Annotated in this window: 212 protein-coding genes, 3 tRNA genes and 2 pseudogenes (1 of these 217 running past the window's edge); 111 read left to right on the forward strand and 106 right to left on the reverse strand. The window is 71.9% G+C overall.

Annotated features, from left to right (window positions below):
- Nucleotides 1–128: 128 nt before the first annotated feature.
- The 5 genes from GPA02_RS04550 to GPA02_RS04570 form a co-directional block, all read right to left on the reverse strand.
- The gene (locus tag GPA02_RS04550; RefSeq protein ID WP_156198678.1) at nt 129–698 is read right to left on the reverse strand and encodes a PKD domain-containing protein; all 570 of its coding nucleotides are present in this window, start codon (nt 696–698) and stop codon (nt 129–131) included.
- A gap of 206 nt (nt 699–904) precedes the next feature.
- Complete coding sequence (locus GPA02_RS04555) at nt 905–1,507, reverse strand: DUF6318 family protein (RefSeq protein ID WP_156198679.1); 603 nt, start codon at nt 1,505–1,507, stop codon at nt 905–907.
- 212 nt (nt 1,508–1,719) lie between these two features.
- Complete coding sequence (locus tag GPA02_RS04560; protein ID WP_156198680.1) at nt 1,720–3,039, reverse strand: GNAT family N-acetyltransferase; 1,320 nt, start codon at nt 3,037–3,039, stop codon at nt 1,720–1,722.
- Between the two features lie 102 nt (nt 3,040–3,141).
- Nucleotides 3,142–4,407, reverse strand: a complete 1,266-nt coding sequence (locus GPA02_RS04565) for an MFS transporter (protein ID WP_204986498.1) — start codon at nt 4,405–4,407, stop codon at nt 3,142–3,144.
- A 169-nt stretch (nt 4,408–4,576) separates the two neighbouring features.
- Nucleotides 4,577–5,395, reverse strand: coding sequence for a DeoR/GlpR family DNA-binding transcription regulator (locus GPA02_RS04570; RefSeq protein ID WP_162457700.1), 819 nt, complete (start codon nt 5,393–5,395; stop codon nt 4,577–4,579).
- Between the two features lie 87 nt (nt 5,396–5,482).
- Here GPA02_RS04570 and GPA02_RS04575 point away from each other — a divergent pair, with 87 nt between their 5' ends.
- Nucleotides 5,483–6,115 (forward strand): bifunctional 4-hydroxy-2-oxoglutarate aldolase/2-dehydro-3-deoxy-phosphogluconate aldolase, encoded by a 633-nt coding sequence (locus tag GPA02_RS04575; protein WP_156198683.1) that lies wholly within the window; start codon nt 5,483–5,485, stop codon nt 6,113–6,115.
- Between the two features lie 32 nt (nt 6,116–6,147).
- Complete coding sequence (locus GPA02_RS04580; protein ID WP_162457701.1) at nt 6,148–6,708, forward strand: P-loop nucleotide/nucleoside kinase family protein; 561 nt, start codon at nt 6,148–6,150, stop codon at nt 6,706–6,708.
- A 2-nt stretch (nt 6,709–6,710) separates the two neighbouring features.
- On the opposite strand, the gene GPA02_RS04585 is transcribed toward GPA02_RS04580, so the two are convergent.
- The 11 genes from GPA02_RS04585 to GPA02_RS04635 all read right to left on the reverse strand — a co-directional run bounded on the left by GPA02_RS04585 (nt 6,711) and on the right by GPA02_RS04635 (nt 16,886).
- Complete coding sequence (locus GPA02_RS04585; RefSeq protein ID WP_156198685.1) at nt 6,711–7,694, reverse strand: Gfo/Idh/MocA family protein; 984 nt, start codon at nt 7,692–7,694, stop codon at nt 6,711–6,713.
- Nucleotides 7,691–8,215, reverse strand: a complete 525-nt coding sequence (locus GPA02_RS04590; protein ID WP_156198686.1) for a VOC family protein — start codon at nt 8,213–8,215, stop codon at nt 7,691–7,693. The genes GPA02_RS04585 and GPA02_RS04590 overlap by 4 nt, the downstream gene beginning before the upstream one ends.
- The gene (locus tag GPA02_RS04595; RefSeq protein WP_156198687.1) at nt 8,212–9,228 is read right to left on the reverse strand and encodes an LLM class flavin-dependent oxidoreductase; all 1,017 of its coding nucleotides are present in this window, start codon (nt 9,226–9,228) and stop codon (nt 8,212–8,214) included. The genes GPA02_RS04590 and GPA02_RS04595 overlap by 4 nt, the downstream gene beginning before the upstream one ends.
- 55 nt (nt 9,229–9,283) lie before the next feature.
- Nucleotides 9,284–10,321 (reverse strand): Gfo/Idh/MocA family protein, encoded by a 1,038-nt coding sequence (locus GPA02_RS04600; protein WP_156198688.1) that lies wholly within the window; start codon nt 10,319–10,321, stop codon nt 9,284–9,286.
- Nucleotides 10,314–11,120: an ABC transporter ATP-binding protein gene (locus tag GPA02_RS04605; protein WP_156198689.1), complete on the reverse strand. Its 807-nt coding sequence runs from the start codon at nt 11,118–11,120 to the stop codon at nt 10,314–10,316. The genes GPA02_RS04600 and GPA02_RS04605 overlap by 8 nt, the downstream gene beginning before the upstream one ends.
- On the reverse strand, nt 11,114–12,142 hold the full coding sequence (locus GPA02_RS04610) for an ABC transporter substrate-binding protein (RefSeq protein WP_162457702.1): 1,029 nt from the start codon (nt 12,140–12,142) through the stop codon (nt 11,114–11,116). The genes GPA02_RS04605 and GPA02_RS04610 overlap by 7 nt, the downstream gene beginning before the upstream one ends.
- A gap of 88 nt (nt 12,143–12,230) precedes the next feature.
- A complete protein-coding gene (locus GPA02_RS04615) occupies nt 12,231–13,058 on the reverse strand; it encodes an ABC transporter permease (RefSeq protein ID WP_156198691.1) in 828 nt (275 codons plus the stop codon).
- A 12-nt stretch (nt 13,059–13,070) separates the two neighbouring features.
- Nucleotides 13,071–13,925, reverse strand: coding sequence for a sugar phosphate isomerase/epimerase family protein (locus tag GPA02_RS04620; protein ID WP_240133885.1), 855 nt, complete (start codon nt 13,923–13,925; stop codon nt 13,071–13,073).
- Nucleotides 13,926–14,145: 220 nt separating this feature from the next.
- Nucleotides 14,146–15,129, reverse strand: a complete 984-nt coding sequence (locus tag GPA02_RS04625) for a LacI family DNA-binding transcriptional regulator (RefSeq protein ID WP_240133886.1) — start codon at nt 15,127–15,129, stop codon at nt 14,146–14,148.
- Nucleotides 15,126–16,253 (reverse strand): Gfo/Idh/MocA family protein, encoded by a 1,128-nt coding sequence (locus GPA02_RS04630; RefSeq protein ID WP_156198693.1) that lies wholly within the window; start codon nt 16,251–16,253, stop codon nt 15,126–15,128. Before GPA02_RS04630 ends, GPA02_RS04625 begins: the two co-directional genes overlap by 4 nt.
- A gap of 270 nt (nt 16,254–16,523) precedes the next feature.
- Nucleotides 16,524–16,886, reverse strand: a complete 363-nt coding sequence (locus tag GPA02_RS04635) for a hypothetical protein (protein ID WP_156198694.1) — start codon at nt 16,884–16,886, stop codon at nt 16,524–16,526.
- A gap of 110 nt (nt 16,887–16,996) precedes the next feature.
- On the opposite strand from GPA02_RS04635, the gene GPA02_RS04640 reads away from it, so the two are divergent.
- On the forward strand, nt 16,997–17,599 hold the full coding sequence (locus GPA02_RS04640) for a hypothetical protein (protein ID WP_156198695.1): 603 nt from the start codon (nt 16,997–16,999) through the stop codon (nt 17,597–17,599).
- Between the two features lie 276 nt (nt 17,600–17,875).
- Nucleotides 17,876–19,237 carry a hypothetical protein gene (locus GPA02_RS04645; protein WP_156198696.1) on the forward strand — a complete coding sequence of 454 codons (1,362 nt, stop codon included), beginning with the start codon at nt 17,876–17,878 and terminating at the stop codon, nt 19,235–19,237.
- Here the strand turns inward: GPA02_RS04645 and GPA02_RS04650 are convergent.
- From GPA02_RS04650 to GPA02_RS04660, 3 genes are read right to left on the reverse strand one after another with little or no spacing between them, the layout of a single operon-like run.
- On the reverse strand, nt 19,204–19,731 hold the full coding sequence (locus tag GPA02_RS04650; protein ID WP_156198697.1) for a hypothetical protein: 528 nt from the start codon (nt 19,729–19,731) through the stop codon (nt 19,204–19,206). The genes GPA02_RS04645 and GPA02_RS04650 overlap by 34 nt on opposite strands.
- Entirely contained in the window at nt 19,728–20,297 is a 570-nt protein-coding gene (locus GPA02_RS04655) for a DUF4352 domain-containing protein (RefSeq protein ID WP_156198698.1), read from the reverse strand. Before GPA02_RS04655 ends, GPA02_RS04650 begins: the two co-directional genes overlap by 4 nt.
- Nucleotides 20,294–20,875 carry a hypothetical protein gene (locus GPA02_RS04660; RefSeq protein WP_156198699.1) on the reverse strand — a complete coding sequence of 194 codons (582 nt, stop codon included), beginning with the start codon at nt 20,873–20,875 and terminating at the stop codon, nt 20,294–20,296. Before GPA02_RS04660 ends, GPA02_RS04655 begins: the two co-directional genes overlap by 4 nt.
- Nucleotides 20,876–20,976: 101 nt before the next feature.
- Between GPA02_RS04660 and GPA02_RS04665 the strand changes: the two genes are divergently transcribed.
- Nucleotides 20,977–21,528, forward strand: coding sequence for a hypothetical protein (locus GPA02_RS04665; protein WP_156198700.1), 552 nt, complete (start codon nt 20,977–20,979; stop codon nt 21,526–21,528).
- An 88-nt stretch (nt 21,529–21,616) separates the two neighbouring features.
- Here GPA02_RS04665 and GPA02_RS04670 read toward each other — a convergent pair whose 3' ends face one another.
- Nucleotides 21,617–21,958 (reverse strand): hypothetical protein, encoded by a 342-nt coding sequence (locus GPA02_RS04670; protein ID WP_156198702.1) that lies wholly within the window; start codon nt 21,956–21,958, stop codon nt 21,617–21,619.
- Between the two features lie 606 nt (nt 21,959–22,564).
- Between GPA02_RS04670 and GPA02_RS04675 the strand changes: the two genes are divergently transcribed.
- Genes GPA02_RS04675 through GPA02_RS04690 form a run of 4 tightly spaced genes read left to right on the forward strand, consistent with a single transcriptional unit; the run spans nt 22,565 to nt 32,116 of the window.
- The gene (locus GPA02_RS04675; protein ID WP_156198704.1) at nt 22,565–23,743 is read left to right on the forward strand and encodes a DNA cytosine methyltransferase; all 1,179 of its coding nucleotides are present in this window, start codon (nt 22,565–22,567) and stop codon (nt 23,741–23,743) included.
- Nucleotides 23,740–25,614: an ATP-binding protein gene (locus GPA02_RS04680; protein WP_156198706.1), complete on the forward strand. Its 1,875-nt coding sequence runs from the start codon at nt 23,740–23,742 to the stop codon at nt 25,612–25,614. The genes GPA02_RS04675 and GPA02_RS04680 overlap by 4 nt, the downstream gene beginning before the upstream one ends.
- The gene (locus GPA02_RS04685; protein ID WP_156198708.1) at nt 25,614–27,176 is read left to right on the forward strand and encodes a hypothetical protein; all 1,563 of its coding nucleotides are present in this window, start codon (nt 25,614–25,616) and stop codon (nt 27,174–27,176) included. Before GPA02_RS04680 ends, GPA02_RS04685 begins: the two co-directional genes overlap by 1 nt.
- Complete coding sequence (locus GPA02_RS04690) at nt 27,173–32,116, forward strand: ATP-binding protein (protein WP_170296830.1); 4,944 nt, start codon at nt 27,173–27,175, stop codon at nt 32,114–32,116. Before GPA02_RS04685 ends, GPA02_RS04690 begins: the two co-directional genes overlap by 4 nt.
- Before the next feature lie 258 nt (nt 32,117–32,374).
- On the opposite strand, the gene GPA02_RS04695 is transcribed toward GPA02_RS04690, so the two are convergent.
- Entirely contained in the window at nt 32,375–32,935 is a 561-nt protein-coding gene (locus tag GPA02_RS04695; RefSeq protein WP_156198710.1) for a TetR/AcrR family transcriptional regulator, read from the reverse strand.
- A gap of 87 nt (nt 32,936–33,022) precedes the next feature.
- Here GPA02_RS04695 and GPA02_RS04700 point away from each other — a divergent pair, with 87 nt between their 5' ends.
- Nucleotides 33,023–33,982: a zinc-binding dehydrogenase gene (locus GPA02_RS04700; RefSeq protein ID WP_156198712.1), complete on the forward strand. Its 960-nt coding sequence runs from the start codon at nt 33,023–33,025 to the stop codon at nt 33,980–33,982.
- A gap of 63 nt (nt 33,983–34,045) precedes the next feature.
- Here the strand turns inward: GPA02_RS04700 and GPA02_RS04705 are convergent, their stop codons facing one another.
- The 4 genes from GPA02_RS04705 to GPA02_RS04720 form a co-directional block, all read right to left on the reverse strand.
- Nucleotides 34,046–34,186 (reverse strand): hypothetical protein, encoded by a 141-nt coding sequence (locus GPA02_RS04705; protein ID WP_156198714.1) that lies wholly within the window; start codon nt 34,184–34,186, stop codon nt 34,046–34,048.
- A gap of 64 nt (nt 34,187–34,250) precedes the next feature.
- Nucleotides 34,251–34,757 (reverse strand): sigma-70 family RNA polymerase sigma factor, encoded by a 507-nt coding sequence (locus tag GPA02_RS04710; RefSeq protein WP_162457703.1) that lies wholly within the window; start codon nt 34,755–34,757, stop codon nt 34,251–34,253.
- Between the two features lie 17 nt (nt 34,758–34,774).
- Nucleotides 34,775–35,212: a YybH family protein gene (locus GPA02_RS04715; protein WP_156198718.1), complete on the reverse strand. Its 438-nt coding sequence runs from the start codon at nt 35,210–35,212 to the stop codon at nt 34,775–34,777.
- 93 nt (nt 35,213–35,305) lie between these two features.
- Complete coding sequence (locus tag GPA02_RS04720; RefSeq protein ID WP_193567835.1) at nt 35,306–35,527, reverse strand: hypothetical protein; 222 nt, start codon at nt 35,525–35,527, stop codon at nt 35,306–35,308.
- Between the two features lie 21 nt (nt 35,528–35,548).
- On the opposite strand from GPA02_RS04720, the gene GPA02_RS04725 reads away from it, so the two are divergent.
- Nucleotides 35,549–36,304 carry a histidine phosphatase family protein gene (locus GPA02_RS04725; protein WP_156198720.1) on the forward strand — a complete coding sequence of 252 codons (756 nt, stop codon included), beginning with the start codon at nt 35,549–35,551 and terminating at the stop codon, nt 36,302–36,304.
- Nucleotides 36,305–36,364: 60 nt separating this feature from the next.
- Here GPA02_RS04725 and GPA02_RS04730 read toward each other — a convergent pair whose 3' ends face one another.
- The gene (locus GPA02_RS04730; RefSeq protein ID WP_156198722.1) at nt 36,365–37,225 is read right to left on the reverse strand and encodes an alpha/beta fold hydrolase; all 861 of its coding nucleotides are present in this window, start codon (nt 37,223–37,225) and stop codon (nt 36,365–36,367) included.
- Between the two features lie 123 nt (nt 37,226–37,348).
- Here GPA02_RS04730 and GPA02_RS04735 point away from each other — a divergent pair, with 123 nt between their 5' ends.
- On the forward strand, nt 37,349–37,801 hold the full coding sequence (locus GPA02_RS04735; protein WP_204986501.1) for a DUF3253 domain-containing protein: 453 nt from the start codon (nt 37,349–37,351) through the stop codon (nt 37,799–37,801).
- Between the two features lie 120 nt (nt 37,802–37,921).
- On the opposite strand, the gene GPA02_RS04740 is transcribed toward GPA02_RS04735, so the two are convergent.
- The 8 genes from GPA02_RS04740 to GPA02_RS04775 all read right to left on the reverse strand — a co-directional run bounded on the left by GPA02_RS04740 (nt 37,922) and on the right by GPA02_RS04775 (nt 46,782).
- On the reverse strand, nt 37,922–38,779 hold the full coding sequence (locus GPA02_RS04740; protein ID WP_240133906.1) for a carbohydrate ABC transporter permease: 858 nt from the start codon (nt 38,777–38,779) through the stop codon (nt 37,922–37,924).
- Between the two features lie 25 nt (nt 38,780–38,804).
- On the reverse strand, nt 38,805–39,764 hold the full coding sequence (locus GPA02_RS04745; protein ID WP_156198727.1) for a carbohydrate ABC transporter permease: 960 nt from the start codon (nt 39,762–39,764) through the stop codon (nt 38,805–38,807).
- Entirely contained in the window at nt 39,761–40,210 is a 450-nt protein-coding gene (locus GPA02_RS04750; protein WP_240133907.1) for an HIT family protein, read from the reverse strand. Before GPA02_RS04750 ends, GPA02_RS04745 begins: the two co-directional genes overlap by 4 nt.
- Nucleotides 40,210–41,574: an ABC transporter substrate-binding protein gene (locus GPA02_RS04755; RefSeq protein ID WP_204986502.1), complete on the reverse strand. Its 1,365-nt coding sequence runs from the start codon at nt 41,572–41,574 to the stop codon at nt 40,210–40,212. Before GPA02_RS04755 ends, GPA02_RS04750 begins: the two co-directional genes overlap by 1 nt.
- Nucleotides 41,575–41,648: 74 nt before the next feature.
- Nucleotides 41,649–42,608 carry a D-2-hydroxyacid dehydrogenase gene (locus GPA02_RS04760; RefSeq protein WP_156198734.1) on the reverse strand — a complete coding sequence of 320 codons (960 nt, stop codon included), beginning with the start codon at nt 42,606–42,608 and terminating at the stop codon, nt 41,649–41,651.
- Nucleotides 42,609–42,647: 39 nt separating this feature from the next.
- Complete coding sequence (locus tag GPA02_RS04765; RefSeq protein WP_162457704.1) at nt 42,648–43,847, reverse strand: glycerate kinase; 1,200 nt, start codon at nt 43,845–43,847, stop codon at nt 42,648–42,650.
- A gap of 17 nt (nt 43,848–43,864) precedes the next feature.
- A complete protein-coding gene (locus GPA02_RS04770; RefSeq protein WP_156198738.1) occupies nt 43,865–45,889 on the reverse strand; it encodes an alpha-amylase family protein in 2,025 nt (674 codons plus the stop codon).
- The gene (locus GPA02_RS04775; protein WP_156198741.1) at nt 45,886–46,782 is read right to left on the reverse strand and encodes an NAD(P)-dependent oxidoreductase; all 897 of its coding nucleotides are present in this window, start codon (nt 46,780–46,782) and stop codon (nt 45,886–45,888) included. Before GPA02_RS04775 ends, GPA02_RS04770 begins: the two co-directional genes overlap by 4 nt.
- Nucleotides 46,783–46,888: 106 nt before the next feature.
- Here GPA02_RS04775 and GPA02_RS04780 point away from each other — a divergent pair, with 106 nt between their 5' ends.
- On the forward strand, nt 46,889–47,554 hold the full coding sequence (locus GPA02_RS04780) for a GntR family transcriptional regulator (protein WP_156198743.1): 666 nt from the start codon (nt 46,889–46,891) through the stop codon (nt 47,552–47,554).
- A gap of 12 nt (nt 47,555–47,566) precedes the next feature.
- On the opposite strand, the gene GPA02_RS04785 is transcribed toward GPA02_RS04780, so the two are convergent.
- Nucleotides 47,567–48,517, reverse strand: a complete 951-nt coding sequence (locus GPA02_RS04785; RefSeq protein ID WP_156198745.1) for a helix-turn-helix transcriptional regulator — start codon at nt 48,515–48,517, stop codon at nt 47,567–47,569.
- Nucleotides 48,518–48,641: 124 nt separating this feature from the next.
- Between GPA02_RS04785 and GPA02_RS04790 the strand changes: the two genes are divergently transcribed.
- Nucleotides 48,642–49,772, forward strand: coding sequence for an epoxide hydrolase family protein (locus tag GPA02_RS04790; protein WP_156198748.1), 1,131 nt, complete (start codon nt 48,642–48,644; stop codon nt 49,770–49,772).
- Nucleotides 49,773–50,548: 776 nt separating this feature from the next.
- Here the strand turns inward: GPA02_RS04790 and GPA02_RS04795 are convergent.
- On the reverse strand, nt 50,549–51,163 hold the full coding sequence (locus GPA02_RS04795; protein ID WP_156198750.1) for a TetR/AcrR family transcriptional regulator: 615 nt from the start codon (nt 51,161–51,163) through the stop codon (nt 50,549–50,551).
- Nucleotides 51,164–51,275: 112 nt separating this feature from the next.
- Between GPA02_RS04795 and GPA02_RS04800 the strand changes: the two genes are divergently transcribed.
- The 3 genes from GPA02_RS04800 to GPA02_RS04810 are packed head-to-tail and all read left to right on the forward strand — an operon-like array spanning nt 51,276 to nt 53,868.
- Nucleotides 51,276–52,307 (forward strand): SDR family NAD(P)-dependent oxidoreductase, encoded by a 1,032-nt coding sequence (locus GPA02_RS04800; protein ID WP_156198752.1) that lies wholly within the window; start codon nt 51,276–51,278, stop codon nt 52,305–52,307.
- A gap of 22 nt (nt 52,308–52,329) precedes the next feature.
- The gene (locus tag GPA02_RS04805) at nt 52,330–53,250 is read left to right on the forward strand and encodes an oxidoreductase (RefSeq protein WP_156198754.1); all 921 of its coding nucleotides are present in this window, start codon (nt 52,330–52,332) and stop codon (nt 53,248–53,250) included.
- Nucleotides 53,251–53,307: 57 nt separating this feature from the next.
- Entirely contained in the window at nt 53,308–53,868 is a 561-nt protein-coding gene (locus GPA02_RS04810; protein ID WP_156198756.1) for a hypothetical protein, read from the forward strand.
- 171 nt (nt 53,869–54,039) lie between these two features.
- On the opposite strand, the gene GPA02_RS04815 is transcribed toward GPA02_RS04810, so the two are convergent.
- The gene (locus GPA02_RS04815) at nt 54,040–54,948 is read right to left on the reverse strand and encodes a GTP pyrophosphokinase (RefSeq protein ID WP_162457705.1); all 909 of its coding nucleotides are present in this window, start codon (nt 54,946–54,948) and stop codon (nt 54,040–54,042) included.
- 151 nt (nt 54,949–55,099) lie between these two features.
- Between GPA02_RS04815 and GPA02_RS04820 the strand changes: the two genes are divergently transcribed.
- A complete protein-coding gene (locus GPA02_RS04820; RefSeq protein ID WP_162457706.1) occupies nt 55,100–56,959 on the forward strand; it encodes a hypothetical protein in 1,860 nt (619 codons plus the stop codon).
- Nucleotides 56,960–57,192: 233 nt separating this feature from the next.
- On the opposite strand, the gene GPA02_RS04825 is transcribed toward GPA02_RS04820, so the two are convergent.
- The 12 genes from GPA02_RS04825 to GPA02_RS04880 form a co-directional block, all read right to left on the reverse strand.
- Nucleotides 57,193–58,215, reverse strand: coding sequence for a zinc-dependent alcohol dehydrogenase (locus GPA02_RS04825; RefSeq protein ID WP_156198762.1), 1,023 nt, complete (start codon nt 58,213–58,215; stop codon nt 57,193–57,195).
- Between the two features lie 88 nt (nt 58,216–58,303).
- Nucleotides 58,304–59,437: an alanine racemase gene (locus GPA02_RS04830; RefSeq protein WP_156198764.1), complete on the reverse strand. Its 1,134-nt coding sequence runs from the start codon at nt 59,435–59,437 to the stop codon at nt 58,304–58,306.
- On the reverse strand, nt 59,434–60,240 hold the full coding sequence (locus GPA02_RS04835) for an IclR family transcriptional regulator (protein WP_156198766.1): 807 nt from the start codon (nt 60,238–60,240) through the stop codon (nt 59,434–59,436). Before GPA02_RS04835 ends, GPA02_RS04830 begins: the two co-directional genes overlap by 4 nt.
- Complete coding sequence (locus GPA02_RS04840) at nt 60,237–61,835, reverse strand: N-acyl-D-amino-acid deacylase family protein (RefSeq protein WP_156198768.1); 1,599 nt, start codon at nt 61,833–61,835, stop codon at nt 60,237–60,239. Before GPA02_RS04840 ends, GPA02_RS04835 begins: the two co-directional genes overlap by 4 nt.
- Nucleotides 61,832–62,893, reverse strand: coding sequence for a Gfo/Idh/MocA family protein (locus tag GPA02_RS04845; protein WP_162457707.1), 1,062 nt, complete (start codon nt 62,891–62,893; stop codon nt 61,832–61,834). Before GPA02_RS04845 ends, GPA02_RS04840 begins: the two co-directional genes overlap by 4 nt.
- Complete coding sequence (locus tag GPA02_RS04850; protein ID WP_156198773.1) at nt 62,890–63,813, reverse strand: carbohydrate ABC transporter permease; 924 nt, start codon at nt 63,811–63,813, stop codon at nt 62,890–62,892. The genes GPA02_RS04845 and GPA02_RS04850 overlap by 4 nt, the downstream gene beginning before the upstream one ends.
- Before the next feature lie 3 nt (nt 63,814–63,816).
- Nucleotides 63,817–64,758: a carbohydrate ABC transporter permease gene (locus GPA02_RS04855; protein WP_156198776.1), complete on the reverse strand. Its 942-nt coding sequence runs from the start codon at nt 64,756–64,758 to the stop codon at nt 63,817–63,819.
- 7 nt (nt 64,759–64,765) lie between these two features.
- On the reverse strand, nt 64,766–66,127 hold the full coding sequence (locus GPA02_RS04860) for an ABC transporter substrate-binding protein (protein WP_156198778.1): 1,362 nt from the start codon (nt 66,125–66,127) through the stop codon (nt 64,766–64,768).
- A 207-nt stretch (nt 66,128–66,334) separates the two neighbouring features.
- Nucleotides 66,335–66,709 carry a RidA family protein gene (locus GPA02_RS04865; RefSeq protein WP_204986503.1) on the reverse strand — a complete coding sequence of 125 codons (375 nt, stop codon included), beginning with the start codon at nt 66,707–66,709 and terminating at the stop codon, nt 66,335–66,337.
- A 35-nt stretch (nt 66,710–66,744) separates the two neighbouring features.
- Nucleotides 66,745–68,064, reverse strand: coding sequence for an aspartate aminotransferase family protein (locus GPA02_RS04870; protein WP_156198780.1), 1,320 nt, complete (start codon nt 68,062–68,064; stop codon nt 66,745–66,747).
- A gap of 53 nt (nt 68,065–68,117) precedes the next feature.
- Nucleotides 68,118–68,972, reverse strand: a complete 855-nt coding sequence (locus GPA02_RS04875) for an amidohydrolase family protein (protein ID WP_156198783.1) — start codon at nt 68,970–68,972, stop codon at nt 68,118–68,120.
- Nucleotides 68,969–69,787 carry an IclR family transcriptional regulator gene (locus GPA02_RS04880; RefSeq protein WP_162457708.1) on the reverse strand — a complete coding sequence of 273 codons (819 nt, stop codon included), beginning with the start codon at nt 69,785–69,787 and terminating at the stop codon, nt 68,969–68,971. Before GPA02_RS04880 ends, GPA02_RS04875 begins: the two co-directional genes overlap by 4 nt.
- A gap of 156 nt (nt 69,788–69,943) precedes the next feature.
- Between GPA02_RS04880 and GPA02_RS04885 the strand changes: the two genes are divergently transcribed.
- Nucleotides 69,944–70,996, forward strand: coding sequence for a lactonase family protein (locus GPA02_RS04885; RefSeq protein ID WP_162457709.1), 1,053 nt, complete (start codon nt 69,944–69,946; stop codon nt 70,994–70,996).
- A 278-nt stretch (nt 70,997–71,274) separates the two neighbouring features.
- Here the strand turns inward: GPA02_RS04885 and GPA02_RS04890 are convergent, their stop codons facing one another.
- From GPA02_RS04890 to GPA02_RS04900, 3 genes are read right to left on the reverse strand one after another with little or no spacing between them, the layout of a single operon-like run.
- Nucleotides 71,275–71,607, reverse strand: a complete 333-nt coding sequence (locus GPA02_RS04890) for a hypothetical protein (protein WP_156198788.1) — start codon at nt 71,605–71,607, stop codon at nt 71,275–71,277.
- Nucleotides 71,608–71,630: 23 nt separating this feature from the next.
- Nucleotides 71,631–73,412, reverse strand: coding sequence for a polymorphic toxin type 50 domain-containing protein (locus GPA02_RS04895; RefSeq protein WP_156198789.1), 1,782 nt, complete (start codon nt 73,410–73,412; stop codon nt 71,631–71,633).
- A 4-nt stretch (nt 73,413–73,416) separates the two neighbouring features.
- Complete coding sequence (locus GPA02_RS04900) at nt 73,417–73,791, reverse strand: DUF6507 family protein (RefSeq protein ID WP_156198790.1); 375 nt, start codon at nt 73,789–73,791, stop codon at nt 73,417–73,419.
- Nucleotides 73,792–74,202: 411 nt separating this feature from the next.
- Here GPA02_RS04900 and GPA02_RS04905 point away from each other — a divergent pair, with 411 nt between their 5' ends.
- The 3 genes from GPA02_RS04905 (at nt 74,203) to GPA02_RS04915 (ending at nt 75,550) form a co-directional block, all read left to right on the forward strand.
- Complete coding sequence (locus GPA02_RS04905; RefSeq protein WP_156198791.1) at nt 74,203–74,340, forward strand: hypothetical protein; 138 nt, start codon at nt 74,203–74,205, stop codon at nt 74,338–74,340.
- 49 nt (nt 74,341–74,389) lie between these two features.
- Nucleotides 74,390–74,800, forward strand: coding sequence for a RidA family protein (locus GPA02_RS04910; RefSeq protein ID WP_156198792.1), 411 nt, complete (start codon nt 74,390–74,392; stop codon nt 74,798–74,800).
- Between the two features lie 150 nt (nt 74,801–74,950).
- Entirely contained in the window at nt 74,951–75,550 is a 600-nt protein-coding gene (locus GPA02_RS04915; RefSeq protein ID WP_156198793.1) for a hypothetical protein, read from the forward strand.
- Between the two features lie 15 nt (nt 75,551–75,565).
- Here GPA02_RS04915 and GPA02_RS04920 read toward each other — a convergent pair whose 3' ends face one another.
- A complete protein-coding gene (locus GPA02_RS04920; RefSeq protein WP_156198794.1) occupies nt 75,566–76,231 on the reverse strand; it encodes a dihydrofolate reductase family protein in 666 nt (221 codons plus the stop codon).
- Between the two features lie 186 nt (nt 76,232–76,417).
- Between GPA02_RS04920 and GPA02_RS04925 the strand changes: the two genes are divergently transcribed.
- From GPA02_RS04925 to GPA02_RS04945, 5 genes are all read left to right on the forward strand, one after another.
- Complete coding sequence (locus GPA02_RS04925) at nt 76,418–76,849, forward strand: MarR family winged helix-turn-helix transcriptional regulator (RefSeq protein WP_156198795.1); 432 nt, start codon at nt 76,418–76,420, stop codon at nt 76,847–76,849.
- Between the two features lie 50 nt (nt 76,850–76,899).
- Nucleotides 76,900–77,844: a hypothetical protein gene (locus tag GPA02_RS04930; protein WP_204986504.1), complete on the forward strand. Its 945-nt coding sequence runs from the start codon at nt 76,900–76,902 to the stop codon at nt 77,842–77,844.
- A gap of 76 nt (nt 77,845–77,920) precedes the next feature.
- Entirely contained in the window at nt 77,921–78,616 is a 696-nt protein-coding gene (locus GPA02_RS04935) for a hypothetical protein (RefSeq protein WP_156198796.1), read from the forward strand.
- Between the two features lie 26 nt (nt 78,617–78,642).
- Nucleotides 78,643–79,413 carry an SDR family NAD(P)-dependent oxidoreductase gene (locus tag GPA02_RS04940; RefSeq protein ID WP_156198797.1) on the forward strand — a complete coding sequence of 257 codons (771 nt, stop codon included), beginning with the start codon at nt 78,643–78,645 and terminating at the stop codon, nt 79,411–79,413.
- 221 nt (nt 79,414–79,634) lie between these two features.
- The gene (locus GPA02_RS04945) at nt 79,635–80,453 is read left to right on the forward strand and encodes an alpha/beta hydrolase (RefSeq protein ID WP_156198798.1); all 819 of its coding nucleotides are present in this window, start codon (nt 79,635–79,637) and stop codon (nt 80,451–80,453) included.
- A gap of 6 nt (nt 80,454–80,459) precedes the next feature.
- On the opposite strand, the gene cutA is transcribed toward GPA02_RS04945, so the two are convergent.
- The 6 genes from cutA to GPA02_RS04975 all read right to left on the reverse strand — a co-directional run bounded on the left by cutA (nt 80,460) and on the right by GPA02_RS04975 (nt 86,416).
- Nucleotides 80,460–80,774: a divalent-cation tolerance protein CutA gene (gene cutA, locus GPA02_RS04950; RefSeq protein ID WP_156198799.1), complete on the reverse strand. Its 315-nt coding sequence runs from the start codon at nt 80,772–80,774 to the stop codon at nt 80,460–80,462.
- Complete coding sequence (locus GPA02_RS04955; RefSeq protein ID WP_156198800.1) at nt 80,771–82,729, reverse strand: IS1096 element passenger TnpR family protein; 1,959 nt, start codon at nt 82,727–82,729, stop codon at nt 80,771–80,773. Before GPA02_RS04955 ends, cutA begins: the two co-directional genes overlap by 4 nt.
- Before the next feature lie 112 nt (nt 82,730–82,841).
- Entirely contained in the window at nt 82,842–84,080 is a 1,239-nt protein-coding gene (locus tag GPA02_RS04960; RefSeq protein WP_204986505.1) for a CAP domain-containing protein, read from the reverse strand.
- Nucleotides 84,081–84,425: 345 nt separating this feature from the next.
- Nucleotides 84,426–85,490 (reverse strand): GmrSD restriction endonuclease domain-containing protein, encoded by a 1,065-nt coding sequence (locus GPA02_RS04965; RefSeq protein ID WP_240133887.1) that lies wholly within the window; start codon nt 85,488–85,490, stop codon nt 84,426–84,428.
- Nucleotides 85,491–85,713: 223 nt separating this feature from the next.
- A tRNA-Leu gene (locus GPA02_RS04970) sits at nt 85,714–85,797 on the reverse strand.
- Between the two features lie 106 nt (nt 85,798–85,903).
- Nucleotides 85,904–86,416, reverse strand: coding sequence for a hypothetical protein (locus tag GPA02_RS04975; RefSeq protein WP_156198802.1), 513 nt, complete (start codon nt 86,414–86,416; stop codon nt 85,904–85,906).
- A gap of 87 nt (nt 86,417–86,503) precedes the next feature.
- On the opposite strand from GPA02_RS04975, the gene GPA02_RS04980 reads away from it, so the two are divergent.
- The gene (locus GPA02_RS04980; protein WP_156198803.1) at nt 86,504–86,977 is read left to right on the forward strand and encodes a pyrimidine dimer DNA glycosylase/endonuclease V; all 474 of its coding nucleotides are present in this window, start codon (nt 86,504–86,506) and stop codon (nt 86,975–86,977) included.
- On the opposite strand, the gene GPA02_RS04985 is transcribed toward GPA02_RS04980, so the two are convergent.
- A complete protein-coding gene (locus GPA02_RS04985; RefSeq protein ID WP_240133888.1) occupies nt 86,934–87,470 on the reverse strand; it encodes a MarR family winged helix-turn-helix transcriptional regulator in 537 nt (178 codons plus the stop codon). The genes GPA02_RS04980 and GPA02_RS04985 overlap by 44 nt on opposite strands.
- A 78-nt stretch (nt 87,471–87,548) precedes the next feature.
- On the opposite strand from GPA02_RS04985, the gene idi reads away from it, so the two are divergent.
- The 15 genes from idi (at nt 87,549) to pknB (ending at nt 104,542) form a co-directional block, all read left to right on the forward strand.
- Nucleotides 87,549–88,118 (forward strand): isopentenyl-diphosphate Delta-isomerase, encoded by a 570-nt coding sequence (idi, locus tag GPA02_RS04990; RefSeq protein ID WP_156198804.1) that lies wholly within the window; start codon nt 87,549–87,551, stop codon nt 88,116–88,118.
- Complete coding sequence (locus tag GPA02_RS04995; RefSeq protein ID WP_156198805.1) at nt 88,115–89,197, forward strand: polyprenyl synthetase family protein; 1,083 nt, start codon at nt 88,115–88,117, stop codon at nt 89,195–89,197. The genes idi and GPA02_RS04995 overlap by 4 nt, the downstream gene beginning before the upstream one ends.
- A complete protein-coding gene (locus GPA02_RS05000) occupies nt 89,194–90,063 on the forward strand; it encodes a phytoene/squalene synthase family protein (protein WP_156198806.1) in 870 nt (289 codons plus the stop codon). The genes GPA02_RS04995 and GPA02_RS05000 overlap by 4 nt, the downstream gene beginning before the upstream one ends.
- A complete protein-coding gene (gene crtI / locus GPA02_RS05005) occupies nt 90,060–91,643 on the forward strand; it encodes a phytoene desaturase family protein (protein ID WP_156198807.1) in 1,584 nt (527 codons plus the stop codon). Before GPA02_RS05000 ends, crtI begins: the two co-directional genes overlap by 4 nt.
- Nucleotides 91,640–91,984, forward strand: coding sequence for a lycopene cyclase domain-containing protein (locus tag GPA02_RS05010; protein ID WP_275689714.1), 345 nt, complete (start codon nt 91,640–91,642; stop codon nt 91,982–91,984). The genes crtI and GPA02_RS05010 overlap by 4 nt, the downstream gene beginning before the upstream one ends.
- Complete coding sequence (locus GPA02_RS05015) at nt 91,981–92,286, forward strand: lycopene cyclase domain-containing protein (RefSeq protein WP_156198808.1); 306 nt, start codon at nt 91,981–91,983, stop codon at nt 92,284–92,286. The genes GPA02_RS05010 and GPA02_RS05015 overlap by 4 nt, the downstream gene beginning before the upstream one ends.
- The gene (locus GPA02_RS05020; protein ID WP_156198809.1) at nt 92,283–93,161 is read left to right on the forward strand and encodes a prenyltransferase; all 879 of its coding nucleotides are present in this window, start codon (nt 92,283–92,285) and stop codon (nt 93,159–93,161) included. Before GPA02_RS05015 ends, GPA02_RS05020 begins: the two co-directional genes overlap by 4 nt.
- Before the next feature lie 105 nt (nt 93,162–93,266).
- A complete protein-coding gene (locus GPA02_RS05025; protein WP_156198810.1) occupies nt 93,267–95,009 on the forward strand; it encodes a pyruvate dehydrogenase in 1,743 nt (580 codons plus the stop codon).
- A 157-nt stretch (nt 95,010–95,166) separates the two neighbouring features.
- Nucleotides 95,167–95,868: an FhaA domain-containing protein gene (locus GPA02_RS05030; RefSeq protein WP_156198811.1), complete on the forward strand. Its 702-nt coding sequence runs from the start codon at nt 95,167–95,169 to the stop codon at nt 95,866–95,868.
- Nucleotides 95,869–95,890: 22 nt separating this feature from the next.
- Entirely contained in the window at nt 95,891–96,376 is a 486-nt protein-coding gene (locus GPA02_RS05035) for an FHA domain-containing protein FhaB/FipA (protein WP_156198812.1), read from the forward strand.
- A gap of 5 nt (nt 96,377–96,381) precedes the next feature.
- On the forward strand, nt 96,382–97,740 hold the full coding sequence (locus tag GPA02_RS05040) for a PP2C family protein-serine/threonine phosphatase (protein WP_156198813.1): 1,359 nt from the start codon (nt 96,382–96,384) through the stop codon (nt 97,738–97,740).
- Nucleotides 97,740–99,518 carry an FtsW/RodA/SpoVE family cell cycle protein gene (locus GPA02_RS05045; RefSeq protein ID WP_156198814.1) on the forward strand — a complete coding sequence of 593 codons (1,779 nt, stop codon included), beginning with the start codon at nt 97,740–97,742 and terminating at the stop codon, nt 99,516–99,518. Before GPA02_RS05040 ends, GPA02_RS05045 begins: the two co-directional genes overlap by 1 nt.
- Complete coding sequence (locus GPA02_RS05050) at nt 99,515–100,975, forward strand: peptidoglycan D,D-transpeptidase FtsI family protein (RefSeq protein ID WP_156198815.1); 1,461 nt, start codon at nt 99,515–99,517, stop codon at nt 100,973–100,975. The genes GPA02_RS05045 and GPA02_RS05050 overlap by 4 nt, the downstream gene beginning before the upstream one ends.
- Entirely contained in the window at nt 100,972–102,684 is a 1,713-nt protein-coding gene (locus GPA02_RS19100; protein WP_156198816.1) for a serine/threonine-protein kinase, read from the forward strand. The genes GPA02_RS05050 and GPA02_RS19100 overlap by 4 nt, the downstream gene beginning before the upstream one ends.
- Nucleotides 102,685–102,697: 13 nt before the next feature.
- The gene (gene pknB / locus GPA02_RS05060; RefSeq protein ID WP_156198942.1) at nt 102,698–104,542 is read left to right on the forward strand and encodes a Stk1 family PASTA domain-containing Ser/Thr kinase; all 1,845 of its coding nucleotides are present in this window, start codon (nt 102,698–102,700) and stop codon (nt 104,540–104,542) included.
- 193 nt (nt 104,543–104,735) lie between these two features.
- Here pknB and GPA02_RS05065 read toward each other — a convergent pair whose 3' ends face one another.
- Genes GPA02_RS05065 through GPA02_RS05075 form a run of 4 tightly spaced genes read right to left on the reverse strand, consistent with a single transcriptional unit; the run spans nt 104,736 to nt 107,029 of the window.
- Nucleotides 104,736–105,380, reverse strand: a complete 645-nt coding sequence (locus GPA02_RS05065; RefSeq protein ID WP_156198817.1) for an aminodeoxychorismate/anthranilate synthase component II — start codon at nt 105,378–105,380, stop codon at nt 104,736–104,738.
- Nucleotides 105,381–105,385: 5 nt separating this feature from the next.
- Nucleotides 105,386–105,541 (reverse strand): hypothetical protein, encoded by a 156-nt coding sequence (locus GPA02_RS18920; RefSeq protein WP_170296831.1) that lies wholly within the window; start codon nt 105,539–105,541, stop codon nt 105,386–105,388.
- Entirely contained in the window at nt 105,541–106,293 is a 753-nt protein-coding gene (locus GPA02_RS05070) for a class E sortase (protein WP_156198818.1), read from the reverse strand. The genes GPA02_RS18920 and GPA02_RS05070 overlap by 1 nt, the downstream gene beginning before the upstream one ends.
- Nucleotides 106,280–107,029 carry a DUF881 domain-containing protein gene (locus GPA02_RS05075; protein ID WP_156198819.1) on the reverse strand — a complete coding sequence of 250 codons (750 nt, stop codon included), beginning with the start codon at nt 107,027–107,029 and terminating at the stop codon, nt 106,280–106,282. The genes GPA02_RS05070 and GPA02_RS05075 overlap by 14 nt, the downstream gene beginning before the upstream one ends.
- A gap of 97 nt (nt 107,030–107,126) precedes the next feature.
- Between GPA02_RS05075 and GPA02_RS05080 the strand changes: the two genes are divergently transcribed.
- Nucleotides 107,127–107,378: a cell division protein CrgA gene (locus GPA02_RS05080; RefSeq protein ID WP_156198820.1), complete on the forward strand. Its 252-nt coding sequence runs from the start codon at nt 107,127–107,129 to the stop codon at nt 107,376–107,378.
- Between the two features lie 32 nt (nt 107,379–107,410).
- Here the strand turns inward: GPA02_RS05080 and GPA02_RS05085 are convergent, their stop codons facing one another.
- The 3 genes from GPA02_RS05085 to GPA02_RS05095 form a co-directional block, all read right to left on the reverse strand.
- On the reverse strand, nt 107,411–108,685 hold the full coding sequence (locus tag GPA02_RS05085; protein WP_156198821.1) for an alkaline ceramidase: 1,275 nt from the start codon (nt 108,683–108,685) through the stop codon (nt 107,411–107,413).
- Between the two features lie 156 nt (nt 108,686–108,841).
- Nucleotides 108,842–109,531, reverse strand: a complete 690-nt coding sequence (locus GPA02_RS05090) for a rhomboid family intramembrane serine protease (RefSeq protein WP_240133889.1) — start codon at nt 109,529–109,531, stop codon at nt 108,842–108,844.
- Between the two features lie 286 nt (nt 109,532–109,817).
- Nucleotides 109,818–110,339 (reverse strand): peptidylprolyl isomerase, encoded by a 522-nt coding sequence (locus GPA02_RS05095; RefSeq protein ID WP_156198823.1) that lies wholly within the window; start codon nt 110,337–110,339, stop codon nt 109,818–109,820.
- 215 nt (nt 110,340–110,554) lie between these two features.
- Between GPA02_RS05095 and GPA02_RS05100 the strand changes: the two genes are divergently transcribed.
- The 3 genes from GPA02_RS05100 (at nt 110,555) to GPA02_RS05110 (ending at nt 115,738) form a co-directional block, all read left to right on the forward strand.
- Nucleotides 110,555–111,313 (forward strand): hypothetical protein, encoded by a 759-nt coding sequence (locus GPA02_RS05100; protein ID WP_156198824.1) that lies wholly within the window; start codon nt 110,555–110,557, stop codon nt 111,311–111,313.
- Nucleotides 111,314–111,436: 123 nt separating this feature from the next.
- A complete protein-coding gene (gene argS / locus GPA02_RS05105; RefSeq protein WP_156198825.1) occupies nt 111,437–113,260 on the forward strand; it encodes an arginine--tRNA ligase in 1,824 nt (607 codons plus the stop codon).
- A 318-nt stretch (nt 113,261–113,578) separates the two neighbouring features.
- Entirely contained in the window at nt 113,579–115,738 is a 2,160-nt protein-coding gene (locus GPA02_RS05110) for a sigma-70 family RNA polymerase sigma factor (RefSeq protein WP_156198826.1), read from the forward strand.
- A 106-nt stretch (nt 115,739–115,844) separates the two neighbouring features.
- On the opposite strand, the gene GPA02_RS05115 is transcribed toward GPA02_RS05110, so the two are convergent.
- Nucleotides 115,845–116,138: a DUF2277 domain-containing protein gene (locus GPA02_RS05115; protein ID WP_156198827.1), complete on the reverse strand. Its 294-nt coding sequence runs from the start codon at nt 116,136–116,138 to the stop codon at nt 115,845–115,847.
- A gap of 113 nt (nt 116,139–116,251) precedes the next feature.
- On the opposite strand from GPA02_RS05115, the gene GPA02_RS05120 reads away from it, so the two are divergent.
- Nucleotides 116,252–117,952: an AAA family ATPase gene (locus GPA02_RS05120; protein WP_156198828.1), complete on the forward strand. Its 1,701-nt coding sequence runs from the start codon at nt 116,252–116,254 to the stop codon at nt 117,950–117,952.
- Between the two features lie 10 nt (nt 117,953–117,962).
- Here the strand turns inward: GPA02_RS05120 and GPA02_RS05125 are convergent, their stop codons facing one another.
- Entirely contained in the window at nt 117,963–118,538 is a 576-nt protein-coding gene (locus GPA02_RS05125) for a TetR/AcrR family transcriptional regulator (RefSeq protein WP_338027506.1), read from the reverse strand.
- A gap of 13 nt (nt 118,539–118,551) precedes the next feature.
- Here GPA02_RS05125 and GPA02_RS05130 point away from each other — a divergent pair.
- The 4 genes and pseudogenes from GPA02_RS05130 to GPA02_RS05145 form a co-directional block, all read left to right on the forward strand.
- Nucleotides 118,552–118,724: pseudogene (locus tag GPA02_RS05130) on the forward strand (DUF4287 domain-containing protein); the annotation flags it as partial.
- Nucleotides 118,725–118,833: 109 nt separating this feature from the next.
- Nucleotides 118,834–120,150 carry an FAD-binding oxidoreductase gene (locus tag GPA02_RS05135; RefSeq protein WP_156198830.1) on the forward strand — a complete coding sequence of 439 codons (1,317 nt, stop codon included), beginning with the start codon at nt 118,834–118,836 and terminating at the stop codon, nt 120,148–120,150.
- Between the two features lie 12 nt (nt 120,151–120,162).
- A complete protein-coding gene (locus GPA02_RS05140; protein ID WP_156198831.1) occupies nt 120,163–121,002 on the forward strand; it encodes a sigma-70 family RNA polymerase sigma factor in 840 nt (279 codons plus the stop codon).
- 73 nt (nt 121,003–121,075) lie between these two features.
- The gene (locus GPA02_RS05145) at nt 121,076–122,038 is read left to right on the forward strand and encodes a zinc-binding dehydrogenase (RefSeq protein WP_156198832.1); all 963 of its coding nucleotides are present in this window, start codon (nt 121,076–121,078) and stop codon (nt 122,036–122,038) included.
- Between the two features lie 25 nt (nt 122,039–122,063).
- Here GPA02_RS05145 and GPA02_RS05150 read toward each other — a convergent pair whose 3' ends face one another.
- Nucleotides 122,064–122,741, reverse strand: coding sequence for a D-alanyl-D-alanine carboxypeptidase family protein (locus GPA02_RS05150; protein WP_156198833.1), 678 nt, complete (start codon nt 122,739–122,741; stop codon nt 122,064–122,066).
- Nucleotides 122,742–122,828: 87 nt separating this feature from the next.
- Here GPA02_RS05150 and GPA02_RS05155 point away from each other — a divergent pair, with 87 nt between their 5' ends.
- From GPA02_RS05155 to GPA02_RS05175, 5 genes are all read left to right on the forward strand, one after another.
- Nucleotides 122,829–123,506, forward strand: a complete 678-nt coding sequence (locus GPA02_RS05155) for a response regulator transcription factor (protein ID WP_156198834.1) — start codon at nt 122,829–122,831, stop codon at nt 123,504–123,506.
- Nucleotides 123,499–124,623 (forward strand): sensor histidine kinase, encoded by a 1,125-nt coding sequence (locus tag GPA02_RS05160; RefSeq protein ID WP_156198835.1) that lies wholly within the window; start codon nt 123,499–123,501, stop codon nt 124,621–124,623. The genes GPA02_RS05155 and GPA02_RS05160 overlap by 8 nt, the downstream gene beginning before the upstream one ends.
- Nucleotides 124,624–124,696: 73 nt before the next feature.
- Nucleotides 124,697–125,143, forward strand: coding sequence for a MarR family winged helix-turn-helix transcriptional regulator (locus tag GPA02_RS05165; RefSeq protein ID WP_240133890.1), 447 nt, complete (start codon nt 124,697–124,699; stop codon nt 125,141–125,143).
- A gap of 115 nt (nt 125,144–125,258) precedes the next feature.
- Nucleotides 125,259–125,579: a DMT family transporter gene (locus tag GPA02_RS05170; RefSeq protein ID WP_156198837.1), complete on the forward strand. Its 321-nt coding sequence runs from the start codon at nt 125,259–125,261 to the stop codon at nt 125,577–125,579.
- A 26-nt stretch (nt 125,580–125,605) separates the two neighbouring features.
- On the forward strand, nt 125,606–126,004 hold the full coding sequence (locus GPA02_RS05175; protein WP_156198838.1) for a DMT family transporter: 399 nt from the start codon (nt 125,606–125,608) through the stop codon (nt 126,002–126,004).
- Between the two features lie 149 nt (nt 126,005–126,153).
- On the opposite strand, the gene GPA02_RS05180 is transcribed toward GPA02_RS05175, so the two are convergent.
- The 3 genes from GPA02_RS05180 to GPA02_RS05185 all read right to left on the reverse strand — a co-directional run bounded on the left by GPA02_RS05180 (nt 126,154) and on the right by GPA02_RS05185 (nt 126,472).
- A tRNA-Ala gene (locus GPA02_RS05180) sits at nt 126,154–126,229 on the reverse strand.
- An 11-nt stretch (nt 126,230–126,240) separates the two neighbouring features.
- A complete protein-coding gene (locus tag GPA02_RS19240; protein ID WP_240133891.1) occupies nt 126,241–126,357 on the reverse strand; it encodes a DLW-39 family protein in 117 nt (38 codons plus the stop codon).
- A 41-nt stretch (nt 126,358–126,398) separates the two neighbouring features.
- Nucleotides 126,399–126,472, reverse strand: a tRNA-Ile gene (locus tag GPA02_RS05185).
- A gap of 128 nt (nt 126,473–126,600) precedes the next feature.
- On the opposite strand from GPA02_RS05185, the gene GPA02_RS05190 reads away from it, so the two are divergent.
- Nucleotides 126,601–127,029, forward strand: coding sequence for a lipoprotein LpqH (locus tag GPA02_RS05190; protein ID WP_156198839.1), 429 nt, complete (start codon nt 126,601–126,603; stop codon nt 127,027–127,029).
- A 10-nt stretch (nt 127,030–127,039) separates the two neighbouring features.
- Here GPA02_RS05190 and GPA02_RS05195 read toward each other — a convergent pair whose 3' ends face one another.
- The 8 genes from GPA02_RS05195 to dnaA form a co-directional block, all read right to left on the reverse strand.
- Entirely contained in the window at nt 127,040–127,612 is a 573-nt protein-coding gene (locus GPA02_RS05195; protein ID WP_193567836.1) for a DUF3566 domain-containing protein, read from the reverse strand.
- Nucleotides 127,613–127,672: 60 nt separating this feature from the next.
- Nucleotides 127,673–130,264: a DNA gyrase subunit A gene (gyrA, locus tag GPA02_RS05200; protein WP_204986509.1), complete on the reverse strand. Its 2,592-nt coding sequence runs from the start codon at nt 130,262–130,264 to the stop codon at nt 127,673–127,675.
- A 92-nt stretch (nt 130,265–130,356) separates the two neighbouring features.
- On the reverse strand, nt 130,357–132,486 hold the full coding sequence (gene gyrB / locus GPA02_RS05205) for a DNA topoisomerase (ATP-hydrolyzing) subunit B (protein ID WP_156198841.1): 2,130 nt from the start codon (nt 132,484–132,486) through the stop codon (nt 130,357–130,359).
- Between the two features lie 268 nt (nt 132,487–132,754).
- On the reverse strand, nt 132,755–133,309 hold the full coding sequence (locus GPA02_RS05210; RefSeq protein ID WP_156198842.1) for a DciA family protein: 555 nt from the start codon (nt 133,307–133,309) through the stop codon (nt 132,755–132,757).
- Nucleotides 133,310–133,364: 55 nt separating this feature from the next.
- Nucleotides 133,365–134,528 (reverse strand): DNA replication/repair protein RecF, encoded by a 1,164-nt coding sequence (gene recF, locus GPA02_RS05215; RefSeq protein ID WP_156198843.1) that lies wholly within the window; start codon nt 134,526–134,528, stop codon nt 133,365–133,367.
- Nucleotides 134,529–134,589: 61 nt separating this feature from the next.
- A complete protein-coding gene (gene gnd / locus GPA02_RS05220) occupies nt 134,590–135,489 on the reverse strand; it encodes a phosphogluconate dehydrogenase (NAD(+)-dependent, decarboxylating) (RefSeq protein ID WP_156198844.1) in 900 nt (299 codons plus the stop codon).
- Between the two features lie 41 nt (nt 135,490–135,530).
- Entirely contained in the window at nt 135,531–136,664 is a 1,134-nt protein-coding gene (dnaN, locus tag GPA02_RS05225) for a DNA polymerase III subunit beta (protein WP_156198845.1), read from the reverse strand.
- 549 nt (nt 136,665–137,213) lie between these two features.
- Entirely contained in the window at nt 137,214–138,650 is a 1,437-nt protein-coding gene (gene dnaA / locus GPA02_RS05230) for a chromosomal replication initiator protein DnaA (protein WP_420809351.1), read from the reverse strand.
- Between the two features lie 510 nt (nt 138,651–139,160).
- Here dnaA and rpmH point away from each other — a divergent pair.
- The 6 genes from rpmH to rsmG are packed head-to-tail and all read left to right on the forward strand — an operon-like array spanning nt 139,161 to nt 142,505.
- On the forward strand, nt 139,161–139,298 hold the full coding sequence (gene rpmH / locus GPA02_RS05235; RefSeq protein WP_152204558.1) for a 50S ribosomal protein L34: 138 nt from the start codon (nt 139,161–139,163) through the stop codon (nt 139,296–139,298).
- A 9-nt stretch (nt 139,299–139,307) separates the two neighbouring features.
- Nucleotides 139,308–139,709, forward strand: a complete 402-nt coding sequence (rnpA, locus tag GPA02_RS05240; RefSeq protein WP_156198847.1) for a ribonuclease P protein component — start codon at nt 139,308–139,310, stop codon at nt 139,707–139,709.
- Entirely contained in the window at nt 139,706–140,128 is a 423-nt protein-coding gene (yidD, locus tag GPA02_RS05245) for a membrane protein insertion efficiency factor YidD (RefSeq protein WP_338027495.1), read from the forward strand. The genes rnpA and yidD overlap by 4 nt, the downstream gene beginning before the upstream one ends.
- A gap of 29 nt (nt 140,129–140,157) precedes the next feature.
- The gene (gene yidC, locus GPA02_RS05250; protein ID WP_156198848.1) at nt 140,158–141,312 is read left to right on the forward strand and encodes a membrane protein insertase YidC; all 1,155 of its coding nucleotides are present in this window, start codon (nt 140,158–140,160) and stop codon (nt 141,310–141,312) included.
- A 7-nt stretch (nt 141,313–141,319) separates the two neighbouring features.
- Nucleotides 141,320–141,853, forward strand: coding sequence for a Jag family protein (locus GPA02_RS05255; RefSeq protein ID WP_156198849.1), 534 nt, complete (start codon nt 141,320–141,322; stop codon nt 141,851–141,853).
- 13 nt (nt 141,854–141,866) lie between these two features.
- Nucleotides 141,867–142,505 carry a 16S rRNA (guanine(527)-N(7))-methyltransferase RsmG gene (gene rsmG / locus GPA02_RS05260; protein ID WP_240133892.1) on the forward strand — a complete coding sequence of 213 codons (639 nt, stop codon included), beginning with the start codon at nt 141,867–141,869 and terminating at the stop codon, nt 142,503–142,505.
- A gap of 16 nt (nt 142,506–142,521) precedes the next feature.
- On the opposite strand, the gene GPA02_RS05265 is transcribed toward rsmG, so the two are convergent.
- Nucleotides 142,522–143,175 (reverse strand): GntR family transcriptional regulator, encoded by a 654-nt coding sequence (locus tag GPA02_RS05265; protein WP_240133893.1) that lies wholly within the window; start codon nt 143,173–143,175, stop codon nt 142,522–142,524.
- Nucleotides 143,176–143,658: 483 nt separating this feature from the next.
- On the opposite strand from GPA02_RS05265, the gene GPA02_RS05270 reads away from it, so the two are divergent.
- From GPA02_RS05270 to GPA02_RS05295, 6 genes are all read left to right on the forward strand, one after another.
- Nucleotides 143,659–145,005, forward strand: coding sequence for an amidase (locus tag GPA02_RS05270; RefSeq protein ID WP_156198851.1), 1,347 nt, complete (start codon nt 143,659–143,661; stop codon nt 145,003–145,005).
- 291 nt (nt 145,006–145,296) lie between these two features.
- Nucleotides 145,297–146,709 carry an ABC transporter substrate-binding protein gene (locus GPA02_RS05275; RefSeq protein ID WP_156198852.1) on the forward strand — a complete coding sequence of 471 codons (1,413 nt, stop codon included), beginning with the start codon at nt 145,297–145,299 and terminating at the stop codon, nt 146,707–146,709.
- A gap of 78 nt (nt 146,710–146,787) precedes the next feature.
- Nucleotides 146,788–147,762 (forward strand): carbohydrate ABC transporter permease, encoded by a 975-nt coding sequence (locus tag GPA02_RS05280; protein ID WP_156198853.1) that lies wholly within the window; start codon nt 146,788–146,790, stop codon nt 147,760–147,762.
- 17 nt (nt 147,763–147,779) lie between these two features.
- Entirely contained in the window at nt 147,780–148,655 is an 876-nt protein-coding gene (locus tag GPA02_RS05285; RefSeq protein WP_240133894.1) for a carbohydrate ABC transporter permease, read from the forward strand.
- Between the two features lie 4,500 nt (nt 148,656–153,155).
- On the forward strand, nt 153,156–154,187 hold the full coding sequence (locus GPA02_RS05290) for a ParA family protein (RefSeq protein WP_156198854.1): 1,032 nt from the start codon (nt 153,156–153,158) through the stop codon (nt 154,185–154,187).
- The gene (locus GPA02_RS05295; protein ID WP_156198855.1) at nt 154,184–155,263 is read left to right on the forward strand and encodes a ParB/RepB/Spo0J family partition protein; all 1,080 of its coding nucleotides are present in this window, start codon (nt 154,184–154,186) and stop codon (nt 155,261–155,263) included. Before GPA02_RS05290 ends, GPA02_RS05295 begins: the two co-directional genes overlap by 4 nt.
- A 9-nt stretch (nt 155,264–155,272) precedes the next feature.
- Here GPA02_RS05295 and GPA02_RS05300 read toward each other — a convergent pair whose 3' ends face one another.
- The 8 genes from GPA02_RS05300 to GPA02_RS05335 all read right to left on the reverse strand — a co-directional run bounded on the left by GPA02_RS05300 (nt 155,273) and on the right by GPA02_RS05335 (nt 167,723).
- Nucleotides 155,273–156,226 carry a D-alanine--D-alanine ligase family protein gene (locus GPA02_RS05300; protein ID WP_156198856.1) on the reverse strand — a complete coding sequence of 318 codons (954 nt, stop codon included), beginning with the start codon at nt 156,224–156,226 and terminating at the stop codon, nt 155,273–155,275.
- On the reverse strand, nt 156,223–157,566 hold the full coding sequence (locus GPA02_RS05305) for an aminotransferase-like domain-containing protein (RefSeq protein ID WP_240133895.1): 1,344 nt from the start codon (nt 157,564–157,566) through the stop codon (nt 156,223–156,225). The genes GPA02_RS05300 and GPA02_RS05305 overlap by 4 nt, the downstream gene beginning before the upstream one ends.
- Nucleotides 157,567–157,683: 117 nt before the next feature.
- Nucleotides 157,684–158,010: a thioredoxin gene (trxA, locus tag GPA02_RS05310; RefSeq protein WP_156198857.1), complete on the reverse strand. Its 327-nt coding sequence runs from the start codon at nt 158,008–158,010 to the stop codon at nt 157,684–157,686.
- A 22-nt stretch (nt 158,011–158,032) separates the two neighbouring features.
- Nucleotides 158,033–159,010, reverse strand: a complete 978-nt coding sequence (trxB, locus tag GPA02_RS05315; protein ID WP_156198858.1) for a thioredoxin-disulfide reductase — start codon at nt 159,008–159,010, stop codon at nt 158,033–158,035.
- Between the two features lie 223 nt (nt 159,011–159,233).
- The gene (gene murJ, locus GPA02_RS18995) at nt 159,234–163,562 is read right to left on the reverse strand and encodes a murein biosynthesis integral membrane protein MurJ (protein WP_193567837.1); all 4,329 of its coding nucleotides are present in this window, start codon (nt 163,560–163,562) and stop codon (nt 159,234–159,236) included.
- An 82-nt stretch (nt 163,563–163,644) separates the two neighbouring features.
- Nucleotides 163,645–165,768: a DUF6049 family protein gene (locus GPA02_RS05325; RefSeq protein ID WP_156198859.1), complete on the reverse strand. Its 2,124-nt coding sequence runs from the start codon at nt 165,766–165,768 to the stop codon at nt 163,645–163,647.
- The gene (locus GPA02_RS05330; protein WP_156198860.1) at nt 165,769–166,284 is read right to left on the reverse strand and encodes an NUDIX hydrolase; all 516 of its coding nucleotides are present in this window, start codon (nt 166,282–166,284) and stop codon (nt 165,769–165,771) included.
- A 95-nt stretch (nt 166,285–166,379) separates the two neighbouring features.
- Entirely contained in the window at nt 166,380–167,723 is a 1,344-nt protein-coding gene (locus GPA02_RS05335; RefSeq protein WP_156198861.1) for a GH1 family beta-glucosidase, read from the reverse strand.
- Nucleotides 167,724–167,903: 180 nt separating this feature from the next.
- On the opposite strand from GPA02_RS05335, the gene GPA02_RS05340 reads away from it, so the two are divergent.
- The gene (locus GPA02_RS05340) at nt 167,904–169,376 is read left to right on the forward strand and encodes a CCA tRNA nucleotidyltransferase (protein WP_156198862.1); all 1,473 of its coding nucleotides are present in this window, start codon (nt 167,904–167,906) and stop codon (nt 169,374–169,376) included.
- Between the two features lie 44 nt (nt 169,377–169,420).
- Here the strand turns inward: GPA02_RS05340 and GPA02_RS05345 are convergent, their stop codons facing one another.
- From GPA02_RS05345 to GPA02_RS05355, 3 genes are all read right to left on the reverse strand, one after another.
- The gene (locus GPA02_RS05345; protein WP_156198863.1) at nt 169,421–169,912 is read right to left on the reverse strand and encodes an AAA family ATPase; all 492 of its coding nucleotides are present in this window, start codon (nt 169,910–169,912) and stop codon (nt 169,421–169,423) included.
- 74 nt (nt 169,913–169,986) lie between these two features.
- Complete coding sequence (locus GPA02_RS05350) at nt 169,987–171,327, reverse strand: MFS transporter (protein ID WP_156198864.1); 1,341 nt, start codon at nt 171,325–171,327, stop codon at nt 169,987–169,989.
- A 69-nt stretch (nt 171,328–171,396) separates the two neighbouring features.
- The gene (locus GPA02_RS05355) at nt 171,397–171,933 is read right to left on the reverse strand and encodes a helix-turn-helix domain-containing protein (RefSeq protein WP_156198865.1); all 537 of its coding nucleotides are present in this window, start codon (nt 171,931–171,933) and stop codon (nt 171,397–171,399) included.
- Nucleotides 171,934–172,040: 107 nt separating this feature from the next.
- Here GPA02_RS05355 and GPA02_RS05360 point away from each other — a divergent pair, with 107 nt between their 5' ends.
- The 10 genes from GPA02_RS05360 to GPA02_RS05405 are packed head-to-tail and all read left to right on the forward strand — an operon-like array spanning nt 172,041 to nt 182,011.
- Entirely contained in the window at nt 172,041–173,675 is a 1,635-nt protein-coding gene (locus tag GPA02_RS05360) for an ABC transporter substrate-binding protein (RefSeq protein ID WP_156198866.1), read from the forward strand.
- A gap of 7 nt (nt 173,676–173,682) precedes the next feature.
- Nucleotides 173,683–174,789 (forward strand): ABC transporter permease, encoded by a 1,107-nt coding sequence (locus GPA02_RS05365; protein WP_240133897.1) that lies wholly within the window; start codon nt 173,683–173,685, stop codon nt 174,787–174,789.
- A complete protein-coding gene (locus GPA02_RS05370; protein WP_156198867.1) occupies nt 174,786–175,745 on the forward strand; it encodes an ABC transporter permease in 960 nt (319 codons plus the stop codon). Before GPA02_RS05365 ends, GPA02_RS05370 begins: the two co-directional genes overlap by 4 nt.
- Nucleotides 175,742–176,557, forward strand: coding sequence for an ABC transporter ATP-binding protein (locus tag GPA02_RS05375; protein ID WP_156198868.1), 816 nt, complete (start codon nt 175,742–175,744; stop codon nt 176,555–176,557). The genes GPA02_RS05370 and GPA02_RS05375 overlap by 4 nt, the downstream gene beginning before the upstream one ends.
- Nucleotides 176,554–177,333, forward strand: a complete 780-nt coding sequence (locus GPA02_RS05380; RefSeq protein WP_156198869.1) for an ABC transporter ATP-binding protein — start codon at nt 176,554–176,556, stop codon at nt 177,331–177,333. The genes GPA02_RS05375 and GPA02_RS05380 overlap by 4 nt, the downstream gene beginning before the upstream one ends.
- Entirely contained in the window at nt 177,330–178,586 is a 1,257-nt protein-coding gene (locus tag GPA02_RS05385) for an amidohydrolase family protein (protein ID WP_156198870.1), read from the forward strand. The genes GPA02_RS05380 and GPA02_RS05385 overlap by 4 nt, the downstream gene beginning before the upstream one ends.
- Entirely contained in the window at nt 178,583–178,900 is a 318-nt protein-coding gene (locus GPA02_RS05390) for a TIGR04076 family protein (RefSeq protein ID WP_156198871.1), read from the forward strand. Before GPA02_RS05385 ends, GPA02_RS05390 begins: the two co-directional genes overlap by 4 nt.
- The gene (locus tag GPA02_RS05395; protein WP_156198872.1) at nt 178,897–179,940 is read left to right on the forward strand and encodes an LLM class flavin-dependent oxidoreductase; all 1,044 of its coding nucleotides are present in this window, start codon (nt 178,897–178,899) and stop codon (nt 179,938–179,940) included. The genes GPA02_RS05390 and GPA02_RS05395 overlap by 4 nt, the downstream gene beginning before the upstream one ends.
- The gene (locus tag GPA02_RS05400; protein WP_156198873.1) at nt 179,937–181,580 is read left to right on the forward strand and encodes a DUF885 domain-containing protein; all 1,644 of its coding nucleotides are present in this window, start codon (nt 179,937–179,939) and stop codon (nt 181,578–181,580) included. The genes GPA02_RS05395 and GPA02_RS05400 overlap by 4 nt, the downstream gene beginning before the upstream one ends.
- Nucleotides 181,577–182,011: a YybH family protein gene (locus tag GPA02_RS05405; RefSeq protein ID WP_156198874.1), complete on the forward strand. Its 435-nt coding sequence runs from the start codon at nt 181,577–181,579 to the stop codon at nt 182,009–182,011. Before GPA02_RS05400 ends, GPA02_RS05405 begins: the two co-directional genes overlap by 4 nt.
- Nucleotides 182,012–182,099: 88 nt before the next feature.
- Here GPA02_RS05405 and GPA02_RS05410 read toward each other — a convergent pair whose 3' ends face one another.
- The gene (locus GPA02_RS05410) at nt 182,100–182,264 is read right to left on the reverse strand and encodes a hypothetical protein (RefSeq protein ID WP_156198875.1); all 165 of its coding nucleotides are present in this window, start codon (nt 182,262–182,264) and stop codon (nt 182,100–182,102) included.
- Nucleotides 182,265–182,582: 318 nt separating this feature from the next.
- Between GPA02_RS05410 and kynU the strand changes: the two genes are divergently transcribed.
- Nucleotides 182,583–183,833, forward strand: coding sequence for a kynureninase (gene kynU / locus GPA02_RS05415; RefSeq protein ID WP_156198876.1), 1,251 nt, complete (start codon nt 182,583–182,585; stop codon nt 183,831–183,833).
- Between the two features lie 265 nt (nt 183,834–184,098).
- Here the strand turns inward: kynU and GPA02_RS05420 are convergent, their stop codons facing one another.
- The 7 genes from GPA02_RS05420 to GPA02_RS05450 form a co-directional block, all read right to left on the reverse strand.
- The gene (locus GPA02_RS05420; protein ID WP_156198877.1) at nt 184,099–184,440 is read right to left on the reverse strand and encodes an ArsR/SmtB family transcription factor; all 342 of its coding nucleotides are present in this window, start codon (nt 184,438–184,440) and stop codon (nt 184,099–184,101) included.
- A complete protein-coding gene (locus GPA02_RS05425; protein ID WP_156198878.1) occupies nt 184,440–185,099 on the reverse strand; it encodes an SRPBCC family protein in 660 nt (219 codons plus the stop codon). The genes GPA02_RS05420 and GPA02_RS05425 overlap by 1 nt, the downstream gene beginning before the upstream one ends.
- Before the next feature lie 134 nt (nt 185,100–185,233).
- The gene (locus GPA02_RS05430) at nt 185,234–186,322 is read right to left on the reverse strand and encodes an inositol-3-phosphate synthase (RefSeq protein ID WP_156198879.1); all 1,089 of its coding nucleotides are present in this window, start codon (nt 186,320–186,322) and stop codon (nt 185,234–185,236) included.
- The gene (locus GPA02_RS05435) at nt 186,323–186,931 is read right to left on the reverse strand and encodes a PadR family transcriptional regulator (RefSeq protein ID WP_156198949.1); all 609 of its coding nucleotides are present in this window, start codon (nt 186,929–186,931) and stop codon (nt 186,323–186,325) included.
- Between the two features lie 267 nt (nt 186,932–187,198).
- On the reverse strand, nt 187,199–187,804 hold the full coding sequence (locus GPA02_RS05440) for an ATP-binding protein (RefSeq protein ID WP_156198880.1): 606 nt from the start codon (nt 187,802–187,804) through the stop codon (nt 187,199–187,201).
- Nucleotides 187,801–188,370 carry an NADPH-dependent FMN reductase gene (locus GPA02_RS05445; protein WP_240133898.1) on the reverse strand — a complete coding sequence of 190 codons (570 nt, stop codon included), beginning with the start codon at nt 188,368–188,370 and terminating at the stop codon, nt 187,801–187,803. The genes GPA02_RS05440 and GPA02_RS05445 overlap by 4 nt, the downstream gene beginning before the upstream one ends.
- A 52-nt stretch (nt 188,371–188,422) precedes the next feature.
- Nucleotides 188,423–189,595 (reverse strand): epoxide hydrolase family protein, encoded by a 1,173-nt coding sequence (locus tag GPA02_RS05450; protein WP_156198881.1) that lies wholly within the window; start codon nt 189,593–189,595, stop codon nt 188,423–188,425.
- Nucleotides 189,596–189,658: 63 nt separating this feature from the next.
- Between GPA02_RS05450 and GPA02_RS05455 the strand changes: the two genes are divergently transcribed.
- The 13 genes and pseudogenes from GPA02_RS05455 to GPA02_RS05510 all read left to right on the forward strand — a co-directional run bounded on the left by GPA02_RS05455 (nt 189,659) and on the right by GPA02_RS05510 (nt 202,388).
- Nucleotides 189,659–190,651 carry a helix-turn-helix transcriptional regulator gene (locus GPA02_RS05455; protein WP_156198882.1) on the forward strand — a complete coding sequence of 331 codons (993 nt, stop codon included), beginning with the start codon at nt 189,659–189,661 and terminating at the stop codon, nt 190,649–190,651.
- A gap of 162 nt (nt 190,652–190,813) precedes the next feature.
- Nucleotides 190,814–193,153 (forward strand): transglycosylase domain-containing protein, encoded by a 2,340-nt coding sequence (locus GPA02_RS05460; RefSeq protein WP_240133899.1) that lies wholly within the window; start codon nt 190,814–190,816, stop codon nt 193,151–193,153.
- A 219-nt stretch (nt 193,154–193,372) separates the two neighbouring features.
- Nucleotides 193,373–193,663 carry a 30S ribosomal protein S6 gene (rpsF, locus tag GPA02_RS05465; protein WP_156198884.1) on the forward strand — a complete coding sequence of 97 codons (291 nt, stop codon included), beginning with the start codon at nt 193,373–193,375 and terminating at the stop codon, nt 193,661–193,663.
- A 25-nt stretch (nt 193,664–193,688) separates the two neighbouring features.
- Nucleotides 193,689–194,210, forward strand: a complete 522-nt coding sequence (locus GPA02_RS05470; protein WP_156198885.1) for a single-stranded DNA-binding protein — start codon at nt 193,689–193,691, stop codon at nt 194,208–194,210.
- A gap of 47 nt (nt 194,211–194,257) precedes the next feature.
- Nucleotides 194,258–194,497, forward strand: coding sequence for a 30S ribosomal protein S18 (gene rpsR, locus GPA02_RS05475; RefSeq protein ID WP_156198886.1), 240 nt, complete (start codon nt 194,258–194,260; stop codon nt 194,495–194,497).
- 13 nt (nt 194,498–194,510) lie between these two features.
- Nucleotides 194,511–194,966 carry a 50S ribosomal protein L9 gene (gene rplI, locus GPA02_RS05480; RefSeq protein ID WP_156198887.1) on the forward strand — a complete coding sequence of 152 codons (456 nt, stop codon included), beginning with the start codon at nt 194,511–194,513 and terminating at the stop codon, nt 194,964–194,966.
- A 317-nt stretch (nt 194,967–195,283) separates the two neighbouring features.
- A complete protein-coding gene (locus GPA02_RS05485) occupies nt 195,284–195,886 on the forward strand; it encodes a hypothetical protein (protein ID WP_156198888.1) in 603 nt (200 codons plus the stop codon).
- Nucleotides 195,844–196,269 (forward strand): hypothetical protein, encoded by a 426-nt coding sequence (locus tag GPA02_RS05490; RefSeq protein ID WP_156198889.1) that lies wholly within the window; start codon nt 195,844–195,846, stop codon nt 196,267–196,269. The genes GPA02_RS05485 and GPA02_RS05490 overlap by 43 nt, the downstream gene beginning before the upstream one ends.
- A gap of 236 nt (nt 196,270–196,505) precedes the next feature.
- Entirely contained in the window at nt 196,506–196,982 is a 477-nt protein-coding gene (locus GPA02_RS05495) for a hypothetical protein (protein WP_156198890.1), read from the forward strand.
- 566 nt (nt 196,983–197,548) lie between these two features.
- Nucleotides 197,549–198,349, forward strand: a pseudogene (locus GPA02_RS19425) (choice-of-anchor G family protein); the annotation flags it as partial.
- Between the two features lie 1,779 nt (nt 198,350–200,128).
- A complete protein-coding gene (locus GPA02_RS19430) occupies nt 200,129–200,479 on the forward strand; it encodes an LPXTG cell wall anchor domain-containing protein (protein ID WP_275689717.1) in 351 nt (116 codons plus the stop codon).
- 92 nt (nt 200,480–200,571) lie between these two features.
- Nucleotides 200,572–201,345: a DUF5819 family protein gene (locus tag GPA02_RS05505; protein WP_156198892.1), complete on the forward strand. Its 774-nt coding sequence runs from the start codon at nt 200,572–200,574 to the stop codon at nt 201,343–201,345.
- Nucleotides 201,342–202,388: an HTTM domain-containing protein gene (locus GPA02_RS05510; protein WP_156198893.1), complete on the forward strand. Its 1,047-nt coding sequence runs from the start codon at nt 201,342–201,344 to the stop codon at nt 202,386–202,388. The genes GPA02_RS05505 and GPA02_RS05510 overlap by 4 nt, the downstream gene beginning before the upstream one ends.
- Before the next feature lie 84 nt (nt 202,389–202,472).
- On the opposite strand, the gene GPA02_RS05515 is transcribed toward GPA02_RS05510, so the two are convergent.
- Nucleotides 202,473–203,744, reverse strand: a complete 1,272-nt coding sequence (locus GPA02_RS05515; RefSeq protein ID WP_156198894.1) for a PQQ-binding-like beta-propeller repeat protein — start codon at nt 203,742–203,744, stop codon at nt 202,473–202,475.
- Between the two features lie 317 nt (nt 203,745–204,061).
- On the opposite strand from GPA02_RS05515, the gene GPA02_RS05520 reads away from it, so the two are divergent.
- Nucleotides 204,062–206,032 (forward strand): right-handed parallel beta-helix repeat-containing protein, encoded by a 1,971-nt coding sequence (locus GPA02_RS05520; RefSeq protein ID WP_156198895.1) that lies wholly within the window; start codon nt 204,062–204,064, stop codon nt 206,030–206,032.
- A gap of 3 nt (nt 206,033–206,035) precedes the next feature.
- On the opposite strand, the gene GPA02_RS05525 is transcribed toward GPA02_RS05520, so the two are convergent.
- Nucleotides 206,036–207,229, reverse strand: coding sequence for an MFS transporter (locus GPA02_RS05525; RefSeq protein ID WP_204986506.1), 1,194 nt, complete (start codon nt 207,227–207,229; stop codon nt 206,036–206,038).
- Between the two features lie 148 nt (nt 207,230–207,377).
- Between GPA02_RS05525 and GPA02_RS05530 the strand changes: the two genes are divergently transcribed.
- From GPA02_RS05530 to GPA02_RS05545, 4 genes are all read left to right on the forward strand, one after another.
- Nucleotides 207,378–208,175, forward strand: a complete 798-nt coding sequence (locus tag GPA02_RS05530) for an SDR family NAD(P)-dependent oxidoreductase (RefSeq protein ID WP_156198896.1) — start codon at nt 207,378–207,380, stop codon at nt 208,173–208,175.
- 116 nt (nt 208,176–208,291) lie between these two features.
- Complete coding sequence (locus tag GPA02_RS05535) at nt 208,292–208,867, forward strand: hypothetical protein (RefSeq protein ID WP_156198897.1); 576 nt, start codon at nt 208,292–208,294, stop codon at nt 208,865–208,867.
- Complete coding sequence (locus tag GPA02_RS05540; protein ID WP_162457710.1) at nt 208,864–209,439, forward strand: GNAT family N-acetyltransferase; 576 nt, start codon at nt 208,864–208,866, stop codon at nt 209,437–209,439. The genes GPA02_RS05535 and GPA02_RS05540 overlap by 4 nt, the downstream gene beginning before the upstream one ends.
- Nucleotides 209,440–209,479: 40 nt before the next feature.
- A complete protein-coding gene (locus tag GPA02_RS05545) occupies nt 209,480–209,974 on the forward strand; it encodes a dihydrofolate reductase family protein (protein WP_156198899.1) in 495 nt (164 codons plus the stop codon).
- A gap of 60 nt (nt 209,975–210,034) precedes the next feature.
- Here GPA02_RS05545 and GPA02_RS05550 read toward each other — a convergent pair whose 3' ends face one another.
- Nucleotides 210,035–210,607: a TetR/AcrR family transcriptional regulator gene (locus GPA02_RS05550; RefSeq protein ID WP_156198900.1), complete on the reverse strand. Its 573-nt coding sequence runs from the start codon at nt 210,605–210,607 to the stop codon at nt 210,035–210,037.
- Between the two features lie 69 nt (nt 210,608–210,676).
- Complete coding sequence (locus GPA02_RS05555) at nt 210,677–212,041, reverse strand: MATE family efflux transporter (RefSeq protein WP_156198901.1); 1,365 nt, start codon at nt 212,039–212,041, stop codon at nt 210,677–210,679.
- Between the two features lie 377 nt (nt 212,042–212,418).
- Between GPA02_RS05555 and dnaB the strand changes: the two genes are divergently transcribed.
- Nucleotides 212,419–213,765 carry a replicative DNA helicase gene (gene dnaB / locus GPA02_RS05560; RefSeq protein ID WP_414635332.1) on the forward strand — a complete coding sequence of 449 codons (1,347 nt, stop codon included), beginning with the start codon at nt 212,419–212,421 and terminating at the stop codon, nt 213,763–213,765.
- A gap of 152 nt (nt 213,766–213,917) precedes the next feature.
- On the opposite strand, the gene GPA02_RS05565 is transcribed toward dnaB, so the two are convergent.
- Nucleotides 213,918–214,622 (reverse strand): FadR/GntR family transcriptional regulator, encoded by a 705-nt coding sequence (locus tag GPA02_RS05565; protein ID WP_156198903.1) that lies wholly within the window; start codon nt 214,620–214,622, stop codon nt 213,918–213,920.
- Between the two features lie 215 nt (nt 214,623–214,837).
- Here GPA02_RS05565 and GPA02_RS05570 point away from each other — a divergent pair, with 215 nt between their 5' ends.
- The 10 genes from GPA02_RS05570 to GPA02_RS05615 all read left to right on the forward strand — a co-directional run.
- On the forward strand, nt 214,838–216,991 hold the full coding sequence (locus tag GPA02_RS05570; RefSeq protein WP_162457711.1) for an alpha-amylase family protein: 2,154 nt from the start codon (nt 214,838–214,840) through the stop codon (nt 216,989–216,991).
- Nucleotides 216,992–217,001: 10 nt separating this feature from the next.
- Complete coding sequence (locus GPA02_RS05575; protein ID WP_156198905.1) at nt 217,002–218,081, forward strand: alcohol dehydrogenase catalytic domain-containing protein; 1,080 nt, start codon at nt 217,002–217,004, stop codon at nt 218,079–218,081.
- Nucleotides 218,065–219,069 (forward strand): aldo/keto reductase, encoded by a 1,005-nt coding sequence (locus GPA02_RS05580; RefSeq protein ID WP_156198906.1) that lies wholly within the window; start codon nt 218,065–218,067, stop codon nt 219,067–219,069. The genes GPA02_RS05575 and GPA02_RS05580 overlap by 17 nt, the downstream gene beginning before the upstream one ends.
- Nucleotides 219,066–219,908: an amidohydrolase family protein gene (locus tag GPA02_RS05585; protein ID WP_156198907.1), complete on the forward strand. Its 843-nt coding sequence runs from the start codon at nt 219,066–219,068 to the stop codon at nt 219,906–219,908. Before GPA02_RS05580 ends, GPA02_RS05585 begins: the two co-directional genes overlap by 4 nt.
- Nucleotides 219,905–221,476 (forward strand): UxaA family hydrolase, encoded by a 1,572-nt coding sequence (locus GPA02_RS05590; RefSeq protein WP_156198908.1) that lies wholly within the window; start codon nt 219,905–219,907, stop codon nt 221,474–221,476. Before GPA02_RS05585 ends, GPA02_RS05590 begins: the two co-directional genes overlap by 4 nt.
- 56 nt (nt 221,477–221,532) lie before the next feature.
- Nucleotides 221,533–222,855 carry an extracellular solute-binding protein gene (locus GPA02_RS05595; RefSeq protein ID WP_156198909.1) on the forward strand — a complete coding sequence of 441 codons (1,323 nt, stop codon included), beginning with the start codon at nt 221,533–221,535 and terminating at the stop codon, nt 222,853–222,855.
- 27 nt (nt 222,856–222,882) lie between these two features.
- Nucleotides 222,883–223,767, forward strand: coding sequence for a carbohydrate ABC transporter permease (locus GPA02_RS05600; protein WP_156198910.1), 885 nt, complete (start codon nt 222,883–222,885; stop codon nt 223,765–223,767).
- Nucleotide 223,768: 1 nt separating this feature from the next.
- Nucleotides 223,769–224,623 (forward strand): carbohydrate ABC transporter permease, encoded by an 855-nt coding sequence (locus GPA02_RS05605; RefSeq protein ID WP_156198911.1) that lies wholly within the window; start codon nt 223,769–223,771, stop codon nt 224,621–224,623.
- A 10-nt stretch (nt 224,624–224,633) separates the two neighbouring features.
- Nucleotides 224,634–225,041 (forward strand): RbsD/FucU family protein, encoded by a 408-nt coding sequence (locus tag GPA02_RS05610; RefSeq protein ID WP_156198912.1) that lies wholly within the window; start codon nt 224,634–224,636, stop codon nt 225,039–225,041.
- Nucleotides 225,042–225,211: 170 nt separating this feature from the next.
- Nucleotides 225,212–226,601, forward strand: partial view of an aldehyde dehydrogenase (NADP(+)) gene (locus tag GPA02_RS05615; RefSeq protein ID WP_275689715.1) — the 5' portion only. Its footprint extends 62 nt past the window's final position; the window shows 1,390 of its 1,452 coding nt (coding positions 1–1,390); it begins with the start codon at nt 225,212–225,214; the stop codon falls past the right edge of the window.

Genomic DNA, 226,601 nt, shown 5'->3' on the forward strand with positions numbered 1-226,601 from the left:
CGACCGGCCGGAGCGAGCCGCGCATTACGGTGGACCAAGAGAAGGCCTCCCTCGAGTGACGTTGAACACCACTCAGAATGGAGGCCTTCTCCCTACATCCGTGTCACCAACGTGCTGACCGAGTACAACTAGTCGTTCGGGACCAGGCGGACGTCCATCGCGACGATCTCGACCGGGTCCGCGACGCTGGTGGTGGTGGCCATGCCGGCGATCGGGAGCCAGGAGCCGCTGCCGGCGATCTGCAGCTCGCCCTGCCACGACGTCGTGAGGGTGACGGTCACGGCGTCGGCGCTGCTGGTGTAGACGTGCGACACCGTGTGGTCGGGGTAGGGGCTGCCAGGGTCGGTGGTGGCGAGCGTGCCACCGTCGCCGAAGTCCCACGCGTAGTGCACCGGTGTCGCGCGGACCGCCACCGGGACGCCCAGGATCGTCGTCTCCAGCACCTGCACCTGCGCGTCGGTGAGGACGATGAAGTCCATGTTCACCAGCGCCCAGTCCGCATCCGGCTGGTGAGTGATCGACGGCGCCGCGATCGGCAACCGCTGGAACTCCTGCGCCACCAGCGCGACCACGTCGGCCGCCGTCGGGCCATCCTCGTCCTCGGGACAGAGGTCGGTCTCCTCGTTCCCGAGGGCGCCGTCCTCGTCCGCGTACTGGCGGAGGGCGCAGATGACGTCGTTCTCTTCGTAGGCAGGCACAAGAGCCTGTTGCGTATGTTGCGAGACGCCGTTGTCCGGCACAGCGTCAGGGATGGTCACGATGTGAGCACCGACGACCACGCTGTCGTCCGCCGTCTCACCGGTGATCGACCCTCCGCTCTTGTCATCGGCATAACCGGGAGCCGATGCACAGAGCAGCGCGACAGCGGCCGAACCGGCCGCCGCCAGTCTCAAGCCACGCCACATCACTCGAAGTTCACCCCGTTGACCACGAAACGACCTCCGCTGAACCTCATCGAGATGACGAACTCTGCCTCCACGCCGTCGACGGGTTCGGCGGTTCCATCGCCTCGATGAATGACCTGAGAGTCCTGCGTGAGGTCGAGCTGAACGACGTAGTTGGGCTGCTCGGCAGTGGGGTAGCTCGCGCCAGCAGCGTTGACGTCGAAATGCAGCTCGCCCCCTTCGACCCACCCCCCGGCTTCGTGAATCTCCGTTGCGTTCTCGATAGAGCTCGCGCAGAACTGGCACTCCGACGCACTCATCGCCTCGAACGACGCCGTGTCACCCGTCGCGCGCATGTACGTGTAGAGGTCGAGGAAGTACCGCGCCGCCCAGATCGCCCCGACGTGGTCGTCGGTCTGGGTCTCCGGTGCCGGTGTGGGCGACTCGACCTCGGGCGGCTCGGGGGCCTCGGAGGTCGGCTGCTCCGAGGTCGGCTCCTCGGTGGTGGGCTCCGCCGTCGTCGTCGGGTCGGCGGTCGGGCCCTCTCCGCCGCCGTCGCACCCCGACAACGCCAGGGCAGCGCACACCGCCACCGCCGCCAGTACCCGCCCCGACCGTCTCACGCCCCTGCTGCCCCCTCGTCGATGTGCCGAGACGTTACCCACGACTCCGCGAGCGCACAACAGGTGCTGTGGACAACTCCCCGGTCAGGACGCCCCTCGCCGTCCGACCCCATCACCGAGTTCGCACCCTGCCGCCGACTTCGCACCTCCCACGGTGCGAACTCGGCGCCCAGGTGCGAACTCGGCGCCCAGGTGCGAGCTCGGCGAGCCGGTCAGTACCAGTAGCTGAGGCTCGGCGCGGTGATCGGCAGGAACGCGAGGTCGAGCCAGCGGGCGGTCTCCTCGTCGGTGTCGACGCGGCCCGCGGCCCGCAGGGTCGACGCCGTCACGCCGCCGAGCAGCATCGCGCTCAGCTCGGCGACGCCGAGCCGGACCACCGAACCCGAGGCGGCGCCGGCGTCGACCTTCTGGACCGACGGCGCACCGGCGTCGTCGACCTCGAGCCGCCAGGTGCCCTCGGCGAAGCCGAACGGGTCGGTGACGACGAAGGTCGCCGACCCCGGGACCCGGAGCCGCCGGGCGCCCAGGCAGCGCTGGACGTCGAGGATGCGCAGCCAGTGGTGGTCGCGCTCGGTGACGGTGATGGCGCGCTCGTCGGCGACCATCCAGCGCAGCGGCTCGCCGCGCGAGCGCAGCCCGGTGATGACGGTGCCGACGAGGTCGTGCTGGAGCAGGTAGCGCCACAGCGCGGCGTAGGCGTCGGAGGTCTCGGCCGTGAGGGCGTTGACGTGGATCGTGGCCTTGGCAAAGTCCTCGGGGTTGGTCTCGACCGTGTAGGCGACGACGCCGCGCACCTCGCCCTCGGCGTCGGTGTAGCGGACGCCGCGGACCTTCGGGTCGGGCTTGCCGGGCTTGAGGCCGGCGAGCTCCTGCCACAGCAGCGGCCAGCCCGAGATGTCGCCGGGGCGGGAGCCGCGGGTGCGCTCGTTGAGGGTGGCGAGGTCCTGGGCGAGCTGCTCGCGCTCGATGTGGTCGAGGCGGCCGGGGTCCTCGCCCTCGGTGGGGCGCGGGCCGGCCCAGCCGGCGCGGCGGGTGTCGATCGTCCAGCTGACGGTGTGGGCGGCGGGGCCGAAGCCGAAGCGGCCGTAGATCGTCGCCTCGGAGACGGTGAGACCGGCGATCGGCAGCCCGGCGTCGGCGGCGGCGCGCAGCTCGCCGCCCAGCAGGGCGCGGGCGATGCCCCGACGGCGGTGCGTCGCCGCGACCGTGACCTCGCTGATCGACCACATCGGCAGGAAGCTGTCGGCGTCGACGGTCAGGTCCATCAGCCACGACATCACCGTGGCGACCGGGGTGCCGGTCTCCGGGCTGCGCGGGTCGTAGACGCCGACCGAGCGCTCGGTGCCGTCGAGGTTCTCGCGCCAGGCGCGCACCCGCTCCTCGGGCGCGCGCTCGCCGTTGAAGCCGCGGTCGACGGCGGTGACGAAGCCGTCGAAGGCGTCACCGGTGACGAGGCGGTACTCGAGGCCCGTGGCGGCGAGGATCTCGGTGGACTGGGGGTCGAGCGGGGCGTCCGCGGCGGAGATGGTCACGGGCGCTCACGCTAGTGCCCGGGAGCGGGCCCGGCGAAGGTGAATCTCGCACGTCTCAGGCGCGCCGTCGGGCGTGCCCGACGGCAGGGGCGAGGGACGCCGTCAGACCTCGGCGGGTGTGCTCTCCTCCTCGTGGGTGGTGACCCAGAACTTGCCGGCGACGACCAGGCCGAGGACGAGGAGGGTGGAGGTGAGGAGGAACGGCCAGGAGCGGTCCATGCCGGAGAGCCAGCCGCTGATCCACCCGAACGGCGCGGTGACGAGCATGACCACGGTGCGCTGGATCGCCATGACGCGCGAGCGCTCGTGGCGGTCGACGTGCAGCGCCACCAGCGACTCCGAGAGCATGAACAGGATGCCGGCGCCGAACGCGTCGAGGAGGAGGCAGACGGCGAGCATGAGGTAGGTGCTCGTGGTGGCGGCGTCGGCGGCGGGGATGGCGACGAGCAGCAGCTGTCCGGCGAGGTAGACGCCGAACCCGATGAGGGTGGGGGCCTTGAGGTGCCGGGCATGGGTGAGCGCCGGGATGATCGTGAAGAAGAACAGCACCGACAGCAGCGAGCGCACCATCGGGAAGAACGGCAGCAGGGCGTCGGGCACCCCGAGCCGGTGGTTGACGACGACCTGCCAGAAGGTCGCGTTGACCAGCGCCACCGCGCCCACGAGCGCGGCGATCACCAGGGAGAAGATCGTGCCCTTCGAGCGCACGATGAGCGGCAGCACGCTGCGGTACTGCCGCAACGAGGTGACGATGCTGACGCCGCGGGTCTGCTCCATGCGGATGCGCCCGACGGCGGTCTCGGTCGTGAAGCGGTAGAGCAGCCAGATCTTCGTCGAGATGATGACGAAGGCGTTGAGATAGAGGATCCGCACCGCCAGCTCGAGGCCGAGGTTGGAGACCAGCAGCGCCGCGATCGGGGCGAACAGCGCCGAGAACTCGGCGGCGACCTTGACGAGCGCGTAGACCTTGGGGATCTCGGAGCGGTCGACGTCCTCGACGAGCAGGCAGTCCCACGAGTTCTGGGTGACCTGCCAGGCGCCGTTGATGACCGAGGCGGCCAGGAACCACCAGAAGTTCTGCGCGAACGCCCACACCAGGCACGGGACCGCCCAGGCGATGACGTCGAAGATCGCAGTGGTGCGGCGGCGGCCGAGCTTGTCGGTGATGACGCCGCTCAGCAGCCCGAACACCACCTGCGACAGCATCGAGATCGTCGCGAGCAGACCGATCTGGGTGTCGTAGACCCCCAGCGCCAGCATGAACACCGACGCGTACGGCAGCACCAGCATCATCGACAGGCCCCACATCGGCTCGGTGTAGACCGAGGCGCGGCCGTTGCCCCGCAGGTTCAGCAGGGTGGTGATCATCGGGTTACGGGGGCGCTGCACTGGGGGAGTCAAGCGGGTACGGCGGCCTGTTGTCCAGGTCGTGATCAGGTTTGGTTCTGAGGGTTGGGACGGCGGTGGTGCGCTGGGGGATCGGGCGCCTGGCCGCGGCCCGCCGGCCCCACTCGTGTGGCTCGGCGCGGCGAAGCGCTCAGGGGGCGGTCGGTGCTAGCGGCTGGTCCGCCCGGTGCCGGGGAGCCGGTACGAGGACTGCTTCCACAGGCAGCTGAGCCAGGGCTCGCCGCGCCGCTGGCTCGAGGCGGTCGTCGGTAATGACGACATCGAGCTGAGCCAGCCCGGCGACGCGGTATGTCGCGGAGAGACCGAACTTCGAGCTGTCGGCGACCAGCGCCACGGCGTCTGCTACCTCGACCGCTGCGCGCTTCAGCTCCGCCTTGGCTTCCACCGCGCTAGTCACACCGTGCTCGATCGACCAGGTGCCCGCGCTCAGGAAGCACCAGTCCAGGCTGAGGTGTCGCAAGGCGCGCTCAGCCGCGGCCCCGGCGGTGGACCCGCTGATCGGATCGACCTCCCCACCGAGATGGATCAGCTCGATCCCGCGAGCGGGAAGGAGCTGTACAGCGGTCAGGAGGTCGTTGGTGACGACCGTCAGCCCTCGGCGGGTCGCGACCTGCTCAGCCATCAGTTGACAGGTCGTCCCCGCGTCCAGAAAAATGGTTGCGCCATCCGGGATGCGCGCCGCAGCCACGCGCGCGATCGCACGCTTCGCCTCGCGCTGCCACCCCACGCGCTCTGTGCGCTCGATCGGCGGCCTCGTCGCCACGAGTTTGACACCGCCCGTGACGCCGACGACCGAGCCCTGCTCCGCCAGCGCCGCGACGTCACGCCGAACCGTCATTACCGAGACGGCGAGTCGCCGCGCGAGCTCGTCGAGGCGCACCACACCCTCGGCCTCCAGGATCTCGACGAGAGCGCGGCGACGTTGCTCGGGGATCAGTTTGTCCGCCATGCGCACCACTCCCTCAGGTTCGTACGGGCACGCCATCGTCGCACGTGCGCTGCGCTCTTCCGTGACATTCAGTGATATTCTGTGAACATGTGGCGAAGACTCGGGGCGCTGCGCGCGATCGATGACACAGGCATTGTTCTGATCGTGCGCCTCGACGACGCAGCCCGCGCCGAGAAGGTTGCGGAGGCCGCCATCGCCGGTGGCATCCGAGCGCTGGAGATCACCTACTCCGTTCCCGGCGCGCTCGACGTCATCGAGCGACTGGCCCGCCGGCACGCGGCCGACGGCATCGTGATCGGCGCCGGTACCGTGCTCGACCCCGAAGCGGCCTTCGCCGCCATCCAGGCAGGTGCGCAGCTGCTCGTCAGCCCTAACCTCAATCCCGCGATGATCACCACGGCCAACCGCTATCAGGTAGTCACGATGAGTGGAGCCAGCACCCCGACGGAGATCGTCGACACTCTCGCCGCTGGCGCCGACATCGTCAAGCTGTTCCCGTCCGACGGCGGCCCGGACTACGTCCGGACCGTGCTGGCCCCTTTGGCGGGGGCGCCGATCGCCCCCGCCGGAGGGGTGACCGTGGACAACCTCGGGGACTGGTTCGACGCCGGGGTCAGCTGTGTCGGCGTCGGCAGCGCCATCACCAAGGCCGGCGATGCCGCTGCCGTGACCGCGGCCGCTCGTACGTTCGTCGACGCCGTCGCCGCTGCCCGTCGATGACAGGCCCCGGGCGGCCACCGGTCGCTGTCGTCGTGACCGGGCTGGCCGGCTCAGGAAAGTCGGCCCTCTCCAGGGAGCTGGCGCGCGCGCTCGGCGCAGCCGTGCTCGACAAGGACGCGATGGTCACGCCCCTGACGGAGCTGGTCTTGAGCGCCCACGGCGAGGATCCGCAGCAGCGGGAGAGCAGCACGTTCTATCTGGAGCGTGTCTTCCCGGCGGAGTACCGCGGGCTCATGGCGGTGGCCGCGGACTCCCTCCGTGTCGGCACACCGGTCGTCATCGATGCGCCGTTCTTTGCCTACCTGGCGGATCCGGACTACTTGTCCCGCGCCCAGCAGGAGGCCGGCTGGCCTACCACGGTCCACACGGTGGTGCTGTGGTTGTCCGCCCCGCCGGAGGTGCTGCGCTCGCGCATGCGCGAGCGCTCGCTCGCACGCGACCGCTGGAAGCTCGACAACTGGGACGCGTACTGGCGGGAGGCCGCCACGATGACCTGCACCTGGCGCGGCGCCACCGTCATCGAGGTCAACTCCGCAGCACAGCCTCCAGGGCGGGTTCCGCTGGCCGTCCTGGAGGCCGTGCGACGCGTCTGACGTCACCGGATGGCGTGGCTCGCCCACTCCCGTCCGGGCTGCTCCTCGACCGGAAGGCCGGCCGCCACGAGGATCCGGTCGAGCAGCTGCTGTGTGCGAGCCGCCTCGCGGCCCGACGTCAGCGGCTGCTGCCGGTCACGCACGCGGTCGAGGAAATGGTCGACGCACGCCTTGAAGCCGAAGGTGGCCGTGGCCGTGGCCCACCCGAAGGCTTCCTGACGCATCTCGCGGGTCTCGGTAGCCCCGCGGCGGGTGATCGCGATCCGGTCCGGAGCGTCGATGTGCACGGACGTCTCGCCCCCGTATGCGTCGAGGTTCTCCTCCCATCCGCCTGCGTTCCGCGCAGCCATCAGCACACCCGTGTGGCCGTTGTCGAAACGCACCATCGCCGCCAAGCCATCCTCCTGCCACGGGTCGTCACCGGCAGCCGAGGCAGTCACCTCGACCGGCTCGCCGCCGCAGTACCACCGCAGCAAATCGACCATGTGGATCGAGTTCTCGAAGGTGGCGCGGTACTCGGAGCCGCGACGGTTCTTCTGCGCCACGCAGAAGGTCGCCCCGGCGGCTCCGAAGGCCTCCCGCCCGGCGACATAGGTCGGCGCGTACCGTCGATTCAGACCCACCGCAAGGATGCGATCGCTCGACTCCGCGAGGTCCGCGAGCCTGCAGGCGTCTTCGGCGCGGGTGGCCAACGGCTTCTCGCAGAAGACGTCGACCCCGGCGGACAGGGCCGCCTCGACGCCCGCGACATGCTCCGACCGCGGGGTGAGGACGAAGACGGCATCAAGATCGATCTTCTCGAGCATCGCCTCAACGGTGGTGAACGCGCTTCTAAAGCCCCAGCGCGACACGATCGCGGTCGGATCCTCGCGCCGCGAGACCAGCGCGGTCATCTCGACGTCGTCCCGTGCAACGAGCGACGGCAGCTGGGCGATGGTCGCGATGTTGCCGGCGCCCACGACGCCGATCCTGAGCGTGGTGCTCACGTGTCCCTCCAGTCACTCGGACCCACGAACGGCGGGGGATCCACCACTCGCGAGCGATCGACGAGCTCGATGAGGAGCCCCCACGGGCTCCGCAGGTACGTCCAGCGGTTGCCCGCGACCACGGGGCTGTCCGCCGCCACCTCCTTGACCTCGCCGAGCACCTGGACGCCGGGGAAGGTTCGCAGGTGCTCGACAGCCAGGTCGACGTCGTCGACCACGAACGCCAGGTGGTGCCCGCCAGCGTCCCCGTGCCGCGGCATCTCGGTGGACAACCCGCTGCCGAACCACTGGAAGAGCTCGAGGTTGAGGTTGGGCGGCAGCCGCAGCATCGACAGCTCGAGCGCAGCATCCGCCGGCATCCCGAAGTTGGTCACCATGAAGTCCCCATCCGGCCCGCGGCGGGATCGGTAGAGCTCCTCGGCGCCGAACGCCTCGACGAAGAACCCCACCGCGGCGTCGAGATCGGGAACGGTGAAAGCGATGTGGTCGGCGTAGCGCAGGCCGGGAATATGCGATCTCACAGGACCGGCCGAGACACCTGCATCGCCTTCAGCTTCGGCAGCAGCTCGCGCCCCCACAGCTCGAGCTGCTCGGGGTCGTCGGTGTAGGGGTGGATGATCAGGTGCTCGACGCCGACGTCGACACGAGCCTGCACCTGCGCCACGACCTCGTCGAGGGTGCCGAACATGTAGGAGCGCTCGAGGTGCTGCTCGTCGCGGCCATCGCCCAGGACCTCGGCCGCCATCCGATGCTGGATCTTGCGTGCCGCTGAGGGTGAGTCCTCTTCGGTCAGGTGCAGCCACTGCCCGTGCGCGATGACCATCTCGTCCGGGTTGCGGCCGCTCTCCTCGAGCGCGGCAGCCACGAGGCGCCAGTCGTCGGCGACCTGCTGCGGTTGCGCGCTCGGGCGGGAGAACCAGCCGTCGGAGCCGACGATGCGCTCCTTCACCCGCGGGTGCAGCTCGGGCTTCTCGACCGACTGCTCACCGGCAACCTGGCTGCCGCCACCGACCCAGACCGGCAGCGGCGTCGGGGATGGCTCGATGCGGACGTGGTCCAGCGAGTAGAACCGGCCCTCGTAGGTGAGCTCCTCACCGGCCATGAGACGCCTCGTGATGTCGAGCACCTCATCGGTGCGGCGACCCCGCTCCTTGGGAAGCGTGCCCATGGCGAGCATCTCGGGGTGGTACCACCCCGTGCCGGCACCGAGGATGAACCGCTCGTTGGACATCTGCTGCAGACTGGCGAGGGTCTTCGCCAGCAGCACGGGGTGCCGCAGCGGGAGCAGCAGCACGCCGGTGCCGAGCGTGATCGTGCGTGTCACCGCCGCGGCGAACGCCAGCGTCGTCAGCGGCTCGATCCAGGTGTAGGCGTACATGTTGCGAGCGCGGAGCATGTGGTCGGTGACCCAGATCGAGTCGAAACCGAGCTCCTCGGCTCGCACGCACCAGCGTCGCAGCCGATCTGCGTGGTCGATCCCGTCCTGGGAGTAGCCAAAGCTCGGGAGGTAGATGCCGACCTTGAGGTTGGTCACTGCGTGGGCCTTTCAGAGTGGGGGTGGGGTCTGGCAAGGGGTGGGAGGAGCTGCGCTATCGCCCGTGAAGCGTGCGCCGCAACCCCTCCTCTCGGGACAGGTCCTGGACCCACGACGTCGCGGGCTCCGCGCCGGCGTCGCGATCATGCGTGGGGAGACCGGCCGCCGCGAGCACCCTGTCCGTGAGCTCCTGGGTGCGCAGCGCCTCGAGGCCGTCCGTCAGCGGGGTCTCACCCGTGCGGACACAGTGCAGGAAGTGCTCGATCGCGCCGCGGAAGCCAGCAGTCACGGTGAGGTCGGGCCACCCCGCCGCCGCCGTGCGCGCGTGCCACTCGCTGCTGGTTCCGTCGCGGACGACGGTCACGGTGTCTGGGGCGACGACGCGGATCGTCACACCGTCGCCGTAGATCTCGAGACGTTCGTCCCACTCCCCGGCGGCGCGCGACGCCAGGAAGAGCGCCGTGCTCCCGCTGTCGAAGCCGATCAAGGCGCCGACGCCGGTCTCCTGGTACGGGTCGTCCGCCACGGAGGCCGCGGACACCGAGACTGCCTCCCCGCAGAACCAGCGGAGCAGATCGATCATGTGGACGCCGTTCTCGAGCGTGGCCCGGTACTCCCGGCCCACCCGGTTCTTCTGCCCGACGACAAACGCTGGCGGCTGCTCGAGCGCCACGGCGTGCGCCCGCTGGTACACCTCGCAGAACCTGCGGTTTAGACCCACCATCAGCACGCCGGGCGAGCCCTCGGCGATCTCAACGAGGCGCCGCGACTCCTCCAGCACGGTGGTGAGCGGCTTCTCGCAGAACACGCTGACGCCTGCCCGCAACCCAGCCTCGACGAACGCGCCGTGCATGTGCTTGGGGGTCAGCACGAAGAGCGCGTCGATCGAGCTGTCGTCGAGCAGGTGCTCGACGTCGGCGTAGGCACGCTGGACGGGCCAGCGCCGCAGCACGCGCTCCGATTCCTCCGGCGAGGCCGTCACGACCCCGGCGAGCGTGACCGACTCCTCGCGTGCGAGGACGGGGAGCTGGGCCAGCTCGGCGACGGCACCGGCCCCCACGAGGCCGACGCGCAACGGCCTCGCATCAGTCATGCAGCACGCCGAGGTTCTTGAAGATCTCGTAGATCTGACTGGAGTACCCCGCGAACGCGGCCTCGTCGCCCAGCTGCACGGGACGTGGCCGAGGGAGGTCGATCACGATCTCCTCGACGATACGACCCGGGGAGGGCCCCATGACGATGACGCGGTCCGCCAGACCTACGGCCTCTTCGACACTGTGCGTGATGAAGAGGACGGACTTGGGGCTCTCCAGCCACAGCGCCTCGAGGTCCACGCGCATCTGCGTCCTCGTAAGCGCGTCCAGGGCCCCGAACGGCTCATCCATCAGCAGAATCGCCGGATCGTGGACGAGTGCCCGCGCGATCGAGACGCGCTGCCGCATGCCGCCAGAGAGCTGGTTCGGATACCGGTTCGCCGCGTGGTCGACCCCGAGCTGGCGCATGAGCTCGTCGGTGCGCTGCTCCTGCTGCCTGCGCGGCAGCCCGCGGATCTTGCCCTGGAGGAGGATGTTCTCCCGCGCCGTGCGGAAGTCCAGCAGAAGGTCATCCTGGAAGACGATGCCCACGTCCGTGAGCGGGTCGAACAGTGGCGCCCCGTCGACGAGAATCTCACCGCCACTGGGCTCCAGCAGCCCAGCGACCATGAGCATGAGGGTGCTCTTGCCGCAGCCGCTCGGCCCGACGACTGCGACGAACTCGCCGCGCTCGATCCTGAAGTCGGTCGGCGAGAGCGCGAGATTGGTCCCGTCCTTGGTGCGGAACGCCTTCGTGAGCTCGTGACCGACGATCTCGATCCCGGTCGCCGCCGGGGCGCCACTGTCCGCGGTCAGCATGCCGGCAGATCCTCCGGAAGGAAGTCCTCGGTGTAGTAGAAGTCGATCGGGTTGTCCGTGGGCAGGTCGAGATACTCGACGAGAAGGTCGTAGGTGGCCTGCCAGGTCTCGGCGGCGGGCTTTCCAAGGCCCGGCGAGCCCGCGGAGCACAGCAGCTCGATGTCCACGCCGAGCTGCCCGACAATCGAATCGGCGACGGCACCCTCGGGGAACTGCCCCGCGACGATCTCGGCCGCGCGCTCGGGGTCGTTGCGCACGTCGTCCCATCCACGCAGGGAGGCCGCAACGAAGCCGGCGACCAGCTCCGGGTTCTGCTCGGCGAACTCGTTGGTGACGATCATCGAGAGCCCGATCGTCGGGACGCCCGCGTCGCGGTACATGATCTCGTTGATGTCCGCGCCTTGCTCGCGCAGCTGGACACCCTGGCTGTCCGCACCAGCGGTGATGGCGTCCACACTGCCCTGGAGCAGCGAGCCCACGAGCGACGACGGGTCGATGTTGACGATCTCCACGGCACCGGGGTCAACGTCGTTGGCGGCGAGCACGGCGTCGAAGAGGCTCGCCTGCGCTGTCCCGGGCTGGAGCGCGACGCTCTTCCCCTCGAGGTCCTGGATGGTCTCGAGACCGTTTTCGGCCAGGGACATCACGGAGAACCCGTTGGTCTGCAGGATCGGAGCGACGATGACGAGGTCACCCTCCTGGGCCGCCACCGCCATGGCCGACGGCCCATCGGCGTATCCGAACTCCGAGTTGCCCTGGGCGACGAGCGACGCCGTGGAGCCGGAGCCCTGACCCTCCTGGATGGTGACGTCGAGCCCGACCTCCTCGTAGTAGCCGTTCTCGAGGGCCACCATGAAGCCCGCGTTGGGGCCGCCAGCGAGGAAGTTCAGCGTCAAGGTGACGGAGGTCATCTCGGCCGGGGCCTCGCCGGCCGTCGAGGTCGAGGGCTCGGCGTCGTCCTCGCCGCCGTTCGAGCCGCCGGCGTCTGAGCATGCGGTGAGCGTGAGGGCGAGCGCGCCCACGAGGGCGGTCGCCGCAGCGAACCTGCGCCGCTGCTTCGTTGCAGTGGTGGTGCGGAACATGGACATACCTTTCTCGGTGCGGCAGCGGCTAGTGCTTGCGCTGCCAGGGGGTGACGAGACGCTCGGCGAGCTCCACCGCATACGCGAAGAGCAGGCCGAGCAGACTGAGGACGACGAGGACAGAGAAGATCAGCGGGGTGTCGAGGTTCGCGGAGGCCCGTAGCAGCAGGTATCCGAGGCCGGCGTTGGAGCCGACGAACTCGGCCACGATCGCGCCGGTGACGGCGAGCACCACAGCCACCTTCAGACCGGAGAAGATGAAGGGCAGCGCCGCGGGCATCCGCACGTAGCCGAACGTCTGCAGGCGGGAGGCCCCCATCGACTTTGTGATGTAGAGCAGGCGCTGGTCGAGAGCCTTGAACCCGGTGAGGGTGTCGACAAGGATCGGGAAGAAGCACAGGAGAAAGGTCAGCAGGACCTTCGGCAGCATCCCGAACCCGAACCAGACGATGAACAACGGCGCGACGGCGATCTTCGGAATCGTCTGGAGCACCACGATGAGCGGGTAGAACGCGATCTCGATGACGCGAACCGAGGCGATCAGGTAGGCCAGCGGGATGCTGACCACCGCCGCCAGCGCGAAGCCCATCAGGACCTCGCTCGCAGTGACCAGTGCCGCGTCCCACAGGGACGGGATCACCTGGATGAAGCGCTCGTAGACCACGCTCGGAGCCGGCAGGATGTAGCGCTTGATGTCGAGCCCCCGGACCAGGACCTCCCACAGCGTGAGGGAGAGCGCAAAGGCGACGATCGGCAGGACTATGCGGACGAGCGCCCTAGGCTCGCCATGACGTGAGCGTCGGGCCCGTTGCTGCGGGGACGGGCCGGTGCCTGTCGGGGTCTCCTGGGTTGCCATGGCGTCTCCGTCCTAGACCGCTGCGAGCTCGTCGGCGTACTGGCGCAGCCGCTGCGCCCCGATCCGGAAGCCTTCCGCGGGATCCGGCAGGTCAGCGGGGTGCCAGCGATACTCGTACTCGAGCGAGAAAGCGCCCGAGTAACCGGCCTCCCACATCCGGGCGAGGATCTCCTTCCAGGCGAGCTCGCCGTCGCCGACGACGCGTGACCGCACGGCGCGATCCTCGCCCGAGACGGTGGCGACCTCCGCCGCACGGAACGGCCGGTCGCGGTCGATGAAGACCAGGTCCTTGACGTGCACGTGTTCCACCAGCCCTGCTTGCGCCGCGATGGCCTGGTCCGGGCTCTCGCTGTGCGTAAACGTGAGGTTCGCCTGGTCGTAGAGGATGCGGACCTGAGGGCTGTCGACCTCCTCGATCAGCGCCACGGTCTCCGCCGCCGTCATCGTCATCGTGTTGAAGTGGTTCTCCACCGCGATGACGACGTCGTGCGCGGCTGCGATCGGCGCGAGCTCGCGAAGGCTGCGCACAAGTTGGACCCACAGCTCGGGGTGCTCCGACTCGCGCGAGGGGGTGTAGTTGCCGGCGTAGGCCCTCACGATGCGGGCGCCGAGCCGGTCGGCGACCGCGAAACAAGCGGCGAACCTCTCGACGTCACGGACTCGCTGGCCCTCGTCGACGGAGTTGAGTTCCGTCATGTAGGGCGTCAGGCCGATGATGGGAAGCCCGGTCTCACGGCTGGCAGCTTCGATCTCGCGCAGCTCGGCCTCGCCGGCCGACTCCGGGATTCCAGATCGGTAGCCGTCCTGCCAGATCACCTCCGCCGCATCGAGCCCGGCGGCCGCGAAGAGCCGGATGGCCTCGGGCACCGAGTGGTCGGGGGTCCCCAGGGTGTGTCCAGCGACCGTGATGGCAGATCGAGGCCGGGAGCTAGAGGTCATCATCGACGTCCTAGTGCAATCGTTGTTAGCAATCGACTGCAGATTAGCGTGCAATCGACTGCACGGCAAGTCGGCTGACCCTAGCCGCTTGACGCCTTGCTCGTGGCTCCCACGCGGCGCTCGCGCAGTCAGCCGCCGAGGTGGATGGCTAGAGCAGCCGACGCGTGGAGCGCCGCACGAGAAGCGTGGGCACCAGCACCTCATGGACAATGCTGCCGTCGTCTGCGAACCGTTCGGCGACAGCGACCGCAAGGGCCCCCAGCTCGTCGAAGGGTTGCGCGACTGTCGTGATGCCCGGATTGAAGTTGTCTCCGATCGGTACGCCGTCGAAGCCCGTGACCGAGACGTCCTCGGGCACCCGCACCCCGTGCTCGGCGAGCCGTGAGATGAATCCGAAGGCGGCGAGGTCGTTAGATGCGATGACCGCCGTCGGACGCGGGTCGATGGCGAGGAACTCCGCTGCACCCCGCTCGGTCGCCGCCAGGGAGTATCCACCGCGGATCACGACCGGTTCGATGCCGTGGTCCGCGACGAGAGCCCGGTAAGCCTCGACCCTGACCTCCGCCGAGTAGGTGCCGACTGTGCCGGTGAGGTAGGCGATCCGCCGGTGCCCGAGCTCTAGGAGGTGGTCCAATGCGAGTTTGACGCCCAACCGGTTGTCGATGAATACGGTGGGCACCTGCAACCCCTGGGGGACGCGATCAATGATGACGGTGCGCCGCGCGAGCGCCGTGCGCTCCAACACGCCTGCGTCGATCCGCGTCGAGGGCGCCACGATCGCAAAGGGCGACAGGTGCGCACTCATCGCGTCCAGGAATCGGTACGTCTCGTCGGCGTCGCCCTCGGTCAGGCAGAGCACGACCTGGTAGCCGCGCAGGCCGGCCGCAGCAGCGACTGACTTCGCCAGCTCTCCGTAGAAGGGATTGGTGATGTCCGGCACGATGAGCGGGACCAGGTTGCTCGAGCCTCGCCGTAGAGCCTGCCCCAGAGAGTTGACGCGGTAGCCCATCTCGCCCGCGATCCGCAGGATGCGCTCCCTGGTCTCCGGCTTGACGGCCTCGGGACGGGAGAAGGCTCGCGACACGGTTGAGCTGTGTACGCCGGCAACCTTGGCGACGTCGTAGATGCTCACATCGCCCACGCCTGCTCCCCCGTTCCTCCTGCCGCGCGATAGGCGGCGTCGACCACCGCCATCGCCTCCACGAGTTCGTGCATGCCGGGCAGGCCCGGGAAACCCTGCCGCCACGAGCGCACCGCCCGCTCGACGAACGCGCCGAACAGCGGGTCGCTGTCGACCTCCAGCTGGCGCCGCGTGACCGACCCGTCGGTATGCGTCCGCCGGGCGACACCCTCAGGGCCGATACTGACCGCCCCGGCGGAGCCGGTGGCCACGATGCTCACATGGCGCTTGTCCGGCGCATCGGGGTAGAGGTAACCCAGATCGATGGTCGCCGTGAGGCCGCTCTCGGTGAGGATCACCATGACGGCGTGATCCTCGATCGCGAGACCGTGACGTGCGTGCGAGACGCGCGCGACGACGTCGACAGCTTGACCGCCAAGATGCAGCACGAGGTCGGCGAAATGCGCTCCGAGGTTGGCTAGGACGCCACCACCGGACGCCGGGTCCAGCATCCAGTCGCAGCCCGCTGCCGGATAGCGCTCGGGCGGCCCGACTAGGTAGCTGATCGTCAGATGCGTCAGCGGACCCGCCGCACCGATCTCCCGGGCAAACGGGGCGAGCCGGTGCACGAGCGGGACGGCGACGGCATGTCCCGCTAGCTGCACGTGGGCACGCGAGAGCTCGCTCATGGACAGCGCGCCCGGCTTCTCGAGAACCAGGGGGACCCCGAGCCGTGCGACAACGAGCGCGGCGTCCGCCATGTCGGCGTGGGCGCCGAGGATGATCGCCAGGTCGGGCTGGACGCGCTCGAGGAGTGCCTCAATATCGTCGCCGGACACGGCGCCGAGCCGGTCAGCAACCGCGGCGGCGAGAAGCGCGTTACGGTCGGTGACGGCGACGACGACGGCCCCTGCACGTTCCAACGCAGCCAGGTACAAGGGCGCGTGCCAGTGCGACACGCCGACGACGGCGACCCTCGTAACTGGCATTCCCACGGTGTTCCAATCGATTGCTGAATCGCGATTATGCCGTGCCCGCGCATTCTGGTCCCAGGATCGCGACGGCGTTCGCGGCCCCGGACGTTCCTCGGCCTGGACACGAGACGTCGCAGACGCCGCCTTGCCGAAGGCCGTCATGCCCCCGACACGCGCGGGCAGCGGGTCCGCAGTCGCCCTGTCGCACCGGCGAGTGCTCGGGCCGACGGAGACAGTCGCGAGGGTCCCTCACACCGCAGGGCTGTGAACCACTACGGGTGGGGTCGGCTCGGATGAGTCGTCGAGCACGTCGACGCTCCGCCACCGAATGGGCGGTCGCGCGCCTAGTAGTCCACGGCGTGGATCGCGCAGGCGCTAGCCTCGGTGTTCTCAAGACCAGGCGGCAGCGTGCGGCCGGACGCGACTCAACCTTCAGATCTCGACGTACTCCACGATCAAGGTAGGTGACCCGCCGCCCGCTGCAATCCGGTGCCACACCCGTCCGCCCGTCTCGGTGACACTCCAGTCGTCGACGGGCGTTTCCACTGCCACGACCGTTGCGTCATCCATCGGCGCGAGATGGGGGAGTAGGCGAATCACCACGGCCTCGGCCTCGCCGCGTGTCGCGTGGATGAGCGCATGAAGGGTCGCGCCGTCGTTGCCGGCCAGACCAAGCGGCTCGTTCCAGGCATTCCAGCCGTCGCCGCGAATGAGTAGCGGAGACGCCAACGCGCGGCTGCACTCCAGGAGGTTCTCGGGACGCACGCCGACGTGCACGAGGATCGGTTCGTTCATGATCTCCACCGTGGTGTGCGACCGATCTCGGGCAAGCTCACGCGTCGTACAGCTCGATGCGCAGCCGTTTGTCGCCACCAGCAGCTGCGATTCGTCGTTAGCTTGTGCTTGTGAGCGATAGGTACCGGCGCTTCCAGCGATCGCAACTGGAGCCCGAGGAAGCGGCCGAGGTCGAGCGTGTCGCTGCGATCGCCGCGGGGCTCGATGAGTACCTGACGTCGCGCTCCGAGGCGATCGACCATGCCCACCAGCTGCACGCCGGCTCGAAACTCATCCAGGACATCGTGGGCGACTACCTGGAGCCTCTGGGCTTCGTCGCTGAATACAAGGTGAGTGGGCCTGGTGACTACGCCGGCGCTGCCCGCGCAGACTTCTATTACCAGCCACCGGACGGCCACGGAATACTTGTCGAGGTCGAGCGCGGCGGGGTCCATACAAATAATCACGATCTCAAGGACCTCTGGAAGGCACACCTGTCACCACAGGTCCAGCACCTGTTCCTCATCGTCCCCATGGCGAATTGGCGGGCAGACGGTCGCGCTCGCGAGCGGCCGTTCCAGCGGATGCCTTCCCGCTTTGCGGCGTTTTTCCAGAGTCCGCGGCAGTGGATCGACATTCTCAGCCTCCATGTGTTCGGCTATGGCCCCCTGGAGCTGCATCTCGACGGCGAGGACCCTTCGCCAGGTTCAACTGCGGGCGTCGGCACCTCCTGAACCGCCGGCGTGGGCAGCGACGGAGCGCGCGGCGTTCAGGTTGACCCACCGTCTCCTGCACCCCTGTGCGCCGAGCTGTCGACGCCGCGATTCGTTGTGACGGTCACCATGACATGACCGCTCGCGCAACCGGGTGGGATATCCACAGGCCGCTCGTATGCGCTGGACCGGCAGCGCATCGCGGTCTCTGCCGTGCGAAGCGAGCGGCATACTCGAGCCATGGTCGGGGGCGCGCGGGACCGCGAGGCCAGCCCAGTGCAGTCTCAGCTCCCCGCCATGAGGACCCTCACCGCGCTTCTCACCCTCACGAGAGACACCGCCACGCTCTGGTGGCGCACGTACCCGCGCCTCCTCACGTGGTTTGCCCTCGGCTTCGGCGTGCACCACCTCGGCCAGCACGCGTCGGCGCTGGTGGGGAGCCGGTACCAGCTGGTCGCGACGATGCTGTTCGTGGTCGGCGTGCTGGGCTGGTTGGCCTGTCTGGTCATGATGATCCACGCGGTGAAGCCGGCGCTGTGGACGCCGCGGCACCTGCGACCGGGCGGGGTGAGCGACGTCGTCCCGCAGCCCCTGTTCGCCGACGAGCGCGGCATCGACGTCCTCACCCTCGCGCTCGGTCCGTTCCTCGCCGTCTACTCGGTGTGGGGACTCGTCGAGGAGGAGGTGTCGGCGCTGTTCTTCGCCAACCTCAGCCGCGAGGGCCTGGCCGAGCCCGACTCCTGGTCGATCAGCTTCGCCCTCGATCGGCTCGGCTACTACGTCACGCTCACCGCGGGCGCCTGGCTGCTCGGCAAGCTCGTCACCGTCCTGCGGGTGCGGCTGCGTGCCCGTGACGGCGTCGCGCTCGGCATGCGGGTGGTCTCCATCGCGGCCGACGGCACCGCCGTCTTCGGCCTGTTCGTCGCGCTCGGCATCGGCGCGGGCCAGCTCCGCGAGTGGTGGCAGGGCCGCATGATCTCCGTCTGGCTCGGGCAGACCTGGCGCGGCCTCGTCGACCGCCTGCCCAGCTGGCACCTGTGGTTCGACGCCACCCTGCCGGAGGTGGTGCGCGACGCCGTCACCTGGTTCTGGGCCACCCTGCTCCCCGCGATCTCCGACCGTCTGCTGCTGCCGCTCATGTGGCTCGCGCTCGCCGCCACCGTGTTCGGGTGGCGGGAGTTTCGGGGCCGCGACGTCGTCGCCGGCACCCGCCTGGAGACCGCCGGCGCCCGGCTCGACCACGTCACCGGCCGGGTCGGCGTCGACGCCGGCGCGGTACCGACCCTCGTCGCGCTGGCCACCGACGACCTCCGCACCAAGTACCTGCCGGTCGCCAACGCGCTCCGGCTCGTCTGGCGCGCCGGCCCGCGGTTCGTGGGCGTGTACCTGGTCGCGGCCACCGCGCTGTGGGCGGCCGAGCTCCTCGCCTCCGAGCTGCTGCTGCGCGTCATCGGCCCGCAGCCCGACGACGTCTTCTTCGCGATGGACCCGCTCCTCGAGCTGCTGCTCGGGGCGGTATTCGTCACCGGCTCGATCGCGCTCTACGCGACGGCGTTCGACCGCGCCGTCGCCGCGGTCACCGACACCCCGTGGCGGCCCGGGCGGACGTCGACGGCGTCGCCCGCTCAGCGCGTCAGCCGCACCAGGCCGGCCTTGTAGCCCAGCGACAGGTCGACGTAGAGGGTGTCGACGGCGTCCGCGGGCACCTGGAACACGTACCCGACGGTGAGCGGCTCGCCCGGGCGGATCGGGTCGTCGCTCGGCCCGTCGCAGGAGTACACCTCTGTGCCGGCGACGTCGATGAGCAGCTCGTTGTCCCACCGTCGGCCCGCGGCGTCGTAGGCGGTGGGGTCGCAGTAGCGGGGCTCGCGCGGGCCGTCGATCTCGGTGGTGAGGAGGATGCGCACGAGCATCGCGCCGTCGAGCGCCTCGACCCACTCCTCCTCGGCGTCCGCCACGGCGGGGAGGCGCGGGGCGACGTCGAACACGTCGAGGCGGTAGGAGGCGCCGTCGATCTCGACGCTCTCGCCCACGCCGAGCACGACGTCGGGCCGGGGGTTGCGAGCGCTCCAGTGCAGGCTGCCCTGCCAGGCCGCGACGCCGAGCGCGAAGGCGACGGCGGCGAGCAGGCCGACCAGCGAGCGGCGGGTCACGGCGTCACCGCCAGGCTCGGCTCGCCGAGCTCGATCGGCGTCGCGACGGGCGTGGTGTCCTCGGTGAGGTCGAGGTCGACGCGGACGGCGACGTCGTAGGTGATGAACGTGCCGGTGGGGGGCTCGAGCAGCAGGCGGGCGCCGTCGAGGCGGTCGGGCGGCACCTGGAACACGAAGGTGCCGGTGCCGGTGAAGCCGGGCGGCGTGAAGGGCGGGTGACCGAGGTTCGTCTCGGGGCGGGGTTCGTAGCGGTGCCCGGTGGTGGTCACGAGCCAGACGTCGCCGGAGAAGGACACCGCCTCGGTGAACGCGTCGGCGGCCACCTCGACGACGACGAACATCGCGTCCGTGACCAGCGGCTCGGAGTACTCGTCCTTCTGCACCTGGCGGCCCACCTGGACGTCGAGCACGCGCGCCGCGAACGTCGAGGAGGCGCCGGTCTCGCCGACGGCGACGTCGGCGTAACCCATCGGCACGCCCTCCTCCCGGTCGCCGACCCCGACGGCGATCGCGGCGACCACCGCGAGGCAGCCGGCGAGCGCCGACCAGTCCCGACGGCGGCTCACGGCTCCTCCCTGAGGTCGGTGAGCGGGAGGGTCACGACCGCTGCGACGTCGTCGAGGCGCCACTCCCGGAACAGTGGGCCTTGGGCGTCGACCTCGTCACGGACGACGACGGTCACGGTGTCGGGGACGGTCCCGATCGGCGGCTGCGCGTCGTCGTCGCCACGGGGCGGCCAGGTGCGGACGAGGAGGTAAGTGCGGGTGATGTCGGGGTCGAGCTGGGTGCTCCAGACCCCGTTGCTCCCGAACCCCGGCTCGGGCTCGGGACCGCCCGGGACGACGAGGGTGACGAGACCCTCGGGGAGCGCGTAGGTCGACTCGCGATCGGTGAGGGTGACCGTGAGGTGCAGGCGGATGCGGGTGTCACCGGGCCCGAACGCGTCGGAGTCGATGAGCTCCGCCTCATCCACCGTGATCCGCCAGCGGGCGAGCGTGATCTCCTCACCGGGGTCCACGGCGGGACCGGCGTACCCCTCGGCGTCGCGGAACCCGCCGGCGAGACCGACGGCGGCCACGAGGGACGCGACGGCTGCCAGGGGCACCAGCCACCGCCTCAGCAGCCCGGCCTGACGCACCCCCATGCCAGCACGGTACTCAGGCAGTCTCTGCCGCCGCTTGGGAGGCGGTGGTGGGGCGTCGATCCGCGCGAGGACGTCGTCGCAGAAAGGTGAGACCCTAGGGTGTGGCGGATCAGGCAAGGGACGAGCGATGGCTGGGCGTCAACGACGCCGCCAGCGCCTGGGCGAGCGCCGCACGGGAGGTGCTGACCGAGGTGGCCGGCAGCTACCTCGGGGTCATCACCTACTTCGATCTCGGCGACCAGATCCAGGCGCGCACGGGGCTGCGCTCGCGCGCGCTGTTCCACAACTGGATCGCCGGCGTCATCGGCAACGTGGTCGCCCAGTGTCGGGCTGAGGGGCTGCCGCCGCTGGGGTCGCTCGTCGTGCACCGGATCGACGAGAAGCCGGCCCCGGACGAGAGCACGGTGCTCGACCGTCTCGCGTGCTACCGCCGCTACGCCGACGACGTCCCGGCCGAGGTCATCGCGCTCGCCGACGACGCCGCCCGGGCCAAGGCGGCCGCGAGCGCGGCAGCGATCCGCGAGCGCGTCGCGAAGGCGAGCCGCACCACGCAGTCGCGGCGCCCGATCAAGCGCGAGGACCTGCCACCCAAGATCTGCCCGACCTGCTTCGTCGCGCTTCCGGCGTCGGGGGTGTGTGACGCCTGCGGGTAGGTGGGGAGGAACTTCGGTGCCCCCCAAGGCGCGCAGCGGTGGTTCCGGGCCGGGCCACCGGGGACGGATCCCGGCGGGCTGCTCCCGGTCAGTCGACGCCGTCAACCTCGCTCGTGCAGTCGTAGAGCCAGCAGAGCCTGAACAGGACGTGCATGCCCTCGGGGACGTCGCCACTGCCATCGGGGGTGCCGAGGTCGGAGGTACGGGAGCGGTCGGCGGCAAACCATTCGGTGTTGACGGTGTAGCCGAAGCGGTCGGTGACACGCACCTCGACCAGGACCGGGATGCCGTCTCCTGACCGGGCATCGGTGACCATCAGCGTCTCGTCGCGGGGGACGAAGTTGGCGTGGCAGACGACGTGGCTCTCATCGAGCCGCCACAGGGGTAGCGACCCGGCGACGCAGCCCCAGTCTCGCCAGTGCCCGGACATCGTGTTGACAGCGACGACCAGAACGTGGATCAGAGGGCGTAGTCCGGAGGACACCAGATCCCGGCCGTACCAACAGCCAAGCGGAACTCCTCCGTGACTCCTTTGTCCTCAACACGCCCTATGGTGCGATCGCGCCCTTCCGACGGCAGCCGTAGTGTTCGACTGTGCCGCACATCCACCGCCTCTCTGCTCGTAGCGTGGCTGCGGCCTGGCCCAGGCGCCCGAGCTGGCTACGCGACGGGGCTGCCCCCGCACGTGACGCCCTCGCCATTGGGCTTCGCTCCCGGAACCGTGGCGCTGTTACCGCAAGCGAACGGTGCGCCATCTCGCCAATGTCAGACTTCCCTTATAGCGTCGCGTGTATGAACGTCAGACCTGGGACGAACGCCAATGCAACGTGCGTGGTCCATGGCGCCATCCACGGCCTGACCGTCGTGTGGCGTCGCCCACAACTTGCTGGTCCACTCTCGTCAGGCTTTGCGGCATGCGACCAGTGGCCAAGGGCACAACGACGAGCGCACGGCAACGAGCGATCTGTTTCGCGCAGCGACTCGCTGTATGGAATCTCGCCACAGTTCCTGGCGACGGACCGGGGGTGGTAACGTAATGTCCCCCAAAAAGCGTTACGCGGCAATCTCTCTCTTCGCCGGATGCGGAGGCATGGACCTCGGGCTCGAGCATTCTGGCCGCGCCAGCGTCGTGTGGGCGATAGACAACGATCACTGGGCCGTTCAGACTTATCGGCGCAACCTTGGCAGCCATATAGTCGAAGGCGACATTACTCAGGAGCCCGTGCCCGACGTTACCTGCGATATCCTTGTCGCCGGCCCGCCTTGCCAGGACTACTCCACGCTGTGGAACCACGACGGTCTCCTCACCGCGCGCGGTAACCTGTTCCGTCAGGTCGCGAGATACCTCGACGCACTGCAGCCAGCGGCTTTCGTACTCGAGAATGTCCCAGGCCTCCTGTCGGCGAACGGAGGAGTGGCCTGGACGTTGGTACGGCACGCACTAAAATCGCCGAGCAGCTTCGTCGCCACACAACCAGCGCAAGGACGCCGGCGGGGTGTCCATTACGACATCAGCGCCCAGGTGGTCGATATGGCCGATCTGGGTGTACCCCAGCACCGAGAGCGACTCATAGTGCTCGGCGTGCGTCGCGACTTGGGAGTGCGGCCACCAATAATTCCCACTCCCTTCCAGGGTTCTCCTCGTACAGTGAGGGACGCGCTCGACACGGACCCTCTGCCCGAGGATGCTGCCAACCACGAGAGAGGGCTCGATAGTCCAGACGTAATCGAGCGGCTCAAGCTCATTCCGCCAGGTGCAAATTACGAGGCTATCCCGCCTGACCACCCTCTCGCAGTCAAGGGCCTAATCAGTCACGTATATAGACGACTAGACCCAAACAAGCCCTCATATACAATAATCGCTGGCGGAGGCGGCGGCACCCACGGCTACCATCACATCGAGCCGCGCCGGCTGTCAAACAGAGAGAAGGCTCGGCTCCAGGGCTTCCCGGACGACTTCATCTTCGAGTTCGGCGATAGCACTCGAGACCGCAGGTCGGCCTACCCCCGGGTCCGGCGGCAAATCGGCAATGCCGTGCCACCTCCCGCAGCCAAACTTATCGTGAGCGCGCTGGCCGACGTACTGTCCAAAGCCGGCGTACCTGCGCGCACTGCATCAGCGCTCCGGGCCGCCCGGCGTGGAGAGCACTCGCTCTCAATCGCCTCCATAACAGAAGATCCCATTACTCGTGAAAAGGTGGCCGTAGGCCAGTGAACGAGACTCCAACCCACGAACCAGACGAACTGCCTGCGGTCGCGGCGCTAAGGCTGCTCTCGGTCTTCAGCGCGCATCAGGGCGGCGCTTACCGCGAGCATTTCGGCGCGCTTAGCGACGCCCTCGGCGCCGACGTAGAGACGAAACTAGCGCGATTTGTCGTGAATTGGGCTGCTGAACGCACCGCTGGAATTGTGGTGTTGACCGGTAACGCTGGCACTGGTAAGACAGCGGTCGCCGAAGCTTACTGCAAAGCCACGGGCTCTGCGCTGCCCACGGAGGACACTCTTGTAGAAATCGCTCCCGGACAACGTGTCGTTAAGGACCTGTCCGGACTACCAGACGCGGAATCCCGGGCAGCGGTCGTCCGCACCGTCCTGGAGCTGGGCAGCGGCCAGACCCTGCTATGCGCCAACGAGGGTGTGTTGCGCGATGCTCTCACCGACACGGGCGCCACCGAAGTGGCGCACGTCCTGGACCAGGCTCTGCGCCACGGCGCCACCAGGGTCCGAAACCTTACCATCGTCAACGTCAACCGCCAGCGGCCAACGGGTGACCCGTTATGGGGTCAACTGATCGACTACGTCACTCGAGAAGAAATCTGGGGAGGCTGCGCTGATTGCCCGTTTGAGAGCGGGGGCTGCCCCATGCGGAGTAACGCGGAGCGCCTGCGCCGAGGTGACGTGCGCGAGCAGCTGCGCACCTTGGTGCGCGTGGGTAGTGGTGAGGCAGTACCGACCCTGAGGGAAGTACTGGCAATTCTGGCCTGGGCAATCGTGGGTCCGCACAGCTGCAGTGTCGTGAAGAAGGCTCATCGTGATCGTGGCGCCAGCGCCTTCACCGCTACCGACGGCTACTTCGGACGCATTCTGGGCCAGGGCCTTGCAGCCAGCGCTTCCGAACGATCCCCGTTGCTGACCGGGATGCGACGCTCGGGCCTGGGTGCCGTTAGCGACCTAGAAGTGGATGGCTGGTTGCGGGACGCGAGCGGCGCACCCGAGCGTGTCCGGCAGATTGCTGGCGACCCACACATCACGCGTCCCGACCACTGTGTGACAGGCCGCACCTCCGGACTCGCCGGCTCCACATCGCCACTTGACCGCGTCCGCACCGCGCAGGGCGAGCTAACCTTCTACGCACTGGGGGAAATGGTCAGCACTGACGAGGACCCGACACGGGTCGAGGACGGCCTCGACGCCTTGGTTCATGGCGACGGGGTGTCTAACGCACCGGCGGAGCGCCTCTGGCGGCAGCTGGTCTTCTTCGAGGCCTCGGAAGACTTGGGGGGCGAGAAGGCAGCCGCACGTCGCCTCTTGGACTATCGCCATGTGGTCGACCTGGTCGAGCTCGCCAGGAAGACAGCAGCAGGTGGCGACACCGTCATCGAACTAAACGAGATTGTTCGAGGTCTCAATTTCCTGGTCACCGGATTCTCGAGCCCAAACGAAGGCCTGATTGTCCCCGACCCTGCATGCCTATTCGCACGAGATCCCGGATCCTTCCGGCCGGCGCAGCCTTCCCTGGTTCACAGCCAAGTTCAGCTGGAAAGCCTAAGCCTGCGCGTTCCTGACAGTGGTCTCGTCGAAGAGTTGTTGGACGTCGATCACGTCGACGTTGAGCTGATCGTTCAGGACAATCCAGACCTCGCTCTGCGGATCAGTCCTCGCATGTACGAAGCGATCCGGGAAGCTGCTGCGTTCCAAGGACCGGTCGGCCAGGGTGTAGCAGAAATGAACGACTTGCGTGGCTTCTACGGTCGACTCGCCGCTCACTTGGCCACGGATCGGTCGCTGCGAGTCGCCGATCCAGACTCGAACCCGCCAGCTCTAGTGACAATTTCCCTGCCACACTTCGTTAAGCGAGCCACCTGATGTCCACTCAGCGGAGAAACACCTATCGCCTGAGCCCGGGTGCGATCGCGGAAGAACTCTTTGGGCTTGCTCCGGACCGCGATGAGCGCGCGCCGCAACTCTGCGCCGAGACACTGCTCACTCTTCGGCAGAACAACTATAGAAAGCCTGACTCGCTGGAGGGACTACGCTCGCCCAAGAGACAGCTCTTCGCGCTGCGCAGCCTCGCTCTGGCGGAGAACTTCCTCGGCGGCCGCTCGCAAGGACGGGTTGGCGATGCCGATACCACTCCTGAGGAGTACGGCGCCCTCTTGGCGCAGGGTGCCCAGGTTCGAGGGTCCGCTAATCTCCAGCTCGCTCAGCTCACACTCCAGGGACTAATCGATCCAGAAACCCAACGGGGTCAAGTGGGCGCGTGGCTGCTCCGCCCATTTCACGAGTCACTGCTTTGGTATGACTCACGGAAGCCGAGCCCACGGAGTAGTGAGTACACCGTGCGCAAGGTGTATATGCGAGGCAGCGGTATCACCATAGCGCGACTCCTAGTAGACCCTGTTGACCCATCTGATGCTGAACTCGGACGTGCAGCGGTAGAGAAGATTCGGGAGGCGCTCAACTCTCCCAGTCCTCTCGCTGAAATATCGGACACACTCGAGGCACCGCTGCCTCCGAACGAAGTCTGGACGAACAAGCAGATTGACGTCGAGGAGGACGAGCGGTTGGCGTGGAGTAGGGGAGCCGATCCACGCCTCCGCGCGCTCGCGAGCAGCCTTTGCCGACACTCCGAAGGCATCATGCTGCAAGGCCATGCCAGCGGGCCCGCTAAGCTTTGGCAACTGCGCAGCATTCTGGCACTCGACCTTGCCCTGCATGTCCTGCGCACCGCTTGGAACGTCACGCAGACACCGCCGCGAGAGCGCTTCCTATTGCTGAGCTTTAGTGATTCGCCGCGGGCAGAGGATCCCGTGAGGCAGCGATCCGAAGATTCTTTCCGTAGAGCGCGAATTCGGCTAGCCGAGGCGACCGTGAGAATCCTCGCTAAGCGGATGCGCGAGCTCAAAGAAGAGGAGAATGTGATCGCGTTCTCTGGTGAGTTCCGAGATCGAACCTTGGCTTCAAGTGGATCCGACAGCGTGAGCAGTCAATTGGGCCGACTGCCCGTCGGTGCCGGAGAGGAAGAGTATCTACGGCTCGCTCGTCTAGCAGTGGAAACGGCGAACTATAGCAGAGGCTCTGAGGACGGTTTTCGGGTACTCCTGGAGTCCGTTGGAATGCTGGTTGGTACCGGATCCTACCGCTATTTGACGGCGAGCCCCGACCTCCTCGCTGCCATGGTCGGAGCGCTCTCAAGCCAGATGCCGATGTCCAGCCGTGACTTTATTGCCGCAGTACGTGACGAGTGGGGCCTAGTGATCAATCAAGAGTCTGCCGCCAACACCGCCCTCGCCAGCCAACTGGATGGTGCGCGCCTCGCACAAAATGCGAGAGCGGCCGAACGAATGATGAGTGATGCGGGCCTAGCAGTCGGACTATCTGACCGCACTACGATGGTTGGCGAACGCGCGTCGAGGAGTAGCCAGTGAGCGCCCGAGTGGGTCGCGCCCTTGCGGAATATCTGCGCCGGCACCTGGCGAAGGGCGAGCGGAACTTCGTTCTCGTCGAAGGTGTCCCTCTGTCGGTTGCGGAGGGAATGAGCGCCAGTTGGGACACGGAGCTGCCGCAGCTTGCCGTCGTCTCGCCGGCGCCAGCTCGCTTCGGCTCTCACGCTATGCGTGACGTTTCCGGAACTCAATTGCGGAACCGAAGCGCCGGTGGTGTGGTGCTCGTCCTCTGCGACGGCGAGCAGGTGCCCGACCGACAATCGCTCAATCTGTTCGAGTCCATCTCTCCTAGTGTTCTCCTCGAGACTGCTGAAGGCATCGCAATCTTGGCTCAGCAGCCTCCGGCCCTGAATCTAGACGGCGTCACTCGCGCGGTGCGCGAAGCTATCAATCGGGCTCCTGTTTCCTCGCGGCCAAGCGCTGGAGCTGTCGCGACCTACCTAGACATCGTGGCGACGGGCGCGGATCCGCTTGAAGCGCTACCCACGCTCGGCGCCTTTACCGACAGGGTGCCGCCTGGCGCGCGGGTCGATTCGGAACGGATCGGAGATAACCTCTCTCTCGCAGCCCGCCGCACGGGTGACGACCTGCTCAAGCCCACCGCGTTCGCGGATCTTCGAAAGCGCACTGAGGCGGTTCTTAGCCGCAGACCTGATGTTGGCATGGCGGGAGCTGCTGTCGCTGCGGATCTTGTCATGACCCAGTTGCAGACTGGAAGCGACGATCTCTTGAGTACGCTGCGGTTCGACGAGGCACTAGAGATCTTCGAGCAGCGGCCTCGAGCCCTAGCCGACGTCGTACTGCAGGAGATGGTGCTCTTCCGCAGCAGGCTCGACTCCGGAAGCCAAGCGGCAGGGCTCCCCTGGCACACATACGAGCTCCGGGCCGAAGAGCTCCGACGGACGAGCAGCCAGCGCAGCGCCGCACAGGATCTGTGCGACCTTGATGACGCCCAGCAGAAGGAAGTCTTCACTCGCCCCACTCGGCGCAAACTGGAGCGTCTGCTACGCGACCGCGCGGTCAATGGCAGTAATCCCTCCTGCCCTGAGGCCGCAATGGTCCGGGCCACGCAACAGCTGGGAGGTCCGATCCAGCGAGTCCAGGTTCTCGGCCCTCAGCGTCCCATTAACCCCGACGCAGCCCATAACAGGACGGGTGCCGGCCGCATCATCACACTGGCATGTGCGCGACTGAGGCTCGGAGCGCTACTGCGGGGCTGGGAGGCGTCCGGCTGTGATGTCGATGGATTGCTCCTGCGCGCAGCGGACGACGGCGATCTCGGAGACATCCTCGCGACGTTCGCAGCCGCGGGGATCGTGTCAGGTGCCCAACTGCCAGCCCTGCAGCTAAGGCTTCACGCCGGCGACGGCAGCACGGTGCAGGTCGACTGGAAGCCTGACCTGGACGATGTCGCCACGCTTCGTGCAGCAGTGGCTTTTGCCGAGGCACCCGTACTAAGTCTGACGCTGCCAACAGAGCCGAGCCTTCACGCCTTCTGCGGACCGATGAATACCGGGACCGTGCAGGAGGTCCCGGCAGACTTGATGCCGGTGGCGCGTGCGCTCCAGCAGATCGCTAGAGGATCTCTGGATCGAGGTCTGGAGCCTTCGGCGCTGAGGTCGTGGGTCGATACCTGGCGGGCTGTGTGCGCAGAGCGCGAGGCTGCGCGCGATTCATCCTCCGCGGAAGCCTTGGCTCTTGCAGGTGCCGTGTGTGGGAATCGTGCAGTGGCCCTTACGGCGTTCGCTCCGATGAAGGCGGAGTGGTTGGCGCAGTACCTCGACGCCTTGTGGAGCCTCGCGACGCCCTCTAAGGGGCGTGAGACCACCTCCAACTCAAGCGACAATGTCGCCACATCGGAGGGCATTGCCCGGGCTACAGCCACTCATCATCCTGCTTACCTGCGGCTCTCCACACAGGATCGCGTTCTTCTCCCGACTAGCGAGGGGCGCATTTGGAGCCTGTACGGGGGCCGAACAGCCCGAGATGAGAGCGGCTACTCCGGCGAAGCGCTCAGCTCGGTCGTGGTCCAGCTACTTAGGCTCCAGCCAGAGGCCGCAGGACACCTGCGCTGCCTGGCGTGGGGGGCGGGCGCGGCAGATCTGTTAGTCGCAGAGGCCGTGAAATTGATCAACCGTCGTGTGGGACTCGCGCAGATCCGAAGAATAGAGATCTTCTGCATTGGAACCCGGGCCGAGGATAGGCCGCGACCGGAGACCCTCGCGAACGCCGACGACCAGCTGCGCAACGAAAGGGACGTCCTAGAGCTGCGCTACCTTGACGACCTCTCACGAGCCCGCGAGCTTCTACGGCCAACCCATGACTCTCCGGCGGTCCATCTTGCGCTGGTCACGGGTCTGACAGATGGCCCAAACGCTCTTCAGATCGAAACCCGAGAAGTCGCCCCTCCGGACGATCATCCGGAGGTTCTCTTCGCGCCCCGCGTGTGGCAGCGCCCGAGACAGGATCGTCGCATTCTGCTCATGCCGCCGACGGCGTCGGCGGCTGGTCAGGCGTGGCTTCGGGTTCAGAACGCCGTCTATGACGGGTGGCCCGACGAAGGCGATCCTCTGCAAGTTCCGGAGGTCAGGACAGGCGCCCTCGACATAGCTTCCAAGCTGCGAGAAGTTCACGACCTTTCTCTTTGGGTTGCTACCCTCGACCGATACGCTACTCGAGATAGCCTGGAACACGCCCTCGGGGTTGACAATGTCGCGATCCTTCATCAGGAGCGGCGACTCGGAGGAGACAGCCCTCTATCGCTAGTTCTAAGTCAGAAGTCCGGCGGCCCGGCCGATCGCGCCATCGGCCGCAGTTTGCGAGCAGCGGGCATTATCAGGGAGCCCGACGTTGCACTGTCGATTGGCACCCAGCTGCGGCGCGTTGCCAGCCAGGGCTACGGGATCCTAGCCCTTCAGGCTGCAACGAGTGGCGCGGGCATAAATGAGCTCGTCGGGCACGTGGTTGCCTTTAGCCTCCTCGCCACCACTACGACCCCGTGGCCGCTTCCCCCGGGATGCAGGGTCCTGCTGGTCAGTCTCGACGAGTATCGACACTGGTTTCCCAAGAAGCGGGCCGATCTGCTCGCGATCGCCTTGGATACACGAGATCGCGGAGTTCACATAGCGACGATCGAGGTGAAGGCACGCAGGAGCGATGAGCATGACGCCGCTGCCAGCGCGCTTGACCAACTAAATCAGAGCCTCGCCGCCACCAAGTGGGCGGCGTACCCAGAGGCGGGGAGCGTTCACAGTCGTCTCTGGCTTAACCGCATCGCCGAAGCGGCATATGCGGTCGCGCGAGAGTCGCGATTCCGACTCGACCGAGCCGAGCTCGATGCACTCGAGGCTTTCCGTCGTGGCACCGGAACGCTGGAGTGGGCTGGAGTAGGCCTCGTTTTTGGTCCGAGGGTTGAGCGCTTCCACCGCACCTACCGGACGGATGTCGCCAACGACATCGTCCCGGTGGTCCTACACAGCATTCCGCTCACCGAAGAGCTTCTTCAGACCGCAACGGCGACAAGTCTCACCGAGCTGCGCACCGTTGAGACAGCTCGGCCACCACTTCAGAGCACCAGAACTCGACGACGCCCCGAAGGCAGTGGCAATGGCAATGGCAATGGCCGACGTCAGCCTGATCTTGGCGAGGGGCCCACTTACGACGGTCTTGGCAACAATGTGGCACAGGTGACGGGACCTCCACCCGCAGCCCCTGAAGATCCCGGCCCCGAGAGGCCTACCGAGACTCAGGTGGCACAGTCAAGTGACAATTCCTCAGGTGCGGACCACTGTCTAACCTCTGACACGCCTTCGTCCGAGGCTGTTCCGAGCCGCCAGTTCGTCGCGCCCCTGATCGGCTGGGACGCTGTCACTGGTGACGAGATCCGCTGGCATGCAGCGGGCACGGGCCAGACGGCCCTGCAGAACGGTCACACGGAGATATGGGGATCGTCGGGCATGGGCAAGACGCAGTTTGCGATGAGTCTTCTCGGTCAACTCGCAAAGTTCAGCGGCAGTCGTTTCGGCATTGCAGACTTCAAGAATGACTACAGCGATGACACTGGATTCCCGGCGTTCGCGGACGCCCGGTTCATCGATCTGTGGAACGAGGGCGCTCCATTCAACCCCTTGGCGCTCGACGATGACGGCGAGCGCTCAATACAGAGCGCAATCATCGAGTTGCGGGATACCGTTGATGAAGCTCTTCGATCCGTTAACGCTCGGCTGGGGGTCCGGCAGAGGGCGAAGTTGGAGAAGGCGCTGAAGGACGCTTACAGCGTCCGAAGCACCGAACGCCGCTGGCCCACCCTTCGCACACTGGACGACCAGCTCGACGCCGACCTGGCAGGCGTGATCGGCGACCTGACAAAGCACGACCTGTTCAAGTCTGGCGAACCACTTGGTAACGTCATCGACTCGAATATGGTCTTTGGCCTATCCAGGATACCTGGCAACGGGCAGACCACGGTACTTGCGGCCGGCTTCATACTATCGTCACTCCTTCTCCGTATTCAGAATCTTCCTCCAGTGCCAAACAGCATTCGCTATGTTATGGTCGTAGACGAAGCTCACAGGGTCGCACCTTTCCGCGCGATTCAGACCATGATCCGCGAAGGTCGGTCAAAGGGCCTCGCAGTCATACTCGCTACACAGGGACCCCTGGACCTCCCAGAGGTCGTCGCTGCGAATGCGCAAACGAAGATTTGTTTCGGGCTTCCTGACGCCACGGTCGCCACGATGGCTGCGCGGAAGCTTCAACCTGACAATCCCCGCTTGGCGGAGCAGATCCGCACATTGGGGACGGGCGAAGCTTTTGTGAGCTTCGCTGGTGAGGCGCCACGTTTGGTTCGTGTGACCCAGGCCTACCGTGACCACACCGTCCTCCAGCTGCCCGAGCTGCGGCCATTATCTGGGGAGCAATGAGTCGTCCGGGGTCTATCGCGGCCCAGGCGGCCCCTCCCACTGCTCCTCTTACTTCAGCAGTTCGCGAGTGATAGTTTCTGGATGCTCTGGGGTCCAAAAAATGACATAGGCGTCGCGACGTTTGGTTGGCCGCTGTCGCCGCGCTCATTGGGCCCACAGTTGGCCACGGAAGGCAGGGCTGGCGGTCTGCGAGCCAGGGCGTCCCGACTTCGGGGCGGCAGACCAAGGTCGCGTCGCCTCGGCCGGCAGGCCGGGTGCCTACCGCGCCCGCAGCCCGTCGAGCACGATCTCCGCGAACCGGCGCGCAGCAGCCTTGGTGGGACGCACCGAGAACAGCCCGCGACCGGCCTGCAGCACCAGCAGCAGGTCATCCATGGTGAAGTCGGGGCGCAACGCCCCGGCCTTCTGCGCGCGGCGCACGAGGTCGGCGAGGCGCGGCAGCAGCTCCTGGCGCTGGCGGGTGATCGTGCTGCGCACCTCGCCGTCGGGGTCCTGCGCGGTGAAGGCGGCGACGAAGCCGCGGTTCTGCGAGTTCAGCACCGTCAGGTGGTGGACGACCGAGCTGAACCCCCGCCACGGGTCGGGGTCGTCGCACCCCTCGACGACGATCCGCCGGCACTGCTGCAGCTCCTCGGCGAACGCCACGTCGATGAGGTCCTGCTTGGTGGGGAACCGTCGGTACAGCGTGGCCGGGCCGACGTCGGCGCGGCGGGCGATCTCCCGCATCCCCACCGCCAGCCCCTCCTCGGCGAACAGCGCACGCGCCGCGTCCACGATCCGCGCACGGTTCTCCTGGGCGTCGACGCGCAGCTGAGTCACGAGACCGCCTCCCCGCTCTCACTTCGAATATCCGGACGCCCCCGTCCGTTACGGTCGCCAGCCTAACCGCACCACGAAGGAGAGCAGATGCGAGCAGTCAGGCTCGAGCAGTACGGCGACCCCAGCGGCCTCGTCCCCGCCGACGTCCCCGCTCCAACCCCCACGGCCGGCCAGATCCTCATCCGCACCGCCGCGATCGGCGTCGGCGGCGTCGACGCCGTCATGCGCCGCGGCACCCTCGTACGCGTCGCGCCCGAGGGCATCGTGCCCGGCAGCGAGGTCGCGGGCGTCGTCGAGCAGGTGGGCGACGGCGTCGACCCCGGTTGGGTCGGCAGGCGCGTCTGGGCCACGCCGGGCCTGCTGGGCGGGTACGCCGAGCAGGTGACCGCGCACCTCGACGACGTCACCGAGCTCCCCGACGACCTCTCGTTCGTCGACGCCGCCGCCCTCGGCAGCGCGGCGACCGTCGCCCACTTCGCCCTCGAGCACGCCCGGTTCGCCCCCGGCGAGCGCGTCCTCGTCCGCGGCGCGGCCGGCAGCATCGGCATCTCGGCCGTCGAGCTGGCGGCCCGGCGCGGCGCCGCGGCGGTCGCCGTCACGACGTCCTCGGCGCAGCGCGGCGAGCGCCTCCGCGCGCTCGGCGCCACCCACGTGCTCGACCGCAACGGCGCCGGTGACGACGACGCGAGCTACGACGTCGTCGTCGACATCGTCGGCGGCCCCGACCAGGCGAGGTTCATCGACCGCCTCGCCCCCAACGGGCGGCTGGTGCTGGTGGGCGGGGTCGCGGGCTTCCCGCCGGACGACTTCGGCGCCGCCCTGATCCGCTCCTTCCAGCAGTCCCGGTCGTTCGCGACGTTCAGCCTCAACACGATCGCCGTCGACCGCCGCAACGCCGCCCGCGCCGACCTGCTGCGCGCGGCCGCGCGCGGCGATCTGACCCCGGTCGTCCACGACGTCCTCCCGCTGGACCGTGCCGCCGACGCCCACCGCCAGATGGACGACGGCGCCGTGCTCGGTCGGATCGTCCTGGTCCCGGAGGGGTAGGGGCGCCGCGGGGACGAGCGGTCGCCGTCGGGCGGGCACCTGCCCGACGGTGGCCGCTCCGCGCTAGCCGGCCGCCACGCTGGTTCCGAAGGCACGCAGCCGCGCGCTTCCGAGGAAGCAGTGGATGCCCACGATGCGCCCGCCGCGGATCCTCAGGACGTCGACCGAGATCAGCCGGGCGGTCTCCTCACCCGGCGCGCGCACGTGGTTCACGATGGCAGGCGCCCCGTTGGCCCGGGTCGGCACGAGCTCCCACGCCCCGGGGCCGTCACGACCGAAGATCTGGGAGAAGAACGCCTCCGCTCTCGGCGGCGCTCAGGTCGAGCAGGTCGCGGGCGACAGCGGCGGCCCGTTGCCGGGGCGGCAGGTGCAGCAGCGCGGCCATCAGGTAGAGGTCGGTGGTGTCGGCCTGCGCGACCAGCGAGGCCGGGTCGTCGCGGTCCGGGAAGGGGTCGAGATCGGCGTCGCGCTCGAGGGTGTCGAGGACGGACTCGGTGGGTTGCGCGCGTCGTTCGTGGCTCTGGAGGAAGTCCAGGCAGAGGTTGGTCGCGATCCGGTAGAGCCATGTCCGCGGCGAGGCGTCGCCACGGAACCTGTCGCGTGCGCGCCACGCCCGCAGGAAGGACTCCTGGGTGAGCTCCTCGGCGTCTGCCAGGGACGCCGTCATCCGGTAGCAGTGCGTGAGCAGCTCGTGACGATGGGACTCGAACAGGGCGGCGATGTCCTCGCGCCCGGGCGCGCCGCCGTCGGGCAGGTTCGTGGGGGGTGCGGGCACCACAGGGGCCACCTTCCTCACGGCACCAGCCCGGTGGCGGCGGCGCCGCTCGCGGCGTCGACCGGGAACGACACGTGCTGGTGGATCATCGTCCACGCGCCGTCCACGCGACGGAAGACGCGCGTCCCTCGCGACCACATGACGCTCTCGCTGCCGTCCCGGTGCCGGCCGGCCATCCGGTTCAGCCCCCACGTGACGATGTCGCCGCGCACGATCACCTCCAGATCGGGGACCGTCCACTCGAAGCCGTCCGGCTGCCGCTCGAACCCGCGCCGGCACTCCTCGCGCACCCCGTCGACATCGGTGCGCTGCAGCGGCGCAGAGTGCTCGTAGGACACGATGTCGGGCGAGATCGGCGCCATCGACGCGTCCAGGTCCTTCGCCCGGCTCGCCGCGAACCAGGCCTGGTACAGCTCGCGGATCTCCTGCTCGGCGGTGCGGTTCTCGGTGTCCATGTCGCTCCTGCTCCGGTGTCCGACGTCGTCACAGGTACAGACGAACGAGCCGGGTGAGCTCATCGGTCGCGTGGCTGCGGAGGTAGGGCCCCCTCAGTGCGCGCCGCTGAAGAACCGCAGCAGCAGCGGGACGAGGATGTGCGGGTCGACGACGCGATCCGGCCCGTCGAGCGTCCTCCGTCGAGCGTGGGGCAGCAGGTCGGCGAGCACGTCGGCTGCGCGGTCGAAGTAGTCCGAGGGCAGGCCTGCCCGGCTGGTGTCAGCACCGGCCGGCGAACGGTGCCGCGAGAGGCCGCGGGTCGCGAGGTGTCGCACCCGTGCTTCACTGAGCAAGCGATGAGCGACACGATCGACGGCGGCTGGGCGCCACCACCCGGACTGCGGCTGCACATCATCCGTCACGGCGACCCGGACTACGCGAACGACTGGCTCACCCCGCGCGGCCACGCCGAGGCTGCAGCGTTGGCCGACCGTGCCGACGAGCTCGCCCTCGACCGGCTGTTCGTCTCGCCGATGGGCAGGGCGCGGGCGACGGCGGCGCCGCTCGCGCGGGCCTGTGGTCTCGACGCCGTCGTGGCGGACTGGGCGGGTGAGCTCCGCTCACCGACGGTGCCCGACGGCGACGGCGGCACCGCCGTCTTCTGGAACGTCTCCGGCCGCTACGTCCGCGCGGCCGGCGCGGAGCCATGGCAGTCGTGGTCGGTCTTCGACGGCCACGCACCCGCGATCGAGGCCGAGATCGAGCGACTGGTGCAGGGGTCCAGGCAGTTCCTGGAGTCGCTCGGCTACCGACGCTGCGACGCCGGCTTCGAGCGGGTCTCGGAGGAGGTCGAGGACCTGTCGGTCGCGATCGTGTGCCACGGCGGCCTCGGCGTGACCTGGCTGGCGGACCTGCTCCACATCCCCCTCCAGATCGCCTGGACGTCGCTGTTCCTGCCCGTGACGTCGGTGAGCACCGTGGTCTTCGAGGCACGCCAGGGTGGGCGCGTCCACGTGCCGAGGGCGGTGCGGATCGGGGACACGTCGCACCTGTTCGCCGCCGGGCTCGGACTCAACCACGCGGGTCTGCCGGGGGCTCGACAGCTGGGTTGAGGACGGTCGCGGTCGGCGCGGTGCCTGTTCACCGACGACGCGGGCCGCGCCGTCGACCGATCAGCCCGCGAGCACCTCCCGCAGCTTCTGCGCGAACGCAGCCGGGTCGTTGCCCGGCGCCCACTCGCTGACCGTGAAGCCGCCGTGGTCCCCGGGGAACATCACCGGCTCCACGCCCAGCAGCTCCGCGAGCGCCTCGCCGCCGCGGCGGGGCATGCCGCCCTCGCTGTCGGCGCCGACCGCCGGGACGATCCGCACGCCGGTCGCCGTGAGGGCCTCGGCGTCGGGGAGGTAGGGCGCCATCCTCATGTTGTGGCCGAGCAGCGGGTCGTCGCGGGAGCCGTCGTCCTCGGTGGGCAGGCCGTACTGGGCGGGGTCGGGGTCGGGCTGGTCCAGGTACTCCTGCGTGAACTCGCCGGTGTGCATGACCAGCCGCATGAACTTCGCCAGCGCCGGGCCGAAGCCGCGCTGCTGGTAGGTCTCGACGATGTCGGCGTTGACCTTCATCAGCACGTCGGCGTCGGGCAGCAGCAGGGTCAGCGGCGGCTCGTGCGCGACCAGCGTCCGCACGTCCTGCGGGTGCGCCAGCACCCACGGCAGCGCGGCCTGCGCGCCGCCGCTGCTGCCGAAGGCGTCCACCGGCCCCAGCCCAGCGGCCTCCACCACCCGGTGCAGGTCCTCGCCGTGGATCTCCACGCTCACCTCGCCGCCCTCGGTCAGCCGGCTGCGCTCCGCCATCCGCGGGTCATAGGTGAGGACCACCCGGTCGTCGAGCTGCTCGACCAGCTGCGCGAACCCCGACGCCCCCATCGGCGACCCGAACACGAACAGCGGCGGGTGGTCGCTCGGACTCTCCGGCTGGTGCACGTCGTACGTCAGCACCGCCCCCGGCACCTCGAGCGTGTAGGTCGTCGTCGGCATGGTCGGCCTCCGTCCAGGGCGCGCGCCGCAAGGCGCGGCACGCCGTCGTCCGATCCTCCTCACCGATCACGGCCCAGGCAAGGGCCCGACGGCGTCGCCGGCCCCACCTGCCACGATGATCGGGTGGCAGATGCGGACGACGGCGACCCCGAGCGCACGCCGTCCGGGCACCACATCGTCGTCAACGGACGCCGGTGGCGAGCCACCGACCCGTCGATCCCGGAGCCGCTGCGCGCCGAGCTCGTCTCCGCGCTCATGGCCGCGCGGCGGGCGGTCCGCACCGACGGCGGCGCACGCCCCGCCGTCCACGACGCGAAGGTCGCGCTCGGCGAGCGCGGCGAGCCCTGGTGGGAGCCGACCACGCCCGAGGGGCGCGTCGACCGCCTGCAGCGCGCGGCGCGCGCGCTGCTGCGGCACCGCGGTGACGACGGCATCGTGACCGTCGAGGAGCTCGCCACCCTCTCGCCCGGTTCGGGGGTCGAGGTCGCCGATGCGCGGCGCGCCGTCGAGGAGCTCACCGGGGCGGTCGGCGCGAACGCCGTCCGGTGTGCTGACATCCGCACCGAGTACCGTTGATCGCTGCTCTGCAGAGCTCCGCACCAAGCTGGCCGATTGGCCGAGCCCTTGTCGCACCGCCTCGTGCGACCACTCAGGGGCCCTGGCGGCTCACGCCTTCGCCGGCCTGAAGCGCCCGCGCTACTTGATCCCCGTGGTGGCGATCCCCTTGACGAGGAACCGCTGCCCGAACAGGAAAATTGCAAAGAGTGGAACGAGCGAGATCAGCGACATCGCGAACATGGGACCCCAGTGATTCTGACCCGTGGCGTCCAGAAAGGTTCGCAGGGCGACCGGCACCGTGTACATGTCCGGATGCGTGAGGAAGATCAGCTGGCTGAAGAAGTCGTTCCACGTCCAGATGAACGTGAATATCGCCGTCGTGGCCAATGCAGGTACCGATAGCGGCAGCATGATCCTGAAGAAGATCCGCGGATGACCCGCGCCGTCGATCCGCGCGGCCTCGTCGAGCTCACGCGGGATACCCCGGAAGAACTGCACCATGAGGAAAACGAAGAACGCGTCGGTCGCAAGCACCTTTGGCGCGATCAGCGGGAGAAAGGTGTTGATCCATCCTATGTTCGAGAACAAGATGTACTGCGGCACGATGATCACGTGGATCGGCAGCATGATCGACATCAGCATGATAGCGAACCACAGATTCTTGAACTTGAAGTTCAGCCGAGCGAACCCGTAGGCCGCGAGCGAGCACGACACCAGGTTCCCGATGACGGCACCTGCCACCACGATGAGCGAGTTCGTGATGTACCAACTGAAGGGACGTCGCAGGAAGTCCCAGCCGAAAGCGTAGTTCTCGGTGGTGAACTCGCTGGCCAGCAGCCCAGGCTCGCGGAAGATCAGGGCCTCGGGTTTGAACGAGCTCGCCACCATCCACAGCAGCGGGTAGAGCATCAGCAGGCCGCCGAGAACTAGCAACGCATGCTTGCCCGCCCGCCGCCACGAGGCGTGGCGGCGGGCGGCGGCGCGAGATGCATTCATCAGCACGAGCTCGGCGCGTGCGGCGTCAGTCATTGTAGAAGACCCAATACTTCGACAAGAAGAAGTTCAGTGCGGTCATCACCGCCACGATCAGCAGCAGCACCCACGCCATTGCCGAGGCGTACCCCATGTTGAGGTTCGTGAACGCCTGGATGTACAGGTACAGCGTGTAGAACAAGGTCGAGTCGACCGGACCGCCGGTCCCGCCGGATACGATGTAGGACTGCGTAAAGGTCTGGAACGCGTTGATTACCTGCAGCACCAGGTTGAAGAAGATGATGGGAGTGAGCAGAGGCAACGTGATACCCAGCAGCTGTCGCCACCGGGATGCGCCATCGATAGAGGCCGCCTCGTAGTACATCTCCGGGATCTGCCGCAGTCCAGCGAGGAAGATCACCATCGGCGAGCCGAAGGTCCATACATTGAGGATCATCAGGGTGCCGAGTGCGGTGTCCGGGTTCGACACCCAACCCTGGGTCTGGATGTGGACGAACGGTTGGAGGTCGTTGAACCACCACAGCACCTGGTTGACGAGGCCCTCCGTACCGAAGATCTGGCGCCACAGGATCGCGATCGCCACCGAGCCACCCAGCAGCGAGGGCAGGTAGTACACCGAGCGGTACACAGCCAGTCCGCGCAGCCCCCTGTCCAGGAGCAGTGCCAGTCCCAGTGCCGCCGCCAGCTGCAGCGGCACCGACACAAACACATAGGTGAAGGTGACCTGCAACGCCTTCCGGAGTTGCGAGTCGGTGAGCAGGGCCTGGTAGTTCGCCAAACCCTCGAAGACCGGTGGCGAGAGCAGGTCGTAGTCCGTGAGCGACAGGTAGAACGAGGCAGCCAAGGGACCTGCGACGATCACCGCGAGCCCGATGAACCACGGGCCCAGGAAGAACAGCGCCGCCTTCCCGTCGTTGCGCTCGGCGGGACTCTTCGAGGCCGGTGTACCCCGACGCCTGAGCCGGCTGAGCTCGCTGAGGGCACTCATGTGTCGCCGTCACCACCGCCGGCCCCCCAGGCGCGCGCGACCTGGAGGGCGATCTCGTCCCGCCGCTCAGTGCTCAGCGTCTCGTCCTTGCTGTTGAAGCCCATCGACGCGGGGCCGATCCGGTCAGCTGGAATGTCGGAGCGCCGCGGGGCCAGGCTGAAGTGCACGTGCGAGACCCCCTCGGCGAACTGCATGACGTAGGTCTTCAGTGCACCGAAGTGCTCGACGTGCAGAGCGCTTGCCCGCTGGATCAGGGGCCCGAGATCCGCAGCCTCTTCTGCCGTCATCTCGTGCAGCGACTCGATGTGCCGTCGCGGCATCAGCAAGAACCACCCTGGCAGCGCCGAACGATGCACCACCAGCCGCCACCTATCGGTGCGGACTGCGCGCTCGCGCGGCGGAGCGTCGTCGACGTCCGCCGCGCAGAACGCACACTCGCCCGCCATCACGCGCCACCCATCGCGGCCTTGCTCTCCGCAACGATGGCCGCCGCAGCATCAGCCACCGACATCTGGCCGTACGCCACCGCTGTCGAGTTGCGACCGATCGAGGCGTTGACCTCCTCCGAGCCCTGCGGCCGCACCGGGAACGGTCGGCGTGGGTACTCCTGCTCGCGGGAGATCTGTTCCACGAAGGCCCGCTGGCCGTCGTCCAGCAGCGGCAGGATCGCGTCGCGCACCGCCGCCGACGACGGGGCACCCTGGTTCAGCAGCGTGTGCTTCCCCGCCTCGATGTCGTTCACGAGGAAGTTGATCAGGCCCGCGGCGATCTCGGGGTGCTGGGTATTGGCGCCGGCGCAGATGAGAATCGGCGGGAAGAACCACCAGTCGTCGGTGCCGTCGGGCAGCACGGGCAGGCTTGCGAGCGCGAGCTCGTTCTGGGTGACCGGCAGCACCTGCACGTAGTGGTTGGTGCTCATCAGTGCGAGCGCGCACCGGTTGGTAGCGATCATGCTGCCCGCCACGCCCGCTGCGTCGTTCTCGAGCGACACATCCGGCGGCGTGAGCACCCCGTCGGAGCGCAGCTGGTGCCAGAACTCCAGCCACGATCCGATCGTGTCCTCGGAGAACCCGATGCCGCCGTCCGGCGTGAACACCTCCTCACCCGCCTGGCGGATGTAGGCCTCGAGGAATCGCTGGGTGCTGTTGTCCATCGTGGGGTCGTCGAGCCCCACGACGCCCTCGCGGATCCCGTGCGCGGCACGCGCGGCCTCGGCCAGGTCGTCCCAGGTGGTGATGGCCGTTCCGTCGATGCCGGCCTCTTGCAGCATCTCGACGTCGTAGAAGAGCGCCTGGCCTACGTAGTGGGTGGGGAGCGCGTAGACGCCATCGCCGACGGTGCCGTCGCCGATCGCCGCCTCTGCGATCTGGTCGGTCTGAATGATGTTGCCCAGGTACGGCGTCAGGTCCAGCAGCGACCCGCTCTGCCCGTACCAGCCAAGGTGCGTGTCCCGCATGAAGAACACGTCGGGCAGGTCGTTCGCCGCCGCGGTGGTGGCGAGCCGCTCAAGGTAGGGGCCGAGCTCGGCGAAGGACATGTCGAAGGTGACGTCCTCCTCGAGGGTGTCGGCATACATCGCAGTGGCCTCTTCGTACAGCTGGGCTCGATCGGCGTTGCCCCACAGCGCCGTGCGCATGGTGATCGGGCCGCCGCCACTGCCGTCGTCGCCCGCGCCTGCGCCACCGCCCCCGCCGCTGTTCTGTGCGGCGTCCCCGCGGCCGCATGCAGCGAGGATCGCGGCCATCGCGCCGGCGCCGACACCGGCCGTGAGGAACGTACGCCGGCTTGGGGTGATCGGGTGTGTCGTCATCGTTGACTGTCCCTTCGGTGAATGGTGCTCAGTGGTGATGTGCTGGTTGTCCCCCGACGTCCTCCGCCCCGCACTCAGTAGCCGTGGACCTTGTCGACGACGTTCTGCAGCGGCTGCCCCGTGACGAAGCGACGGAGGTTGTCGACGAAGATCTCCACACCTCGTTGCGCCGTCCCCGGCGTGGTAGCGCCGTTGTGCGGGGTGATGATGGTGTTGGGCGCGGTCCAGAACGGGCTATCGCTGGGGAGCGGCTCGACGCCGTGAGCATCGATGCCGGCTCCAGCGATCCACCCCTCCTGCAACGCCCGCAGCAGGGCGTCGTCATCTGCGATGCCGCCACGGGAGATGCAGATCCAGTACGCGGTGGGCTTCATCGCACGGAAGACATCGGCGGAGAACGCTCCGGCGGTGCCTGCGGTGTATGGCGCGGTCACCACCACGAAGTCACACTCGGCCACGAAGTCGATGAGCCTGTCTGGGCTGTACATCTCGTCGATTCCGGGTACCAACGTCTCGTGGTTCCGCCGACACCCGAGCACCCGCATGTGGAAGGCCTTGGCCTTGAGCGCCAGATCGCTCCCAGAGTGGCCCACGCCGTAGATGCCGAGCGTCTTGCCGTTCAGCTCGCCGTGCGTGAAGCGGTCCCAGGTCCGAGCGCGCTGGCTCGCCATCCACCGTGGCACGTCCCGGTTGAGCATCATCATCAGCAACATCGAGTGCTCTGCCAACGGGATCGCACCGTTGCCCACCGACGACGTCAGCACCACGTCGCTCGCCACCATCTCGGGCGTCAGGTCGTTGTTCGCACCCGCCGCCCAGCTGTGCACCCACCTCAGCTTCGGCGCCGCCGCCAGGTGCGCGGCCGAGACCGTGCCGGCGATGGCGACGGCGTCCCCGAGCAGTTCCCCAGCCTCATTCATGCTCGTGACGAAACGCACCGGTGCCGCATCCGCCGCTTCGGTGATCCGCCGACGGTTCGCCTCGTCCTGCTGCCCGGTGACGAGGATCAGTCCAGGAGTCTCTTCGTTCGGCATTGCCTCTCCCTGTGTGGGGTGTGGGTGGGTCGGACGGCATCAGTCATGCTCGGCGGCCGGACCGGCCCGGGATGGTCGCGAACCCGATACCGCCGCGACCTCGTCGCCGCCTAGGTCGTCCAGCGCGCGCCGGGTGGCCTGCCGCACCCAGTGCGCCGCAGCCGGCCCGACCGCCTGTCGCGGTTTCGGCGCTGAGTCCTCGGCCGACGCCCAGGACCGGACTCCGATGCGCCGCAGCTCCTCATCCGCCATCTGGATGCGCCCGGCGACCAGCACCACCGGCACCTGAGCCGCGCCCGCGTGATCGATGACCCCCAGCGGCGCCTTGCCGCGCAGCGACTGCCGGTCGAACGACCCTTCTCCGGTGATGACCAGATCCGCCCACGCCAGGTGCTCGGCCAGCCCGGTCAGGTCTGCGATGAAGTCGATGCCGCTCACGTACTCGGCTCCCAGCAGCCCGTACAAGCCCCCCGCCGTACCACCGGCGGCGCCGGCCCAGTCGAGGGCTGCGATATCGCGGCCAGTGGCACGACCGATAACGGCAGCGAGCGTGCTCAGCCCCCGCTCGAGGACTTGCTGAGTCTCGGCGCCGGCGCCCTTCTGCGCGCTGAACATGGCGATCGCACCGTCCGGGCCCAGTAGCGGCGCCGCGACGTCGCACACGACGGTGAGCGTCACGTCGCGAAGACGGGGATCTAGACCGCTGAGGTCGATAGCAGCCAGGCGGACGAGATCGGCGCCACCGAGCTCGACGCGCTGTCCCTCAGCGTCGAGGAAGCGGGCCCCAAGAGCGGCCAGCAGCCCCGTTCCCCCATCTGTGCTGGCCGACCCGCCGACCCCGATCACTATGCGGGTCAGGCCATGATCGAGCGCGGCGCGCACGAGCTCGCCTGTCCCGAAGGTGTGCGCCCGGCCGGCGGTGTCGTCCGACGGCTCCAAGAGCTGAAGGCCGCTGGCCGCCGACAGCTCGATGACCGCCATCGTGCCGAGCACTGCCCAGGTTGCCGTCACGGGGTCGCCCAGCGGACCCCGTACGGTGGTTGTAGTCGCCGTCCCACCCGCGGCGAGGGCTGCCTCGACCGTGCCCTCTCCGCCGTCCGCGACGACAACGGTCCGTACCTGCGCAGTGGGTGCCCATTCGATCACGCCGGCGCTGATCGCCTCGGCCGCCTGCTGGCCGGTGAGTGTCCCCTTGAACTTGTCGGGAGCCACCAGCACCCGCGGCCCGACGTCCGTCATCGATCGTGCTGCTGCCATCACTGCCCGACCAGGACCTCGAAATCGCTGATCTCAGGGAGGATGAAGAAGCCGGCGTCGTCCCGCTCGAGCTCGACCCCCGCTCGCAGCGCACGGAGCGTCTGCACGTCGCTGAGAACCCGCAGCCTCCTCCCGGCCGGGATCGTGATCGGATCGCTGTAGCCCTGGTGCCGGCGCCCGCTCACGTTGTTGAGGTGAAGCACGAGACCGGCGCGGGAACGGCCCATGATGACCTCGACCTGGGCGGGAAGGTCGGTCTCGACATCACGCTCACCGCCGAGCAAGCTGCGGACCTGCCTGGTCATCTCCTCGCCGATGGCGCTGAGCCCGAGGTGCCGGTGCGCGCGTCCAGGTGTCCAGAACATCGCCGCGCCCTGCCCGGCCCCGTGCTGGACGACGGCACCCGCCGGAGTCTGCAGCGGCAGATGCCCATAGCACTTCTCAGGCGGTCCATACGGCGCACGAGACAGGACTGCCCCGAACCGCTGCGCGCCCTCACGAAGCGTGGTGACATGCAGTGCCCCGAGGATCGGGAGCGCCGTGCTGCGGTCGTCGGGATCGGTGAGCACGACGGAGGACCAGGTGGTCTCAGGGGTGTCGAGCACGGCGAGCCTTGAAGCAGCGGGACTCGAGGCGAGCTGGCTGGTACCGGAGGCAAAGCCGCTGCTGCCGGTGCCCAACAGCCGTCCTCCGCGCTCCACCCACTGGTCCAGCGCCGATGCCACATCCTCATCGAGTGGTCCGAGGTCGGGAAGGATGAGCAGGCGGTAGCGCTCAAGCCCACCGGACTGTGCGATTTCGCCGAGTCGGCGAAGGTCGAGCGCATCGAACGGGACATGGTCGGCGCTCAGAGCCTGCCACCAGCCGCGGAACTCGTCCGTGGCGTCCTGCGAACCGGAAAGCGATTCGCCGTGCCGCCCGCTGGGAGGGCACACCAAACCGGTGCGGGCAGACGGAACGAGGTCGTGGTAGACCTCCTCGTGGTCGCGGTGGAACCGGGTGACCTCGGCGCCAGCCCTGAGCGAGGCGTAGTCGAACTCGTCAGGGACGCCCATGATGTAGGTCGACGGGATGGCCCCGGTGGCCATGGCCTGCAGCAGGTACTGAGCGAAGTGGCGGGGGTCCTCTGACACCAGCCGGTAGGGCATGTCGACGAATGCCACCGAGTTCACCAGCACCGGCACATGAGGCCGGTAGGAGCGTGCAAGGCTCACGCGTTCCTGGGTGAGGGCTGGCCACAGCTCACGACCGATCGCGTTGTTGGCCTCGTGGAAGACCATGTCCGCCGTGACGCCCATGATCAGGGGAGCCTGCGGGCGCCGCTCGGCGATGAAGGCGCGAACCCTGGCAAGCAGGTCGTCGATCACGGCGCTGGTGTAGTCACGCCACTGCGCGTAGCCGGGGCTCTCCGGGCCGACGGGCAGCTCGGCGCCATCGAACTCCTCGGCATAACCGGTGCGGCACGAGACGCAGTGACACACGCCGCGGTATGCCTTGTCGTAGTCGATCTCGTTGAAGCTCATCCAGTTGAAGAAGAACCCGTCGATCTCGTAGCGCGAGAGCACCTCGTCGAGAACCTCGAAGACCTTCTCCTGGTAGTACCCGCCGCTCGGGCAGACACTGGTGAGGCCCTGATAGACCTGGTGACGTCCGTCCGGGCCCACGAACAGCCACTCGGGGTGCTCCATCGCGATCCGGCGGGCGACCTTGGAGAAATCCATCCGGGCGAGCACCCGGACGCCCCGCCGGCGCGCCGCGGCTGTGGCGTCACCGATGAGGTCGCCACTGGGCCGGTCCGCCAGCCAGGGGTTCGGACTCTGATGGGAGAGCTTCGTGGGGTAGTTCGAGACGATCCCGCCCACGCTGAGCAACCACGTGTTGGCGCCGTAGTCGATGATCCTGTCGAGCACCCGCTCGACGTCGAGCCCGGCGTCGATCTCACGGATGTTCGTCTGGAACATCCGGAACGGCTTCTGCCACCACATCTGGTCCTCGGGGTCGGCGCCCGAACCAGTAGTCGTCATCGCTCGGCCACCCCTGCGTGCTCGCCGTTCAGGTCGAGCAACAGCTGCAGCAACGCAGAGTGGTCGAGATCCCCGTACCCCCGTCGTCGCGCGGACCGCATGAGGGCCGTCACGGCTGCCGTCAACGGGAGCGCGAGCCCCTGCTCCTTGCTGGCGCCGTCCACGATGCCCAGATCCTTGTCGTGCAGGGCGATCCGGAAGCCGGGCGCGAACTCGCGATTGACCATCGCCGCGCGCTTGCGGGTGAGCACGGTGCTACCGGCGAGCCCGCCGCCCAGCACGTCGAGTGCCGTCTCGGGCTCGACGCCATGGGCGCCGAGGAACACCAGCGCCTCGGCAAGCATCTGGATGTGGCCGGCCACCATGAGCTGGTTGGCCGCCTTCACCACCTGTCCGGAACCCGCTGGTCCGACGAGCTCGATGGTGGATCCCACGACCTCGAAGAGGGGCTTGGCGGCTTCGAACGCCTCCCGGTCGCCGCCGACCATGATCGAGAGAACACCCTCAACAGCACCGGCCTCGCCGCCACTGACAGGGGCGTCCAGGCATCGCACCCCGGCGGCCGCGGCTGCCTCGTGAACCGCCAACGCTTCGGCGGGACTGATCGTGGAGTGGTCGACGAGCAGCGCGCCGGGGTCGAGATGACTGATTGCCCCGTCCTCGCCGAGCAGGACCTCGTGGACGACCGGGCCGTCCGGCAGCATCGTGATGAGCACCTCGCAGCCTCTGGCGGCGTCTGCTACGGAGTCGACCACCTGGCCACCCGTCTCAGCCGCTCGTGCACGGGCTCGCTCGCTGGCTCCGTACACCCGCACCTCGTGTCCTGCTGTGACCAGGTTGCGCACCATCGGGGCGCCCATGATGCCGGGACCGATGAATCCGATCGCAGTCATAAAGCTTCGGGCTCCTTCGCCTCGTCCGTGTGCAGGACGGTAGGGCACGAACCTATGAGCGTCAAGAGTCCTTGTATAACATTGAGACAACGCTTAGCATCCTCGCATGGCAGACCATGAGCTCCGCACTCGTTCCGTGGTGGACGCAGTCGAGGAGGAGCTGCGCAACCAGCTGCTACGCGGTGAGGTCGACGCCGGTGCCGGCATCACCGAAGTAGGCGTCGCTGCCCAGTTCGGCATCGGCCGGCCGACGGCCAAGGCCGCCCTCGATCGCCTGGTGAACGACGGCATCCTCGTCCGGAACGGTCGCCGCGGCCTCATCGTGCGGGTGCTCTCCGCTCGCGACATCGGCGAGCTGTACGAGTCACGGATCGTGCTCGAAAGCCACGTCGCCGCCTCGCTCGCCACTCGTCGGGACCTGCCGGAAGCGGCGACGCTGCAGAACGACCTCTTGCGTCTCGCGGCCGCACGCAACGACGCGAGCGTCGTGGTCGCCTCGGACGTTCAGCTGCACCAGGCTCTGGTGCACGCGCACAGCAACGAACGCATGACCAGGATGCACGCGACGCTCATGGCGGAGGCACATCTGTGCATGGCCCGCGTCCAGGCGCGGCAGCTCTTGCGCGCCGAGCAGATCGCCGACGAGCACGCAACGATCCTCGATGCGATCGCCAGCGGCGACGCGGACGCCGCCCGTACGCTCACTCGCGAGCATCTCGAGCGCGCTCGGGACAAGCTTCTGACGACGATGTTCAGCGAGCAAGGACCCTGAGCCCTTCTCAGGTCACCCAGGCGTCGCCCGCGCGTACCGCTCGGCCAGCACCCGCACGTGCTCGACCAGCTCGGGCGGGTCGGTGACGTGGAAGTCGATGCCGAGCATCCCGATCCAGACCGCGACGATCTCCACGCTGTCACCGCCGGTCACGAGCACGCTGCGCCCGTCGGGCAGCGGTTCGACGGTGCCGACGGCCGGGTTGGTCCGCGCCAGCACCTCCTCCGCGGGCGCGTCGACCGTGATCCGAGCGTGCACCGGCCAGCCCGTGCGCGCGACCTCGCGCACCACGAACTCGGTGTAGTCGCCCGGGAACGGCGACGGCGTGAAGCGCCGCCCGCCCGGGGTGCGCAGCTGCAGCCAGTCCACCCGGTAGGGCGCCCACGCGCCGTCGGCCGGGGTGCGCGCCACCAGGAACCACCGCCGCTGCCACGCCACCAGCCGGTACGGCTCCAGCTCCACGGGCTCCTCCCGGTAGAACGCCCGCAGCCCCTGCCGGTCGCGGATCGCGTCGGCGATCGCGGCCAGGGTCGCGTGGTCGGTCGGCGGGTCCTCGACGTTCGACGACGTGTTCTCCGGCCCGCTCGAGCTCGCGTCCCGGATCGCGGCCAGACGGCGGCGCAGCCGGTCCGGCATCACCTGCTCCAGCTTGGTCAGCGCGGACTGGGCGGACTCCTCGAAGCCCGCGGTCGCCGTCGTCTGCCGCAGCCCGACGGCGACCGCCACCGCCTCCGCGTCATCCAGCAGCAGCGGGGGCACCCGGGCGCCGACGCCGAGCCGGTACCGGCCGCCCGGGCCGCGGACGGCGTCGACCGGGTAACCGAGCTCGCGCAACCTCGCGATGTCGTTGCGGACCGTGCGGTCGGTGACGGCGAGCCGCTCGGCGAGCTCGGCGCCGGACCAGTCGGGACGCGACTGCAGCAGGCCGAGCAGAGCGAGCAGACGGGCGGAGGTGGAGGCCATGGGAACACCTTTCGCGATGGCCCGAAGTCTGCTCACAGTAACGGAAAGAACCGTTCCTGAACCCTGCATAGCGTGAGGTCAACGAGCTGGAGCGAACCGGCTCACGACCCCCACGGAGCACCAGATGACCACGACCCCCGCCGCCGCGCTGGAGATCCGCCCGTTCGCCGTCGAGATCCCGCAGGCCGACATCGACGACCTCCACGAGCGCCTCGAGCGCACCCGGTTCGCGCCGGCCGCACCGGAGGACTCCTGGGAGTGGGGCACCCCGGTGTCGTACCTGCGCGACATGGTCGAGCGATGGAAGACCTTCGACTGGCGCGCGGTCGAGGCCCGCCTCAACGCCTACCCGAGCTTCGTCACCGAGATCGACGGGCAGCCGCTGCACTTCCTCCACATGCGCTCGAGCCACGAGGGCGCGACCCCGCTGCTGCTCGCCCACACCTACCCCGGCTCGGTGCTCGACTTCCTCGACATGATCGACGCCCTCGTCGATCCCGAGGCGCACGGCGGCACCGCCGCGGACGCGTTCCACCTCGTCATCCCGTCGATGCCGGGCTTCGGCTTCTCGACCCCGATGGTCGGGGAGTGGACGATCGCGCGGGTCGCCCGCACCTACGACACCCTCATGCGCGGCCTCGGCTACGACACCTACGGGATCCACGGCTCCGACGCCGGCGCCCTCATCGGCCGCGAGCTCGCCGTCACCGAGCCCGAGGGCTTCCTCGGCGCGCACGTGCTGCACCTGTTCTCGTTCCCCTCCGGCGCGGAGGGGGAGATGGACGGCTTCGGGGAGAAGGAGTACGCCGCCCTCGGCCACATGCAGTGGTTCCAGTCGGTGGGTGCGTACAACGTCATGAACGCGTCACGCCCGCAGACGATCGCGGCCGCGCTGGCCGACTCCCCGGTGGCCACGCTCGCCTACCACGAGCTGTTCGAGAGCTTCGGCAACGGCACCTCGCTCGTCACCCCCGAGCAGGTCCTCGCCCAGGCCACCCTCTACTGGCTGACCAACACCTACGGCACCGCCCTGCGCTACCACTACGCCGAGCAGCGCACCGGCGCCGAGCCGGTCGTCAGCCAGGGCCGCATCGGCGTCGCCGTGTTCAAGGACGACTTCCAGACCATCCGCAGCCTCGCCGAGCGCGACAACGCCCGCATCGAGCACTGGTCGGAGTTCCCCCGCGGCGGCCACTTCGCCGCCCTCGAGGTCCCCGACGACGTCGTGCGCGACCTGCGGGTCTTCTTCGGCTGACCACGGCAGGCGCCCGGTCGTGCGGGGGACGGGGGACGCGGGGCGCGGGAAGCCCACGCCCCTCCACCCGCGAACTCGTACTGCCGTGCCGAACTCGTACGGTGCACGCTACGAGCTCGGCACCCACGTACGAGTTCGCGTGCCGGGCGGTGGCCACGCGCCGATCGGGTCGGGACGCGCAGAACGGTGGCCCGCCGACCCCGCCCGTCTCGCGGCCGGCAAGCCACAGCGAGCCGAACTCGTACACCCGCACCCACCTCGTACGGTGCACGCTACGAGTTCGGCACCGGGGTACGAGTTGGCGTCGCCGATGCGGACGCGGGGGCCCTGAGGGCGTCGGCGGGCGGGACCGCGCCCGGCCGCCTCCTGACGCGCCGGCCTGGTGGTCGCCCGCGGCGGGCAGGTGCGGCAGGCGGCTGCGGCGGGCGGCGGGCGGAGTCCGCCCGGGTGCACGGCATCGCCACAGCCGGCCGGCCGTCCATCAGTCCGCCAACTCGTACACCCGAACCCACCTCGTACGGTGCACGCTACGAGTTCGGCACCGGAGTACGAGTTCGCGCATTCGTCGGCGGGCGCAGGCGGCGGATGGCACACCCTCCACTGCCGGTCGGCCGTCGTCCAGCCCGCCAACTCGTACTTCCCAACCCAGCTCGTACCGTGCACGCTACGAGTTCGGCACCGGGGTACGAGTTCGCGGCCAGAACGGGGCGGCCGGGTGCACGCCACGCCCACAGCGGCCCCGCCCGGCCACCGGCGACCCGGGGCCAGCCGCGCCCTCAGCCGCTGTACCGCAGCCCGTCGACGAGCAGCCGGGTCATGCGGTCGACGTAGCCCTCGTCGAGCATGGGCGCCGCCATGCTGATCTGGGCGACGGCGTGGAGGAGCTCGTCGGGGCGGACGTCCTTGCGGATCTGGCCGGCCTCGGCGGCGGCGTCGAGCAGCGCGCTCAGCGCGGGGACGAACCGGCCCCGGAAGTGGGCCGGCAGGTTCTCGTACGCCGGGTCGCCGGAGTGCAGCGCGCTGGCGAGGCCGCGCTTGGTGGCGAAGAAGCCCTGGAGCCGCTCGAGCCAGCGCACCAGCGCCTCGACCGGCTCGTACTCCTCGGCGAACCGGGCGGCCGCGTCGGCGCACGCGTCGACCTCGTGGCGGTACACCGCGGCGACCAGGTCCGAGCGCTGCGGGTAGTGGCGGTACAGCGTGCCGGTGCCGACACCCGCCTTCTTCGTGATGTCGCGGACCGGGGCGTCGACGCCGCACTCGGCGAACACCTCCGCGGCAGCGGTGAGCAGCGCGTCGATGTTGCGCTGGGCGTCGGCGCGCACACGGCGGTCCGCGGCGCCGTCGACGGCGGTCGCCGTGCCCGGCTCTGCGGACGGTGCGGACGAGTTCACGATCACCCCTTGCGTAAGCGGAACAGTGTTCCGTATAGTTCTAGGCGGAACGTTGTTCCGGTACCAACTATAGCGCCTCAGGCGCAGCGCAGCCTAGGAAGGACGTGCGCTCATGCCACTCACCGAGCACAGCCAGCACCTGCGACAGCTCCAGGAACCCGTGGGCACGGGTTTCACCGCGTACTCCACGGCCCAGGAGGTCATGCAGGGCATCGACCTCACCGACGTCAACGCCATCGTCACCGGGGGCCACTCCGGCCTCGGGCTCGCCGTCACCCGCGCGCTCAGCGCGGCCGGCGCCTGGGTGACCGTCGCCGCCCGCGACCCGCGCCGCGCCAAGCGGGCCCTCGTCGGGGTGCGGCGCGTCGAGATCGAGCAGCTCGACCTGCTCGTCCCCGAGTCGGTCGAGGCGTTCGCCGCCCGCTACCGCCGCGAGGGTCGGCCCGTCGACCTACTCGTCAACCACGCGGGCATCCCGGCCACCGGCGGCCTCGACCACGACCGCCGCGGTTACGAGACCCGGTTCGCGGCCAACCACCTCGGTCACTTCCAGCTCACGCTCGGGCTGCTGCCGGTGCTGCTGGCCTCCGGCCGCGCCCGCGTGGTCACCACCACCTCCGGTGCGCACCGGCACTCGGGCATCCTCTGGGACGACCCGCACTTCCGCACCGACCGTCACGACCCGGCGCTCGCCTACGCGCAGTCGAAGACGGCGAACGTCCTCTTCACACGGGAGCTCGACCGGCTCTGGGGTGACGCGGGCGTCCGCGCCTTCGCCCCGCACCCGGGCATCGTCGCCGACACCCGGTTCAACCGGTCCGCCGGCGACGACGTCCGCCGCGCTCTCGGCATCGTCGACGGCACCGGTGCGGCGATCATCGACCCGCCCTCGGGCCGCAAGACCATCGACCAGGGTGCCGCCACCATCCTCGTCGCCGCCACCAGCCCGCTGCTGGAGCACCGCGGCGGCGTCTACCTCGCCGACGGCGACGTCGCCGCGCTCGACCCGGGCACCGGCACCACCCACCCGCAGGCCGGGGTCGCCCCGCACGCCGTCGACCCCGAGGCCGCCCGCCGGCTCTGGGAGCTCAGCGCACGCCTCATCACCCGATCGCCGCGGGACCTCTTCTCGCTCGCGGTCTGACCCACCACCGAAGGGAACCACCATGACCACCACCACCCTCGACGCCAGCGCCGCCGGCACCTGGCAGCTGGGCGACCGCACCGTCAACCGCATCGGCCTCGGCGCGATGCGGCTGACCGGGATGCCCTGGGACCCCGCACCCCGCCGCCGCGAGGACGCGATCGCCGTCCTGCGCCGCGCCGTCGAGGTCGGCGTGGACCACATCGACACCGCCGCGTTCTACTTCGTGGCCACCCGCTCGGCGAACGAGCTGATCGCGACCGCGCTGCAGCCCTATCCCGAGCACCTGACGATCGCGACGAAGATCGGCCCGAGCCGGACCCGGTCCTCCGACTTCGGGTTCGAGCCCTACGCCCGGCCCGAGCAGCTGCGCGACCAGCTCGAGGAGAACATCCGCCAGCTGGGCCGGGACCACATGGACCTCGTCTACCTGCGGTGGGGCACGGGGCTCGGACCGGCCGAGGGGTCGGTCGCCGAGCACGTCGCCGCGCTCGTCGAGCTGCGCGAGGAGGGGCTGCTGCGCCACATCGGGCTCTCCAACGTCTCCGCGGCGCAGCTGCGGGAGGCACTGACGATCACCCCGGTCGCCGCCGTCCAGAACCGCTACGGGCTCACCGAGCGGGCCGACGACGACGTCCTCGCCCTCACCCGCGACCGCGGCATCGCGTTCGTGCCCTTCTTCTCGATGGGCGCCGCGGTGCCGAACGCCGTCCCCGGCGCCGCGCCCGACACCACCGGCGAGGCCGAGGTCGCCCAGGTCGCGGCGCGCCACGGCGCCACACCCGCCCAGGTGCGGCTCGCATGGACGCTGCACCGGGGCCCGCACGTGCTCGCCATCCCCGGCACCGGCAACGTCGCGCACCTGGAGGAGAACGTCGCCGCCGGTGCGCTGCAGCTCGGCGAGGACGACCTCGCCCTGCTCGACGGCGTCGCCCGCGCCTGATCGCCGGCCGGTCGGGGTGCGTTCGCAGCACCCCGGCCGGGATGCGACGCTAGAGGCATGACGGAGCAGGCGGCCGGAGAGCGGTGGGTCGGGATCAGTCAGGGCACCAGCGCCTGGGCGCAGGCGGCGGGAGAGATCCTCACCGAGGTCGCCGGCCACTACCTCGACGTCATCACCTACGCCGACCTGGCCGAGCAGGTGCAGGCCCGCACCGGGTTGCGCACCCGCTCGCCGTACCGGAGCTGGATCGGCCCCGTGCTCGCGCGGGTCGTCGCCCAGTGCCGCGCGGCCGGGCTGCCGCCGTTGACCTCGCTGGTCTCGCACCGTGCCGACGGCGGCACCGACCTCGACGAGGGCACCGTCGCCGCCCGCCTGGCCTGCTACCGCCGCTACGCCGAGGACGTCCCCCTCGAGGTCATCGAGCAGGCCGACCACGAGGCACGCATCAAGGCCTTCGTCGCCGAGAAGGAGGCGCAGGAGCGCACCCGCACCCGGGCGCCCCGCGCCGCAGCCGCCCCCCGGCAGCGCAAGCAGCGCGCACCCGAGGAGGCCCCGAAGATCTGCCCCACCTGCTTCATGCAGCTCCCCGCCTCCGGCATCTGCGACAACTGCGGCTGAGCGCGCCCGGGCCCCCCGGGGCGAGGCGACACCCGCCACCACCGAAGCGCCGCGTCAGCTCCGCCGTCACCCCCCCGCCGAGATCGAGGTTTCAGGGCGACATCGAGGATTCATCCCCTCGATCTCGACACAGAAGCTCGATCTCGCCGGGCTGGTCGGGCCAGTGCCGCCTCAGTGCCGCGGGAGCTCGGTGGGCACGTAGTAGAGCCCCTTCTCGCCGTCGACGACGCGGACGGTGAGCTCGTCGTCGACGTGGAGGTAGTCGGCGACGTCGATGAACTCCCGCACCCCGGCGAGGCGGCGCACGGCGGAGGCCTGGATGAGGCCCTGGCGGCCGTGCTCGTCGACCGCGAGCGCGAACCGCGGCCCGGTGGTGCGCACCCGCACCCGCACGGTGCCCGCGGGCACCTCCGGCACCAGCACCGGTTCCTCGATCGTGCTCGCGAGCTCCTCGGCGAGGTTGTCGGCGAGCCGGTCGACCTCCGCGAGCAGGTTCGCCATCGTCAGCGCCACCGACTCGTGGAACGGCGTCACCTTGATCGGCGCGCCCGGCTTGTAGAGGTCCTCGTGGGTGAGCTCGCTCCACGCGTCCTGCAGCCGGGTCTTGATCTGCACCTCGACGGCGACGTCGTCGTGCCCGGGCACCTGCACGAGGTACTCGAGGTGGATCGCCCGGTAGCCCGACGGCTTGGGCTTGCTCACGTAGTCCTTCGGCGGCTGGCTCAGCCGCATCCCGGCCGGCTGGTCGCGGACGAGCCGGTCGGCCAGCATGCGCTGGTCGCGCGTCGACTTGCACAGCACCTTGAGGCCGACGACGTCGCGCACGTGCTGCTCGACGTCGCGCGGGGTGAGCGTCTCGGCGTCGAGCACGCCCTCCTCGATGCGGCGGCGCAGCTTGTCGCACGTGCGCTTGCGCTTCTTGATCCGACCCTGGGCGACGTCGATGCGCGTCGAGTCCTGCCCCTCGAGCAGGTCGCGCGCCTGGTCGCGCAGCCAGTCGCGCAGCAGACGTCGCGCACGGCCCCACGCCTCCTTGCGCTCGGCGTAGGCCTGCGCGACGACGTCGGTCACCTCAGGCACAGCACCCCTCCTGTCGTGCCCTATCCGACCGGTACCGGCGACGCGTGTCAACGAGGCGGCGAGCGGGCGCGTCGTCGTCGCAGGCGGCGACGGGTCGAGATGCCCATCGGTCCGGGCTGACGCGAGGCGGTCGACCCGGGATGATCGGCCCATGCGTCCGGTCGGCGCCGTGCAGCGGCTGCTCGTCTCGCTCGGTGTCGTGCTGGGCGCGGCGCTCGGCCTGACGGCGCCGGCCGCACCCGCGCACGCCGACGACCCGCCCTGGTCGCCCGCGGGGTTCACGCTCGTGGAGACGGCGGGCTGGACGATCGACGGCGACGACCGCTGCGACCCCGGTGAACGCTGGCGCTGGGCGGGCGACGCCGCCGAGGTCGCCGTCATCCTCGTGCCGTGCACCAACCAGCCGGCCGCGCAGGCCGCGGCGGCGGCGCAGGTGATCTTCACGACCGACCTGCCCGACGAACGGACCCTCGACGTCGAGCACGTCTCGTGGTCGGAGACCGAGGGCGTCGCGCTGCGGGTGTGGGTGCAGGAGGCCCGGATCGTCGTGCTCGCCGTGCAGGCCGCGGACCGGGCGAACGCGCTCGCGCTCGGCGCCCAGCTCGCACCCGACCTCGCGGCCTCGCTCCCGGGCGAGCCGGTGCCGCCGCAGAGCGACGGCTACCAGGTCCAGGGGATCCTGGTCACGCTGCCGCTGCTGGTGTGGCTGGTGCTCGTGCTGCCGGCGCGCGCGGTGGTGGCGCTGCGGCGGCCCCGCTACGAGGCGCGCAGCGACACCCCCGGGTGGCTCGACGTCACGCCCGCGGCCGCGCAGGTCGCCACGCGCCGCCGCTGGCGCCGCGCCGGCTGGTGGGTGGCCGGGCTGAGCGCGACACTGCTCGCCTTCGGCCTCGGCAACCTCACGATCGGGGCGGTGCTCGACGGCGTCGGCCGGGTGGTGGTGGGTGCGCTCGGCCTGGTGGGTGGCGTGGTGATGGTGCGCCGGCACCGGCCGCTGCCGGTGGAGCGGGCGGGGCGGCTGCCGAGCACGCACGGCGGCGCCCGGGCGTGGCTGGGCCGAGGGCTCAGCGCGGTCGCGCACGGGCTCGCGCTGGCGGTCGTCGTCGGGGTGGGGGTCGCCGGCGTCGCGAGCGCGATCCTGCCGCCCGCCCAGCGCATCCCGACACCGGCGGAGATCCTCGCTGCGGGTACCGACGCCCCGGTGGTGGCGCTGGTCGCCGTCGCCCTGCTGATCCGGGAGTCGATGCTGCTCGTGCTGCTCGGCGTGCTGGTGGTGCTGGTCGCGGTGGCGGGTCTGGACGCGCTGGGCCGGCGGCTGCGCGCGGCGTCGCTGCGGGAGGTGCTCGAGGCCGACCCGCGCCCGCCCGTGCTCTACCTGCGCAGCTTCGACGAGGATCGGCTCGCGCTGCCCGCGACGCTGCACAGGCGCGGGTTGATGGACACCCTCAACGTCGTGCGCCGCCGCCGGTTCGAGGAGGCGGTCGTCGTGCAGCTGCAGCGGATCGGGCCGGTGGTGGCGATCGCGCCGCCCGGCTCGCGGCTGCCGCGGATCGGCGCCGCCCGCGCCTCCTACGGGCACGACGAGTGGCAGGAGAAGGTGACCGAGCTGGCCGGGCGCGCGGCCGTCGTCGTGCTCTCCGCGACACCGGACTCGGTGCGGGAAGGCTTCGGCTGGGAGATCGACCTGGTCGCGCACCGGCTGCCGCACGGGCGCGTGATGGTCGTGGTCGGGCCGTGGCGCGGCGAGCTGCGGCGGCGCTGGGAGGCGTTCCGGCAGCACGTCGCGGCGCTGCCGTTCTTCGCCGGGCTGGCGCGGCCGGACCTGCCGGACGGGCTGCTGGTCGCCGCGCACACCGGCGGCTGGGGCTGGTGCGCGTGGGGGGCGACCCGCCGCACCGACGTCACCTACGCCGTCGCGATCGACCACGCCCTGCACGCGCTCGCGCCCGACATGGCCGGGATCGACGACGACCCCGACGCCGTCGACCCGCTGCTCGCCACGGCCGGCTGACCACGGCGCCCTCCGACGCCGAGGTCGCACCGAAGCGCCCAGATCGCACCGCGCATCGTGCGACCTCGGCGGCACGGTGGGAACTCGGAGGGCGAGGCCCCGCGGTGGATCGGGAGCGCGGGGCCTCGCGTGCCGGGCCCGCCGCCGTGCAGGGGGGTCACGGCGGCGGGCGGCTGGGTCCCGCGTCGGGTGCGCGGCGCACGCCCACGCACCCGACACGGGGGTCTGCGGGGCTAGCGGTCCAGCCGGACCAGCACCTTGCCCGGGATGTCGGCGCCGGCGGCGAGCCGCGCGAACGCGTCGGGGCCCTCGGCGAGCGGGACCTCCTCGCTGATCAGCGCCGAGAAGTCGGTGCTGCCGTCGGCCACCCACGCGGCGGCCGCCCGGAACACCTCGTCGGAGTAGCAGAAGCTGCCGGTGATCGTGCGCTCGAGCGTGCTCACCTCGTACGTCTGCAGCTCGGTGACCGGCGCGCCCATGCCCACCAGGCCCACGCGGCCGCCCGCGACGGTCGCGCGCAGCGCGTCCTGGATCGTCGCGGTGATGCCGACGGCGTCGATCGCCACCGTCACGGGGCCGCCGTTGAGCGCCCGCACCTGCTCCTCGACGGGCTCGCCCGGCTGCAGCGGCACCGCCCCGAGCTGCTCGCACAGGGCGCGCCGCGAGGCGGACGGCTCGCTGACGTACACCGACGTCGCACCGGCGTGCTGCGCGGCCAGCACGCAGGACTGCCCGATCGGGCCGCCGCCGATGACGAGCACGGTGTCCTCGGCGGTCACCGCGACCCGGCGCACGACGTTGACGGCGACCGCGAGCGGCTCCACGAGCGCGCCCCACGTGATCGGCACCGAGTCCGGCAGCGGCACGACGTTCTCCGCCGGCACGACCACCTGCTCGGCGAACGCGGCGCGCACCGACGGGTTGACGCCGATGACCGACCGGCCGGGGGCGTGCTGCTCGCGGCCGCGGTACAGCGGCCGCTCGGCGGCGGGCACCACCAGCGGGTTGAACGTCACGGTCGCGCCGACCTCGATGCCCTCGACGCCGTCGCCGAGCGCACGGATGCGGCCCACCGACTCGTGCCCCATCACCTGACCGGGCTTGCGGCGGCCGTTCTCACCGGTGTAGCCGTGCAGGTCGGAGCCGCAGATGCCGGTCGCGACGACGTCGATCACCACGTGCCCCGCGGTGACCTTCGGGTCCGCGACCTCGGCGACCGCCATGCGGCCGAAGTCCTCCATCACCAGGCATCTCATCGGTGGGCGTGCTCCTATCGGGTTCTCAGGTCGGGTCAGGTCAGGTCGGGCCGGCTCGGGGTCGAGCCGGCGAGGGGTGGGCCGCGTGCTACTCCGACGCGCCGCCGGCGAAGCCGTCCCAGGTCTCCACCTGGTGGCCGCCGGAGACCACGTGCGCGAGCCGCAGCGACGCGAACGCCATGCAGGCGTGGTTCGGCACGATCTCCAGCCGGGTGCCGACGGGCAGCGGGGTGGGCTCGCCGTCGCCGTGCCAGCGCAGCCAGCCGTGCTCCTCGGACAGCTTGTCGATCACCCAGCCGGGGCGGCCGACGATCAGCCCGTGCCCGGGGTAGTCGTCGCGGTGCGCGGCGGCCGGCACCAGGTCGGTGCCGAGCGCCTTCGAGCCGGCGTCGATGCACGCGCGCCCGGCGTCGGGGTGGCTGACGACGGTGGCGACCACGCGCTGCGCCGTGGTCTCGAGCGTCGCGTTGCCGAGCGCGATCTGGCCGACGTCGTTGAACGCGTAGATGCCGGGCCGGATCTGGGTGACACCCTCGACCGCGGCCACGTGCCGCGCCGACGCAGACGACCCCATCGAGACGTGGGGGAGCGCGAGCCCGCGCTCCCGGATGCGCCGCGCGGTGGAGACCATCAGCTCGGCGACCGCGCGCGAGCGCTGGGCGAGCTCGTCGTCGTCGGCCGCGCCGTAGGTGCTGCCCTCGTGCGTGTAGACGCCGACGAGGTCGACGCCGTCGAGCGCCGCGATCTCCTCGGCGACCTCGGGCGCCGACTCGGGCGTGACGCCCTCGCGGCCGAGCCCGCTGTCGACGGCGAGCATCAGCCGGACCTGCTCGCCGGCCTCGGCGAACGTCGACGCGAGCGAGCGGGCACCCTCGACCGAGTCGGTGCCGAGCACCAGGTCGACCCGGCGGTGCAGCGCCAGCGCGCGCTCCGCCTTGTCGCGTCCCACGACCGGGTAGGCGACGAACAGCCTGGTGATGCCGGCGTCGGCGAACCGCTCGGCCTCGCCGATCTTGGCGACGCACAGCCCGTCGGCGCCGTGCTCGACCTGGAGCAGGCCGGCGCCGACCATGCGGTGCGTCTTGGCGTGCGGCAGCAGCTCGACGCCGTGCTCACGGGCGATCGCGGCCATCTCGCGCAGGTTGGCGACGAGCACGTCGCGGTCGACGACGAGCGCCGGGGTCGCGACCGAGCCCAGCAGCCAGGGGTCGGTGGGTGTCATCGGGTGCTCTCCTCGTCGAGGCGGGGGACGTCGGGACCGAGCGCGTCGCGGATGCCGTCGGCGTGCCGCACGAGCACCTCGCGCACGGTGGCGGTGTCGAGCTCGCCGGTCTCGATGCGCGACGTCGGGACGGCGCAGCTCATCGCCGCGACCGTGCGGCCGGCGGCGTCGCGGATCGGGACGGCGGTGCAGAAGACGCCGGTCGTGTACTCGCCGTCGTCCTCGGCGTAGCCCTGCTCGCGGACGGCGCGCAGCACCTCCAGCAGCCGGTCGCCGGAGGTGATGGTGCGGCTGGTGTAGCCCTCGAGCTCGACGCCGGCGAAGCGCTCCTGCAGCTCGTCGTCGGGCAGCGCGGCGAGCAGCGCCTTGCCGATGCCGGTCACGTACGCGGGCAGCCGGATCCCGACCTCGGAGACCAGGCGGAGCGGGTGGGTGCCCTCGACCTTGTCGATGTAGACGACGTCGAGGTCGTCGAGGATCGCCATCTGGATCGTCTCGCCGAGCTCGTCGTTGGCGGCCCGCAGGTAGCGACGGGCCCGCACCACGAGCTCGCGGCTCGGCAGGAACGCCTGGCCCACCTCCCACGGCCGCACGCCGACGAGGTAGCGCCGCTGCGCCGGGTCGAGCAGCAGCCAGCGCATGTCGACGAGCGTGGCGAGCAGGCCGTGCAGGCTGCTGTTGGGCAGCCCGAGGTCGCGCGCGATCTCCACGAAGGTGGCGCCGTCGCGGCGGCGCGCGACGTACTCGATCACCTGCAGCGCCCGGCGTGCGGACTTCACGCCGCCCTGTGCCCGCGCCGTCATGCGCGGCGCCCGATCACGCGGCCGGCGCGCTCGCCGGTGACCGCGCCGTCGCGCAGCGCGAAGCGGCCGTTGACGAGCACGTGGTGGATGCCGTCGGCGGGCTGCCGCGGGTCGGCGTAGGTGGCGCGCTCGCGCACCCGGTCCGGGTCGAGCACGACGAGGTCGGCCTTGGCCCCGACGGCGACCCGACCGCGGTCGGTCAGGCCCAGCCGGGCGGCCGGCGCGCTGGTCATGTGACGGATGGCCTCGGGCAAGGTGAGCACCCCTTCCTCGCGGACGTAGGTGTCCAGGATGCGGGGGAAGGTGCCCCACGAGCGAGGGTGCGGGCGGTCGCCCACGAGGATGCCGTCGCTGCCGACGGTGTGGGCCGGGTGCGCCATCAATGTGCGGACGTGCTCCTCGATGCCGACGTGCATGACGCACGGGGCGCCGAACCGGGTGGCGGCCAGCACGTCCAGGCACAGCTCGGCGGGAGCCAGCCCGCGCGCGGCCGCGGCGTCGCTCAGCGGCACCCCGACGACGTCGGCGTAGGAGGGTGCGCCGGGCACGCCCACCACCTGCACCGCGCGCCAGTCGACCGTGAGGCCCTGGTGGCCGTCGGAGCCGGTGACGTCGAGCGCCTCCACGATGCGGGCCCGGGTCGCCGGGTCCCGGAGCCGGTCGAGCTGCTCCTCGACCGACCCGGCCTGCGCCCAGCTCGGCAGCTGAGAACCGAGCGTCGTCATCGCCGCCAGGTAGGGGTAGGCGTCGAAGGAGAGGTCGACGCCGTCGGCCACCGCGTCGTCGAGCAGCGCGAGCAGCTCGGGCAGCTTGCCGCGGTTGATCTCGAAGCTGAGGTGGGCGTGCGCGAGGTGCAGCGCCACGCCGGAGCGGCGCGCGATCTCCACGCACTCGCGGTAGCCCTCGAGCGCGGCGGAGCCGTAGTTGCGGTGGTGCGGGCTGAAGTAGCCGCCGTGCTCGGCGACGACGCGGCACAGCGACACCAGCTCGTCGGTGTCGGCGAACATGCCGGGCACGTAGGTGAGACCGGCCGAGAGCCCGACGGCGCCGGCCGCCATGCTCTCGGCGACCACCGCGCGCATGCGGTGCAGCTCGGCAGGCGTGGCGCGGCGGGCGTCGTCGCCCATGACGAGCATGCGCACGGTGCCGTGCGGCACCAGGTAGGCGGTGTTGACGGCGGTGCCCTGGTCCAGCCGGTCGAGGTACTCCGCGACCGTGCGCCAGGACCAGTCGAAGCCCTCGGGGTCGTCGTTCCAGCCCGCGATGCGCGCGCGCAGCGCCTCCAGCGTGCGGTCGTCGACGGGCGCGTAGCTCAGCCCGTCCTGGCCCAGCACCTCGAGCGTGACGCCCTGGCTGAGCTTCGCGGTGTGGTCGGGCTCGACGAGGATCTGCAGGTCGGAGTGCGAGTGCATGTCGATGAACCCCGGCGCGAGCACCGCGCCGTCGAGGTCGACGACCTCGGTGGCGGCGCGGTCGCGCAGGTCGCCGATCGCGGCGATCTCGTCCCCGGCCACGAGCACGTCCCCGACGACCGGCTCGCCGCCGAGCCCGTCGTGGATCGTCGCGTGCCGCAGCAGCAGCGTGCGCTCGCTCATCCGACCGCTCCCACCTGCACCGGGCCGCCGACCTCGGCGCTGCGGTAGAGCGCGTCGGTGGTCTCGACGACGTGCAGCCCGAGCTCGCTGGCCATGCCCTCCGGCGCGGGCGCGCCGAACGCGCACTCGATCAGCGCCTTGGTGGGGGCGCCGGCGTCGTAGACGCCCGAGGACTGCTCGGGCGGGAGGTCGACGACGGTGCCGTCGGCGCGCACCAGTCGCACCTCGTCGCGCACCGAGTCCACCCAGAGCTGCCCGGCCGAGCCGTACATCGCGAGGTGCCACTGCGGGCGGGCCAGGTAGGGGTGGGTGGAGGCGCAGCTGAGCGCCGCGGAACCGGCGCAGCTGCTGAACGAGGCGGCCGCCACCACGTGCAGCTCGATGTCGGCGCGCTGCGGGTACAGCATCGCGGTGACGTCGTCGAACCGCTCCCCGGTGATCCAGCTGACCAGGCCGAGCTGGTGCGACATCGACACCGCGGCGGCGCCGCCGCCGGAGACACGGCGGTCGGTGTAGGTCGACGGCGTCGAGGCCGCGGTGCCGCCCCAGCCGCCGTCGGTCGCGCCGCCCAGCAGGGCGCGGGTGTTGACGGCGAGGTGGTTCATCAGGTGCTCGAGCTCACCGATCTCGCCCTCCTCGACCAGCCGGCGCGCCGTCACGAACGCAGGCGCCGCCGACCAGCCGAAGCCGATGAGCAGCGCGCGGTCGGCGCTCACCGCGGCCTCGTGCATCCGGCGCGCCGCACCGGACTCCAGCGCGAACGGCTTCTCCACGAGGACGTGGGCGCCGGCCTCCAGCGCGGCGACCACCTGCTCCTCGTGCGCCACCGGGGGCGAGGACACCACCACGATCTCGGGCTCGGTCTCGGCGAGCGCCGTGCGCCAGTCGGTCTCCGCGCGCGGCACCCCGAACTCGGCAGCGATCTCGCCGACCTGCTCGGCCGCCGGTGACGACACCGCGACCAGGTCGACCCGCGGGTCGGCCACCAGCGCGGGCAGGTGGCTGCTGCGCGACCACGCACCCGCGCTGAGGACCGCCGCGCGCACCCGCCCGCTCACTTGTCGTACCCCGCGGCGAGCGCGCTCACCACGTGGCGCTGGAACGCGAGCACCAGCAGCACCGGCGGGATCATCGCCAGCACGGTCGCGGCGGCGAGCGAGTTCCAGTTGAACTGCTGCACCGACTGGAAGCCCACCAGCAGCGGCGGCACCGTCAGCTGGTTGGTCAGCACCAGCGAGTAGAAGAACTCGCTCCACGCCTCGAGGAAGATCAGCACCCCGGACGCGACGATGCCGGGCTTGGCGATCGGAAGCACGACGACCGCGAGCGCGCGCAGCCGACCGGCGCCGTCGATGCTCGCCGCTTCCTCGATCTCGTGGGGAAGCTGGTCGAAGTAGTTCTTCAGCACCATGATCGCCAGCGGCAGCGTGAACACGTTGTAGCTGATGATGAGCGCCCAGGGCGTGTCGAGGAGCTCGAGCACGCGGAACGCCACGAAGAACGGCCCGACGATCGCGATCGCCGGCACCACGCGCGAGGCGATGATCGTCAGCTCGAACGTGCGCGAGCCGCGGAACGGGTAGCGCGACAGGGCGTAGCCCGCGATGCCGGCCAGCAGCAGGTTGAGCACCACGAGCACCGTGCTGACGAGGAAGCTCTGCCCGATCGCCGGCACCAGGCGGGCGCCGACGTCGGTCGAGCCGAACGCGTCGCCGCCCGTGGAGCCGGTCAGCAGCGAGACGTAGTTGTCCAGCGTGATGCTGCTCGGCACCATCGGGAACGGGCGCACGCCCAGCTGCGCCGGTGTGATGAGGCTCGACACCAGGAGGTACCAGACCGGCAGCAGCACCCACAGCGCGAACACCACCGCGCCGAGGTAGATGACGACGGTGACGAGCGGACGACGCCGTCGACCACCGCGGCTGTTGCGGACGGGGCGCGGCCGCGAGGCCGGCGCCGCCGGAGAGGACACGGTCATCGCCTACCTGCTCTCGGAGGAGTACAGCAGCTTGACGGTGACGAGGCCGCCGACGAGCGCGAGCCCGCCGAGCACCACCGCGAGGGCGGACCCCAGACCGATGTTCGTCACCACGAACAGCTGCCGGTAGATGAGGATGCTGAGCACCTGGGTGGCGTCACCCGGACCGCCCTGCGTCATCGCGAAGATCACGTCGAACTGCAGGAAGGCGTAGATGACGTTGAGCACGGTCACGGTGATGAGGACCGGTCGCAGCCACGCCAGGGTGATGTGGAGGAACCTGCCCCAGATGCCCGCGCCGTCGAGCTCGGCGGCCTCGTTGAGCTCGGCCGGGAGCGTCTGGAGCCCGGAGAGGAACAGGATCCCCGCGAAGCTGGCCTGCCGCCACACCGCTGCGACGATCGTCAGCAGCAGCGCGGAGGTGGGATCGGCCAGGAACTCCTGGTAGTCATCGATGACGCCCAGGGTGAGCAGCAGCGAGTTGAGCCCGCCGACGCTGCCGTCGGCGTACCAGCGCCACAGGATGCCGAGCACCAGCCACGGCATCGCCCACGGCACGATCAGCAGCGCCCGCGCGAACGACCGCCCCACGAACTCCTGGTTGAGCAGCACCGCCGTCGCGAGCCCGATCACCGTCGAGAGCACCACGAACCCCGCCGAGAAGATCAGCGTGGTCCGCATCGAGCTCCAGAACACCGGGCTGGAGAGCACCACCGCGAAGTTGTCGAACCCCACGAACTCGCCCAGGCTGGCGCCGTTCGACGGCACCTTGTGGACGCTGTAGGCCACCGTCAGCAGGCTCGGGATCGCCAGCAGCACCACCAGCAGCAGCGCCGAGGGTGCCACCATCCTGACCCCGAAGCGCCGGGCGGCCCGCGCGAGCGGGCCGACCCGGACGGCCGGGGTGTCTGCGCGCCGGGAGGCGCGGACCGTCGTCGTGCTCATCGACGACTTACAGCCCGCCGCTGCCCTGGGCGCTGGTCGCGGCGTCCGCGAGCTGGGCGACCGTGTCCTTCGGGGTGATCTCGCCCAGCAGCAGCGCGTGCACGACGTCGCCCACCTTGGCCTGGAAGTCCGGGTACCACGCCGAGGTGCGGGCCGGGACGACCTTGCTGCCGGTGTCGAAGATCTGCGACAGCTGCGACAGGTCGTAGTAGTCGGGGAACGCCTCGACCACGTCAGGGTCGGTGAAGAAGCCCGGGTACGGCGCGGCGAGACCGGCGGCCTTCGCCCACTCGGTGAAGACCGAGTAGCGGCCCTCGCCGTCCTTCCAGCCGTAGTACTTCATCAGCTCCCAGATCGCGGCGCGCGCCTCCTCGTTGTCGTTGGCGCCCATCTGCAGCACCTCACCGATCTGCAGGGTGTGGTTCTGCGCGGTGACGGGAGCGAGCAGCACGTTCTCCGACTCGGGGCCGGCGAGGTCGCGGATCGAGGTGAGGAAGTAGTGGTGCAGCACGAAGAACGCCGCGTTGCCCTGCGCCATCTCGTTGGAGAGCTTGCCGGGGTCGTCGTTGAGCACCGACGCGGGCGCGAGGCCCTCGCGGTACATCGTCTGCCACCACTCGAAGACGCCCTCGGTCTTCGGGTCGTCGGCGAACACCGGGTTGCCGTCGTCGTCGAAGGCCGTGATGCCCTCGGCGAGCAGGTAGGTGTGCAGGTACTCCTCGCAGAACTCCTTGACCCAGTACGCGACGTACGGGGAGGAGACGAGGCCGGCGTCGGCGATCGCCTTCGACTGCTCGTAGGTCTCCTGCAGCGTGGTCGGCGGCGCCGAGAGGCCCGCCTCCTGCAGCATCCGCTCGTTGTAGTGGAGCGTGTGGACGGCGGAGAAGTAGGGGACGCTGATGATGTCGCCCTCGGGCGTCACGTGGCGCTCGCGGCTGCTCTCGAAGAGGTCGGCGACGAGGTCGTCGATGCCGGGCAGGTCGTTGAGCGTGGACGCCCAGCCCTCCTCGACGAACTTCCGCGAGTTGTAGGCGAAGTTGTAGAAGAGGTCGATCTTGTCGCCGCCGCGCAGACGGGTCTGGATCGCGGCGGAGTAGCCCACGTTCGGCAGGATCGCGACGTCGACCTCGTGGCCGCTCTCGGCGGACCAGTCGGCGACGAGCTGCTTGATCATGTCGGGCTGGAAGTCCCAGCCGAGCATGCTGATGGGGCCTTCCCAGGCCTCCTGGGAGCCGCCGCCGGAGCCGCAGGCCGAGAGGAGGGCGGGACCAGCAGCCGCCAGCAGGAGCCCGCCACCCGAGGCCTTGAGGAAGGCGCGTCGGCCGAGCGCGGGGAGCCGCTGGGAACGCTGCGTCGCGTTGCTTCGCATATGTGAACTCCATTTCAGGTCTGTGAGCGGAACACTAGCCGGAAGGGTGTTTCGGCCGTGTGAACGCCGCGTGACGGCGTGTGCGTCGTCGCACGAGGTCAGCGGCGGGCGTCTCCGGACGGGAGCGGGAGACGGGGCGAGCACGCCCCGGGACGCGACCCTCCGCCGTCGGACGGGTCGGTCCCGAGGACCGGCGGCTTGTGGCGCCTAGCTCGGGAGGGCGACGATCGCGTCGATCTCGACGTCGAAGCCACGCAGCTCGACGGGGATGGTGGTGCGGGCCGGGAACGGCTGCGGCAGGAACTCCTTGGCGACCTCGTTGAGCTCCTCGAAGTCGTCCAGGCTGCGCAGGTACACGCCGTAACGGACCGTGTGCTCGAGGCTGGTGCCGGCGGCCTCGGCGACGGCCTGCAGGTTGCGGAAGGTCTGGCGGACCTGGTCGGCGAACGTCTCGCCGACGCGCTGCCCGTCGGCGTCGAACGGGCCCTGGCCGGCGAGGTAGACGACGCCGCCGTGGACGACGCCCTGGGAGTAGGTGCCGGCCGGCGACGGGGCTGCGGAGGTCGAGATGGGGGTGGGCACGGGTGGGGTTCCTCTCGGGTGGGGCTGTGGACGGGTCAGGAGACGGTCGGGACGAGGCCCTCGCGGACCATCCCGGCCAGGACGTCGCCGGCGGCGCCGAGGGTGGCGTCGATGTCGGCGTCGGTGTGGGCCGCGGTGATGTGGTTGCGCTTGAGCGCCATCGGGTACATGAGGTGGCCGGCGTCGATCATGCGCCGGTGGAAGGTCGCGTACGCGGTGTCGTCGTTGCGCAGCAGGTCACGGTAGCCGCGCACCGGGCCGTCCATGAAGTAGGTGACGAACACCGAGCCGATGCCGGTGACGACGGCCCGGATGCCGAGGTCGTCGACGATCTCGCGCAGCCCGGCGCGCATGCGGTCGCCCAGCCGGTACACGTGGTCGTGGAAGCCGACCTCGGGGTCGCTGATCGCCGTCATGGTGGCGACGGCGGCGGCCATCGACTGCGGGTTGCCGTTGAAGGTGCCGGCGAGCAGCACGTCGCCGCCGGCGGAGCTGAACCGCGACATCAGGTCGGCGCGCCCGCCCATGCCGGCGACCGAGTGGCCGTTGCCCATCGCCTTGCCGTAGGTGGTGAGGTCGGGGACGACGCCGCACAGCTCCTGGTAGCCGCCGGGCGCGTGCCGGAAGCCGGTGATGACCTCGTCGAAGATCAGCAGGCTGCCCTCGCGCGTGGTCAGCTCGCGCAGACCCTCGAGGAACGCCTGCTCCGGCAGCAGCGCGCCGACGTTGTGCGGCACCGGCTCCAGGATGACGGCGGCGATCTGGTCGGGGTGGCGGCGGAACAGCTCGGCGACGCTGTCGAGGTCGTTGAACTCGGCGATCAGGGTGGCGTCGACGGCCTCGTCGAGGATGCCGGCGGAGAGCGGGTCGCGGTCGTAGGCCCGCTCGGGCGGGGAGATGACGTTGCGGGCGACGGCGTCGTGCCAGCCGTGGAAGCAGCCCTGGAACTTCACGAGGTAGGGCCGGCCGGTGACGGCGCGGGCCAGGCGCACCGCCTGGAACGTCGACTCCGAGCCGCTCATGGTCGTGATCGACATCTCGACCGACGGGATGAGGTCGGCCACCAGCCGGGCGCACTCGATCTCGAGCTCGGTCACGCCGAGCCCGACGACGTCGATCACGCCGAAGGTGTCCGCCACCGCGCGGTCGACACGCGGGTCGCCGTGGCCGAGGAGGGTGGCACCGAAGGCGCAGTGGTAGTCGACGTAGCTGCGGCCCTCGAGGTCGACGAGGGTCGCGCCCTGCGCGGCGCGGAAGCCCTCGGGCCTGCCGATGGCGCGGGTGGCCGAGTTGACACCGCCGGGGATGAGACGGCGGGCGTCGGCCAGCAGCTGCGCGGAGTCGGTGGTTGACACGGTGGGGAAGCTCCTCGGGGGACGGTGGACGCGGGGTCTCGGGGGCGGCGGGGTCAGGTGCGGGGTGCGGGGCGCTCGAGGCCGAGGGCCGCGAGGGCGTCGCGGTGGATGATCGACTCGACGGTCTCCTCGAGCACGTGCGGCAGCGACCCGGCCCGCAGCCGGGCGAGGCCGCGCAGCTGCTCGATGGCGGCCGCGGGCTCCCAGAGCGGGTAGTCGCTGCCGAACAGCAGCTTGTCGACGACGCCCCACTCCTGGGCGTTGACCAGCGCGAGGAAGCCGTCCATCGGGCGCGACCAGCTGGCGGAGACGTCGGCGTAGACGTTCGCGTGCTTGCGCAGCACGATGTTGGCGTCGCGCTGCCAGGGGTGGCCCATGTGCGCCATCACCTGCGTCATGTCGGGGTGGCGGCGGGCGACCTCCTCGACGACGAGCGGCTGGCTGACGGCGAGCCGGCCCTGCGGGCTGGGGGTGGCACCCATGTGCCAGAGCAGCACCATGCCGCGCTGGGTGACGAGGCGGTAGAAGTCGTCGAAGTCGGGGCTCATCGGGTCGAAGAGCGAGAGGACAGGGTAGAGCTTGACGCCGCGGAACCCGAGCTCGTGGGCCTCGTCGAGCTGGTCGCGCCAGTCGTCGTCGAGCGGGTCGATGGCGGTGAACGCGATCGTCGGGGTGCGCAGCTGGGCGCAGAAGTCGGCGACGAACCGGTTCGGTGTGCGCACGCCGGCGCGGGAGGCGGCGAGGCCGAAGACGATGGCGACGTCGACGCCGGCCTCGGTCATCACGCGGTCGTACTCGGCCGGGGTGATCGTGGGCCAGGGGTGGCCGTAGGCGGGCTCCCAGTGGGTGCGGTGCTCATCGCCCCAGTGCTCGGGCTGCAGGTTGTGCGTGTGGACGTCGACGATCATGCGTGGTCTCCCGTGAGGTAGGCGCCGCGGACGGCGCGCAGCGCTGTGAGGAAGCGACGGTTCGCGCCGAGCTCGGCGGCGGCCTCGCGCAGCAGCGGCAGCGCCCGGGCGCGGCCCTCGTCGTCGACCTCGCCGCTCGGGCCGGCGACGCTGATCGCGACGTGGGCCCCGGCGTCGTTGGGCACGGCCACGGCGACGCACGCGACGCCGCGGTCGCGCTCCTCGTCGTCGACGCTGTGGCCGCGCTCGCCGATGCGGTCGAGCTCGGCGTCGAGCGCGGCACGGGTGGTGAGCGTCGCGGGCGTGAAGGCGGGGAAGGGCTCCTCGGGCAGGTGCTGGTCGCGCTGCTCGGCGGTGAGCCCGGCGAGGAGCATCTTGCCGAGGCCGGTGCACCAGGTGTGGTCGAGGGAGCCGCTGCTGGAGCGGAACCGCAGCGGCCGGTCGGGCTCCTCGACGCGCAGGTGGAGCACCGAGGTGCCGGCGAGCACGCCGAGGTTGGCGGTGAGGCCGGTGCGGTCGGCGAGGAGCCGCAGCACGGGTGCGGCCAGCTCGGCGGCGTCGGCGCTGCGCACCGAGCTGTCCGCGAGCTCGAGGACGGCGTCGCCCACGCGGTAGCGGGGCGGCTCCCCGGTGCGGGCGACGAAGTCCTCCTCCTCGAGGACCACCAGCAGCCGCAGGACGGTCGACTTCGGGATGTCGAGGGCGGCCGAGAGGTCGCTCAGGGTGGCGCCGTCGTCGAGCCCGCCGAGGTGGCGCAGCAGCCGCAGGGCGCGCACCAGTCCCTGCGACCGGTACGACGTGGCACGCTGTTCCATGTCGCGCACCGTAGGGCATAACATCCAGATCTGTCACGCACCGTCGCGAGACGGACGGCACGCCCGGCCCCCGGCTGCGGCGGCCGACCGGTCGTCGACACGAGTCCTGAGGAGAGCCGCATGACGTCGTCGCCCGCTCAGTCCGCTGAGTCCGCCGTGTCCTCTGAGTCCGTTGAGACCACGCTGTTCGTCGCCTCGCGCGGCGCGTCGCCGGAGCACGGCCTCGTGCGTGCCGACCTCCGCGACGGCGCCTGGCGGCTGCGCACGCTGGCGACGGCCGACCAGCTGAGCGCGCTCGCGTGGCACCCGACGCTGCCGGTGGTCTACGGGACCGCGGGGGTGAACCGGACGGGCCAGCTGCTCGCGTGGCGGGTGGGCGACGGCGCCGAGCTGCTCGCCGACGAGGTCGCCGGACCGGAGGAGCTCGAGCCGTGCCACGTGGCGGTCGACCCGACGGGCGGCACCGTCGTGGTCACGAACTACACGTCCGGGCAGCTGGCGCTGTGGCGGCTGGCCGAGGACGGCACGCCGCTGCCCGACCCGCTGCGGATCCAGCTCGAGGGCTCCGGGCCGGAGACGGCACGGCAGGACGCCGCCCACCCGCACCAGGCGGTGTTCGACCCAGCGACCGGACAGATGTACGTCATCGACCTCGGTGCCGACCTCGTCCGCAGCTTCGAGGTGGACCTCTCCGACCCCGCCACGGTCAGCGCTCGGGAGGTCGCCACGGGTGCGGTGCCACCGGGCACCGGGCCGCGCCACGCCGTCGTGCTCCCCGATGGTCGGCTGGCGGTGAGCGGCGAGCTGGGGTCGACGCTCGTGGTGGGGCGGCCGGGCTCCGACGAGTGGGCGGTCGCCGCCAGCACCACCCGGACCGGGCCGGCGCGCACCCGCCACGAGCGCAACTACCCGGGCGACCTGCAGCTCTCGGCCGACGGGCGGTACGTCTACTTCGCGAACCGCGGCTACGACACGATCTCGGTGCTCGACGTCTCGGGCGCCGAGCCGGTGCTGGTGGTGGAGCGCGACGCCGTGGTCCGGTGGCCCCAGCACATCCACGTGCGCGAGGACGACATCCTCGTCGCCGGCTGGGACAGCTCGCAGATCGTGCGACTGCCGTTGGTCGACGGCGTCGCCGGCGAGGCCGAGGAGCTCCTGGTCGTCGACTCGCCCGGGTGGATCCTTCCCACGCACCCCGCGCTGGGGTGAGGGGGTAGCAGGCCGCTCAGGCCATGGACGCGGGCTCCCTCTGCCCCGGCAGCCTCCGCCACGCGATCTCGACGAATCCCGGGTCCCTGCCGCGCCTGTGCCGCTCAGCCACGATGCGCGTGGTTAGGCCGGCCGGTCCGGCCAGGCCTTGTCGCACTCGTGGTCACAAGGCGCGGCGCCGTTGTCGAGCAGGGTGGGAGCACGCGCTCGGCGAACCAGTCGAGATCGGTCTGGCCATGCCATGCCGATGACGCCCCCCAGCAGGGGCGACGAAGCTCCTACACGCTCTCCCAACCGAGCCAGCGGCGGTACACCCAGTCCACGCCCTGCGGATCGTTGCCCGGCTCCCACACCTGGATGTTCGTGCTGATCTGCAGCTGGTCGCCGGTGAGGTCGTTGAACTCGTCAACGATCTGCGCGATCTCCGGGTAGTCCTCGCTCAGCGGAGGGTCGACCAAGAAGTGGAGCGCGACCTTCTCGCCTTCTTCCTCGACCCCGGCGAGGACGATCCTCGGCGAGAGCATTCCGAGGGACGCATGCGTGAGCTGGCCGCAGAGGTAGTTTCGCCAGACCGGGAGGTGCTCGAGGTTGTCGGGTGTCGCGAATCGCATCGCCTGTCCGTTTCGGCTCGGGATCAAGGGATCCAGTTCGGGTTAGTAGGTACGACGCTCGGGCGAACCTTTCCCTTGATGAAGAAGACGTTAGTCGCCTGGTCCACGAAGCCGTGTCGAGGGTTCATGTTGTAGCCGGTGACGCTCTCCAGACGCACGACCAGGTCACCGTTGGGCTTCACGCCGAGTACTTCGGCCGTGCCCTCGTGGAAGGCGTCCAGCACGGCTTGAGCGTCATCTGCAGACAAGAAATAGCTCTTGTACGCCGTGTACTCCCGCGCGCCGAGTACGTGCCGTCCCTGCCTCTGTGCGGAGACGGTCTCCGCATAGCCGGTCGGGTCGACGTCGATGACGGCGAGCGGTTCCGGCGCACTGTCAGGAGCGCCCGGATCGTCGCCATGGACATCTCTCGGGTGGCCCTCCGCCGGGGCGTCTCCGACGACCTCGTCGAGCCTTTCGCCACCGAACACCGCATCGCTCACCGGCCGCTCGGCAACGACGGCGGGCGTGTCCGCGGCGTCCACCATCTCGGCGGCCGTGCCGACCGGGTTCGGCCTGACCACCGGGACGTCGTCGACCCTCGCCAGCGCCGTCCGGAGCCCCGACACCACGCGGATCCCGCCGTACGTGAGCGCGCTGGCGCCCGGCACCACGACATCGACGGCGCCGGTCGCGACGCGCAGCAGGCGGGCACCCAGCGCGCCGGTGCGCAAGGCGCCGCTGGCCGCGCCACCGCTGGGCACGAACATCGAGGCGATGTTGAGCACCGACTCGGTGCCGGTGGCGACACCGTCCTCGCGCCAGCGCCACAGCGCGTCCTCGCCGGCGAGGTGGGCCTGCACGTCCACCCCGACCAGCTCCCCGGCCGCGGTGGCGGTCGTCTCGTGCCGCTCCGCCACCCACGGCCGCGCGCCGCTCGGGAGCCTGCCCAGCAGCCAGGCCGCCAGGCTGGGGTTCGTCATCGCGAGCGTGGTCGTGCCCGCGGTGACGCCGCCCGACAGCAGCACGTTCCCGATGCCGGTGAGGATCTCGCCGCGGAACCCCGGCCGCTGTTCCTGCATCCGCAGGTCGTACCCGCTGACCAGCCCGACGGCCGCCGTCGCGACGGTGAACCCGAACATGTACGCGCCGTGACCGACCGACTCGCCCCAGCTGCGGTCCTCCGCGACCGGTGTGCCCCACGGGTACTCCTGGCGGCGGTCCATCAACGCCTCGGCCTCGACGGCGGCCACGTCGTGCTCGTCGCCCGCCCACGCCACGAGGTCCATCAGCGCGTTGTGACAGTCGGCCGACACCGCGGTGATGTCCTCGACGAGCTTGGCGTGCTCCAGCAGCAGGTCCTCGTTGCGCGCCACCGTGTCGGTGTCCTGGTTCCACGGGATGACCGTCCACCCGCCGCCCCAGGTGATGTGGAAGTCCGCACCCTCCGAGGCGGGCGCCCGGACGCCGTCGACCACCTCGGCGCGAAACGCCGCCGCGCGCCGCTCCAGGTCGGCCAGCCGGGCCCGCAGCAGCCCGAGCTCGCCCGCGAGCTCGTCCAGCCGGCGCGCCGCCCGCGCCAGGTCACGCTGCACGCGCCCCGCCGTCGCGGGCAGCGGCGTCATGAGATCCCACACCCGCTCCTGCGACGGCCCCTCGTACGCGGGCCGCAGCCCCGCCCACGAGTCCCTCAGGTCCTCGGCGCCGCGCAGCACCCCCGCACCCATCTGCCGCAGCACGCCGGCAGCGCGCTCCGGCGCCACCACGTCCATCTGCTCGGACCGGAACGGGAACTGCGCGGGGTCGATGAGACCGTCGTACGCCATCGGATCAGACCGCGCCCTCGGGCACCTCGGACCCGTACCACCACGAGAAGTCGCCCGACCCCGCCGTCGCCAGCATCTGCGTCTGGCACGCGGCGAGCATGTCCTCGTTCGCGACCTCGAAGCATGCGAGCGCCGACTCCACGCCGACCAGCCCCGCGCTCACCCGGTTGCCCATCGACGTCAGCCGCTCGGCCTGCGCGTCGAGGACGGCGGCCAGCGCGCTCGCGACGTCCGCGCCCGCCGGCCCGACGGCGTCCATCTCCGACATCACCGTGCTCAGGCGGCTCGCCGACCACGCGGCGTTCATCGTCTCGAGGTCGCCCTCGACCGCCGCGAGCACGCCCCTGATCGCTGCCGGCTCCAGCCGCCACCTGCCCATGTCGCCCCCAGTCCTGCTGTCCTCGGCGACCCACGGTGCCCAGGCGAGCGACGCCGTCGCCACCGCCGACGGGCGATCTGTGGACAACCGCGACCAGCGCGCGCCCGGCTGTGGATCGGGACCGCCCCGAGACGGCGGGACGTGCTATCGGGGCCGCGCGACGCCGTCGCCCCCTTGGCTACATCGAGCGGGTCCATCTGACGGCTTGCTCGGGGACGCCGTCCGGCCCTTGCTCCGCCGAGCCGGGCATCGGGCTGGTGCCGTGCTCGCCGCTCGGTCGCGGGCCAACCTCGCGCTGGTCGCGCGCGTCCGCGAGATCGCCGAGAGGCTGGGCTGCGCGCCCGGACAGCTCGGGCTCGCGCGCTCGGGGGTCGACGGCGTGACCGTCGTCCCGATCCCCGGTACCAGCGCGTGCGGTACCTGGAGGAGAACGTCGCCGCGACCGGCGTCGAGATCACCGCTGAGGGGCTCGCCGAGCTCGAGGAGGCCGTGCCGCGGGACGCCGTCGGCGGCGACCGGTACGGCGACATGTCGCCCATCGAGAGCTGAACCGGGTCCTGCGGGCGCGGCGCGCGCGGCCAGTTGGCAGACTCGACCCATGCCCAGCGCCGTGCAGCTCATCCGCTCGTCGTCCCTGTCCGACGTCGCCGAGTACGCCTACGCCGCCACCGCACCGGCTCAGGCGCGGCTGGTCTTCCTCGCCGGGTCCTGCCCGCTGGACGAGGAGGGGCGGACGGTCGCCGTGGGCGACTACGCCGGCCAGGCCGCCGCCTGCGTGGCCACGATGACTGCGGCGCTGGAGGCCGCGGGCGCCTCGATCACCGACGTCATCAGCACCCGGGTGCTCGTGGCGTCCCACGCCCAGGACGACCTGGTGACGGCGTGGGAGGTCGTGCGCGACGCCTTCGGTGACCACGACGTGCCGAGCACGCTCATGGGCGTCACGGTGCTCGGCTACGACGACCAGCTCGTCGAGCTCGAGGCGGTCGCCGCCGTCGTCGACGGGTAGGGAGTGACCAGCCGCGGCAAGGAGTGCGGTGAAACCTCGGACTGTTGCACAGTGCGGTGAAACCTCGGACTGTTGCAAAGTGCGGTGAAACCGAGGCTTGTCCGACGTGCGGTGAGACCGGTGAGTGCGGCCGGGCCGTAGCCTGACGGGATGCCGATCGACCTCGACCGCCTCCGCGTCGAGGCGCTGCCGACCGAGCGGACCGACCCCGCGCACGACCTGCTCCACGACCTCGGCGGCGGGATGAGCCTGCGGCTGGTGACCGCCACCGAGGCGGGCCCGACGGCGCTGCCGAGCGACGCCGTCGACCTGGCGGTCGGGCCGCTGGTGAGGATCGCGCTGGCCGCGACCGTGCGCACCGAGCTCGAGGGCGTCGAGGTCCGGCCACGACCGGTGGGGGAGCACCGGTACGTGACCGCGGCGCTCGACGGCTCGGCCTACGTCTCGGCGCTGCTGGCCGACCCCGGTCCCACGCTGGGGCTCGACGGCGTGACCGACGTCCTCGTCGCGGCGCCGCGCCGCTCGCTCGTCGTCTGCCGGCCGATGGAGCGCGCCTACCTCGGCCCGGTGGTGCACCTGGACCGGCTCAGCCGCACCCTCCACGACGACGCCCCCGACCCCTGCACGCCGCACGTCTACTGGTGGCGCGAGGGTGCGCTGCACCGGATCGTCGTCGACTACCAGCGCCGCGACGTCGCGTTCCCGCCCGAGGTGGCCGGCCTCGTCGGCGCGCTGCCCACCCAGGTCTGAGACGCGCGCCTGCGGTCAGGAGGCGGTGCCGCCGCCGGCACCCTCCTGCGCCAGACCGCGGTCGGCCCTGCGCATGTCGCCGGTCTGCGGGACGTCGGCGGCGAGGCCGTACCGCAGCAGCACCGCACCCGTCGACGAGGTCGCCGGCGGCTCCAGCAGCTCCAGGTTGGCGGGCACGGTCCCGCCGTCGAAGATCTTCTTGCCCGTGCCGAGCGTGAGCGGGAAGACCCAGAGGTTGAGGCGGTCGTAGAGGCGCTCACGCAGCAGGGTCTGGACGAGCGCAAGACTGCCGATGACGTGCAGGCTCGCGTGCTCCTCGCGCAGGCGACGCAGATCGGCCGCCAGGTCCTCGCCCAGCTGGCGGCTGCCGGCCCAGCTCAGGTCCGGGGTCCCCCGCGACGCCACGTACTTCGGGATGCTGTTGAACAGGGTCGCGATGCCGCCGTCGACGCCGTCCTCCTGGTGGGGCCAGTGCGCGGCGAAGATCTCGTACGTGCGCCGCCCCAGCACGAGGGCGTCCATGCCCTCCATGCCCGCCACCACCAGCTCGCCGATCGTCGCGTCGAACAGCGGCGCCTGCCAGCCGCCGAACGCGAAGCCCTCGGGGTCCTCGTCGGGGTCGCCCGGGCTCTGCCCCACCATGTCCAGCGTCGCGAACAGGTCGATGTGGATGAGTCCCATGGTGCTGTGCTCCGTTCCTCGCGTGCCTCGCGCCGCCGCCGGAGAATCAGCGCACGACGCCGTCCATGTCGCCGCCGGGGTCGCGATCACGGGCGCCGGGAGGAGGAGCGGACCTGCTGGCGCGGCCTATAGTTGGCGAGACCAACGGAGCGTACGCCGTTGGTGTCACCAACACAAGGATCCCGCGTGCCCCTTCCGCCCCCACAACGGCTGCTGGCGACCCCCAGCTGGTTGCTGACGCAGGTCGCGGCCGCAGCCGGACGGCGCAGCCGGGAGAGGTGCGAGGCGGTCGGCGCGGCCCGCTACCACTACGCGATCCTGTGCGCCGTGGAGGAGTTCGGGCCGTGCAGCCAGGCGGAGATCGGTGCCCGGTGCCACATGGACCGCAAGGACGTCGCCGAACGCGTGGGGGAGCTGGAGCGGCAGCATTGCGTCGTCCGCTGCCAGGACCCCGCGGACCCGCGGCGCAAGCTGGTGACGCTCACCGACGCGGGACGGGCACGGCTGGAGGAGATCGCCGCCGAGATCGCCGTCGCGCAGGCCGACCTCATGGAGCCGCTCGACGACGGTGAGCGCGACGCGCTGGTCGCGGCGCTCCAGAAGCTCCTGGGCCGGTGACGGCCCGCCGGCCCTCCCGCACGCCGGCCCGCTCCACTAGCGTCGAGCGCGTGAGCATCGCCCTCCCGGAGACCGACGGACCGTTCGTACGACCCGCCGCGACCCACCCGGCCGAGCCCCGCTGGGGGCACGCCGAGGGTCTGCAGGTCGGGCTCAGCCCGCTGCCGGGGCCGCGCGGCCTGCTGCGGGTCTACACGCCCTACCTCGACCAGCCGCGCGAGCGGATGATCAACTTCGTCGCCGTCGAGCCCGTCCCGGCCGGGGAGACCACCCGCGGCTTCTCCGAGCTGGAGCACTCCGCGCTCGACGACGCCCCCGGCAAGCGGTTCTGGTCGGCCGACGACCCCGGCGACGCCACGCCCCGCCCGGAGACCGAGCCCGCCCGCGGCACCGTCGAGACGATCGACGGTGTGCAGCACCTGCGTGTCTTCGTGCTCGTCGAGCCGTTCGCGAACGGCGCCGACGTCCACCTGCGGCTGACCTTCCGCGCCGATCGCCCGCACGAGGTCGCGATCGCCACCTACGCGCGGGAGACCTCGGTGCCGCTCGCGCACGCGATCGTGACCGCGACGATGGGCAACTACGCGCGGCTGCGCGAGCTGCACCTGGCCGACCGGGTGGTCACACCGGCCGAGCTGTGGCCGGGCTTCTCCGGGCACGGCTTCGCACCCCACGCCCGGTTCGGGCTCGACGAGCTGGTCCGCGACGACGCGGGCGCCGTCGTGCTCGCCGCGACGCCCGACGAGGCCGACCCGGTGAACGTCACCTACGCCGACGACGTCGTCCCCGGCTGGCACTTCCAGGGGCTGCGGGCCACGCAGTACTGGCGCGCCGCCGACCCGCACCCCGACATCCAGGCGCTCGTCAACGCGCGCGCCTCCTACTGGGCGAGCGAGTCCCCGATCCCGGGAGGCGCGGCGTTCGAGAACATCGAGCTCCTCGAGCCGTTCACGCAGGGTCGCGAGCTCGTCCTCGGGGTGGACCCGCTGACCTGAGCCGCCCGCGGCCGCCGCGGGGCCTGGGCAGGGCTGCCCCTCGTGAGGCAGGGGCGGTGACGCGATACTCGGCACCGTGGCACGCAACGAGGGACGCGACCAGCTGCTGCTGCGCGTGCTGCCACCGCTGGGCGCCGCGCTCCTGGTCGGCGCGGCGGTCTACCTCGCGGTCACCGGAGGTGTGCCCGGTCTGGTCGCCGGCCTCGGCGGGCTCGCGGCGGCCGCCGTGCTGTACGTGGGGAACCGGCACCCCCGCCAGGACGCCGGGGCCGTCCGGCTCCGAGGCGACGCCGTCGAGCTCCCGCGCCGCGCGGCGTACGGCTACCTCACCGGCCTCGGGATGGTGCTGGGCGGCGTCGCGATCACGGCCGTCGGCGCGATCGGCATCGAGATCGGCGCGGGGCGGGGCTGGGCGCAGCCGGAGCTGATGATCCTGCTCGGCCCGCCGCTCGCCGTCGCGGGCATGCTCGTCCTCGTCGGCGCCGCGCTCGGCCGCGGGGTCGTGCGCCTCACCGAGACCGAGCTGCGCTACGTGCGCGTGCTCGGGCGCACGCGACGGGCGGCCTGGGACGCCATCACCGGGCTCGACGGGGACGACACCGGCATCGTCGTCCTGCACGGCGGGCGGCGCGCGGTGATCCCGACGGCGTCCCAGCAGCTCACGCGCGCGACGATCACCGGGATGATCGAGAGCATGCGGGCGGCCTCGCCAGGGGAACGCCGCGCGATCATCGCCTCGGGCGGTCCCGTCGCGCCGCCTGCCGACTCCTGACCCGTCTCACCCACCTCGGAGGTCCCGTGACCAGCACCCCTGCCCAGCCCCGCACGCTCGACGGACGACGCGTCCTCGTCACGGGCGGCGGAGTCGGCATCGGCCTGGGGATCGTGCGCCGCTTCGCGGCGGCGGGCGCCCAGGTCGCTCTCACCACCCACAGCCGCCCCGTCGAGCCGGTGCTCGAGACGCTCGCGGCCGAGGGCGTGACCGCGATCGGCGCGCGGCTGGACGCGACCGACAGCGCCGCCGTCGACCGCGTCGTCGACGACCTCGCCGGCCGGCTCGGCGGGCTCGACGTGCTGGTCAACAACGCGGGTGGCCTGGTGCAGCGGGTGCCGCTGGCGACGATGACCGACGAGCACTGGGACACCGTGTGGCGGCTCAACGTGTCGTCGGTGTTCTACGCCAGTCGCGCCGCGCTGCGGCACCTTGGGGAGGGCGGCCGGGTCGTCAACATCTCCTCGCTCGCGGGGTCCAACGGCGGCGGCAACGGCTCGGGCGCCTACGCGACCGCGAAGGCCGCCGTCGACGGCTTCACGCGCGCCCTCGCCAAGGAGGTCGCGCCGCGCGGCATCACCGTGAACTCGATCGCCCCCGGCCTCATCCTCGACACCCCGTTCCACGCGCAGTTCACGCCGCCGGAGGACCAGCAGCGCACGATCGCCTCGATCCCGGTCGGCCGCCCCGGCTACCCCGACGACGTCGCCGCCGCCGCCGAGTACCTCGCCCGCACCGACGCCGGTTTCGTCACCGGCACCGTCCTCGACCTCAACGGCGGGGTGCACGTCCGCTGAGGCGGGCCTCGGCAGGCGGCGAACCAGCGACGGCCCGGCCGGGCCGACCTGACCCGACGACCTCCGCCGTCGAGCACGAGCCGTACCGGCGAGCACGAGCGGCGCACCGCTCGTCCTCGCCCGGGCACGCTCGGGCTCGCCTGCGGGGAGCCTGGGTGTCGGTGGTCGCTGTGATGGTCCTGCGCTCACCACGGCCCTGCCCACATGGTTACCGTGGAGCGATGGGCCGCACGACGGCGGATCGGACGGTCGCGATGCTCGCCGCGGCGGCGCTCGCGCTCGGCCTGGCCGCCTGCAGCGACGCCGGGCCGGAGGAGCCGAGCACCCAGCCCACCCTCACGACGGCGACACCGACCGACGAGCCCTCGCAGGCGATCGAGCCCCGCGACCCGCTCTCGCTCACCGCGACCGACGCCTTCGAGGAGCGCTACCGCTGCTTCACCGAGCTGGCGGACGCCCGGTGGCTGGCCGGGCAGTCCGAAGGCCTCGACGTCGGCGCTGCGCTCGTCGGGTCCGGCGACCGGCTCGTCGTCGTCAGCCACCAGGCCGACAAGGACGCGTGCTCGGTGATGTTCCTGGCGCGCCGCCTGGTCGATGACGGCTACCTGGTCGCCGTCCCCGTGCACCGGGGCGGCGACCCCGTCGCACTCATCCTCGGAGTCGTCGCCCACGCGCGGGCCGACGGCGTCGAGCACGTCGTGCTCGGCGGCGGCTCGATGGGCGGGGTCTTCGCGATCGCTGCCGCAGCCGAGCTGCAGCCTGCGCCCGACGGCGTCTTCGCCCTCGCGCCTCCGGACGACTTCGACCCACCGGGTCCGCCACCCCGCGTCGAGGCGGTGCCGGCGGCCGCGGCGCTGACCTCGCCGCTGCTGCTCATGGTCGCCGAGCACGACACCGCGCTCGTCCAGCCCGCCCACGACATCGCCGCCGCCGCAGGCACCGAGCCGGTCGTCACCCCCGGTGGCGGCCACGCGTTCGATGTCCTCGCCGTCGACGGCGTCCTGCCGCAGCTGCTCGACTTCATCGCCGAGCCGCGCTGAGACCCCTCAGGTCGTCTCCTCGTCGAGCCACCGCAGGTACGGCTCGCTGCCGGTCGCCGGGAGCACCAGCAGCTCGGGCACGTCGTAGCCGTGGTGCTCCTGCACCCACGCCGTCACCTGCTCGACGAGCGCCGCGCGGGTCTTCACCCACAGCTGCCACTCCTGCTCGTCCTGGACCGCGCCGTCCCACCGGTACACGCTGCGGACCGGGCCCGACACCTGCACGCAGGCGGCCAGCCGCGCCTCGACCAGCCCGCGCGCCAGCGCCACGGCGGCGGCCTCGCTGTCGGTGGTGGTCGTGACGACGGCGTGCTCGGTCATGCCACCGCCTGCCGGTGCGACGCGAGCCAGACGGCGAAGCGGTCGTGGTCGGCGACCGGCCACTCGCTGGGGACCGGCAGCCCGAGCTGGCCCTGCACCCACGCACGGAACTCCGCGACGCCGGCGACGGCGTCGGGCGAGGCGGGCGGCCTGCCCAGCGTCGTGGGGGCGAGGTCCGGGTAGCCGACGGCCGCGAGGCGCAGCAGGTCAGCGGGCTCGGTGGCCAGCAGGAACGCCTCGCCGCGCGGGCCGAGCGCGACCACCCGGGTGGCGCCGTCGTCGTCGAGCCACAGCGCGAGACGGGTGTCGTCGGGGGAGGCCGCGACCGGCAGCAGCCGCGCCGCAGCGACGGGCGGGACGCGGTCGTCGAGGCCGAGGCCCGCGCTGAACACGATCCCGGGGCGCGCCTCGGGCGGCCCGGGCGCCAGCAGCACGTGACCCTCGGGGGCGGTCGCCGCCCAGCGGTGGCTCTCCATGAACGCCCAGGCCCGCTCGAGCTCGGCGGGGATCGCGAGCCCGGCCGGTAGCCGCGGTGCCAGCTGCTCGCTCATCAGGGTGGGCTCGGCAGGGGCGTCGCCCTCGGCGTCGAGCCACACCACCAGCTCCTTCATCCCGGAGGTGACCCGCTCGACGCGCAGGCGCAGCAGCCACGGGTTCGCGAGGTGCCCGTAGGCGTAGACGAGCTCGGCCTCGCTGGTGGCCAGCACGGCGCCGAGCGGTGCCGAGCCGGCGTCGGTGACGGCGGCGTCGACGTCGTCGCGCAGGTCGCCGAGCAGCCACCGCGGCGCGAACCGTCGGGTGCCGTCCGGGTCGGCGAACAGGTGCGCGCGGGCGTCGCGCCACCCCAGGCTCTGCTGCAGCATCCCGTGCACGGCCTCGAGGGACTGCGACGCGAGCACGCGCAGCCGGCGCCGCACGTGCGGCTGCTGCTCGAGGGTGACGAGCAGGTCGACGGCTGCGTCGGCGGCCAGCCGGCTGCGCAGGTCGACCGGCTGCCAGGCGGGAGCGACGTCGTCGGTACCGACGCAGCCCGTGCGGTCGGCGACCGCCTGCGCGACCGTGCGGCGCAGGGGCTCCGGTACCCCGAGGGCCTCGCCGCCCGGGAGCGTGACCTGGTCGAGCACGCCGAAGCGGACCAGCTCGCCCAGCGCCTCGCCGAGCGAGGCACCCGGCAGCACCGCGCCGGTCTCGGTGCACGCCTCGACGAGGGTGCCGATCACGCCCGCGTCGACGTCGATCGCCGCGTGCACGAGCCCGCCGATCACGCGTTCGACCAGCGAGGTCGACGGCGGCGGGCAGCCGCCCGCGTGCGTCACCTCCGGCTGCGGCAGCACCCCGTCGGCGTCGAGCAGGACGAGCCCGGCGCGATCGAGCGCATCGGTCCAGACGTGCTCCGCCGTCGATCCGCTGGGCACCTGGAGGGTGGCGGCCACCTGCGAGCGCGAGAGACGGCGCTGCGCGGCGAGCGCCGCCAGCGTGGTGCGCAGCGGCCCGACGTAGGCGCGGGTCGTGGCGCCGGCGAGCATGCCCGGCGACGGAGGACCGGCGAGCAGACCACCGACGACGGCATCGGCGTCCTCGCCCAGGCTCGACAGCCCGAGCGGGCGGTGGCGCGCCCAGGTGAGCACGTCCCAGCAGGCGCGGACCGCGTGCTCGCTGCGCCGCCACAGCCGGTGCGCGCGGAGGAACTGGAGGTAGCGCGGCAGCGTGAGGACCGCGGCGTCGTAGGCCTCGTCGGTGACGTCGGGGTCGCGGGCGAGGTCGCGCGTCAGCCAGCGGAGCAGCTCCGCCGAGGGGTCGTGCAGGTCGGCGCCCACGCGGCCGGCGCGCCGGAACAGGTCGGCGAGCGCGCCGGCGGCAGCGGCGGCAGGCAGCGGGTTCCCCTCGTCGAGGGTGTGCCACCACGCCTCGACCTCGGCCACCGTGCCCTCGACCCGGGCGTCGTCGTCCGTCACGGCTCTCCTCCGGTCGGTCCCCACCGCACGGTAGGCAAGACCACCACATCCTGCGGGTGCCTGAGCCCGATCCGCATGGGCACCGCTACCCATCGACTCGCGCGGAGGCCCGTCAGCGCTGCTGGGTGAAGATCTGCGTCCAGTACAGGTAGCCGGCTGAGGACGTGGCGTCGCCGACGCCCATGTGGGTGAAGCTCGGTCTCAGGATGTTCTGCCGGTGGGAGGGGGAGCTCATCCACGCCTGGACGACGGCGGACGGGGTGCGGTAGCCGTAGGCGACGTTCTCACCGATGAGCCGCCAGCCCGCGGGCATCCCGACGGTGAGGTCGGGCCGGTGGAAGCACTGGTTGCGGTCGACCTTCGCCTGGTAGCGGCTCCACCGCAGCGCCTCCTTGTTGAGGGTGGAGCTGAGCGCGAGCGGCTTGAGGCCGCGGGCCTTGCGCTCCTTGTTCACCAGCCGCAGCACCTCCTGGGCGACCTGGCTCGTCGTCGGCCTCGGGTCGACGTTGAGCCCGATGACCATCCGGTAGGCGGACCAGGTCCCCGACCGGATGGTGCGCGGCGCACCCGTGGTGCGGACGTCGGTGATCTTGTACCTGCGGCTCGAGGAGTTGTAGAAGACGACCTCGTCCTGGGCGTCGGTGTCGACGTTCGCGGGCACGAGGCGCGTCCACCGACCCCAGTTCTCGTCGGCGGTGCGCGTGCCGAGCGCGCCCTTGGACGTCAGCGTGTGGATCCGCGCCTTGCCGGTGCTGGACTGGTGGAGCACGAGCCGGTCCCGCGTGTCTCCGGCGTTGATGCGCATCCCGAACACGCTGGTCCAGCGGGCGCCGATCGTCGTCTGGACCAGCGGCTTGCCGAACACGCCCTTGGCGCTGATGTTGTAGGTCCGGTAGGCGCCGGTCGTCGCGTTGTAGAGGATCAGCTCGTCGTTGGCGTCGGGGTGGAAGTCGACGCCGACGAGCGTGGTCCAGCCCTTGCCGAGGGTGCCCTGGCGGATCGCCGCCCCGGACACCTGTCCCTTGCTGGTGACCTTGCGGATGCTGAACTTGCCGGTGCGTGCGTTGTAGAAGAGCAGCTCGTCGCGTCCGTCGCCGTTGATGTCGATCGGCGCGATCGTCGTCCAGCTGCTCGACCACGTGCCGGTGGCGGTCCTGCTCCCGAGCTTGCTCGTCGTGTAGGTGACGCGGTAGCTGGTGAAGCCGCCGTTGCTCCGGACGAACACGAGCTCGTCGGCCGCCCAGTTGTCGAAGACGACCGCCTCGGCGGCCGGCACGGTCGGCGCGGCGATCGCGAACCCGGTGAACCCGATGACGGCGACCGCCGCCGCGGCGACGAGTCGCGTGAGCATCCTCATGGTGGGCCTCGTGGTCGGGGGCGGGAGGCTGGGTCGTCCGCACCGCTGGCCGAGGGCTGCCCGTCGTCCGCGGTCGGTCAGGGACAACCTAGCGGCTACGTCTAGACATAGGGGGACGACGTACGGGGTCCGTGGCAGATGCACCCCTCCTCACCTGTGCCTGTCCACCTGGTGGACGGGGGCCTCGATCGCGGATCGCACTGTCGTTGGACACCGCGTCTAGACGAGGCTGTCGGCAGCTCCACCGTCGCCGGCATCGGCGTCGGCCGGGCCGGAGCACACCCGCGGTGGCGACCCTCGACGCCGGGGTGCTCCACGCCGTCTGACTCGTGACCAGGACTACTCGCAGACGATGCCGTCGGCGTCGCCGTCGCGGTACCAGTCGTACTCGGGGTCGACGCCGCGCACGTAGGGCCCGTACCCCTCGGCCTTGGCGTCCTTGCAGGAGCCGAACCGCGGATCGGTGTCGCCGTCGGCAGCCGGGTCGGGGGCGGTCGGCTCCTGCGTCGGAGTCGTCGTCGGTGTCGAAGACTGCTCCGGGTCGCCCTCGGGGCCACCGAGCGGGGCGGTCACGCGCTCGACGACCGCCTGGTCGGGGCAGTCGGCGAGCACCCGGGCCATCGCGTCGTGCTCGGCCTGGGTGACCCAGAGCCCGTAGGTGTGCTTGACGGTGATCTGACGCGCGACGTACTCGCAGCGGAACCGCTTGTTCGGCGGCAGCCAGGTGGCGGCGTCGCCGTCGCCCTTCTGGCCGTTGAGCCGGCCGTCGACGGCGAGCAGGTTCAGCGGGTCGTTGCCGAACTCGCGCATCGTCTGCGCGTCCCAGCCCTGCGCGCCCTTCTGCCAGGCGTCGGACAGCGCGACGACGTGGTCGATCTGGACGTCATCGGCGGCCTGGCGATCGAAGGCGAGCACCTGGCCGGAGTACGGGTCGTGCAGCATCCCCGTGAGCACCACGCAGCCCTGCGTACCGGGCTTGATGAGGACATCGGTGAGGTCGCGGCGCAGGATGTCGTTGCGGACGTCGCAACCGTTGCGGTCGGAGTCGTAGGAGCGGTACTCGAACAGGTCACGGTCGTAGCCCGTGCGCGGCGCACGCCCGGCGACCCGCAGCTCGGCGAGCAGGGCGAGCGCCGTCCCCGGCTCGGCGGTCTCGGTCGGCTCGTCGGTGGGCGCGACGGCGGTGGGGTCCTCGTCGACCGTCGGCTCCGCGGTGTCGGCGGGGTCGAGCGCACGGGTGGCGACGGGCGTCGGGGCGACCCCGAGGCCAGGCTCCTCGCCGACGTCGCTGAGCGCGGCACCGCAGCTGATGAGCAGCAGCAGCCCGACCACGGCGCCGACGAACCCCGGGCGGCCGCGCGTGCTGCGGGCGCGGCGCCCGCCGCGACGTCGGGTCCTGGTCACCGTCCTCCTGTCCTGCCGGCATCCTCACCCGCGAGGCGCGCCGCTGCGGCGCCGGCTCAGACGGACACGCCGACGGCGCCCCCGGGTCCGCGCTCCGGTCGCCTGCAGGGCCCGGCCCGAGGGCCGGCCCGGCCACGTCGCCACCCAGGACCGACGCGGCCCGTGCACGAGAAAGGACCGGCGGCACCCCGACCTCTCGGTCGGCGTCCCACCGGTCCTGCTGTGCGCAAGGGGGGAGTTGAACCCCCACGCCCTTTCGGGCACACGGACCTGAACCGTGCGCGTCTGCCTATTCCGCCACTTGCGCGTGGTGCCCACCCGGCCGGTCTCCCGGCACCGTTGGAGCAGGGAAGAGGGTAACACGCGGGGAGCGGCGCGCTGCGACGGCCTCGGCGCAGGAGACCCCTGTCACATCAGTCCTCCACCAGCACCGGGTCGCGCCCGCCGAGCTCCTCCAGCGGCACCGCCCACACGTCGATCGTCATCGGGGACCACTCGCACACGGTGCCCTCGTCCTCGTGCGGCACGTAGACGACGAACCGCACCTCGCCGGTGTCGCCGTCCACCTCGACCCGGCTGTGCTCCATGCACCGCGGGTAGCCACCGATCACCAGCAGCTCCTCGGCCAGGTCCACGTGCTCCACCCGCGCGACCTCGTCGGGCTCGACGGCGTCCGGCAGCCCGTCGATCCAGGCGTCGCGCTCGGCGTCGGTCGTCACGAGCACCGTGCTGCCGGTACCGGTCGCCACCTCGGCCACCCAGTCCTCGGTCGCCTCCGACCACGACGCCACCAGCCGCGACCGCGTCTCCACCACCGGCGCGCCGGTGCAGCCACCCAGCAGTGCGAGCACGGCCACCAGCGCCCAGCCGGCCAGGACCGCCCGCGAGCGCGGCCGGTCCCGCTCGGTCTCCGTCACGACGTCCATGGCTCGACTGTGTCGCGCCGAGGCCGATCCCGTCGGACCTCCGGCGGGCAGTCCTGCCCACCGACCGGGCGAACCTAGGCTGGCGGGGTGCGTCTGTGGTCGCTCCACCCCCGATACCTCGACCGCGCCGGCCTGACCGCGGGCTGGCGCGAGGGACTGCTCGCGCAGGCGGTGCTCGCCGGCCGCACCCGCGGCTACACCCGCCACCCCCAGCTCGAGCGGTTCCGCGCGTGCGAGCAGCCGCTGCACAGCGTCGGCCGCTACCTCGAGGGCGTCGCGGACGAGGCCGAGCGGCGCGGCTACCGGTTCGACCGCACCCGCATCGTCAGCCCCGGCCACGACGTGCCCCTCGTCCCGGTGACCACGGGGCAGCTCGCGCTCGAGCGCGCCCACCTGCTCGCCAAGCTCGCCGTGCGCAGCCCCGCTCTCGTGCCGGCGCTGCAGCAGGCCGAGGAACCCGACCCGCACCCGTTCTTCGTCGTCGTCCCCGGGCCGGTCGCCACGTGGGAGCGGGCGCTCAGTCCTGCTGCTCCGTCGCCGTCAGGGCCTCCAGGAACCTGATCGCGGCGTCGCGCTCCTCGCGCGACATCGACGCCGCCACCCGGAACCGGTGCGCGTGCTGGCGTCCGACGGTCTGCCGGGCGTCCGCACGCGTCTCGTCGGTGACCGCGACCGTCAGGGCTCGCCGGTCCGTCGGGTGCGGGGCGCGCGTCACGTGCCCGCCGCGCTCCAGCCGGTCGAGCAGCTTCGTCGTCGACGCCGTCGAGATCTGCAGGTGCGCCGACAGCATCCCGGGCGTCACCAGGCGCTGCTGGTTGTGCGCCGCGATGAGGTAGCGCAGCGCCTTCATGTCGGTCTCGTTGAGCCGCATGTAGCGCTGCGACGCCTTGCTCATCCGCTCGGCGGCCTCGTGCCAGCCACGCAGCGCGTTCATCAGCCGCACGACCTGGTCGACGTCCTCCTCCGCCAACCCCGTCCGGTCCACGAGCTCGGCCCGGGGGTCGGTCAGCCGGGGGTCGTGCATCGAGGCGATGACCTCGTCCGGCTGCGTCATGCGCACATGCTAGCCCGGCTAGATACTTCCGTGCTACGTTCCTCTCATCCCAAGCAAGTATCTAGCCAGGAGAGAGATATGGGCACGGTCCACCCAGCCGCGGTACGCGAGCGGGTCGTCCTGCTCGACGACGCAGGAGCCCCCATCGGCACCGCGGACAAGAGCGAGGTGCATCACGCCGACACCCCGTTGCACCTCGCCTTCTCCTGCCACGTCGTCGACGGCGCCGGTCGCGTGCTCGTCACGCGCCGCGCCCTGACCAAGCGCGCCTGGCCCGGCGTGTGGACCAACGCCTTCTGCGGCCACCCCGCCCCCGACGAGCAGCTGCCCGACGCCGTCGCCCGGCGGGCCCAGGACGAGCTCGGCATCAGCGTCGCCGGGGTCACGGTCGCGCTGCCCGACTTCCGCTACCACGCGGTCGACGACTCCGGCGTCGTCGAGAACGAGGTCTGCCCGGTCTTCGTCGCCACCACCGCCGACGAACCGGCGCCCAACCCCGACGAGGTGATGGCCCACCGGTGGGTCGACGTCGAGGATCTCGCGACCGCGCTCGCGAGCACCCCGTGGGCGTTCAGCCCGTGGCTGGTGCTGCAGGCCCAGCAGCTGCCGCTGCTCGTCGAGGCGACGCCCGCACAGGTCGCGCGGTGAGCGCCCCCACCCAGCCGGTCGGCGTCGCCGACGCCGACACCGACGCCGTCGACGCCTGTCTCGAGGACTTCTTCGCGCGCCGGATCTCCCGCTCGCACCCCTACGGCGAGCCGTACCGCAGGCTGTGGCGCTCGATCCGCGACGCCGCCCGCGGCGGCAAGCGGCTGCGCCCCGCGCTGCTGCTGCTCGCCTACCGCCACGCCGCCCAGGTCGAGGAGGGCGAGCTGCCGCGCGACGCCGTCGCGGCCGCCGCCGCGCTCGAGCTGCTGCACACCGCGTTCGTCGTGCACGACGACGTCATCGACCACGACCTCGTGCGCCGCGGTCGTCCCAACGTCGCCGGGCAGGCCGTCGTCGACGCGATCGACGCCGGGGCTCGCTCCAGCGCGGCCCGCGACTACGGCACGGCGGCCGCGATCCTCGCGGGCGACCTGCTGCTCAGCGCCGCCCACACGCTCGTGGCGGGGCTGGACGTGCCTGCCGACCGCCGTCGGGCGCTGCTCGAGCTGCTCGACGAGTGCGTCATGCGCACCGCGGCCGGCGAGCTCGTCGACGTCTGGTCCGCCGTCGCCACCGTGCCGGACGAGGCGGACGTGCTCGCGGTCGTCACCAACAAGACGGCGGCCTACACCTTCGGCGCCCCGCTGCAAGCCGGTGCGATCCTCGCCGGGGCCGACCACGCCACGCTCACCGGGCTCCGCACCGCCGGCATCCACCTCGGCGTCGCCTACCAGCTGCGCGACGACGTGCTCGGCGTCTTCGGCGACGAGAGCACCACCGGCAAGAGCACGATCGGCGACCTGCGCGAGGGCAAGGAGACGCTGCTGATCGCCCACGCCCGCACCGACACCCGCTGGCGCGACGTCGAGCACCTGTTCGGCCGGCCCGACCTCGAGGAGTCCGAGGCCCGGCTGCTGCGCTCGGTGATCGCGCACTCGGGCGCGCTCGCGCGCGTCGAGCAGCGGATCGCCGCGGAGCTCGCCCGCGCGCACGAGATGCTGCGTACGCTCGGGATGCCGCACCCGCTGCTCGACACCGTCCTCACCATCACCGACCCGGCAGGGGGACGCCGACGATGACCTCGCTCGACCTCTACGACACCGCGGCGCACCGCAGCGCCGCCCGGGTCATCAGCACGTACTCGACCTCCTTCGGTCTCGCCAGCCGGCTGCTCGGCGCGCAGGTGCGTCGGCACGTGGTCGACATCTACGCCCTCGTGCGCATCGCCGACGAGATCGTCGACGGCCCGGCCCAGCAGGCCGGTCTCGACGTCGCCGCGCGCCGGGAGGCGCTCGACGCGCTGGAGCGCGACGTCGAGCACGCGCTCGAGGGTGGCTTCAGCACCAACCTGGTCGTGCACGCGTTCGCCACCACGGCCCGACGCACCGGCTTCGGCGCCACCCTCACCCGACCGTTCTTCGCCTCGATGCGGCGCGACCTCGAGCCGGTGACCGACCTCCGCCAGAGCGAGTTCGAGGCCTACGTCTACGGCTCGGCCGAGGTCGTCGGCCTCATGTGCCTGCACGCCTTCACCGCCGGCGAGCGCGCCCCGCACCAGCTGCGCGCCCGCCTGGCCCCGGGCGCCAGGCACCTCGGCGCGGCCTTCCAGAAGATCAACTTCCTGCGCGACCTGGGCGAGGACTACGCCGAGCGCGGACGCAGCTACTTCCCGGGCATCGACCCGGCCCGGCTCACCGAGACCGACAAGGCCCGCCTGCTCGACGACATCGAGACCGACCTGCGGATCGCCGCCGAGGCGATCCCGCACCTGCCGCGGTCCAGCCGCCGCGCCGTCGCCGCCGCGCACGCGCTGTTCACCGAGCTCGCGCGCGTCGTGCGCGCCACACCCGCGCACCGGCTCGTCAAGACCCGGGTCCGGGTGCCCGACACCCGCAAGGTCGTGATCCTCGCCGGCAGCGCGCTGGGCACCAAGGTCCGCGCATGAGGGTCGCGATCGTCGGCGGGGGCATCACCGGCCTGGCCACCGCGGCGCTGCTGGCGGGCGACGGCCACGCCGTCGAGCTCTTCGAGTCGCGCGACGACCTCGGCGGCCGTGCCGGGTCCTGGGCGGCCGACGGCTTCCGTTTCGACACCGGGCCGTCGTGGTTCCTCATGCCGGAGGTGTTCGAGCACTTCTACCGCCTGCTGGGGACCTCCACCAGGTCCCAGCTCGACCTCGTCCGGCTCGACCCGGGCTACCGCGTGTTCTTCGAGTCCGGCGCCGACCCGATCGACCTCGGCGGCGACCGCGAGCTGTCGCTGGAGATGTTCGAGGCGATCGAGCCCGGCAGCCGCGACCGGATGGAGCGCTACCTGGCGTCGGCGCGCGAGACCTACCGGCTCGCGATCGACCACTTCCTCTACGACGACTTCAGCAGCCTCTCCGGCCTGCTGCGCAGCCCCGTGCTGCGCCGCGCGCACCGGCTCGTGCGGCTGCTCGGCCAGCCGCTGGCCTCCTACGCCGCCGGCACCGTCCGCGACCCGCGCCTGCAGCAGGTCCTCGGCTACCCGGCGGTGTTCCTCGGCACCTCGCCCTACCGCGCGCCGAGCATGTACCACCTCATGAGCCATCTCGACCTCGAGGACGGCGTCTACTACCCGATGGGCGGCTTCGCGGCGGTGGTCGACGGCGTCGCGCGCCTCGCCCAGGAGCGGGGGGCGGTGCTGCGCACCGGCACGCCGGTGTCCAGGATCACGGTCAGCGGCGGTGTCGCCACCGGTGTCGAGGTAGCCGACGGCGTGGGCGGCACCCGGCACGTGCCCGCCGACGTCGTCGTCTCGACCGCGGACCTGCACCACACCGAGCAGCGGCTGCTGGCGCCCGAGCACCGCACCCGCAGCGAGGCCGCCTGGCAGCGGGTCGACCCGGGCCCGTCGGCGGTGCTCGCGATGCTCGGCGTGCGCGGGACGCTGCCGAACCTGCCGCACCACACGCTCGCCTTCACCACCGACTGGCGTGCCAACTTCGGCGCGATCGAGGCCGGTCGCGTGCCCGAGCCCGCCTCGGTGTACGTCTGCCGCCCGAGCGCGACCGACCCCGACGTCGCACCCGAGGGTCACGAGAACCTGTTCGTGCTCGTGCCGGTGCCCGCCGACACCGGCATCGGGCACGGCGGGATCGGCGGAGCCGGCGACCCGGAGGTCGAGCGCATCGCCGACGCCGCGATCGCCGACGTCGCCGCCTGGACCGGCGAGACCGACCTCGCGGAGCGGGTGGTGCTGCGCCGCACCGTCGGGCCGGCGGACTTCGCCGAGGACCTCGGCTCCTGGCGCGGCTCGGCGCTCGGCCCGGCGCACACGCTGCGGCAGAGCGCGTTCCTGCGGGGGCGCGTCGACAACCCGAAGGTGCGCGGCCTGCTGCACGCGGGCGCCACCACGATCCCGGGCATCGGCATCCCGATGTGCCTCATCAGCGCCGAGCTGGTGCTCAAGCGGATGCGCGGCTACCGCGCGCCCGGGCGGCTGCCCGAGCCCGCCTCCGTCGGCCTCCCGACACCGGTCGCCGCCGGAGGTGCCACGGCGTGAGCCTGACGTACCTGCTGATGCTGTGCGCGCTGCTGGGGTGCATGGCGCTGCTCGACCACCGGTTCCGGCTGCTGTTCTGGCACGACGCCCGGCGCGCCGCGCTCACCATGGCGGCCGGGCTGGTGTTCTTCCTCCTGTGGGACTTCGCGGGCATCGGGCTGGGCATCTTCTTCCGCGCCGAGAACGAGCTGATGACCGGGGTGCTGCTGGCGCCGGAGCTGCCGCTGGAGGAGCTGTTCTTCCTGGCCTTCCTCTGCTACCAGACCCTCGTGCTCTACACGCTGGTGCGGCGGCTGCTCGCCGGGTCGGGCCGGACGTGGCGGTGGGAGCAGCAGGCATGACCTACCTGGCGCTGTGCGCGGGCTTCGTCGCCCTCGCCGCCGCAGTCGCGGTCGCGGGCCGACGGCGCGGCGGTCACGGGCACACGAGCGCGCTGCTGGCCACGGCGGTCGTGCTCGTGGTGCTCACCGCCGTCTTCGACAACCTCATGATCGCGGCGGGGCTGTTCGACTACGCCGACGCCCAGATCTCCGGTGCGCGCATCGGCCGCGCGCCGGTCGAGGACTTCGCCTACCCGCTGGCGGGCGTGCTGCTGCTCACCGCCGTGTGGAACCTGCTCGACCGACCGCGGGAGCGTCCGTGACCACGACCCGCACCGGCACCCTCGGACGGCTCGTGCTGGCGTCGCGCCCGCTCAGCTGGATCAACACCGCGTATCCGTTCGCCGCCGCCTACGTGCTCACCACGCGCGAGGTCGACCTCGCGCTCGTCGTCGGCACGCTGTTCTTCCTGATCCCGTACAACCTCGCGATGTACGGCATCAACGACGTCTTCGACTACGCCTCCGACGCCGCCAACCCCCGCAAGGGCGGCGCCGAGGGCGCGCTGCTCGACCCGGGCGTGCACCGCACGACGCTCGTCGCGGCCGTGCTCTCGTGCGTGCCGTTCGTCGCCGTGCTCGTCTGGCTCGGCGGGCCGCTGTCGTGGGCGGTGCTCGCCGTCAGCCTGTTCGCCGTCGCCGCGTACTCGGTGCCCGGGCTGCGGTTCAAGGAGCGCCCGTTCCTCGACTCGGTCACCTCCTCGACGCACTTCGTGAGCCCGGCCGTGTACGGCTTCGCGCTGGCCGGTGCGGCCTTCACGACGACTCAGGTCACCGTGCTCGCCGCGTTCTTCGCCTGGGGCGTCGCCGCGCACGCGTTCGGCGCGGTGCAGGACGTCGTGCCCGACAGGGCCGGCGGCATCGGCTCGATCGCGACCGTGCTCGGCGCCGCCCGGACCGTGCGATTCGCGCTCGCGATGTGGGCGCTGGCGGCCGTGCTCATGCTGACGACGCCGTGGCCCGGCCCGCTCGTGGCCCTGCTCGTCACGCCGTACGTGCTCGCCGCCGCACCCTTCGCCCGCGTCACCGACGCCGACTCCCACCGGGCCAACGCCGGCTGGCGGAAGTTCCTCGCCATCAACTACGTCGTCGGGTTCCTCGTGACGATGGTGCTCATCTGGGTGGCGACCCGGCCCTGACCCGGGCCCCGCGCCGGCGTCGGTCCGTGAGGTGGGCCACGACAACCGCGTGAGCCCGCGCACATCACCGCCCCGAGCGACGACCGCGACGCGTAACGTCGACACATGAAGGTCGCCGAACAGCTCATCGCCCAGCTCCAGGCCGCCGGCGTGCGCCGCATCTACGGCATCGTCGGTGACAGCCTCAACCCGGTCGTCGACGCCGTCCGCCGCACCGGCGGCTCCGCCAACGGCGGCATCGACTGGATCCACACCCGCCACGAGGAGGCGGCCGCGCTGGCCGCCGGCGCCGAGGCCCAGCTCACCGGGCAGCTCGCCGTCTGCGCGGGCTCCTGCGGCCCGGGCAACCTGCACCTCATCAACGGTCTCTACGACGCCAACCGCAGCGGCGCGCCGGTGCTCGCGATCGCCAGCCACATCCCGAGCGTGCAGATCGGTCAGGGCTACTTCCAGGAGACCCACCCCGACCGTCTCTTCACCGAGTGCTCGGTGTACTCCGAGATGGTCAGCACCACCGACCAGGCGCCGCGGGTCGTGCACGCCGCGATCTCGCACGCCCTCGCGCGCGGCGGCGTCTCCGTCGTCACGTTGCCCGGCGACATCGCCGACGAGCGCGCGACGGCGGACACCCCACCGTTCTGCCGGGTCACCAAGGGCACGATCGTGCCGGACCCGAGCTCGGTGCAGGCGCTCGCCGATGCGATCGACGACGCCAAGAAGGTCGCGCTGTTCGTCGGTCACGGCATCGGGGACGCCCACGACGCCGTCGTCCAGCTCGCCGAGAAGATCAAGGCGCCGATCGGGCACAGCCTGCGCGGCAAGGACCTCATCCAGTACGACAACCCCTACGACGTCGGCATGACCGGCCTGCTCGGGTACGGCGCCGCCGCGGCCGGTCTCGAGGACGCCGACCTGGTCGTGCTGCTCGGGACCGACTTCCCCTACGACCAGTTCCTGCCGGACGTGCGCACCGCGCAGGTCGACGTCGACGACGCGGTCATCGGGCGCCGCACCGCTGTCGACGTCGCGGTGCACGGCGACGTCGGCGCGACGCTGGCCGCGCTGCTGCCGCTGGTCAAGGAGAAGAAGAACCGCCGCTTCCTCGACAAGATGCTCGACAAGCACGACCGGCTCATGAACCACGCGGTCGGCGCCTACACCAAGGACGTCGAGCACCTGCGGCCGATCCACCCCGAGTACGCGGCGTCGGTGCTCGACCAGGTCGCGGCCGACGACGCGATCGTCACGGCCGACACCGGCATGGGGAACGTGTGGACCGCGCGCTACCTCAACCCCAACGGTCGGCGCCGGCTGATCGGGTCGTTCAAGCACGGCACGATGGCCAACGCGATGCCGCAGGCGATCGGCGCCCAGCTCGCCTACCCCGACCGGCAGGTGGTCGCGGTCTCCGGCGACGGCGGCCTGTCGATGCTGCTGGGCGACCTGCTCACCGCGCAGATGTACGACCTGCCGCTCACGGTGGTCGTCTTCAACAACTCGACGCTGGCGATGGTCAAGCTCGAGATGCTCGTCGACAAGCTGCCCGACTTCGGGGTCGACGTGCCCGCGGTCGACTACGCGGCGATCGCCGCTGCGATGGGGTTCCAGGCCCGCCGCGTCGAGGACCCCACCGAGCTGCGGGACGCGTTCACCGAGGCGTTCGCGCACCGCGGGCCCTCGCTCGTCGACGTCGTCACCGACCCCAACGCGCTCTCGATCCCGCCGAAGATCACCAAGGAGCAGGTGTTCGGGTTCGCGACGGCGCTGAGCAAGATCGTGCTCAACGGCGGCGCCGGCGAGGCGGTCTCGATGGCGCGCTCGAACCTCCGCAACATCCCGCGGGGCTAGCCGCTGGGTGGTCGCGGTCACGTGCGCATGACCGCGACCATCACCAGCACCCCCGCGCGGCTTCACGATCCCTGCACGCTCGCCGCTTACGATGAACGAGCGCACGCGTGTGCCCAGGGCGGGCAGGTGCGCGGACTCGAGGAGGGAGGGGCGCCGGATGGGAGTTCTCGACAGGTTCGAGAAAGGGGTCGAGCGTGCCCTCAGCAACACGTTCTCCAAGGCGTTCAAGCCCGACCTGAAGCCGGTCGACATCGCCGCCGCGATCCGTCGCGACATGGACGAGCGGACCGCCGCGCTGTCGCGTGGGCGGACCGTCGTGCCCAACACCTTCACCGTCGAGCTCGGCCCGAACGAGTTCGACCAGATCCAGAGCTGGGGCGCCGACGCGCTCGCCGAGGAGATGGTGGCCGCCGCCGAGGACCACGCGCGCGAGCAGGGCTACGTCTTCGTCGGCCCGGTCGAGGTCACGTTCGTCGAGGCGGAGGAGCCACCCACCGGCAAGCTGCGGGTGCGCTCGTCCTCGCGCCGCGGAGCCGTCGCGCCCGCGACCACCTCGACGCCGAGCCGGCGCCACCCGATCCTCGACATCGACGGCCAGCGCTACCTGCTCACCGGCCCCGTCACGGTCATCGGCCGTGGCAGCGAGGCCGACATCATCGTCGACGACTCCGGGGTATCGCGGCGTCACCTGGAGATCCGGGTGACCCCTGACGGCGTCATCGCCACCGACATGGGCTCGACCAACGGCACCTTCGTCGAGGGGCACCGGGTGCCGGCCGCGACGCTCGTCGACGGCAACACGCTCACGATCGGTCGCACACGGATCCTGTTCTGGTCCGGCAACGACGAGACCGGATGAGCGGCGCACCGGGGGCGATCACGTGAGCGAGCTCGTCGTCACGCTGATCCGGCTGGGGTACCTCGTGCTCCTCTGGCTGCTCGTGCTCTCCGCGATCGGCGTGCTCCGACGCGACATCTCGGGCACGCGCGTGCTCGCGCGCGGCTCGCTGACCGGCCGGGCGTCGCGTCGCACGTCGACCGACGCACCCGGCCGCGGCCGCGGCCGCAAGCGCGGTCAGCCGACCCGGCTGGTCGTCACCGGCGGCCCGTTGACCGGGACCACCATCCGGCTGGGCGAGAGCTCGATCCTGCTGGGCCGGGCGCCGTCGTCGACCCTCGTGCTCGACGACGACTACTCGTCCAACCGGCACGCCCGCATCTTTCCGGCCGACGGCGGCTGGTACGTCGAGGACCTCGGCTCCACCAACGGCACCTGGCTGGGCAGCACCCAGGTGCTCGAGCCGACCCCGGTCCCCGAGGGGACCCCGATCCGGGTGGGGCAGACCGTCATCGAGCTGCGCCGGTAGCCGCCATGCCGATCTCCGTCCACTACGCGGCCCGCACCGACGTGGGGCTCACACGCGACAACAACCAGGACTCCGGCTACGCCGGCCCGCACCTGCTCGTCGTCGCCGACGGCATGGGTGGTGCCGCCGCCGGTGACGTGGCGTCCTCGGTCGCCGTCGCGCACCTCGCCCCGCTCGACGGCGACGAGCACTCCGGCGACGAGCTGCTCGACCTGCTGCGCGGCGCCGTCGAGGCCGCGCACGCCGACCTGCTCGCCTACGCGCGCAAGAGTCCGAAGAACGCCGGGCTCGGCACCACCGTGATCGCGCTGCTGCGCGCCGGGGCCACCGCGGCGATGGTCCACATCGGCGACTCGCGCGCCTACCTGCTGCGCGACGGCGTCATGCACCAGGTGACGCACGACCACACGTTCGTGCAGCACCTCGTCGACTCCGGTCAGCTGACCGAGGAGGAGGCGGAGAACCACCCGCAGCGGTCGGTGCTGCTGCGTGTGCTCGGCGACTCCGGCGCCGAGACCGCGCTCGACGAGTCGGTGCGGGAGCTGCGGCACGGCGACCGCTGGCTGCTGTGCTCCGACGGCCTGTCCTCCTACGTCTCCGCCGACACGATCGCCTCGGTGCTGGCCGAGACCGGTGACCCGGGTGCGTGCGCCGACGAGCTCGTGCAGCTCGCGCTGCGCGCGGGCGGGCAGGACAACATCACGGTCGTCGTCGCCGACGTCACGAAGTCCGACACCAACCCCGGCGGTCTGCCGGACACGGTGCCGCAGATCGTCGGTGCCGCCGCCGTCGACCGGAAGGCGCCGACGCGCGGCGGCGACTCGCCCGCGGCGCGAGCGGCGGCGCTCACGGCAGCCGCACGCCAGCAGAAGCGCCAGGTCATCCGTGACGACGACGCCGACGACGAGGTCGAGCTCGACCTCGACGCACCACCGCGCCGCCGGCCGCTGTACACGGTGCTCGCGATCCTCGTGGCGCTCGCCATGCTCGTCGGCGCGGGCACGCTCGGCTACCGATGGACCCAGACCCAGTACTACGTCGCACCCGACGAGACCGGCATGGTCGCGATCTACCGCGGCGTGCCGCAGTCGGTCGGACCGATCTCGCTGTCGACGCTCGAGGAGGTCTCCGACGTCGCGGTCGCGGACCTGCCGCCGTTCGTGCAGGACCGGGTGACCGCGGGCATCACCACCGGCAGCCTCGACAGCGCCCGCGCGACCGTCGCCTCGCTCGCCGCCGAGGCCGACCCCGACCCGACGGCGGAACCCACCGACGAGGCGAGCGACCCCTCGACCGAGCCGTCGACCGAGGGCACACCCGCCGACGACCCGACGTCGACGGCCGACGAGACCGAGGCCCCCTGATGGCCACGGTCGCACCCACCCGCCCCCGTGCCGGACGCAACGCCGAGATCGGGCTGCTGCTGCTCGCGCTCGTCGTCGGCGTCTCGGCGTACGCGATCGTCGGGCTCAACCTCTCCGGCGAGCTGCCGCCCGACCTCTGGCGCCACCTCGCGCTGCTCGCCGGCATGGCCGTGGTGCTGCACCTCGCGCTGCGCTGGCGCGCGCCCGACGCCGACCCGGTGATGCTGCCGCTGGTCATCGGTCTCAACGGGCTGGGGCTGGCGATGATCGCCCGCATCGACGTCTCGCTCGAGAGCCGCGGCCTGACCGCCGGGTTCGCCGGCCGCCAGCTGACGTGGACGATCATCGGGGTCGCGCTGGCGGTCGCGACGATCGTGCTGCTGCGCGACCACCGCATGCTGCGTCGCTTCACGTTCTCGGCGATGGTCGCCGGTCTCGTGCTGCTGTGCCTGCCGATGGTGCCGGTCATCGGGCGCGAGATCAACGGCGCCCGGCTGTGGATCGGCGTCGGCGGGATGTCCTTCCAGCCGGCCGAGCTCGCGAAGATCCTGCTCGCGGTGTTCTTCGCGGGCTACTTCGTGACGCGGCGCGACGCCCTCACGCTCGCCGGCACCACGATGCTCGGGCTGCGGTTCCCGCGGCTGTCCGACCTGTTCCCGATCGTGCTGATCTGGGCGATCAGCGTCGGCGTGCTCGTGGTCGAGCGCGACCTGGGCACCTCGCTGCTGTTCTTCGGGCTGTTCGTCTCGATGCTCTACGTCGCCACCGAGAAGGTGTCGTGGATCGTCATCGGGCTGCTGCTCGTCGCGGTCGGCGTGGTGTTCGCGTACCTGACGTTCCCGTACGTGGCGGCCCGCTTCGACGTCTGGCTGCACGCGCTGGACCCGGAGATCTTCAACCGCGACCCGGGTGGCTCCGGGCAGCTCGTGCGCGGCCTGTTCGGGCTGGCGGCCGGCGGGCTGATGGGCACCGGCCTGGGGCAGGGGCACCCGGACCTCGTGCCCTACGCGAACTCGGACTTCATCGTCGCGAGCCTCGGCGAGGAGCTGGGCCTCACCGGGCTGCTGGCGATCCTCATCATGTACCTGGTCGTCGCGCAGCGCGGTCTGCGCGCCGCGATCGGGGTGCGCGACGGCTTCGGCAAGCTTCTGGCCGCGGGCTTCGCGTTCGTCATCGCCTTCCAGGTGTTCGTCGTCGTCGGCGGCGTGACCCGGCTGATCCCGCTCACCGGCCTGACGATGCCGTTCATGGCCGCGGGCGGCTCGTCGCTGGTCGCGAACTGGATCATCGTGGCGATCATGCTGCGCGTCTCCGACGCCGCCCGCCGCCCCGCGCCGTCGGGCGCCGGCTCGGTGGTCGGCAACGAGACCGCGGCGATCGCCCTCGCCGACCTCGACCGCCACGCCGCCCGCACCTCCAGCCCCCGCTCCCTCTTCGGCTGGGACCACGTCACCGACGCCGAGACCTCCTCCTCGTCCGCCGTCGCCCACGAGGACGACACCTTCGCCTCGGCCCCCACCGAGCACATCGGCACCCGCAGCGACCTGGCCGCCATCGCCGACGACCGACTCACCTCCCCGGCCCACGACACAGGTGAGACAGAAGCCGGCGCGGGGACGTCTCGCGCGAGGCTGGATGGGCCTGGCGGGAGCGAGCGAGGGACGAGCGAGCGAGTGGTCGGCCTCGCGCGAGACGTCCCCGGGACGGCGGACCGCGACCCCGATCCTGGAGCGACGGGCGTCATCGACCCGGACGAGGAGAGGGAGACGAGCCGATGAACTCGCCGCTGCGCCGTCTGAGCGTCGTCGTCCTCGCGATGTTCGTCCTCCTCATGGGCAACGCCACCTGGGTCCAGTACGGCCCCCCTGCGGGTGCGCTGAACGACGACCCGCGCAACGTCCGCACGATCTATCGCGAGTTCGGCCGCGACCGCGGCCCGATCGTGGTCGCGGGCGACCAGGTCGCGTACTCGGAACCGGTCGACGACCCGTTCGGCTTCCAGCGCATCTACACCGACGGCCCGCTGTACGCGCCGGTCACCGGGCACTTCTCGATCGTGTTCCAGAGCACCGGGGTGGAGCGGTACGCCAACGACGTGCTCAACGGCACCGACGCGTCGCTGCTGCTGCAGCGCATCCAGCAGCTGTTCACGGGCGGCAGCCAGCAGGGCGGCAGCGTCGAGCTGACGATCGACCCCGCGGCGCAGCAGGCGGCCTGGGACCTGCTGGGCGACCAGCGGGGTGCGGTCGTCGCGCTCGACCCGCGCACGGGCGCGATCCTCGCGATGGTCAGCAAGCCCAGCTACGACCCGAGCGTGCTGGCGGGGCACTCGACGAGCGCGGTCAACGAGGCGTGGCAGGAGCTGCTCGAGGACCCGGACGACCCGATGGTCAACCGCACGATCGCGGGCGACCTGTACCCGCCGGGGTCCACCTTCAAGCTGGTCGACCTCGCGATGATCCTGGAGTCCGGCGAGTACACCCCGGACTCCGAGGTGCCCGCGCCCACCGAGTACACGCCTCCGGGCACGTCGACGCCGATCCGCAACCCCGGTGGCGCGGTGTGCGGCAACGGCACGACGGCGACGCTCACCGAGGCGCTGCGCGTCTCGTGCAACACGCCGTTCTCCTCGCTCGCGGTGCAGATGGGCGCCGACGCGTTGCAGGAGCAGGCGGAGGCCTTCGGCTTCAACCAGGACCTCGAGGTCCCGATGCGGGTGACGCCGAGCGTGTTCCCGTCCGACCTCAACGACCCGCAGCTCGCGCAGAGCGCGATCGGCCAGTTCGACGTGCGCGCCACACCGATGCAGATGGCGATGGTCTCGGCCGCGATCGCCAACGATGGTGTCCTGATGACGCCCTACCTCGTGGCGACGGAGCGAGGCCCCAACCTCGACGTGACCGGCACGGCCGAGCCGACGGTCTTCTCGCGCCCGATCTCGGCCGCGACGGCGTCGATGATGACCGAGATGATGGTCAACGTCGTCGACAACGGCACCGGCTACCCGGCCCAGATCGCCGGCGTCGAGGTCGCGGGCAAGACGGGGACGGCGCAGTCCGGCATCGAGGGCGTCGCGCCCTCGGCGTGGTTCACCGCGTTCGCGCCGGCCGACGACCCCCAGGTCGCGGTGGCGGTCGTCGTCGAGGAGGGCGGCGACCTCGGCAACGAGGCCACCGGCTCCCGCGTGGCGGCGCCGATCGCGGCGGGCGTCATCCAGGCGGTGCTCGGGTCATGACGCCACGGGCAGGGCTGACGCTCGGCGGCCGCTACGAGCTGCGCGAGCGCATCGCCGTCGGCGGCATGGGCGAGGTGTGGCGCGCCGTCGACCTGCACCTGAGCAGGCGGGTCGCGGCCAAGGTGCTGCGCGCCGAGTTCGCGGGCGACCAGTCGTTCCTCAACCGGATGCGCGCCGAGGCGCGCAACGGCGCCGGGCTGTCGCACATCAACGTCACCGCGATGTACGACTACGGCGAGCAGGAGGGCTCCGGCTACCTGATCATGGAGCTGGTCGAGGGCGAGCCGCTCTCGGACCTGCTGGCCCGCGAGCACACGCTGCCGCCCGGCCAGCTGCTGCCGATCCTCGCCCAGACGGCGCGCGGCCTGCACGCCGCGCACGTCGCCGGGGTGGTGCACCGCGACATCAAGCCGTCGAACCTGCTGATCATGCGGGACGGCACGGTCAAGATCACCGACTTCGGGATCGCGCTCGGCGCCAACCAGGCGCCGATGACGGCGGCCGGCATGGTGATGGGCACGGCGCAGTACCTGCCGCCCGAGCAGGCGATGGGCAAGGCCGCGACCGGCGTCGGCGACATCTACGCGCTCGGGATCATCGCCTACGAGGCGCTGGTGGGCCGGCGACCCTTCACCGGCACCACGCAGGTCGACATCGCGTTCGCGCACGTCAACCAGCCGGTGCCGCCGCTGCCGGAGACGATCGACCGCCGGGTGCGCGACATCGTGATGTCGATGCTCGACAAGGACCCCGAGCGCCGGCCCCGCAGCGGCGCGTCGCTGGCCCGCACCCTCGACGGCCTGCTGCGCGAGCTGCAGCAGGAGGCGCACGAGAACGGGCAGCCGTTGCCGGTGTCGCACGGCGAGCAGGTCGCCGCGCTGCCGACGCAGGCGATGCCGGTGACGGCGGAGCCCGCCCGCCCGGAGGTGTCGCGCCCGGCCGGTCGCCGGCAGGCGCGCCAGCGGGTGGAGGACGTCACGGCGCACCGCCCCGCGGCGGCCGTGGAGCCGGCCCGGCCGCGGCCGGTCCTGGCACCCGTGGCCGGGTCCTCGGCGCTGCAGTTCGAGCCCGAGGCCCTGCCGACCCCCGCGCCGACGGTGACCCAGCGCGCCCCCGAACCCGCCCACGAGCCCGTCCGGGCGGCACGGGCGGAGGCACCGGCCGCGCCGGTCCGCACCGGGCAGCCCCTCCGCACCGAGCAGCCCGCTTCCGGTTCGCCCACCGCGGGCGGCCGGACCACGGAGGCGCCGCGCACCCGCCGCGAGGCCGCCGCACGCGGCCGGACCGAGGTGCCGACACGCCGTCGCGACACCCGGGCAGCGGTCGCGAAGGCCGCCGGGGTGCGGCGCCCGGCGATGCCGACGCCACGCCGTCGGGAGGTCGCCGAGCTGGACGACGAGCTCGATCTCACCGTCCGCTGGGAACCGCTGCGCAGCGGCCCGCGACCGGCACCGGCGGCCGCGGCGGCCGCCGTGCCGGCCACCCGCCCGCGCCGCCGGCGCCACGACCGCGCGCCCCAGCCGTGGGCGTGGCGCACGGTCGTCAAGGTCCTGCTGGTCGCGGCCATGCTGGTCGTCCTCGCGCTGTGGCTGGGTACGCTTACCGAGGCACATGCGCTGACCCCGGCGGTCGGCGCGGTCGGCGCGCTCGCGGGCCGACCGACGGCCGACGGACCGAGATCAGGCAGGAGGAGACCCACACGTGGCTGACGGAACCTCCCGCATGCTCGCAGGTCGGTACGAGGTCGGCGAGCTGATCGGTCGGGGCGGCATGGCCGAGGTGCACATCGGCCGGGACACCCGGCTGGGGCGCACCGTGGCGATCAAGGTGCTGCGCAGCGACCTCGCGCGCGACCCCACGTTCCAGGCCCGGTTCCGTCGCGAGGCGCAGTCGGCCGCCTCGCTCAACCACCCCGCGATCGTGTCGGTGTACGACACCGGCGAGGACACCGGCGTCGACGCGACCGGCAACGAGACGCACGTGCCGTTCATCGTCATGGAGTACGTCGAGGGCCACACGGTCCGCGACCTGCTCCGCGACGGCGCCGCGCTGCCGATCGACGAGGCGATCGAGATCACCGCCGGCGTGCTGTCGGCGCTGGAGTACAGCCACCGCGCCGGCATCGTCCACCGCGACATCAAGCCCGCCAACGTCATGCTCACCCCGACGGGCGACGTCAAGGTGATGGACTTCGGCATCGCCCGCGCGCTCACGGACGCCTCGGGCGGCATGACGCAGACGCAGGCCGTCGTCGGCACCGCGCAGTACCTCTCGCCCGAGCAGGCGCGCGGCGAGGTCGTCGACACCCGCTCCGACCTCTACTCCACCGGCTGCCTCCTGTACGAGCTGCTCACCGGGCGGCCGCCGTTCGTCGGCGACTCCGCGGTCAGCGTCGCCTACCAGCACGTGAGCGAGGAGGCGACGCCGCCGTCGGCGCTCGCGCCGGACGTGCCCGAGGCGCTGGACCGCATCGTCATGAAGGCGCTCGCGAAGGACAAGGAGCAGCGCTACGGCTCGGCGGACGAGTTCCGCGCCGACCTCGAGGCCGCCGCCGGCGAGGGCGTCGTGCACGCGCCGCCGCTGGGCGCCAAGACCACCGTCCTGGGTGCCGCGGGCGCCGCCGGTGCCACCCAGGTGTTCAACGGCCCGCCGCCGGAGGCCTCGCCCGCCACCCGCGCGGAGGCCCTCGCCGCCGCCGAGGAGGACGAGGAGCCCAAGCGCAACACGGCGCTCATCTGGATCCTCGTCACCGTCGGTGTCATCGCGCTCGCCGGGATCATCTGGCTGCTCCTCACGCGCGACGACGGCGCGGAGGAGCCGACGCCGACCGAGACCGTCACCGAGGAGCTCGTCCAGATCCCCGACATGACCGGCATGACCGAGGACGAGATCGTCGAGGCGCTGGCCGCCGTCCAGCTCGAGGCGTCGTTCAACGACCCCGAGCCGAGCGACACCGTCGAGGCCGGGCTGTTCCTGCGGTCGGAGCCCGAGGCCGGCCAGACGGTCGACGTCTCGGTGGAGACCAACCGCGTCGTGCAGGTGTGGCTGTCGGCCGGGCCGGACTCGATCCGGGTGCCCGACGTCAGCGGCATGACCCAGGACGAGGCCCGCCAGGAGCTGGTCGCCGCCGGGTTCGACGCGGCGAACTTCACGGTCACGCCCGAGAACATCCCGAGCCGCGCCGAGGGGATCGTCGACCGTACCGAGCCCGCGGCCCGCACGGACGCCGCACCGGACGCACGCATCGAGATCTTCATCGGCACCGGCCGCGTCGAGCTGCCGGACCTGCGCGGTCTCCCGGTCGGCGAGGCGCAGGACATCCTGCGCGAGCTGGACCTCGACTACCAGTTCCGCGACCCGGTCCACTCCAACGACTGGGACCAGGACACGATCGCCGTCACCGAGCCCGGAGCGGGACTCGTCGCCTACGACGAGCTCGTCTACCTCACGGTCTCGCTCGGGCCCGCACCCGAGACGCCGACGACCGAGCCGACCACGGACGAGGAGACCGAGACGCCACCGGGCGACGAACCCGAGCCCCCGGACGACCCGACCGAGGAGGAGTAGCGGGCCCGGGCCCCGTGCCCGCCGCCGCCCCGCCGGCACCCACCGTCGCCGAGATCGAGGTTCTACGTCGAGATCGAGGAGAGATTTCCGCGATCTCGACATGAAAGCTCGATCTCGCCGAGGCGGGCTGCGCCGGGTGTGGCGGCGCCGGGTGTGGCTGCGTGAGGCGAGCGGAGCTGCCGTGGGGTGGGCGTCAGCGCGTGACGAGCGGGGCGAGGCCCTCGCTCGCGGCGACCGCGTCGGCGTCGCCGCAGATCTGCAGCCAGTTGGCCAGCAGCCGGTGGCCGCCCTCGGTGAGCACCGACTCCGGGTGGAACTGCACGCCGTGCAACGGCAGCTCGCGGTGCTGCAGCCCCATGACGATGCCGCCGCCGGTGGTCGCGGTGACCTCGAGCTCGGCGGGCACCGTGTCCGCGAGCACCGCGAGCGAGTGGTAACGGGTGGCGGTGAACGGCGTCGGCAGGCCCTCGAGCACGCCGGCACCGTCGTGCTCGACCAGCGAGGTCTTGCCGTGCATGAGCTCGGGCGAGTGCCCGACCGTCCCGCCGTACAGCTCGCCGAGCGCCTGGTGGCCGAGGCACACGCCGAGCATCGGGGTCGCGGTGCGCGCGCACGCCTCGATGACGGGGATGCTCGCACCCGCCTCGGCGGGCGTGCCGGGGCCGGGGGAGACGAGCACGCCGTCGACCTCCGCCAGCCGGTCGGGGTCGGCGACGACCTGGGTCAGCAGCGGGTCGTCGTTGCGCACCACCTCGGTGTCAGCGCCGAGCTGGTTGAGGTAGCCCACGATCGTGTAGACGAAGCTGTCGTAGTTGTCGACGACGAGGATCCGGGTCATCGGGTTCACTCCAGGGTGTTCTGGTCGAGCGGCAGCAGCGGGGCCAGGGCGGGGAACACGACCTCGAAGAGGAGCGCGACCACCGCCACCGCCGCCACCAGCAGTATCAGCGCCCGCACGACCGCCGGCCCCGGCAGGTGCCGCCACAGCCACCCGTACATCAGCCCTCCTCCATCGCGATGATCTCGGCGGGACGTCCCTCGTCGCGGGCGACCCAGTGGCTCAGCACGCCGTGGATCACCCACCGCTCGCGCGTGGACCACAACGGGTGGCAGGTCGTGAGCGTGATCATGCGCTCGGTCGCCTCCGCCGTCGGGTACCCCGGGGTGGGTGCGAGCACCTCGACCTGCGAGGGCAGCACGACGTGGGACCGGGTGACCTCGTAGACGTACCAGGCCTGCGCCGTCTGCACGATGATCGTGTCGCCGATCTCGAGCTGGTCGACGCCGTAGAACGGCTTCGCGTGGGACTGCCGGTGGCCCGCGAGCGCGAAGTTGCCGATCTCGCCGGGCATCTGGGTCTCCGGGTAGTGCCCGACGTAGCCGGCGTCGAGGACGTCGAGGCGCCCGACCCCCTCGGCGATCGGGAACTCCCAGTCGGCGCCCCAGCGCGGCACGAACATCGTCGCGAAGGTCTCGCCCGCGGCCGGCACGGGCTCCGCGGGCGGCTCGTCGGACTGCGGCGTGCCGGGCTGCTCAGGGGACTCGGGCAGCGTCTCCTCGAAGGCCTGCACGTGCGCACCCGCGGCGCGGGCGCCGGTGACGTCGGTCCAGAACACCTGCCACACGACGAACAGCGCGATGATCACGCCGGCGGTGATGAGCAGCTCGCCGAGGACCCCGAGGGCACCCAGCCCACGCGAGCCGCCGCGCCGGGCGTGCCCCGGCCGGGCGGGTGCCTCAGCCCGGGACATGGGCGTGCTCCAGCACGAGGTTGGAGTCGTCGGCGGGCATGGTCAGCGTCTCGACGTCGTCGACGTCCCACCCGAGGTGCAGCGCCTCGACGTACTGCAGGTAGACCTGGATCGGGTAGGTGCCGAGCAGCGTCTCCCGCAGCCGCTCCGGGTCACCGATCGCCGCGATCTCGTACGGCGGGGAGTACACCGCACCGTCGATGAGCAGCACGTTGCCGACGCAGCGCACCGACGTCGTCGCGGTCACCCGGTGCCCCTGCACGGTCATCGCCTCGGCGCCGCCGGCCCACAGCCCGTTCATGACGGCCTCGAGGTCCTGCTGGTGAACGACGAGGTCGTCGGCGGTCGCGCCGTCGGGCAGCTGGACGGGCGTCGGCGCGTCCCACAGGCGCACCACCAGCCCCGGCCCGGTCACCGCCGTCGCACCGGCGGCGAACGCGAGCCGCTCGTCGACCGGCGTCTCGCCGGTCCGCTGCTCGAGCAGCTCCGCGACCTCCTCGCGCAGCGCCACGACCTCGGCGTTGGTCTCCGCGAGCCGCTCCGACTCCAGCCGCACGAGGTCGCGCAGGTTCTCCGGACGACGTTCGGGCGAGTCCGCCGCGAGCGAGGCGCTCGTCGAGAACAGCAGGCCGGCCAGCAGGCCGACGAGCCCGAGACCCACCGAGGCACGCAACGTGTACCGGCCGAACCGCGGCGTCGGCTCGGAGCCGGCTGCGCGGTGGCGGTGCGTCGACATGCCCGCAGTCTAGGTGCGCCCGCCCGGGCTACCATGGGCGCGGCCCGCCTGGCCGACGTCGTGCTCGGGCCGCACCACCGCGAAGGAGTCCAGCCCGATGCCCGAGTCCGCGTCCCGGCGCCGCAAGAAGCCCGCGTACACGCCGCCGCCCGCCTCGTCGCAGCCGGCGCTGAGCAAGCCCTGGTACGCGCCGGTCTGCGTCGCGCTGCTCATCATCGGTCTGATCTGGGTGGTCGTCACCTACATCAGCGACTGGAGCTACCCGATCCCGAACATCCGCGCCTGGAACCTCGCGATCGGGTTCTCGGTGATGATGGTCGGCTTCGTCATGCTGATGCGCTGGCGCTGAGCCGCTGACCTGCGGACCCCGGCGGCGGCGCGTCAGGCCCGCAGCCCGGCGAGCGCCCGCGCCGCGGCGGCCTCGAGCCGCTCCGCGCCACCCGCCGCGAACGGACCCGGCATCGCGTAGTAGCGGTGCGCGTCGACGACCTCGTAGCCGCCGTGCGGGTACTCCTCGGCCGGCGGCACGTAGCCGGGGCAGCCGTTGGCGTACCCGAGCACGAGCACCGGGCGCTGGTGACCCGCCGCGCGCTCGATGCGATCCGCCGTCGCCAGGAACGGCTCACCGGGCAGCGCGACCAGCGCGACCGGCCCCAGCCCGACGGCGGTGACCGAGCCGCGCCAGACGTCCGGCAGCTCATCGTGCTCGGTCGCGAGCAGCTGCTCGGCCCACGCGGCCCAGGTCTCGAGCAGCGCGGCGCGCTCGCGCGAGACGCCGCGCGCGAGCTCGGCCCGCCACCCGGCGAGCTCGCGGCGCGCCTGATCAGGACCCGTCCGGTCGATCGGGAGCTCGACCGGCTCGACGGCGACGCTCACCGATGCCGCGGCCACCTCCCGCGTGGGTGCCGCGAGCACCGCCTGGGCGATCACGGACCCGACGCGCCGTGCCTCCGCGACCGTGCGCAGCCCGGTGGTGTCCGCCTCGAACGACGCCTCGGCGCCGTGCCGACCGGGGTTCATGTCGCCTCCCGCGCCGGTGGCGGCGAGGCAGAGCGCGCCCGGCGTCGCGGCCTCCAGGTGCTGTCGCACATGCGCGGGGAAGTCGCCCGAGACGAGCCGGTTGCCCGCGTCGAGCACCACCGGGTGGCACGGGAACGCGACGAGCCACGCGTGGGTGCGCCCGCCGTCGTCGAACCGGAGGAAGGAGGCGGGCGGGTCGTCCGCGCGGGTCGGGTGACGCCGGTTGCTCGCGACACCCAGCGGTGGCGTGACGCCGTGGTGCACGGTGCACGCGCGGCGGTCCGCCGCAGCCCGGTGCACGACGTCGACCACGGTCTCGACGAGGCGCTCGTGCACGCCCTCGTCGTGGCTGCCCAGGCGCTCGAACGTCACGCACGGGCCGGCGTGGGTGTGGGTCGCGGCGAGGACCGGGGTCTCCACACCGTCGGGCAACCGGGCGGCGACGAGCTCGACCGTGCGCTCGTGCAGCCCGCACACGTCCACGGTGACGAGCGCGGCCCGGTCGAGGACGAGCGCACGGACGGTCACCGGGTCGGCGACGCCGGTGCTCGGCCCGGTGCGGGCGGCGTACCCGGACATCGGGGTGCCGACGGGCACCTCGAGCACCGCCTGCGCGGTCCCCACCAGCACGCTCATCGCCCACCCTCCCGCCCGGCACGACCCGGCGCCGGCTCACTCTGGCACGCGCACGGCTGTCCCCAGGTGTGCACACACCTGTGGAGAACTACACGGGTGTAATTCCACATGTGTGAACAGGCCTGTGGACGGCCGAGGGCGGCCTCGCCGGGCCCGTCAGAGCAGCGTGTAGCGCGTGACGGTGGCCAGCGCGAGCAGCGCCACCAGGCCGCCGATCGCGGCGACGGCGCCCCACGTCTGCGCCCTCTTCGGCAGGTAGGCGTAGACGGCGGCGATCAGCGCGCCGGTGACCAGACCGCCCAGGTGCCCCTGCCACGAGATGTTGGGGATCACGAACGTCAGCACCAGGTTGATGCCGATGACGCCGAAGATCTGGGTGTTGCGCATCTTCAGACGGGCGAGCACGACCGCCACCGCGCCGAAGAGACCGAACACCGCGCCGGAGGCGCCGACGACGCCGCGCGTGAACTCCTCCAGCGGCGTCAGCCACAGCACCGCCACCGAGGCGCCGAACGCGCTCACGAGGTACAGCGCGACGAACCGCACCCGGCCGAGCGCCTGCTCGAGGAACGGGCCGGTGAACCACAGCGCGATCATGTTCATCGCGAGGTGCAGCATGCCGGCGTGCAGGAACGCCGCCGTCAGCATCCGGTACGGCTCGACACGCCCCGCGGCGGGGCTGTAGGCGAAGGTCGTGTAGATCGGCAGGCCGCCGAACGCCTCGAGGGCGAACATCAGCACGCACAGCGCGATCAGGGTGATCGTGACGACCGGGCGGGCACCGGGACGCGTCTTCGCGCCGAACACCGTGACGCGCGGTCGGGTCGAGCGCTGCGCCTCGCGCACGCAGTCGACGCAGTGCACCCCTACCGACGCCGGGCGCTGGCACTCGGGGCACGCCGGCCGACCGCAGCGCTGGCAGGTGACGTAGCTGACCCGGTCGGGGTGGCGCGGGCACACCGGTGCTCCGCCACCGACGGGCCCACCCTGCCGCGGCGCGGGCGGTCCCTGCCAGGCTCCGGCCCAGCCCTGGCCGCCGGGCGGCGTCGGCTGGGACCCGTCGTAGGGCGAGGACCCGCCGGGCTGACCCGGCGGCGGCGCAGCAGGGTAGGACGTCATCGGTGCACGGCTCTCAGTCGACGATCTCGATCGACTCGATGACGACGTCCTCCAGCGGGCGGTCGTTGCGACCGGTCGGCACGGAGCCGATCGCGTCGACGACGGCGGTGCTCGCCGGGTCCTTCACCTTGCCGAAGATCGTGTGCTTGCCCTGCAGCCAGGTGGTCGGCGCCGTCGTGATGAAGAACTGCGACCCGTTGGTGCCGCGACCCATGACCTTGCCGGCGTTCGCCATCGCGAGCACGTAGGGCTCGCGGAAGTGCAGCTCGGGGTGGATCTCGTCGTCGAACTGGTAGCCGGGGCCGCCGGTGCCGGTGCCGAGCGGGTCGCCGCCCTGGATCATGAAGTTCGGGATCACGCGGTGGAAGATCGTGCCGTTGTACAGCGGGGCCTCGGTGGTCTCGCCGGTGGCGGGGTGCGTCCACGTGCGCGCGCCGGTCGCGAGCTCGGTGAAGTTCTTGACCGTCTTGGGGGCGTGGTTGGGCAGCAGCTCGACGACGATGTCGCCGGCGCTCGTGTGGAAGATCGCGTCCATGCCGACATCCTCGCACTGCGCGCCCCCGCGCCCGCACGCCCGCGGACGCTGTTCGCGCAGGGCGTCGGCCGACGTCGTCGCAGGTCACCGCCCGACGGCGACCTTTTCCCGCCGGAGGGGACCCTCGCCGTGTGCGTCGGCCAGCACGACGACATAGGCTGGGCCAAAGACCTACAACCCGCGGAGCCCCGCGGGTTCAGAGCGTGGGGAGAGACATGGCTCGCAAGGACAAGATCTCCGCGGACCAGCTCCGCGAGACCGCCCAGGACGCCGCGCACGAGGCGGGCAAGATCGCGAAGTCGCTCGCTGACCAGGGCAAGGACTGGGCGACACCGCGGGTCGAGGCCGCCATCGAGTGGGCCGCCCCCCGTGTCGAGACCGCCTGGAAGAAGAGCGTCGAGGCCGCCGCACCGCGCGTCGTGGAGGCCGCCGGCAAGAGCCGTGACGCCGTCGACGTCGCGCACGAGAAGATCGTCGAGGACGTCATCCCGCGGGTCATCGCCGCGATGGAGGAGGCCGCCAAGGCCGCCAAGGGCGGCGCCGACGGCCTGCACACCAAGGCCTCCGCCGCGCTCGTCGCCGCCGAGAAGGCGGCCAAGAAGCAGGAGGCGGCCGCCAAGGGCGGCAGCAAGCTCGGCAAGACCCTCGGCTGGGTGCTGGTCGGCAGCGCCGTCGCCGGTGCGGGCGTGCTGATCTGGCGCCGCACGCAGCCGGTCGACGACCCGTGGGCCGAGGAGTACTGGGACGACGCCGTCGTCACCAGCGGCACCACCAACGAGTCCGTCGTCGACAAGGCCAAGCAGGCCGCGAGCGACGCCGCCGCCTCGGTCGCGGCCGCCGCCGACTCCGCCAAGGAGAAGGCCGGCGAGGCCGCCGAGAAGGCGAAGGACGCCGTCGAGAACGCTGCCGAGGCCGTCAAGGACAAGGCCGACGACGCCCAGGACGAGGCGGAGGGCGACAGCTCCTCCCGCTGACCGCACGCTCACCGAGGGCCCCCGCACGCACCGCGTCCGGGGGCCCTCGCGCGTGCGGGGCCGGCCCCGACGGGTCAGGGCCACGGCAGCGGCCGGGCGGACCCACCCGTGCATGGTGGGACAATGCTCGACGTGTCTGCGCCCGTCACCTCCCTCGCCGAGCAGCTCGGTACCGCGCTCGGTCACGCGATCGCCACGGCCTACCCCGACGCGGGCGCGGCCGACCCGCTGATCCGCCCCAGCGACCACGCCGACCTGCAGGCCAACGGCGCGCTGGCGCTCGCCAAGCGCGTGGGCGCGCCGCCGCGCGAGGTGGCCGCCGCGCTCGTCCGCGCGCTCGAGACGAGCGGCGAGAGCGCGGACCTCGTCGCCGGCACCGAGATCTCGGGCCCCGGCTTCGTCAACCTCACGCTCGCCGACGGCGCGCTGTGGCGGCAGGTCGAGGCCCGGCTGGCCGACGACCGGCTCGGCGTGCCCGCCTCCGAGCAGGGCGTGCGCACGGTCATCGACTACTCCGCACCGAACATCGCCAAGGAGATGCACGTCGGCCACCTGCGCTCGACGATCATCGGCGACGCGCTGGTGCGGGTGCTGGAGTTCCTCGGCGGCGACGTCGTGCGGCAGAACCACCTCGGCGACTGGGGCACCCAGTTCGGGATGCTCATCACCTACATCGACGAGCACCCCGACGAGCCGTGGCGTCACGCCGACCTCGAGGGCGCCCAGGACGACGGTGCACCGTCGGCGGTCTCCGCGCTCGACGACCTCTACCGCAAGGCCCGCAAGGAGTTCGACAACGACCCGGCCTTCGCCGACCGGGCCCGCCGGCGCGTCGTCGCGCTGCAGTCCGGCGACGAGGACACGCTGCGGGTCTGGAAGGACATCGTCACCGAGTCGGAGTACGCGTTCGACGCCGTCTACCGTCGGCTGGGCGTGAAGATCTCCTCGGCGGACTCGGCGGGCGAGTCGACCTACAACGCCGTGCTCGGCTCGGTCGCGGACGAGCTCGAGCGCAGCGGCGTCGCGGTGCTCAGCGACGGCGCGCTCGTGGTGCTGTCGGAGGAGATCACAGGCCGTGACGGCGAGCCTGCCGCCCTCATCATCCGCAAGTCGGACGGCGGCTACGGCTACGGCACCACCGACATGGCGACGATCCGCCACCGGGTGCGCGACCTGCACGCGGACCGCATCCTCTACGTCGTTGGCGCGCCCCAGGCGATGCACTTCCGGCAGGTCTTCGAGGCCGCGCGCCGGGCGGGATGGCTGACCGACGACGTGCAGGCCGTGCACGTGCCGTTCGGCTCGGTGCTGGGCCCCGACGGCAAGCCGTTCAAGACCCGCGCGGGCGACACGGTGCGGCTCGCCGAGCTGCTGGACGACGCCGTCGAGGCGGCCGCCGCGGTCGTCCGCGAGGGCGCCGAGGCGCGCGGCGAGACGATCGACGAGGCCGAGCTGGAGCGGATCGCCGAGCAGGCCGGCATCGGGGCGGTCAAGTACGCCGACCTCTCCGGCAACCGGGTCAAGGACTACGTGTTCGACCCCGAGCGGATGGTCGCGTTCACCGGCAACACCGGCGTCTACCTGCAGTACGCGCACACCCGGATGGTGTCGATCCTGCGGAAGGCGACCGACCGCGGGCTCGAGGTGCCGACGCAGGTGCCCGACGCGCTGGCCGAGCCGCTGACGCCGCAGGAGCGGGCGCTCGTGCTCACCCTCGACGCGTTCGGCGAGGTGCTCGCCGACGTGCTGGCGACCTACGAGCCGCACAAGCTCGCGACCTATCTCTACGACACCGCGCGCACGTTCACCGACTTCTACGAGGCGTGCCCCGTGCTCGCCGCCGAGGGCGCGGTGCGGCAGCGCCGGCTCGCGCTGGTCGACCTGACGCGCCGAACGGTCGCGCAGGCGCTCGACCTCCTCGGCATCGCCGCCCCCGACCGGATGTGAGGCCCGGGGCGGGTCGGTCCCCTCACCGACCCGCCCCGAGCAGCCATTCCCGGGCGGCCCACCGGCCACCGGTGCAGGTGTGGCGGGCCCGACCCCGCCACACCCGCTCCCCGGCGAGCCCGTCCGCCGCGCCCTGCAGCGACCGCTCGACGTGTCGAGCGCTCACGTGCTCCCCTGGTGGCGGCGTGACGGTGGAGAGACGCTCCCGAGGCGGGGTCATGACGCGAGACCGGATGTGATCTGCGTCACTTTCTTGCTGACGTACCATTCCGGGGGGACAGGCGGCGACACGCCACGAGGGGACTGGGAGTACAGAGGATGGCCGTTCCGGTCGGAACGCCGGACCACGCGTTGCTGACGCGCGCGCGCGACGGCGACGGCGAGGCGTTCGAGGCGCTCTACCGCAGGCATCACCGTGCGGCGACGCGCGCCGCGCACAGCTACTCCTCGCGCAGCCAGCTCGCCGAGGACGCGGTGCAGGAGGCGTTCCTGCGGATCCTGCACGCGACCCAGCAGGGCGGTGGCCCGCAGACCGAGTTCCGCGCCTACCTCGCCACCACGGTGCGACACGTCATCGCCGGGTGGACGCGTGCCGACCCCACGATCGCGGTCGAGGACCTGGAGACCGTCTCCGGCGAGGACACCCGCGACAGCGCGCAGCCGGAGTCGCGGTTGCGCTGGCACCTGCTGACCAAGGCGTTCAAGTCGTTGCCGACGCGGTGGCAGGAAGCCCTGTGGCTGGGCGAGGTCGAGGGCGTCGAGCCTGCCGAGCTGGCCGAGCGCTGGAACATGAGCCCCAACGCCGCGGCCGCGCTCAGCTACCGCGCCCGCGAGGGTCTGCGCACGGCGTGGCTGGACGCCCACGTCAACGAGGGCCTGGTGCCGCAGGAGTGTCGGCCGTTCGTGTCCGACCTCGGCCGCTACGCGCAGGAGAAGCTGAGCGAACGCCGCACCGCGCAGGTGCGCGAGCACCTCGACGGGTGCGACCACTGCCCGTTGCTGCTGGCCGAGGTCGGCTCGGCGGCGCTCGAGCTGCGGGTGCTGCTGCTCCCGGTCGTGCTCTGGTCGGGGGTCGCGGTCGGGGGTGGGGCGGCGCTCGGCGGCGGCGCGCTCGGCCTCACGAGGTGGGTGGGCCGGCTCGGTCCCCGAGGCCTCAGCGCCGGCGCAGCAGCGACGGTGGTCGCGGTCGCTGTCGTGGTGGCGGTCGCCAACCCGTGGGCGCCGCCGCCCGACGCCGACGCGGGCACGCAGTCGGCGCAGACCATCGGCACGAGCACCGGGTCGGGTGCGACGTCGGACCCCGACGACTCCGACGACTCCGCCGACAGCGACGACACGGCCGACGAGACCGTCGGCGACGACACGGCCGAGGACTCCGCCGAGCCCGCCTCTGTGCCGCCGCTGGCCCCGACGCCGCCGACGGCGCCGGCTCCCCCGAGCGCACCGGGCGCCGCGCCCGGGACGGACGACACGAGCGATCCCACCGACGACGCGAGCACCGACCCGGACGATCCGACGACCGATCCCGCCGACCCGACCGACCCGACCGACCCGACCGACCCGGGCGACGACCCCGACGACGTGGCCGCGCCGTCGCTCACGATGGGCGAGCAGGACGACGACGGCAACGTCCTGCTGAGCGGGGACGGTGCGGTGCCGGGGGCGGCGGTGACGGTCCGGACGGCCGGCCCGGGCGGGCCCGGTGCCGGTGAGCGGCTGGTGCCCCCGCGCGACGCGACGCTCCCGGGCCAGGTCCTCGGGACCGCGGTCGCCGACGACACCGGCGCGTGGCAGATCGTGCTCGCGCTGCGGCCCTGGAGCGGCCAGGCGATCGAGGTCGTGCAGACCGTCGGCGGCGTCACCTCGGCGGCGACCACCGCCACCCTCCCGGGCTACCGGCTCGCACCGCCGACGCTGCAGGTGGAGGTGCGTCCTGTGGAGGTGCCCGCGGGCGAGGTCCCGCGGAGCGAGGTCTGGGTGTCCGGCACCGGCGAGCCGGGGGCGACGGTCACCGTCACCACGGGCGCAGGCGGGACCGTCGTCGCGACGGCGGAGGTCGGCCCTCCGGAGGGCGACGCGGAGCAGGGGTACTGGGAGGCGCTCGTCGACGGGATCGAGCTCGCCGGGCAGCCGGTCGTCGCCGTGCAGACGGCCGCCGACGGAATCGTGTCAGGGCCGAGCGAGGGACAGGCGCTGCCGACGGCGCCAGCCGCACCCGGGGTCGCGTGGGCCCAGATCACGAACGAGGGAGCGGTCACGGCCCAGGGCTCCTGCCAATGGGGAGCCACCGTCGTCGTCCGTACCCCCGACGGCGCCTTCGAGATCAGTGACGTGATCGACGGCGAGGGCTGGGTCTTCGAGAGCAACGACCCGATCTTCGACGTCGGTACCCAGATCGAGGTCTACCAGGTGGTGGACGGCATCCGGTCGCCGTCGACGGTCGTCGCGCTCGAGCTGGTCGAGGACCAGCTGCAGTAGCGCCACCAGCGGGCGGCGGGAGTCCGTCGCTCGGCGGGCGACAGCCGGTTGCGCACCCCGGCGCCGATCGAGCGACGGGTGTCCGCCGCGGCTCGGGCCGCGGACGTCAGGAGGCGGCGGCGCGGGCGGCGTTCTCTCCGAACCGCTTGGCGTTGCGGGCGCGGGCCTTGGCGCGCTCGACCTCGCGGTCCTTCGGCGGCGCCGTCGTCACGAGGTCGGCGAGCAGGTGCTCGGTCGCGTGCGCGATCTCGGCGACCGCGCGCTCGAAGACGGCGGCGTTCGCCTGCGAGGGCTTGGTCATGCCGCTGATCTTGCGCACGTACTGCAGCGCGGCGTCGTGCACCTCCTCCCGCGTGGCGTGCGGCTCGAAGTTGTGGAGCGGTCGGATGTTGCGGCACATATGGGCAGAGTTCCACCCCCTCGCGGACACCGCAAGAGGTCACCGGCTGCCACTATGGGGGCCGGACGGAAGGCGTGCGCCCGCCTGTCGGGGGCATCGAGGGGGACGACACCATGACAGAACCGGCCGAGCAGCCGTACGCGCTCGCGACGATCCGCGGCGACGGCAGCGCCGAGATCACGATCCAGGGACGGACGCAGGAGCTCGGGGCACCGACGGTCGAGCAGGCGCGCGCGAGCGTCGTCAGCTACCTCGCCCACCGGGCCCGCCCGCTGGGCGTCCCGATCCACGTGGTCGTCGACGACCCGGAGGGCCAGTTCGTCCTCGTCGTCAACCCCGACGGCAGTCTCGGAGAGACGTTCACGAGCGAGCCCGACCACGACACGATCCCGCCGGGCGGGCACCGGGGCGAGCCCGTCGACGGCGAGCCCGACGCCCCCAGCACTCCCGCCGTCGAGCCGAGCACCACAGGTCCCGGCACGCCGACCCCGAGCGCGCCGGGGCCCGGCACGCCGGACCCGACGCGGGTCGCCGATCCGGCCAGCGCGTGGGGACCACCCGGCCAGCGCGAGGCACCTGCCGCAGCAGGTCCCGCGCCGGTCGCCGAGACCGTCCCGGCGACCGCGGCGGCGCCGGTGCAGGCCCCGCCGGCCACGGTCCCGCAGCCGGCAGCCGACCCCGCCCCGGTTCCGGCCCACCCCGTCTCCGGCGGGTGGTCGAGCAGCCCGCCCGCGGGCCACGACCCCCGACCCGGATGGGGCGCTGGTCGGCAGGCGCGGCAGCTGCAGCAGCCCGGCGGCTGGCCGCAGCAGCCCCCGGGCGCCCCCGCGCCCGCCGGCCCCGCGCAGCCCGCCGAGGGCTGGCCGGCCGACCCGAGCGCCACCATGACGCGTCGCCAGATGCGCGAGTCCTTCCTCAAGGCCGAGCAGACCGAGGCTCCCGCGTCGACCGGGCTCCGCGGCATGCTCGCCCGCGTGGGCGTGCGGGTGCAGCCGTCGGAGGCCGAGCGCGCCGAGCGCGCCGACGTCCACGCCGTCTCCCAGCACTGGCCCGGCGTGCGCACGATCGCCGTCGTCAACGGCAAGGGCGGTGCGGGCAAGACCCCGACGACGGCGCTGCTGTCGGCGACGTTCGCCCGCTACTCCGGCGCCGCGACGATCGCGTGGGACAACAACGAGACCCGCGGCACGCTGGGGTGGCGCACCGAGCAGGGCAAGCACGACGCCACCGTGCTCGACCTCATCCCGCGCACGGCCGAGCTGCTCGACCCGGGCGCGCGGGCCGGCGACATCAGCCACTTCGTGCACCACCAGGCCGCGGACAAGTACGACGTGCTGCGGTCCAACCCGAACCTGCTGTCCTCGGAGCAGCGCATCAGCGGCGAGGACGTCGACGCCATCCACGACGTGCTGGGCCGCTACTACCGGCTGATCTTCGTCGACTCCGGCAACGACGAGTCCGCCTCGCACTGGCTGCGGATGATCGACAAGGCCGACCAGCTGGTGGTGCCGACGATCGCCAAGCCCGAGCACGCCGAGGCCGGGGCGCTGCTGCTGGAGGCGCTGACGCGGCGCGGCGGTCGGTCCGCGGACCTCGCCCAGCGGGCCGTCGTCGTCGTGTCGCAGGCGCGCGAGAAGGACGTCAACCCGTCGGCGGCGGAGATCGCGCGCGGCTTCGAGGGCTGGGTCTCGGAGGTCGTCACGATCCCCTACGACCGGGCGATGGTCGAGAACGTGCTGCGCTACGACGCACTCGCCCCCGCGACCCGGCGCGCGTGGCTGCGGGCGGCCGCGGCGGTGGCGCGCCGGCTCTGAGCCGCCGTCGTCAGGTGCCGTCGGGACGGTAGGCGCGCAGGAACGCCGCCGTCCCCGCCGCGACGATCTCGGCCGCCTCCGCCTCGTCCGGCAGCTCGCCCGCGAGCAGCATCGACCGGTTGCCCGGGATCCACAGCAGCAGCCCCGAGAGGTGGTGGGCCGCCACCCGGGGGTCCTCGACGGCGAGCAGACGACGCCGGCCCAGCACCTCCAGGCACCGGGTGATCGAGCCGAGCAGCCGCTGGAAGCCGTTCTCCCAGAACATCCGGCCGAGCTGCGGGAAGCGCACCGCCTCGGCGATGACGAGGCGACGCAGCTGCTGCACGTAGGGCGTCATGATCGAGCGGAGCATCTGCGCCGCGAGCAGCTCGACGCCCTGCTCCGCCGTCTCGACGGTCTCCATCCGCTCGACGAGCGGGACGAACGGGTCGTCCACGCGGTCGCAGGCGTAGGCGATGAGCGCGGTGAACACGCCCTCCTTGTCGCCGAACTCCTTGTAGAACGTCTGCTTCGACGCCGACGCGGCGGCAGCGAGCTGGTCGGTCGTCGTGCCGACGTAGCCGTTCTCCACGAACACCTCGAGCACCTGCTCCAGGATGATCCTCGCGTGGCTCAAGGACGAGTACCAGCTGGGCCGGGGTCACGGCATGGCGATGGTCCAGTCATCAACAAGGGGCCGGGCATCGGGACCAAGCACGTCGGCTCGACGGGCAGCCACCGCGACGACTCCGACACGCTCTGGCTCGACGGCAGGGCGACACGACCCGCCTGAGGCCGGCACGACCCGAGGCGGCCGGCTCGGCCGGCCGGTCGCGGTCACACTCGTGGCACCTGCGTCGTCTCCTCCATGACCCATCACGTGGCGAACCCTGAGGAGACACATGCTCACCACCCACGAGACGTTCGACGGCGTCCGGGGCGCCGTCATCACACCCGACTCGCCCGACTACCCCGAGGCCGCCCGCACCCCGCTCGGCGACTCCCGCCCCGCCGTCGTGCTCCGGCCGCGGGACGTCGACGACGTCCGGCGCGCGGTCCGTGCCGCCGCCGCCGACGGACGCCCGGTCGCCGTGCGCGGCGGCGGCCACTCCTTCGCCCGGCTCGGCACCGTCGACGACGGTCTCGTCATCGACCTCGCCGCGCTCGACGGCGTCCGTCTCGTCGGCAGCGACCGTGTCGTCGTCGGTGGCGGCGCCACCTGGGGCGCGGTCGCGCAGGCGCTCGCACCGCACGGTCTGGCGATCTCCTCGGGCGACACCGCCTCGGTCGGCGTCGGCGGGCTGCTGCTCTCGGGCGGCATCGGCTGGATGGTGCGCGCGCACGGGCTGGCGCTCGACCGGCTGGTGTCGGCGCAGGTCGTCACCGCGGCGGGTGACCTCGTCACCGCGTCGGCCGAGGAGCGCCCCGACCTGTTCTGGGCGCTGCGTGGCGGCGGGGGCGGCACCGCCGTCGTCACCGAGGTCGAGCTGGCGGCGGCACCGGTGACCACGCTCACCTTCGGCACGCTGACCTTCCGGGCGGCTGAGGCGGCCGAGGTCCTCGCCGGCTGGGCGACGCACATGCGCCACGCGCCTCGTGCCCTGAGCTCCACGGTCCGGCTCGCCAACCCGTTCGCGGGCGGTGTCGACGCACCTGTCGAGATCACGGTGGCCGCGCTCGGCGCCGAGGGCGCCACGGCGGTCGAGCCGCTGCGTCGGCTCGGCACGCTGCTGTCCGACGGCGTCGCCGAGCGCCCGTACGTCGACATCCTCGAGCCCGGCGCCGCACTGCCGCCCGGTCTGCGGCTGACGGTCCGCAGCGGTTTCGTCGCGCCGCACCGCGCCGACGACGCCGTGGCGGAGGTCGCGGCGCTCGCCGCCTCGCCGCAGCCCGCGGCGATCGTGCTGCACGCGCTCGGTGGTGCGGTCGCGGACGTCCCCGCCGACGCGACCGCCTACTCCCACCGCGACGCCGAGCTGATGGTGACGACGTTCGCGGGCGGCCCGGCGGCCGCCTTCGACGGCGTCCTGGCGGGGGTCGACGGGGTGTGGAGCCGGCTGGCTCCGCACGTGCAGGGGAGCTACCGGAACTTCCTCGACGACACCTCGCCCGAGGCGATGGCTGCGACCCACTCCGCCGCCACGCAGCGACGGCTCGCCGAGATCCGCGCGAGCTACGACCCGGACGGCGTCCTGGGGAGGGTCGGTCGTGCTCGCTAGGGTCGGGGCACGATGAGCGAGCGGACCGCGGACGCGCTGGCCGCGGCCTTCGACGAGCACCGCCGCTACCTGACCGCGGTCGCCTACCGGATGCTCGGCTCGCACGCCGACGCCGAGGATGCGGTGCAGGAGGCGTGGCTGCGGCTCGACCGGGCGGCGGCGGACGTGTCCGACCTGCGCGCGTGGCTGACGCGCGTCGTCAGCCGGATCTGTCTCGACCAGCTGCGGACGCGCGCTCGCCGTCGGGAGGACCCGCTCGCCGACCAGGTCGACGTCGAGGCGACGACACCGGGTCCCGCCGCCCACGCGGAGGCGGCGGACCGGGTCGGGTACGCGCTCATGCTGGTCATCGACCAGCTGCCTCCCGACGAGCGCCTCGCCTACGTGCTGCACGACGTCTTCGGCATGCCGTTCCCCGAGATCGCCGAGGTCCTCGACCGGTCACCCGTGGCAGCCCGAAAGCTCGCGAGCCGCGCGCGCGAGCGGCTGCGCGGCGGCGACCCGGACGCCCCTTCGGCGCACACCCTGCGCCGGCGGCGCGCCGTCGTCGAGGCCTTCCTCGCGGCGGCGCGCGGCGGCGACTTCGAGGCGCTCCTCGGCGTGCTGCACCCCGACGTCGAGCTGCGCATCGACCAGGGTCCCGCCGGCATCCGCGTCGTCCGGGGTGCGGAGCAGGTCGCGTCCGGGGCGTCGCGGTACCACGCGGGCGCCGGCCACCACACGTTCGAGGTGGTCGCGCTCGACGGCCGGTTCGGCATCCTCAGCTCGGTCGGCGGCGTGCCCACCTCGCTCCTGCTCGTCACCAGCGAGGACGACACGATCGTCGCGATGGAGGCGCTCGAGCTCGACTGACCGGTCCGTCCGGACCGTGACCTGCGCGCGCTCACCGCGGGAACGGCCACGGGGATCGGGCATCCTGGGTGCCATGCACGTCGTCGTCGCTGAACGACCCGGTGGGCCCGAGGTGCTGCGGTACGAGGCGCGGCCCGACCCCGAGCCGGGTGCCGGTCAGGTCCGCGTGGTCACCGAGGTCGCAGCGATCACCTTCGTCGACACACTGATCCGCGCCGGCAGCGCGGTGGCGCCGCCGGCGACGTTCCCGGTCGTGCTCGGCAACGGCGTCGCCGGCACGGTCGACGCCGTCGGTGACGGCGTCGCGGCCGACCTGGTGGGGCACCGGGTCGTCACGACCACGGGCGGCTCGGGCGGCTACGCCACCCACGCGGTCGCGCGCGTCGAGGACCTCCACGAGGTGCCCACGGGCCTCGCCTCCGACACCGCGGTCGCGCTGCTCGCCGACGGCCGCACCGCGATCGCGCTGCACCGCGCCGCGGCGGTCCGGGCGGGGGAGACCGTCGTCGTCACCGCGGCGGCGGGCGGTGTCGGCGGCCTGCTCGTGCAGCTGCTCGTCGCCACCGGTGCGCGTGTCATCGGGCTCGCGGGTGACGCCCGCAAGCGTGAGCACGCCCGCTCGCTCGGTGCCGACGTCGTCGTCGACTACCGCGCGCCCGGCTGGGTCGAGCAGGTGCGGCGCGCGGCGCCGGAGGGGGTCGACGTCGTCTTCGACGGCGTCAGCGGTGACCTCCCGGACCTCCTGCTGCCGGCCGTGCGCAGCGGCGGCCGCTACGTGCAGCACGGCGCCGCGGCCGGTCGCTGGACCACGATCGAGGCGGACCGGGCGGCCGCGGCGGGGGTGACCGTCGTCCCGCTGGCGGCGATCGGGACGCCCGAGGAGCTGCACCGCGCCACCGACGAGGCGCTGCGACTCGCCGCCGAGGGCCGCCTGCGGGTCACGGTCGGGCAGGTCTTCCCCCTCGCCGAGGCTGCGGCCGCGCACGCGGCGATCGGGTCCCGCGAGGCGCTCGGCAAGACGCTGCTGCGCCCCTGAGGCCCGGCGACCACGTCACCGGACGTCACCGGGAGGCGCTCGCGTCGGCGAGCAGCGCAGGGCAGCCGGTGTGCGCGGCGTCGGCGACCAGCTCGTAGTGCCATGGCTCGTTGGCGTAGACCTGGCACAACCCGTAGCGGGGGCCGTGCTGCTGCATCCAGCTCATCGCGTCGTAGGGGCCGATGTCGACGGCGTCGCCCGACACGTGCGACGAGGTCTGCGGGGTCGCGACCCACCGCTGCGCCTCGGTCGTCGACCCGTGCTCGGCGACCGCCTCGGCGAGCAGCGCCGCCTGGTACGCAGGGGATCGCCAGCCGCTCGTCACCTGGATCACGACGCCCCCGGCTGCAGCATCGGCAGCGGCCTCCCGCAGCGCCGCCAGCAGCGCGGGGTCGAGGTTCGCGACACCGGGCAGGTGGTCGTCATCGACGCTCGTCCCGTCGGGCAGGACGCCGTCGGCATGGCGAGAGTCCGCGTCGGTGGGCCGGCCGTCGGTCCCCTCCGCGACCGGTACGTCGTCGCGCGACTGGGTGTCCACCGGCGCGACGGCGCCGGAGTCCGCGGGCTGCCACGGCGGCTCGGCCCCGTCGCTCGCGGGCCATCCGGGAAGGAGGGTGAGCGAGAGCGCCACGCCGGCCGTGCCGAGCACGGCCAGCAGCAACACGGTGATCCGGCGGTCGCGCGTGCGGGTGCGTGTGGTCATGCCGGGCAGTCAACCGACGGCCCTGTTGCAGGGGCGTATGCGCAGATGCATACGCTCGCGATATGCCTGGCTCGTAGCATCGACGGCGTGCGGGTGCTGATCGTGGAGGACGAGCCCTACCTGGCGCAGGCGATCCGGGACGGGCTGCGTCTGCAGGCGATCGCGGCCGACGTCGCCGAGGACGGGGACACCGCCCTGGAGCTGCTCGACGTGCACGCCTACGACGTCGCCGTCCTCGACCGCGACATCCCGGGGCCGTCGGGGGACGACGTCGCGCGGTCGATCGTCGCCTCGGGCAGCGGGGTGCCGATCCTCATGCTGACGGCGGCCGACCGCCTGGACGACAAGGTGACCGGGTTCGAGATCGGCGCCGACGACTACCTGACGAAACCCTTCGAGCTGCGCGAGCTCGCGGTGCGGCTGCGCGCCCTGGCCCGCCGGCGCGGCGTCAGCCGACCGCCCGTCCGCGAGCTCGCCGGGGTGCGGCTCGACCCGTTCCGGCGGGAGGTGTACCGGGACGGTCGCTACGTCGCGCTGACGCGCAAGCAGTTCGCGGTGCTGGAGGTGCTGCTCGCGGCCGAGGGCGGCGTCGTCAGCTCCGAGGAGCTGCTCGAGCGGGCGTGGGACATGAACGCCGACCCGTTCACCAACGCCGTGCGCATCACGGTCTCTGCGCTGCGCAAGCGGCTCGGTGAGCCGTGGGTGATCGCCACCGTGCCCGGCGTCGGCTACCGCATCGACGCGGGCGGCGACGGCGATGGGTAGGAGGCCCGGGCTGAGCGTCCGCGCCAAGCTGGCGCTCAGCTACGCGGCGGTCGCGGTGCTGGTGGGCGGCCTGCTGCTGGCGGTCGTGTGGGTGTTCCTGCTGCGCTACGTGCCGGACGGCCCGCTCACGACCCCGCGAGGGTTCATCCCGAACCGCGGCGACCTCGAGCGCGCGTTCGTCCCGCGCGCCCGGCTCGCGATGATCTTCCTGCTGGTCGGGTCGCTGGTCGGCGGCTGGTGGCTGGCCGGGCGGATGCTGGCGCCGCTGGACCGGATCACGCGGGCGACGCGGCTGGCGGCACGGGGCGCGCTGGACCACAGGATCGCGCTGCCCGGCCGGCAGGACGAGCTGCGCGAGCTGGCGGACTCCTTCGACACGATGCTCGCGCGGCTGGAGGCGCACGTCGCCGAGCAGCGCCGTTTCGCCGCCAATGCCTCGCACGAGCTGCGCACCCCGCTCGCGACCATGCAGGCGATGATCGAGGTCGCGCGCACCGACCCCGACCGCGACGTCGACGCGCTGCTGACGCGGCTGCACGAGATCAACGCCAGGGCGATCGAGCTGACGGAGTCGCTGCTGCTGCTCAGCCGTGCCGAGCAGGCGGCGTTCGTGCCGGAGCCGGTCGACCTGTCGCTGCTCGCCGAGGAGGCGCTCGAGGAGCTGCTGCCGCTCGCGGAGCGGCGCGGTCTGCAGGTCGCCGCGGGCGGGGACCCGGCGCCGACGCTCGGCTCCCCGGCGCTGCTCGTGCAGCTGGCCTCCAACCTCGTGCTGAACGCGATCGTCCACAACGTCCCCGGCGGGACGGTACAGGTGAGCACGCGGCGGGCCGGCGAGGTCGTGGAGCTGGTCGTGGAGAACACCGGTCCGGTGGTCGCCGACGACCTGGTCGCGCGACTGGTCGAACCGTTCCAGCGCGGCAGCGAGCGCGTGCGTGCGGAGCAGCGCGGCGATCACGCCGGCGTCGGCCTGGGGCTGGCGATCGTCCGCACGATCACGCGCGCGCACCGGGGCCGCCTTCGCATCCGGGCACGCGACGGCGGTGGTCTCGTCGTGCGGGTGGAGCTCCCGACCGCCGATGTGGCCGCCGCGCGCGCCCTCCCCGCACGAGTGGACTGACGAGGGCTGTCGGCTCGCCGCCTCTCGTCTACTGTCTGTGCATGTGCACACAACTAGTCGAACGACGGCGAGCGTGAGCACCAGCGACGCCTGGGCACGGGTCGCGACGTTGGCCGCTGCCGTCGACGGCGCCCTGGACCGCTGGCTGGCCGAGCACCACCGCGTCGGTCTCAGCGAGTACCGGGCACTCGGGCTGCTGGTCGCGGCACCGGCCAAGGAGCTGCGGATCGCGGAGCTGGCCCACGCCGTCGGGCTGACCTCGACCTCGACGACGCGGCTGGTGTCGCGGTTGGAGAGCAAGGGGCTCGCCCGGCGTGACCTCTGCGAGGACGACGGCCGCGGCGTGTACGCGGTCGTCACCGACGCGGGCGAGACGCTCGTCCGCGAGGTGCGCGCACCGTACGAGGAGCGGCTGCGCGCGATCCTGACCGACCCCGCCACCGTGGTCCCGCACCTCGACGTCGACACGCTCGGCGCCTCCCTGCAGGAGGTCGCCGCGCTCGTCGCGCCGCCGCGCTGACCGGGTGCCACCTCGCGGACCGACGCCACATGCTCGACATATAGGTGCATGTACACGTACTGATCCGCCATCCATCGGCGACCCGGCGTCGCCATCACGAGAGGAACACCCCCGAATGAGCTGGCTCTACCTCGGTGTCGCCGTCGTCTTCGAGATCGCGGTCGGCATCGCCGCGGGCAAAGCGCGCGGCTTCACCCACCTGGGATGGACGCTTGCCACCCTGGCGAGCGGCGCCGTCGCGACCGTCTTCCTCAGCCGAGCGCTGCTGACCTTCGACGTCGGCGTCGGCTACGCCCTGTGGACCTCGCTCGCCGGCGTCGGCATCGTCGTCATCGGCGCGCTCTTCCTGTCCCAGCGCCTCACCTGGCGCAAGCTCCTCGGCGTCGCCGTCGTCATCACCGGCGTCGTGGGGCTCAACCTGGCCGGCGCGGCCTGACCCGGCACGATCGAGAGGATCCCCTGATGACCACGACCACCACCCCCCGTCCGGCCCGGGCCGAGACCACCCGGCGCGCCTGGCTGATGCTGCTCCTCGCGGGCGGCTTCGAGGTCGGCTACGCCCTGAGCGTCAACGGCTCGAACGGCTTCACCCAGCCGCTCTGGTCGGGCGTCGCCGTCGTCTTCTTCCTCGGCACCCTCTACTTCCTCAGCGTCGCGCTCAAGGCGATCGACGTCGGCATCGGCTACGCCGTCTGGGCCGGTATCGGCGCCATAGGCGCCGCGGTGCTGGGGCCGGTGCTCTTCGACGAGCACCTCACCCTCGCGAAGGCGGCGTGGCTCGCGGTGATCATCGCCGGCGTCGTCTGGCTGAAGCTCGCCGACCGCCCGGCATCGCGGGCCGCGGCCGAGGCCGCGGGCTAGTCCGTCCCGGCGGCGGACGGACTCGCTCGCCGCGACGGACGATCAGCGCGCGCGGGCATGCGCACGAGCAGGCTGCCATCCCGAGCGGGGCACCGGCGGCGGGAGCATCAGGTCGAGCAGGGGTCGTGCCGGTCCGCACGTCACGACCGTGGTGGAGCCAACGGGACTCGAACCCGTAACCCCCTGCTTGCAAAGCAGGTGCGCTACCAATTGCGCCATGGCCCCGTGTGGAGTTGTCAGACCGGGTCGGTGACCTCGGTCCAGAGGTCGCGCTGCTCGCGCTGATCGGCGAGCGCCCGGTAGACGGTGACGACCCCTGCGACGACGAGGCCCAGGAGAACGACCTTCTTCATCGCACGCCTCCCGATCCGGCGGCCTCGCCCGGACCGCTCGGTGGGCCTAGCTGGACTCGAACCAGCGACCTCTTCCTTATCAGGGAAGCGCTCTAACCGACTGAGCTATAGGCCCCTACACGTGTGTGCGCCCGAACCTGGGCGCCGACCGAGGATACCCCAGCCGACCCGCGCGCCCAAACTCGGGTGGCCTGTATCACGCGGCCCTCCCCGTGCTCCTGGTGCGCGGGAAGGGAGTGAGGCATGAGGCGACGTGGAGCCGCCGCGGCGGTCGCCGCCGTGTGCCTGCTCGCGACATCCGCCTGCACGTCCGCCGCCCCGGCCGCCGTCGACGCGACCGCGGCCACCCCGGCCCTCCACGACGCCGCGGTCCGGCTCGTCGTCGACGACGCCGCGCAGACCTGGCAGGCACCGGGCCTGTGCACCCGGGAGGGCGGCACCCTGTCGTTCGCGGCCGCCGACGAGCGCACCTCGGTCCGCGGCGAGCTCAGCCACGCCGACGGCCCACGGGTGCGCGACGTCGTCTGGACCGACCTCGCCCGCACCTACCTCGCCGACGGCGCGGCGACCGTCACCGGCGAGGGCGACGACTGGACGATCGTGGCGAGCGTCGCCCGCCCGGACGGCCGCGACCGCCACGTGGTGACGATCGCGCTGACGTGCTCGGCCTGAGACCGGCCGCTCAGTCGTCGGTCAGCGTGAGGTGCAGGCCGCCGACCATGGCGGCGACCAGGTTGTAGACGAACGCGCCGAGCGTGGCGAGCGCCGTGATGAGGACGATGTCGACGACGGCGATCACCGTCGCCACCGACAGCACGCGGGAGAACTCGAGGTACTCCAGGATCGTGCCGAACTGGTTCATCGCCTCGGCCTGCTCGATGATGCTGCGGATCTCGGCGAAGACCTCCATCTGGTTGAGCACCGACCAGACGGTCGCGGTGGCGACCACCAGACCGATGCCCATCGCGATCGCCAGCAGGAACGCGAGCTTCATGACCGACCAGGGGTCGACCCGCGAGACCGCCAGCCGCACGCGGCGCGGGCCCGGCGGCTTCGCCTTCGGGGCGGCCTTCTCGGCCGGCCGGGCGGTGTCGCGCTTGACCGTCCGCTCGGCCGTCGCCTCCGCGCCGCGCTCCACGGCAGGCTGCCGACCAGTGGCCGACACCCGGGTGGGGGGCGCGCCGGCGCCGCCCTGACGCGGGGGCACCGAGGGCGGCAGCGTCGAGCTGCCGGGGCTCACGGTCTTCTCGCTCATGCGTGGTCCTTGTGACGTCGATCGACGGTGGCGGGCCGGCGAGCGGTGACCAGTCGGGTGCTAGCCATCGGCGTCCGTCGACTCCGTGTCGTCAGACGACGGTACGCCATCACCCGCGCCCTCGTCGCCCTCTGCCGTCGAGTCGGCGGCTGCGTCGGCCCCCTCCGTCGCAGCGGAGCCGGCCGCGTCGGTCGCCTCCGCACCGGCCTCGGCGCCGTCCTCACCGGCGGAATCACCGTTGACGGCGGACTCGACGTTGCGAGCGACGGCGATGATGCGGTCACCCTCGTCGGGCTTGGCGAACGTCACACCCTGGGTGCTGCGTCCGGTCAGGTTCACCTCGTTGACCGCCGAGCGCACGATCTTGCCGCGCTCCATGATGACGAGCACCTCGTCGGTCTCCTGGGTGATGAGCGCACCGACGAGGTCGCCGCGCGCCTCGACCAGCTGCGCGACCTTGATGCCGAGACCACCGCGGCCCTGCACCCGGTACTCGCTCACCTTCGTGCGCTTCGCGAAGCCACCCTCGGTCACGACGAACAGGTCCGCGCCGTCGGTGACGACGTCCATGCTCAGCAGCGAGTCGTCGTCGCGGAACTTCATGCCCGTGACGCCGGAGGTCGCCCGACCCATCGGGCGCAGCGCCTCGTCCGTCGCGGTGAAGCGCAGCGACATGCCCTTGCGGGAGACCAGCAGCAGGTCGTCGTCGGCGTTGACCAGCCGCGCCGCGACCAGCTCGTCCGGCACGCCGTCGTCGTCCTCGCGCAGGTTGATCGCGATGAGGCCGCCGCTGCGCGGGGAGTCGTACTCGCCGAGCCGCGTCTTCTTCACCAGACCGCGCGAGGTCGCCAGCGCCAGGTACTCGGCCTGCCCGTAGTCGCGGATCGCGAGCACCTGGGCGATCCGCTCGTCCGGCTGGAACGCGAGCAGGTTCGCGACGTGCTGGCCCTTGGCGTCACGGCCGCCCTCGGGCAGCTCGTAGCCCTTGGCCCGGTAGACGCGGCCGAGGTTGGTGAAGAACAGCAGCCAGTGGTGGGTCGTCGTCGTGAGGAAGTGGTCGACGACGTCGTCGCCGCGCAGCTGTGCACCGCGCACGCCCTTGCCGCCCCGCCGCTGGGCGCGGTAGGCGTCGACGCGGGTGCGCTTGGCGTACCCGCCGCGCGTGATCGTGACGACCACGTCCTCCTCGGGGATGAGGTCCTCGACGCTCATGTCGCCGTCGTAGGGGAGGATCGTGGTGCGCCGCTCGTCGCCGAACTTGTCGACGATCGCGGCCAGCTCGGTCTTGATGACCTCGCGCTGCCGGGTGGGCGAGGCGAGGATCTCCTCGTACTCGGCGATCTCTCGCTCGAGCTGCGCGTGGTTGTCGAGGATCCGCTGCCGCTCCAGGGCCGCGAGACGGCGCAGCTGCATCTCGAGGATGGCGTTCGCCTGGTCCTCGTCGATCTCGAGCAGCTCCATCAGCCCGGTGCGTGCGTCGTCGGCGCTGGCCGAGGCACGGATGAGCGCGATCACCTCGTCGAGCGCGTCGAGCGCCTTGATGAGGGCGTTGAGGATGTGGATCCGCTTCTCGGCCTCCCGCTTGAGGAAGCGGGTGCGGCGCACGACGACGTCGATCTGGTGCTCCACCCAGTGCCGGATGAAGGCGTCCAGGCTCAGCGTCCGCGGGACGTTGTCGACCAGCGCGAGCATGTTCGCGCTGAAGTTGTCCTGCAGCTGGGTGTGCTTGTAGAGGTTGTTGAGCACGACCTTCGCGACGGCGTCGCGGCGCAGCACGATCACGAGGCGCTGGCCGGCGCGGCCGGAGGTCTCGTCACGGATGTCGGAGATGCCCGCGATCCGGCCGTCACGCACCAGCTCGCCGATCTTGGCGGCCAGGTTGTCGGGGTTGACCTGGTAGGGCAGCTCACCCACGACCAGGCACTGCCGGCCCTGGATCTCCTCGACCTCGACGACCGCGCGCATCGTGATCGAGCCGCGGCCGGTGCGGTAGGCGTCCTCGATGCCGCGGGTGCCGAGGATCAGCGCGCCCGTCGGGAAGTCGGGGCCCTTGATCCGCATCATGGCGTTCGCCAGCAGCTCCTCGGGGCCGGCGTCGGGGTGGTCGAGGTACCAGGTGACGGCGTCGGCCACCTCACGCATGTTGTGCGGCGGGATGTTCGTCGCCATGCCGACGGCGATGCCGGCGGAGCCGTTGACCAGGAGGTTCGGGAACCGCGCCGGCAGCACGGCGGGCTCCTGCGTGTGCCCGTCGTAGTTGTCGCCGAAGTCGACGGTGTCCTTCTCGATGTCCCGCACCATCTCCATGGCGAGCGGGGCCATCTTGGTCTCGGTGTACCGCGGCGCCGCGGCCGGGTCGTTGCCGGGGGAGCCGAAGTTGCCCTGGCCGAGCGCCAGCGGGTACCGCATCGACCACGGCTGCACGAGCCGGACGAGGGCGTCGTAGATCGCGCTGTCGCCGTGCGGGTGGTAGTGCCCCATGACGTCGCCAACGACGCGCGCGCACTTGGAGAACGCCGAGTCGGGGCGGTAGCCGCCGTCGTACATCGCGTACAGGATCCGGCGGTGCACCGGCTTGAGGCCGTCGCGGATGTCGGGCAGCGCCCGCCCCACGATCACGCTCATCGCGTAGTCGAGGTAGCTGCGCTGCATCTCCAGCCGCAGGTCGACCTGCTCGACCCGGTCACCCTCGGGCGTGGGCACGTCAGTGGTGGTGTCGTCGGTCACGCGTGGTCCTCGGTCCCTCAGATGTCCAGGAAGCGCACGTCGCGTGCGTTGCGCTGGATGAACGTGCGGCGCTGCTCGACGTCCTCACCCATGAGGATCGAGAACATCTCGTCGGCCGCCTCGGCGTCGTCGATCGTCACCTGCTTGAGCGTGCGGGTGTCGGGGTTCATCGTGGTCTCCCACAGCTCGTGGTAGTCCATCTCGCCGAGACCCTTGTAGCGCTGGATGCCGCCACCGTCCTTCTGCAGCCGCCAGCCGCGCGCCCGGCCCTCCGCGACCAGCGCGTCGCGCTCCCGGTCGGAGTAGACGTACTGGTGCGGGGCGTTGGCCCACTTGAGCCGGTACAGGGGCGGCATCGCGAGGTACACGTGGCCGAACTTGATGAGGTCGGTCATGTACCGGAACAGCACGGTGAGCAGCAGCGTGCAGATGTGCTGGCCGTCGACGTCGGCATCGGCCATCAGGACGATCTTGTGGTACCGCAGCTTGCTGATGTCGAAGTCCTCGCCGATCCCGGTCCCGAAGGCCGTGATGAGCGCCTGCACCTCGTTGTTGGCGAGCGCCTTGTCCAGCCGCACCCGCTCGACGTTGAGGATCTTGCCGCGGATCGGCAGGATCGCCTGCGTCTCGGGGTTGCGGCCCTGGACGGCGGAGCCGCCGGCCGAGTCGCCCTCGACGATGAAGATCTCGCTGATCGAGGCGTCGCGGCTCGAGCAGTCGCGGAGCTTGCCGGGCATGCCGCCGCTCTCGAGGACGCCCTTGCGGCGGGTCGCCTCGCGGGCCTTGCGCGCCGCGAGCCGGGCGGCCGCCGCCTGCACCGACTTGCGGACGATGTCGCGCGCCTCCGACGGGTGGGACTCCAGCCAGGCGCCGAGCTCGTCGTAGACGATCTTCTGCGTGAAGGTCCGGGCCTCGGTGTTGCCGAGCTTGGTCTTGGTCTGGCCCTCGAACTGCGGCTCGCCGAGCTTGATCGAGATGACGGCGGTGAGACCCTCGCGGATGTCGTCGCCCGTGAGGTTGTCGTCCTTCTCCTTGAGGAGGTTCTTCTCGCGGGCGTACCGGTTGATCAGCGTGGTGAGCGCCGAGCGGAAGCCCTCCTCGTGGGTGCCGCCCTCGGTCGTGGAGATCGTGTTGGCGTAGGTGTGCACCGACTCCGAGTACGCCGAGGTCCACTGCATCGCGATCTCGAGCGAGATCTTGCGCTCGGTGTCCTCCGCCTCGAACTCGATCACCTCGGGGTGGATCGGCTCGATCTTCTTGGCGCTGTTGAGGTGCTTGACGTAGTCGACCAGGCCGCCGTCGTAGCGGTAGGTGACGGTGCGCGAGGTCTCGACGCCGTCGCTGCCCGGGCCTGCGACGAGGTCGTCGTCGCTGACGCGCTGGTCGTCGAGGGTGATCGTCAGACCCTTGTTGAGGAACGCGTACTGCTGGAACCGGGCGCGCAGCGTCTCGAAGTCGTAGGTGGTGGTCTCGAAGATCTCCGGGTCGGCCCAGAACGTCTGCACCGTGCCGGTCTCGTCGGTGGGCTCGCCACGCACCAGCTCGGTCTGCGGGGTGCCGCCGTCGGCGAACGTCATCGACCAGTGGTAGCCGTCGCGCCGGACCTCGGAGACCATCTTGGTCGACAGCGCGTTGACGACCGACATGCCGACGCCGTGCAGGCCGCCCGAGACGGCGTACCCGCCGCCGCCGAACTTGCCGCCCGCGTGCAGCACGGTCATCACGACCTCGAGCGTGGGCCGCCCCTCGGTCGGGTGGATCGCCACCGGGATGCCGCGGCCGTTGTCGCTGACCCGGACACCGCCGTCGGGCAGCAGCTCGACGACGATCGTGTCGCAGTACCCGGCGAGCGCCTCGTCGACGGAGTTGTCGACGATCTCGTACACCAGGTGGTGCAGGCCGCGCTCACCGGTGGACCCGATGTACATGCCTGGCCGCTTGCGTACGGCCTCGAGCCCCTCGAGGACGGTGATGTTGCCGGCGTCGTACTCGCCGTTCGTCCTCTGCGGAGGGGTGCCGCCGGTCTGGTCCACCGCGGTCTGGTCTGGCACTGGCAGGGCTCCTCGTCCTCGTCCGCACGGGGCCGAACACCCACGTGGACACGCCGCGTCCCGACTGCTGGGCGTGCGCCACCTGCCGCGGTCCATCGTCCCGGTCGCGGGTCGTCGGACAGTCTCCTGACAGGCCTTGCAATTCTATCGTGACTGGGCCGATCCTCCTAACTATCCACAGGGTTTTCCACACCCGTGTGTCGAGCCGGTGGGAGCGCTGCCACGCCGCCGCCGGGAACCGGACGACCTCGGCCGGTCCGAGCACCGGCGCCGGTGCCCGCGCAGCGACCGCGAGGTGCCCGAAGGGCTCTGGGTCAGCGAGTACGCGTGGAGCCGCGCGTCGCCGATGCCGTAGCGGGGCTCGTCACCCGTAGGTGTCGCGCGGTCCGCGGCCGCCGCGCACCGACCGCGGCCCCTTGCGCCACGTCGGGCCTCCCGGCCCGAGAACCTGGATCGAGGTGACGGCGCCCTCGCCGACCTCCTCGGCGATGCGGCGCTCGAGCTGCGGCAGCAGCAGCCGGATCTGCGTCGCCCAGGCGGTGGAGTCCGCGCGCACGACGAGCGCGCCGTCCTCGAAGGTCTCCGGCACGCAGTGGTCGGCGATGCGGTCGCCGACGACCTCGCGCCACCGGCCGACGACGCCGCCCACCTGCAGCGGTCGGCTCCAGCCGAGCTGCGCGCTCAGCAGGTCGACGGTGTCGCCGAGCGCCTGCGGGTCGCGGCCGGCACCGTGCACGACGTCGGGAGCGTGGTTGCCGGGGGAGCGCCGCCGACGTCGACCCGGGCTGCCGGGGCGCAGCCCCTTCTCGCGGGCGGCGTCCCGGGCGCGCGCCAGCGCGAGCCGTGCCGCGTCGGCGGTCGGCTCCTCCGGCGCCTCCGCCGGGTCCGGGGTCTGCGGCCCGAGCCGGCTCGCCGGCATCTCGGTCGTGTCGGGGGCGGCGTCGTCCGCCCCCGCTGCACGACCGCGAGATCGCTCAGGCGCCACGGCCGACCGTTCCGTTCACGACGTCCAGTCTCGCGCCCGTCAGCGCCGCCGGCACGTCCTCGGCGACCGCGGCGGTGATCAGCACCTGCTGCGCGGGGGCGACCAGCGCCGCGAGCCGCTCCCGACGGCGCGCGTCGAGCTCGGCGAACACGTCGTCGAGGATCAGCACCGGCTCGCCGTCGACGTCGAGGTCGTGCTCGGTGCGCAGCACCTCGTAGGAGGCGAGCCGCAGCGCCAGCGCGAACGACCACGACTCGCCGTGGCTCGCGTACCCCTTCGCGGGCAGCCCACCGAGCGTGAGGTCGACGTCGTCGCGGTGCGGACCGACGAGGCTGACGCCCCGCTCGATCTCGCGCGACCGCAGCCGGCGCATCGCCTCCAGCAGCCGGGTCTCGACGGCGGCCGCGTCGACCAGCTCGTCCTCCTCGACCTCCTCGGCGTCGCCCGACCCGACCCGCACCCGGTACGCCACCTCGGCGGTGCCCTGCCCGCCGCTCACCTGCTCGTAGGCGGTCTGCACGTGCGGGCGGAGCATCCGCAGCAGCCGCACCCGCGCCGCGACGAGCTCGGCACCGATCGCGGCCGCCTTGGCGTCCCACACGTCGAGGGTGCGGATGTCGCCGTCGGACCCGGCCCGACGCGCGGACGCGGCCGTCTTCAGCAGCGCGTTGCGCTGCTTGACCACCCGCTCGTAGTCGCTGCGCACACCCGCCATCCGCGGGCCGAGCAGCGTGAGCAGGTCGTCGAGGAACCGGCGTCGGCCGTCCGGGTCACCCTTGACCAGCGCCAGGTCCTCGGGGGCGAACAGCACCGTGCGCAGGTGCCCGAGCAGGTCCCGGGTGCGCGTGAGCGGGCTGCGGTTCAGCCGCGCCCGGTTCGCGCGGCCCGCCACGATCTCCAGCTCCAGCAGCACCGGCCGGTCCCCGCGCACCACCTTCGCCTGCACGAACGCGCGCTCGGCACCGGCGCGCACGAGCGCCGCGTCACCAGCCACCCGGTGCGAGGAGAACGTGGCGAGGTAGGCGATCGCCTCGACGAGGTTGGTCTTGCCCTGCCCGTTCTGCCCCACGAACGCGGTGATGCCCGGCTCGAGCGAGAGCACCACGTGCTGGTAGGAGCGGAAGTCGGTGAGCGCGAGGTCGGAGACGTACACGCCTAGGCACGCCCCGCCGTCGAGGTGCCGAGGACGCGCCGACCCAGGGTGCCGGTGCCCGTCATCCGTCGGCGGTGCGCTTCACGGCGTGGCCGCCGAACTGCTCGCGCAGCGCCGCCACGGCCTTCATCGCGGGCGACTCCTCCTGGCGGCTGTCGAACCGCGCGAACAGCGACGCACTGATCACCGGGGCCGGCACCGCGAGGTCGATCGCCTCCTGCACGGTCCAGCGGCCCTCGCCCGAGTCGGCGACGTAGCCCTGGATCTCCGACAGGTCGTCGTCGAAGTTCAGCGCCTTCACCAGCAGCTCCAGCAGCCAGGACCGCACCACCGTGCCGCGCTGCCACGCCTGGAACACCTTCGACACGTCCGGCAGCAGGTCGCTGCGCGCCGCAAGGATCTCGTAGCCCTCGGCGTAGGCCTGCATGATCCCGTACTCGATGCCGTTGTGGACCATCTTCGCGTAGTGGCCGGCACCGACAGGGCCGGCGTGCACGAAGCCCTCCTCACGAGGACCGTCGGGACGGAGCGCGTCGAAGACCGGCATCAGCATGTCGACGACCGAGGCGTCGCCGCCGACCATGAGGCCGTAGCCGTTCTCCTTGCCCCAGATCCCGCCCGAGACACCCGCGTCGACGTAGTGGATGTCGCGCTCGGCGAGCGCGGCCGCGCGACGCAGGTCGTCCTTGTAGTTGGAGTTGCCGCCGTCGATGATCACGTCGCCGGCGCCGAGCCGGCTCGCGACGTCGGCCACCACGGACTCGGTGATCTCGCCCGCGGGCACCATCACCCACACGACGCGAGGGCCGCCGTCACCGATCGCGTCGACGAGCTGCGCGATCGAGGCGACGTCGCTGAGGTCGGGGTTCTGGTCGTAGCCGGTCACCGCGACGCCCGCGGCACGCAGCCGGTCGCGCATGTTGCCGCCCATGCGGCCGAGCCCGACGAGTCCGATGTGCATGTGCGCTCCTCACGTGACGGCGTGACGCCGCCGGACCGCGATCAGCTCGCGAACCGGATCGGCTGCAGCAGGTAGCGGAAGGTGTCGGCCGAGTCGGGGCTGTCCCCGCCGCCGTCCTCCTGGCCGGTCATGACCGCCGGCTTGGTCGGGTGGGTGAACGACAGCCGGGTGTACGGGGTGCCCAGCGCGCCGAGACCGTCGAGCAGGTACTGCGGGTTGAACGCGGTCGTGATCTCCTCGCCGACCAGCGTCGACTCGAGCACCTCCGACGCCTGCGCGTCGTCGCCCTGACCCGCCTCGAGCACCACCTGGCCGTCGCTGAACGTCAGCCGGATCGGGGTGTTGCGCTCGGCGACCAGCGCGACGCGCTTGGCGGCCTCGATCAGCGCGGCCGACTCGGTGACCGTGTGCGTCGAGGTCTGCTCGGGGAACAGCCGCCGGACCGGCGGATACTCGCCGTCGACCAGCAGCGACGTCGTGTGCCGGCCGCCGGCCTCGAAACCGATGATGTCGGCGTTCTCGGCGAGCGAGATCTCGACCGCACCGGCGGAGGTCAGCGAGCGGGCGACGTCGGAGAGCGTGCGTGCGCGCACCAGCGCCTGCCGCTCGATCGTCGGCGACGACGGCCGCCACACCATCTCGCGCATCGCGAGGCGGTACCGGTCGGTCGCCAGCAGCGTGAGCTTCTCACCGCTGATCTCGAGCTTGACGCCGGTGAGCAGCGGCAGCGTCTCGTCGCGGCCCGCGGCGATCGTGACCTGGCTGATCGCCTCCGCGAAGGCGTCGGCGTCGACCGAGCCGGCGTGCGCGGGCATCTCCGGCAGCGCCGGGTAGTCCTCGACGGGCATCGTCAGGAGAGTGAACCGCGAGGAGCCGCAGGTGACGTTGACGCGGGTGCCGTCGAGCACGACGTCGACCGGCTTGCCCGGCAGCGCGCGGGAGATCTCGGCGAGCAGCCGGCCGGAGACGAGCACCGTGCCGGGCTCGTCGACCTCGGCCGCCACCTCGGAGCGGGCCGAGACCTCGTAGTCGAACGTGGACAGCGTCAGCGTGCCGTCGGCGGCCGCCTCCAGCCGCACCCCGGCGAGCACCGGCGCCGGCGGGCGGGTCGGCAGGGTTCGCGCGGTCCACGTGACGGCCTCGGCAAGGACATCGCGCTCGACCCTGAACTTCACTGTGCCGACCTCTCGTTCGCGGACATGGGGCACGAGCTCAGCGCCCGTGCCTCGGGACCCCGAGCATAGTGGCCACTCGGTGCCCGGACGCCGTCGTCCTTGGAGCCGAGAGGTGGAGAGTCGGATCGAGAGGTCCGGGTCGGGCCGGCCGGGCTCAGTTGGTTGTTCACACCCGGTCTTACAAGAAGATGTCATTGTCGTCATCGGTGGTGTGGATCCTGTGGGCAACCGACGTCGTCGCAGGTCGCGCCGCACGCCGAGGTGTGGACCGAGCTGCGCGCGGGTGTGTGTCGGGGTCGTGTAACTCGTGGACGAGCCAGTTCTGCACCGACGGCGTCCACCGGTTCGTCGGCCGTCGTCCACGGCGAACGACACGTTCTCCACCGTCATCCACAGCTGTATTCACATCTGTGTGTTTCGCCGCGACACGTGGGGTTGCTGTGGTAATCGAGGACGACGGGAGCGTCCGGTGGGCGACAGCCGTGAGCGGCCCGCAGGGTGGGTCGGAGCCGGCGGGGGCAGGTGGCGGCGTCCGGCTCTTCGGGCGCCTCAGGCGCGCTGCTGCTGCTTGATCCGGTTGGTCAGCTCGGTGACCTGGTTGAAGGTCGTGCGGCGCTCGGCCATCTGCTGACGGATCTTGCGGTTGGCGTGCATGACCGTCGTGTGGTCGCGGCCGCCGAACAGCTGGCCGATCTTCGGCAGCGACAGCTCGGTGAGCTCGCGGCACAGGTACATCGCGATCTGGCGCGCGTTGACGAGAACGCGTGAGCGGTCGGCGCTGCACAGCGCGTCGATCGTCACCCCGAAGTAGTTCGCGGTCTGGCCCATGATCACCGACGGCGTGATCTCGGCACCCTCGTCGTCGGTGATGAGGTCCTTGAGCACCATCTCCGCCAGCGCCAGGTCCACCGACTGCTGGTTGAGGTTGGCGAACGCCGTCACCCGGATGAGCGCGCCCTCGAGCTCGCGGATGTTCGAGGAGATCTTCGAGGCGATGTACTCGAGCACCTCCGGCGGCGTCTGCAGCGACTCGGCGCCCTCCTTCTTGCGGAGGATCGCGATGCGGGTCTCGAGGTCCGGCGGCTTGACGTCGGTGAGCAGCCCCCACTCGAAGCGCGAACGCATCCGGTCGTGGAACCCGTCGAGCGCCTTCGGCGGCTGGTCGGAGGTGATGACGACCTGCTTGCGGTCGTTGTGCAGGGTGTTGAACGTGTGGAAGAACTCCTCCATCGTCTGGTCCTTGCCCTGCAAGAACTGGATGTCGTCGATGAGGAGCACGTCGACCTCGCGGTAGCGGCGCTGGAACGCCTCCGCCTTGTCGTCGCGGATCGAGTTGATGAAGTCGTTGGTGAACTCCTCCGAGTTCACGTACCGCACCCGCACCCCGGGGTAGAGGTTGCGCGCGTAGTGCCCGATCGCGTGCAGCAGGTGGGTCTTGCCCAGCCCGGACTGCCCGTAGATGAACAGCGGGTTGTACGCCTTCGCCGGCGCCTCGGCCACGGCGGTCGCGGCCGCGTGGGCGAACCGGTTGCTCGAGCCGATGACGAAGGTGTCGAACGTGTAGTTGGGGTTGAGGCGCGCGTTCGGGTCCACGCCGACGCCGTCGATGCGGGCGTCCTGCCGGCGCTCGTGCCGCTGCTCCGGGCGCGGCTCGACGCGAACCGGCGGCGCCGGTTGCGGTGCGGGCTCGGGCGGCGGTGCGGCCGCGTCCAGGGACGGGTCGACCGTGACCGCGACCTTGACGTCGCGAATCAGGGCGTCCGAGAGCGCCGCGGTGATCGACTCGCGCGCCCGGGTCTCGATGAACTCCTTGGCGAACTCGCTCGGCACCGCCAGCAGGATCGTGTCGTCGATGACGCCGAGCGGCTTCGTCAGCCGGATGAAGCCGAGCTGCGCGCCCGTCACCTCACCGCGGTCCTGGAGGATGTCGACGGCGCGTGCCCAGCCCTGGGCCAACGCCTCGGTCTCGACTGGCTCCTGACTCAACCGGCACATCCTCGCTCACGGTTGTGAACACGCGGTCCACAACTCCATCCACAGACTGTGGGAAGGTCCCCTCAGCACCGACAGCTCCGCCGACGTCCCCCGGCGCGTGCTGAGCGGCCATGCTAACGCCGCCGTGTTGTCCACAGGTGCGAGTCGAGCCAGGCGTCCGGATCGTCCACGCGTGTCGGAGATCGAGCACGAGGCTCGCGCCGGCGTCGGCGGGTGCGGCGCGAGGACGGGCAGCCGGACGAGCGTCGCCGGACCGCCGCGACACGGGCGCGAGCTGTGGCGCAGATCTCCGTGATCTCGCGGGTCGTCGAGGCTGCGGGGTTTGACCGCGGTCGCGACGTGCACCTATCCTTGTGCGGTTGTGTGCCGGGGTCCCGGTGCCTGCGGAGACCCGAGCCGAACCGGCAGGGCGATCCGCGCGCGGGCCGTCGCACACTCAGACCTCGTCGGTCGGGACCCTTCACCCTGCCGGCAACATTCCGAGCATGACGGAGTCGTGAAGTGAGCAAGCGGACGTTCCAGCCGAACAACCGGCGCCGGGCCAAGGTGCACGGCTTCCGGCTGCGCATGCGGACCCGTGCGGGCCGCGCCATCCTCGCCGCGCGCCGCCGCAAGGGTCGCGCCCAGATCTCGGCCTGAGCCGTACCGGTGCTGCCCGCGCGGCACCGGATGCGGCACGGCGACGAGTTCGCCCGTGCCATCCGATCGGGGAGCCGAGGCAGCAGCCGCCACGTCGTGGTGCACCTGCTGCCGGCCTCCCCACCCCACGATCCCACCCCTGCCGACCCGGCACGGGTGGGTTTCGTCGTCTCCAAGGCCGTCGGCGGCGCAGTGCAGCGCAACAGGGTGCGACGGCGGTTGCGGGAGATCGTGCGCGCCCGGCTGAGCGAGCTGCCCGACGGCGCGCTCGTCGTCGTCCGGGCGCTGCCGAGCAGCGCGGCGGCCGATTTCGCGGAACTGAGCGACGCCGTCGGACGTTCCCTGGGCATGGCGATCGGGAAGGCGGCACGCACCGGGCCCGCCCGACGCGACGGCGGGAGCCGAGGGTGAGCGGCGCCGACGGGCGCACCGAGCCGACCCCTCGCGAGGCGCCCGGGCACGTGCACGACGCGGACGACCTCGCGGGCGCCGAGACGCCCCGACCCGGGCCGGTGGCCTGGCTGCTCACCGGGCTGGTGCGTGGCTACCAGCTGATCGTGTCGCCCTGGTTCGCCCCCACCTGCCGTTACTACCCGAGCTGCTCGGCGTACGCGATCGGTGCGCTGCGCACGCACGGCGCGCTCAAGGGCACCGCGCTCGCCGTCTGGCGGGTGCTGCGCTGCAACCCCTGGTCGGCGGGCGGCGTCGACCACGTACCACCACGACGTCCGCGGCCCGGTCGGGGACCGTCGACGACCCACCCCGGGTCGGAGGGTGAGGCGGAAGGCCGTACCCTCGGAAGCCGGACCTCGCGCCAGGCCCGTGCCTGAGCGCGCTCGCGGAAGAGACGAAAGACTTCATGGACTGGTTTGACGGGCTCCTGTGGCCGCTCAAGGTCGCCGTGGCATGGATCATGGTGCGCGCGCACGACGTGCTCACCTGGCTGGGCATGCCGGCCGAGGGCGGCTGGACGTGGCTGCTGTCGATCGTGGCGCTGGTGGTGGTCATCCGTGTGCTGCTGATCCCGCTGTTCGTGCGCCAGATCAAGGCGTCGCGCGGCATGCAGCTCGTGCAGCCCGAGATCCAGAAGCTGCAGAAGAAGTACAAGGGCAAGACCGACCCGGCGTCGCGTCAGGCCATGCAGCAGGAGATGATGCAGATCTACAAGGAGGCCGGCACCTCGCCGTTCGCCTCCTGCCTCCCGCTGCTGGCGCAGATGCCGATCTTCTTCGCGCTGTTCCGGGTGCTGTACTCGCTCGGCCCGCTCGCGAACGGCACCTACGACGACGGCAACCGCACGAGCATCGGCCCGTTGACGGCGGAGCTCGCGCTGCAGGCCGAGTCCTCGACGATCTTCGGCGCCCGGCTGTCCGACACCTTCCTGCTGTCGGACACGCTCAACGTCAAGATCATCTGCGCGGCGCTCGTCGTCATCATGTCGGCGACCACCCTCTTCACGCAGCGCCAGCTGACGATGAAGAACATGCCGCAGTCGGCGCTCGACAACCCGATGGCGCGCCAGCAGCGGATCCTCATGTACATCCTGCCGCTGGTGTTCGCGTTCTCCGGCGTGAACTTCCCGATCGGTGTGCTCGTCTACTGGACGACCTCCAACATCTGGTCGATGGGCCAGCAGTGGTGGGTCATCCACAACAACCCCACGCCCGGGTCCGAGGCGGAGCGGCTCTACCTCGAGCGCAAGGCACGCCGGGCTGCGCGTCGCGGCGGAGCGCCGCTGGAGGACGAGACCGCCGCCACCTCGACCGCGCTCGAGGACGCGCCGCGGCCGCAGAGCGGGCAGCGGCAGCAGCCGAAGAAGAGCACGCCGCGCAGCAAGCGCGCCCAGCGCCCCGGGGGCCAGCAGGCGGCGAGCGCCCCGTCGGCCGCGTCGCCCGCCGACGCCGTGCAGGACGCGCCGATCGAGGACGCCGTCGACCCCGCCAGCAGCGAGGCCGCGCAGGCCCGCACGAGCGGCGGACCCAGCACCAAGCCCAAGAAGAAGCGCAAGAAGTGAGCCCCCGATGACCGACACCGATATCCCGAGCGTCCCCGCCGAGGACGCGCCCGCCGCCGACTCCGACACCAGCAAGCTCGAGCGCGAGGGCGACATCGCGGCCGACTACCTCGAGGAGCTGCTCGACATCGCCGACATCGACGGCGACATCGACATCGACGTCGACCACGGCCGTGCCGCGGTCGAGATCGTCTCGGACGAGGACGGCGGCCGTGGGCTGCGCCGGCTCGTGGGCGACGCGGGCGAGGTCCTCGACGCGCTCCAGGAGCTGACCCGGCTGGCGGTGCAGACGCAGACCGGTGAGCGCTCCCGACTCATGCTCGACATCGCAGGTCACCGCCGCGCGCGCCGCAACACGCTGACCGAGATCGCGAACGAGGCGATCGCGCAGGTCCGCACGAGCGGTCAGGACGTCAGCCTCGAGGCGATGAACCCGTTCGAGCGCAAGGTCGTCCACGACGCCGTCGCCGCGGCGGGGCTGGTGAGCGACTCCGAGGGTGTGGAGCCCAACCGGCGCGTCGTCATCCGCGCGCCGCGCTGACCCGGGGCGCGAGGTGTCGGAACCGGCGGCGGACGTCGTCGAGCACGACGACCGCAGCGTCGAGATCCTCGGCGCGGGGTTCGACGGCGCGGCCACGTTCGCGCGGATGCTCGCCGCCGAGGGCGAGCTGCGCGGCCTGATCGGTCCGCGCGAGCTCCCTCGGCTGTGGCGTCGGCACGTGGTGAACAGCGCCGCGGTCGTGCCGTTCCTGCCGGCCGAGGGTGCCCTGGTCGACGTGGGCTCGGGTGCCGGGCTGCCCGGCGTGGTGGTGGCACTCGTGCGCCCGGACCTCGAGGTGCACCTCGTCGAGCCGATGCAGCGCAGGGTCGCGTGGCTCACCGAGGTGGTCGACCGTCTCGAGCTGACCAACGTGACGATCCACGGCGCTCGCGCAGAGGAGCTCCACGGGACGCTCGTCGCGGAGGCCGTCACCGCACGTGCGGTCGCCGCTCTCGACAAGCTCGCGCGGTGGACCCTTCCGATGGTGCGCATGGGCGGTGCGCTGCTCGCGATGAAGGGCGCCCGCGCCGCTGAGGAGGTCGCCAAGGCTCGCACGGTGATGCGGACCTTCGGCGTGACGGACGTGCAGGTGCACGACGTCGACCTCTACGACGACGGCGACGTCACCCGCGTGGTCGAGGTCCGCAGGTAGCGACACCGGCGCCGCGTCAGCGCTGGACGAAGCGCTGGCAGACGCCTCGGAGGTGCGCCTGCAGCGCTTCTTGGGCGCCGTCGTGGTCATGCTCGGCGACCCGGAGGGCGATGCTGCCGTGCTCGGCGATCGTCTCGTCGAGGTCGAGGTGCCCACGGCCACGGTCCCAGCTGTGCCGCATGCGGTGCGCGTGCACGCCGAGCGAGCTGTGCATGGCGGTCAGGAACTCGTTGGCGGCGAAGGTGAAGAAGGTGCGGTGGAACTCCAGGTCCGCGTCGAAGTACTCCCGCACGAGCGCGTAGTCCATCGTCTCGCTTCTCCGGAGCCGCTCGGCTGCCTCGACGTGCGCGTGGTGGACCGCGTCGAGCCGGGTGGCGAGGTCCTCCCAGCTGGAACGGAACGCCCTGGTGAGTGCGGCCCGCTCGACGACGAGCCGCGCGTCGATGAGCTCCTCGATCTGCTGCTCGTCCAAGGGTGGCGCGGCGACGTAGCCGCGCTGCGCGCGGTACTGGATGAGACCCGAGCGCTCGAGCGAGACGAGCGCCTCGCGGACGGGCGTCGGCGAGACGCCGAGCTCGCGAGCGAGCGCCTCGATGCTCACCCGCTCACCCGGTGCCCATGCTCCGGTCGTCAAGCGGTCGAAGACGACCTGGTGGATGTCCGCGCGCATGGCGCGACGTGACTCCGGCGTGTCCCGACCCGTCATCGGCTCATGGCCGCACGCGGGTCCCCGAGTCGCTGCGGTCGCGTGCCCCTGGTCCGCTGCACAGGCATCGAGTGTAGGCCGCGACGTCGGACGAGGCCGTGGGCCTGCGTCCGATGACCGCGCGCAGCCCCGTTGGTGCGCGGCGGACGGGGGCGTGTGGAGCACTGTGAGGAGCCGTAGATCCTATCGATTTGGGTGCTCAATGGCGTGGGCCAGGTGCGGTCATGCCCGTCGTTGCGGGAATCCTCCGAGTTGACATCGGCGCCAACCTATAGGATTCTGCAGTCTCCGACAAGGAGACGATGCGTGATGGATGACGGTGTCCACCGGCTGTGTCGGGCGCGACGGACGCGCCCGCAGTTCGTGATGCCTCGGCCCCGTGCGCGGCGAGCGAGTCCTCGTCGTGGGTCGCCTACAGGCCTCGGCCTCCGCGTCGGAGGGTGAGCCGTGCACGACGCCACCATCGGTGAGGTCGCGCGATCGATCCGCTCCGGAGCGGTCACCCCGACCGAGCTGCTCGAGCAGGTCCTCGAGCGGATCGACCGTCTCGACCCCGTTCTGCAGAGCTACGCGGCCGTGATGTCCGACGCGGCGCACCAGGACGCGGCTCGCGCGACCGCGGAGGTGCGCGCCGGCCGCGTCCGAGGGCCGCTGCACGGCGTCCCGGTCGCGGTGAAGGACCTCTACGGGACCGCCGGCACACCGACGTCGTTCGGGTCGGCGCACCTCTCCCTCGACCTGGACGACGCCGAGGTGGTCACGAGGCTGCGAACGGCCGGGGCCGTCGTCGTCGGCAAGCTGCGGATGTCGGAGGCGGCGCTCACCGACCACGGGGTCGGCCTGCCGGTGCCGCTCAACCCGTGGGACCACGACACCTGGGTGGGCACCTCCTCGAGCGGCTGCGGTGCCGCGACGGCGGCAGGTCTGTGCTTCGCCTCCATCGGGTCGGACACCGGCGGGTCCGTGCGCGGACCGGCCACGGCGGCCGGGCTCACCGGGCTGAAGCCGACGCGCGGGCGTGTCCCGGCCGACGGTGGGCTGCCGTTGTCGCGCTCGCTGGACACGGTGGGCCCCTTCGCGCGCTCGGCGCAGGACTGCCGGATCGTGCTCGAGGCCATCGCCGATCCTCGCCCGCTCACCGACGAGCTCCCGCAACGACCGCTGCGGATCGGCGTCGACCACCGCCTGCTCGACTCGGTCGCGGCGGCGACGCGCGCCATGATCCTCGAGACGGCGGAGGTCTTCAGGACGCTGGACGTCCAGGTCGTCGAGGTGACCGTCCCCGACGGCCGTGGTCTCGCCGACGACTGGGTGACCTACGTCGGAGCCGAGGCCGTCGAGGACATCGGTCACCTCTACCCGGACGACAGGCGCGAGAGCTTCGGACCCGAGGTGCGTCACGTCCTCGAGCAGGGCGCGCACGCCACCGAGGACGAGCTCGCGCGCATCCGTGCGGACGCGCGCTCCTACCAGCAGTCGCTCGACGCCGTGCTCGACGTCGTCGACGCCGTCCTGCTGCCGACCGTGAGCAGACCCTCACCGACGCTGGCCGACATCGCAGAGATGCGCCGCGACTACGCCGTCTGGAACAGCGAGCTGATGCGACTGACCTGCCCCATGAACTTCTCCGGCCATCCCGCCCTCACGATGCCGACCGGCTTCGGTGACCGCGGCACACCTCTCGGCGCCCAGCTCGTCGGCCGTCACAACGAGGAGAACCTGCTGCTGCATCTCGGCGAGCTCTTCCAGAGCGTCACCGACCACCACAGCCGCCGACCAGCGGGCTGTCCCTGACACCTCACCGCTGAGCGCCGCGCGCTACCGGCCGGACCCACCGCCGTCCGCCCCCGCAGGCGCCCCACGCGGAGCGCACCGCTGACCGCGGTGCGTCGTCCGCGCGCACGGATCAACGGTGCCATCTCCGCCACACCAGCGGCGGGGCCGGTACCGCAACGCGCGCCGACCCACGGGTCCGACGCACGTACACCTCGTCGGCACCGACGTCGTCGCGGTTGAACCCACGCCTCTCCGGCGGCTGCGTCACGCACCGTCCGGCAACGAGGCACACCCAGATTGGAGACACGCATGCGCAACAACAGATCACGACTGGCCATGGCGGGCGGCCTGCTGTCGCTCGCCCTGGTCGCCACCGCCTGCTCCGGCGGCTTCGGCGGCAACGCCGGCAACGGCGGCGGCGGGGGCGGCGGCGACAGCGGCAGCGGCTCGACGAACGACGGCGGCGGCACGAGCGGCGTCACCATCGACGTCATCGCCGTCAACCTCCCCGCGCAGGAGGACCTGGTGGCCATGACCGCCGAGCACTTCACGCCCGCGACCGGTATCACCGTGAACTTCACGCTGCTGCCGGAGAACGACGTCCGCGCGAAGATCACGCAGGAGTTCTCCTCGCAGGCCGGTGTCTACGACGTGGCGACGCTGTCCAACTACGAGATCCCGTTCTACGCGGACAACGGCTGGGTCGTCCCGATCGACGACTACCTCGCCCAGGACTCCGACTTCGAGCCGGAGGACATGCTGCCGTCGATGATGGCGTCGATGACAGGGTCCGACGGCAAGACCTACGGGATGCCCTTCGAGGGGCAGTCCTCCTTCACGATGTACCGCAAGAGCGTGTTCGACGAGCTCGGCCTGACGATGCCGTCGAACCCGACGTGGGACGAGGTCGCGGAGCTCGCGGCGACCATCGACGAGCAGACCGACATGGACGGCATCTGTCTGCGCGGTCTGCCGGGATGGGGCCAGCAGCTCGCCCCGCTCAACACGGTCATCAATACCTTCGGCGGGACGTGGTTCGATGAGAACTGGGACGCGCAGCTCACCTCGCCCGAGACGGTCGAGGCCGTCGAGTTCTACGTGAACCTCATCCAGGAGCACGGCGAGCCGGGCGCTGCGCAGGCGGGCTTCGTCGAGTGCCTCAACCGCTTCATGCAGGGCGACGCCGCGATCTGGGTGGACGCGACGAACGCGGGTGGACCCGTGGAGGCGGCGGACTCGCCGATCGCCGGCGACATCGGCTACGCCCAGTCCCCCGTCAAGCTCACGGACGCCTCGGGCTGGCTCTGGACCTGGGCCTGGGGCATCCAGGCAGCGTCCACCGAGCAGGACGCGGCCTGGCAGTTCGTGTCCTGGGCGAGCTCTCGCGAGTACGAGGAGCTCATCGCTGAGAAGTACGACTGGTCGCGCGTGCCCTACGGCAAGCGCCAGTCCACGTTCGACAACCCCGCCTTCCAGGAGGGTGCCCCGTTCTACGAGGCCGCCATGGAGGCGATCACCAGCGTCGACGCCGAAAACCCGGGTGTGCAGCCACGCCCGTACCCCGGTGTGCAGTTCGTCGGCATCCCTGAGTTCATCTCGCTCGGGACCACCGTGTCCGAGTACATCGCCTCTGCCATCGCCGGCAGCACCTCCGTGCAGGAGGCCCTCGAGGCGGCGCAGGTCGCCGCGCAAGAGGTCGGCGACAAGTACAAGAACAAGTAGGTCCGCCTCGGTGCCCGGTGGCCCGCGCGCGTGCGCGGGCCACCGGGTCCGGCGACCTCAGCGAGCGAAGGACCATCCGTGACCACGACTCAGCACGCGTACCGGCCGGGCCCGGTACGGGATCGCCACCGGGCCAGCGTCGCCGCGCGCGACCAGCGGCCTGGCGCGCTGCGCAGGTGGAGCGTCCGCGCACCACTGCTGCCGGCGCTCGTCTTCACCATCCTCTTCACCCAGCTCCCGTTCGTCGGGACGCTCGTCGTCTCGTTCATGGAGTGGAACAGCCTGTTCCCGAACGAGCGCGGGTTCACCGGCCTGTCCAACTACGCCAAGGTGCTCGCCGACACCGAGCTGCGCCACACGATCGTGTTCACGGTGCAGCTGACGGCGACGGTCGTCGTCGCCAGCATGGTTCTCGGCCTCGGCCTGGCGCTGCTCGTCAACGAGCGGTTCGTCGGACGCGGCGTCGTCCGCAGCCTTCTCGTGCTCCCGTTCCTCGTCGTCCCCGTGGCGGGCGCACTCTTCTGGAAGCACGCGATCCTCAACCCCACCTACGGTCTGATGAACGGGACGATCACCGCGATCTGGCGCGTGCTCGGCCTCGACTCGCCGCCGCAGCCGGACCTGCTGTCGACGGCGCCGCTGCTCGGCATCGCGCTGTCGCTCATCTGGCGGTGGACACCGTTCATGATGCTGATCCTCCTCGCTGGCCTGCAGTCGCGGCCGCCCGAGGTGATGGAGGCGGCAGCCGTCGACGGCGCGGGCGCCTGGACGTCGTTCAGGTACATGACGTTGCCGCACATGCGGCGGTACCTGGAGCTGGGAGGGCTGTTCGGAAGCATCTACCTGGTCCAGGAGTTCGACGCGATCTTCATGCTGACCGCGGGCGGGCTGGGGACCACGAACCTGCCCTACGCGGTCTACAAGACCTTCTACCTGGCGAACGACTACGGCCTGGCGTCGGCGCTCGGTGTCGTCGTCGTCGCCGGGACGTTCGTGATCGCGATGTTCACGCTGCGCGTGCTGCTGTCGCTGTTCAAGGACAGCGCCCGTTAGTCGATTGGAGTCCTGACATGTCTGCCTTCACCATGACGACGGGCCGCGGGTCGCCGCGTCGCAGCCCTCGAGGAGCCGCCCGCCGCAGCGTGGTCACGGGCGTCGCGGCGTGGGTCGCGGCGCTGGTGTTCGTGGCGCCGATCCTGTGGATGGTGCTGACGGCGCTCCACTCGGAGACCGACGCCGCCTCCAACCCGCCGGCGATCTTCGCGCCGCTCACGCTCGACGGCTTCCGAGCCTTCTTCGGTGGTTCCGGGATCAGCCCCTGGCCACCGCTGCTCAACTCGTTGACGGCGTCGGTCCTGTCCGTCCTGCTCGTCCTCGTGCTGGCCTTCCCAGCCGCGTTCGCGCTCTCGATCCGACCTGTCGAGAAGTGGCGGGACGTGATGTTCTTCTTCCTCACCACGAAGATGCTGCCGATCGTCGCGGCGCTGCTACCGCTGTACCTCTTCGCGAAGACGGTCGGTGCGCTCGACAACATCTTCATGCTCGCCGTCTTCTACACGGTGATGAACATCCCGATCGCCGTGTGGATGCTGCAGTCCTTCCTCACGGAGGTCCCGCGGGAGCTGATGGAGGCGGCACAGCTGGACGGTGCGCGGGTGCTGACGATCCTGCGGCGGGTCATCCTGCCTGTCGCCTCGCCGGGGATCGCGGCCACCGCGCTGATCTGCTTCATCTTCAGCTGGAACGATCTCCTGTTCGCGCGGGTGCTGACGGGAACGATCGCGAACACCGCTCCGGTGTTCCTCACCGGTTTCGTGTCGAGCCAGGGCCTGTTCCTGGCCACCGTGTCCGCGGGTGCGCTCGCGGTGTCGCTGCCCGTGATCGCCGTCGGCGTGGCCGCGCAGGATCGGCTGGTTCAGGGACTGACGTTCGGCGCGGTCAAGTAGCGGGAGCGGGCGCCCGAGTCGCGTCCAGGTCGGGCTGCGCCGAGATCGGTCGGACGGGCGAGAGGTTCGAGGTGGCCGGCACCGCCTGGCGCGGGTCATCGGGCCCGGCAACCACCAAGTCGTACGGATGTTCGAGCAGGAGTTCGTCGTCCCCGCACCCAGCCGGGTGGTCGAACCGCTGCACGGCTGCCCCCGCGCGTGCCAAGGGGGTGCGCCGTCCGGCAGGGCGACGGCGGGCGGCGACGGTCGCGCAGCAGCGACAAGGTGGCTGGACGAGGCCACGGTGTCAGGGCGTCCTGCCCTGCGGTTCCGGGCTCTGGGCGGGCACGGGTGCGCCGGTAGCCCGACGGGCGAGGGAGCGTGGAGCGTGTGTCGTGGTGACGCCGACAGTGCAGAGAGCACGAGCGCGCGGCGCGGCGCGGCGGGCACGCCCCGGTGTCGTCGGCTGGTTCTCGCGCGGCCTGCTCGCCACGTCGGCGGTCGGGCGGCGACCGGGGCTCACCGCCCGACCCCATGGAGCGATGTCCGCCCGTGTGGGATGTCACCGCACGATCGCGCTCGGACCGCGGCACGGGTGCAGCACGGCGCGAGGCGCTCTCCGAACGCTGAGGTGGTGCCAGCTGGCTATGTCGCAGGCGTGGATCGTCCTGGAAGCGAGGGCTGGTTGCGGAGCGCCGCGCGTACGAAGGTCCGTGCTGCTCCGTTGCTCTCCACGGATGCGTGGGGGTGTTTCACGTGGAACGGCGCTTCGCGCACGCGCTGCCCGCGCACCCGATCGGCGCGCGGTCCTCGCCCCGCCGGCGCTTCGCGTCTCCGGTGGTCTACGCCGGTGGCGGTGTGTCGGAGCGATCGGTACCCGGCAGGCGGCCGGGCGTACCTCCGTGGGCACGCGATCGTGTGCGGTGGTGGGGCGACAGCCTGGCTCGGCGAGGACCGCGCTCGGCGTTCGGTGCGAAGGCACGACGTCGTGCCGTCCGCTGTCGGCGGCCTCGTCGGGTGACGGAAGAGCCGAGCTCGGTGCGGGGTCGGATAGCCAACGGCGGGTGCCCGAAGACTGTGGCCGCCGTCCGCTCGGCGTCAGCCTGCGCGTCGCGGACGACGGTGTTGGGCATGCGGCCACGGATCGTCAGCAGGGTCGGCAGACGCACGGTGACAGCGGCATCGGCGCGGCGCGATGCCGTCCTCGCCGCGACTGCGGTGAACGGCTGCGCACCGCGACGCGGCGGGCTAGGACTCTCTCGGCCCGCGAGGCGTGTGGGGCGCCGACCTCGCATCGCTCCGCTCGGTCGGGGTAGCCGCGGTGACCTGGAGATGGCGGGTCGCGTTTCACGTGAAACGGCACCTCGGCATGCTCCTCTCGACAGGACAGGCGCGCGGACGGTGCCTACCTGCTGGTGCTGGTGCTGGTGCTGGTGCATGCCGTGGCGGCAGCGGGGGATCGCGCCCGTCCGCGTGCTCGCGAGGGGTTCGGTCATCCGTCATGTGTTGTCCGGGGGCGGGCATGGTGGTTCACCGACATGCCGGTCTTGCAGTCCTTCGAGCCGGCTACGAGTCGTTGCGGAGGCTGTGCCCGTGGGACGCCACCACCCAAGCGGCGGACGCGGAGTCGCGCTCGCAGGTCGAGACCCCTGACGGATCGCTCCGGTCCCGTGTGCCTCGGGGGGACACGGGCGGACGGTGCCGTGGGAGCTCACGACGGTGCTGCGGCAGCTCACGGAGCGCGGCGGTGAAGGAGCCGACACCGACCTGGCCGGGCTCGCACGCCCGTGTCTCCGTTTCACGTGAAACGCGCCGAGACGAGTGCGCCGGTCGTCGGTTCAGCCGCTGGACCTCATTCACGGTCGCGGGGGACCGCCGCGAGGTGCACGCGGGTGGATGGATGCCGGCGGTCATCAGCCTGCACGGCTGCACACGTTGTCAGCGATCGACGGATCCCAGGCTCCGCGTGGCGCCCGAGGGCTCAGGTGAGCCACCTGTGGTCACGAGTGATACGCGTCCCGGGCCGGGGGAGCGGGTGGCCGCTCCCGCGGGTGCCGCGACGCCAAGGTCGGTGGGGCCGAGGACGGACCGGGCAGCCCTTGCGATCGACGCGGTGGGCTCTGGCCAGCGCCGGGGGCTGGGGCGTGGACGCCCGGGGTACGGCGGCACGTTCCGACCCCGGGAAGGGTGCGTCCGGGTGGCGTGCTCCCGAGTGCGAGCACGTGGGCGTGCCGGGGCGCCGAGGACGCGTCGCGACGTCGACGCCGGCATGCTGGTGGCGTGGGCCCAGGCGGGTTGTCCGGGCGGCCGCGGTCGTGCTGCAGAGTCTGCGCCGCGACGTGGCAGGTACCGGTGCCTCGAGGATGCCGCTGCCTGCGGCGTGCCCTCGAGCTGCGCGGCGCAGCGTCGAGCGGGTCGCCCGCGCGCCGATGCCGGAGTTGTCCACAGCTCCCAGGAGTCCTGTGGACAGCTTTCGCCCTCTAGCTAGAACCCCGCGAGAGGAGTCGAGCTCGGCGTCGCGCGCGTGGGTCGTGCCGCGGCAGCTCAGTGCTGGCGCGGGAAACTGGCACTCGGTGGGCTGCGCGGCAGGTTGGTCGAGCAGGGTAAGCCGTGGCGGACCGAGCGTCCCCGGTCCACTGGTCAGGCGAGACTGTGGACAAGACGAGGTTATGCACAGGGGGTGCACAAGCCAGGATGCAGGGACCGCGGACGTGTGTCGAGCCGGGAACCGTCGACGTGAGCTCGCTGTGCCGGCGGGCTGCTCGCGGCGGACGGAGCGGGGCGGTGTGGCTGTCATGTCCGTTTCACGTGAAACGCCCCGCGCGCGGCTGCACTGGCCGACCCGACCGATCAGGTGAGCCCGGGGCCCGGGTGGGCGGGACCATCAACCGGTGCCGGGTGGTGGCTCCGGACGGGGGTGTGCCGGGTGGTGGTTCCGGACGGGGTGTGCCGGGTGGCGGGCTCCGGACGGGGTGTGCCAGGTGGCGGGTTCCGGGCGGGCCGCGCCGATGGCGGCTCCGGGGGTGCCGTCTCGTGCGATCGGGGGTTCTGCTGTGACACCGCTTGCGGCGAGCCTCGCGATTCATGGTTTCACGTGAAACGCCCGCGTGTCCGGCCTGGCCATCAGACGGTGCTGACGACCTCGCGGTCGCGGAAGCCGTCGAGCGCCTTTGTCGATTGGTGGTGCGGCTGGGACGGTGACGCCGCTCGCGACAAATGCGCCGTTTCACGTGAAACTCAACCACGGGGATGATGAAGACCCGTTCCCATCTGCGGGGCCATTCACGGCGACGGCCGCACACCGGCCGTCGGCGGGAGACGGCGCACTGTGCTGCGGTGCCGGTCGGCACGACACGATGCGAGACGCGGGTTCCTGTCCCCGGATCGTGCATGGCTCGACGCGAAGCTACGACGCAGGCGGTCGGCAAGACTGCTGACCGCCGGCGTGATCGCGGGCTGCTGTGGTGCCGAGATCTCGATCCAGCCCGGCAGCACGGGCATCGCACGCTGCCACCTCGGTCGGGAGCCCGCACCGGTCGACGGATTCGTGAGACCTCGTGCGCCTGGGCACCGAGCGGTCGGTGTCGGAGTGAGGCACGGACGTACGGCGGCGACGCGACGCCGCGCCAGAGCGCGATCTGTCGATCTGGGACGTGACGGCGTCGCCCTGCCTGCGGGTCGGTCGGCGACGTCGCGCGATGGGGGCTCGTAGAGCGCAGTCGACGTCGCCCTCGAGCACCTGTCCGGCCAATACCCCTCGCCGCTGGTCCTGGCCGAGGGTCTGCGGCACTGCGCAGGGGCGTGGCGCGGCGGACGTGGCCGAGTCCGTCGGCACCACCAGCAGGAGTGGCCCGGCAGCTCCCGCGCCGCGATCGTGTGGCGGCGGCCCGGCCTGGCCGGGTCGATGGACGGCGCCCATGACCTCGTGCGTGACCTGGGCGCCGGGCCCCTCCTGCGCGCCGGCCGCGAGATCGTACGGACCGGCGGCGAGAACGCGCGACCCCGCCAGCAGCCCGCACTCGCCTCGCAGGCATCCGTGCGTCGTCCATCGCGTCCGGCAGCCGGCGAACCGGTCGCGGTGCGTCGGAGGCGTGGGGGAGGAGCCGGTGCTCGATCGTCGCCTGCGCCACTCAGGGGGCCCGTCTTGTCACCCTGCCCGCCCGGATGTCGCCCTCGCGACCGCCGGCTCTGTCCCGGCAAGGCGATTCGTCCTGGACCTCCCATCGTTGCCGTGGGCACGGCCGTCTGCACGCCGACGCGCGCCGACGCGCGCCGGCGTCGCGCCGCACGGCACGGTGACTTCAACACGCCACCGCGAGAGTGCACTACATCTGTCGTGCCGCGGTCGGCGCGCGCACACCCTTCCCACCCCGGCACACGGCCATCCGCCTCCCGGTCACACCCCGCACGCGCTGCCGCGGCTGGAGTAGCGTCGATCACGCCAATGAGGAGGTACGTGCCGAAGGCGGTACGCCCACCTCGGTCGTAGGCTGTGGTGACTCCACGACCGACTAGGAACCGATGCATCCCGAGACCCCGCTCGACGCCAACCGTCAGGCCCGTCTGGAAGTGATTCCGCAGGTCGACGACTCGACGCCGTTGCTGGCCGAGCTCGCTGACGAAGCACGCCGACGGGTCGCGCTGCACGGCCACACCTTCGTCCGTCCCGAGCAGACCCGGGTGTTCACCGTCGCCAACCAGAAGGGTGGCGTCGGGAAGACGACGACGGCGGTCAACCTCGCCGCCGCGCTCGCCTCCGCCGGTCTGCAGGTCCTCGTCATCGACAACGACCCGCAGGGCAACGCGTCCACCGCGCTGGGCGTCGAGCACCGGGTGGGGACGCCGTCGACCTACGACGTCCTCATCAACGAGGTGCCGATGGCCGACGTCGCGGTGCCCTCGAGCGCGTTCCCCAACCTCGTGGTCGTGCCTGCCACGATCGACCTGTCGGGCGCCGAGATCGAGCTGGTCTCGATGGTCGCCCGCGAGAACCGGCTGCGCAACGCGCTCGCGGAGTACCTGCGCCACCGGGTCCGCGAGGGGCAGCCGCGCGTCGACTACGTCTTCATCGACTGCCCGCCGAGCCTGGGGCTGCTCACCGTCAACGCGTTCGTCGCCGCGCGCGAGGTGCTGATCCCCATCCAGACCGAGTACTACGCGCTCGAGGGCCTCGGTCAGCTCCTCAACAGCATCGAGCTGATCCGCGCCCACCTCAACCCCGCGCTGCACGTCTCGACGATCCTGCTGACGATGTTCGACGCCCGTACCAACCTCGCACGTGAGGTCGCGGACGAGGTGCGCACCCACTTCCCGGACCAGACGCTGCGCACCACCGTGCCGCGCTCGGTCCGCATCTCCGAGGCGCCGGGCCACGGGCAGACCGTGCTGACCTACGATCCGGGGTCGAGCGGTGCGCTCACCTACCGCGAGGCCGCGCGCGAGCTCAACGAGCGGTCGCCGCGGGCGCAGGAGAGCAGCACCGGTCAGGGCCAGGCGGCCACCGAGCAGGCAGGCGCCGCCGAGGCGACCGGCGATGGAGGAACAGACGCATGAACGAGCGGCGGCACGCGCTGGGCCGGGGCCTGGGTGCGCTCATCCCGACCGGCCCGAAGGGCGGCGGGACCGAGCGTCCCGTCGACGTCTTCTTCCCCGACCACCGCAACCCGTACGCGGACTCCGAGACCGACGGCGTCCCGTCCGAGCCCACCAACGGCGCACCGTCTCCGTCGACCCCCCACGGCGACGACGGACCCGAGCTGGTTCCGGTGCCCGGCGCGACCTTCGCCGAGGTGCCGATCGACGCGATCGTCCCCAACGCCGTCCAGCCCCGGACGGTGTTCGACGAGGACGCCCTCGCCGAGCTGGCCGACTCGATCCGCACCGTCGGCGTGCTGCAGCCGGTCGTCGTGCGCTCGACGGGCCGTGCCGAGGACGGCAGCCCGACCTACGAGCTCATCATGGGCGAGCGCCGCTGGCGCGCCTCCCGGCTCGCAGGCCGCACCACGATCCCCGCGATCGTGCGCGAGACCGAGCAGGTCGACATGCTCCGGGACGCGCTGCTGGAGAACCTGCACCGCAGCCAGCTGAACCCGCTGGAGGAGGCCGCCGCCTACACGCAGCTGCTCGAGGACTTCGGCTGCACCCAGGAGGAGCTGGCCACCAAGATCGCGCGCTCGCGGCCGCAGATCTCCAACACGCTGCGCCTGCTCAAGCTGCCGCCGCTGGTGCAGCGCCGCGTCGCCGCCGGCGTGCTCTCCGCCGGCCACGCGCGCGCCCTCCTCGGGCTCTCGGACGCCGCCGCCATGGAGCGGCTGGCGCAGCGGATCGTCGCCGAGGGGCTCAGCGTGCGGGCCACCGAGGAGATCGTCGCGCTCGGCGAGGTCGACGGCGAGGAGAAGCCCGCCCGTCGCACCAAGCCGCGCGCCGGCATGCACCGCGCCGCGCTCGACGACCTGTCGGCCCGGCTGTCGGACCGCCTCGACACGAAGGTCAAGGTCAACCTCGGGCAGCGCAAGGGCACGATCAGCATCGACTTCGCCAACGTGGCCGACCTCAACCGCATCCTCGCCAGCCTCGCGCCCGACGACCCCGGCGTGCTGCGCAGCAACGACGACGGCGCAGAGGACTGACCGCCGGCGTCAGCGTCCCGCGGCGCGGCGCACGATCGCGGCGTAGAGCTCCTCGACGCCGTACGGGCTCGCCTCGGCGGCCAGCGGGAACAGCGAGGTCTCGGTCATGCCCGGCGCGACGTTGATGTCGAGCAACCAGGCGACGCCGTCGCCGTCGACGATCATGTCGGTGCGGGACAGGTGCCGCAGCCCGAGCGTGCGGTGCGCCAGCACCGCGAGGTCGGCGGCGGCGCGCTCCTGCGCCTCGTCGAGCCGGCCGGGCACGAAGTACTCCGAGCGCCCGGGGTTGTAGCGGGCGTCGTAGTCGTAGGCGCCGTCGGTCGCGATCTCGACGCTCGGCAGCGCGCGCGGCCCGTCCCCGAGGTCGACGACGGAGACCGCCACCTCGACGCCGTCGACGTACTGCTCGATCAGCGCCTCCTCGCCGTAGGCGAAGCACGCGACCATCGCCTGCGGCAGCGCGGCCGCGTCCCGCACCACGGTGACGCCGAGCGCCGACCCGCCCGAGGCGGGCTTGACGACGAGCGGCAGCCCGAGCACGTCGAGCACCCGCTCCAGCACGCCACGGGTGCCGAGCTCGCGGAACAGCGTCTGCGGCAGCGTCGTGAACCGGGGCGTGCTGGCACCGGCACGCGCCAGCAGCGTCTTCGCGACCGGCTTGCTCCACGACAGCCGCGACCCCGCCGCATCGGTGCCGACGTAGGGCACCCCCACGAGGTCGAGCACGTCGCGGACCGAGCCGTCCTCACCGGTGGAGCCGTGCAGGATCGGCCAGACGACGTCCGGCCGGGCCTGGCGCAGCGAGGCGAGCAGGTCGCCGTCGACGTCGTGGACGTGCGCGGTCATCCCGGCCGAGCGCAGGGCGTCGGCGACACGGCGGCCGGAACGGATCGAGACGTCGCGCTCGTGCGAGAGCCCCCCGGCGAGGACGAGCACGTCGAGATCGGTGTGGGTGGTGGTCATGCCTGGTTGGGTCCCGGGTTGAGGGTGCCGGCGAGGCGGGTACCGGCGCCGCCGGTACCGAACATCCTCACCAGGTCGAGCTCGGCGTTGACGACGTTCGCCAGCCGGCGCACGCCCTCGTGGATGCGCTCCGGCGTCGGGTAGCAGTAGGACAGCCGCATGTAACGGTGACCGGTGCCGTCGGCGTAGAAGGCCGTGCCCGGGACGTACGCGACGAGCTCGGTGACGGCGCGGGGCAGCATCGCCTGGGCGTCCAGACCCTCGGGCAACGTCACCCACGTGTAGAAGCCGCCGGCCGGGCGGGTCCAGGTGGCGTGCGGCATGTGCTCGGCGAGCGCGTGCAGGGTGGCGTCGCGGCGCTCGCGGTAGACCTCGCGGTAGGACTTGACCTGGCCGCGCCAGTCGCACGTGGACAGGTACGTCGCGATCGACATCTGGCTCATGTTCGACGGGCACAGGATCGCCGACTCGCTCGCGAGCACCAGCCGCTCCCGGACCGCGTGCGGCGCGAGCGCCCACCCGACCCGGTAGCCGGGCGCGAACGTCTTCGAGAACGACCCGAGGTAGACGACGCCCTGCGGGTTGTAGCTGTGCAGCGCCGGCATCACCGGGTTCTCGGTGAGGTCGTCGAAACCGAGCAGCCCGTAGGGGTTGTCCTCCAGCACCAGCACGCCGTGCCGGCGCGCGATCTCGACGACCTGCGGCCGCCGCTCGAGCGACAGCGTCGTGCCGCCCGGGTTGTGGAAGTTCGGGACGGTGTAGAGCAGCTTGACGCGCCGGCCCTCGGCCGCGAGCCGGGTCAGCGTGGCCTCGAGCGCCTCGGGCACGAGGCCGTCGTCGTCCATCTCGACGTGCACGACGTCGGCCTGGTAGGCGCGGAACACGCCGAGGGCCCCGACATAGCTGGGTGCCTCCGCGACGACGACGTCGCCCGGGTCGACGAAGATCCGCGTCACCAGGTCGAGGGCCTGCTGGGAGCCGGTGGTGACGACGACGTCGTCGGGGTGGGAGGTGATGCCCTCCTCCGCCATGACGGTCGTGATCTGCTCGCGCAGCGCGACGTCGCCCTGCCCGGAGCCGTACTGCAGCGCGACGGCACCCCGCTCGCGCAGCAGCCGGTCGGTGACCTCGGCGACGATCTCCATCGGGAGGCCGGCCAGGTACGGCATGCCGCCCGCGAGCGACACCACCTCGGGCCGGTTGGCGACCGAGAACAGGGCGCGGATCTCCGACGCCTTCATGCCGTGCGTGCGCTCGGCGTAGCTGGCGTACCAGGGGTCCAGGCGGGTGCCCCGGCCGGGTGTGAGCGGCTCCTGCGGAGCCGGCGGGCTGGCAGTCACGGTCTCCAGTGTCCCTCACCGCGCGGGGTGAGGGCGTCGCGCGGGGGTGTCGTGTCGCGCACGGGCACCGCCGGCACGGCGACGGCCGCCCACCAGGGGCGGCCGTCACGGGGCTCGTCAGGCCAGGAACTCGGCGATGTCCTCGAGGAACCGCTTCTTCGGACGCGCGCCGACCAGCGACTTCGCGACCTCGCCGTTGACGTAGACGTTGATCGTCGGGATCGAGATGACGCCGTAGCGCTGCATCGTCTCGGGGTTCTCGTCGGTGTTGAGCTTGACGACTCGGATCTTGTCCGCGTGGTCGGCCGCGACCTCCTCGAGGATCGGGGCGAACTGCAGGCACGGTCCGCACCAGGGCGCCCAGAAGTCGACGACGACAGGCCCCTCGGCCTTGAGGACGTCGTTCTCGAAGGTCTCGTCGGTGGTCTCGTGGAGTGTGCTCATCGTGCTCTCAGCCTCGCGGTGGTCAGGAGGGGACGCCGACGGCGACGTCCAGGGGCTCGCCGGCGTCCAGCGCGGCCAGGAAGCGCTCGGCGTCCAGCGCCGCGGCGCACCCGGTGCCCGCGGCGGTGATCGCCTGGCGGTAGTGGTGGTCGACGACGTCGCCGCACGCGAAGACGCCGGGCAGGTTGGTGCGCGTGGTCGGGTGGTCGACCTTGATGTACCCCTCGGGGTCCAGGTCGACCTGGCCGATGACCAGCTCCGTCCGCGGCACGTGGCCGATGGCGACGAACAGGCCCTCGGCGGGGTGCTCGCGGGTCTCGCCGGTGACGGTGTCGCGCAGCGTGACCGACTCGACCTTGGTCTCGCCGGTGATGCCGACGACCTCGGAGTTCCACGCGAACGAGACCTTCGGGTCGTTGAGGGCGCGGTCGGCCATGATCTTGGACGCGCGCAGCTGGTCGCGCCGGTGCGCGACGGTCACGGTCTTGCCGAAGCGCGTGAGGAACAGCGCCTCCTCCATCGCGGAGTCGCCCCCGCCGACGACGACGATGTCCTTGTCCTTGAAGAAGAACCCGTCGCACGTGGCGCACCAGGACACGCCACGGCCCGAGAGGCGCTTCTCGTCCGGCAGCCCGAGCTCCTTGTAGGCGGAGCCGGTCGCGAGGATGACGGCGCGGGCGCGGTAGGTCTCGTCGTCGGCGACGACGGTCTTGATGTCGCTGGTGAGCTCGACGGACTCGACGTCCTCGTAGCGCACGTCGGCGCCGAACCGCTCCGCCTGCTCCTGCAGCTTGGCCATGAGGTCAGGGCCGAGCACGCCGTCGGGGAAGCCCGGAAAGTTCTCGACGTCGGTCGTGTTCATCAGCGCACCGCCCGCGGTGACGGAGCCCGCGAAGACGATGGGCTCCAAACCCGCCCGGGCCGCGTAGATCGCGGCCGTGTATCCGGCTGGGCCGGAACCGATGATGATGAGGTCGTGCACGGTGTCGGTGCCGCTCAAGTTGTGCCTCCAGAAGTCTGCGCTGGTGCAACGCTACGACGTGTGCGGCTGTTCCCCGGCACGCTCGTGCGAGGCGCGCGTGTTCTCCGGGCATCGCGAGGCGAGGGCGAGCCCTGTGTCGAGGACGAGTGGTGCACCCCTCGTGGTCGACGCCCGGATCCGTACTCGTCGCTGAGACTCGTCATCGCCGCCCAGGCGTGTGGAGGGCAGCCGCCGACCGGGGTCAGCGCAGCGAGATCTCGGCGAGCTCGATGCGGTTGCGGCCGTCGCTGTCGGCGACCGGCAGCTCGGGGAACCACAGCGCGATCGTCTCCGCCTCGACGGGCTCGGAGAACGTGTAGGTGACGTCGGGGCCCATCGCGCCGGAGGCCAGCACCGGGCCCTGGTCCGGCGCGTCCGGGTCCGCGGCACGGATCTCGACCAGGCCGCCCTCGCCGCGCACGTCCAGCGTCACGCTGCTGACGAGCGCCGTCTCCTCGAGCACGACCGTGTACCCGATGCCGGGCTTCATGCCGTAGGTCGGGCTGTTGTAGCGCAGCGAGTTCCACGTCGTGTCGGGGTTGCCGTCGTAGGCGAGGTAGGCGTTGTCCTGGTTCTCGCCGCCGCTGACGCTCGGGTCGAACGTGACGCCCTCGGCGATCGGCACGTTCGCCGCGGCCGGCGGGCCGTCCTCGTTCTCGGGCTCCGCCGACGGCGGCGGCGGCGTCGTCGGCTCGACGACGACGGTCGTCGGCTCCTCCGCGGCCGGCGGGACCTCGCCCGGGTTCGGGCCGGGCGTGAAGGCGGTCGCCGCGTCGCGCAGCGTCAGCACCGACATCACCATCCCGAACACGACGAGCGCGATCATCACCGAGAGCACGATCGGTGCCGGGTTGAAGCGCGGCCGGCCGTCGTCGTCCTCCTCGACCGGACGGAACTCCTCGCGGACCTCGTTGACGTAGGCGCCCGCGCGGCCGGTCAGCGAGCCGAGGCGCTCCCCGGCACCGTGCAGCAGCTGCCGGGTCGAGCCCGTCACGCGCTCGCCGACCTCGTTGATCCGCCGGTTGGTGCCGCCCAGCCCGGTCGCGAACCGCGTCGCCGCTGCTCCCAGGCCCACCGCCGCCGCGGTGCCGGTGGCGCCGGCCGTGGGCAGCTCGGCCTCCTCGGCAGCAGCGATGTCCGCGGCCTCGGCGCGCTCGGTCCCGGTGCGCATCGCGGGCGAGGCGATCTCGTCGCGCTCCGGCGCCTCCGGCAGCCGCTCGGGGCCCGCGCCGCCGGGCACGTCCCAGCCGCTCGGGGACCGCGTGAGCAGCGGGAGCCCGGCCAGGATCTGGGCGGGCGAGAGCTCGGTCCGCGGCGCGGCGTCCGCGTCGGCGACCTCGGCGTCGGGCACGGCCGCCCCCGACAGGTCCGCCTCGGGACCGATCTGCGTCCCGGCCTCGACGGCGTCGGGCGCCTCGGGCTCGGCCGTCTCCGCGACCTCGGGCTCGACGACGACCGCCTCCGCGACCGCGGGCGCAGCCGTCTCCGGCTCGACGACCTCGGGCTCCACGCTCTCCGGCTCGGCGACCGCAGGCTCGGCGACCTCGGCCGCGGCGACCTCGGGCTCGCCGTCCTCGGCGACGGATCGTCCGTCCGCCGCTCCGGCGACCGCGCCCGCAGCGGCGACGGCAGCACCTGCGGCGGCAGCGGCGCCGGCCTCGGCCGGCGGGGTGGCTGCGGGCAGCGGCACGGTCACACCAGGGCGAGGCGCCCGGAGCGGGCTCGCGTGGTGCGGGCGGGTGCGGACCGCCGGGATGGTCCCGGTGTCGGTGACCAGGTCGGCGAACGGCGTCGGCTCGGCGAGCGTGGGCAGCGGGTGCGGCGCCCAGCCGGAGGTGTCGATCGAGTGGACCGCGGTCTGCTCGAGGTCGTCGTCGGGCTCCGCGGTGTCGACGACCCCGCCGGCCGCCGGCGCCAGGGGCACGACGGCGTCGAGGCTCGGCGGCAGCACGGGCGGAAGCGGCCCCGCGGGCGCGTCGACCTCGATCGCGCCCCACGGCGCGAGGTCGGCGACGAGCTCGCCGGGCGTGAACGGCCCGTCGTCGTGCTCGCCGAGCGTGACGGCGCAGAGCGTGTCCAGGTCGTTGGGGACGTTGGCGACGAGGTCGCCGACCGGCACCGCCGTGGTGCCGTGCGTCGGGGCGACCGGCAGGCCGTCGGCGAGGTCGTCGGGCCCGGGCCACGCGCCGGTGAGCGCAGCGTAGAGCAGTCGCACGAGACCGACGGCGTCTTCACGGGCGGCGGCGCGCGCGTCACCGCGCTCGATGCCTCGCACCGCGGCCTCGGTGCCGAGCCCGAGCACGCGCACCGACCCGTCGTCGGTGCGCAGCAGGGCCGCGGGGCGCAGCGCGAGGTGGTGCACACCGCGGCGCCGCGCCGTCTCGAGCGCGGCGGCGGCCTCGCCCACCAGGGCGCGCGCCTGCGAGGGCGGCAGCGGGCCGGAGCGCACCAGCTCGGCGAGCGTGACGCCCGGCGTCTCCTCGGTGACGACGTAGCCCTGGTCGCCCTCCACCCCGGCACGGAGCACCCTGGGCAGCCGCGGGTCGCCGATGAGGGCCGCGCGGCGGGTGGCGTCGACGGCGTGGTCGCGCTGGGGGCCGTCGAGCAGGACCACGCGCACGGGCTCGGTGAGCGTCGTGTCGGTGGCCGCCCACGCCGTCGCGTGCGGGACCCGCGCGCTCACGGGGTGCTCGAGGCGGTACCGGCCGGCGACGAGGTCACCGGCATGCAGCGACGTCGCGGAGCCCGTCGTCGTCACGCGACGTTCACCACCCCTCACAGATCCGCCCCCGGACTCGGCCATGGTACGCGGCAGGCGTGCTCGCACAGGGGCAGGAAGGCGCGACGTCAGGAGCGACAGCGGGCGCAGCAGCCGGCCCAGCAGCTCGTCGAGCTCGGCGACCCGCAGCGCCCGGATGAGCAGCAGGTAGGAGACGAGCATCGCGCCGCCGAGCACCACCACCCGCAGCAGCGCGCCGACGAAGGAGGTCTCGACACCCCACAGGTGCAGCAGCGCCCAGCCGCCCAGCGCCGTCGGGATCGTCGCGAGCAGCACACGCAGGTGGGTGCGCAGCACGCGAGGGCCGTCGAGGCTCGGCAGGTACTTGCGGGTCGCGAGGTAGCCGACGGTCGCACCGACCGTGTTGGACAGCGTGGTCGCGGCACCGGTCCCGACCACCCACCACTGCGGCTCGAGCAGCCACCACGACAACGCCGAGCCGGCGGCGAGGATCGCAGCCATCGGCACCTGGATCCGGAACAGCGTGCGGGTGTCCTCGTAGGCGTAGAAGACCCGCTGGACCATCGTCCAGACGCCGATGGAGACCAGCCCGAGGGACATCGCGACCAGGACCGCGCCGACCGCGCGGTAGGACACGAAGTCGGCGCGGTCGAGCAGCACCACCTGCACCAGCGGGATCGCCAGCACCGCGAACGCCGCGGTGGCGAACACCGTGAACACCGCCAGCGTGCGCAGCCCGCGGGAGAGGTCCTCGCGCACCTTGGCGCCGTCGCGCGCGGCGGCACTGGTCGACAGCCGCGTGAACAGCGCCGTCACCAGCGACACCGTCACCAGCGACTGCGGCAGCATGAAGATCAGGAAGGCGTTGTCGTAGGCGAAGTTGCCCGCGTAGTCGCGCGCGCTCGCAGCGGCCGCGACGTTGGAGACCGCCAGGAACCCGAGCTGCCCGACGGCGAGCGCCGCGAACGCCCACAGCGCCACCGAGCTGGCCTTGCCGAGGCCGTGCCCGCGCAGGCCCCACACCGGGCGGAACCGGAACCCGCTGCGGTACAGCGGCACGACGAGCACGAGCGCCTGCGCGACCACACCGAGCGTCGCGGTGCCCGCGAGCAGCGTGATCCGGTCCGCCGTCCACGCCCCGGCCGGCAGACCGCCGTCGGGCAGGCCGCCGAACATGACGAGGAAGGCGACGAGACCGGCGATCGCGACGACGTTGTTGACGGCGGGCGCCCACATGTACGGGCCGAAGATGCTGCGCGCGTTGAGCACCTGCCCGAGCAGCGTGTAGAGCCCGTAGAAGAACAGCTGCGGGATGCACCAGTAGGCGAGCGCGACCGCGACCGCCTTCCACTCGGCCGGGAAGGCGCCCGCGTACAGGCTGATGAGCAGGGCCGCCGCGGCGGTGAGCACGACCGTGATGCCGAGCAGCACCGCGATCGCGACCGTCAGCAGCCGGTTGACGTGCTCCTCGCCGCCGTCGGGGCGGCGCATCGCGCGCACGACCTGCGGCACGAGGACCGCGTTGAGGATGCCGCCCGCCAGCAGCATCGAGATGATGTTCGGGAGCTTGTTGGCCACCGACCAGGAGTCGGCCATGCTGCCGCCCGCGTCGCCGAGCGCGACGACGCCGACGACCGCGACGAGCAGCGCGTTGCGCAGCAGCCCGAGCACGCGCGAGACGAGGGTGCCGCTGGCCATCACCGCCGCGGAGCTGGCGAGCGTGCGTCGGGGTGCCGACGGCGTCGCCGCAGCGTCCCCCGTCGGGGCGCTGTGCTCCAGCCGCGCGGTCATGCCCTGCTGCCCCCTCCCGGCGTGGGTGGCCCGGTGCGGCCGTCCCCACGTCCCTGATGTGTGCTCAGGTCGTTCGTCGCCCTCATTCTGCGGCAGCCCTGCGCCCGCCGCGACGAATCGTGCGGATCAGACCGATGACGAAGGCCACGACGAGCAGCCCGGCGACCACGCCGGTGCCGATGTTCTCCCACTCGGCGCGCACGTTGATGACGAAGCTCGCGGGCGGTGCCAGGTCGGGGCCGCCGGCGCCTGGCAGCACGCGCACGTCGACGGTGACGTTGCCGTTGGCGACGGCGGTGACCGGGATGCGCACCGTCGTCGACCCCTGCGGCGCGAGCACCACCTCGGGCACCTCCCGCACCTGCAGCACGGTGCCGGCGGGCGCGAGCTCGACGAGCACGGTCGCCTCGACCGGCAGGTCGTTGGTGATCGTCACCGGGACGTTGCCGGCGTCGTTGATGAGGAGGACGTCGCTGCCCGCCTCGACGCGGATGCCGTCGCCCAGGGCCGCCACGGCGGTGCCGGTCGTCGCGAGCAGCTCCCCGCGCAGCCCTGGGGTGAGGGCCGCGGAGAGCGGGGTGAGCAGCAGCGGCGTGTAGACGTCGGTGACCCGGTAGCCAGCGGCGTCGGCGTAGGCGGCGACGACCTCGCGGTCCTCGAGCAGCCCGGTCACCTCGGCCGGGGAGATCGCGGTCGGGTTCTCGACGGCGTCGGGGACCTCGAGGCTCAGGCCGGACGGCGTCGTGCGCGCCAGGAGGCCGGCGACGTCGGTCGGCTGCAGCCACGGTGCGTCGAGGAGGGCGGCGACGCGGTCGGCGAGCCCGGCGAGGTCACCGGTCCCGATGTCGCGCGGCAGCGCTGCGAGCAGGCCGCCGGAGCCCTGCGGGATCGCGCGCGCGAGCACCGCGGACAGTGCGAGCGCCTCCTGGCGGTCGGTGTCGCCGGTGCCGGCGGTCGCCACCAGCATCGTGCCGAGCTGGGCGTCGGCGAGCAGCACGTCGAGCGGGCCACGGGCGGTCGAGACGCTCGCCCGCGCACCGGTGGTGACGGCCGAGGTGACGTCGGCGGCGTCGAGCACGACGGCGTCGGCGCCCTCGCCGACCAGCGTGCCGAGCGCGTCGGTCGTGACGCGCCCGGGCGGCCAGACGACGTCGGTCACCGTGAGGCCGGCGTCCTGGAGCAGGTCGGCGCCGTGCTCGACGCCGTCGCGCCAGAGATCGTCGCCGCTCGTCGCGGTGAGCGCGGTGACGTCGGCGTCGGCGTAGCCGAGAGCGACGACGCCCGTGCGGCCCGCGGCAGCCACGATCGCGTCGACCAGCGCCGCCCGGGTGGGTGCCGGCGGCGCCTCCTCGCCGTCGTCCGAGTCCGCGGTCTCGCCGGTGGGGTCGGTCGCGGCCTCGGTACCGGTCACGTCGGTCGAGGGCGGCTCGTCGGCGGACGTCGCGAGGTCGGGCGCGCGGCCGGGAGCGGCGGTCTCCAGCAGTGCGGGGTCGACGGCAAGGGTCACCTGCGGCCCAACGGCGTCGAGCACCTCGAGCAGCCGCGGCGCCGCCACCTCGCCGACCGGGACCTGCTGGGCGACGGCGTCCGCCCACTCACCGGCGGTCGGGGTGAGCGGGAGCAGCACCGTGAGACCGGTGGGCTCCTCCAGGGGCGGGTCGGTCGGGTACCACAGCAGCGCGGTGCGCGCCTCGTCGGCGAGGCCGCCGCTGCTGACCTGGATCGCGACGCCGCGCGGCCCCCAGGCGGAGAACTGGTCGAACGTGCCGTCGGTGGGGATCGTGACCGTGAACGGCACCGAGGCGCCCGCGGCCACCGGGTCCTCCAGGGTGGTCAGCGACAGCGTGGTGACGTTGAGGGTCGAGGTGCCGTCGAGCCACTGCGCGAGCGCGTCGGTCGACGCCGGCACGTGCCGCTGCATGACCAGCCGCACCGCGGGCGCGGGGATCTCGTCGTCGCTCGTGTTCTCGATGCGACCGCTGATCGTCAGCTCGTCACCCGTGCGCAGCACCGCGGGGGCGACGGTGGCGATCTCGACGACGAGGTCGCCGTCGTCGGCGTGCGCAGGCGGGTCGACGCCCGCCAGGCCGATCACGCCGACCAGCGCGACGAGGGTCGCGAGCAGCGCCCGCGCCCGTCGGCGGGCGCGGCCGTGCCGGACCGCGAGGGGTCGCGCGGTCGCGGTGCCCCCCGTTCGCGTGCGCACTCAGGTCCTCCCGATGAGGACGTCGCGCGCCGTGGCGACGACGCGCCGCTCGTTCGGGTACGCCAGTCGGCTCGCGACCTCGTCGAGCGGCACCCACGCGACGTCCTCGGCCTCCTGGTCGGGGTCGTTCTCGATGGTGAGCTCGCCGCCGGTGGCGCGCAGCAGGTAGTGGTGCACCACCTTGTGCACACGTCGGTCGGTGCCCGCGAACCAGTAGTCGATCGTGGCGAGGTGGCGCAGCACCACCCCGTGGATCCCGGTCTCCTCGGCGATCTCGCGGACCGCGGCCTCCTCGGCGGTCTCGTCGCCCTCGAGGTGGCCCTTGGGCAGGCACCACTCGAGCCGGCCCGCGCGGTTGCGTCGCGCGATCACCGCCGTGATCGCCCGGCCGTCGACGACGTCGACGACGAGACCGCCCGCCGAGGTCTCGTCCACCACGGGCAGCGGCTGCGGGTGCAGCCTGCGCGGTGGCGGCGTCGGCACCGGCCTCGAGGGCGGTGTCGGGACGGCGGACATGCTGACACCTTAGGAGGTTCCGCGCAGCACGCCGCCGCGACGCACGCGGTCGGCCGTCCCCCGGCCGGGGCCCTCGCGGCGGCCCGGGCGCGGGCTCAGCGCAGCGACCGGGCGAGCTCGCGGTACCAGGTGTAGGAGGTCCGGGGCGTGCGTCGCTGGGTGCGCTCGTCGACGTGCACGAGCCCGAACCGCGGGCCGAACCCCTCGGCCCACTCCCAGTTGTCGAGCAGCGACCAGGTCCAGTAGCCCCGCACGTCCACGCCCTCGGCGACCGCGTCGACGACGGCGCGGAGGTGGCTCTGGAGGTAGTCGACACGGAAGGTGTCGTCGAGCGCGGCGTGGGCGCAGCCGTTCTCGGTGACGTGGACCGGCGGCAGGTCGTAGGTGCGCGCAAGGCCGACGAGCACCTCGCGCAGCCCGTCCGGCACCACCGGCCAGCCCATGTCGGTGCGCGGGTAGCCCTCGACGTCGTGGATCGAGAGGGGCACCTGCGACGCGGCGTCGTCGTCGAAGCCCTCGGCGCGGCCGCTGGCGGAGACGTGCCCGGGCCGGCCCACGCGCGTGGGGTTGTAGTAGTTGACGCCGTAGAAGTCGAGAGGCGCCGCGATCGTCTCCAGGTCGCCCGGCTGCACCGGGACGAGCTCGGCGACGAGGTCGGGGTAGCGGCCCGCGAGCACCGGCGCGGCGACCGAGCCGTTGTGGATCGCGTCGTAGAGCGCGGCGGCCGCGAGATCCTCCTCGGTCTCGGCGACGGGCCACACCGGCGCGTGGTTGTTGGCGGTGCCGACCGCGGCGGCCCCGGCGCCGCGCAGCACCTCGACGGCGCGGCCGTGACCGAGCAGGAGGTGGTGCACGACGGCGAGCGCCCCGAACAGCAGCCGCTCGCCGGGCGCGTGGACGCCGAGCGCGTGCCCGGACAGCGCGTGCACGTTCGGCTCGTTGACCGGGCACCAGTAGGCGACGCGGTCGGCGAGCCGCGCCGTGACCGCCTCGGTGTAGGCGGCGAACGCGTCCACGGTCTCGCGGGCGAGCCAGCCGCCACGGTCCTGCAGCGGCTGCGGGAGGTCCCAGTGGTAGAGCGTCGCCATCGGTGCGATCTCGGCGGCCAGCAGCCGGTCGACCAGCCGGTCGTAGAAGTCCAGACCGGCGGCGTTGACGGCGTCGGGCGACGTGCCGCCGTCGGGCACCACGCGCGGCCACGCGATCGAGAACCGGTAGCCGCCCAGGCCGAGGTCGGCCATGAGTGCGACGTCCTCCTCGACGCGGTGGTAGTGGTCGCACGCGACGTCGGCGGTGCTGCCGTCGGCGATGCGGCCGGGCTGCGCGGCGAAGGTGTCCCAGATGCTCGGGCCGCGGCCGTCGGCGCGCACCGCGCCCTCGATCTGCTGCGCGGACGTGCTCGCGCCGAGCACGAAGCCCTCGGGCAGCGCGATGGACATGGCGGCCTCCCGTCCGTCGACCGGGTCGGGGTCGACGCGTCACAGAACCGTATTCGGTTTTCACCGTCCGGTCCGGGAGTGCCGCGCCCGCAGCGGGCGGCAGCGCAACCGGTCCGCGCCGGCGGTCGCTCATGACCTTGCGCACACCGCAGGCAGCCGCGCCGTCCGGTCGGGCCGTCCATGGCACCCTATGAGGCTGTGCCCGCCGTCCTTGGAAACCCCGACCCCGCCCTGCTGAGGCGCGCGCTCGGCGTGCTCTCGCAGTACGCCCCCGAGGCGATCGCGCTGGGGCAGCGGTTCGCCGACGCCGGGCACGAGCTGGCGCTGGTCGGCGGCCCGGTGCGCGACGCGTTCCTGGGCAAGGCCGGCGTCGACCTCGACTTCGCGACGTCGGCCCGACCCGAGGAGACCGAGCGGATCCTCGCCGCCTGGGGGCAGGCGACGTGGGACATGGGCCGGGAGTTCGGGACGATCGGTGCCCGCAAGGGCGACGTCGTCGCGGAGGTGACGACCTACCGCTCCGACACCTACGACCCGACGTCCCGCAAGCCCGAGGTCGCCTACGGCGACTCTCTCGACGGCGACCTGTCGCGCCGCGACTTCACCGTCAACGCGATGGCCGTGCGGCTGCCGGACCTGACGTTCGTCGACCCGTTCGGGGGGCTGGCCGACCTCGCCGCGAAGGTGCTGCGCACGCCGGTGGATCCCGAGCAGTCGTTCGCCGACGACCCGCTGCGGATGATGCGGGCCGCGCGGTTCACCGCCCAGCTCGGGTTCGAGGTCGAGGAGCGCACGCTCGCCGCGATGTCGGTGATGGCTCAGCGGCTCGAGATCGTCTCGGCCGAGCGGGTGCAGGGCGAGCTCGTGCGGCTGCTGCTCGCGCCCCGACCCCGCGCCGGGCTGGAGCTGATGACCTGGACCGGGCTGGCCGACGTCGTGCTGCCCGAGCTGCCCGGGCTGCAGCTGACGATCGACGAGCACCACCGCCACAAGGACGTCTACGAGCACACCCTCACCGTGCTCGACCAGGCGATCGCGCTCGAGACCGGCCCCGACGGGCCGGTGCCCGGCCCGGACCTCGTGCTGCGGCTCGCGGCGCTGCTGCACGACATCGGCAAGCCCGCGACGCGGCGGCTGGAGCCGGGCGGCGGCGTCAGCTTCCACCACCACGAGGTGGTCGGCGCGAAGATGGCGCGCAAGCGGTTGCGCGAGCTCCGCTTCGACAAGGCGACGATCGAGGCGGTCTCCAAGCTGGTGTTCCTGCACCTGCGGTTCCACGGCTACGGCGAGGCGGCCTGGACCGACTCCGCGGTGCGGCGCTACGTCACCGACGCCGGTGACCAGCTCGAGCGACTGCACCGCCTCACCCGCGCGGACTGCACCACCCGCAACCAGCGCAAGGCCGCGCGGCTGTCGCACGCCTACGACGACCTGGAGCGCCGCATCGCCGAGCTCGCCGAGCAGGAGGAGCTCAAGGCGATCCGCCCGGACCTCGACGGCACCCAGATCATGGAGATCCTGGGCATCCCGCCCGGGCGCGACGTCGGCGCGGCCTACAAGCACCTGCTCGCCCTCCGGATGGAGCACGGCCCGCTCGGCGAGGACCGCGCTCGCGAGGAGCTCCTCGCCTGGTGGGCCGCCCGCCAGACCTGAGGGCAGAGGGCTGCGGTCCCGGTCGGCTCAGCCCAGCCAGCCGGTCAGTGCGAGGACCTCCTCGACGGACTCGGCGAGCGAGGGGGGTGGGTGGCGACCTGGATGCCGCGGATGCGCTCGTGGTCGTCGCGCGAGTGGTAGGCGTCGACCCAGGCGTGCAGCGCCGCGGCCCACTCGGGTGTGGGCTCCCGCGCGGTGAGCCGCTCCTTGAGGACCTCGACGGGCGCCGTCGTCTCGCAGATCGTCACGCGCGCGCCGGGCACGGCGGCGCGGACGAGGTCGACCTCCTCGACGTCGTTGACGACCATCGGGACGATCAGCCTGCTGTCGGGTGCCGCGGCGAGGTAGTTCGGCCAGACGGCGCGCAGGTTCTCGCGCGCGAATGACGGACCGGGGTGGGGGTGCACGAGGCTCCGCTCGTCCATGTCGACGACGCCGTGCGGCACGTCGGCCGCCCGCAGCGCCTCGGCGAGGGCACGTGTGAGCGTGCTCTTGCCGCACCCGGGCGACCCGTGCAGCACCAGCACCTCTGCCATGGCAGCCATTGTGGGCCCGGGGTCCAGCGAGTTCTCGCGGCGCCGGCATCGCGCGCGACCGCGCGACGAGGCGGTCAGGCGGTGTCGGGCGTCGCGTCGGGCACCGACACGTCGCGGGGGGTGTCGGCGACCCGGCGGGCCGCGGTGCGGTAGCCGAGGGCCACCAGCAGGTACACCGCAGCCAGCGCGAGGAACACCAGCGCGGACCAGCCCTCGTTCGGCAGCACGGCGGCGGCGAGGGCGGCGGCACCGGCGAACGCGGCGTTGTAGAGCATGTCGTAGAGCGAGAACGCGCGGCCGCGGTAGGCGTCGTGGGTGTCGCGCTGCACGATCGTGTCGACGGCGATCTTGGCGCCCTGCACGCTCAGCCCCAGCAGGAACGCCGACACCGCGATCACGGCCCACGCCGGCGTGACCGCGAGCAGCGCCTGGCTCGCGGCGCCCACCACCAGGCACACGATGATCCACTGCGACGGCCGCAGCCGCTCGTGCGCGAACGGCGTCAGCAGGATGCCGGCGCCGTTGCCCGCGAACGAGATCCCGGCCAGCAGGCCGAACGTCGCGAGACCCGCACCGGCGTTCGCCGGGTCGTTGAGCAGGTTGCGCGAGATGAGGATGAGCGCGATGAAGTTGACGCCGTAGAGGAACCGGTGGATCGCCATCACGCCCAGGCCTAGGCCGGGGGTGCGCCGCGCGAGGAGGTAACGGGCGCCGTCGACCATGTCCGCGGCGGAGGCGCGCAGGTCGCGCCCGACCTCGGCCCAGCTGCGGCCACGGCCGGTGGCGGCGCTCTCCGGCCCGAGCCGGTCCTTCGTGAGCCGCAGCGCGAGCGCCGACGCGCACCCGAACAGCGCCGCGGCCAGGGTCAGCGTCAGCCCGTCCTTCATCACACCCGCCGGCGACACCAGGCCGACGAGGAACCCCAGGCCCGCACCCGCGACGGCGCTCACCGCGCCCAGCGTCGGCGTCAGCGCGTTCGCGATGAGCAGCTGCTCGCGCGGCACCACCCGCGGCAGGCCCGCCGAGAGCGCGGCCAGCAGGAACCGGTTGACGCCCAGCGTGACCAGCGCGAGCACGTAGATCGCCACGGTCACGCCCTGGGTCACCATGATCGCGGCGATCGCCAGCGTCAGCAGCACCCGCACCGCGTTGCCGAGCAGCAGCACCTGGCGGCGCCGCCAGCGGTCCAGCAGCGGCCCCGCGAACGGCGCCACGACCGTGAACGGCAGCAGCAGCACCGCGAACGCGCCCGCGACCGCACCCGCCGTCGCCATGTTCTCGGGGCTGAAGAAGAACAGCGTGGCCAGCCCGGCCTGGAACATGCCGTCGCCGCACTGCGACACCAGCCGCACGGCGAAGAGCTTGCGGAAGTCGCGGTGGACCGCGACGGTGCGCAGGTCGGACAGGACGGACATCGGAAGCAGGCTACGGGAGCGCGGGGACGCGGCTCCTCCTGCATCCGCACCGCGCGGGTCGCGGCGTCGTCAGGGCATCGGGGGCGTGACTGCGAGGAGGATGACGGCGTCGACGTCGCCGTCGTTGCGGAACAGGTGCGGCAGCCGGGAGTCGAACGTGACCGCCTCGCCCGCGGCGACGGCGTGGTCGACGCCCCCGATCTCCGCGACGATCGCGCCCTCGACGACGTAGACGCACTCGGAGGAGGCGTGGCCGCGGGCCTCGGCGGCGCTCGCGTCACCGGGTCGCAGCACGCCGCGCAACATCTCGAAGTTGCCGCGCCCCGAGGTCAGCCGCTCGTAGGTGAGCAGACCCGCCGGCGCCTGCATGAGCAGCCGCTCGCCGGGGCGCGACAGGTGCACCTCGGGCGCGTCCGGCTCTCGGAAGAGGTCGGCGAGGTCGGAGTCGAACACCTTCGCCAGCCGCCGCAGCGTCTCGATGCTCGGGTCGGTCCGCCCGTTCTCCAGCTGCGACAGCAGCCCGGCGGAGAGGCCGGTCTCGTCAGCGAGCTGGCGCAGCGTCAGCCCCCGCGCGGCACGCAGGTCGCGCAGTCGGTCCCCCAGCACGGCGCACCCCCTCGTGTTTGGTGTTCGTCAACTTGTTCAGCAAGGCTATACATTGCTGCCATCCAACGGTCCCACCCTCGCCTTCGAGGCTCGTGGAAGGAGACCCCATGAGGGGTTCGGCATCGCGGCGCGTGCGCGTCGCTGGAGCGCTCGCCGTCGCGGCGGCGCTGACGATCGCGGGCTGCACGGCCGGCGGCGGCGGGGGAGGCGGTGGCGGCGCCACCGGCGGCGGTGACGAGACCGGCGGCCAGGGCGGCACGCTCACGGTCAGCACGTCCTTCGTCGTCAACCACCTCGACCCCGCGCAGGTGTACGAGGCGACCGGCAACCTCGTCGTGCACGCGATGTACGACACGCTCACCACCTTCGAGGGCGACGACGTCACGACCCCGGTCGGCCTCCTCGCCGAGTCGTGGGAGTCGAACGACGACGCCACCGAGTTCACCTTCCAGCTGCGCGACGACGCCACCTTCGCCGACGGCAGCCCGGTGACCGCCGAGGACGTGGTCTTCAGCCTCAACCGGCTGGTCAACCTCAAGGGCAGCCCGTCGGTGATCGTCGAGGGCTTCGCGGCGAGCACGCCGTCCGAGGGCGTCGTCGTCGTCACCACCGAGGCGCCGAACCCGAGCGTCCCGACCATCCTCGCGATGCCGTCGACCGGCATCATCGACGCCGAGGCCGCCCAGGCCGAGGGCGCGACCGACGCCGAGGACGCGGCCGCTGCCGACGGCGCCACGGCGTTCCTCGACGGCACCTCGCTCGGATCCGGGCCGTACGTGCTGGAGTCCTTCGACCCGGCGTCGGAGATCGTGCTGACCGCGAACCAGGACTACTGGGGCGGGCAGCCGGGCTACCAGCGCATCGTCGTCACCAACACCGAGACCGAGACCCAGAAGCTGACGATGCAGCGGGCCGAGGCCGCGCAGCTCGCGCTCGACCTGTCCGGCCGGCTCCTTGAGGGGCTGCCGGAGACGCTGCAGGTCACGGGCAACCAGGACACGTTCTACTTCGTCTCCTTCCACCAGGACCCGGAGATCTCCGAGGTCACCTCGAACCTCGACTTCGTGCGTGCGGTGCGCGCCTCGATGGACTACGAGGGCATCGCGGCGCTGTTCGGCTCCGAGGCGCTGCCGGCCGGCGGCATGGTGCCGACCGCGTTCGCCGGTGCGCTGCCCGCGGAGGAGGCGCAGACGCAGGACCTCGACGCCGCGGCCGACTACCTGGCCGCCTCCGGCATCGAGGACCCGACCGTCAGCCTCATGTACCCGGCGATCACCTACCAGGGCGTCGACCTCGGCACGATCGCGACCAAGATCCAGAACGACGCCGCGCAGGCCGGCATCACGATCGAGCTCGACCCGCAGCCGATCGCGTCGTTCCTCGAGGCGCAGACCGAGGGCCGGGTGCCGTTCCGGTTCAGCCCGCAGTCGCTCAACTACCCGGTGGCGTCGTCGCTCGTGAACAACTTCGCCCCGGGCCAGCCCTCGGCGATGCGCGTCGACTGGAGCGAGGAGCGCGCCACCCCGGAGATGATCGCGGCGGGCGAGGCGGTCATGGCCGCCACCGACGCGGACGAGCAGGCGGCGGCGATGCAGGAGTGGCAGCGGCTGCTCAACGAGCAGAGCCCCTACATCGCGCTCGCGTTCAACTCCGGCACCGTCGTCGCGACGCCCGACGTCGCGGGCGCCGTCTACTCCCCGGCCGGCTGGCTCGTCGACCTGCGGGCGGTCGCGCCGCAGTGACGTCGCAGTGACCGGCACGAGCACGCTCGCCGCCCCCTCGCCCACGGACCGCGGTCCGGGGCGGCGGGGGCGGCGGGCGCGTGCCCTGCTCGGGTCGGTGCTGCTCGGGTTCCTCCTCCGGCGGGCGGTCGTGACGGTCGTGCTGCTGGTCGGCGTCACGCTCGTCTCGTTCCTGCTCATCCAGGCGGTCCCGGGCGACACGATGACGGCGACCCTGTCCGAGCAGGCGCTCCAGGACCCCGAGGTGGTCGCGGCCTACCGCGCCCGCTGGGGCCTCGACGAGCCGCTGCACGTGCAGTACCTCGTCTACATGCGCAACCTGCTGCAGGGCGACCTCGGGGTCTCGCAGCAGACCGGCCGGCCCGTGCTCGACGACCTGCTCACCTACGTGCCGGCCACGCTGGAGATCGCGCTGCCGGCGATGCTGCTGTCGCTGGTGCTCGGGCTCGCGATCGGCCTCTACGCCGCCGTCCGGCACGACCGGTTCGGCGACCACGCGGTGCGCGCCGGCACCCTCGTGGGGCTCTCGACGCCGCCGTTCTGGCTCGCGCTCGTGGTCCTCTACGTCTTCTTCTACCTGCTCGGGCTGTCGCCGTCCGGCGGGCGGCTGTCCACGTGGATCGTGCCGCCCGAGAAGGTGACCGGCTCGGTCGTCGTCGACGCCGCCCTCGAGGGACGCTGGGACGTGGTCTGGGACGCGGTGCAGCACACCGCGCTGCCGGTGCTCGTGCTCACCGTGCTCACGGTCGCGATGCTCGTGCGGTTCGTGCGCTCGGCGATGCTCGAGGTGCTCGACGCCGACTACGTGCGCGCCGCCCGCGCCAAGGGCCTGCCCACCTCGCGGGTGCTGACGGCGCACGTGCTGCGCGCCGGGCTCGTCCCGGTCATCACCGTCTCGGGCCTCGCCTTCGCCGGGCTGCTGTCCGGCACCGTGCTCGTCGAGCAGATCTTCAGCTGGCCCGGCGTCGGCCAGTACGCCTTCCGCTCGGCGAGCGCGCTCGACCTGCCCGCGGTGCTCGGCGTCTCCCTGTTCGTCGCGATCGTCTACACCGCCGTCAACCTGCTCGTCGACCTCGCCTACGGGCTCATCGACCCCCGGATCCGGCTGTCATGAGCGACACCGCCCGCGAGACCGTGCCCGACGACGTCACGCCCGCCGAGCCCGCGACGCCCGGCTCTCCGGTGGCCGACCCGGCCGCCGACCGGCTGCTCGCGCGCCGCCGCTGGCCGCAGCGGCTGCGGCTCGCGCGCGTCCACTCGATCTGGCGGCAGCCCGCGGTCGTCGTCGCCGTCGGCATCCTCGCGGTCTGGGTCGTGCTCGCGCTGCTCGCACCGGTGCTCACCGCCGACCCGATCGCGCAGTCGCCCGACCTGTACCGGCCGCCGTCGGCCGCGCACTGGTTCGGCACCGACGAGCTCGGGCGCGACGTGTTCGCCCGCGTCGTGCACGGCGCGCGGCTCTCGCTGCCGCTCGCGGTCGTCATCGTCGGCTGCTCGCTCGCGATCGGCGGCCTGGTCGGGCTGCTGGCCGGCTACCTCGGCCGCGCGGCCGACGAGATCCTCATGCGGCTCACCGACCTGGTGTTCGCGTTCCCGCAGATCATCCTCGCGATGGCGGTCGCGGCGGTGTTCGGGCCCAGCACCCGCAACGCCGTCCTCGCGCTCGTCGTCGTGTCGTGGCCGATCTACGCCCGCGTCATCCGCAGCGCGGTGCTCAGCATCCGCAGCTCCGACTTCCTCGCGTCCTCCCGGCTGCTCGGCGTCGGGCCCTGGCAGGCGCTGCGCCGCGACGTCGTGCCGAACAGCGTCGGGCCGGCGGTCGTGCTCGCGACGCTGGAGCTGGGCAACGCCGTGCTCATGCTCGCCGCGCTGTCCTTCCTCGGGCTCGGTCCCCGCCCGCCCGCGCCGGAGTGGGGCGCGATGATCGCGGCCGGCTCGCGCGACCTGTCGATCTGGTGGGTGAGCGTGTTCCCCGGGCTGGCGATCCTCACCGTCGTGCTGGCGTTCAACATCGTCGGCGACGCGCTGCGCGACCGGCTCGACCCGCGCTACGCGAGGGGGCTGCGATGAGTGCGCTGCTCAGCCTCGATCGGCTCTCGGTCACGCTGCACGGCGGCCAGCGGGTCGTCGAGGACATCTCGCTCGAGGTGCCCGAGGGCGAGATCGTCGGCGTCGCGGGCGAGTCGGGGTCCGGCAAGTCGATGACGGCGTCCGCGCTGCTCGGGCTGCTGCCCGACCGCTCGAGCACCGGTGGCCACGCGTGGTGGCGCGGCGGCGGCGACGAGATCGACCTGCTCACGCTCGACCAGCGTGCGTGGAACCGGGTCCGCGGCACCCAGGTCGCGATGGTGTTCCAGGACGCCACGGCCTCGCTGCACCCGATGCTCACGGTCGGCACCCAGGTCACCGAGCACATGCGCGTGCACCTGCGGATGTCGCGCCGGCAGGCGAGGGACCGCGCCGTCGAGCTGCTCGACCGGGTGCGCATCCCCGACCCCGAGCACGCGCTGCGCAGCTACCCGCACCAGTTCTCCGGCGGCATGCGGCAGCGCGTCGCGATCGCCGCCGCGCTCGCATGCCAGCCGCGGCTGCTGGTCGCCGACGAGCCGACGACGGCGCTCGACGTCACCGTGCAGGCCGGCATCCTGCGGCTGCTGGAGGAGCTGCGGGCCGAGACCGGGCTGTCGGTGCTGTTCATCACCCACGACCTCGCGGTGCTGGCGGCGCTGACCACGCGCGCCTACGTCTTCCGCGAGGGCCGCGTCGTCGAGAGCGGCGCCACCGAGCAGCTGCTGTTCCACCCCGAGCACGAGTACACGCGGACGCTCGTGGCGGCCCGGCCGCAGGCCGACGACTGGGACGAGTGGGAGGGCCCGGCATGAGCGCCGCGCTGCAGGTGCAGGACGCCCACGTCGTCTACCGCTCCCGCGGGCGTGGCGAGGTGCACGCCGTCGACGGCGTCTCGCTCGCGCTCGACCGCGGCGAGATCGTCGGGCTCGTCGGGGAGTCCGGCAGCGGGAAGTCCTCGCTCGCCCGCGCCGTCGTCGGGCTGGAGCGGCTGCACGCCGGGTCGATCACGCTCGACGGCGTGCCGGTGCAGCCGGTCGGCTGGCGCACCCGCACCGACACCCGCTCCCAGATGGTGTTCCAGAGCCCGTACGCCTCCCTCAACCCGCGCCGCACCGTCGGCTCCCAGCTGCGCGACGGCCTGCCCGCCGACGTCGCCGACCCGGCCGCCGAGGTGGCCGCGCTGCTCGAGCGGGTCGGGCTGCCCGCCGAGGCGGCGGCGCGCTACCCGCACCAGTTCTCGGGCGGCCAGCGGCAGCGGATCGCGATCGCGCGTGCGATCGCGCCCCGGCCCGAGGTGCTGGTCGCCGACGAGCCGGTCACCGCGCTCGACGCCTCCGCGCAGGCGCAGGTGGTCGCGCTGCTCGGCTCGCTCGTGCGCGACCTCGGCGTCGGCATGCTCTTCATCTCCCACGACCTGGCGCTCGTGCGCCACATCGCCGACCGGGTCGGCGTCATGTACCAGGGCCGGCTCGTCGAGCAGGGCCCCACCGAGCAGGTCTGGCGCGAGCGCCGGCACCCCTACACACGCGAGCTGATCGACGCCGTCCCGCGGCTCGGCGCGGCCCGCCGCACGAAGGAGTCCGCATGAGCATCCCCGCCCCGACGACCGGCTACGTGCTCGCCGGCTGCCGGCTGTGGGACGGCACCGCCGCCACCACCACCGACGACCAGGCGGTCTGGGTCGCACCCGACGGGCGCGTGCGCGCGGTCGGCGACGCCCAGCACGTGCTCGACGACGCGCGCGCCGACCGGGTGCCGGTGCACGACCTGGGCGGCGCCGTCGTCGTCCCCGGCCTCGTCAACATGCACGTCCACCTCAGCCTCGCGCTGCCCGGCCCGATGGAGGCGGCGATCCAGGGTGCGAACCTCGCCGAGCTGGTGCTGCACATGGCGGGCAACGGTCGCGGCGCGCTGCACGCGGGTGTGACGTCGGCACGGCTGGTCGGGGAGTCCCGGTTCGCCGACATGGCGCTGCGCAAGGCGATCCGCAACGGGTTCGTCGACGGACCGCGCATCTGGACCGCCGGGCACGCGCTGTGCTGCACCGGCGGTCACGGCCACGGCGCGGACGCGCAGGAGGCCGACGGGGCGGACGGCTTCCGCCGCGCCACCCGCGAGCAGCTGCGCGCGGGCGCCGACCTCATCAAGGTCTGCATCTCCGGCGGCATCGCGGGCGAGCACGAGGCGATCGACACCCCACAGCTGACCGACGAGGAGATGACCGCGGTCATCGAGACCGCGCACGACTGGGGCCGCAAGGTCACCGCGCACGCCGGCCCGGCGCCCGTCGTCGAGCGGGCGGTGGCGCTCGGGCTCGACTGCGTCGAGCACGGCTACGAGCTCACCGCCGAGCTGAGTGCGACGATGGCCGCCCGGGGCGTCAGCTACGTCCCGACGATCACCGTGAGCCGCTGCGAGGACTTCTTCCGCGCCAACGGCATCCCCGAGTGGATGATCGAGCGCGCGCTGGGCGCCGGCCCACGGCACTGGGAGAGCCTGCAGCACGCGATCGCCGCCGGCGTCGAGATCCTCATGGGCTCCGACATGCCGCCGCACGCCGACTACGACGAGACCAGCGCGACGGTCCGGGAGATGGAGTTCATGGCCGACGCCGGGATGTCGCCCCGCGACGTCCTGGTCTCCGCGACCTCCGCCGCCGCCCGCTGGCTGGGCGCCGCCGACGAGATCGGCGCGCTCGCGCCGGGCGCGTTCGCCGACCTGCTCGTGCTCGACGCCGACCCGCTCGCCGACGTCGCGGCGCTGCGGACGCTGCACACGGTCGTGCAGGGCGGCCGGGTGGTCCGCGACGACCGCACCCTGCTGGCCGGGGCGCGACCGTGACCCGCGAGACCCGGCTGCACGACCTGCGGGTCGTCGTCGACCGCATCGAGGGGCGGTCGGTGTGCGGCATGGAGGTCGGCGACTCCTTCGACGTCACGTGCTCGAGCCGGCTGACGCTGCCGGAGGGCAAGCACGTGTGCATCTACGCGCTCGCGGCGGTGCTGCCGCTGCTGCCCGCGATGCAGCGCGCGCTCGACGACGGCGACTGGCTCGCCCACGAGAACGAGGTCGCCTGCCCGGACCCGCACGAGCGGCTGATCATGCGCATCGAGCGCACCGGGGTCTCCTCGATGCCGATGGAGGACCTCACGTGAGCACCCCCCGCACGGCACGGCCCGAGGTCACGGTCGCGCTGCAGTCGACCTGGAGCACCGAGTCCTACGGTGCGCTCGGCCGGCTCGTCGAGGACCTCGGGTTCGACGGTCTCTCGGTCTACGGCGACCTGGGGTTCCAGCCGCCGGTGCCCGCCCTGCTGGCGGCGGCGCGAGCGACCAGCCGGATCCGGCTGGGCCCGGCCTGCCTCAACCCCTACCTGAGCCACCCGGTCGAGATCGCCGGCCAGGTCGCCGCCCTCGACGAGGCCTCTGGCGGCCGCGCCTACCTCGGGCTCGCGCGCGGGTCGTGGCTGCAGCAGCTCGGGATCGAGCAGCGCCGCCCGCTGGCGCACCTGGAGGACACGGTCGCGATCGTGCGGCGGCTGCTCGCGGGCGACACCAGCGGCTACCAGGGGCGGGCGTTCACGCTCGCGCCCGGCATGCGATGGCACTTCGAGCCGCTGCGGCGCGAGGTCGACGTGCTGCTGGGGGTGTGGGGCCCGCGCGGCGCCGAGCTCGCCGGCCGGGTCGCGCAGGAGGTCAAGCTCGGCGGCAGCGCCAACCCGGACATGGTGCGGCTGATGCGCTCGCGGCTCGACGCCTCCTCGGTCGCGGCCGGGCGGGGCGAGCACGCGGTGCGGGTGGCGGCGGGCGCCGTCACCGTCGTCGACCTCGACGGCGACCGGGCCCGCCGGCTGGCGCGCCGCGAGGTCGCGATGTACGTCGACGTCGTCGGGCAGCTCGACGAGACGGTCGCCGTCGACCCCGAGCTCCAGGCGCGGCTCGGCGCGCTCCTGCGCGAGGACCGCATCGACGAGGCGGGCGCGCTGCTCCCGGACGACCTGCTGCGGCGGTTCTGCCTGGCGGGCACGCCCGAGGAGGTCGCCGAGCAGACGATCGAGCTGTTCGGCTCCGGCGCCGACCGCGTCGAGTACGGCACGCCGCACGGCGTCGACTCCGGCGCGGCCGGCATCCGGCTGCTCGGCGAGCGGGTGCTGCCCGTGGTGCGGCACGCCATCGGGCAGGAGCTGGTCGGATGAGGGCCTGCCACGAGATGGACGCGCGCGAGGTCGCCGACATCTACCTGCGGGCGCGCGCCGCCGTCGACCCCGACGCTGCCGAGGCGCTCGGCGACGCACCCGACCTGCGGTTCCCCGACTACTCGCCCGAGGCCTTCGAGCGCCGGCACTCGATCGACCGGGCCGCGCTGCGCGCGCTCGGCGACCAGCCGGGGCTGCTGGCCGCCGTCATGCGCGAGCGGCTGACCTCCGAGGTCGAGCTCGACGCGGTGGGCTTCACCCGCCGGCTGCTCGCGCCGCTGGCGACCCCGGTGCACCTGGTGCGGCAGGTCTTCGACGACCTGCCGAGCGGGACGGCGGCCGAGCGCCGCCGGATCCGCATGCACCTGGCCGCTGTGCCCGACACGCTGGCCGAGCTGCAGCGCACGCTGCTGGCCGAGGCCGAGCAGGGCAACGTCGTCGCGGCGCGACAGGTGCGCGTGGTCGCCGACCAGGTCGACCGCTGGCTCGCGGGCCGGTTCTTCGACGGCGTGCTCGACGGCGCGGCACCGCGCGAGGCCGCCGCCGCGACCGCCGCGTTCGCGGACCTCTCGGCGACGCTGCGCACGCGGCTGCTGCCGCTCGCCCCCACCGCCGACGGCGTGGGCCGGGACGTCTACTCGGTCACCGCGGGGGCGTTCCTCGGCGAGCACGTGGACCTCGACGAGCTCTACGTCTTCGGGTGGGACCTCATCGCCCGGCTGCAGGAGCGCGGCCGCGCGCTCGCGACGCAGATCGTCGGGGAGCCCGACATGGCTGCGGCTGCGGCGCACCTCGACGCCGACCCCGAGGGCCGGGTGGCGGTCGGCGGGCCGCTGGTGGCGTGGCTGCAGCAGCGCATCGACCTCGCGGCCGGCGTGGCGCACGACCGGATCGCCGCGATGCCCGAGCGCACCCGCGCCGTCGAGGCGAGGCTGACGACGGCGGCATCCGGCGTCATGTACTACACGCCCGCCGACGCGGCCTCGACCCGACCGGGCCGGGTGTGGTGGACGGTGCCGGACGGCACCGCCGACGTCGCGACGTGGCGCGAGGTGAGCACCGTGCACCACGAGGGCGTGCCCGGGCACCACCTGCAGCACGCGATCACGCACGACCTCGCCCACCTGCACCCGTGGCAGCGGTACCTGTGCCACGTGCACGGCTACGCCGAGGGGTGGGCGCACTACGCCGAGGAGCTGGCCGAGGAGGTGGGGCTGCTGCCCACGCCGGGGGAGCAGCTCGGGCTCGTGCTGGCCCGGCTCTGGCGCGCGTGCCGGATCGTCGTCGACATCGGTCTGCACCTCGACCTGCCGATCCCGGCCGGGGCGCCCGGGCCGTGCGCCGATGCGACGCGCTGGACGCCCGAGCTGGGCGCGACGGTGCTGCACGAGATCGCCGGCGTCGAGCCGAAGACGGCGCGGTTCGAGGTGGACCGCTACCTGGGCTGGCCGGGGCAGGCGCTGGCGTTCGCGGTCGGGGCCCGGCTGTGGCGGCAGGCGCGCGAGACCGCCGAGCGGCGCGCCGGCCCGGCGTTCGACCTGCGGACCTTCCACACCGAGGCGCTCGCGCTCGGCCCGATGGGACTGGGCCCTCTGCGCGAGGCGCTGCGGGACGCCGTCGACCCCGAGGAGCGGGCATGACCACCCATGACGACGACGCCGGCGCGGGCGGTGCGGGCGCGGTGCTGAGCGACCCGTACCTCGACGAGGTGGCGGCCGCGATCCGTTCGCTCTACCGGGCGCTCGGCGACCGCCCCGCGTTCGACGCCCACCTGCACCCCGACATCACGATCTGGGAGAGCGACGCCCTCGGCCTGCTCGGGCTGCCCGAGCTGGACGCGCTGCGCGACGAGCGGGCCGCGCGCGGCGCGTCCGGTCCCGCGCCGGCGTGGGTGCGCCCGGAGCAGCTGCGCGTGGACCGGTGGCAGGACACCGCGGTCGCCCGGTTCGTGCTGCGGGCGCACGTCCCCGGCGGCGACGACGAGACCTTCCGGGTCACCGACGTGCTGCGGCGCGACGCCGACGGCTGGCGGATCGTGCACCACCACGCCGAGCGGTGGCCCGCGCGCTAGGGAAGCGTGCGGGGCGGCTGGCAGCGAGACGGGGACGGGTCAGCCGATGCCGCTGGCGTGCGGCCCCGCCTCCCCTGGCGAGGGTGCCCTAGGCGGTCACGTCGCGGTGCATCCACACCGTCGGGTCGCGGTCCTGCGCGGCGCTCTCGGTCGTGCACCACGCGGCGAGTCGGGAGACGAGGCCGGGCCGAGGTGCGTCGTCGGGCGGGGTGGCCGCGGCGGCGGGTTCTGCGACCGGCTTGACGATCTCCATGTCCCAGTATGACCACGGGATGACTGTTGTGTCCTGGGTATCCGGTGCGGGGGCAGCGGTCGATCCCGGTCGCCTCCGTGCGCGAGCGGCGGCAATGCGTCGGTCGGGCCGGGCGACGCGGCTGTGGATGGCGGCGTCGGCGCATTTTCGCGGGGGCATCCGGCGCCTCCTGGGCACTCCTGCACGCGCCCACCCGCCGAGTTCGTGCGCTCGTGCCGAGTTCGGAACGGGCACGGCACGAACTCGGGAGGGCGGCACGAACTCGGCGTACGCGGCGGCGCGTCCGCGGGAGGGTGCCGGGCGCGGGAAGATCGGGGGATGGACGACTCCCGTGAGGCCGCGCTCGCCCTCGACGCGGCGGACCCGCTCGCCGGCTGCCGCGATCTCGTCACCTACGCCGACGACGTCATCTACCTGGACGGGAACTCCCTCGGGCGGCGTCCGGTGTCGACGCCGGGTGCGCTCGAGGACCTCGTCGAGCGGCAGTGGGCGCGCGACCTGATCCGGTCCTGGCCGGCCTGGCTCGCCGACGCGACCGCAACCGCCGACCTGCTCGGCGAGGCCGTGCTCGGCGTCGCGCCCGGCCAGGTCGCGATCAGCGACTCGACCACCGTCAACCTCTACAAGCTCGCCGTCGCGGCGGTGCGGGCACGTCAGGGGCGCAGCCGCGTCGTCATCGAGGCCGATGCGTTCCCGACCGACCTCTACGTGATCGACGGCGTCGCGCGGGACCACGGCCTGGAGGTCACCCGCGTCGAGGCGGACATCGACGACGGCGTCCGCGCGACCGACCTCGCGGCCGTGCTCGACGACGACGTCGCGCTGGTCTGCCTGTCGCACGTCGGCTACCGGTCCGGGGCGCTGCTCGACATGGTCGAGCTGACGCATCTCGCCCACGACGCCGGTGCGCTCGTGCTGTGGGACCTGTGCCACTCGGCCGGGTCGGCGCCGACGCCGCTGGCCGAGTCCGGTGCCGACCTCGCGGTGGGGTGCACGTACAAGTACCTCAACGCGGGGCCCGGTGCGCCCGCCTTCCTCTACGTGCGCGCCGACCTGCAGGCCGAGCTGCGCTCGCCGATCCAGGGCTGGTTCGGGCAGCGCGACCAGTTCGAGATGGCGCCCGAGTACGACCCGGTGCCCGGGATCGAGCGGTTCCTCGCCGGCACCCCCAACGTGCCGGGCATCGTCGCGGTGCGCGAGGGCGTGCGCACGATCGCCGCCGCCGGGCTGCCCGCGCTGCGCGACAAGGGCGTCGCGCTGACCTCCTACCTCGTCGACCTCGCCGACGTCTGGCTGCAGCCGCTCGGGTTCCGGCTGGCCAGCCCGCGCGACCCCGCCCGCCGCGGCTCCCACGTCACGCTCGAGCACCCGCAGGCGTGGCAGGCGTGCCAGGCATGGATCGCGGCCGGCGTCGTCCCGGACTTCCGCACCCCCGACCGGCTCCGCATCGGCCCGGCCCCGCTGACCACCTCGTTCGAGGAGGTCTGGATCGCCATGGACCGGCTGCGCGACATCGTCGCCACCGGCCGCCACCTGGAGTTCCCCACCGAGCGCGCCCGCGTCACCTGACCACTTTCACCGCAGTGTGCAACACGGCCCGGTTTCACCGCAGTGTGCAACACGGCCCTGGCCTCACAGCACGGTGAACAGGGCTGGGAGCTGCTGCGCAGAGCGGCAGGACCGCACCTGTTGCACGGCGGGGTGAAACCCGACCCATGCTCCAAAGTGCGGTGAAAACGACGTGTGTTGCAAAGTGCGGTGAAACCAGGGCATGTTGCAAAGTGCGGTGAAACCGGGGCGGGGGCGGCGGGGTGGCGAGGCGCCGTCACGGCGGCTATCCCCCCTCGCGCTCGCGGCGCGCCCTGCGGCCGCGGGTGATCTCGGTGCCGAGGGCGTCGAGGCGCTGCGACCAGGCGGCGCGCAGGGTGTCCAGGAACGCGTCGACCTCCGACAGCCCGGCCGGGTCGAGGCGGTAGAGGCGGCGGGTCCCGACCGGTTGCGCGACGGCGAACCCGCTCTCGCGCAGCACCTTCAGGTGCTGGCTGACCGCCGGTTGGCTGATGCCGAACTCGGCGCCGATCGTCTCGGCGACCTCGCCCGCCGACATCTCGCCCCCGGCGAGCAGCTCGAGGATGCGACGGCGGACGGGGTCGCCGAGGACGTCGAACGCGTGCATCAGGCGGGGCCGCCCTGCGCCTGGCCGCCGGCGGGCGCCTCCTCGGGGAGGACGGTGAAGAACGTGACGCAGGCGTCGACGCGCGAGCGGGCCTCGCCGTCCGACGCGCCGGCCGTGACGTCGGCGCGGTACCAGGCCTCGCCGCACTCGCCGACCCACGCCGTGCCCTCGGGCCCCAGCGTCCAGGTCTCCTCGGTGCCGGGGTCGAGCGAGGCGCCCGTGGACAGGTGCAGGTCGAGCCCGCGGGTCGCGAGGTCCCACCCGATGCCGACGGCGGCCGGGCCGAACTGCCGCCAGTGGTCGTTGTCGACGCCGCAGGTGTGGCGCAGCCGCACCGAGGTTCGGTCGTCGCCGTCCGGCGTGACCTCGACGTCGACCCAGCTGGTGGCGCCTGCGAACTCCCAGGTGAGCGCGAACGAGCGGGGCGGGTCGCACGCGAGGACGGTCCCTCCCGCGTTGCCCTCGACCTGGTAGCGCCCGCCGAGCCGCAGCTCGCCGGAGACCGGCGCGAACCAGCGGGGCAGGCGTTCGGGGTCGGTCAGCGCACCCCAGACGTCCTCGGCGGTGCCCGGGTAGCTGCGACGCAGCTCGACGACGGCGACGTCCTCCCCGTCGCGGGTGGTGTAGGTGACCGTGTGCTCGGGGATCTGCGTGGCCATGCACGCATCCTTCACCCAACGCTTATATAAGTCAATATCGAAGTAACACCTGGCATACGAACGAGGCCCCGGACGGCGTACCGTCCGGGGCCTCGCTGCGTCGGCCGCCCTGGGGCGGCCCGTGTCACTCCTTGTCACTCCTCGCCGCGGATGAAGGCCTCGACCTTCGCGCGGGCGGTCTCGTCGTCGTACTGCTCCGGCGGCGACTTCATGAAGTAGCTCGACGCCGACAGGATCGGGCCGCCGATGCCGCGGTCCTTGGCGATCTTCGCGGCGCGCAGGGCGTCGATGATGATGCCGGCCGAGTTGGGGGAGTCCCACACCTCGAGCTTGTACTCCAGGTTGAGCGGCACCTCGCCGAACGCGCGGCCCTCGAGGCGCACGTAGGCCCACTTGCGGTCGTCGAGCCAGGCGACGTAGTCGCTCGGCCCGATGTGGACGTTGCGGTCCTCCTTCTTGCCGGCCAGCGGGCCGTCGTGGAGGTTGGAGGTGACCGCCTGGGTCTTGGAGACCTTCTTCGACTCGAGCCGGTCGCGCTCGAGCATGTTCTTGAAGTCCATGTTGCCGCCGACGTTGAGCTGGTAGGTGCGGTCCAGCACGACGCCGCGGTCCTCGAACAGCTTGGCGAGCACGCGGTGCGTGATCGTCGCGCCGACCTGCGACTTGATGTCGTCGCCGACGATCGGCACGCCCGCGGCGCGGAACTTCTCGGCCCACTCGGGGGTGCCGGCGATGAAGACGGGCAGCGCGTTGACGAACGCGACGCCGGCGTCGATCGCAGCCTGGGCGTAGAACTTCGCCGCCTCCTCCGACCCGACCGGCAGGTAGCAGATCAGCACGTCGGCCTTGGCGTCGCGCAGGGCCTGGGCGACGTCGACCGGCTCGGCGTCGGACTCCTCGATGGTCTCCCGGTAGTACTTGCCGAGGCCGTCGAGGGTGACGCCGCGCTGCACCGGGACGCCCAGCGGCGGCACGTCGGTGATCTTGATCGTGTTGTTCTCGCTGGCGGTGATCGCCTCGGACAGGTCGAACCCGACCTTCTTGGCGTCGACGTCGAAGGCCGCCACGAACTCGATGTCGCGCACGTGGTACGGGCCGAACTCGACGTGCATGAGGCCCGGCACCTTGCTGCGCGGGTCGGCGTCTGCGTAGAAGTGGACGCCCTGCACGAGCGACGCGGCGCAGTTGCCGACGCCCGCGATGGCGACTCGGATCGATCCCATTCAGTGCTCCTTCGGTGTCCGACGGCGGTCCTGCGCCCCCGGGGTGGATGTGGGGTGTGACGAGGTGTTGCGCTCGTGGGTGATGAGGTCCTCGAGCCACCCGACCTCGCGGTCGATCTGCTCCAGGCCGTGCCGCTGCAGCTCGAGCGTCCAGGCGTCGCGGCGCTCGCGGTTGCGCTGCATCTGCTCGCGCATCGCCTCCCGGCGCTCGAGCATCCGCATCCGCCGCCCCTCGAGGATGCGCAGCCGCACCTGCGGGTCGACCTCGGCGAACAGCGAGAACCGCACGCCGAAGCTGTCGTCCTCCCAGGAGTCGGGGTCGGCGGTGCCCAGCGTCTGGGCGAGCCGCTCCTTCCCCTCGGCGGTGAGCTGGTAGACGATCCGGGTCCGCTTGCCCGCGAGGGCGTGCGGCAGGTCCGCGGTGTCGACCGCCTCGATGAGCCCGGCCGCCGTCAACGACTTCAGCGCGGGGTACAGCGATCCGTACGACAGCGCGCGCACGGTCCCCAGCGTGGCGTTGAGCCGCTTGCGCAGCTCGTAGCCGTGCAGGGGTGCGTCTTGCAGCTGGCCCAGGATGGCCAGCTCGAGGACGTCCGATCGTGCGCGCATCGTCACCAGGTCGTTGGGCATGCCCGACGAGATGTCGAGCGGATATATCGAATTGATACATCGCCGACCTAACAAAGTCAACATATGTCAGGTCGGACGGATCGTGCCAGGGTCTGACGAGATCTCGATCGACCGGTTGCGCGCGGGCATGCGAGCGCTCCGCCACGGGGGTCCGTGCGCGTGCCCAGGACGGCAGGAGCGCGATGACCGCTCGGGCCAGCCGCCCCACGTCGAGGTTGCGCCGTGAGGCAGATGTGGGTCTGACCCTCAGGCGGGCCCGGACCGCCGCACACGCACCTCGAGCCACGGGTCGGCCAGCAGCGCCTCGTCGAACCGGAGGTCCGGCACGAGCGCGGGGTCGGGGAGGAAGCGCACCGCGGTCCCGGTGCGTCCCGTGGGCGGCACCTCGGTCAGCTCGTCCACCGGGAGACCGTGCCGGTACTCCTGGGTCCAGGACCCCTCGGCGCGGTGGTTGCTGTGGCGCAGCCAGGTGCTCAGCGCCGCGACCACCGACATCCCCTGCCGGGGCCGGCCGTCGGCGAGCCGGACGGCGTCGGTCCCGAAGAACCGCACGTCGCGCGTGGCCATGACCGGCTTGCGGACGACGCGGCCGGCGTCGTCGCGGCGGGTCTCGGTGCCCCGGCCGTCGTCGGAGACGGCGACCGAGCCGTCGTCGTGCACGACGACGGCGCACCGGCCCACCCGGCCGAGCGCCTCGGCCTCCTCGGCCGCGTAGGCGACCACCTCGAGCACCAGGTGGGTGAGGTCGCCGCCGAGGCGGGCGGCGTCGTCGCGGACGGCCCGCAGGTGCTCGGCATCGACCGGGTGCGCCCAGACGTGCGTCCGGGTGGGCCAGGACGCCGGTCCGGTCACGCCCGCAGCGGCGCGAGCGCCGCGGTGGTGCGCTCCAGCAGGTCGAGCAGGTTGCGCAGCTCCTGCGGGCGGCGGTCCAGCGGGGCGAAGGCGCCGTCGTCGTCCCAGTCGAGGAACTCGTACAGCGCGACCTGGTGCCGCACCACGGTGCCCATGACGTTGGCGAGGATGCCGCGCCACTGCTCGGTGGCGCGGGTGCCGCCGTCGGCGCCGTAGGAGACGATGCCGAACCCCTTGAAGCCCCACTCCGGGTAGAGCACGTCGAGGGCGTTCTTCATGGCGGCCGGCACCCCGTGGTTGTACTCCGGGCTCACCCAGACGAAGCCGTCGTAGCGGTCGATCGTCTCGCTCCACGCACGGGTCTGGGGCACCTCGTAGCGCCGGTTCGCCGAGCCGGGCACGGTCGGCTCGCTCAGCAGCGGCAGGTCGAAGGCGGCGACGTCGACGAGGTCGTAGTCGGCGGCGTCGCGCCCCTGGGCCAGCTCGTGCACCCACCGGCCGACCGCCTCCCCTTTGCGGCCCGGCCGGGTGCTCCCGATGACGACGGCGATGCGCAGCTTGGTCATGCCTCCTACAGAACCACACCGTGCTCGGGCACCGCCGCCGCCACCGCCCGTCTCAGCGCAGCATCGCGAAGAAGGCCCGCACGTCGTCCACCAGCAGCTCTGGGACCTCCATCGCTGGGAAGTGCCCGCCGGCGTCGTACTCGGTCCATCGCACGACGTTGCCCGAGTCGACGAGAGCGCGGATCGAGGTGTCCGCGGCGAACACCGCGACGCCGACCGGGACCGACGGGGCGTCCTGCCAGCCCGACGAGGCGTCGTCGTCGCCCGGCGCCGTCCACGGGATGTCGGAGTGCATGCTCTCGTAGACGAAGTGCGCGGAGCCGGCGCCGCCGCCGCTGAACCAGGTCGCGGTCACGGTGGTCAGCAGCTGGTCGCGGTCGACGGCGTCCTCCGGCAGCGCCTTGCCGGGGTCCGTCCAGGCCTGGTACTTCTCCACCATCCAGGCCAGCTGCGCGACCGGGGAGTCGTGCAGAGCGACACCGATCGTGGACGGCTGGTTGGACTGCAGGGCCAGGTAGCCGGAGCCGGTCGCCTCGAACTCGGCCGAGAGCCGGGCTCGCTCCCTGTCGCGCTCGCTCAGCTCGAGACCCTCGGGCAGGGCGCCGTAGCCGGTGGGCCCGTTCATGTGAACGCCGATCACGGTGTCCGGGCTGACCCCGGCCAGCATGCCGGCCACGCCTGCACCGATGTCGCCGCCCTGGGTGCCGTACCTCGTGTACCCGAGCCGTCGCATCAGCTCGGCGTAGGCGGCCACCGTCGTCGGCAACCCCCAGCCCGTGGTGGTCACCGGCGGGGAGAGCCCGAATCCGGGCAGCGTCGGCATCACCAGGTGGAAGGCGTCTGCCGGGTCACCGCCATGGGCACGCGGGTCCGTGAGCGGTCCGACGATCCTCTGGAACTCGACCGGCGTGCTGGGCCATCCGTGGCTGACGAGCAGCGGCAGCGCATCCGGCTCGGGCGAGCGCACGTGGAAGAAGTGGAGCTCTTGGCCGTCGATCGTCGTGGTGAACTGCGGCAGCTCGTTGAGGCGCCTCTCTTGCGCGCGCCAGTCGAACTCGTCGCGCCAGTACGCGGCCAGGTCCTGCAGGTAGCGCACCGGGGTGCCGCGCTCCCACCCCACACCGGGAAGCGCGGGCGCCCAACGGGTGCGTGACAGGCGTGCGTGGAGGTCGTCGAGATCCGCCTGCGTGACCGCGAGGGTGAAGGGCCTGATCGATGTGTGCATGACCCGACGCTAGGAACCAATGCGGCACACATCGTTCCTCATAGGCGTGCGAAGATCGGGAGCGTGCTGGCCACCTCGGCTCGACTCCTTCAGCTCCTGACGCTGCTGCAGACGCGACGTGCCTGGCGCGGCACCGACCTCGCCGAGCGCCTGGGCGTCGGGACGCGCACGGTGCGCAACGACGTCGCTCGGCTCCGCGAGCTTGGTTACCCGGTGGAATCGGCAGTGGGGCGCGCAGGGGGCTACCGCCTCGGCGCCGGCGCGACCCTGCCGCCGCTGCTGCTTGACGACGACGAGGCGTGCGCGGTCGCCGTGGGTCTGCGCGCAGGCGTGGTCGGTGGTGTGCTGGGGATGGCGGAGGCGTCGGTCCAGGCGCTGACGAAGCTGGACCAGATGCTGCCCTCCCGGGTGCGGCACCGCGTCGCGCGGCTCGCCGCCGCGATCGAGGGGGTGCCGGCCGAGGGGCCGCCGGTCGCCGTCGAGGTGCTCACGGCGATCGCGGGCGCGACACAGGACCGTCAGCAGCTGCGGTTCGACTACACGACGCACGACGGAGCCGTGACGCGGCGTGCCGCCGAGCCGCACCGGCTGGTGCACGTGCACCGTCACTGGTACCTGCTCGCGTGGGACGTCGACCGCGCGGACTGGCGGACCTTCCGGGTCGACAGGATCGCACTACGCACCCCGAACGGTCCGCGGTTCGTGCCGCGTGACCCTCCCGACCCGGACGTGGGCGGCTACGTCGAGCGGAGCGTGCGGGAGGCGATCTGGCAGCATCGCGCTCGGATCCTGCTCCACGCCCCGCTGCGGGAGGCGGCGGAGCGCGTCACCCCCGCGATCGGCACCCTCGAAGCCGTGGACGAGTCGACCTGCGAGCTCCGGACGGGAGCCGACACGCTGCCGGTGCTTGCGGTCTATCTCGGGTTCCTCGGGTTCGACTTCGAGGTGCTGGACCCACCCGAGCTGCTCGAGCACGTGCGCGTGCTCGCCGATCGTTACGGCCGTGCCGCAGGTGTCCACGCGACGTCCGGGTGTGCCGCTCCCGCCACGTCCTGAGCGACGACGCGCGCCCGCGATGGTGTGGCTCGCACCCCACCGTGCGCGCGGATCGTGTGAAGGTTGGAGGGACGTCCCGTGGCCCTGGGACGTCGCGACGCATACTGAACGACGGCCCCGCCCGGGGCCACAGCCATGCCCGACGACCCCTCAGGAGTCCGTGTGCCGTCCGAGCGCAAGCCGACCGGTCCTTCCCGGCGCAGCGTCAAGACGCCGCCGACCGTCCCGCCCCGCCGCGGTACGTCTGCCACCACGAAGGTGAGCGGTGCGCGCACGGGTGCTGCGTCGTCGACCGCGAAGAAGGGGAGCACCCGACCGAGCGGCAAGAAGAAGCGGTCGTTCTGGAACTACCCGCGCCGCGGCAAGGGCCCGATCCGCCGCTGGCTGCCGAGCTGGCGGTTCCTGCTCGCGTCCGGGCTCGCCCTGTTCGCGCTCGGCGCCGGGGTGTTCTTCTACCTCTACGCGACCACCGACGTGCCGGAGCCGGAGGACGTCGCGCTCGCGCAGTCGAGCACCGTCTACTTCGCCGACGGCACCACCGAGATGGGCTCCTTCGCCGAGGTCGACCGCACGATCATCGACGCCACCACGCTGCCGCCGCACGTGGGGCAGGCGGTCGTGGCATCGGAGGACCGGCGCTTCTACTCCAACTCCGGCATCGACCCCATCGGGCTGCTGCGCGCGATCTGGAACAACGTGCGCGGCAACCCGACGCAGGGCGGTTCTACGCTGACGCAGCAGTACGTCGAGCGCTACTACACCGGGCAGACCTCGGGCTACAGCGACAAGGTCCGCGAGGTCATCCTCGCGCTCAAGATCGACCGGGAGCAGTCGAAGGAGGAGATCCTCGGCAACTACCTGAACACGATCTACTTCGGCCGTGGCGCCTACGGCATCGAGCGCGCCGCGCAGTCCTACTTCGACAAGCCGGCGGCCGAGCTGACCGTGAGCGAGTCGGCGATGCTCGCCGGGATCATCCCCTCGCCGTCGCGGTGGGACCCCGCCGTCGACCCGGAGCAGGCCGAGGCCCGCTGGAACCGCACCCTGGACTTCATGGTCGACGGCGGCTACCTCACCGAGGCCGAGCGCGCCGAGCAGGTCTTCCCCGAGGTCGTCGAGCCCCAGCAGAACAACCGGCTCGGCGGGCCCAACGGCTACCTGCTCGACATGGTGCGCTCGGAGCTGCTCGACCGCGGCGAGCTCAGCCAGGACATGATCGACGGCGGTGGTCTCGACATCATCACGACGATCGACCCGACGCTGCAGGACCTCATGGTCGAGACGGCGCAGAGCCTGCCCGACGACGCCCCGGAGAACCTCAAGGTCGCGATGGTCTCGATGGACCCGCGCACCGGTGCGATCGTCGCGCTCTACGGCGGCCCGGACTTCGTGGAGGAGCCGCGTAACCGTGTGACGCAGGACGTCGCGCAGGGCGGGTCGACCTTCAAGCCGTTCACGCTCATCGCGGCGCTGGAGGACGGGATCCCGCTCGAGCAGCGCTACCCGTCCTACACGCCGATGGAGTTCGACGGCTACACGGTGCGCAACTTCGACTCCTACAACCGCGGCAACATCGACCTGGTCGCTGCCACGCTGGACTCGGTGAACACCGTGTACGTGCAGCTCAACAACGAGGTCGGTCCCGAGCGCACCGTCGAGGTCGCCACCCGGCTCGGGCTGCCCGAGGACACCCTCGGGCTGGAGCCGTACCCGGTGAACGTGCTGGGCGCCGCGTCGCCGCACCCGCTGGACATGGTCACCGCGTACTCGACGATCGCGGCGGGCGGCGAGCGCCACGAGAGCTTCATCGTCGCCGAGGCGGTCGACTCCGAGGGCACCGTGGTCTACAGCGGCCAGCGCCCGGGCGTGCAGGAGTTCGACCCGCAGGTGATCGCTGACGCCACCTACGCGATGACGCAGGTGGTCGAGCGCGGCACCGGCCGCACCGCGAGCCAGATCGGGCGCCCCGCCGCGGGCAAGACCGGCTCGTCGCAGGACTACCGCTCGGCCTGGTTCGTCGGGTTCGTGCCGCAGCTGACGACGGCGGTCGCGCTCTACCAGCCGGGCGAGGACGGCACCGAGGAGGTGCTGACCCCGTTCGGTGGCGCCAACCCGGTCGCGGGCGGCACCTGGCCGACGACGCTGTGGACGCAGTTCATGACCGAGGCGGTCGCCGACCTGCCGGTCGAGGACTTCCCGGAGCGCAGCCAGCCGGTGCAGCCGACGCGCCAGCCGACGCAGGAGCCCACCGAGGAGGAGACGACCGAGGAGCCGACGACCGAGGAGCCGACGACGGAGGAGCCCACGACGGAGGAGCCGACGACGACGGAGCCGCCCACCACGACCCCGCCGCCGACCACGCCCCCGACGACGGAGCCTCCCGAGGACCCGACCGACGACCCCACGGACGAACCGACGGACGAACCGACCGACGACGAGGGCGGCGCCGGGGCCGACCCGCCGCCGTCCAGGCCCGGCGGTGGCTCGAACGGCAGCGGCTGACCGACGGTCGACGCCGGCGCTGCGGCCCGGCATCTCGGCTCGCCGGCGGTGCTCACCGGGTGGGGTGGCCCACACCGGTACCGGCGACGCCCACCGGTCCGCTAGAATCCTGTGGTTTGTGTCCGTCCGCGTACCGAGCGCGGCCGGCACAGCACATCGCATGACCCTCCTGTCACGGAGACACCGTGACCGCCTAGACCGAAGGAGGTGGGTACACACATGCGTCAGTACGAGCTGATGATCATCCTCGACCCCGAGGTGGACGAGCGCACCGTCGCACCCTCCCTGGAGAAGTTCCTCTCCGTCATCACCACCGGTGGTGGCTCCGTGGAGAACGTGGACATCTGGGGCCGGCGCCGTCTCGCCTACGAGATCGCCAAGCGCTCCGAGGGCATCTACGCCGTCGTCAACATGACGGCCACGCCCGAGCTCGCCAAGGAGCTCGACCGCCAGCTGGGGCTGAACGAGTCGGTGCTGCGCACCAAGCTCATCCGTCCCGACGCCCACTGACCACAACGCGCCGAAGGAGTCTCGTATGGCAGGCGACACCGTCATCACCGTCGTGGGGAACCTGACCGCCGACCCCGAGCTGCGGTTCACGCCGTCGGGTGCCGCGGTCGCGAACTTCACCGTGGCCTCCACGCCGCGGCAGTTCGACCGTCAGAGCAACGAGTGGAAGGACGGCGACACGCTGTTCATGCGTTGCTCCATCTGGCGTGAGGCCGCCGAGAACGTGGCCGAGTCGCTGACCAAGGGCACCCGCGTCATCGTGCAGGGTCGCCTCGTGCAGCGCTCCTACGAGACCCGTGAGGGCGAGAAGCGCACCGTCGTGGAGATGCAGGTCGACGAGATCGGCCCGTCGCTGCGCTACGCCACGGCCAAGGTCACCCGCAGCCAGCGTTCCGGCGGCGGCGGTGGCTTCGGTGGGGGCGGCGGTGGCGGCTCCTACGGCGGCGGCGGTGGCGGCGGCTACGGCGGCGGCCAGGGTTCGGGCAGCAACGCCGAGGACCCGTGGGCCAGCAGCGGTTCGTCGTTCTCCGACGAGCCCCCCTTCTAAACATCCCCGCGTCTGGCTGACGCGAAGCATTCGAGGAGACATCAACCATGGCGAGGAACACTCGCAAGCCGGTCATCAAGAAGGTGAAGCCGGTCAAGCGTCCCGTTCTGGAGAACGGGATCGACTACAAGGACGTCGCGACCCTGCGGAAGTTCATCTCCGACCGCGGCAAGATCCGTGCGCGTCGCGTCACCGGCGTGACCGTCCAGGAGCAGCGCAAGATCGCCCGCGCCGTCAAGAACGCGCGCGAGATGGCGCTGCTGCCGTACTCCGGCTCGGGCCGCTGAGGGAGGGGCTGACATGACGACGAAGCTCATCCTCACGCACGAGGTGACGGGGCTCGGCGCGCCGGGCGACGTCATCGAGGTCAAGGACGGGTACGCCCGCAACTACCTCCTCCCGCGTGGCCTCGCCACCGGGTGGACCAAGGGCGCCCAGAAGCAGATCGACGCCATCCAGGGCGCGCGCCGCAAGCGCGAGATCGCCACGATCGAGGAGGCCCGCGCCGCGCGTGACGCGCTGCAGGCCAAGCCGGTGGTCGTGAAGGTCCGCGCGGGCGAGGCGGGTCGCCTGTTCGGCGCCGTCACCACCGCCGACATCGCCGAGGCCGTCGCCGCGGCGGGCGGGCCGGCGATCGACCGTCGCAAGGTCGAGATCCGCAACCCGATCAAGTCGCTCGGCTCGCACCAGGTCACGGTGCGCCTGCACGACGACGTCTCCGCGACCATCGAGGTCCAGGTGGTCCCGGGCGCGTAACCCGGTCAGCATCGCTCGAGAGGGCCCGGCTCCGTCACGGAGCCGGGCCCTCTCGCGTTCGTGGTCGACGGCGGGGCGCGCCGGCGCGCGGTCCCGACCGACGGCGTGGGACCGTGACGTTCACCACGAATGGTTGAACTGTCACCGAACTGTTACCGATTTCAACTAGTTTGCGTGCTGCGGCTGGATAGGTTCAGCCCGGCCACCCAGCAGGGCGGCCCGTCTAGGGGACTTCCACGGGGTCGGGGACTGGGTGACAGGGACACCGCGTGCTGCATCGGCGCTCATCGACGAGGGTCGCTGGGGCTACCGCCGCGGTGCTGGCGCTGTCGCTGGTCGCGTCGCAGTCGGCGGCGCGTCCGACGGACGACTCCGAGGCGTTCGCGCGACTGATCTCGACCGACGCCCTGACGCTGGACCTGCTCGACGTGCTGGGGCAGTCGTCGGGCAACCGCACCGGCGCGGGCGCGAACTACGGCAAGATCGACCTCGCGCTCCTACAGGGGCTGCTCGGGCTCGACCTGGATCTCGGCGACGGGCTGGTCCTGCCCCTGCTCGGGGAGGCGGGCACCAGCGTGCTGGACCTCGGGCCTCTCGCCGGCGCCGGGGTGCTCGGCGCGTACGCTACGAGGTCGACGAGGCCGCGGGTGGCGGCGACGGTGACGTCGACGCTGGCGAGGCCGATGCTGACGCCACCGACGGTGGTGGGCCCACGGGTGACGACGTCGATGGCGGCTACCCGGCTGGTGGTGGTTCTGACGGTGGCGACCCGGCTGGTGATGACTCCGACGGTAGCGACCCGACGGCTGGTGACACCGACGGCGACGACCCGACCGGTGGTGACACCGACGGCGAACCTGGTGATCTTGAGCCGGTCGTGGCGGCCGATCCGGCCGTCGTCGGCCTCGGCGACGAGCTGACCGTCACCGGCACGGGCTTCCCGCCGAGCAGCGAGGTCACCGTCACCTACGTCGACGCCAACGGCGTCACCGTGGCGACCCAGCTGACCATCACGAGCGAGACGGGCGAGCTCACCGACGCGCTGGTCGTGCCCGCGGGCACAGCCCTGGGCGAGCTGGTGGTCACGGCGACCGCCGGTGCGACGTCCGCCACGACCTCGGTCGAGGTGGTCGACACGGACGACGGGGACGTCGAGGGCGGCGACACCGGCGGCGGGGGCGACGATGCTGGTGACACCGATGGGGGCGCTGCCGACGGGGCCGATGCCGACAGCGGGGGTGTCGACGGTGCGGACGTGACCGGTGACGCCGACGGCGGTGACACCGACCCGGACCGGGGGTGACACGTCGGGGGCGGCACCGATGGCTCGGAGCGACCCGGCGACGACCGGCTCCGGCTTCCCGCCGAGCAGCGAGGTGACGATCGCCTACGTCGACAGCTCCGGGGAGGACGATCGCGACGTCGACCGTCACGACCGACGAGACCGGGGCCTTCACCGACACGATCGCCGTCCCGGCGGGCACGCCTGCGGGCACGCTCACGATCACCGCCACCGCGGGGGAGCGCACCGCCGCGGCCGTGGCGCGCGCCATCCGACTGGGCATCAGCCTCGAGCACCCCGCGCGGCAGCGCGGCGAGGTGCAGGTGGGCCGCGGCACCGGGTACGCACCGGGCACGGTCGTGCACGGGTTCATGAGCTCCGCCCCGGTCGTGGACCTCGGTACCCGGGTGGCCGACGCCGACGGCGAGGTCACCTTCACGTGGACGGTGCCGGCCTCGGCCGGTCTCGGCACCCACACGTTCTCGCTGACGGCGGAGGGCTACCCGGACCAGGCGGCCACCTTCGAGGTGGTCGGCGCACCGACCGCGCCCAGCGCACCAGGTTCCCCAACCGCACCCGCGGCGCCGGCGGACACCGCGCAGCCGAGCGGGCCGGGCGATCTTGCCGGCACCGGGTTCGACGCGACGCTCGCCGGTGCAGCGGCTCTGCTCCTGCTCGCCGGCGCCCTCGTCCTGCTCGTGGCACGGGCTCGTCGGAGGCTTGCACGGTCCTGAGTTTCGCGACCCGTCGTCGGCATGCGACGGATAGTTGCGACGCACGTCTAAACACAGCGTCTCGTCGACCTGTGACAGCTCGGCCGTTACGTTGCGCCGCAGCCGGTGAGGACCGGACAACGCACGCATCGATGGTCGGGGAGAAGCAGCGAATGCGCAGGTCAGAGCGGACTCTTGCGTCGACCCCGCTCGGATTGGGCGCGATGTTCACCAGGCGAGACGTGATACGTGAAATGTCATCAAATAGTTATCAACCGGACAGGTCGCGTAAACGTCTAGACGCTATGGTCGGGCTTCAACCGCCCGTCCGGGCGGCTTCTGGGAACCACAAGTCGGGGGGCTTTGCGTGACAGCACGAACACCCCGGGCGAGAACGATTCGCCCGTCAAGAAGGCTCGCGGGCGCTGCCGCAGCGGTGCTGGCGATGTCGCTGGTCGGCAGCCAGGCTGCCGCGGCGCCAGATGATCGCTCGGAAGCGCTGGCACAGCTGATCAACGTCGACGCGCTGGAGCTGGACGTTCTCGAGACGCTGAGCAGGGCGTCCGGCAACCCCAGCGACCCTAGCCCGGGTTTTCGGCACCATCGACGCCGCACTCCTGAACGGTCTCGTCGACGTGGAGCTCGACCTCGGCGACGGGGTTCCTCTGCCTCTGATCGACAACGGCGAGAACGGCGGTCTGCTCGACCTCGGCGAGCTCGCCGGCCTCGGCGTGCTCGGCAGCTACGCGGCATCGGAGACGGAGACCACCTCAGTCGCGGCCACCGGCACCGTCACCGACGACGGCGTGATCGATCTCGAAGAGATCGAGGATCCGGGAAATCCGGACCTCGCGCGAGTCGACCTGACCGGACCGCTCGACCAGCTCCAGATCGACGGGCTGACGGACCAGATCATCGACGAGATCTCCGTCGGCCTGGGTGCGCTCGCGGCACGCGCCGAGGCCACGGATGTCGGTACCTACGACTCCGACTACGTCGTCGTGGGCGCCGAGCTCCGGATCAGCAGCCCCGCGGTGGGCGCGCTGAGCGGCGAGCTCACGACGACGTTCGAGGGTCTCGACGCACTGCTGGAAGCGCTCATCAACGAGTCGCTCGGTGAGGAAGGGACGCTCGGCGAGCTGGTGGGGCTGCTCGAGGCGATCAATCTCGACCTGGACGTGCTCGGTTTTGGGCTCGTCAGCGTCGGCATCGACGAAGCCACCGTCGGCGTGACGGCGGCACTGCCCAACATCGAGGACATCCTGCTCGAAGAGGTCGTGAGCGAGGACGGACTCGTCGCGATCGACCTGACGACCGGTGTCATCACTGTCGACTTGGCACAACTGGTCGACAACGGTGATGAGGCGGGTCTCAACGGTCTGCCGGCAAACACCCCCGTGCTCACCGACGAGACGATCGAGCAGATCGTCGCCAGTGTGGGGAGCACTCTCGGCCAGCTCGTCGACTCCCTCACGAACGAGATCAGCGAGACGCTCGAGCAGTCGACGGTCCAAATCTCCCTCGAGGGCGGCGTCGCGCTCGCTGGCCTCGGTATCGGTTCGGTCGACGTTGAGATCGCCGGCACGCTCGCGCAGCTCACTGGCGCAGACCCGACGGACCCGACGATCGACATCGATGCCGACGTCGTGACCATCCCGGTGGGTGTCTTGGTCGGTGCCCTCACGACGCCGCTGCTCAACGAGGTGCTCGGTATCACGGGCACGCTGCTCGACGCGCTTCTCATCGACATGGCCGACGAGGCCGAGACAGCGCTGCAGGGCACGGTCGACGTGCTCCTGGAGCCGTTCGAGCCGATCCTCGACGAGGTGCTGACGCAGCTCCTCACGATCACCATCAACGAGCAGCCGACGGAAGCCCCGATCAACGGCGAGGGCGACCTCGGCGAGGACTCCTTCACGGTCCGAGCTCTGGCGATCGACCTGCTCCCGCTGCTCGGCGACCTGGCGGTCGGCGTGGACCTCGCGTCGGCGACCGTGCGGGCCACGCCGCTCGCGGCGACGCTCACGGTCGATCCCGACCCGGTGGAGATCGGTGCGGAGCTGACCACGGTGGGTGAGGGCTTCCTGCCCAACTCCGAGGTGACGATCGAGTACGTCGACGCAGGTGGTAACACCGTGGCGACCTCGACGGTGCCGGTCGACGAGAACGGCGGCTTCACGGACACCATCGAGGTGCCCGAGGAGACCCAGCTCGGCTTGATGACGGTGACGGCCCGGGACACGGTGAACAACACCGCCGAGGACACCACCGAGGTCATCGACGGCACCGGTACGGACCCGGAGGGCACAGACCCCGAGGGCACCGACCCTGACGGTACGGACCCCGAGGGCACAGACCCCGAGGGCACGGACCCGGAGGGCACCGACCCCGAGGGCACCGACCCCGACGGTACGGACCCTGACGGTACGGACCCCGAGGGCACCGACCCGGAGGGCACCGACCCTGACGGTACGGACCCGGAGGGCACCGACCCCGAGGGCACCGACCCTGACGGTACGGACCCGGAGGGCACCGACCCCGAGGGCACGGACCCGGAGGGCACCGACCCTGACGGTACGGACCCGGAGGGCACCGACCCCGAGGGCACGGACCCCGAGGGCACCGACCCCGAGGGCACCGACCCTGACGGTACGGACCCCGAGGGCACGGACCCTGACGGTACGGACCCCGAGGGCACCGACCCCGAGGGCACCGACCCCGAGGGCACGGACCCCGAGGGCACCGACCCCGAGGGCACCGACCCTGACGGTACGGACCCCGAGGGCACCGACCCTGACGGTACGAACCCGGAGGGCGCCGACCCTGACGGTACGGACCCGGAGGGCACCGACCCTGACGGTACGGACCCGGAGGGCACCGACCCGGAGGGCACGGACCCCGACGGTACGGACCCGGAGGGCACCGACCCCGACGGTACGGACCCTGACGGCACCGACCCCGAGGGCACGGACCCGGAGGGCACCGACCCGGAGGGCGCCGACCCGGAGGGCACCGACCCCGAGGGCACGGACCCCGACGGCACGGACCCCGACGGTGACGACCAGGGGCAGCTGTCGATCGACGTCGAGTACGACACCCGCTACCGCGGGCAGGTCCAGATCGGGTACGGCTCCGGCTACGCCCCCGGGACCGTCGTGCAGGGCTTCATGAACTCGACGCCCACGATCGACCTCGGCACCCAGGTGGCTGACGCCAACGGTGAGGTGACGTTCAGGTGGACCATCCCGGCCTCGGCCGCGATCGACACCCACACGTTCTCGCTGGAGGCCGACGGCTACGACACCCAGTCGGTCAGCTTCCGAGTCCTCGCCGACGTGTCGGCGGGTGGGAGCGGTGGCTCCGGCAGCGGTAGCGGTAGCGGTAGCGGCAGCGGTCGCCTGCCCAGCACCGGTGCCGACACCACGCTCCTCGGCGCGGCCGCGCTCCTCCTGCTCGCCGGAGGTGCGGTGGCGCTCGGATCGGCTCGGATCCGTCGTCGGAGCTCGTCGGAGGTATGACGACGACAACCACGGGAAAGGCTGGTCGGGCCACGCGGCCCGACCAGCCTCAGCCCCCGGAGCGGCGTGACGCCGCTCCGGGGGCTTCCCCCATGTCCGGGACCGGCCGCAACCGGCGGCCACGCTGGGCCGGCCTCGTCGTGTGGCTCGGTGTGACCGCCGTGCTCCTGCACACCTTCGTGATCGCCACATGGGTCGGGCCGAGCACACCCGTGCGCGAGGCGATCGGCACCGACACCCTGCGCTCCTACGTGCACCCCGTGTTCGACCAGTCGTGGCGGATCTTCGCCCCGACACCGCGACGCGTCGCGGTGAACTTCCAGGTGCGGGCCGAGTACGTCGACCCCGCGACCGGTGAACGGGTGCGCACCGAGTGGTTCGACCTCGTCGACGGCGAGGACAGCCTCATCCAGGGCAACCTGTTCCCGCCGCGGATGTCGCTGGCGTCCCGCCGCATCGCCAACCGCCTCCACTCGGCGATGGACGACCTCAACGACCGCCAGCTGGAGCTCGTCGCGGCGAACTTCTTGACGACACCGATCGCCGAGCTCGGCGACCTGATGATGGATGCCACGGACAGCAGCGTCCCGCGTGGCACCGTGGGCAACTACATGACCTACGACGCCGTCGCCACCCATCTCGCGACGCTCTTCCACCGGGCCGCGCTCGGTGACGTCGAGATCACCCACGTGCAGTACCGGACCGGGCGGCGCTACGTGCCGACCTGGGAGCCCGGGTCGACACGCACCGTCGACGACGCGAGCATCACCTGGTTCGACTACGGCTGGCGCCAGCCGGCCGAGGTCACCGACGACGAGCTCGCCCTCTTCGCGCCCTACCTTCGGATGAGCGGAGCCATCTCGTGATCGCCGCGGCGCTCCGCCCCCTCCGCGACGTCCAGGAGCGGCTCGAGGGGTGGTTCCTCGACGCCAAGCGCGGCACCTACGGCGCGTCGTTCAGCAGGATCGTCGCCGGCCTCGCGGTGCTCGGCATCCTCGTCACCAACCTCGGCACCCGCTACGCGCTCTGGGGCCCCGGGTCCGCCTGGGCGGCCCCGATCCGCGAGCGCTCGGTGTGGGGTGGGCTGCACGAGCTGTGGTCGACGTCGAGCCCGCTGCTGTTCACGCTCCAGTACCTCGTGCTCATGGCACTCGCCGTGTGCGTGATCATCGGGTGGCGCACGCGCGCGGCGATCGTGCTGCTGGTCATCGGCATGACGGCGCTCGTCGAGCGGAACCCGATGGTCGGTGACCAGGGCGACAACATCGCCCGCATCGGCCTGATCTGGCTCGCGGTGGCCACCGCCTCCGAGCACTGGTCGCTCGACGCCCGCCGTCGACGCCGGGCGCTCGCTCGGGGCGGGACGCTCACACGGGCGCAGCGCTGGTGGGCCGGGCTCCCGGTGCTGCCCGCCTGGGCCGGTGCTGCGGTGCACAACCTGGCCCTGATGGCGCTCGCGCTGCAGGTGTTCGTCCTCTACCTCGCCTCGGCCCTGTACAAGATCCAGGGCGACCTGTGGCAGAACGGCACCGCGCTCTACTACCCGCTCTCGCTGCACGAGTACGCGGTGCTGCCGTGGGCCAACGACCTGCTCACCAGCAACGGCCTGATCCTCACCGCCGCGACCTACTTCGCGGTGTTCGTGCAGCTGTTCTTCGCACCGTCGCTGCTGCACCCGTACACGCGGCGGATCGCCGTGCCGGCGGTCATCGCGATGCACGTCGGGATCGCCGTGCTCATGGGGCTGCCGTGGTTCTCGCTGTCGATGATCGCCTTCGACGGCATCTTCGTCTCGACCCTGACCTACCGGCGCCTGGAGGCATGGGCCGGCCCGCGGCTGCGGCGGCTGGGCGACCGCGTCGCCGCACAGCTCCCGCGGTCGCGCCCGGAACCTGTCACCACCTCGTAGCGGCGTGCCGAGCTCGTAGCGTGCACCGTACGAGCTCGGCACGTGGCTACGAGCTCGGCGCACTGCGGAACTGGGCGGGTGGACTCACCAGGCCAGCCGCACCACGTCGGTGCCGTCGATGACCACGATCCCGTCCGACAGCAGCGCGAGGGTGAAGGCCGACACCTCCTCGCCGTAGGTCCACAGCACCTCGCCGGTGCGGACGTCGAGGCCGTGCAGCTGCTGCGGCTCGCCGACCAGGTCCCACAGAACCAGGGTCGACCCGCCGCCCACGACCGCGAGCGAGGGGAGGTCCCACGCCTCCCACAGCGTGCGCCCGGTGGCCTGGTCGACCCCGGTGAGGCGTGTGCCGGAGGGCATCCAGTGCGCGACGACCACGACGTCCGCGAGTCGGCCGACGAGGTGGTCGGACGGGAGCCGCCAGAGCTCCTCACCGTGACGGGCGGCCACCGCGACGTCGAGGTCCTGGCGCACCTGGACGGCGCTCCCGGGGTCGTCGTCGGGCGCCAGCGTCAGGGACTCGACGAGGGTCGCACCGTCGGCGTCCACGAGGGTGACCGCCGTTTCGTCGTCCGACCAGGAGAGCTCGTACCCGTACGGCGCGCGGTGCACCCACCGCAGGCCCGACTCCTCGACCGTGCCGTCGTCGACGTCGAAGGACACCGCCGGGGCACCGGTGACCAGGTGCACGTGGCCGCCGACGACCGTCAGGACCGCCGTCCACCACGCGAGGTCGTCCTTGGCCAGCGCCTCCGCGGGCACCGGCGTCGCCCAGCGCACCGTGCCGTCGCGCGCGACGCGCCGGACCTCGCGGGCGTCGTCGTCGGCGACGGCCACCACGACGTCGGCACCGACGTCGGTCGCCCTCACCGCACCCGGCACCGGGACGGTCGCCGCCCTGCCGTCGTCCTCGACGCGCAGCACCGCGGCGTCGGGGGTGCCGGGCGCGTCGACGCAGGTGACGGCGCGGCCCACCTCGCAGGAGGCCGCGTCGACGGCGGCCTGCCAGACCGTCGCTCCCGTCACGGGGTCCAGGCCGTGGACGCCGTCGGCGGCCATCGCGACCACCGTGTCGCCGACGAACCACACCGTCTCGGACCGCGCGCCGTCGACGGCGATCTCCGCGACCCACCGCACGTCCGGCGCAGCCGTGAGGTCCACGCCCAGCACCGCGACCGTGTCACGCGGGACCGAGCCCAGCAGCGCACCGCGTGTCGGGGCCGCCAGCACACCGGCCACCACGAGCACCAGCGCCGCCACCCAGGTGACGGCGCGGCCGGCCGGGCCGCGACGCCGGGAGCGCAGCCGCGGCACCGCCGGCTGCACCGCGAGGTCGAACTCCTCGACGGCGGCCATGTCGCCATCATGCCCGCGAGCGACCCTGCCGTCACCACATCCGTCGTGCCGACCACGTCCGGCGACCGGGCCTGCCGCGTCGCACCACCACGTGCCGGGACCGGGACCGATAACGTTGTCGTCGCCCCCGGACCGGGGGCGACCGAGGTGTCGACAGCCCTCCCACAGGAGCGCTCGGGCGACACCCGCGCGGGGAGCGCGCGTCGTCGTCGACCCTCCCGCGCAGCACCGGCCGCGGGGCCCCGAGGCGCTCGCCGGTCGAGAACCCCACCCACCTCGTCACCGCACCACCGCCGTCCGAGAGGAACACCCGACCCATGTCGGTCATCCACGTCGCCACCACCGGTTCCGACACCGCGAGCGGGTCCGCCGACGACCCGCTGCGCACGATCCAGCGGGCCGCCGAGCTCGCGACCCCCGGCACCACCGTCGTCGTCCACGGCGGCGTCTACCGGGAGTGGGTGCGGCCCCCGCGCGGCGGCCGCGGCGAGGACCGCCGGATCGTGTTCCAGGCCGCCAAGGGCGAGCACGTGCGGATCACCGGCTCCGAGCGGGTCACCGGCTGGGAGCGCGAGGACGGCGACGTCTGGCGCGTCACCCTCCCCAACGGCCTGTTCGGCGAGCGCAACCCGTTCGCCATCGAGGTGGCGGGCGACTGGCTCATCCGCGAGCCCGGTGAGCCGGCCGTGCACCTCGGCGAGGTCTACCTCGAGGGCCGCAGCGGCTACGAGGTGAGCAGCCGCGAGGCGGTCGCCGACCCCGACGCCGTCCCGCTCACCACCGTCGACCGCTGGACCGGCCGCCCCGGCCACGAGCGCGACCCCGAGCAGGTGCAGCAGCGCTGGTACGCCGAGGTCGGCGAGGACGCGACCACCGTGTGGGCCCACTTCCCCGGCGTCGACCCGAACGCCGCGCTCGTCGAGGTCAACGTGCGCCCGGCGGTGTTCTTCCCGACCGAGCACCACGTCGACTACATCACCGTGCGCGGCTTCGAGCTCTGCCAGGCCGCCACCCCGTGGGCGCCGCCGACGGCGGACCAGCCCGGGCTCGTCGGCCCGAACTGGGCCAAGGGCTGGGTGATCGAGGACAACGACATCCACGACGCCACGTGCTCGGCCGTCTCGCTCGGCAAGGAGCGCTCCACCGGCCACAACCTCGCCACCGAGCGCGGCGACAAGCCCGGCTACCAGTACCAGCTCGAGAGCGTCTTCGCCGCCCGCCAGATCGGCTGGGACCGCGAGCACATCGGCTCCCACGTGGTGCGGCGCAACACGATCCACCACTGCGGGCAGAACGGCGTCGTCGGGCATCTCGGCTGCGTGTTCTCCCGCATCGAGGACAACCACATCCACGCGATCGCCACCAAGCGGGAGTTCTTCGGCCACGAGATCGGCGGCATCAAGCTGCACGCCCCGATCGACGTCGTCATCAGCGGCAACCGCATCCACGACTGCACGCTCGGCACCTGGCTGGACTGGCAGACCCAGGGCACCCGGATCACCCGCAACCTCTACTACGGCAACACCCGCGACCTGTTCATCGAGGTCAGCCACGGCCCGTTCGTCGTCGACCACAACGTGCTCGCGTCCCCGGTCTCGCTCGACAACTTCGCGCAGGGCGGCGCCTACGTCGGCAACCTCGTCGCCGGCGCGATCCGGCTGGAGCCGGTGCGCGACCGGGCCACGCCCTACCACCGGCCGCACTCGACCCAGGTGGCGGGGTACGCCGTCGTGGAGGGCGGCGACGACCGCTGGATCGGCAACCTCTTCCTCGGTGGCGACCTCGACGCCGCGTACGAGCCCGGCTCGCTCGGCCACGACCTGTCCGGCTACGGCACCCTCGGCTACGCCGACCACCCGGGCTCCCCGGCGGAGTACCTGGAGCGGGTCGAGGCCCGCCGCCCCGGCGACCACAAGCCGTTCCTCGACCTCGTGCAGCACGTCGACGTCCGCGGCAACGCCTACGTGGAGCCCGCCGCACCGCGCCCGGGCGAGGAGGGCGCCGCCGCCGTGGCCGACGGCGTCACGGTCGAGGTGGTCGACGACGGCGACCAGGTCCACCTCGAGCTGACCCTGCCGGGCGAGCTCGCCGCGCCGCGCGTCGGGCTGGTCACCGGCGCCGACCTCGGGGTCGCACGGTTTCCGGACGCGGCGTTCGAGGACCCCAGCGGCGCCCCGGTCGTGCTCGACACCGACCTCGTGGGCGGGCGCAAGGACGCCGAGGGGCGCTACCCGGCGGGTCCGCTCGCGCAGCTGAGCGAGGGGTCGCAGCGGGTGCGGGTCTGGTAGCCGTCAGGCGGGAGGGGCCAGCTGGTCCTCGAGCTCGCGCGGACGCCCCACGTAGGCCATGAGCAGCGCCAGCGGGACGACCAGCACGAGCATCGCGACCAGCGGCACCCGCCACGACCCGGTGGCCTCGTGCAACCACCCGAACCCGAACGGCCCCAGGCCGGCGAGCAGGTAGCCGCCGGCCTGGCTGAAGGAGGACAGCGCCGCCGTGCCCTCCGGGGTGCGGGTGCGCAGCCCGATCATCACCAGCGCCAGCGGGAACACGCAGCAGCCGGCACCGATGAACAGGGCCGCGGGCACCGCGAGCGTGGCGGGTGAGGCCAGCAGCATCGCGAACCCGACCGGGTAGCAGGCGATCAGCGTGAACCCGACCCGGCGCTGGTCGCGGCGCGACGCCGCCAACGAGGGCACCGTCAGCGACAGCGGGATCGACACCGCGGCGAGCAGCGCGACCAGGGCCCCGGCCGCCGCGGGCGAGTAGCCGGCGTCGCGCCACACCTGTGCGTACCAGCCGAACGCCACGTACGCCTGCAGCGACTGCAGCCCGAAGAACCCCGCCATGGCGAGGCCCAGCCGGGTGCGTGCGACCTGCCCGACCGAGATCGCCCGCCGCCGCGCGTGGCCGGGGGAGTCGTCGCGCCGCGCCAGCAGCACCCAGGGGAGCGCCGCGAGCAGCCCGAGCACCGCCCACACCCCGAGGCCCCAGCGCCACGACCCGAGCGCGTCGGCGACCGGCACGGTGAGCAGCAGCGCCCCGGTCAGCCCGATCGCCATCGCGGTCGTGTAGACGGCGGTGACCCTCCCGATCCGCTCCGGGTAGTGCAGCTTGACCAGCGACGGCAGCAGCACGTTCGCGGCCGCCATCCCCGCGAGCGCCAGCGCCGACAGCAGCAGGAACGGCAGCGGGTCCGACACGAGCGCACGGCCCCCGAGACCCGTGGTCACCGCGACGACCGCGAGCAGTGTCGCGCGGTGGATCCCGAGCCGGGCGGCCAGCCGCGGCGTGAGCGCCCCGAACCCGGAGAACGCGAGAACCGGCAGCGAGGTCAGCAGCCCCGCGCCCTCGGTCGAGAGCCCGACGGCGTCGCGCACCTCGGCGAGCAGCGGCCCGACCGAGACGGCGGCCGGCCGCAGGTTGAACGACAGCGCGACGATCCCTGCCAGCGCGAGCCAGCCGGCGGCGCGGCGCGCGGTCATCGCCGCACGTCGCGGCGCAGGAAGGTCATCCTCGAGAGGTATCACGAACCGCCCGCCCCCGGCCGCGCGGTCCGTCTCGCGACCGCGCCCTGGCCCGATCGGTCGCGATGAGGTGACGACGTCGTCGTGCTCGTGGCACCGTTCGTCCATGAGCGAGAAGGTGGATCGCGACGGGGCAGCGGTGGGGCGCCGGTTCGCCGGTGCGGTGGCGGTCGTGACCGGCGCGGGTCACGGGATCGGAGCGGCGTGCGCGCGCCGTCTCGCGGAGGAGGGCGCGCGCGTGATGGTGCTCGACCTCGACGGCGACGCCGCGGCCGCGGTGGCCCGGTCCCTGCCACGGGCCGACGGCGGCGAGCACCACGCGGTCGCGGTCGACGTGACCGACGCGAGCGCGGTGACCGAGGCGCTGGCCGCCGTCGAGCAGCGCACGGAGCGCGTGGACGCGCTCGTCAACGTCGCCGGCGGGGGGATGCCGGAGCCGGCCTTCGAGGACGGCGACGACGAGCCGTTCGAGCGGATGTGGCAGCTCAACTTCCTCAGCGTGGTGCGCGTGACGCGTGCCGCGATCCCGATGCTGCAGCGCAGCGACCGGGCGGCGGTGGTGACCGTGAGCTCGGTCAACGGCCTGATCGCGCTGGGCGGCGAGGCGTACTCGGCGGCGAAGGCCGCGCTGACCTCGCTGACGACGAACCTCGCGGTCCGGTACGCCCCGGGGATCCGGGTCAACGCCGTCGCGCCCGGCACGACCCGCACGCGCGTGTGGGACCACCAGGGCGGCCCGGACCGGCTGGCGCGGCTGTACCCGCTGGCCCGGGTGGGCGAGCCGGAGGACGTCGCGGCCGCTGTCGCGTTCCTCGCCTCGGCCGACAGCGCCTGGATCACCGGCCACACGCTCCCGGTCGACGGCGGGCTGTCGATCCGTGGGGTCCCCGAGTTCGGACGCTGACGACAGCGCTGCCGCCGAGGCCGGCCGTCGGGCCGTCGCGATCGGACCCTTGCGCACAAGTCGAACACCGGCGTACGGTTTAGCGGTCCGGTCCGTCGTCCGACCTGGAGGCTCCGATGACCGCTCTCGCCGCCGACGCCGGCGTCCGCACCCGACCACGCAGCGCGTGGAGCCGGGTGTGGCCCGCCGGCCTGGGGCTGCTGGTCGCCGCCGCCACCGTGCTCGGGCTCGCGGACGGCCGCGAGGTCGCGCCCGTCGTCGTGGCGTCCGGGCTCGTCTACCTCGCGGCGGCGGTCGTGGGACGCCGCTGGGCGGCGTGGCCCGCGTTCGGGGTGACGGTCGTCGTGATGACGGCGGCCAGGCTGGCCGACCTCGACGCGTCGGTCGTGCTGCTCGCGTGCGCCGGCCTGCTGCTGGTCGTCGGCCTCGCGCTCCAGCGCTGGCTGCCGGTGTGGGCCTACCCGGTGCAGGCGGCGGCGATGCTCGTGCTCGCCGCGCTCGCGCTCGTCGCGATCCAGACCTCGCCGACGGCCGGCGGTCTCGTGGTCGCGGCGGCGCTCCTCGCGCACGCCGCGTGGGACGTCCACCACCACCGCACGGGCCGCGTGGTCAGCCGTTCGCTCGCGGAGTTCTGCTGCGTGCTCGACACCGTGGTCGCGGTCGCCGTCGCCGTGATCGCGCTGACCTCGTGAGCGCGGCACCCGCGGCGCGCCAGGCCGGGATCCGCGGCATCCTGCTGCGCCGGCCGACGCCCGAGGACGCGCCGGGGATCTTCGCCGTCCACTCCGACCCCCGCGTGTACGAGCACGACCCGGCCGAGACCCACCCGGACCTCGAGCACACCGAACAGTTCATGCAGCCGATGCTGCGGCACTGGGCGAACGAGGGTTTCGGCTACTGGACGGTGCTGGTGCCGTTCACCGCGTGGCCCGAGGGCGTGCCCGGGCCGGAGACGACCGACGGCGCGCGCGTCGTCGCCGGCCTGGGCGGCATCCAGCACACGCGTGTCGCCGGCGAGTCCGTCCTCAACGTCTACTACCGGTTCGCCGTCGCGACGCAGGGGCGTGGGCTGGCCGGCACCGTCGTCCGTGAGGCGCTCGCGCTCGCGCCACTCGTCGCGCCCGGGCTCGACGTCGTCGTCCGCACGCGCCCGGCCAACACCGCGGCTCGCCGCGTGGCCGAGCGCGCGGGCTTCGTCGACGAGGGCCTGGTGCCGGGCACCACGGACATGCAGCTGCTGCGCTACTCCGCGCAGCGTCTCTGACGGCGGCACCCGGCCGTCGCCTCGACACGGAGGAGATCGGATGCAACCGCTCACGGTGGACTTCATCCAGTCGCTCGACGGCTTCGGCGCGGCCGAGGGCTGGCCGGGCTTCTGGGGGATGGAGGGGCCCGAGTACCTCGGCTGGATGGCCGACTCGCCCGAGAACGAGCACCCGATCCTCATGGGTGCCAACACCTACCGGCTCATGCACGGCATGGCGCAGGGGGGCGAACCCGGCACCGACGTGCTCGGACCGATCCCCAAGTACGTGTTCTCGCGATCGATGACCCAGGTCGACTGGGGGCGCGCTGCAGCTGCTGGAGTACGTGCCGACCGTGCTCGACGCACCGCCGCTCGCGGGGGAGGACTGAGGGGTGGCCGCCATGGCTGCGACCGTCCTGTACATGTCGGTCTCGGTCGACGGGTTCGTCGCGGGACCGAACGCGGGCCCGAGCACGTGGAGCTGGAGCCCGTGAGCGCGGCCCAGGGCGCCGAGGCGCTGCACGTGCGCTACCGGGTTCGGCACGCCGCCTAGGCGGGCCGTTCGGCGCCCGGGCTCAGGTGCCGGCGCCGGGTCCGACCGGGTGTGCGCCGGTCAGACCCGGCGCAGCGCCGCGAGGGCGGTCTCGCGCACCAGGCCGGGCGCCTGCTCCGCGGTGATCTCGCCGCGGTGGACGGCGGTCGCGGCCCCGTGCAGCACCGACTGCACCGCGGAGAGCTGCCAGGCGACCGGCTGGTCGTCGCGGAAGACGCCGTCGGCCCGGCCCCGGTGCAGCAGCCGCGCGACCCGGGCGGCGGGGGCGTCGTGGATGCTGTGCATGTCCTCGACCGGCAGCACCTGCTCGGCGGCGACGACCAGTGCGCCGTAGCGGTAGCTGAGCCGCCAGGTCGCCTCGAGCAGCCGCCCGAGCGCGGCGTCGGCCTCGCCGTCGAGGTCGACCTCGGCCAGCGCGGCCTCGGTGTGCTCGACGGCGCGCCGGGTCACCTCCGCGATCAGCGCGGCGCGCGAGTCGAAGTGGCCGTACAGGGTGACCCTGCCGACGCCGGCCGCCTTGGCGATGTCGTTGATCGAGGCGTCCGGGTCGACGGCGAGCAGCCGGGTCGCGGCGTCGACGATCGCCTCGATGTTGCGGCGGGCGTCGGCGCGCTTGGGTGCGGCGGTGGTCATCGTCGCCTCCGTCCCGCGAGCCGGTTCCCGGACACTGCCGTCCACCTTAGTGGGCCGGGACGCGCGCGGTCAGTCGCCCAGCACGATCCAGCGGGTGCCGCGCGCACGGAGCCCGGTCGTGATCGCTCGGGCCAGCATGAACCCGCCCGCGAACGCCACCCACAGCCACGCGAGCCCGGCGGCTCCGGCAGGTGCCCAGGTCGCGACGGCGAGCGCGAGGGGGACGTAGACGACGAGCGTCACGACCCCGGCCCACGCCAGGTAGCGGCCGTCACCGGCGCCGATGAGGACGCCGTCGAGCACGAACACCCAGCCCGCCACCGGCATGAGGACGCCGATGACGACGAGGCCGACGAGCGCGGCCTCCCGGACGGCGGGGTCGGTCGTGAACACCTGGACGACGAACCATCCCGAGATCGCCACGAGCAGCCCGATCCCGACGCCCGCGAGCGTGCCCCACCACAGGGTGCGGCGGGTGATCGCGCGGACGCCCTCGACGTCGCGGGCGCCGAGCCCGTGGCCGACGAGCGCCTGCGCGGCGATCGCGAGGGCGTCGAGCACGAACGCGGTGAGGTTCCAGATCGACGCGACGACCTGGTGCGCGGCGAGCACCTCGTCGCCGAGCCGGGTCGCGACGAGCACGGTGAGCAGGACTGCGGCCCGCAGCGTCAGGGTCCGCACCAGCAGCGGCATCCCGGCGCGCGCGTTGGCGAGGATGCCGCCGGGGTGCGGCCGCAGCGGCACGCCGCGGGCGCGGGCGCCGCGGACCAGCACGACGAGCAGCGTGACACCCATGCCGATCTGGGCGATCGCCGTCGACAGGCCGGAGCCAGCGATGCCGAGGCCGAACCCGTAGACGAACGTCACGCACAGCACCGCGTTGGTGACGGCGCCGGTGACCGCGACGACGAACGGCGTGCGGGTGTCCTGCAGGCCGCGCAGCGCGCCGGTGGCGGCGAGCACGACGAGCATGCCGGGGATGCCGGGCGCCGACCAGCGCAGGTAGGCGATCGCGTGCGGCGTCACCTCGGGCGAGGCGCCCAGCGTGGTGACGACCTGGGGGGCCAGTGTCAGCCCGAGGACCGTGAGCACCGCCCCCAGGGCCAGGGCCAGCCAGACGCCGTCGACCCCGACGGCGAGCGCACCCTTCTCGTCGCCGGCGCCCAGCTTGCGGGCGACCGCGGCCGTGGTGGCGTAGGCGAGGAAGACGAAGACGGCGACCAGCGTCAGCAGCACCGTGCTGGCGAGCGTCAGACCTGCGAGCTGGGGCGTCCCGAGGCGGCCGACGACGGCGGAGTCGACCAGCACGAACAGCGGCTCGGCGACGAGCGCCCCGAGGGCCGGCCAGGCGAGGGCGAAGATGCGTCGGTCGAGCGAGCGGCGCTCCGCGCGGGCGGTGCTCGGGTCGGGTCGGCGCTCGCTCACGCAGGCCATCGTGGCGCACCGCGAGCAGTCCGGCGTGTCGCGCAGGCGTGTCGCCGGTGTTGTCCACCTCACCACCGGAGGGCGGCGTCCACAGGCACGACGGCGCGCTCGTCACGGTCCGCGCGCCGCTGTCCACAGGTGGTCCGTGGATATGTGGACAACCGGTGGGGACGCTCCACAGGGTGCCCGTGAGTTCTCCCCAGGGGCCGTGGACGGAGCCGGTCGACGGTCGCCGTCGAGGCCGCTAACGTGCCCGAGGTGCCGTCGTCGTGGAGGGCCGCAGGGGAGCCCCGTCGCGTCGGCGGGGACAGGCAGATGTCGGTGGTGGATGCGAGTGTCGGACTCGTGCAGGAGGCAGCAGCGTTGAGCGTCAGGGGGCGGTTCTGGTGAGTGTGGCAGAGCTGGCTCCGCAGGGGTTCGAGCGGACCCCGCCGCAGGACGTCGCGGCCGAGCAGAGCGTCCTCGGCGGCATGATGTTGAGCAAGGACGCGATCGCCGACGTCGTCGAGGTGCTGCGCGGCACCGACTTCTACCGGCCCGCCCACGAGGCGATCTACGACGCGATCATCGACCTGTACGGGCGCGGCGAGCCGGCCGACGCCGTCACGGTCGCCGCCGAGCTGACCAAGCGCGGCGAGATCGGCCGCATCGGGGGCGCGCCCTACCTGCACACGCTGATCAGCTCGGTGCCGACCGCCGCGAACGCGGGCTTCTACGCCCGGATCGTGCGGGAGCGTGCGGTGCTGCGCAAGCTGGTCGATGCCGGCACCCGGATCGCGCAGCTGGGCTACGCGACCGACGGCGGCGACGTCGACGACCTGGTGAACACCGCGCAGGCCGAGGTGTACGCGGTCACCGAGCGGCGCACCAGCGAGGACTACCTGCCGCTCAAGGACATCCTCAACGGCACCATGGAGGAGATCGACGCCGCCTCCCACCGTGGTGAGGGGATGGTCGGGGTGCCGACGGGGTTCAAGGACCTCGATGCGCTGACCAACGGCCTGCACCCGGGGCAGATGATCGTCGTCGCGGCACGTCCGGCGGTCGGCAAGTCGACGCTCGGCCTGGACATCGCGCGCGCGGCCTCGATCAAGCACGGCCTGACGTCGGTCATCTTCTCGCTGGAGATGAGCCGCAACGAGATCGCGATGCGCATGCTGAGCGCGGAGTCGCAGGTGCCGCTGACGCACCTGCGCAAGGGCTCGATGCGCGACGACGACTGGACCCGGCTGGCGCGCACGATGGGCAAGCTGAGCGACGCGCCGCTGTTCATCGACGACAGCCCGAACATGTCGCTGATGGAGATCCGCGCGAAGTGCCGCCGGCTCAAGCAGCGCCACGACCTGCGCCTCGTCGTCGTCGACTACCTGCAGCTGATGAGCTCGGGCAAGCGGGTGGAGTCGCGCCAGCAGGAGGTCGCGGAGTTCTCGCGTGCGCTGAAGCTGCTCGCCAAGGAGCTCGAGCTGCCGGTGATCGCGATCTCGCAGCTGAACCGTGGCTCGGAGCAGCGCACCGACAAGAAGCCGCAGATGAGCGACCTGCGCGAGTCCGGCTCGATCGAGCAGGACGCCGACGTCGTCATCCTGCTGCACCGCGAGGACATGTACGAGAAGGAGTCCCCGCGCGCGGGCGAGGCCGACATCATCGTCGCCAAGCACCGCAACGGCCCCACCGACACCATCGTCGTCGCGTTCCAGGGCCACTACGCGCGGTTCTTCGACATGGCGCAGTAGGCAGCTCGCGCCGCCGCCCGCGAGTACGAGCCCGCGCGGCGAGGACGAGCCGTGCGCCACTCGTTCTCGACGGCACGGCTCGTGCTCGACGGGTGCCGCCCCGCCTCCTCGCGCGCTCATCCGCGCGGCCCGGTGGTGCCGTCGAGCGGTGGCTACCCCGACGCCTCGCCGTGGCCCTGCTGGGTGAGCCACTCCTCGAGCTGGAGCACATGGATGCCCGCCCGCAGTCGCGCGCGCTCGGGATCACGGTCCTGGAGCGCCTCGAGGATCTGCTCGTGCTCGACCAGCGCGTTGCTGGCGGTGGTCTCGAGCGCACTGAGCCGCAGGGCCCGCGCGGAGACGGTCTGCCCGCCCAGCATGTCCGCGAGAGCCGCGAGGGCCGGGTTGCCGCACGCGCTGGCGATACGGCTGTGGAACTTGCGGTCCAGCTCGATCAGCTTGTCTGTGTCGATCGGCTGATGCCGCGCCACCACGCACAGACGCTCATGGATCTCCCGCAGCTCCGCCAGCTCGTCGTCGGTGATCCGGACGCTCGCCCGGGCGGCAGCCTCGGCATCGAGGATGCGCCGCACCCCGACGAAGTGCACCGCCGTCTGAGGGTCGTGGAAGTTCACGATGAAGCTCACCGCGTCGAGCACCAGCCCGGGAGCCAGGCTGGTCACGAAGGTGCCGGCGCCCTGCCTCGTCTCCAGCACCCGCAAGGCCGTCAGAGCTCGCACCGCCTCGCGCAACGAGTTGCGCGACAGACCGAGGCGGTCCGCCAGCGACTTCTCGACGGGCAGCCGATCTCCAGGGCGTAGCTCCCCCGAGACGATCATCCCTTTGATCTTCTCGATCGCCTCGTCGGTCAGCGACATGGCAAACCCCTCATCCGGACACGATGAGCACAGCATAGGTGACCCGATGACTTTCGGTGAGGGCTTCGGCACGCTGCATTCGACAACCGCTATATCTCGCCGTTATTGGAGGATTGACAGCGCGCGCCGTGACCACCTACGCTCCACCGCCATACCGAAGTCATCGGGTGATTCGCTCACCTGAGGGTTCTCTCGTTCCACATCAGGAGTCAATGGTGACCGTCGAAGCCAAGCCCTACGCCCCCACGCGCTACCAGCAGCACGCCCGCAGACTCCTGCGCGACATGCACATCCCCGACTGGGATCCCGGGTTCCTCGCCGACTACGACCCGGACCGTCTCGCGCAGCAGTGCGCCGACGCGGGACTCGACGCCGTCATGCTCTACGCCAAGTCGCACGTAGGCCTGTGCACCTACCCGACCGTCGTCGGCAAGCAGCACGGCAACCTCGGTGGGCGGGACGTGTTCAAGGAGCTCAACGACGCCTGCCGGGCTCGGGGCCTGTCCACGATGGCCTACCAGAGCATCACCTTCGACAACTGGGCCGCCACCGCGCATCCGGAGTGGTCGCAGATCGACGTCAGCACCGGGCGCCCCCTGCACGACCGCACCCGCTACGGCGTCTGCTGCCCCAACAACGCCGACTACCGCGCCTACGAGCTCGCCATCACCGAGGAGATCCTCACCGGCTACGAGGTCGACGGTCTCTGGCTCGACATGATCTTCTTCCTGGCGATCTGCGCCTGTGACGCCTGCCGTGACCGGCTGCGTCGCGAGGACGGCATCGAGGTCCCCGACGTCGTCGACTGGACCGACCCCGCCTGGGCCACCTTCCAGGCGGCACGCCGTCGGTGGCTCAACGAGTGGACCCGCATCCTCATCGATCGGGCTCTGGAGCTGCGCCCCGGTATCGCCGTCACCCACAACCTCGCCAACGCGCTCTCCGGGTGGCGTTGCGGACAGACCCTGGCCAGCGGAAAGCTCGACACCTACACGTCCCTCGATCTGTACGGCGACCGATTCGAGCACCTCGTCGTCAACAAGCTCGCTCAGCACCTCAGCCGCACCCAGCCCGCCGAGCTCATGGTCAGCGTCGGGATCGACCTGATCGATCACGTCACGCTCAAGTCGACGGCGGAGCTCACCTCCGAGGGCCTGGCGGCCACCGCCACGGGGTCGGCGTTCATCGTCATCGACGGCATCGACCCCGACGGCCGCGAGCGGCCCGGCAACTTCCAGGTGATCCGCGACGCCTTCGCCGCCATGGCGCCGTACGCCGATCTCGGCACCGGCCAGCCGCTGGAGGACATCGCGATCTACCTCTCGGACAACTCCTTCATGGACTTCGCGGACAACGGCACGCCGGCAGGGCCCCCGCCGCGGTTGGGCGGCACGCCCTTCCCGCACGTGCAGGCTGCCCGCGGCGTCGCCCGTGCGCTCGCCGAGGCGCACATCCCCTTCGGGGTGCTGAGCGAGTCCGACCTCGATCTCCTGCCGAGGTTCCGAGCGGTCGCGCTCCCGGACGTCTCCCGTCTCACAGCTCAGGAGGTCGAGGCCTTCCGCGCCTATGTCGCCGCCGGCGGACGCCTCTATGCCAGCGGCTACACCTCACTGGTGGAGGCGAATGGGACCCGCCACGAGGACTTCATGCTGGCCGACGTCTTCGGCGTCTCGTTCGCCGGCGAGGAGGACCGCCGCGTCGCTTTCATGACACCGCAGAGCGACGAGATCCGGGGGGCGATCCACCCGCAGGAGGAGATCAGCGAGCCCTACAACGCGCAGTGGGGGGTTCCCTACGAGCCGAAGCCGCTGCGCTCCTCGCCTCGCGCGAACGCGACGACGGCCACCACCCTCGCCACACTCACGCTGCCCTACGGCGGCCCGGCCTGGGGGTCGGTCGAGGACACCTCGTGGGCATCGATCCACTCCGCGCCGCCGTGGGAGCGAACCGGGCACAGCACTCTGACGCGCAACGAGTTCGGCAGTGGCGTGGCGGTCTACAGCACGTTCGTGCTCGAACGCTCCACCGTCACGGCCAATCGGGCGCTGCTGACCGCGATCCTGCGCGATCTCGTCGGCCCGACGCCGACGTTCGCCGCGGAAGCCCGCAGCAACGTATGGCTCAACGCCTATGACCAGGCCGATGCCGACCGGATCCTGCTGACGATCCAGAACTATGGCGTCGAGCAGCCCGCACCGCCGGAGCCGGTGCGCGTCATCCTCCGGTCGCCCTCGGACCGAGCCCTCGGCACGGCCACCGCCGGCCCGGGTCTGCGGATCGTCTCCGCCGAGACCGACGACGACGGTGCGGCCGTGCTCCAGATCGAGCTCGTCGACGAGCTCGGTGTGGCGTACGTCGAGTACGTCTGAGGCGAGGCCCATGCGCGCAGCAGTCTTCACGGGCATCGGCCAGCCGCTCGAGGTGCTCGACCTCGAGCCGCTGGCACCCGGGCCCTCCGACGTCGTCGTCGCGGTCGGCGCTTCAGGCGTCTGCCACAGCGACCTGTCGGTGCACACCGGCGGTCGGCCGCTGCCGCCCCCGGCGGTGCTCGGCCACGAGGCTGCCGGCACCGTGGTGGCAGTCGGCGCCGATGTGCGCCTGGTGCAGCCCGGCGACCGCGTGGTCACCACCTTCATCCCCGCCTGCGGGGCGTGCTTCTGGTGCATCCGTGGCGAGTCCCACCTGTGCGCAGTCGCCTTCGACGTGGCCGGTACGCCACGCGCGACCCTGCCGGACGGCCGGCAGGCGATCAGCTACCTCGGACTGGGCACCTTCGCCGAGCAGACCACGGTGCACGAGGCCTCGGTGGTCAAGGTCAGCACCGACCTGCCGGACGAGCAGCTCGCCCTGCTGGGCTGCGGCGTCACGACCGGCATCGGCGCCGTGCTCCGCACCGCTGAGGTCCGCCCCGGTGACGCCGTCGCGGTGCTCGGCTGCGGGGGCGTCGGGCAGGCGATTGTCCAGGCTGCCGCGCTCGCCGGCGCCGGCCGGATCATCGCGATCGACCCGATCGAGTGGAAGCGGGCGGCGGCGCTGACCGCGGGCGCGACCGATCAGCTCGACCCGACCGCTGAGGGCACCCGCGAGGCGGTTCTCGCGCTCACCGAGGGGCGCGGTGTCGACCATGCCTTCGAGGTCACCGGCCTGGCCTCGGTCGTGAGCGACGCCCTTGCGCTGACACGACGAGGGGGCGGCGTGGTCGTGGTCGGCATGCCGCGGCACGACGCGCAGATCGCCTTCCCCGCCATGCCGTTCTTCGCCGAGGGCAAGCGGGTGCTGGTCGCCAAGTACGGCGGTGCCCAGGTGCGCCGTGACATCCCCACAGCCGTCGCACTGGCCGAGGCTGGACGCCTCGATCTGGCGTCCCTGGTCTCAGCACGGCTACCCATCGACAGCGTCAACACGGCCCTCGGGGCCATCGCAGATGGAGAGGTGATCCGCAGTGTCCTCGTCCCGTGACCGCTCACGTTTCGGGCTCGGCACGACCTCGATCGGTGGCATGTTCGCCCCGATGTCGGCCGCCGACGCCCAGGCCTTGATGCGCGCGGCCTACGAACGCGGCATCCGCTGGTTCGACACCGCGCCCATGTACGGAGCGTCCACCGCCGAACGGCGGCTGGGCCACTTCCTCGACGACCTGGGCAGCACGGAAGGGCTCACGGTCAGCACCAAGGCCGGCCGTCAGCTCGTGCCGAAGCGGCGGGCCGGTGCGTCGGCTCCATTCAACGACTTCGGGTGGCACAACGCCGGGCCGTTCGTCGAGGTGTTCGACTACAGCTACGACGGGATCATGCGCAGCGCCGAGGACAGTCTCGCCCGACTCGGCGTCGAGGCGTTCGACGTGCTGTTCCTCCACGACATCGGGCGCTGGACCCATGGCGCGGAGAACGACCGTCACGTGGCCGCGCTGCGCGCCGGTGGCTATCGCGCGCTCGCCGAGCTCAAGGCGACGGGTGTCACGCGCGAGCTCGGTGTCGGCGTGAACGAGACGGACGCTCTGCTCTGCACGATGGCCGAGCTCGATCTCGACCGTGCTCTGCTCGCCAACCAGTTCACGCTGCTGACCCGGCCCGACGACCCGGCCGTCTTCGAGACCTGTGCGCGGTCCGGCGTCAAGCTCGTGGCGGGTGGCGTCTACAACTCGGGCGTCCTCGCCGGCGGAAGCCACTTCAGCTACGAGGGCGTCCCCGACGAGATCGCGCGCACCGTCGCTGCGCTGTCCGAGACCTGTGAGCGCCACGATGTGCCGCTCATGGCCGCGGCGCTGCAGTTCGTGCTGCGCAGCGGGTACTTCGAGCGCGTGCTCCTCGGTGTGCGCAGCATCGCCGAGCTCGACGCGTCGTTCTCGGCGGCCGAGGTCGACATCCCGGATGCGCTGTGGGACGACCTCGTCGAGTCGGGTCTGCTCGAACCTCAGTGGATCGCCGGCACGGAGGTCACGGCATGATCGACGCCCACGTCCACGTCTGGGACCTCGCCCGCCGCGACTACGACTGGCTCGCCGGCGAGGACCGCGCGCTGCACCGGGACTTCACGTTCGCCGACTGGGCGGCTGCCGCGACGCCGCTCGGAATCGACCGTGCGGTGCTGGTGCAGGCAGCGCCGACCGCCGCCGAGACCGAGTACCTGCTCAGCGTGGCCCACGCGAACACCGAGCAGGTGCTCGGCGTCGTCGGATGGGTCGAGCTCACCGACTCGGACGCGCGCACCCAGCTCGAGCGGTTCGCTGCGGACCCGCTCGGCGTCGGCGTGCGGCCCTGGCTCCAGGCCATCGAGGATCCGGACTGGATCCTGCGGTCCGACGTCGGCGAGGGGCTGGACGCGATCGAGGATCTCGGCCTGCTCTACGAGGCGCTCGCCCTCCCGGCGCACCTCGAACCGCTGATCCGCGTGGTGGAGGCGCGTCCAGGTCTGCGGGTGGTTCTCGACCACATGGCCAAGCCGGACATCGCGCACGGCGGCCTCGAGGGTTGGTCCGCCGACCTCCGGCGGCTGGCCGAGGCAGGCGATGTCGTCTGCAAGCTCTCGGGTCTGGTCTCCGAGGCCGGAGAACGCACCAGCGCAGCGGATCTACGTCCCTACGTCGATGTCGCGCTGGATGCCTTCGGACCCGAGCGCGTGATGTGGGGCAGCGACTGGCCGGTCGTCTCCGCCGTCGTGACGTACGCGCAGTGGCACGACCTCGCACGCACGCTCACACCTGCCGCCCACCACGAGCAGATCTTCGAGAGGACGGCCGAGCGGGTCTACGGTCGGGACCGGCACGCTCAGCGGGGGAACGCATGAGCCAGGCCTCCCGTCCCCCGGTGCCGGTGTCGCTGGCACGGTCACGACGGACGGTGATCCGCCTCCACCCGGACGACGACGTCGTCGTGGCGGCGTTCCGGCTGGGTCCGGGCGACCCCTTGGACAGCGAGAAGGTTGTCGTCCGGGACCCGATCCCGCCGGGCCACAAGGTCGCCGTCCGGCGTATCGCCCGCGGTACGCGCGTGCTGCGCTACGGGCAGGTGATCGGTGTTGCGGCGACCGGCATCGAGCCCGGTCAGCACGTCCACACCCACAACCTGAGGATGCTCGAGTTCGAGCGCGAGGTCACGCCGTCGAGCGCCGCTCGCCCGACCCAGTACGTGCCCGAACCCGCCACCTTCGACGGGATCCGGCGTGCCGACGGTCGGGTCGCGACGCGCAACTTCATCGGCATCATCAGCAGCGTCAACTGCTCGGCCACGGTCGTGCAGGCGGTCGCCGACGCGTTCCGACGCGACCTGCGCCCCGAAGCACTCGAGGGGTTCGACCGGGTCGACGGCGTCGTGCCGCTCACCCACGGGTTCGGCTGCGCCGTCGACCCCGAGGGCGAGGGCCTGGCGGTCCTGCAGCGGACCCTGCGGGGCTATGCACAGCACCCCAACTTCGGCGCCGTGATCGCGATCGGTCTGGGGTGCGAGACCAACCAGCTCTCCGACCTGCTCGAGGTCGACCTGTCCGGTATCGACCGCCCGGTCGCGTCCTTCAACATGCAGGACGCCGGAGGTACCCGCAAGAGCATCGAGCGTGCCGTCGCCATGGTGCGGGAGCTGCTGCCCGACGTCGATGCCGTGCACCGCGAACCCGTGCCGGCGTCCGAGCTCACGGTCGGGCTTCAGTGCGGCGGCTCCGACGGGTACTCAGGGATCACGGCTAATCCGGCCCTCGGCGCTGCGGTCGACCGGCTCGTCGCTCACGGTGGCACCGCCATCCTGTCGGAGACGCCAGAGATCTACGGAGCCGAGCACCTGCTCGCCGAGCGGGCCCACACTCCCGAGGTCGCTGAACGGCTGTACGCGCGCTTCACCTGGTGGCAGGAGTACGCGAAGCGGATGAACGCCGCCCTCGACAACAACCCCTCGGCGGGCAACAAGGCGGGCGGCCTGACGACCGTCCTGGAGAAGGCGCTCGGCGGTGTCGCCAAGGGCGGCACGACCGACCTGATGGAGGTGTACGAGTACGCCGAGCCGGTCCGCGAGCGCGGACTGGTCTTCATGGACACACCCGGGTTCGACCCGACGTCGGCGACCGGGCAGGTCGCCGGCGGTGCGAACTTGATCTGCTTCACCACGGGCCGTGGTTCGGCGTACGGGTGTCAGCCGACGCCCTCGCTGAAGCTGTCCACGAACAACGAGCTGTGGCTGCGCCAGCAGGAGGACATCGACATCAACTGCGGCGGCATCGTCGACGGGTTCACCACCGTCGACGAGATGGGCCAGCAGATCTTCGAGCGCATGCTCTCGTGCGCGTCCGGCCAGAAGTCGGTCAGCGAGCTGCACGGGTACGGACAGAACGAGTTCGTCCCCTGGCAGCTCTCAGCGGTGATGTAGCACGCCGCGGAACTGGTGCGGGGCACACGGCCCCACACCTCAGACGAAGGAGTCTCATGAGCAGCACCCGAAAGAGAACATCTCGATCGCTGATGGCGCTCGGCGCCGCGGTCAGCCTCGCAGCTGTCGCCGCATGCGGCACGAGCGGTCCCGGTGGCGGGGGCTCTGACGACGGGGATGGCGGCGGTGACGGAGGCGGCGCCCAGACGCTCAACCTCTGGCACCTGTCCAGCATGTCGACCGTGCCGGACGCCGTCCAGCGTTTCGAGGACGCGAACCCGGGCTGGACCGTCAACCTGACCGAGGCCCCCAACGACCAGTACAAGACCAAGCTGCGCGTCGCCCTGGGGACCGACACCGGCCCCGACGTGTTTCACAACTGGGGTGGCTCCGACCTCGTCGAGTACGAGGCCTCCGGTCTGATCCTTCCGCTCGACGACCTGCTGGAGTCGGGCGACCTGGCGGGCGCCTTCACCGACGCCGTGCTCGAGCAGGGGCAGGTCGACGGGACCCAGTACGGCCTGGCGACCGCGGTCGAGGCGTCGATGGTCTGGTACAACACCGAGATCTTCGACGAGCTCGGGCTGGTGCCGCCGACGACCTGGGACGAGTTCCTCGAGGTCATCGAGGCGACGAAGGCTGCTGGCCTGATCCCGATCGCGATGGCCAACTCCACGCAGTGGCCCGGCAGCCAGTGGTGGTCCGAGCTCGTCGCGCTGTCCTGCGGTCCGGACTTCTGGGCGACGCTGGGCAGCGACTCGCCGGCGATCCCGCTGGACGACCCCTGTGTCGTGACGGCCAACGAGAAGATCGTCGAGCTGGTCGAGGCGGGCGCGTTCAACCAGGGCTTCAACGGTCTGGACTACGACACCGGTGAGTCACGCCAGCTGTTCTGGTCCGGCCAGGCTGCCATGAACCACATGGGCAACTGGACGCTGCCCTCGGCTCAGGACGAGGCCCCCGAGATGCTCGACAAGCTCGACTTCTTCCTCGTGCCCGCGTGGGAGGGTGCGGTCGGTACCGGCGACATGATGACGGGCGGTCTCTCACCCGTGTACTCGGTCGCGGCGACGACGGCTGCGCCCGACATGGCCAAGGAGCTGGTGCGCTACCTGGTGGACGCTCAGGCGGCCGCCGACATCGCGACCGTGGGCCGCATCCCGGTCTACCAGGGCACGGAGATCAGTGACCCGCTCGGAGCCAAGGTGTCGGAGGCGATCAACGCTGCGCCGGCGCTGGCACCGTGGCCCGACCACGTGCTGGCTCCCGAGTGGACCACCGCCATGCTCCAGGCCACGCAGGGCCTGTTCGGGCTCACCCTGAGCCCTGAGGACGCAGCGACTCAGCTGCAGGCGGCCTACGAGCAGGTCCAGCAGTAGGAATCCGAATCTCGGAGGAGCCCTCGCATGATTCGTACCGATCGACTCAAGTGGATCGCCTTCTTGGCACCGGCACTCATCGTCTACGGGGTGTTCCTGGTGTATCCGGTCGTGCAGTCGGCGATGCTCAGCTTCTCCTCATGGGCAGGGCCGGGCCGACCGGCCCTGCCCGTCGGGTTCGGGAACTTCGCCGAGCTGTTCCAGGACCCGGTGTTCTGGCTCTCGATGCGGAACACGGCGGCGCTGCTCTTCGTCAGTGTGTTTCTCCAGCTCCCGCTCGGGCTGGGCCTCGCGCTCATCGTGACCAGTGCGCGCCGCGGCCGTCGCATCTGGCGCGGGATCTACTTCCTGCCCACCCTGATGTCGACGGTCGCGGTGGCGATCCTCTGGCGGTTCATCTACAGCCCGTCCTACGGGATCCTCAACGGCTTCCTACGAGCGATCGGGCTCGAGTCCCTGACACAGGGCTGGCTCGGGCAGCCCAGCACCGCGCTGTGGGCGGTCATCGGGGCCAACGTCTGGCAGTGGGCCCCCTTCTACATGATCATCTACATCGCAGCGATCCTGGGGCTGGACCAGGAGCTGTACGAGGCCGCCTCGATCGACGGCGCCACGCGCGGTCAGCAGTTCAGGTTCGTCACGCTGCCGCTGCTGGTGCCCGTCCTGGTCACGACGTCGATCCTCTCGCTGGCGGGAGCGATCAAGGCCTTCGACCTGGTCTACATCATGACCGGCGGCGGGCCGACGCACTCGACCGAGCTGCTCGCGACCTACATGTTCCTCCAGGGCTTCACCAACTACCGGCTCGGGTATGCGAGCGCGATCGCCATGGTGATCTTCACGATCACCCTGGTGCTCACGGTGATCGTGCTGCTCCGATCGAACCGACGACCCCGCGCGAAGGTGCGTTGACATGGCAACGGTGCGCACGCGTTCAGCCGTTCGGCCGGGGCCGGCCGTGGCGACGGTCCGGCTCCTCCTCGCGGTCTTCGCCGCGGTGATGTGTCTGTTCCCTGTGGTCTTCATGGTCCTGGGCTCGTTGAAGACGCGGGGTGGGTTCCTGGAGAACCCGTTCGGGCTACCGAGGGACCTGACGTTCGAGAACTTCACGAACCTGGTGTCGACGGGCTTTGCGAAGTACTTCGGCAACAGCATCACGGTCACACTCGTCTCGGTCGCCGGCACCGTCGCGTTGGCCATCCTGGCGGCGTACCCGCTGTCGAGGTTCCAGACCCGGCTCAACACCCCGATGACCCTGGTGTTCCTCGGCGGCATCATGATTCCGGTGCACGTCACGCTGATCCCGATCTACGTGCTGACGCAGGAGATGCGGATGTACGACTCGATCGGCGCCTTGTTCGGCCCGTACATCGCCTTCAACCTCCCGGTCGCCGTGTTCGTCCTGACGAGCTTCTTCAAGCAGCTGCCGGAGTCGATCTTCGACGCTGCACGCATCGACGGCGCAGGGCACCTCCGGATCTTGCGGAGCGTGGTGGTGCCGATGGCTGGTCCGGCGATCTCGACGGTCGCGGTGATCACCTTCATCTTCGTGTGGAACGAGTTCGTGTTCGGGCTGGTGCTGCTCTCGTCGGACACCAACTACACGCTCCCGCTCGGGCTCAACGCGTTCTACGGGAACTTCAGCGTGAACATCCCGGGCATGATGGCCGCGTTGACAGTGGCGACGCTGCCGTCGCTCCTCTTCTATCTGGCGGCGCAGGAGCGCGTCGTCGCAGGACTGGCTGCGGGCGCGCTCCGCGGAGAGTAGGACAAGGACCATGCTGCTCAACATCGATCCGTTGCTGACCGGCGAGCTCCTCAAGGGGCTCGACGAGATGGGGCACTCCGACCTCGTCCTGATCGCCGACGCGAACTTTCCGGCTCACCGCGTCAATCGTGATGCGATCGAGCTCCCGGGGACCACGGTGCCGCAGGTCGTGCGTGCGATCTGCTCCGTCCTGCCACTCGACGGCGACGTCGCGCCGGTACTCATGGATGCTGGCGTGGTACCACCCCCCGCGGTGCAGGCCGAGATCGAGGCCGCTGCTGCACACCCGCTGGCGGCCAGGCTGATCGACCGCTGGGAGTACTACGACCTGGCCGCGCAGGCCAGCGTGGTCGTGGCCACGGGTGAGATGCGACTCTGGGGGAATGTGCTGCTGGCGAAGGGGCTGGTCCAGATCTGACCCGCTGGCCGGGCCCGCGTCGTGCAGCGGCTCACCGACGGGGCGCGGCACGTCGTGCCACGAGAAGCCTCGCACCGGGCGCACCGACAGGGCACCAGGCTGACACGCACACGGCCTGCTCGTACCAGGCACTGATCGGGCGGCTAGGGTCGCCGGAGGAGGAGTCACCCGTGCACACCACGACCAAGGACGAGCTGGAGAGCGTGATGCGGCGCGCGCATGCCGCCTACCTGGAGGCGCGAGCCGTGTCACCTGGCGTGCGAGCCTCGTGGCTGGGCGCCGTTGCCGACGCGCTGGACTCGCGAGCAGAGGAGCTGGTGCCACTCGCTCATGAGGAGTCCCGACTTCCGGACGGCCGCTTGCGCGGCGAGCTCGGTCGCACGACGTTCCAGCTGCGGCTCCTGGCTCAGGAGGTCATCCGCGGTGAGCTCCTCGACGCGACGCTCGACCATGCGGATGACGCGTGGGGGATGGGGCCGCGTCCGGACATCCGTCGTGTCAACGTGCCGCTGGGCGTGGTGGGCGTCTTCGGAGCGTCGAACTTCCCGTTCGCCTTCAGCGTCATGGGAGGGGACTCGGCCGCCGGTCTCGCCGCGGGCTGCGCGGTCGTCCACAAGGTCCACGAGGCGCACCCGGCTCTGGGACTGCGCACAGCCGAGATCGTCGTGGACGCGCTGCGCGCCGCGGGAGCGCCGGACGGCCTGTTCGCGGCGGTCACCGGCCGCGAGATCGGCAACGACCTCGTCGACCACCCGCTGACCGCCGCCATCGGTTTCACCGGCTCCACCCGTGTCGGGCGGATGCTGATGGAGCGCGCACAGGCGCGACCGGTACCGATCCCGTTCTACGGGGAGCTCGGCAGCATCAACCCGGTGTTCGTCACGCCGGCTGCGTGGGATGCTCGCCGCGACCAGATCGCCCGCGAGTACGTCGGCTCCTTCACGCTCGGCAGCGGCCAGTTCTGCACGAAGCCTGGTCTGCTGCTCGTCCCCTCCCTCGAGGAGGAGGCTGCCGCGACACTGCGCGACGCCGTCGCCGAGGTCGCGGCGGCGCCGATGCTGTCCGAGCGGCTGGCGTCGGGCTTCGTGGACGCGCGCGACGAGATGGCCTCGCGCGAGGGAGTCGCGACCGTTGCGCCAGGAGGGCGCGGGGAGGCGCCGGCCCCCGCGTTGCTGTCGGCGCCGGTCGAGGCCGTGCTGTCCGATCCTGCGATCCTCCGAGAGGAGATGTTCGGACCGGCCAGCATCGTCGTCACCTACGAGGACGTCGCGCAGCTCGAGAAGGTGGTGGACCTGCTCGAGGGGCAGCTGACCGCCTCGGTCCACGCCGAGGAGGGCGAGGACGTCTCCGACCTCCTGGCCGCGCTCGAGCGCGTCTCCGGGCGACTCATCTGGAACGCGTGGCCCACAGGTGTCACGGTCACCTATGCCCAGCACCACGGTGGCCCGTTCCCCGCGACCACCAGCCCGGGCAGCACCTCGGTCGGAACGGCTGCGCCCCGCCGGTTCACCCGTCCCGTGGCCTACCAGGGCGTGCCCGACTCCCACCTGCCCCCGGCTC

Origin of the sequence: Actinotalea caeni, from assembly GCF_009733795.1 — a bacterium.
Lineage (GTDB): Bacteria > Actinomycetota > Actinomycetes > Actinomycetales > Beutenbergiaceae > Pseudactinotalea > Pseudactinotalea caeni.

What these genes read in the sequence shown, in the direction of transcription:
- GPA02_RS04565 (WP_204986498.1), bottom strand. Translation starts at nt 4,407, where the DNA reads ATGATCACCACCCTGCTGAACCTGCGGGGCAACGGCCGCGCCTCGGTC.
- GPA02_RS04570 (WP_162457700.1), bottom strand. Translation starts at nt 5,395, where the DNA reads ATGGCGGACAAACTGATCCCCGAGCAACGTCGCCGCGCTCTCGTCGAG.
- GPA02_RS04575 (WP_156198683.1), top strand. Translation starts at nt 5,483, where the DNA reads ATGTGGCGAAGACTCGGGGCGCTGCGCGCGATCGATGACACAGGCATT.
- GPA02_RS04600 (WP_156198688.1), bottom strand. Translation starts at nt 10,321, where the DNA reads ATGACTGATGCGAGGCCGTTGCGCGTCGGCCTCGTGGGGGCCGGTGCC.
- GPA02_RS04605 (WP_156198689.1), bottom strand. Translation starts at nt 11,120, where the DNA reads ATGCTGACCGCGGACAGTGGCGCCCCGGCGGCGACCGGGATCGAGATC.
- GPA02_RS04615 (WP_156198691.1), bottom strand. Translation starts at nt 13,058, where the DNA reads ATGGCAACCCAGGAGACCCCGACAGGCACCGGCCCGTCCCCGCAGCAA.
- GPA02_RS04630 (WP_156198693.1), bottom strand. Translation starts at nt 16,253, where the DNA reads ATGACGGCCTTCGGCAAGGCGGCGTCTGCGACGTCTCGTGTCCAGGCC.
- GPA02_RS04635 (WP_156198694.1), bottom strand. Translation starts at nt 16,886, where the DNA reads ATGAACGAACCGATCCTCGTGCACGTCGGCGTGCGTCCCGAGAACCTC.
- GPA02_RS04645 (WP_156198696.1), top strand. Translation starts at nt 17,876, where the DNA reads ATGAGGACCCTCACCGCGCTTCTCACCCTCACGAGAGACACCGCCACG.
- GPA02_RS04660 (WP_156198699.1), bottom strand. Translation starts at nt 20,875, where the DNA reads ATGGGGGTGCGTCAGGCCGGGCTGCTGAGGCGGTGGCTGGTGCCCCTG.
- GPA02_RS04670 (WP_156198702.1), bottom strand. Translation starts at nt 21,958, where the DNA reads ATGTCCGGGCACTGGCGAGACTGGGGCTGCGTCGCCGGGTCGCTACCC.
- GPA02_RS04675 (WP_156198704.1), top strand. Translation starts at nt 22,565, where the DNA reads ATGTCCCCCAAAAAGCGTTACGCGGCAATCTCTCTCTTCGCCGGATGC.
- GPA02_RS04685 (WP_156198708.1), top strand. Translation starts at nt 25,614, where the DNA reads ATGTCCACTCAGCGGAGAAACACCTATCGCCTGAGCCCGGGTGCGATC.
- GPA02_RS04700 (WP_156198712.1), top strand. Translation starts at nt 33,023, where the DNA reads ATGCGAGCAGTCAGGCTCGAGCAGTACGGCGACCCCAGCGGCCTCGTC.
- GPA02_RS04715 (WP_156198718.1), bottom strand. Translation starts at nt 35,212, where the DNA reads ATGGACACCGAGAACCGCACCGCCGAGCAGGAGATCCGCGAGCTGTAC.
- GPA02_RS04725 (WP_156198720.1), top strand. Translation starts at nt 35,549, where the DNA reads ATGAGCGACACGATCGACGGCGGCTGGGCGCCACCACCCGGACTGCGG.
- GPA02_RS04730 (WP_156198722.1), bottom strand. Translation starts at nt 37,225, where the DNA reads ATGCCGACGACGACCTACACGCTCGAGGTGCCGGGGGCGGTGCTGACG.
- GPA02_RS04740 (WP_240133906.1), bottom strand. Translation starts at nt 38,779, where the DNA reads ATGAATGCATCTCGCGCCGCCGCCCGCCGCCACGCCTCGTGGCGGCGG.
- GPA02_RS04745 (WP_156198727.1), bottom strand. Translation starts at nt 39,764, where the DNA reads ATGAGTGCCCTCAGCGAGCTCAGCCGGCTCAGGCGTCGGGGTACACCG.
- GPA02_RS04750 (WP_240133907.1), bottom strand. Translation starts at nt 40,210, where the DNA reads ATGGCGGGCGAGTGTGCGTTCTGCGCGGCGGACGTCGACGACGCTCCG.
- GPA02_RS04755 (WP_204986502.1), bottom strand. Translation starts at nt 41,574, where the DNA reads ATGACGACACACCCGATCACCCCAAGCCGGCGTACGTTCCTCACGGCC.
- GPA02_RS04760 (WP_156198734.1), bottom strand. Translation starts at nt 42,608, where the DNA reads ATGCCGAACGAAGAGACTCCTGGACTGATCCTCGTCACCGGGCAGCAG.
- GPA02_RS04765 (WP_162457704.1), bottom strand. Translation starts at nt 43,847, where the DNA reads ATGACGGACGTCGGGCCGCGGGTGCTGGTGGCTCCCGACAAGTTCAAG.
- GPA02_RS04770 (WP_156198738.1), bottom strand. Translation starts at nt 45,889, where the DNA reads ATGACGACTACTGGTTCGGGCGCCGACCCCGAGGACCAGATGTGGTGG.
- GPA02_RS04775 (WP_156198741.1), bottom strand. Translation starts at nt 46,782, where the DNA reads ATGACTGCGATCGGATTCATCGGTCCCGGCATCATGGGCGCCCCGATG.
- GPA02_RS04780 (WP_156198743.1), top strand. Translation starts at nt 46,889, where the DNA reads ATGGCAGACCATGAGCTCCGCACTCGTTCCGTGGTGGACGCAGTCGAG.
- GPA02_RS04785 (WP_156198745.1), bottom strand. Translation starts at nt 48,517, where the DNA reads ATGGCCTCCACCTCCGCCCGTCTGCTCGCTCTGCTCGGCCTGCTGCAG.
- GPA02_RS04790 (WP_156198748.1), top strand. Translation starts at nt 48,642, where the DNA reads ATGACCACGACCCCCGCCGCCGCGCTGGAGATCCGCCCGTTCGCCGTC.
- GPA02_RS04800 (WP_156198752.1), top strand. Translation starts at nt 51,276, where the DNA reads ATGCCACTCACCGAGCACAGCCAGCACCTGCGACAGCTCCAGGAACCC.
- GPA02_RS04805 (WP_156198754.1), top strand. Translation starts at nt 52,330, where the DNA reads ATGACCACCACCACCCTCGACGCCAGCGCCGCCGGCACCTGGCAGCTG.
- GPA02_RS04810 (WP_156198756.1), top strand. Translation starts at nt 53,308, where the DNA reads ATGACGGAGCAGGCGGCCGGAGAGCGGTGGGTCGGGATCAGTCAGGGC.
- GPA02_RS04820 (WP_162457706.1), top strand. Translation starts at nt 55,100, where the DNA reads ATGCGTCCGGTCGGCGCCGTGCAGCGGCTGCTCGTCTCGCTCGGTGTC.
- GPA02_RS04825 (WP_156198762.1), bottom strand. Translation starts at nt 58,215, where the DNA reads ATGAGATGCCTGGTGATGGAGGACTTCGGCCGCATGGCGGTCGCCGAG.
- GPA02_RS04830 (WP_156198764.1), bottom strand. Translation starts at nt 59,437, where the DNA reads ATGACACCCACCGACCCCTGGCTGCTGGGCTCGGTCGCGACCCCGGCG.
- GPA02_RS04835 (WP_156198766.1), bottom strand. Translation starts at nt 60,240, where the DNA reads ATGACGGCGCGGGCACAGGGCGGCGTGAAGTCCGCACGCCGGGCGCTG.
- GPA02_RS04840 (WP_156198768.1), bottom strand. Translation starts at nt 61,835, where the DNA reads ATGAGCGAGCGCACGCTGCTGCTGCGGCACGCGACGATCCACGACGGG.
- GPA02_RS04850 (WP_156198773.1), bottom strand. Translation starts at nt 63,813, where the DNA reads ATGACCGTGTCCTCTCCGGCGGCGCCGGCCTCGCGGCCGCGCCCCGTC.
- GPA02_RS04855 (WP_156198776.1), bottom strand. Translation starts at nt 64,758, where the DNA reads ATGAGCACGACGACGGTCCGCGCCTCCCGGCGCGCAGACACCCCGGCC.
- GPA02_RS04860 (WP_156198778.1), bottom strand. Translation starts at nt 66,127, where the DNA reads ATGCGAAGCAACGCGACGCAGCGTTCCCAGCGGCTCCCCGCGCTCGGC.
- GPA02_RS04875 (WP_156198783.1), bottom strand. Translation starts at nt 68,972, where the DNA reads ATGATCGTCGACGTCCACACGCACAACCTGCAGCCCGAGCACTGGGGC.
- GPA02_RS04880 (WP_162457708.1), bottom strand. Translation starts at nt 69,787, where the DNA reads ATGGAACAGCGTGCCACGTCGTACCGGTCGCAGGGACTGGTGCGCGCC.
- GPA02_RS04890 (WP_156198788.1), bottom strand. Translation starts at nt 71,607, where the DNA reads ATGCGATTCGCGACACCCGACAACCTCGAGCACCTCCCGGTCTGGCGA.
- GPA02_RS04895 (WP_156198789.1), bottom strand. Translation starts at nt 73,412, where the DNA reads ATGGCGTACGACGGTCTCATCGACCCCGCGCAGTTCCCGTTCCGGTCC.
- GPA02_RS04900 (WP_156198790.1), bottom strand. Translation starts at nt 73,791, where the DNA reads ATGGGCAGGTGGCGGCTGGAGCCGGCAGCGATCAGGGGCGTGCTCGCG.
- GPA02_RS04910 (WP_156198792.1), top strand. Translation starts at nt 74,390, where the DNA reads ATGCCCAGCGCCGTGCAGCTCATCCGCTCGTCGTCCCTGTCCGACGTC.
- GPA02_RS04915 (WP_156198793.1), top strand. Translation starts at nt 74,951, where the DNA reads ATGCCGATCGACCTCGACCGCCTCCGCGTCGAGGCGCTGCCGACCGAG.
- GPA02_RS04920 (WP_156198794.1), bottom strand. Translation starts at nt 76,231, where the DNA reads ATGGGACTCATCCACATCGACCTGTTCGCGACGCTGGACATGGTGGGG.
- GPA02_RS04945 (WP_156198798.1), top strand. Translation starts at nt 79,635, where the DNA reads ATGGGCCGCACGACGGCGGATCGGACGGTCGCGATGCTCGCCGCGGCG.
- cutA (WP_156198799.1), bottom strand. Translation starts at nt 80,774, where the DNA reads ATGACCGAGCACGCCGTCGTCACGACCACCACCGACAGCGAGGCCGCC.
- GPA02_RS04960 (WP_204986505.1), bottom strand. Translation starts at nt 84,080, where the DNA reads ATGCTCACGCGACTCGTCGCCGCGGCGGCGGTCGCCGTCATCGGGTTC.
- GPA02_RS04975 (WP_156198802.1), bottom strand. Translation starts at nt 86,416, where the DNA reads ATGGACGTCGTGACGGAGACCGAGCGGGACCGGCCGCGCTCGCGGGCG.
- GPA02_RS04985 (WP_240133888.1), bottom strand. Translation starts at nt 87,470, where the DNA reads ATGACGCAGCCGGACGAGGTCATCGCCTCGATGCACGACCCCCGGCTG.
- idi (WP_156198804.1), top strand. Translation starts at nt 87,549, where the DNA reads ATGGGCACGGTCCACCCAGCCGCGGTACGCGAGCGGGTCGTCCTGCTC.
- GPA02_RS05000 (WP_156198806.1), top strand. Translation starts at nt 89,194, where the DNA reads ATGACCTCGCTCGACCTCTACGACACCGCGGCGCACCGCAGCGCCGCC.
- crtI (WP_156198807.1), top strand. Translation starts at nt 90,060, where the DNA reads ATGAGGGTCGCGATCGTCGGCGGGGGCATCACCGGCCTGGCCACCGCG.
- GPA02_RS05015 (WP_156198808.1), top strand. Translation starts at nt 91,981, where the DNA reads ATGACCTACCTGGCGCTGTGCGCGGGCTTCGTCGCCCTCGCCGCCGCA.
- GPA02_RS05025 (WP_156198810.1), top strand. Translation starts at nt 93,267, where the DNA reads ATGAAGGTCGCCGAACAGCTCATCGCCCAGCTCCAGGCCGCCGGCGTG.
- GPA02_RS05030 (WP_156198811.1), top strand. Translation starts at nt 95,167, where the DNA reads ATGGGAGTTCTCGACAGGTTCGAGAAAGGGGTCGAGCGTGCCCTCAGC.
- GPA02_RS05040 (WP_156198813.1), top strand. Translation starts at nt 96,382, where the DNA reads ATGCCGATCTCCGTCCACTACGCGGCCCGCACCGACGTGGGGCTCACA.
- GPA02_RS05045 (WP_156198814.1), top strand. Translation starts at nt 97,740, where the DNA reads ATGGCCACGGTCGCACCCACCCGCCCCCGTGCCGGACGCAACGCCGAG.
- GPA02_RS05050 (WP_156198815.1), top strand. Translation starts at nt 99,515, where the DNA reads ATGAACTCGCCGCTGCGCCGTCTGAGCGTCGTCGTCCTCGCGATGTTC.
- GPA02_RS19100 (WP_156198816.1), top strand. Translation starts at nt 100,972, where the DNA reads ATGACGCCACGGGCAGGGCTGACGCTCGGCGGCCGCTACGAGCTGCGC.
- pknB (WP_156198942.1), top strand. Translation starts at nt 102,698, where the DNA reads ATGCTCGCAGGTCGGTACGAGGTCGGCGAGCTGATCGGTCGGGGCGGC.
- GPA02_RS05065 (WP_156198817.1), bottom strand. Translation starts at nt 105,380, where the DNA reads ATGACCCGGATCCTCGTCGTCGACAACTACGACAGCTTCGTCTACACG.
- GPA02_RS18920 (WP_170296831.1), bottom strand. Translation starts at nt 105,541, where the DNA reads ATGTACGGGTGGCTGTGGCGGCACCTGCCGGGGCCGGCGGTCGTGCGG.
- GPA02_RS05070 (WP_156198818.1), bottom strand. Translation starts at nt 106,293, where the DNA reads ATGTCCCGGGCTGAGGCACCCGCCCGGCCGGGGCACGCCCGGCGCGGC.
- GPA02_RS05075 (WP_156198819.1), bottom strand. Translation starts at nt 107,029, where the DNA reads ATGTCGACGCACCGCCACCGCGCAGCCGGCTCCGAGCCGACGCCGCGG.
- GPA02_RS05080 (WP_156198820.1), top strand. Translation starts at nt 107,127, where the DNA reads ATGCCCGAGTCCGCGTCCCGGCGCCGCAAGAAGCCCGCGTACACGCCG.
- GPA02_RS05085 (WP_156198821.1), bottom strand. Translation starts at nt 108,685, where the DNA reads ATGAGCGTGCTGGTGGGGACCGCGCAGGCGGTGCTCGAGGTGCCCGTC.
- GPA02_RS05095 (WP_156198823.1), bottom strand. Translation starts at nt 110,339, where the DNA reads ATGGACGCGATCTTCCACACGAGCGCCGGCGACATCGTCGTCGAGCTG.
- GPA02_RS05100 (WP_156198824.1), top strand. Translation starts at nt 110,555, where the DNA reads ATGGCTCGCAAGGACAAGATCTCCGCGGACCAGCTCCGCGAGACCGCC.
- argS (WP_156198825.1), top strand. Translation starts at nt 111,437, where the DNA reads ATGCTCGACGTGTCTGCGCCCGTCACCTCCCTCGCCGAGCAGCTCGGT.
- GPA02_RS05110 (WP_156198826.1), top strand. Translation starts at nt 113,579, where the DNA reads ATGGCCGTTCCGGTCGGAACGCCGGACCACGCGTTGCTGACGCGCGCG.
- GPA02_RS05115 (WP_156198827.1), bottom strand. Translation starts at nt 116,138, where the DNA reads ATGTGCCGCAACATCCGACCGCTCCACAACTTCGAGCCGCACGCCACG.
- GPA02_RS05120 (WP_156198828.1), top strand. Translation starts at nt 116,252, where the DNA reads ATGACAGAACCGGCCGAGCAGCCGTACGCGCTCGCGACGATCCGCGGC.
- GPA02_RS05135 (WP_156198830.1), top strand. Translation starts at nt 118,834, where the DNA reads ATGCTCACCACCCACGAGACGTTCGACGGCGTCCGGGGCGCCGTCATC.
- GPA02_RS05140 (WP_156198831.1), top strand. Translation starts at nt 120,163, where the DNA reads ATGAGCGAGCGGACCGCGGACGCGCTGGCCGCGGCCTTCGACGAGCAC.
- GPA02_RS05145 (WP_156198832.1), top strand. Translation starts at nt 121,076, where the DNA reads ATGCACGTCGTCGTCGCTGAACGACCCGGTGGGCCCGAGGTGCTGCGG.
- GPA02_RS05150 (WP_156198833.1), bottom strand. Translation starts at nt 122,741, where the DNA reads ATGACCACACGCACCCGCACGCGCGACCGCCGGATCACCGTGTTGCTG.
- GPA02_RS05160 (WP_156198835.1), top strand. Translation starts at nt 123,499, where the DNA reads ATGGGTAGGAGGCCCGGGCTGAGCGTCCGCGCCAAGCTGGCGCTCAGC.
- GPA02_RS05170 (WP_156198837.1), top strand. Translation starts at nt 125,259, where the DNA reads ATGAGCTGGCTCTACCTCGGTGTCGCCGTCGTCTTCGAGATCGCGGTC.
- GPA02_RS05175 (WP_156198838.1), top strand. Translation starts at nt 125,606, where the DNA reads ATGACCACGACCACCACCCCCCGTCCGGCCCGGGCCGAGACCACCCGG.
- GPA02_RS19240 (WP_240133891.1), bottom strand. Translation starts at nt 126,357, where the DNA reads ATGAAGAAGGTCGTTCTCCTGGGCCTCGTCGTCGCAGGGGTCGTCACC.
- GPA02_RS05190 (WP_156198839.1), top strand. Translation starts at nt 126,601, where the DNA reads ATGAGGCGACGTGGAGCCGCCGCGGCGGTCGCCGCCGTGTGCCTGCTC.
- GPA02_RS05195 (WP_193567836.1), bottom strand. Translation starts at nt 127,612, where the DNA reads ATGAGCGAGAAGACCGTGAGCCCCGGCAGCTCGACGCTGCCGCCCTCG.
- gyrA (WP_204986509.1), bottom strand. Translation starts at nt 130,264, where the DNA reads ATGCAGCGCAGCTACCTCGACTACGCGATGAGCGTGATCGTGGGGCGG.
- gyrB (WP_156198841.1), bottom strand. Translation starts at nt 132,486, where the DNA reads ATGGACCGCGGCAGGTGGCGCACGCCCAGCAGTCGGGACGCGGCGTGT.
- GPA02_RS05210 (WP_156198842.1), bottom strand. Translation starts at nt 133,309, where the DNA reads ATGCCGGCGAGCCGGCTCGGGCCGCAGACCCCGGACCCGGCGGAGGCG.
- gnd (WP_156198844.1), bottom strand. Translation starts at nt 135,489, where the DNA reads ATGCACATCGGACTCGTCGGGCTCGGCCGCATGGGCGGCAACATGCGC.
- yidC (WP_156198848.1), top strand. Translation starts at nt 140,158, where the DNA reads ATGGACTGGTTTGACGGGCTCCTGTGGCCGCTCAAGGTCGCCGTGGCA.
- GPA02_RS05255 (WP_156198849.1), top strand. Translation starts at nt 141,320, where the DNA reads ATGACCGACACCGATATCCCGAGCGTCCCCGCCGAGGACGCGCCCGCC.
- GPA02_RS05265 (WP_240133893.1), bottom strand. Translation starts at nt 143,175, where the DNA reads ATGCGCGCGGACATCCACCAGGTCGTCTTCGACCGCTTGACGACCGGA.
- GPA02_RS05275 (WP_156198852.1), top strand. Translation starts at nt 145,297, where the DNA reads ATGCGCAACAACAGATCACGACTGGCCATGGCGGGCGGCCTGCTGTCG.
- GPA02_RS05285 (WP_240133894.1), top strand. Translation starts at nt 147,780, where the DNA reads ATGTCTGCCTTCACCATGACGACGGGCCGCGGGTCGCCGCGTCGCAGC.
- GPA02_RS05290 (WP_156198854.1), top strand. Translation starts at nt 153,156, where the DNA reads ATGCATCCCGAGACCCCGCTCGACGCCAACCGTCAGGCCCGTCTGGAA.
- GPA02_RS05295 (WP_156198855.1), top strand. Translation starts at nt 154,184, where the DNA reads ATGAACGAGCGGCGGCACGCGCTGGGCCGGGGCCTGGGTGCGCTCATC.
- GPA02_RS05300 (WP_156198856.1), bottom strand. Translation starts at nt 156,226, where the DNA reads ATGACCACCACCCACACCGATCTCGACGTGCTCGTCCTCGCCGGGGGG.
- trxA (WP_156198857.1), bottom strand. Translation starts at nt 158,010, where the DNA reads ATGAGCACACTCCACGAGACCACCGACGAGACCTTCGAGAACGACGTC.
- murJ (WP_193567837.1), bottom strand. Translation starts at nt 163,562, where the DNA reads ATGACCGCGCGGCTGGAGCACAGCGCCCCGACGGGGGACGCTGCGGCG.
- GPA02_RS05330 (WP_156198860.1), bottom strand. Translation starts at nt 166,284, where the DNA reads ATGTCCGCCGTCCCGACACCGCCCTCGAGGCCGGTGCCGACGCCGCCA.
- GPA02_RS05335 (WP_156198861.1), bottom strand. Translation starts at nt 167,723, where the DNA reads ATGTCCATCGCGCTGCCCGAGGGCTTCGTGCTCGGCGCGAGCACGTCC.
- GPA02_RS05340 (WP_156198862.1), top strand. Translation starts at nt 167,904, where the DNA reads ATGGCACCCTATGAGGCTGTGCCCGCCGTCCTTGGAAACCCCGACCCC.
- GPA02_RS05345 (WP_156198863.1), bottom strand. Translation starts at nt 169,912, where the DNA reads ATGGCAGAGGTGCTGGTGCTGCACGGGTCGCCCGGGTGCGGCAAGAGC.
- GPA02_RS05350 (WP_156198864.1), bottom strand. Translation starts at nt 171,327, where the DNA reads ATGTCCGTCCTGTCCGACCTGCGCACCGTCGCGGTCCACCGCGACTTC.
- GPA02_RS05360 (WP_156198866.1), top strand. Translation starts at nt 172,041, where the DNA reads ATGAGGGGTTCGGCATCGCGGCGCGTGCGCGTCGCTGGAGCGCTCGCC.
- GPA02_RS05370 (WP_156198867.1), top strand. Translation starts at nt 174,786, where the DNA reads ATGAGCGACACCGCCCGCGAGACCGTGCCCGACGACGTCACGCCCGCC.
- GPA02_RS05375 (WP_156198868.1), top strand. Translation starts at nt 175,742, where the DNA reads ATGAGTGCGCTGCTCAGCCTCGATCGGCTCTCGGTCACGCTGCACGGC.
- GPA02_RS05380 (WP_156198869.1), top strand. Translation starts at nt 176,554, where the DNA reads ATGAGCGCCGCGCTGCAGGTGCAGGACGCCCACGTCGTCTACCGCTCC.
- GPA02_RS05385 (WP_156198870.1), top strand. Translation starts at nt 177,330, where the DNA reads ATGAGCATCCCCGCCCCGACGACCGGCTACGTGCTCGCCGGCTGCCGG.
- GPA02_RS05400 (WP_156198873.1), top strand. Translation starts at nt 179,937, where the DNA reads ATGAGGGCCTGCCACGAGATGGACGCGCGCGAGGTCGCCGACATCTAC.
- GPA02_RS05405 (WP_156198874.1), top strand. Translation starts at nt 181,577, where the DNA reads ATGACCACCCATGACGACGACGCCGGCGCGGGCGGTGCGGGCGCGGTG.
- GPA02_RS05410 (WP_156198875.1), bottom strand. Translation starts at nt 182,264, where the DNA reads ATGGAGATCGTCAAGCCGGTCGCAGAACCCGCCGCCGCGGCCACCCCG.
- kynU (WP_156198876.1), top strand. Translation starts at nt 182,583, where the DNA reads ATGGACGACTCCCGTGAGGCCGCGCTCGCCCTCGACGCGGCGGACCCG.
- GPA02_RS05420 (WP_156198877.1), bottom strand. Translation starts at nt 184,440, where the DNA reads ATGCACGCGTTCGACGTCCTCGGCGACCCCGTCCGCCGTCGCATCCTC.
- GPA02_RS05425 (WP_156198878.1), bottom strand. Translation starts at nt 185,099, where the DNA reads ATGGCCACGCAGATCCCCGAGCACACGGTCACCTACACCACCCGCGAC.
- GPA02_RS05430 (WP_156198879.1), bottom strand. Translation starts at nt 186,322, where the DNA reads ATGGGATCGATCCGAGTCGCCATCGCGGGCGTCGGCAACTGCGCCGCG.
- GPA02_RS05435 (WP_156198949.1), bottom strand. Translation starts at nt 186,931, where the DNA reads ATGCGCGCACGATCGGACGTCCTCGAGCTGGCCATCCTGGGCCAGCTG.
- GPA02_RS05445 (WP_240133898.1), bottom strand. Translation starts at nt 188,370, where the DNA reads ATGACCAAGCTGCGCATCGCCGTCGTCATCGGGAGCACCCGGCCGGGC.
- GPA02_RS05450 (WP_156198881.1), bottom strand. Translation starts at nt 189,595, where the DNA reads ATGCACACATCGATCAGGCCCTTCACCCTCGCGGTCACGCAGGCGGAT.
- rpsF (WP_156198884.1), top strand. Translation starts at nt 193,373, where the DNA reads ATGCGTCAGTACGAGCTGATGATCATCCTCGACCCCGAGGTGGACGAG.
- GPA02_RS05470 (WP_156198885.1), top strand. Translation starts at nt 193,689, where the DNA reads ATGGCAGGCGACACCGTCATCACCGTCGTGGGGAACCTGACCGCCGAC.
- rpsR (WP_156198886.1), top strand. Translation starts at nt 194,258, where the DNA reads ATGGCGAGGAACACTCGCAAGCCGGTCATCAAGAAGGTGAAGCCGGTC.
- rplI (WP_156198887.1), top strand. Translation starts at nt 194,511, where the DNA reads ATGACGACGAAGCTCATCCTCACGCACGAGGTGACGGGGCTCGGCGCG.
- GPA02_RS19430 (WP_275689717.1), top strand. Translation starts at nt 200,129, where the DNA reads ATGAACTCGACGCCCACGATCGACCTCGGCACCCAGGTGGCTGACGCC.
- GPA02_RS05505 (WP_156198892.1), top strand. Translation starts at nt 200,572, where the DNA reads ATGTCCGGGACCGGCCGCAACCGGCGGCCACGCTGGGCCGGCCTCGTC.
- GPA02_RS05515 (WP_156198894.1), bottom strand. Translation starts at nt 203,744, where the DNA reads ATGGCCGCCGTCGAGGAGTTCGACCTCGCGGTGCAGCCGGCGGTGCCG.
- GPA02_RS05520 (WP_156198895.1), top strand. Translation starts at nt 204,062, where the DNA reads ATGTCGGTCATCCACGTCGCCACCACCGGTTCCGACACCGCGAGCGGG.
- GPA02_RS05525 (WP_204986506.1), bottom strand. Translation starts at nt 207,229, where the DNA reads ATGACCGCGCGCCGCGCCGCCGGCTGGCTCGCGCTGGCAGGGATCGTC.
- GPA02_RS05530 (WP_156198896.1), top strand. Translation starts at nt 207,378, where the DNA reads ATGAGCGAGAAGGTGGATCGCGACGGGGCAGCGGTGGGGCGCCGGTTC.
- GPA02_RS05535 (WP_156198897.1), top strand. Translation starts at nt 208,292, where the DNA reads ATGACCGCTCTCGCCGCCGACGCCGGCGTCCGCACCCGACCACGCAGC.
- GPA02_RS05545 (WP_156198899.1), top strand. Translation starts at nt 209,480, where the DNA reads ATGCAACCGCTCACGGTGGACTTCATCCAGTCGCTCGACGGCTTCGGC.
- GPA02_RS05550 (WP_156198900.1), bottom strand. Translation starts at nt 210,607, where the DNA reads ATGACCACCGCCGCACCCAAGCGCGCCGACGCCCGCCGCAACATCGAG.
- GPA02_RS05555 (WP_156198901.1), bottom strand. Translation starts at nt 212,041, where the DNA reads ATGGCCTGCGTGAGCGAGCGCCGACCCGACCCGAGCACCGCCCGCGCG.
- GPA02_RS05565 (WP_156198903.1), bottom strand. Translation starts at nt 214,622, where the DNA reads ATGTCGCTGACCGACGAGGCGATCGAGAAGATCAAAGGGATGATCGTC.
- GPA02_RS05575 (WP_156198905.1), top strand. Translation starts at nt 217,002, where the DNA reads ATGCGCGCAGCAGTCTTCACGGGCATCGGCCAGCCGCTCGAGGTGCTC.
- GPA02_RS05585 (WP_156198907.1), top strand. Translation starts at nt 219,066, where the DNA reads ATGATCGACGCCCACGTCCACGTCTGGGACCTCGCCCGCCGCGACTAC.
- GPA02_RS05590 (WP_156198908.1), top strand. Translation starts at nt 219,905, where the DNA reads ATGAGCCAGGCCTCCCGTCCCCCGGTGCCGGTGTCGCTGGCACGGTCA.
- GPA02_RS05595 (WP_156198909.1), top strand. Translation starts at nt 221,533, where the DNA reads ATGAGCAGCACCCGAAAGAGAACATCTCGATCGCTGATGGCGCTCGGC.
- GPA02_RS05600 (WP_156198910.1), top strand. Translation starts at nt 222,883, where the DNA reads ATGATTCGTACCGATCGACTCAAGTGGATCGCCTTCTTGGCACCGGCA.
- GPA02_RS05605 (WP_156198911.1), top strand. Translation starts at nt 223,769, where the DNA reads ATGGCAACGGTGCGCACGCGTTCAGCCGTTCGGCCGGGGCCGGCCGTG.
- GPA02_RS05610 (WP_156198912.1), top strand. Translation starts at nt 224,634, where the DNA reads ATGCTGCTCAACATCGATCCGTTGCTGACCGGCGAGCTCCTCAAGGGG.